General features: G+C 35.5%; 219 protein-coding genes, 6 pseudogenes, 1 riboswitch and 1 other annotated feature (1 of these 227 running past the window's edge). Of the genes and pseudogenes, 129 read left to right on the top strand and 96 right to left on the bottom strand.

All coding sequences use genetic code 11. The features are described 5' to 3' along the window. From rbsB to AC6F34_RS01630, 3 genes are all read left to right on the top strand, one after another. Positions 1-264, top strand: the 3' end of a protein-coding gene (rbsB, locus tag AC6F34_RS01640; protein ID WP_500768308.1) for a ribose ABC transporter substrate-binding protein RbsB. The gene continues 672 nt to the left of window position 1, outside the view; 264 of the gene's 936 nt are visible here — the last part of the coding sequence; the start codon falls outside the window, past its left edge; the stop codon is at positions 262-264. A gap of 383 nt (positions 265-647) precedes the next feature. Then, complete coding sequence (locus tag AC6F34_RS01635; protein ID WP_500768306.1) at positions 648-1121, top strand: hypothetical protein; 474 nt, start codon at positions 648-650, stop codon at positions 1119-1121. A gap of 195 nt (positions 1122-1316) precedes the next feature. Next, entirely contained in the window at positions 1317-1904 is a 588-nt protein-coding gene (locus AC6F34_RS01630; protein ID WP_500770079.1) for a 2OG-Fe(II) oxygenase, read from the top strand. 261 nt (positions 1905-2165) lie between these two features. Here AC6F34_RS01630 and AC6F34_RS01625 read toward each other — a convergent pair whose 3' ends face one another. Continuing rightward, complete coding sequence (locus AC6F34_RS01625; protein ID WP_500768304.1) at positions 2166-3563, bottom strand: M20/M25/M40 family metallo-hydrolase; 1398 nt, start codon at positions 3561-3563, stop codon at positions 2166-2168. Positions 3564-3850: 287 nt separating this feature from the next. Between AC6F34_RS01625 and AC6F34_RS01620 the strand changes: the two genes are divergently transcribed. Continuing rightward, positions 3851-4378: a GNAT family N-acetyltransferase gene (locus AC6F34_RS01620; RefSeq protein ID WP_500768302.1), complete on the top strand. Its 528-nt coding sequence runs from the start codon at positions 3851-3853 to the stop codon at positions 4376-4378. A gap of 111 nt (positions 4379-4489) precedes the next feature. On the opposite strand, the gene AC6F34_RS01615 is transcribed toward AC6F34_RS01620, so the two are convergent. Further along, complete coding sequence (locus tag AC6F34_RS01615) at positions 4490-5092, bottom strand: TetR/AcrR family transcriptional regulator (protein ID WP_500768300.1); 603 nt, start codon at positions 5090-5092, stop codon at positions 4490-4492. 156 nt (positions 5093-5248) lie between these two features. Here AC6F34_RS01615 and AC6F34_RS01610 point away from each other — a divergent pair, with 156 nt between their 5' ends. Continuing rightward, positions 5249-6031 (top strand): SDR family oxidoreductase, encoded by a 783-nt coding sequence (locus AC6F34_RS01610; protein ID WP_500768298.1) that lies wholly within the window; start codon positions 5249-5251, stop codon positions 6029-6031. Positions 6032-6115: 84 nt separating this feature from the next. Here AC6F34_RS01610 and AC6F34_RS01605 read toward each other — a convergent pair whose 3' ends face one another. Beyond that, positions 6116-6316 (bottom strand): hypothetical protein, encoded by a 201-nt coding sequence (locus AC6F34_RS01605; protein ID WP_500768296.1) that lies wholly within the window; start codon positions 6314-6316, stop codon positions 6116-6118. 167 nt (positions 6317-6483) lie between these two features. Here AC6F34_RS01605 and AC6F34_RS01600 point away from each other — a divergent pair, with 167 nt between their 5' ends. Further along, positions 6484-7350 (top strand): M15 family metallopeptidase, encoded by an 867-nt coding sequence (locus tag AC6F34_RS01600; RefSeq protein WP_500768294.1) that lies wholly within the window; start codon positions 6484-6486, stop codon positions 7348-7350. A gap of 150 nt (positions 7351-7500) precedes the next feature. On the opposite strand, the gene AC6F34_RS01595 is transcribed toward AC6F34_RS01600, so the two are convergent. Then, positions 7501-8058 (bottom strand): TetR/AcrR family transcriptional regulator, encoded by a 558-nt coding sequence (locus AC6F34_RS01595; protein ID WP_500768292.1) that lies wholly within the window; start codon positions 8056-8058, stop codon positions 7501-7503. A gap of 109 nt (positions 8059-8167) precedes the next feature. On the opposite strand from AC6F34_RS01595, the gene AC6F34_RS01590 reads away from it, so the two are divergent. The 16 genes from AC6F34_RS01590 (at position 8168) to AC6F34_RS01515 (ending at position 24595) form a co-directional block, all read left to right on the top strand. Then, positions 8168-9382, top strand: a complete 1215-nt coding sequence (locus AC6F34_RS01590; protein WP_500768290.1) for an MFS transporter — start codon at positions 8168-8170, stop codon at positions 9380-9382. Positions 9383-9539: 157 nt separating this feature from the next. Next, the gene (locus AC6F34_RS01585) at positions 9540-10289 is read left to right on the top strand and encodes an alpha/beta hydrolase (protein WP_500768288.1); all 750 of its coding nucleotides are present in this window, start codon (positions 9540-9542) and stop codon (positions 10287-10289) included. 184 nt (positions 10290-10473) lie between these two features. Further along, positions 10474-11211 carry a MerR family transcriptional regulator gene (locus AC6F34_RS01580; protein ID WP_500768286.1) on the top strand — a complete coding sequence of 246 codons (738 nt, stop codon included), beginning with the start codon at positions 10474-10476 and terminating at the stop codon, positions 11209-11211. Continuing rightward, complete coding sequence (locus AC6F34_RS01575) at positions 11208-12134, top strand: ABC transporter ATP-binding protein (protein ID WP_500768284.1); 927 nt, start codon at positions 11208-11210, stop codon at positions 12132-12134. Before AC6F34_RS01580 ends, AC6F34_RS01575 begins: the two co-directional genes overlap by 4 nt. After that, positions 12131-12904 (top strand): ABC transporter permease, encoded by a 774-nt coding sequence (locus AC6F34_RS01570; RefSeq protein ID WP_500768282.1) that lies wholly within the window; start codon positions 12131-12133, stop codon positions 12902-12904. Before AC6F34_RS01575 ends, AC6F34_RS01570 begins: the two co-directional genes overlap by 4 nt. A gap of 117 nt (positions 12905-13021) precedes the next feature. Next, positions 13022-13214: riboswitch (cobalamin riboswitch) on the top strand. A 164-nt stretch (positions 13215-13378) separates the two neighbouring features. Continuing rightward, entirely contained in the window at positions 13379-13606 is a 228-nt protein-coding gene (locus tag AC6F34_RS01565) for a hypothetical protein (RefSeq protein WP_500768280.1), read from the top strand. After that, entirely contained in the window at positions 13603-14718 is a 1116-nt protein-coding gene (gene mmgD, locus AC6F34_RS01560; protein WP_500768277.1) for a citrate synthase, read from the top strand. The genes AC6F34_RS01565 and mmgD overlap by 4 nt, the downstream gene beginning before the upstream one ends. Before the next feature lie 93 nt (positions 14719-14811). Further along, a complete protein-coding gene (locus AC6F34_RS01555) occupies positions 14812-16248 on the top strand; it encodes a bifunctional 2-methylcitrate dehydratase/aconitate hydratase (RefSeq protein ID WP_500768275.1) in 1437 nt (478 codons plus the stop codon). Positions 16249-16261: 13 nt separating this feature from the next. Beyond that, the gene (gene prpB / locus AC6F34_RS01550; protein WP_500768273.1) at positions 16262-17170 is read left to right on the top strand and encodes a methylisocitrate lyase; all 909 of its coding nucleotides are present in this window, start codon (positions 16262-16264) and stop codon (positions 17168-17170) included. Positions 17171-17244: 74 nt separating this feature from the next. Next, on the top strand, positions 17245-18915 hold the full coding sequence (locus AC6F34_RS01545; RefSeq protein ID WP_500768271.1) for an acyl-CoA dehydrogenase family protein: 1671 nt from the start codon (positions 17245-17247) through the stop codon (positions 18913-18915). Positions 18916-18939: 24 nt separating this feature from the next. Continuing rightward, positions 18940-19824: an NAD(P)-dependent oxidoreductase gene (locus AC6F34_RS01540; RefSeq protein WP_500768269.1), complete on the top strand. Its 885-nt coding sequence runs from the start codon at positions 18940-18942 to the stop codon at positions 19822-19824. Between the two features lie 14 nt (positions 19825-19838). After that, complete coding sequence (locus AC6F34_RS01535) at positions 19839-21293, top strand: CoA-acylating methylmalonate-semialdehyde dehydrogenase (protein ID WP_500768267.1); 1455 nt, start codon at positions 19839-19841, stop codon at positions 21291-21293. A 13-nt stretch (positions 21294-21306) separates the two neighbouring features. Continuing rightward, positions 21307-22080: an enoyl-CoA hydratase-related protein gene (locus AC6F34_RS01530; protein WP_500768265.1), complete on the top strand. Its 774-nt coding sequence runs from the start codon at positions 21307-21309 to the stop codon at positions 22078-22080. Between the two features lie 12 nt (positions 22081-22092). Next, positions 22093-23133, top strand: coding sequence for an enoyl-CoA hydratase/isomerase family protein (locus AC6F34_RS01525; RefSeq protein WP_500768263.1), 1041 nt, complete (start codon positions 22093-22095; stop codon positions 23131-23133). A 400-nt stretch (positions 23134-23533) separates the two neighbouring features. Next, positions 23534-24052 (top strand): GrpB family protein, encoded by a 519-nt coding sequence (locus AC6F34_RS01520; RefSeq protein ID WP_500768261.1) that lies wholly within the window; start codon positions 23534-23536, stop codon positions 24050-24052. Between the two features lie 123 nt (positions 24053-24175). Continuing rightward, complete coding sequence (locus AC6F34_RS01515) at positions 24176-24595, top strand: VOC family protein (protein ID WP_500768259.1); 420 nt, start codon at positions 24176-24178, stop codon at positions 24593-24595. A gap of 209 nt (positions 24596-24804) precedes the next feature. On the opposite strand, the gene nrdG is transcribed toward AC6F34_RS01515, so the two are convergent. From nrdG to AC6F34_RS01500, 3 genes are all read right to left on the bottom strand, one after another. Next, positions 24805-25260, bottom strand: coding sequence for an anaerobic ribonucleoside-triphosphate reductase activating protein (nrdG, locus tag AC6F34_RS01510; RefSeq protein WP_500770077.1), 456 nt, complete (start codon positions 25258-25260; stop codon positions 24805-24807). Beyond that, positions 25257-27143 carry an anaerobic ribonucleoside triphosphate reductase gene (locus AC6F34_RS01505; RefSeq protein WP_500768257.1) on the bottom strand — a complete coding sequence of 629 codons (1887 nt, stop codon included), beginning with the start codon at positions 27141-27143 and terminating at the stop codon, positions 25257-25259. Before AC6F34_RS01505 ends, nrdG begins: the two co-directional genes overlap by 4 nt. 1024 nt (positions 27144-28167) lie before the next feature. Then, positions 28168-28725 (bottom strand): flavodoxin family protein, encoded by a 558-nt coding sequence (locus AC6F34_RS01500; RefSeq protein ID WP_500768255.1) that lies wholly within the window; start codon positions 28723-28725, stop codon positions 28168-28170. Positions 28726-28868: 143 nt separating this feature from the next. Here AC6F34_RS01500 and AC6F34_RS01495 point away from each other — a divergent pair, with 143 nt between their 5' ends. The 7 genes from AC6F34_RS01495 to AC6F34_RS01465 all read left to right on the top strand — a co-directional run bounded on the left by AC6F34_RS01495 (position 28869) and on the right by AC6F34_RS01465 (position 37270). Further along, entirely contained in the window at positions 28869-29837 is a 969-nt protein-coding gene (locus AC6F34_RS01495) for a M23 family metallopeptidase (RefSeq protein ID WP_500768254.1), read from the top strand. A 302-nt stretch (positions 29838-30139) separates the two neighbouring features. Beyond that, positions 30140-31273 carry a zinc-dependent alcohol dehydrogenase gene (locus tag AC6F34_RS01490; RefSeq protein WP_500768252.1) on the top strand — a complete coding sequence of 378 codons (1134 nt, stop codon included), beginning with the start codon at positions 30140-30142 and terminating at the stop codon, positions 31271-31273. A gap of 445 nt (positions 31274-31718) precedes the next feature. Then, the gene (locus AC6F34_RS01485) at positions 31719-33230 is read left to right on the top strand and encodes a phytoene desaturase family protein (protein WP_500768250.1); all 1512 of its coding nucleotides are present in this window, start codon (positions 31719-31721) and stop codon (positions 33228-33230) included. Positions 33231-33251: 21 nt separating this feature from the next. Further along, a complete protein-coding gene (locus AC6F34_RS01480; RefSeq protein WP_500768248.1) occupies positions 33252-34148 on the top strand; it encodes a phytoene/squalene synthase family protein in 897 nt (298 codons plus the stop codon). Continuing rightward, on the top strand, positions 34148-35641 hold the full coding sequence (locus AC6F34_RS01475) for a phytoene desaturase family protein (RefSeq protein ID WP_500768246.1): 1494 nt from the start codon (positions 34148-34150) through the stop codon (positions 35639-35641). The genes AC6F34_RS01480 and AC6F34_RS01475 overlap by 1 nt, the downstream gene beginning before the upstream one ends. Positions 35642-35654: 13 nt before the next feature. Next, the gene (locus tag AC6F34_RS01470) at positions 35655-36779 is read left to right on the top strand and encodes a glycosyltransferase family 2 protein (RefSeq protein ID WP_500768244.1); all 1125 of its coding nucleotides are present in this window, start codon (positions 35655-35657) and stop codon (positions 36777-36779) included. After that, positions 36752-37270 carry a glycosyl-4,4'-diaponeurosporenoate acyltransferase CrtO family protein gene (locus tag AC6F34_RS01465; RefSeq protein ID WP_500768241.1) on the top strand — a complete coding sequence of 173 codons (519 nt, stop codon included), beginning with the start codon at positions 36752-36754 and terminating at the stop codon, positions 37268-37270. The genes AC6F34_RS01470 and AC6F34_RS01465 overlap by 28 nt, the downstream gene beginning before the upstream one ends. A gap of 520 nt (positions 37271-37790) precedes the next feature. Here AC6F34_RS01465 and katG read toward each other — a convergent pair. Next, a complete protein-coding gene (katG, locus tag AC6F34_RS01460) occupies positions 37791-40019 on the bottom strand; it encodes a catalase/peroxidase HPI (protein ID WP_500768239.1) in 2229 nt (742 codons plus the stop codon). 386 nt (positions 40020-40405) lie between these two features. Here katG and AC6F34_RS01455 point away from each other — a divergent pair, with 386 nt between their 5' ends. The 8 genes from AC6F34_RS01455 to AC6F34_RS01420 all read left to right on the top strand — a co-directional run bounded on the left by AC6F34_RS01455 (position 40406) and on the right by AC6F34_RS01420 (position 45469). Next, positions 40406-40744 (top strand): DnaJ family domain-containing protein, encoded by a 339-nt coding sequence (locus tag AC6F34_RS01455; protein ID WP_500768237.1) that lies wholly within the window; start codon positions 40406-40408, stop codon positions 40742-40744. Positions 40745-40821: 77 nt separating this feature from the next. After that, entirely contained in the window at positions 40822-41193 is a 372-nt protein-coding gene (locus tag AC6F34_RS01450) for an iron chaperone (RefSeq protein WP_500768235.1), read from the top strand. 182 nt (positions 41194-41375) lie between these two features. Continuing rightward, entirely contained in the window at positions 41376-42185 is an 810-nt protein-coding gene (locus tag AC6F34_RS01445) for a nucleotidyltransferase domain-containing protein (protein ID WP_500768233.1), read from the top strand. Positions 42186-42237: 52 nt separating this feature from the next. Then, entirely contained in the window at positions 42238-42558 is a 321-nt protein-coding gene (locus AC6F34_RS01440; protein ID WP_500768231.1) for an MFS transporter, read from the top strand. Beyond that, entirely contained in the window at positions 42546-42737 is a 192-nt protein-coding gene (locus tag AC6F34_RS01435) for an MFS transporter (RefSeq protein WP_500768229.1), read from the top strand. The genes AC6F34_RS01440 and AC6F34_RS01435 overlap by 13 nt, the downstream gene beginning before the upstream one ends. Before the next feature lie 114 nt (positions 42738-42851). Next, on the top strand, positions 42852-43415 hold the full coding sequence (locus tag AC6F34_RS01430) for a cysteine hydrolase family protein (RefSeq protein ID WP_500768227.1): 564 nt from the start codon (positions 42852-42854) through the stop codon (positions 43413-43415). A 248-nt stretch (positions 43416-43663) separates the two neighbouring features. Further along, complete coding sequence (locus AC6F34_RS01425) at positions 43664-44386, top strand: alpha/beta fold hydrolase (protein WP_500768225.1); 723 nt, start codon at positions 43664-43666, stop codon at positions 44384-44386. Positions 44387-44479: 93 nt separating this feature from the next. After that, positions 44480-45469 carry a zinc-dependent alcohol dehydrogenase family protein gene (locus tag AC6F34_RS01420; protein ID WP_500768223.1) on the top strand — a complete coding sequence of 330 codons (990 nt, stop codon included), beginning with the start codon at positions 44480-44482 and terminating at the stop codon, positions 45467-45469. A gap of 129 nt (positions 45470-45598) precedes the next feature. Here AC6F34_RS01420 and AC6F34_RS01415 read toward each other — a convergent pair whose 3' ends face one another. Next, on the bottom strand, positions 45599-46633 hold the full coding sequence (locus tag AC6F34_RS01415) for a flavin-containing monooxygenase (protein ID WP_500768221.1): 1035 nt from the start codon (positions 46631-46633) through the stop codon (positions 45599-45601). A gap of 208 nt (positions 46634-46841) precedes the next feature. On the opposite strand from AC6F34_RS01415, the gene AC6F34_RS01410 reads away from it, so the two are divergent. From AC6F34_RS01410 to AC6F34_RS01390, 5 genes are all read left to right on the top strand, one after another. Then, positions 46842-47408 carry a DUF6434 domain-containing protein gene (locus AC6F34_RS01410; RefSeq protein ID WP_500768219.1) on the top strand — a complete coding sequence of 189 codons (567 nt, stop codon included), beginning with the start codon at positions 46842-46844 and terminating at the stop codon, positions 47406-47408. 214 nt (positions 47409-47622) lie between these two features. Continuing rightward, entirely contained in the window at positions 47623-48399 is a 777-nt protein-coding gene (locus tag AC6F34_RS01405; RefSeq protein ID WP_500768217.1) for a class I SAM-dependent methyltransferase, read from the top strand. Positions 48400-48416: 17 nt separating this feature from the next. After that, entirely contained in the window at positions 48417-49328 is a 912-nt protein-coding gene (locus AC6F34_RS01400; RefSeq protein WP_500768215.1) for a phosphotransferase, read from the top strand. Then, on the top strand, positions 49318-49641 hold the full coding sequence (cutA, locus tag AC6F34_RS01395; protein ID WP_500768213.1) for a divalent cation tolerance protein CutA: 324 nt from the start codon (positions 49318-49320) through the stop codon (positions 49639-49641). The genes AC6F34_RS01400 and cutA overlap by 11 nt, the downstream gene beginning before the upstream one ends. A 46-nt stretch (positions 49642-49687) precedes the next feature. Further along, entirely contained in the window at positions 49688-50161 is a 474-nt protein-coding gene (locus AC6F34_RS01390; RefSeq protein ID WP_500768211.1) for a DinB family protein, read from the top strand. A 368-nt stretch (positions 50162-50529) separates the two neighbouring features. Here the strand turns inward: AC6F34_RS01390 and AC6F34_RS01385 are convergent, their stop codons facing one another. After that, positions 50530-51723: an ABC transporter permease gene (locus AC6F34_RS01385; RefSeq protein ID WP_500768209.1), complete on the bottom strand. Its 1194-nt coding sequence runs from the start codon at positions 51721-51723 to the stop codon at positions 50530-50532. Between the two features lie 673 nt (positions 51724-52396). Further along, a complete protein-coding gene (locus AC6F34_RS01380) occupies positions 52397-52696 on the bottom strand; it encodes a hypothetical protein (RefSeq protein WP_500768207.1) in 300 nt (99 codons plus the stop codon). Between the two features lie 177 nt (positions 52697-52873). Here AC6F34_RS01380 and AC6F34_RS01375 point away from each other — a divergent pair, with 177 nt between their 5' ends. The 19 genes and pseudogenes from AC6F34_RS01375 (at position 52874) to AC6F34_RS01285 (ending at position 69707) form a co-directional block, all read left to right on the top strand. After that, positions 52874-53086 (top strand): DUF6366 family protein, encoded by a 213-nt coding sequence (locus AC6F34_RS01375; protein WP_500768205.1) that lies wholly within the window; start codon positions 52874-52876, stop codon positions 53084-53086. A gap of 50 nt (positions 53087-53136) precedes the next feature. Continuing rightward, positions 53137-53988 carry a GNAT family N-acetyltransferase gene (locus tag AC6F34_RS01370; protein ID WP_500768203.1) on the top strand — a complete coding sequence of 284 codons (852 nt, stop codon included), beginning with the start codon at positions 53137-53139 and terminating at the stop codon, positions 53986-53988. 222 nt (positions 53989-54210) lie between these two features. Further along, on the top strand, positions 54211-54714 hold the full coding sequence (locus AC6F34_RS01365; protein ID WP_500768201.1) for a GyrI-like domain-containing protein: 504 nt from the start codon (positions 54211-54213) through the stop codon (positions 54712-54714). Positions 54715-55089: 375 nt separating this feature from the next. Beyond that, positions 55090-57053 (top strand): annotated as a pseudogene (locus tag AC6F34_RS01360) (S9 family peptidase). Positions 57054-57209: 156 nt separating this feature from the next. Next, positions 57210-57911 (top strand): response regulator transcription factor, encoded by a 702-nt coding sequence (locus tag AC6F34_RS01355; RefSeq protein WP_500768199.1) that lies wholly within the window; start codon positions 57210-57212, stop codon positions 57909-57911. 1 nt (position 57912) lies between these two features. Beyond that, entirely contained in the window at positions 57913-58860 is a 948-nt protein-coding gene (locus AC6F34_RS01350) for a sensor histidine kinase (protein ID WP_500768197.1), read from the top strand. A gap of 120 nt (positions 58861-58980) precedes the next feature. Next, complete coding sequence (locus AC6F34_RS01345; RefSeq protein WP_500768195.1) at positions 58981-60198, top strand: MFS transporter; 1218 nt, start codon at positions 58981-58983, stop codon at positions 60196-60198. Then, positions 60195-61118, top strand: coding sequence for an ABC transporter ATP-binding protein (locus AC6F34_RS01340; RefSeq protein ID WP_500768193.1), 924 nt, complete (start codon positions 60195-60197; stop codon positions 61116-61118). The genes AC6F34_RS01345 and AC6F34_RS01340 overlap by 4 nt, the downstream gene beginning before the upstream one ends. Continuing rightward, positions 61111-61806 carry an ABC transporter permease gene (locus AC6F34_RS01335; protein ID WP_500768191.1) on the top strand — a complete coding sequence of 232 codons (696 nt, stop codon included), beginning with the start codon at positions 61111-61113 and terminating at the stop codon, positions 61804-61806. Before AC6F34_RS01340 ends, AC6F34_RS01335 begins: the two co-directional genes overlap by 8 nt. Before the next feature lie 197 nt (positions 61807-62003). After that, on the top strand, positions 62004-62501 hold the full coding sequence (locus AC6F34_RS01330) for a P-loop nucleotide/nucleoside kinase family protein (RefSeq protein WP_500768189.1): 498 nt from the start codon (positions 62004-62006) through the stop codon (positions 62499-62501). Between the two features lie 248 nt (positions 62502-62749). Beyond that, positions 62750-63172, top strand: coding sequence for a MerR family transcriptional regulator (locus tag AC6F34_RS01325; protein ID WP_500768187.1), 423 nt, complete (start codon positions 62750-62752; stop codon positions 63170-63172). 7 nt (positions 63173-63179) lie between these two features. Beyond that, positions 63180-63527 carry a DUF4260 domain-containing protein gene (locus AC6F34_RS01320; RefSeq protein ID WP_500768185.1) on the top strand — a complete coding sequence of 116 codons (348 nt, stop codon included), beginning with the start codon at positions 63180-63182 and terminating at the stop codon, positions 63525-63527. A gap of 239 nt (positions 63528-63766) precedes the next feature. Then, positions 63767-63895, top strand: a complete 129-nt coding sequence (locus AC6F34_RS01315; protein ID WP_500768183.1) for a winged helix-turn-helix transcriptional regulator — start codon at positions 63767-63769, stop codon at positions 63893-63895. Positions 63896-64318: 423 nt separating this feature from the next. Continuing rightward, the gene (locus AC6F34_RS01310; RefSeq protein WP_500768181.1) at positions 64319-65143 is read left to right on the top strand and encodes a lipoate--protein ligase family protein; all 825 of its coding nucleotides are present in this window, start codon (positions 64319-64321) and stop codon (positions 65141-65143) included. A gap of 11 nt (positions 65144-65154) precedes the next feature. After that, the gene (lipA, locus tag AC6F34_RS01305; protein WP_500768179.1) at positions 65155-66096 is read left to right on the top strand and encodes a lipoyl synthase; all 942 of its coding nucleotides are present in this window, start codon (positions 65155-65157) and stop codon (positions 66094-66096) included. 257 nt (positions 66097-66353) lie between these two features. After that, positions 66354-66755 carry an Rrf2 family transcriptional regulator gene (locus tag AC6F34_RS01300; RefSeq protein WP_500768177.1) on the top strand — a complete coding sequence of 134 codons (402 nt, stop codon included), beginning with the start codon at positions 66354-66356 and terminating at the stop codon, positions 66753-66755. An 80-nt stretch (positions 66756-66835) separates the two neighbouring features. Continuing rightward, a complete protein-coding gene (locus tag AC6F34_RS01295) occupies positions 66836-67312 on the top strand; it encodes a DinB family protein (protein ID WP_500768175.1) in 477 nt (158 codons plus the stop codon). A 185-nt stretch (positions 67313-67497) separates the two neighbouring features. Beyond that, positions 67498-68409 carry an NAD(P)/FAD-dependent oxidoreductase gene (locus AC6F34_RS01290; protein WP_500768173.1) on the top strand — a complete coding sequence of 304 codons (912 nt, stop codon included), beginning with the start codon at positions 67498-67500 and terminating at the stop codon, positions 68407-68409. A gap of 458 nt (positions 68410-68867) precedes the next feature. Next, complete coding sequence (locus AC6F34_RS01285) at positions 68868-69707, top strand: hypothetical protein (protein ID WP_500768171.1); 840 nt, start codon at positions 68868-68870, stop codon at positions 69705-69707. Between the two features lie 224 nt (positions 69708-69931). On the opposite strand, the gene AC6F34_RS01280 is transcribed toward AC6F34_RS01285, so the two are convergent. Continuing rightward, the gene (locus tag AC6F34_RS01280) at positions 69932-70459 is read right to left on the bottom strand and encodes an isochorismatase family protein (protein WP_500768169.1); all 528 of its coding nucleotides are present in this window, start codon (positions 70457-70459) and stop codon (positions 69932-69934) included. Positions 70460-70898: 439 nt separating this feature from the next. Here AC6F34_RS01280 and AC6F34_RS01275 point away from each other — a divergent pair, with 439 nt between their 5' ends. Continuing rightward, positions 70899-71531, top strand: a complete 633-nt coding sequence (locus AC6F34_RS01275; RefSeq protein ID WP_500768167.1) for a LysE family transporter — start codon at positions 70899-70901, stop codon at positions 71529-71531. A gap of 219 nt (positions 71532-71750) precedes the next feature. Here the strand turns inward: AC6F34_RS01275 and AC6F34_RS01270 are convergent, their stop codons facing one another. Beyond that, complete coding sequence (locus AC6F34_RS01270; RefSeq protein WP_500768165.1) at positions 71751-71936, bottom strand: hypothetical protein; 186 nt, start codon at positions 71934-71936, stop codon at positions 71751-71753. 564 nt (positions 71937-72500) lie between these two features. On the opposite strand from AC6F34_RS01270, the gene AC6F34_RS01265 reads away from it, so the two are divergent. Beyond that, positions 72501-73004, top strand: a complete 504-nt coding sequence (locus tag AC6F34_RS01265) for a DUF3189 family protein (protein WP_500768163.1) — start codon at positions 72501-72503, stop codon at positions 73002-73004. Between the two features lie 189 nt (positions 73005-73193). Continuing rightward, positions 73194-73757 carry a YhcN/YlaJ family sporulation lipoprotein gene (locus tag AC6F34_RS01260; RefSeq protein ID WP_500768161.1) on the top strand — a complete coding sequence of 188 codons (564 nt, stop codon included), beginning with the start codon at positions 73194-73196 and terminating at the stop codon, positions 73755-73757. Positions 73758-73915: 158 nt separating this feature from the next. On the opposite strand, the gene AC6F34_RS01255 is transcribed toward AC6F34_RS01260, so the two are convergent. Next, on the bottom strand, positions 73916-74623 hold the full coding sequence (locus AC6F34_RS01255) for a class I SAM-dependent methyltransferase (protein WP_500768159.1): 708 nt from the start codon (positions 74621-74623) through the stop codon (positions 73916-73918). 199 nt (positions 74624-74822) lie between these two features. On the opposite strand from AC6F34_RS01255, the gene AC6F34_RS01250 reads away from it, so the two are divergent. The 4 genes from AC6F34_RS01250 to AC6F34_RS01235 all read left to right on the top strand — a co-directional run bounded on the left by AC6F34_RS01250 (position 74823) and on the right by AC6F34_RS01235 (position 80567). Beyond that, a complete protein-coding gene (locus tag AC6F34_RS01250; RefSeq protein ID WP_500768157.1) occupies positions 74823-75068 on the top strand; it encodes a heterocycloanthracin/sonorensin family bacteriocin in 246 nt (81 codons plus the stop codon). Between the two features lie 129 nt (positions 75069-75197). Beyond that, on the top strand, positions 75198-77102 hold the full coding sequence (locus AC6F34_RS01245) for a putative thiazole-containing bacteriocin maturation protein (protein ID WP_500768155.1): 1905 nt from the start codon (positions 75198-75200) through the stop codon (positions 77100-77102). After that, positions 77102-79030, top strand: a complete 1929-nt coding sequence (locus tag AC6F34_RS01240; RefSeq protein ID WP_500768153.1) for a TOMM precursor leader peptide-binding protein — start codon at positions 77102-77104, stop codon at positions 79028-79030. The genes AC6F34_RS01245 and AC6F34_RS01240 overlap by 1 nt, the downstream gene beginning before the upstream one ends. A gap of 25 nt (positions 79031-79055) precedes the next feature. Beyond that, positions 79056-80567, top strand: a complete 1512-nt coding sequence (locus AC6F34_RS01235) for a SagB family peptide dehydrogenase (protein ID WP_500768151.1) — start codon at positions 79056-79058, stop codon at positions 80565-80567. A gap of 372 nt (positions 80568-80939) precedes the next feature. Here AC6F34_RS01235 and AC6F34_RS01230 read toward each other — a convergent pair whose 3' ends face one another. Beyond that, a complete protein-coding gene (locus tag AC6F34_RS01230; RefSeq protein WP_500768149.1) occupies positions 80940-81728 on the bottom strand; it encodes an SDR family NAD(P)-dependent oxidoreductase in 789 nt (262 codons plus the stop codon). A gap of 36 nt (positions 81729-81764) precedes the next feature. Further along, positions 81765-82769, bottom strand: a complete 1005-nt coding sequence (locus tag AC6F34_RS01225; protein WP_500768147.1) for a helix-turn-helix transcriptional regulator — start codon at positions 82767-82769, stop codon at positions 81765-81767. Between the two features lie 705 nt (positions 82770-83474). Between AC6F34_RS01225 and cntE the strand changes: the two genes are divergently transcribed. The 11 genes and pseudogenes from cntE to AC6F34_RS01170 all read left to right on the top strand — a co-directional run bounded on the left by cntE (position 83475) and on the right by AC6F34_RS01170 (position 95631). Further along, entirely contained in the window at positions 83475-84659 is a 1185-nt protein-coding gene (gene cntE / locus AC6F34_RS01220; protein WP_500768145.1) for a staphylopine family metallophore export MFS transporter CntE, read from the top strand. A 98-nt stretch (positions 84660-84757) separates the two neighbouring features. Then, entirely contained in the window at positions 84758-85027 is a 270-nt protein-coding gene (locus AC6F34_RS01215) for a hypothetical protein (RefSeq protein ID WP_500768143.1), read from the top strand. A 177-nt stretch (positions 85028-85204) separates the two neighbouring features. Then, a complete protein-coding gene (locus tag AC6F34_RS01210; RefSeq protein ID WP_500768141.1) occupies positions 85205-85741 on the top strand; it encodes a sugar O-acetyltransferase in 537 nt (178 codons plus the stop codon). Between the two features lie 184 nt (positions 85742-85925). Next, positions 85926-86178, top strand: a binding site (T-box leader). Positions 86179-86239: 61 nt separating this feature from the next. Then, positions 86240-87064: an ATP-grasp domain-containing protein gene (locus tag AC6F34_RS01205; protein WP_500768139.1), complete on the top strand. Its 825-nt coding sequence runs from the start codon at positions 86240-86242 to the stop codon at positions 87062-87064. Positions 87065-87329: 265 nt separating this feature from the next. Beyond that, positions 87330-87747: pseudogene (locus AC6F34_RS01200) on the top strand (transposase); the annotation flags it as partial. 634 nt (positions 87748-88381) lie between these two features. After that, positions 88382-89116 carry a gluconate 2-dehydrogenase subunit 3 family protein gene (locus AC6F34_RS01195; protein ID WP_500768137.1) on the top strand — a complete coding sequence of 245 codons (735 nt, stop codon included), beginning with the start codon at positions 88382-88384 and terminating at the stop codon, positions 89114-89116. A 2-nt stretch (positions 89117-89118) separates the two neighbouring features. Then, positions 89119-90831 carry a GMC family oxidoreductase N-terminal domain-containing protein gene (locus AC6F34_RS01190; protein WP_500768135.1) on the top strand — a complete coding sequence of 571 codons (1713 nt, stop codon included), beginning with the start codon at positions 89119-89121 and terminating at the stop codon, positions 90829-90831. 683 nt (positions 90832-91514) lie between these two features. Continuing rightward, entirely contained in the window at positions 91515-92366 is an 852-nt protein-coding gene (locus tag AC6F34_RS01185; protein WP_500768133.1) for a CPBP family glutamic-type intramembrane protease, read from the top strand. Positions 92367-92812: 446 nt separating this feature from the next. After that, positions 92813-93040, top strand: coding sequence for a DUF1858 domain-containing protein (locus tag AC6F34_RS01180; protein ID WP_500768131.1), 228 nt, complete (start codon positions 92813-92815; stop codon positions 93038-93040). A gap of 12 nt (positions 93041-93052) precedes the next feature. Beyond that, positions 93053-94291: a DUF438 domain-containing protein gene (locus AC6F34_RS01175; protein ID WP_500768129.1), complete on the top strand. Its 1239-nt coding sequence runs from the start codon at positions 93053-93055 to the stop codon at positions 94289-94291. A 446-nt stretch (positions 94292-94737) separates the two neighbouring features. After that, positions 94738-95631: a DUF2268 domain-containing putative Zn-dependent protease gene (locus tag AC6F34_RS01170; RefSeq protein WP_500768127.1), complete on the top strand. Its 894-nt coding sequence runs from the start codon at positions 94738-94740 to the stop codon at positions 95629-95631. Positions 95632-95862: 231 nt separating this feature from the next. On the opposite strand, the gene AC6F34_RS01165 is transcribed toward AC6F34_RS01170, so the two are convergent. Then, a complete protein-coding gene (locus tag AC6F34_RS01165) occupies positions 95863-96171 on the bottom strand; it encodes a hypothetical protein (RefSeq protein WP_500768125.1) in 309 nt (102 codons plus the stop codon). Between the two features lie 479 nt (positions 96172-96650). Between AC6F34_RS01165 and AC6F34_RS01160 the strand changes: the two genes are divergently transcribed. Both AC6F34_RS01160 and AC6F34_RS01155 read left to right on the top strand, forming a co-directional pair. Further along, positions 96651-98246, top strand: a complete 1596-nt coding sequence (locus AC6F34_RS01160; protein ID WP_500768123.1) for an ATP-binding protein — start codon at positions 96651-96653, stop codon at positions 98244-98246. Positions 98247-98504: 258 nt separating this feature from the next. After that, positions 98505-98781 (top strand): annotated as a pseudogene (locus AC6F34_RS01155) (CPCC family cysteine-rich protein). A 144-nt stretch (positions 98782-98925) separates the two neighbouring features. Here AC6F34_RS01155 and AC6F34_RS01150 read toward each other — a convergent pair. Next, positions 98926-100377, bottom strand: coding sequence for an MDR family MFS transporter (locus AC6F34_RS01150; RefSeq protein WP_500768121.1), 1452 nt, complete (start codon positions 100375-100377; stop codon positions 98926-98928). Between the two features lie 153 nt (positions 100378-100530). Between AC6F34_RS01150 and AC6F34_RS01145 the strand changes: the two genes are divergently transcribed. The 4 genes from AC6F34_RS01145 (at position 100531) to AC6F34_RS01130 (ending at position 104465) form a co-directional block, all read left to right on the top strand. Beyond that, positions 100531-101151, top strand: coding sequence for a TetR/AcrR family transcriptional regulator (locus tag AC6F34_RS01145; RefSeq protein ID WP_500768119.1), 621 nt, complete (start codon positions 100531-100533; stop codon positions 101149-101151). 438 nt (positions 101152-101589) lie between these two features. Then, positions 101590-102012, top strand: a complete 423-nt coding sequence (locus AC6F34_RS01140) for a hypothetical protein (protein WP_500768117.1) — start codon at positions 101590-101592, stop codon at positions 102010-102012. A 153-nt stretch (positions 102013-102165) separates the two neighbouring features. Then, the gene (locus AC6F34_RS01135) at positions 102166-102834 is read left to right on the top strand and encodes a DNA alkylation repair protein (protein WP_500768115.1); all 669 of its coding nucleotides are present in this window, start codon (positions 102166-102168) and stop codon (positions 102832-102834) included. A 443-nt stretch (positions 102835-103277) separates the two neighbouring features. Then, positions 103278-104465 (top strand): MFS transporter, encoded by a 1188-nt coding sequence (locus tag AC6F34_RS01130; protein ID WP_500768113.1) that lies wholly within the window; start codon positions 103278-103280, stop codon positions 104463-104465. Positions 104466-104554: 89 nt separating this feature from the next. Here AC6F34_RS01130 and AC6F34_RS01125 read toward each other — a convergent pair whose 3' ends face one another. Further along, entirely contained in the window at positions 104555-105565 is a 1011-nt protein-coding gene (locus AC6F34_RS01125) for an ROK family protein (protein WP_500768111.1), read from the bottom strand. Positions 105566-105804: 239 nt separating this feature from the next. Continuing rightward, positions 105805-105900, bottom strand: a complete 96-nt coding sequence (locus AC6F34_RS01120) for a hypothetical protein (RefSeq protein WP_500770075.1) — start codon at positions 105898-105900, stop codon at positions 105805-105807. Between the two features lie 579 nt (positions 105901-106479). Between AC6F34_RS01120 and AC6F34_RS01115 the strand changes: the two genes are divergently transcribed. From AC6F34_RS01115 to AC6F34_RS01070, 10 genes and pseudogenes are all read left to right on the top strand, one after another. Then, a complete protein-coding gene (locus tag AC6F34_RS01115; RefSeq protein ID WP_500768109.1) occupies positions 106480-107076 on the top strand; it encodes a hypothetical protein in 597 nt (198 codons plus the stop codon). 380 nt (positions 107077-107456) lie between these two features. Then, positions 107457-108224 (top strand): MerR family transcriptional regulator, encoded by a 768-nt coding sequence (locus tag AC6F34_RS01110; RefSeq protein WP_500768107.1) that lies wholly within the window; start codon positions 107457-107459, stop codon positions 108222-108224. 1103 nt (positions 108225-109327) lie between these two features. Further along, on the top strand, positions 109328-109756 hold the full coding sequence (locus AC6F34_RS01105) for a hypothetical protein (protein WP_500768105.1): 429 nt from the start codon (positions 109328-109330) through the stop codon (positions 109754-109756). A gap of 108 nt (positions 109757-109864) precedes the next feature. Beyond that, positions 109865-110293, top strand: a complete 429-nt coding sequence (locus AC6F34_RS01100) for a hypothetical protein (RefSeq protein ID WP_500768103.1) — start codon at positions 109865-109867, stop codon at positions 110291-110293. Continuing rightward, positions 110262-110477, top strand: a pseudogene (gene rpsR / locus AC6F34_RS01095) (30S ribosomal protein S18). The gene AC6F34_RS01100 and the pseudogene rpsR overlap by 32 nt, the downstream one beginning before the upstream one ends. A 792-nt stretch (positions 110478-111269) precedes the next feature. Continuing rightward, the gene (gene rpsN / locus AC6F34_RS01090; RefSeq protein WP_500768101.1) at positions 111270-111539 is read left to right on the top strand and encodes a 30S ribosomal protein S14; all 270 of its coding nucleotides are present in this window, start codon (positions 111270-111272) and stop codon (positions 111537-111539) included. A 23-nt stretch (positions 111540-111562) separates the two neighbouring features. Next, positions 111563-111913 (top strand): hypothetical protein, encoded by a 351-nt coding sequence (locus tag AC6F34_RS01085; RefSeq protein ID WP_500768099.1) that lies wholly within the window; start codon positions 111563-111565, stop codon positions 111911-111913. Between the two features lie 301 nt (positions 111914-112214). Then, positions 112215-113411, top strand: a complete 1197-nt coding sequence (locus tag AC6F34_RS01080) for a GTP-binding protein (protein ID WP_500768097.1) — start codon at positions 112215-112217, stop codon at positions 113409-113411. A gap of 472 nt (positions 113412-113883) precedes the next feature. Beyond that, positions 113884-114426 (top strand): dihydrofolate reductase family protein, encoded by a 543-nt coding sequence (locus AC6F34_RS01075; RefSeq protein WP_500768095.1) that lies wholly within the window; start codon positions 113884-113886, stop codon positions 114424-114426. A 340-nt stretch (positions 114427-114766) separates the two neighbouring features. Further along, positions 114767-114931, top strand: coding sequence for a hypothetical protein (locus AC6F34_RS01070; protein ID WP_500768093.1), 165 nt, complete (start codon positions 114767-114769; stop codon positions 114929-114931). 250 nt (positions 114932-115181) lie between these two features. On the opposite strand, the gene AC6F34_RS01065 is transcribed toward AC6F34_RS01070, so the two are convergent. Together AC6F34_RS01065 and AC6F34_RS01060 are read right to left on the bottom strand one after the other, a co-directional pair. Continuing rightward, entirely contained in the window at positions 115182-116414 is a 1233-nt protein-coding gene (locus tag AC6F34_RS01065; protein WP_500768091.1) for an MFS transporter, read from the bottom strand. A 585-nt stretch (positions 116415-116999) separates the two neighbouring features. Beyond that, the gene (locus AC6F34_RS01060) at positions 117000-117989 is read right to left on the bottom strand and encodes a DUF3231 family protein (RefSeq protein ID WP_500768089.1); all 990 of its coding nucleotides are present in this window, start codon (positions 117987-117989) and stop codon (positions 117000-117002) included. Between the two features lie 909 nt (positions 117990-118898). Here AC6F34_RS01060 and AC6F34_RS01055 point away from each other — a divergent pair. The 6 genes from AC6F34_RS01055 (at position 118899) to AC6F34_RS01030 (ending at position 122926) form a co-directional block, all read left to right on the top strand. After that, the gene (locus AC6F34_RS01055; RefSeq protein ID WP_500768087.1) at positions 118899-119201 is read left to right on the top strand and encodes an ArsR/SmtB family transcription factor; all 303 of its coding nucleotides are present in this window, start codon (positions 118899-118901) and stop codon (positions 119199-119201) included. 55 nt (positions 119202-119256) lie between these two features. Continuing rightward, the gene (locus AC6F34_RS01050) at positions 119257-119655 is read left to right on the top strand and encodes an ArsI/CadI family heavy metal resistance metalloenzyme (RefSeq protein WP_500768085.1); all 399 of its coding nucleotides are present in this window, start codon (positions 119257-119259) and stop codon (positions 119653-119655) included. Between the two features lie 43 nt (positions 119656-119698). Further along, positions 119699-120991, top strand: coding sequence for an arsenic transporter (locus AC6F34_RS01045; protein ID WP_500768083.1), 1293 nt, complete (start codon positions 119699-119701; stop codon positions 120989-120991). Between the two features lie 19 nt (positions 120992-121010). Next, complete coding sequence (arsC, locus tag AC6F34_RS01040; protein ID WP_500768081.1) at positions 121011-121430, top strand: arsenate reductase (thioredoxin); 420 nt, start codon at positions 121011-121013, stop codon at positions 121428-121430. A gap of 558 nt (positions 121431-121988) precedes the next feature. Next, positions 121989-122324, top strand: a complete 336-nt coding sequence (locus tag AC6F34_RS01035) for a hypothetical protein (protein WP_500768079.1) — start codon at positions 121989-121991, stop codon at positions 122322-122324. 371 nt (positions 122325-122695) lie between these two features. Then, complete coding sequence (locus tag AC6F34_RS01030; RefSeq protein ID WP_500768077.1) at positions 122696-122926, top strand: hypothetical protein; 231 nt, start codon at positions 122696-122698, stop codon at positions 122924-122926. A 444-nt stretch (positions 122927-123370) separates the two neighbouring features. On the opposite strand, the gene AC6F34_RS01025 is transcribed toward AC6F34_RS01030, so the two are convergent. From AC6F34_RS01025 to AC6F34_RS00995, 7 genes are all read right to left on the bottom strand, one after another. Then, entirely contained in the window at positions 123371-123868 is a 498-nt protein-coding gene (locus AC6F34_RS01025) for a staygreen family protein (RefSeq protein WP_500768075.1), read from the bottom strand. Positions 123869-123948: 80 nt separating this feature from the next. Continuing rightward, entirely contained in the window at positions 123949-124710 is a 762-nt protein-coding gene (locus AC6F34_RS01020) for a YybI family spore inner coat protein (protein WP_500768073.1), read from the bottom strand. Positions 124711-124819: 109 nt separating this feature from the next. Further along, positions 124820-126226 (bottom strand): alanine/glycine:cation symporter family protein, encoded by a 1407-nt coding sequence (locus AC6F34_RS01015; protein WP_500768071.1) that lies wholly within the window; start codon positions 126224-126226, stop codon positions 124820-124822. Positions 126227-126400: 174 nt separating this feature from the next. Next, positions 126401-128848, bottom strand: a complete 2448-nt coding sequence (gene parC, locus AC6F34_RS01010) for a DNA topoisomerase IV subunit A (protein ID WP_500768069.1) — start codon at positions 128846-128848, stop codon at positions 126401-126403. Next, positions 128845-130824: a DNA topoisomerase IV subunit B gene (parE, locus tag AC6F34_RS01005; RefSeq protein ID WP_500768068.1), complete on the bottom strand. Its 1980-nt coding sequence runs from the start codon at positions 130822-130824 to the stop codon at positions 128845-128847. The genes parC and parE overlap by 4 nt, the downstream gene beginning before the upstream one ends. Before the next feature lie 349 nt (positions 130825-131173). Further along, positions 131174-131587 carry a CoA-binding protein gene (locus tag AC6F34_RS01000; protein WP_500768066.1) on the bottom strand — a complete coding sequence of 138 codons (414 nt, stop codon included), beginning with the start codon at positions 131585-131587 and terminating at the stop codon, positions 131174-131176. 22 nt (positions 131588-131609) lie between these two features. After that, positions 131610-133331 (bottom strand): glycosyl hydrolase family 18 protein, encoded by a 1722-nt coding sequence (locus tag AC6F34_RS00995; protein WP_500768064.1) that lies wholly within the window; start codon positions 133329-133331, stop codon positions 131610-131612. Positions 133332-133612: 281 nt separating this feature from the next. Between AC6F34_RS00995 and plsY the strand changes: the two genes are divergently transcribed. The 4 genes from plsY (at position 133613) to AC6F34_RS00975 (ending at position 137436) form a co-directional block, all read left to right on the top strand. After that, positions 133613-134200, top strand: coding sequence for a glycerol-3-phosphate 1-O-acyltransferase PlsY (plsY, locus tag AC6F34_RS00990; RefSeq protein ID WP_500768062.1), 588 nt, complete (start codon positions 133613-133615; stop codon positions 134198-134200). A 293-nt stretch (positions 134201-134493) separates the two neighbouring features. After that, positions 134494-135471: an ATP-binding protein gene (locus AC6F34_RS00985; protein WP_500768060.1), complete on the top strand. Its 978-nt coding sequence runs from the start codon at positions 134494-134496 to the stop codon at positions 135469-135471. Positions 135472-135578: 107 nt separating this feature from the next. Beyond that, positions 135579-135755 carry a hypothetical protein gene (locus tag AC6F34_RS00980; RefSeq protein ID WP_500768058.1) on the top strand — a complete coding sequence of 59 codons (177 nt, stop codon included), beginning with the start codon at positions 135579-135581 and terminating at the stop codon, positions 135753-135755. A 535-nt stretch (positions 135756-136290) separates the two neighbouring features. Continuing rightward, positions 136291-137436: a CapA family protein gene (locus tag AC6F34_RS00975; protein WP_500768056.1), complete on the top strand. Its 1146-nt coding sequence runs from the start codon at positions 136291-136293 to the stop codon at positions 137434-137436. A gap of 350 nt (positions 137437-137786) precedes the next feature. On the opposite strand, the gene brnQ is transcribed toward AC6F34_RS00975, so the two are convergent. From brnQ to acnA, 8 genes are all read right to left on the bottom strand, one after another. Then, the gene (gene brnQ, locus AC6F34_RS00970) at positions 137787-139136 is read right to left on the bottom strand and encodes a branched-chain amino acid transport system II carrier protein (RefSeq protein ID WP_500768054.1); all 1350 of its coding nucleotides are present in this window, start codon (positions 139134-139136) and stop codon (positions 137787-137789) included. 230 nt (positions 139137-139366) lie between these two features. Continuing rightward, positions 139367-139657 (bottom strand): hypothetical protein, encoded by a 291-nt coding sequence (locus AC6F34_RS00965; protein WP_500768052.1) that lies wholly within the window; start codon positions 139655-139657, stop codon positions 139367-139369. Between the two features lie 11 nt (positions 139658-139668). Then, complete coding sequence (locus AC6F34_RS00960) at positions 139669-140088, bottom strand: acyl-CoA thioesterase (RefSeq protein WP_500768050.1); 420 nt, start codon at positions 140086-140088, stop codon at positions 139669-139671. A gap of 2 nt (positions 140089-140090) precedes the next feature. Then, positions 140091-142388, bottom strand: a complete 2298-nt coding sequence (locus tag AC6F34_RS00955) for an AAA family ATPase (protein ID WP_500768048.1) — start codon at positions 142386-142388, stop codon at positions 140091-140093. Between the two features lie 211 nt (positions 142389-142599). Further along, positions 142600-142743, bottom strand: a complete 144-nt coding sequence (locus tag AC6F34_RS00950; RefSeq protein ID WP_500768047.1) for an acid-soluble spore protein N — start codon at positions 142741-142743, stop codon at positions 142600-142602. Positions 142744-142805: 62 nt separating this feature from the next. Further along, entirely contained in the window at positions 142806-142937 is a 132-nt protein-coding gene (locus AC6F34_RS00945; RefSeq protein WP_500768045.1) for an FbpB family small basic protein, read from the bottom strand. A gap of 124 nt (positions 142938-143061) precedes the next feature. After that, complete coding sequence (locus AC6F34_RS00940; RefSeq protein ID WP_500768043.1) at positions 143062-143568, bottom strand: peroxiredoxin family protein; 507 nt, start codon at positions 143566-143568, stop codon at positions 143062-143064. 119 nt (positions 143569-143687) lie between these two features. Continuing rightward, positions 143688-146396 (bottom strand): aconitate hydratase AcnA, encoded by a 2709-nt coding sequence (gene acnA, locus AC6F34_RS00935; protein WP_500768041.1) that lies wholly within the window; start codon positions 146394-146396, stop codon positions 143688-143690. A gap of 363 nt (positions 146397-146759) precedes the next feature. Here acnA and sspO point away from each other — a divergent pair, with 363 nt between their 5' ends. Further along, entirely contained in the window at positions 146760-146912 is a 153-nt protein-coding gene (gene sspO, locus AC6F34_RS00930; protein ID WP_500768039.1) for a small acid-soluble spore protein SspO, read from the top strand. Between the two features lie 27 nt (positions 146913-146939). Here sspO and AC6F34_RS00925 read toward each other — a convergent pair whose 3' ends face one another. Then, a complete protein-coding gene (locus AC6F34_RS00925; protein ID WP_500768037.1) occupies positions 146940-147215 on the bottom strand; it encodes a hypothetical protein in 276 nt (91 codons plus the stop codon). 152 nt (positions 147216-147367) lie between these two features. Here AC6F34_RS00925 and AC6F34_RS00920 point away from each other — a divergent pair, with 152 nt between their 5' ends. After that, on the top strand, positions 147368-147511 hold the full coding sequence (locus AC6F34_RS00920; RefSeq protein ID WP_500768035.1) for a small acid-soluble spore protein P: 144 nt from the start codon (positions 147368-147370) through the stop codon (positions 147509-147511). 21 nt (positions 147512-147532) lie between these two features. On the opposite strand, the gene selA is transcribed toward AC6F34_RS00920, so the two are convergent. Further along, positions 147533-148966, bottom strand: coding sequence for an L-seryl-tRNA(Sec) selenium transferase (gene selA, locus AC6F34_RS00915; protein WP_500768033.1), 1434 nt, complete (start codon positions 148964-148966; stop codon positions 147533-147535). Positions 148967-149053: 87 nt separating this feature from the next. Between selA and AC6F34_RS00910 the strand changes: the two genes are divergently transcribed. Continuing rightward, entirely contained in the window at positions 149054-149440 is a 387-nt protein-coding gene (locus AC6F34_RS00910) for an Hsp20/alpha crystallin family protein (RefSeq protein ID WP_500768031.1), read from the top strand. Positions 149441-149501: 61 nt separating this feature from the next. Here AC6F34_RS00910 and AC6F34_RS00905 read toward each other — a convergent pair. Beyond that, positions 149502-149690 (bottom strand): annotated as a pseudogene (locus AC6F34_RS00905) (Rdx family protein); the annotation flags it as partial. Positions 149691-149933: 243 nt separating this feature from the next. Between AC6F34_RS00905 and selD the strand changes: the two are divergent. After that, on the top strand, positions 149934-150950 hold the full coding sequence (gene selD, locus AC6F34_RS00900; RefSeq protein WP_500770073.1) for a selenide, water dikinase SelD: 1017 nt from the start codon (positions 149934-149936) through the stop codon (positions 150948-150950). Positions 150951-150978: 28 nt separating this feature from the next. Here selD and AC6F34_RS00895 read toward each other — a convergent pair whose 3' ends face one another. Together AC6F34_RS00895 and AC6F34_RS00890 are read right to left on the bottom strand one after the other, a co-directional pair. Then, positions 150979-151929 carry an L-threonine 3-dehydrogenase gene (locus tag AC6F34_RS00895; RefSeq protein ID WP_500768029.1) on the bottom strand — a complete coding sequence of 317 codons (951 nt, stop codon included), beginning with the start codon at positions 151927-151929 and terminating at the stop codon, positions 150979-150981. Positions 151930-151962: 33 nt separating this feature from the next. Beyond that, complete coding sequence (locus tag AC6F34_RS00890) at positions 151963-153153, bottom strand: glycine C-acetyltransferase (RefSeq protein ID WP_500768027.1); 1191 nt, start codon at positions 153151-153153, stop codon at positions 151963-151965. 350 nt (positions 153154-153503) lie between these two features. Between AC6F34_RS00890 and arcA the strand changes: the two genes are divergently transcribed. Beyond that, entirely contained in the window at positions 153504-154727 is a 1224-nt protein-coding gene (arcA, locus tag AC6F34_RS00885) for an arginine deiminase (protein WP_500768025.1), read from the top strand. Between the two features lie 44 nt (positions 154728-154771). On the opposite strand, the gene AC6F34_RS00880 is transcribed toward arcA, so the two are convergent. The 4 genes from AC6F34_RS00880 to AC6F34_RS00865 are packed head-to-tail and all read right to left on the bottom strand — an operon-like array spanning position 154772 to position 158066. Then, positions 154772-155074: a PTS sugar transporter subunit IIB gene (locus AC6F34_RS00880; RefSeq protein ID WP_500768023.1), complete on the bottom strand. Its 303-nt coding sequence runs from the start codon at positions 155072-155074 to the stop codon at positions 154772-154774. Position 155075: 1 nt separating this feature from the next. Next, entirely contained in the window at positions 155076-155408 is a 333-nt protein-coding gene (locus tag AC6F34_RS00875; RefSeq protein WP_500768021.1) for a PTS lactose/cellobiose transporter subunit IIA, read from the bottom strand. 34 nt (positions 155409-155442) lie between these two features. Next, entirely contained in the window at positions 155443-156747 is a 1305-nt protein-coding gene (locus AC6F34_RS00870; protein ID WP_500768019.1) for a PTS sugar transporter subunit IIC, read from the bottom strand. 11 nt (positions 156748-156758) lie between these two features. Beyond that, a complete protein-coding gene (locus AC6F34_RS00865; RefSeq protein ID WP_500768017.1) occupies positions 156759-158066 on the bottom strand; it encodes a 6-phospho-beta-glucosidase in 1308 nt (435 codons plus the stop codon). A gap of 183 nt (positions 158067-158249) precedes the next feature. Here AC6F34_RS00865 and AC6F34_RS00860 point away from each other — a divergent pair, with 183 nt between their 5' ends. The 6 genes from AC6F34_RS00860 to AC6F34_RS00835 all read left to right on the top strand — a co-directional run bounded on the left by AC6F34_RS00860 (position 158250) and on the right by AC6F34_RS00835 (position 164301). Continuing rightward, entirely contained in the window at positions 158250-158975 is a 726-nt protein-coding gene (locus tag AC6F34_RS00860) for a GntR family transcriptional regulator (protein WP_500768015.1), read from the top strand. A gap of 20 nt (positions 158976-158995) precedes the next feature. Beyond that, the gene (locus AC6F34_RS00855; RefSeq protein ID WP_500768013.1) at positions 158996-159700 is read left to right on the top strand and encodes a ChbG/HpnK family deacetylase; all 705 of its coding nucleotides are present in this window, start codon (positions 158996-158998) and stop codon (positions 159698-159700) included. Positions 159701-159861: 161 nt separating this feature from the next. Next, positions 159862-161319 carry a catalase gene (locus AC6F34_RS00850; protein ID WP_500768011.1) on the top strand — a complete coding sequence of 486 codons (1458 nt, stop codon included), beginning with the start codon at positions 159862-159864 and terminating at the stop codon, positions 161317-161319. Between the two features lie 158 nt (positions 161320-161477). Beyond that, the gene (locus tag AC6F34_RS00845; protein WP_500768009.1) at positions 161478-161891 is read left to right on the top strand and encodes a Fur family transcriptional regulator; all 414 of its coding nucleotides are present in this window, start codon (positions 161478-161480) and stop codon (positions 161889-161891) included. A gap of 139 nt (positions 161892-162030) precedes the next feature. Then, positions 162031-162687, top strand: a complete 657-nt coding sequence (locus AC6F34_RS00840) for a YczE/YyaS/YitT family protein (protein ID WP_500768007.1) — start codon at positions 162031-162033, stop codon at positions 162685-162687. A gap of 57 nt (positions 162688-162744) precedes the next feature. Next, the gene (locus tag AC6F34_RS00835) at positions 162745-164301 is read left to right on the top strand and encodes an ABC-F family ATP-binding cassette domain-containing protein (RefSeq protein ID WP_500768005.1); all 1557 of its coding nucleotides are present in this window, start codon (positions 162745-162747) and stop codon (positions 164299-164301) included. Between the two features lie 54 nt (positions 164302-164355). Here the strand turns inward: AC6F34_RS00835 and AC6F34_RS00830 are convergent, their stop codons facing one another. From AC6F34_RS00830 to AC6F34_RS00785, 10 genes are all read right to left on the bottom strand, one after another. Then, positions 164356-165099, bottom strand: a complete 744-nt coding sequence (locus AC6F34_RS00830) for an SDR family NAD(P)-dependent oxidoreductase (RefSeq protein WP_500768003.1) — start codon at positions 165097-165099, stop codon at positions 164356-164358. A gap of 24 nt (positions 165100-165123) precedes the next feature. Next, positions 165124-167358 (bottom strand): RNA polymerase recycling motor HelD, encoded by a 2235-nt coding sequence (gene helD, locus AC6F34_RS00825; RefSeq protein ID WP_500768001.1) that lies wholly within the window; start codon positions 167356-167358, stop codon positions 165124-165126. A gap of 193 nt (positions 167359-167551) precedes the next feature. After that, positions 167552-168169, bottom strand: a complete 618-nt coding sequence (locus tag AC6F34_RS00820) for a cyclase family protein (RefSeq protein WP_500767999.1) — start codon at positions 168167-168169, stop codon at positions 167552-167554. Further along, positions 168169-169143 (bottom strand): Gfo/Idh/MocA family protein, encoded by a 975-nt coding sequence (locus tag AC6F34_RS00815; RefSeq protein ID WP_500767997.1) that lies wholly within the window; start codon positions 169141-169143, stop codon positions 168169-168171. The genes AC6F34_RS00820 and AC6F34_RS00815 overlap by 1 nt, the downstream gene beginning before the upstream one ends. Before the next feature lie 13 nt (positions 169144-169156). Beyond that, positions 169157-169660: a GNAT family N-acetyltransferase gene (locus tag AC6F34_RS00810; protein ID WP_500767995.1), complete on the bottom strand. Its 504-nt coding sequence runs from the start codon at positions 169658-169660 to the stop codon at positions 169157-169159. A 136-nt stretch (positions 169661-169796) separates the two neighbouring features. Beyond that, positions 169797-170306: an RNA polymerase sigma factor gene (locus tag AC6F34_RS00805; protein ID WP_500767993.1), complete on the bottom strand. Its 510-nt coding sequence runs from the start codon at positions 170304-170306 to the stop codon at positions 169797-169799. 20 nt (positions 170307-170326) lie between these two features. Beyond that, positions 170327-172579, bottom strand: coding sequence for a sensor histidine kinase (locus AC6F34_RS00800; protein WP_500767991.1), 2253 nt, complete (start codon positions 172577-172579; stop codon positions 170327-170329). Then, positions 172557-173249, bottom strand: coding sequence for a response regulator transcription factor (locus AC6F34_RS00795; RefSeq protein WP_500767989.1), 693 nt, complete (start codon positions 173247-173249; stop codon positions 172557-172559). The genes AC6F34_RS00800 and AC6F34_RS00795 overlap by 23 nt, the downstream gene beginning before the upstream one ends. Before the next feature lie 296 nt (positions 173250-173545). Continuing rightward, on the bottom strand, positions 173546-176086 hold the full coding sequence (locus AC6F34_RS00790) for a peptidase G2 autoproteolytic cleavage domain-containing protein (protein WP_500767987.1): 2541 nt from the start codon (positions 176084-176086) through the stop codon (positions 173546-173548). Positions 176087-176402: 316 nt separating this feature from the next. Then, positions 176403-176780: a hypothetical protein gene (locus AC6F34_RS00785; RefSeq protein WP_500767985.1), complete on the bottom strand. Its 378-nt coding sequence runs from the start codon at positions 176778-176780 to the stop codon at positions 176403-176405. Between the two features lie 271 nt (positions 176781-177051). Here AC6F34_RS00785 and AC6F34_RS00780 point away from each other — a divergent pair, with 271 nt between their 5' ends. Further along, complete coding sequence (locus tag AC6F34_RS00780) at positions 177052-177318, top strand: hypothetical protein (protein WP_500767983.1); 267 nt, start codon at positions 177052-177054, stop codon at positions 177316-177318. Between the two features lie 80 nt (positions 177319-177398). Here AC6F34_RS00780 and sdaAA read toward each other — a convergent pair whose 3' ends face one another. The 5 genes from sdaAA to AC6F34_RS00755 form a co-directional block, all read right to left on the bottom strand. Next, on the bottom strand, positions 177399-178280 hold the full coding sequence (gene sdaAA, locus AC6F34_RS00775; protein WP_500767981.1) for an L-serine ammonia-lyase, iron-sulfur-dependent, subunit alpha: 882 nt from the start codon (positions 178278-178280) through the stop codon (positions 177399-177401). Positions 178281-178302: 22 nt separating this feature from the next. Further along, positions 178303-178968 carry an L-serine ammonia-lyase, iron-sulfur-dependent subunit beta gene (gene sdaAB / locus AC6F34_RS00770; protein ID WP_500767979.1) on the bottom strand — a complete coding sequence of 222 codons (666 nt, stop codon included), beginning with the start codon at positions 178966-178968 and terminating at the stop codon, positions 178303-178305. Between the two features lie 36 nt (positions 178969-179004). After that, positions 179005-179664: a helix-turn-helix transcriptional regulator gene (locus tag AC6F34_RS00765; protein WP_500767977.1), complete on the bottom strand. Its 660-nt coding sequence runs from the start codon at positions 179662-179664 to the stop codon at positions 179005-179007. Positions 179665-180075: 411 nt separating this feature from the next. Next, positions 180076-180297 (bottom strand): hypothetical protein, encoded by a 222-nt coding sequence (locus tag AC6F34_RS00760; protein ID WP_500767975.1) that lies wholly within the window; start codon positions 180295-180297, stop codon positions 180076-180078. Positions 180298-180309: 12 nt separating this feature from the next. Beyond that, a complete protein-coding gene (locus AC6F34_RS00755) occupies positions 180310-180690 on the bottom strand; it encodes a DUF2642 domain-containing protein (RefSeq protein WP_500767973.1) in 381 nt (126 codons plus the stop codon). 167 nt (positions 180691-180857) lie between these two features. Here AC6F34_RS00755 and AC6F34_RS00750 point away from each other — a divergent pair, with 167 nt between their 5' ends. Further along, on the top strand, positions 180858-181940 hold the full coding sequence (locus AC6F34_RS00750; protein WP_500767971.1) for a glycosyltransferase: 1083 nt from the start codon (positions 180858-180860) through the stop codon (positions 181938-181940). A 979-nt stretch (positions 181941-182919) separates the two neighbouring features. On the opposite strand, the gene AC6F34_RS00745 is transcribed toward AC6F34_RS00750, so the two are convergent. Beyond that, positions 182920-184632: a methyl-accepting chemotaxis protein gene (locus AC6F34_RS00745; protein WP_500767969.1), complete on the bottom strand. Its 1713-nt coding sequence runs from the start codon at positions 184630-184632 to the stop codon at positions 182920-182922. Positions 184633-185623: 991 nt separating this feature from the next. Between AC6F34_RS00745 and AC6F34_RS00740 the strand changes: the two genes are divergently transcribed. The 3 genes from AC6F34_RS00740 (at position 185624) to AC6F34_RS00730 (ending at position 188260) form a co-directional block, all read left to right on the top strand. Further along, complete coding sequence (locus AC6F34_RS00740) at positions 185624-185809, top strand: hypothetical protein (RefSeq protein WP_500767966.1); 186 nt, start codon at positions 185624-185626, stop codon at positions 185807-185809. A gap of 84 nt (positions 185810-185893) precedes the next feature. Further along, positions 185894-186940 (top strand): M42 family metallopeptidase, encoded by a 1047-nt coding sequence (locus tag AC6F34_RS00735; protein ID WP_500767964.1) that lies wholly within the window; start codon positions 185894-185896, stop codon positions 186938-186940. A gap of 246 nt (positions 186941-187186) precedes the next feature. After that, positions 187187-188260, top strand: coding sequence for a glycosyltransferase family 4 protein (locus tag AC6F34_RS00730; RefSeq protein WP_500767962.1), 1074 nt, complete (start codon positions 187187-187189; stop codon positions 188258-188260). A 300-nt stretch (positions 188261-188560) separates the two neighbouring features. Here the strand turns inward: AC6F34_RS00730 and AC6F34_RS00725 are convergent, their stop codons facing one another. After that, positions 188561-189313, bottom strand: a complete 753-nt coding sequence (locus AC6F34_RS00725) for a glycosyltransferase family 2 protein (protein WP_500767960.1) — start codon at positions 189311-189313, stop codon at positions 188561-188563. 5 nt (positions 189314-189318) lie between these two features. After that, positions 189319-190254: an NAD-dependent epimerase/dehydratase family protein gene (locus AC6F34_RS00720; protein WP_500767959.1), complete on the bottom strand. Its 936-nt coding sequence runs from the start codon at positions 190252-190254 to the stop codon at positions 189319-189321. A gap of 261 nt (positions 190255-190515) precedes the next feature. Between AC6F34_RS00720 and AC6F34_RS00715 the strand changes: the two genes are divergently transcribed. Together AC6F34_RS00715 and AC6F34_RS00710 are read left to right on the top strand one after the other, a co-directional pair. After that, positions 190516-191724: a glycosyltransferase family 4 protein gene (locus AC6F34_RS00715; RefSeq protein WP_500767957.1), complete on the top strand. Its 1209-nt coding sequence runs from the start codon at positions 190516-190518 to the stop codon at positions 191722-191724. A 60-nt stretch (positions 191725-191784) separates the two neighbouring features. After that, positions 191785-192696 carry an NAD-dependent epimerase/dehydratase family protein gene (locus AC6F34_RS00710; RefSeq protein WP_500767955.1) on the top strand — a complete coding sequence of 304 codons (912 nt, stop codon included), beginning with the start codon at positions 191785-191787 and terminating at the stop codon, positions 192694-192696. 166 nt (positions 192697-192862) lie between these two features. On the opposite strand, the gene AC6F34_RS00705 is transcribed toward AC6F34_RS00710, so the two are convergent. From AC6F34_RS00705 to wecB, 3 genes are read right to left on the bottom strand one after another with little or no spacing between them, the layout of a single operon-like run. Further along, the gene (locus AC6F34_RS00705) at positions 192863-193717 is read right to left on the bottom strand and encodes a dTDP-4-dehydrorhamnose reductase family protein (RefSeq protein WP_500767953.1); all 855 of its coding nucleotides are present in this window, start codon (positions 193715-193717) and stop codon (positions 192863-192865) included. Then, entirely contained in the window at positions 193714-194700 is a 987-nt protein-coding gene (locus AC6F34_RS00700) for a polysaccharide biosynthesis protein (RefSeq protein WP_500767950.1), read from the bottom strand. The genes AC6F34_RS00705 and AC6F34_RS00700 overlap by 4 nt, the downstream gene beginning before the upstream one ends. Beyond that, positions 194693-195784: a non-hydrolyzing UDP-N-acetylglucosamine 2-epimerase gene (gene wecB / locus AC6F34_RS00695; RefSeq protein ID WP_500767948.1), complete on the bottom strand. Its 1092-nt coding sequence runs from the start codon at positions 195782-195784 to the stop codon at positions 194693-194695. Before wecB ends, AC6F34_RS00700 begins: the two co-directional genes overlap by 8 nt. Before the next feature lie 330 nt (positions 195785-196114). Between wecB and AC6F34_RS00690 the strand changes: the two genes are divergently transcribed. Then, positions 196115-196954, top strand: a complete 840-nt coding sequence (locus tag AC6F34_RS00690; protein WP_500767946.1) for a YitT family protein — start codon at positions 196115-196117, stop codon at positions 196952-196954. Positions 196955-197012: 58 nt separating this feature from the next. Here AC6F34_RS00690 and AC6F34_RS00685 read toward each other — a convergent pair whose 3' ends face one another. The 3 genes and pseudogenes from AC6F34_RS00685 to AC6F34_RS00675 all read right to left on the bottom strand — a co-directional run bounded on the left by AC6F34_RS00685 (position 197013) and on the right by AC6F34_RS00675 (position 199858). Then, complete coding sequence (locus tag AC6F34_RS00685; protein WP_500767944.1) at positions 197013-198467, bottom strand: carboxylesterase/lipase family protein; 1455 nt, start codon at positions 198465-198467, stop codon at positions 197013-197015. Between the two features lie 21 nt (positions 198468-198488). Then, positions 198489-199057 (bottom strand): annotated as a pseudogene (locus AC6F34_RS00680) (YhfC family glutamic-type intramembrane protease). Between the two features lie 255 nt (positions 199058-199312). After that, positions 199313-199858 (bottom strand): M15 family metallopeptidase, encoded by a 546-nt coding sequence (locus tag AC6F34_RS00675; RefSeq protein ID WP_500767942.1) that lies wholly within the window; start codon positions 199856-199858, stop codon positions 199313-199315. A gap of 142 nt (positions 199859-200000) precedes the next feature. Between AC6F34_RS00675 and AC6F34_RS00670 the strand changes: the two genes are divergently transcribed. Beyond that, positions 200001-200174 (top strand): CsbD family protein, encoded by a 174-nt coding sequence (locus AC6F34_RS00670; protein ID WP_500767940.1) that lies wholly within the window; start codon positions 200001-200003, stop codon positions 200172-200174. Between the two features lie 256 nt (positions 200175-200430). Here the strand turns inward: AC6F34_RS00670 and selB are convergent, their stop codons facing one another. The 3 genes from selB to AC6F34_RS00655 form a co-directional block, all read right to left on the bottom strand. Next, positions 200431-202308 (bottom strand): selenocysteine-specific translation elongation factor, encoded by a 1878-nt coding sequence (selB, locus tag AC6F34_RS00665; protein ID WP_500767938.1) that lies wholly within the window; start codon positions 202306-202308, stop codon positions 200431-200433. 90 nt (positions 202309-202398) lie between these two features. Further along, positions 202399-203136 (bottom strand): YwaF family protein, encoded by a 738-nt coding sequence (locus AC6F34_RS00660; RefSeq protein ID WP_500767936.1) that lies wholly within the window; start codon positions 203134-203136, stop codon positions 202399-202401. Positions 203137-203279: 143 nt separating this feature from the next. Further along, on the bottom strand, positions 203280-204176 hold the full coding sequence (locus AC6F34_RS00655; RefSeq protein WP_500767934.1) for an acetamidase/formamidase family protein: 897 nt from the start codon (positions 204174-204176) through the stop codon (positions 203280-203282). Between the two features lie 148 nt (positions 204177-204324). Here AC6F34_RS00655 and AC6F34_RS00650 point away from each other — a divergent pair, with 148 nt between their 5' ends. Beyond that, positions 204325-204963, top strand: coding sequence for a cupin domain-containing protein (locus AC6F34_RS00650; RefSeq protein WP_500767932.1), 639 nt, complete (start codon positions 204325-204327; stop codon positions 204961-204963). Positions 204964-205079: 116 nt separating this feature from the next. Next, a complete protein-coding gene (locus tag AC6F34_RS00645) occupies positions 205080-206249 on the top strand; it encodes a glycosyltransferase family 4 protein (RefSeq protein WP_500767930.1) in 1170 nt (389 codons plus the stop codon). A 511-nt stretch (positions 206250-206760) separates the two neighbouring features. Here AC6F34_RS00645 and AC6F34_RS00640 read toward each other — a convergent pair. The 23 genes from AC6F34_RS00640 to AC6F34_RS00530 form a co-directional block, all read right to left on the bottom strand. After that, positions 206761-207780 carry an NADP-dependent oxidoreductase gene (locus AC6F34_RS00640; RefSeq protein ID WP_500767928.1) on the bottom strand — a complete coding sequence of 340 codons (1020 nt, stop codon included), beginning with the start codon at positions 207778-207780 and terminating at the stop codon, positions 206761-206763. A gap of 179 nt (positions 207781-207959) precedes the next feature. Further along, the gene (locus AC6F34_RS00635) at positions 207960-209150 is read right to left on the bottom strand and encodes an ABC transporter substrate-binding protein (protein ID WP_500767926.1); all 1191 of its coding nucleotides are present in this window, start codon (positions 209148-209150) and stop codon (positions 207960-207962) included. Positions 209151-209174: 24 nt separating this feature from the next. Further along, the gene (locus tag AC6F34_RS00630) at positions 209175-209882 is read right to left on the bottom strand and encodes an ABC transporter ATP-binding protein (protein ID WP_500767924.1); all 708 of its coding nucleotides are present in this window, start codon (positions 209880-209882) and stop codon (positions 209175-209177) included. Continuing rightward, entirely contained in the window at positions 209875-210642 is a 768-nt protein-coding gene (locus AC6F34_RS00625) for an ABC transporter ATP-binding protein (RefSeq protein ID WP_500767922.1), read from the bottom strand. The genes AC6F34_RS00630 and AC6F34_RS00625 overlap by 8 nt, the downstream gene beginning before the upstream one ends. Before the next feature lie 3 nt (positions 210643-210645). Next, positions 210646-211635: a branched-chain amino acid ABC transporter permease gene (locus AC6F34_RS00620; protein WP_500767920.1), complete on the bottom strand. Its 990-nt coding sequence runs from the start codon at positions 211633-211635 to the stop codon at positions 210646-210648. Between the two features lies 1 nt (position 211636). Continuing rightward, positions 211637-212500 (bottom strand): branched-chain amino acid ABC transporter permease, encoded by an 864-nt coding sequence (locus AC6F34_RS00615; RefSeq protein WP_500767918.1) that lies wholly within the window; start codon positions 212498-212500, stop codon positions 211637-211639. Positions 212501-212519: 19 nt separating this feature from the next. Then, positions 212520-214187, bottom strand: a complete 1668-nt coding sequence (locus tag AC6F34_RS00610; protein WP_500767916.1) for a long-chain-fatty-acid--CoA ligase — start codon at positions 214185-214187, stop codon at positions 212520-212522. Positions 214188-214211: 24 nt separating this feature from the next. Continuing rightward, positions 214212-215000, bottom strand: coding sequence for an enoyl-CoA hydratase/isomerase family protein (locus tag AC6F34_RS00605; RefSeq protein WP_500767914.1), 789 nt, complete (start codon positions 214998-215000; stop codon positions 214212-214214). Further along, positions 214997-215746 (bottom strand): 2-phosphosulfolactate phosphatase, encoded by a 750-nt coding sequence (locus AC6F34_RS00600; RefSeq protein ID WP_500767912.1) that lies wholly within the window; start codon positions 215744-215746, stop codon positions 214997-214999. Before AC6F34_RS00600 ends, AC6F34_RS00605 begins: the two co-directional genes overlap by 4 nt. A gap of 17 nt (positions 215747-215763) precedes the next feature. Then, the gene (locus tag AC6F34_RS00595; protein ID WP_500767910.1) at positions 215764-216825 is read right to left on the bottom strand and encodes a phosphotransferase family protein; all 1062 of its coding nucleotides are present in this window, start codon (positions 216823-216825) and stop codon (positions 215764-215766) included. A 61-nt stretch (positions 216826-216886) separates the two neighbouring features. Then, positions 216887-217300, bottom strand: a complete 414-nt coding sequence (locus tag AC6F34_RS00590; RefSeq protein WP_500767908.1) for an acyl-CoA thioesterase — start codon at positions 217298-217300, stop codon at positions 216887-216889. A gap of 20 nt (positions 217301-217320) precedes the next feature. Beyond that, complete coding sequence (locus tag AC6F34_RS00585) at positions 217321-217890, bottom strand: TetR/AcrR family transcriptional regulator (protein ID WP_500767906.1); 570 nt, start codon at positions 217888-217890, stop codon at positions 217321-217323. A gap of 102 nt (positions 217891-217992) precedes the next feature. Beyond that, positions 217993-219162 carry a thiolase family protein gene (locus tag AC6F34_RS00580; protein ID WP_500767904.1) on the bottom strand — a complete coding sequence of 390 codons (1170 nt, stop codon included), beginning with the start codon at positions 219160-219162 and terminating at the stop codon, positions 217993-217995. Between the two features lie 15 nt (positions 219163-219177). Beyond that, a complete protein-coding gene (locus tag AC6F34_RS00575; RefSeq protein ID WP_500767902.1) occupies positions 219178-219951 on the bottom strand; it encodes an SDR family oxidoreductase in 774 nt (257 codons plus the stop codon). Further along, on the bottom strand, positions 219941-221176 hold the full coding sequence (locus AC6F34_RS00570) for an acyl-CoA dehydrogenase (RefSeq protein WP_500767900.1): 1236 nt from the start codon (positions 221174-221176) through the stop codon (positions 219941-219943). The genes AC6F34_RS00575 and AC6F34_RS00570 overlap by 11 nt, the downstream gene beginning before the upstream one ends. Positions 221177-221194: 18 nt before the next feature. Next, positions 221195-221596 (bottom strand): MaoC/PaaZ C-terminal domain-containing protein, encoded by a 402-nt coding sequence (locus AC6F34_RS00565; RefSeq protein ID WP_500767898.1) that lies wholly within the window; start codon positions 221594-221596, stop codon positions 221195-221197. Further along, positions 221593-222042 carry a MaoC family dehydratase N-terminal domain-containing protein gene (locus AC6F34_RS00560; protein WP_500767896.1) on the bottom strand — a complete coding sequence of 150 codons (450 nt, stop codon included), beginning with the start codon at positions 222040-222042 and terminating at the stop codon, positions 221593-221595. The genes AC6F34_RS00565 and AC6F34_RS00560 overlap by 4 nt, the downstream gene beginning before the upstream one ends. Before the next feature lie 15 nt (positions 222043-222057). Further along, on the bottom strand, positions 222058-222822 hold the full coding sequence (locus AC6F34_RS00555; protein ID WP_500767894.1) for a beta-ketoacyl-ACP reductase: 765 nt from the start codon (positions 222820-222822) through the stop codon (positions 222058-222060). A gap of 17 nt (positions 222823-222839) precedes the next feature. Then, positions 222840-224018, bottom strand: coding sequence for an acyl-CoA dehydrogenase family protein (locus tag AC6F34_RS00550; RefSeq protein ID WP_500767892.1), 1179 nt, complete (start codon positions 224016-224018; stop codon positions 222840-222842). Between the two features lie 71 nt (positions 224019-224089). Then, positions 224090-225673, bottom strand: a complete 1584-nt coding sequence (locus AC6F34_RS00545; protein ID WP_500767890.1) for a long-chain-fatty-acid--CoA ligase — start codon at positions 225671-225673, stop codon at positions 224090-224092. A gap of 413 nt (positions 225674-226086) precedes the next feature. Further along, the gene (locus AC6F34_RS00540; protein ID WP_500767888.1) at positions 226087-227031 is read right to left on the bottom strand and encodes an ATP-grasp domain-containing protein; all 945 of its coding nucleotides are present in this window, start codon (positions 227029-227031) and stop codon (positions 226087-226089) included. Positions 227032-227109: 78 nt separating this feature from the next. Then, positions 227110-228279, bottom strand: a complete 1170-nt coding sequence (locus tag AC6F34_RS00535; RefSeq protein WP_500767886.1) for an iron-containing alcohol dehydrogenase family protein — start codon at positions 228277-228279, stop codon at positions 227110-227112. A 421-nt stretch (positions 228280-228700) separates the two neighbouring features. Beyond that, the gene (locus tag AC6F34_RS00530) at positions 228701-229237 is read right to left on the bottom strand and encodes an STM3941 family protein (protein ID WP_500767884.1); all 537 of its coding nucleotides are present in this window, start codon (positions 229235-229237) and stop codon (positions 228701-228703) included. A 169-nt stretch (positions 229238-229406) separates the two neighbouring features. Between AC6F34_RS00530 and AC6F34_RS00525 the strand changes: the two genes are divergently transcribed. Together AC6F34_RS00525 and AC6F34_RS00520 are read left to right on the top strand one after the other, a co-directional pair. Then, on the top strand, positions 229407-229727 hold the full coding sequence (locus AC6F34_RS00525; RefSeq protein ID WP_500767882.1) for a hypothetical protein: 321 nt from the start codon (positions 229407-229409) through the stop codon (positions 229725-229727). 13 nt (positions 229728-229740) lie between these two features. Next, the gene (locus AC6F34_RS00520; protein WP_500767880.1) at positions 229741-230064 is read left to right on the top strand and encodes a hypothetical protein; all 324 of its coding nucleotides are present in this window, start codon (positions 229741-229743) and stop codon (positions 230062-230064) included. The last annotated feature ends 622 nt before the right edge of the window (positions 230065-230686 follow it).

Genomic DNA, 230686 nt, shown 5'->3' with positions numbered 1-230686 from the left:
TTCCAAGCGGTATTTGCACATAATGATGAAATGGCACTTGGTGCACTACAAGCATTAGAGTCTGCTGGTTTAAGCGATGTCATTGTTGTTGGATTTGATGCTACTGATGACGCAGTTAAGTCTGTTGAAGATCAAAAATTAGCTGCAACTGTAGCTCAAAAGCCAGACTTAATGGGTCAACAAGCAGTTGAAGCGGCATTAAAAGTGCTTGAAGGGATCAGCATAGAAGAATTTATCCCAGTTGAACTTGAGTTAATTAAATAATTGATTTAAAAGCAAGCAAGTTAGGTTTCCTAGCTTACTTGCTTTTTTTGTATATCAGTATTAAGAAGTTTGTTGTTATCCATACTTTCCCAATTCTTTTATCAAAGTTCATGTATAATAAGGAGAGAATAATTGAAATAAAGGAGAGTAATATGTTCAAGAAAAAACAGCAGCTTACAATTGTAGAAATTATGATAGGTGGACAACCGCTATCTTTTAAATTGTCACATGAAGAGTCAATGGACTTCCTTAGAGAATTAGAAAGGGTAGAGTATGATTTTAAGCGATTGACCCCCATCAAGCTTTTCGATAATGATGGTAATCTAAGGTCAGTAGTAAACCCGAGTAGCATCCAAAGAATTTGGATTCATTGAGGTGAGAAAATGGATCATTATCTAAAATTTGAAAGAGTATTTGCTCGCAAATTAGCAGTTTCATTTTCAACGATTTTATCAATGTCGATCATTACATCAATCGTCTTCACCTTTATAGATGGTACACTTGATGGAGAGTTACTGTTTACATGGTTTATATTATCTCTCATATATTGTGGTGGGATTGTGCTTCTATATGGAAATCTTGCTTCAATCATTGTCTCATATTTGAATCGCAAGTTATTTGCAAGCAATAAATTGGTGTATATTCTCGCTTTGGTTATACTTGGCGGCGTATTGCCATTCTTTATGTTTGATCGCTCAGTCCCTTTTGCCTTGTTAGGGTGTACAGCATCGCTCATATACGCACTGCTGGATCTTCATATGAAGAAACTGCAGAAAATAGAAAAAAAGCTTAGTCTATTCATTATAATTCCGGGGATTATCTTTATCATTGCCCTTATTCTAATAAATGTTTTATAAATGATTCGTTGTCAATCTATTTATTTGAATAGAGAGAAAAATAGTACGTGTCAAATGGGGCTTGCTACTTTATAATTATTTCGAAATAACTAGATTCAAAAGGTATTTGAAAACTGAATAGGGAGCTGATGATAGGTGATTCAAGGTTTAGAAGCGAAAGAGCAATCAATTTTTCATCACATCGGACAGAAGATTATGACGGAAGATCGAGAGATTGATATACTAGCTAGGTTTGAGGAGCCACTAGTAGTGATTTTAGGAAACGTAATTAGTGAAGAGGAATGTGAACAACTTATTTCATTGTCAAAGGATAAGCTGAAACGTTCTAAAATCGGGGAAATTCGCGAAGAAAATCAAATTCGAACGAGCAGTGGAATGTTTTTTGAGGAAAGTGAAAATCCGATCGTTGAAAGAATAGAAAAACGTATTTCTTCTATTATGAATATCCCGGTTGAGCATGCGGAAGGGCTTCAAATTTTGAACTATACACCTGGTCAAGAATACAAGGCACATTTTGATTATTTTGCAGAGACTAGCAGAGCGAGTCAAAACAATCGAATTAGCACACTTGTCATCTACTTAAATGATGTAGAAGAAGGTGGAGCAACCTATTTTCCGAAGTTGAAATTTTCTGTCAATCCCAAAAAAGGAATGGCCGTTTACTTTGAATATTTCTATGAAGATCAAGGATTAAATGAAGCTACATTGCATGGTGGAGCACCAGTTATAATCGGTGAAAAATGGGTAGCGACGCAATGGATGAGACGTCAAAAAGTCAGATAAATGGAAACACTCCGGTAAAGGGGTGTTTTTCTTTCATATGGCTGTCTATTAAGTCATAAATCTTCTGAATGTACCTTTATTCTGATTCGATAATTTCACCAATTCAAAATCTCCTTTACGAAATAAAATCTTGAATGATTTACTTCGTTCCCCTGTCTTTATATATTAGTGTATTCCTCTACAACACTTATCTCTTCATTATATATAATGGTAACTAAATAGAAAGAGGACTAGAAATCTTCTTTTCTAGTCCTCAGCATATTATCTCACATTCTCTTCATAGTATGCTTGCTTATCAGCTTTCACTTTCTTTTTCTTTGGTTTCGGTCCTTTATTGTCAAACTGTGCTCGATCATATACAGCTGTACCAACAATTTCTGCAACATCTTGTAGTTTTTCTTTACTGATTTTGTCTAGTGTATCTTCAGGAGTGTGGTACCAAGGTTCTGTTGGGCTGTGGATGAATAGTGCTGCTGGAATTCCTGCTTCTGCAAAAGGGACATGGTCACTGCTGCCACCACGTGTGAGAGTAGTTGGGAATCCATTTAATCGTGTACTCGAAGCACCTGCAAGGTCTGTTACGAGATTAGGTTCTCCGTCCAATGTGGCCATTACTAAGTCACCAGCATCTCTGCTACCAACCATATCAAGATTGAAGTTCGCAATGATTTTTTCTTTATCTTGATCTGATAGATTGGCTACATAATGTCTAGAACCAATTAATCCAAGTTCCTCAGCACCAAATGTAATAAATCGAATTTCAGTGTCTGTTGGTAAGTTTTTAAATACTCGTGCTAACTCTAATGTCATTGCTGTGCCTGAAGCATTGTCATTTGCTCCAGGTGCTAGTGCGACTGAGTCATGATGAGCGCTTACTACAATTACATCACCTGTATCTTTCTTTTTATTTGTTGGCTCTTTTGTGGCAATTACATTATGTGAAAGGTTTTCACCCGTTTTAGCTCCTTCAATCTTTAATGTTGCTGTTAGTGTTTCACCATTTGATAGTTTAGCTTCTAGAGCGTCACCTTCTACTTTTGTTAACGACAAGGAGGGAACAAAGCTCTCATTTGCTTCACCAAGTGTTCCATTTAGGGCGCCAGCCGTATTATTAAAGATTAAAACAGCTTCAGCACCTTTTTCGGCAGCGTTTAAAACTTTCTCAGCAAAGGAAATCTCTCCACGCTTAACGAGTGCAATTTTTCCAGTTAAATCCTGATTCTCTAGCTCAGCTGTTGTTGCTAGGCCAACATAAACAAGTTCACCATTGACTTCACCACTTACCGTGTATGTTAATGAAGCTGGTTTCAACTCACCGTCATAGCCATCTACAGATAATTCCATCGTATGTGGTGGTGTGAAACCGAAATAAGTAAATGGTTGAACATCGACTTTATAACCATACGATTTAAATTGCTTATTAATATATTCAACTGCTTTATGCTCAGATTCTGTACCAGCTACACGAGGTGTTTTTTCCAAATAAGCAATATTGTTGTATATATTATCAACTTTTAATTTGTTAATCACCTGATGATCAAAGTTTTTAGTAGGATGATGCTGGATCGTCTCCACAGGCTTTGCGAGAACAATAGGTGAACTAATCGCTCCTAATACTAAGCCGGAAGATAACGCAATTGATAATAGTTGTTTCTTCATTTAAACCCTCCTAATATTTTGGTATGAAATAAATGGTATAATATTAAGAAAATTAAGTTAAGTGAAGAAACTACTAAAGTTTACTAGTTAATAATAGCTAATTCTCTTACTATTTCGATTTATTAAAATGTTAAGAAATAAATGGTAGAATGGTATCTATCCAACAGATATGGAATTGGAAAAAGTACAAAAAATGTCTGGATGACTCAACAATTAAGATTAATTCGATTAAACAGTAATAACGAAATATACCTGTTCGTATAGACAAAAATAGGAGTGAAATGACTATGCTTAATTCAAAACGGTTATCATTTAGAAAGATGGAAATAAACGACATTCATCTTTATCATAAATGGAGAAATGATCTTGAAGTGATGAAATCAACGAGTATGGAATTGGATGTGTACTCATTAGAAGATACATCACAATTCGTTGAAAACGTGCTATTATCATCGAATAATAGCAAAACGTATATCGTTGAAGATTATGAACAAAAAACAGCGATAGGAATTACATCATTTGTTCATTTAGATCACAAAAATCGTAACGCTGAATTTATTTTAGATATTGGAGAGAAGAATTATTGGGGAAATGGATATGGTATTGAAGCTGTTCAAACGATGCTTGAATTTGCTTTTATGGAATTGAATCTTCATCGTGTTTCTTTAAAAGTTTTTTCATTTAACGACAAGGCAATTCATGTGTATAAAAAAGTTGGATTTGTTTTGGAGGGTACGAGTCGAGAAAGCTTATATCGGAACGGTACGTGGCATGACATCATCCATATGGGGATACTAAGGAAGGATTTTATCTAAGGTAAATAATGGGTAATTTTTTTATCCTTCAGTTAGAGGGATTTATGTTCATAGTTAATTTAAAAACAGGTACCTGTAGGTAATGCATTTGAAATTATCTACAGGTATCATTTATTTACTTGTAATCACAAAATCTTTTGCGAAAGATTGTAGAATATCGATGAGCTTTTGTGACATTTCCTCTGGTGGAGTTTTAAAGCCACTCTCGATCCAATTCATTAGTAGTCCAGCTGTACCGTGCGCCATATATAAATAATAGGCAGCATCATTGATATTAAGATTAGTTGTAAGGGAGGTAAGGATAAAATGTTCATTTAAAACCTCATAGATAGCTCTTGGCATGTCTTGATGAAGTCCTGGTATTGTATCTTTTGTTATGTAAAGCATGAAGAATGGTTTATTTTCAAATATAAAATTTGTTAGCTCAAATGATTGAGGCCCCATTTCATTGATAGAGATTTTCTTTTGCTTTTCATACTTCCTCATCGACATTTTTTTGATTTGTTCAAACATCTCACGTTGTAATTCATCAGTAATGCATTGCTTATCTTGGTAATGAAGATAAAATGTTGTTCGGTTAAAATCAGCTTTTTTTATAATATCTGTCACCGTCACATGACTGTAACCCTTTTCATAAATTAACGAGATAAACGCATTTTTAAGATGTGATTTCGTTCGTGTACTTTGCTTAGAAAGATGTTGTTCTCTTTTCAATGTATGATTTCCTCCTGAATTCAACACAATAATAGTATGTGTTGATATGATAGACAAATACTAGTTGTTTACTGATTGATTTGATAATTCAATGTTTATACAATGGAATCGAAGTTGTAAAAATATTATCATAACTGTATGAAAAGGGGTAGCAACATGAATCGTTTTGAGAACAAAGTTATTATTATTACTGGTGGGGGATCTGGATTAGGGAGAGCAACAGCGAAACAAATTGCATCTGAAGGTGCAAAACTTGTACTTGTTGATCTTAATGTAGAGGGCTTAAACGAGTCAAAAAATGAGATTTTAGCAGAGGTGCAAAATGCATCGATTGAGCTAGTTGAAGCAAATGTTGCGAAGGAAGAAGATGTCAAGAAATATGTAAAACACACTCTAGATACATTCGGTCAAATTGATGGGTTCTTTAATAATGCAGGGATTGAAGGAAAACAAAATCTTACTGAAGATTTTGGAATTGAAGAATTCCAGCGTGTCGTAGATATTAATTTAAATGGTGTATTTTATGGAATGAAACATGTATTAAAAGTAATGAAAGAGCAAGGCTTTGGATCGATCGTAAATACAGCATCAGTTGGCGGAATTCGTGGCGTAGGAAATCAATCAGGTTATGCTGCAAGTAAGCATGGAGTCGTTGGACTCACTCGTAACTCAGGTGTTGAGTACGGACAATTTGGTGTTAGTATTAAAGCAATCGCACCAGGGGCAATTATGACGGCAATGGTAGAAGGTTCATTAAGACAAATCGGTGGAGATAATTGGGAAGAAGCTGGGAAAGAATTTGTTAGTGTTAACCCAATGAAACGATTTGGAAAACCTGAAGAAGTCGGCTACCTTGTTGCATTTCTTCTCTCAAATCAAGCAGACTTTATTAATGCAACGGTCATTCCAATCGATGGTGGACAATCTTATAAATATTAATATAATTGAAATCGTTTTTTAAAGAATTTCTTATGTGAAAAAGACTTTAGATCAACACTTTATGAGTGATCTAAAGTCTTTTTTCTATTGACTATCATCTTTATGATGAATCGACTTGTGGGCTAAATATATACCTACTGCTCCAACAACTAAAGTACAGAGGATAATGGATAAGATGAGTGCTAAGCTTTTTGAGTCGCCAATTGATAAATATAGATAGTAATTTTCAATTACTAGAAGAAGAATCCATGCTAAAAATAAAGAGATAATCTTCTGATTATTCATACGTTGCCTCCTAAAATTTATTATGTATAATCATTTTACCATAATGTAGAAATATATCTTCCTTCTTGTAGTTAAATGGAGCAATTTTAAGAAAACTTTAAGGATTTTCCTAACCGTTTTTTCATTCTTTCTTTCTATAATGATAGTGTTTGGAGGAGGTTGAATAGATGAAAAAAGGAATTTTCTTATGTACTGTCGTCATAGTTTGTTTATTTATAATAGAAGCTCAATATGTATCCTTTAAAGATGAAATCGATATACAAGTGAGTGAAGAGAGTGGAACTGAGAGTGAAGATGATTCGGTAGATTTAACCATCGAGATAGAGGACATATATAAAGGAGATTTATTACTAGTGAATCATGAGTTTCCAATTAAAAAGGATTCTATAACGGACGATCTAATTCAAATTATTGAATATCCAAATTTACAAGAAGGATATATGCTTTTAAACAATGACACGATTATATCCAAAAGGATTGCCACAGCTTTTCAGCAACTTGTAAAATCAGGAAATCAAGCTGGAGTTAACAATTTTATGCTAACAAGCGCTTTTAGAAGTTTTGACGATCAACAACGACTTTATGAACAGAATGGGCCAGAATATGCATTGCCTGCCGGCTACAGTGAACATCAAATGGGGCTTGCGGTAGATGTGGGTTCAACAAATGGAGAAATGGCTGTAGCTCCAGAAGGAAAATGGGTCGAAGAACAAGCATGGAAGCATGGTTTTATTCTCCGTTATCCTAAAGGGAAGTTTAACATAACAGGCATTCAATATGAGCCTTGGCATATACGATATGTTGGGCTTCCACATAGTGCAATCATGCATCAAAAAGAGATGGTGCTTGAGGAGTATATCGATTACTTAAAAGAAAAAGAGTCGATTGAAGTGACTTTAGAGGGGAATTCCTACAGAATTGACTATTATCCAGTTGGACAAATCTCTATGGAAATCCAAATTCCAGAACATAAATGGTACACAGTGTCAGGTAATAACATAGACGGAGTTATCGTGACAATCGGTGATAAATAAAGGAAACGGTTTTATTTCAGACTGTCTAACGGTTTATCTTTTGTATTTAGTAATCCATTTAAAAATCATGTAGACAAAGTCGATTTTAGACTTTGTCTACACACGATAAAAACGTATTTTTATTGTAGATCTGAATCGGTAGTTGTAGGATTAATTTAATCCATTTAAAAATAAATCCGAGTATTGTTTAAAACGTTTTTTTCTTTCTTCAATCGATGCGTGATTTAAAAATATATCCATTCCACCAAATGTATATGCAGCAATTTCACTTTTCGATTGAATATCTGTTATACTCCACTCATTTGCATCGTTTCCTGAAGTAAAAAGATCATGATAAAAATTTACGTAACGCTTATCCAATTCTTTTAGTCTTTCAATAATAGCAGGAGATTCATGTTTTTTTGAGTAAAATTCAGCTATCGCCATTCTTAAAGGATGACCGGTGTCCTCAACCGCAGAAAATTCATTAAAGCGGTAAAATTTTTCTTTGTTAGATGTGCATTTAGTCTCAATTTTTCCCCATTCAGTGAACCATAATTGATCTTCTCGTTCCATAATTTCTAAGAATAAAGCTTCCTTATTTGTAAAATGATAATACAAAGTCCCCTTACTACTCCCAGAGGCTTTAACAATATCTGCGGTGGAAGTAGCATTATAGCCTTTTTGACTAAATAACTCTTTTGCAGCATGAATAATTTTCTCTTTCAATCAGGAAAACTCCTTCCAAAGCTTCTCTATTGACAATTGTACTATAAATCAAGTAAAGTATACACTAGACTGACCGGTCGGTCTATATTGATTTTGAGAGGTTATATTTATGGAACAACAATCTTTTCGTTTATTTAAGAGTCGGATTTTCGTCTTGCTGCTAGTAGCAGGTTTGTTTGCAGTTATGAGCTACAGCATGTTTTTAACAACGATTTCGTGGTATGTAATAAGCGAAATTCAATCAGCAAGTGCAGTTGGAATCGTTTTAATCGCTGCAACTGTTCCACGATTACTAACGATGGTATTCGGAGGAATCGTGGCAGATAAATATAAAAAGACAGCGATCATGTTCATTACAAATTTTGTACAGTCGCTCTTACTTTTAACTTTATTCTTGTTTATAAGCAATGGGAATCTCGAATTCTATATGCTCTTAATTATTGCATCTTTATTTGGAATTTTAGACGCCTTTTTTGGGCCAACAAGTTCGGCATTAATCCCTAAAATTGTCCCGTCACAACATTTACAAAAGGCAAACGCAATATTTCAAGGTGCTGATCAAATTTCATTTGTTATAGGCCCAATATTAGCCGGGGTAATCATGGAGTTTCATGCTGTCGAAGGCAGTATCTTGGTCGCTTTTGGATTAGCTCTTTTATCGGCAATCATTGTATTTCCAAAGTTTATTCGTGAAGAAGATGATGAGAAAAAATCAAAAGAAAGTCCATTGGAAAACTTAAAAGAAGGTTTCCGTTATGTGCGTTCATCCCACTTTCTTTTAATAGGTATAGCCGTATTGATTACATTGAATTTCTTCGTATTTGGTGCATTGCACATAGCGATCCCCCTCCTTGTAGATATGTATGGAGGAACACCTTTAAACTTAAGTGCAATGGAAGCGAGTTTAGGAATTGGAATGCTTGCTGGTAGCATTTTTTTAAGCCAATACACAATCAAGAGGAAACGTGGGGCAACAACAATCTTCGCACTCTTTGCCACTATGATCCTATTTATGGGCTTTGCTTTATTAACAGAATTAATTTGGTTAACGGCAATGATCTTCTTTATCGGCTTTGCAATGGTATTTGTGTATGTTCCATTTTTCACAGTTGCTCAAGAAAAAACTGACTATCGAATCATGGGAAGAGTAATGAGCATTATTTTCTTAGCGATGAATGGATTCGATCCGATTTCATACGGAATTGTCACTACGTTCGTTTCGTTTGGCATTTCTGTACAAAATGTATTAATTTGGTTTGGGGTAATTGGCTTACTCATTGCCTTAATCCTTTTTACTAAAGCGAAATCATATAAATCCGTATAATGTATGAATGATTGACGTATGAACAATAGAATCGCTATACTGACAGTAGAATAGATCATAATCAACTTACATGACAATAGGGACAAAGAGTTTAAATTGTTGTATATGTAAGTTTTTTTTTGGCAACTTTGACAGCGATTTCATTTTGATTGGAGAGATGAAGGTGGAAAAAGTGTACAAAGTGGTTGATGGTGCTGAAGCTTTTTATTATGAAGGTGGTCGGACTGGTATTTTAGTTTCACATGGTTTTACCGGAAGCACCCAAAGCATGAGGCCAATCGGTATAGCGCTTGCTGAAGCTGGTTTTACAGTATGTGGTCCGCGGTTAAACGGACATGGAACTCATTATGAAGAAATGGAAAAAACGACCTATCATGATTGGATATCCTCTGTTGAAGAAGGATATGATTGGTTAAAAGAACGTTGTGATGAAATTTATATGGTTGGATTATCCATGGGTGGAACGTTGTCGCTACATATGGCGCAGCAACACTCAGACCTAAAAGGAATCATCCTCATAAATGCTGCAATAGAAGTGCCAGCCATGGAAGCTGTTCACGAATTTGGAGATTCAAGATTTTTAGATGCCATTGGATCGGATATAAAAATGCCAGACATTGTTGAATTAGCATATGATAAAACTCCAGTAGCATCGATTAAGCAAATCGTGAAGCTAATGGAAGATGTGAAAGGAAAGATTGAAAAAATCACATGTCCAACATTGATATTCGTTTCTGATGAGGACCATGTTGTTCCACCTGACAATTCAATCAAAATCTATGAGCAAATTCAATCTGATACAAAGGAAATCATTCGTTTAGAGAATAGCTACCATGTTGCCACACTAGATTACGATCAAAAATTGATCATTGAGAAAACTGTGGCATTTCTGAAAAACAATGAGTAAACGTTGAGAACAGTGAGAGGCACTGTTCTTTTTTTGTTTTTTACAACACTTTCTATCTTCGTTAAAAAAACGTACCGTTTCAGATTTTTACAAAATAATTGGAAAATTTTAAAAAGTAGCTTGAATCATACGTTACGTGGTGTTTTATAATTTACTTACATCTTAGCAAGGAGGTTTTTATAGATTGTATACGATTGGAAAGCTTTCAAAAAAGTCTGGTGTAATGGTAAGAACTTTGGATTATTACGACGAGATTGGACTATTAAAACCGAAAGATATGACGGAAGGAGGACATCGTTTATATGGGGAAGAAGATGTCCTTCGATTAGAACAAATCTTATCATTGAAATACTTGGGGTTCTCTTTAGAGCAAGTAGGGGCGATTTTAAAAAACTCTGCAGAAGATACATGGGAGGACACTTTACATGGCCAGCTGCAAATGATCGTAGCTGAGAAGAAAAGATTAGATGAGCTTGAACGATCGATACGTGGCCTTCTTTATTCCTTTGAAATTGAGAAGGAAGTAAATTGGCCGCTAGTTTTCGGAACGATGAAATTGTTTCAAAATGGTGGGAATGAAGCGACTAACGTATTGAATCGATATATGGATGAAAAGCAACAAGAGAAAATGCTCTCGGTCAGTATGGATGAGGAAAAACTTCAACAATGGGTAGATTTGATTATGGAAATTAAAGAAAACTTAGATGCGAATCCCGCATCAGAAATGGCACAAAATCTTACAAACAGATGGATGAAAGGTGTTCAAGACATGTTCGGGAATGATGAAGAGTTTCTCAATAATGCATGGGATGCAATTTCTGAAGAAAGCGATGGGGTGATGTTCTATCCGATGACAAAAGAAGTTGTTGATTTCATCACAGCGGCAATGAAAATTCAGGAAGAAAGGGTTGAGAAAGAATGACTTATGCGATTGAAATGAAATCGGTTTTTAAAAGTTTCGGAAAAAAGCAACATATATTAAATGATTTATCGCTAAAAATTGAAGAAGGGAAGATTTATGCTTTACTCGGTCCAAACGGGTCAGGTAAAACAACGACGATTCGAACATTGCTCTCATTAGGAAAAATCAATTCAGGAGAGATTCGATATTTTGGTCAAAAAAAAATAAATCCTAGATTAATAGGATGTGTCGCCCAAAATTCTGGTGTAGATCCAATGGGAACAGGCAAGGAAAATTTAATGCTTCAAGGGAGAATCTATGGACTTAAAGGCGAAGAATTAATAAACAGAACAAAAGAATTACTCGAAATGTTCCAACTAACAGAAAGTGCTAATCGGCTTAGTAAGCAATATTCTGGAGGGATGAAAAGGAAGTTAGATTTAGCAATGGGAATGATTCATCGTCCGAAGCTATTGTTTCTCGATGAACCTACAACAGGGCTAGATCCAGAAGCACGCACAGAATTATGGAGCGCTATTAGAGAGCTTCAATTAAATGAAAAGATGACGGTTATTCTTACTACACATTATATGGATGAGGCTGATCAATTATCCAATCAGATAGGTTTTATGAATAATGGAAAAATTGTGAAAGAAGGCACTTCAGAGCAGTTAAAGCAATTGCTCGGCGGAGATACCATCACAATTTATAGCAACGATGCAAAATCTGCCTACCAACTCTTGCATGAAAACTATCAAGTTACTGAAAGTGTAGAAAGCGTCCAAGTTCAAGTAGTTGATGGCGCAAATCACTTATCGTCAATTTTGCACACTCTTGAAGAAGCAAAACTATCTGTTCATTCTGTCTCAATCAATAAACCAAATTTAGATGATGTCTATTTAAAGTTTACTGGTAAGAGATTAGTAGAGGTGGAAACTAAATGAAATGGATTACTGATACACTTTCAATTTTTCTCCGTTCCTTTCGTACGATTTTACGTTCTCCTTTTATCGTCCTAATGACTATTGTTCAACCAATCGTTTGGATGCTTTTATTCGGCCAAGTTTTTTCAAAGATAGCAGAAATTCCTGGATTTGGTGGAGGTTCATACATGGATTTCCTAGGACCAGGTATCGTGATGATGAGTACAATGATGTCTGGAGCATATGCAGGCATGGGAATGATCAGTGATTATAGAGATGGTGTGCTCGATCGCCTTTTAATCGCTCCAATTCATCGATCATCTTATCTATTTGGTTCATTTCTTCAAGATGGTTTAACACTTGCTTTTCAAGCTGGTTTAATGATCTTTATCGCAAAATTATTAGGTGCAAGTATGGCTGGTGGCCTAATCGGAACTCTCCTTTTTATTATGATTGCAGTTTTATTAGGCCTGTCAATGGCTGGTTTATCCGTAGCAGTGGCGCTAATTGTAAGAAATGAATCCAGTCTAACAGCTGCTGTCAGCTTCACAATGATGCCATTACTCTTTATATCGGGATTATTTATTCCATTGGAATTAGTGCCCAATTGGGTTGAAATCATTGCCAACTACAATCCATTGAATTGGGCAGTTGATGCAGGTAGAAACATGCTCTCTAGTCAAATGGACTTTGGGTTCATTGCTCCACAAATCACTTATTTAGTCCTTCTATTTTGCAGTGCATGCATACTTGTGTTCCTATCATTTAGGCAATATCAACGATCCTTTTAACATTCATTTCAATTAATTAACCAAGGTCATTGTCGTTTACGAATCTATGTAAACGGCAGACCTTGAAAAAACAATTGTAAATTTTGTGAATATTTGATATGGTAAAGATGAAAATTGAATAGGTGTTAAAAAATAGGTGCAGATGGATTTTCTATCTGCTTAAAAGGGAAGATCGGTTAGACCCCGACGCTGTCCCGCAACTGTATTTGGGAGCGATTCGTTAAAAACCACTGTTTTCTATGTGAAAATGGGAAGGGTGCGAAGAGTGATGATCATAAGCCAGGAGACCTGCCTGTTTTAGCACGCATCAATGACCTACGTGGATAGGGGGTGTTTAGTGCGAATCGTATAAAGTTTGTTTGAAATTTCATTAAAAACAAGCTTATTTCATTATTCATTCGCGCATAAACAACTTCACTATTTGAAGTTGTTTTTTTGTTTGGAAAAAATTTGCGTGAAGTTAGGAGGACATCCTTGTTTGGAACATTTGAGTATTTTTTAGATCAATTTAAAACATCCATGTTGAACAACTTCTTTATAAATCAAATAACAAGTCTCGAAGAAATATACTCAAATTTAAAACGAGAGGTTGAACGTAAAGTCGAAGATGCTGACACATTGAAAATATATGATGCTAATCTTGAAAGGGCTTACAAAATGATTGATGAAGAACTATTCGGAAAAGGGGATGAGTCCAATTGAATCTTGAAAAAACTTTTTCACCTGGTTTAGATGGTGTCATTGCAACAGAAACATCGATTTCGTTTCTTGATACTGTGAACAGTGAAATAGTCATAAAAGGATACGATTTAATTCAATTAGCCAAGACTAACGCTTACTTAGACATTGTCCATTTACTGTTAGAGGACCATTTACCAGCGGATGAAGAAAAGCTGGAGATTGAAGCTACTTTAAAGAATCATTACGAAGTTCCTGAAAAAATATATAGCGTTCTTCAATTACTGCCGAAAGAAACTCACCCTATGGATGGTTTAAGAACAGGTTTATCTTCATTAGCAGGCTATGATCAACAGATTGACGATGAGACATTAAATAAAAAAAGAGCGTATCGTTTGTTAGGATGCATGCCAAATATTGTAGCGAATAGCTATCGAATATTGAACCAATTAGAGCCTATTAAACCAGATACAGAGTTATCCTATAGTGCCAACTTCTTATACATGCTAACAGGGAAAGTACCTTCAGTAAAAGAAGAGAGAATTTTTGATGTGTCTTTATTGCTGTACAGCGAACACGAAATGCCAAACTCAACATTTGCAGCAAGAGTGATTGCTTCTACAAAGTCAGATTTATATGGAGCACTGACTGGAGCTGTCGCTTCTCTAAAAGGACATTTACACGGTGGTGCGAATGAAGCGGTTATGTACATGCTGTTAGATGCAAAAACAGTTGAAGGCTTTGAAGCGCTATTATATGAAAAATTACAAAAGAAAGATAAAGTGATGGGATTCGGCCATCGTGTGTACATGAAAAAGATGGATCCACGTGCACTTCTCATGAAGGAAGCATTAAAGGAATTATGTGAGGAAAAAGGAGACTTCACACTTTACAACATGTGTGTTGCTGGAGAGTTGGTAATGGAGAAGGAAAAAGGATTATACCCTAACCTCGATTATTATGCAGCACCTGTCTATTGGATGCTAGGTATTCCGATTCCGTTGTATACACCGATTTTCTTCAGTTCAAGGACAGTTGGATTATGTGCACATGTTATTGAACAGCATAGGCAAAACAAACTTTTCAGACCTAGAGTGAATTATATAGGCCAGCGACAAACCACAACGAAAGAATAAAGATTCAAACAAGGATCTGCCGCTAGTAAATGCGTGTTCTGCCAAACACACATTTCTATCATATCGAAAAACAGATGGAAAGGGAAGATGTACATGATTCAGACAAATGAACAAAAGAAAGTTGATCATATTTTAGAAGAAATAGCTGACTATGTACTAAATAAAGAGATTAAGAGCGAAGAAGCATACGATACTGCATATCATGTTTTACTAGATACGTTAGGATGCGGCATACTTGCTCTAAATTACAAAGAATGCACAAAGCTACTAGGACCAATTGTTCCAGGAACAGTTGTACCTAATGGAGTACGTGTCCCAGGCACATCTTATGTGTTAGACCCAGTGAATGGTGCTTTTAATATCGGCTGTATGATTCGTTGGCTGGACTATAATGACACTTGGCTTGCAGCAGAATGGGGACATCCATCTGATAATCTTGGAGGGATTCTAGCAGTTGCTGATTATGTTAGCCAAAAGAATGTACAAGAAGGTAAGGAGCCACTTACTGTTCATGACGTGTTAGAAATGATGATCAAAGCTCATGAAATACAAGGAGTACTAGCACTGGAAAATAGCTTGAATAAAGTTGGTTTGGATCATGTACTATTCGTAAAGATAGCATCTACAGCAGTTGTTACTAAAATGCTAGGTGGAACACGTGAACAAATTATTAATGCGCTTTCAAACGCGTGGATTGATAATTCAAGTTTAAGAACATATCGTCATGCGCCAAATACAGGGTCACGGAAATCATGGGCTGCCGGTGATGCAACTAGCCGCGCAGTACGATTGGCAATGATGGCTTTAAAAGGTGAAATGGGCTATACAACAGGGTTAACAGCAAAGGGTTGGGGCTTTCAAGATGTTCTTTTTAAAGGCAAAGAAATCAAGCTAGCTAGGAAACTAGATTCTTATGTAATGGAAAACGTACTCTTTAAAGTATCCTTCCCAGCTGAATTTCATGCGCAAACGGCAGCAGAATGTGCGATCCAACTACATCCACAAGTAAAGGAGCGGTTGTCAGAGATTGCTTCAATCACGATTGAAACACATGAATCGGCAATTCGAATTATTGACAAAAAAGGACCACTTTTTAACCCGGCAGATCGTGATCACTGTTTGCAATACATTACAGCTATTGCGTTAGTAAACGGGAATATTACTGCTGAGGATTATGAGGACGAAGCAGCAAGCAATCCAATAATTGATGAGTTAAGGGATAAAATGAATGTAGTCGAAAATAATCAATATACAATTGACTACCTTGCACCGAACAAGCGCTCAATCGCTAACGCAGTTCAAGTACATTACACTGATGGAACATCTACAGAGTTAGTAGAATGCGAATTTCCTTTAGGACATCGCTTCCGTCGTGACGAGGCGATACCAAAGGTGATTGAGAAGTATTCTGCAAACTTACGCGCATTCTATTCAGATGAACAAGTGGAATCTATTGAAAAAGCGAGCTTTGCAAAAGAAGATTTACCAAAAGTCACGATTCCTGACTTTATGGAATTGTTTATTGTGTAAGGGAGGAGCTTATATGGCTTGGATCGTAGATCAACCACTTACTCAAGTGGAACTTGTCACAGCATTTAAAGAACAATTAAAAGAGAATGTAATCACACAAATTCCTGGCGCACATGATGCAATGGCAGGAATCATCGCTAAAAGAGCTGGCTTTCATACTTTATACCTTTCGGGAGCAGCGTATACAGCAAGCAAAGGATTACCAGATCTAGGGGTTGTTACTTCAGCAGAAGTAGCAGAGCGAGCGAAAGAAATCATTCGTGCAACGAATCTTCCTTTGATCGTTGATATTGATACGGGTTTTGGTGGTGTTTTGAATGTTGCTCGGACTGCAAGAGAAATGGTCGAAGCAAACGTTGCGGCCGTTCAAATTGAAGATCAATTTCTTCCTAAAAAATGCGGCCATCTCAATGGAAAACAGTTAATTTCAAAGCAAGAAATGTGCCAAAAAATTAAAATGATTAAACAAATAGCACCAACTCTATACATCATTGCACGGACGGATGCCCGTGGAGTAGAAGGTTTGGATGAAGCGATTGAGAGAGCGAATGCCTATATTGCAGCAGGAGCTGATGCAATTTTTCCTGAAGCATTAAAATCAGAGGAAGAATTCCGTACTTTTTCTGAGAAACTTGAGCAGCCTTTACTTGCGAATATGACTGAGTTCGGGCAAACGCCTTATTATTCAGCAAATGAATTTGCAAACTTAGGATATAAGATGGTGATCTATCCTGTCACATCATTACGAGTTGCTGCAAAAGCATATGAAGATGTTTTTAGGTTAATTAAAGATACGGGAAGTCAAAAAAATGCTTTGGATCAGATGCAAACTAGAAGCGAACTGTATGATGCGATTTCTTACTACCGTTATGAAGAACTGGATCAAACTGTAGCAAAAACGGTCTTAACGAAAGGGCAGTAAATCTTTCTGATTATATGCAATCCAATTGTCGTCTTTGGCAATTGGATTGTCTAATCGAAAACTGGAGGTTACAAATGAGCCAAGATGCAAATCAATTAAAATCAGAATCTCACCCGACATTTCACTACAACTCTACAACGATTTTTTCACCAGAAGATTTTTCATCAGATGATCTCCTCATTGCAAAGACAGCAGAACAATTCGTCAACAAAGAAATTCTCACACATTTAACTTCACTTGAAAAAATGAATTATGAAGAAGTGCTAAAGCGTTTTAGAAAAGCTGGTGAATTAGGCTTACTTAGCATAGAAGTACCTGAAGAATACGGAGGGCTATCCTTAACGAAGGTCATATCTGGTTTAGTGGCAGAAAAGTTAGGGCATGCAAGATCATTTAGTGTTTCTTATAATATTCACACTGGAGTAGGTACCCTTCCGTTTTATTATTACGGAACAGAGGGGCAGAAAATGAAGTACTTGCCTTACATCTCTTCAGGTAAATGGGTATCTGCCTATGCGTTAACCGAGAGCAATGCGGGCTCTGACGCATTAAACGCAAAAACATATGCTAAAAGACAAAACGACGGTTCGTGGATTATAAATGGAGAGAAACAGTGGATTACAAATGCAAATCTAGCAGAAGTATTCATAGTTTTTGCTAATACCGATGATGGAATGACAGCTTTTATTGTAGAAAAACAATTTAAAGGTGTTTCAACTGGAATTGAAGAAGAAAAAATGGGGATAAAAGGTTCATCAACTGCAAGCTTATTTTTAGAGGATGTTCAAGTTCCTAAGGAGAATATATTAGGTTCAGTCGGTAAGGGACATTATGTAGCGCTGAATACACTTAATCTTGCACGGTTAAAACTTGCATTTGCAAATATTGGAACGAGCAAGCAAGCGCTGCATGAAGCTTGTCAATATGCTCGAGAACGAAAGCAATTCAAACAAGCAATTATCGGTTTCCCGATGATTTCTGAGAAGATTGCAAACATGGCTACTGGAGTTTTTGTGGCCGAAACTTGTGCATATCGAACAGCTGGCGCATTAGATGATGCATTAAAAGATACGCCTGATCAATTTGAACAAGAAAAAGTTATTTCGTACTTTTCTGTTGAATGTGCAATCAATAAAGTTATCTGTTCTGAAGTAGTTTCTCAAACAGTTGATGAAGCGGTGCAAATTCATGGTGGCAATGGCTTTATGCAGGATTATTTAGTTGAAGGATTATATCGAGATGCTCGCATTGCAAGAATTTTTGAAGGAACGAATGAAATTAATCGCTTAACGATTGCCAAGGGAGCAATAAAGAGATTTAAAGAAATGAAAAATGTAAGCGTTTTACCGAATGAAAAAAATAGCTATTTGATTGCTGCTCAAGAAATAACAATGGAATGTATGAAAGCATTAACATCGAATGAACAAATCATTGATCAAGAGCATTTACGAATGGTAGCCGACGTCATGATTGAGTTATACAAAATGGACTCTGTCATCAAAAGAGTTGTTAAAACAACGAATAATAGGTACGAATCCTATCAAGAAGTTGTCATTCAAGAAGCAATTATGAAGATCTCAGCAAATGTGCTTCAGATCATTCATAATTTACCTATTGAAGAAAAGGAAAAAAAGGACATCGTTCAACGTATCGAGACGAACACAAAACTTCCCTTTATCGATTTAATTGCATCAAAGAGATACATCGTCGCTTCGCTAATAAAACAACATAGCCACAATGCTTAAAATTTTATAAAAGGAGATGAGAAAATGCGTGAGATTGGAATCATTGGCTTAGGCAATATGGGTTTTCCTATGGCTGTGAATTTACTAGAAGCAGGATATATTGTATACGGAAGTGACTTAAACGAACATTCGGTGCTTGCTTTCAAAGAACAAGGAGGGCGGATTGCAAAATCAATTCAGGAAGTAACAGCGTCATGTAAAGTAATTCTAACAAGCCTACCTTCAAATCAAGCAGTAGAGTCCGTTTATCTAGGAAATGATGGGTTACTAGCAAACCATCAAACTGGGAACATCTTTATAGATACGAGTACCGTTTCCCCAGAATTAAATCGAAAAATAGAGAATGAGTTTAGCCAATCATCTGCATTTTACATGGCTGCCCCTGTTAGCGGTGGGGTAATTGGAGCAATCAATCGTACGTTGACGTTTATGTGTGGTGGTCCTAAGCAGGTATTTAAAGAGGTTCAACCAATCTTACAATCATTAGCGCTAAATATTTTTCATATTGATGAAAAAATTGAAAGTGGCACAATCACGAAGCTAATGAACAATCTCCTTATTGGTTTTTACACGGCAGGTGTAAGTGAAGCCCTATTATTAGCAAAGAGAAGCGGTGTGAACTTAGAAACGTTATTTAATGTATTAAATGTAAGCTATGGTCAAAGTAGGATCTATGAGCGCAATTACAAAGAATTCATCGCCAATGAACAATATAAACCAGGATTTGCTTTAGATCTACTTGTGAAGGATTTACGCTTTGCGATGGAATTAGCCGATGAACAAGAAGTCAATCTACCAGGCAGCAACTATCTCTTATCATTATATGAAGAAGCACAAAAAGCAGGATATGGCCAAGAAGATATGTCAGTTTTATACAAAAAGCTTGAAGATCTGTCTATCAAACAATAATGGGGGAATGAATTATGATTCATACTAATGCAGAAAAAATCAAAAACCATATTAATGGAGCTTGGATAGAATCATCAGGAGTGACCTTAGAGGAAGTGCCAAACCCCGCAACAGGTGAGATCATCGCATATGTACCATTATCTACAGTAGAAGATGTAAATAAAGCGGTGTTAGCTGCTGAAAAAGCGTTTCAAAACTGGTCAAATGTCCCTGTGCCAAACCGAGCAAGGTATTTGTATAAATATCTTCAACTATTGAATGAAAACAAAAATGAATTAGCAAAGATTATTACACTCGAAAATGGAAAAACAATAAAGGATGCTGCAGGGGAGGTTCAGCGTGGAATTGAGGTAGTTGAGCTTGCAACCTCTACACCAAATTTAATGATGGGAGATGCCTTGCCGAGCATTGCTGAAGGAATTGATGGCTCAATCTGGCGTTATCCTCTTGGTGTTGTTGCAGGGATTACCCCTTTTAACTTTCCTATGATGGTCCCATTATGGATGTTTCCACTTGCGGTTGCATGCGGGAATACATTTGTTCTCAAAGCATCGGAGCGTACGCCGCTTTTAGCTGGTAAATTAGTAGAGTTATTCTATCAAGCTGGATTCCCGAGTGGAGTGCTCAACTTAGTTCATGGTGGGAAGGATGTTGTAAATGGAATTCTTGATCATTCATCAATTAAGGCGATATCTTTTGTAGGGTCTGAACCAGTCGCTAAATATGTGTATGAACGCGGATCTGCAAAAGGAAAGAGAGTGCAGGCTCTTGCTGGAGCAAAAAATCATGCAGTTGTATTAGATGATTGCCAGATTGATAAAACGATACAAGGTGTGCTTGGAGCAGCTTTTGGTAGTAGCGGACAGCGCTGCATGGCTTGTTCTGTAGTCGCAGTCGTCGATTCCATTGCAGATGAGTTTATAGCTCGATTAGTGGAAGAAACGAAGAAGTTAGAGACGGGGGACGGAATGAGTCCAGACCACTTTGTAGGGCCAGTCATTCGCGATACACAGAAGTCACGAGTATACGGTTACATCGAAGATGGAGTGAAGGAAGGAGCCGAATTGCTCGTTGACGGCCGTCACGATGATCAGCAAGATGGCTATTATATTGGTGCAACGATTTTTGATCATGTCAATCCTTCAATGAAAATTTGGAGAGATGAGATTTTTGCCCCGGTTTTAAGTGTTGTGAGAATAAAAGATTTAGAAGAAGGAATTGCCTTAACAAACAAGTCTACGTTTGCTAATGGTGCGGTTATTTATACGTCTAGCGGAAAAAGTGCACAAACGTTCCGTAATGAAATTGATGCAGGAATGATTGGTGTCAATGTTAATGTACCTGCACCTATGGCATTTTTCTCATTTGCAGGCAATAAATCTTCATTCTATGGTGATTTAGGAACAAACGGGAAAGACGGGGTTCAGTTTTATACAAGAAAGAAAGTCGTAACAGAGCGCTGGTTTTAAGGAGGAGAATAGTATGGTAGAAGTAGAATATAAGAAAGAGATTGCTATTGTAACAATTAATCATCCACCAGCTAATACATTATCGACTGATTGTATCGAACAGTTGAGAAAGACATTTGCTAGGTTGCATGAAGAAAAGGAAGTTAAAGCAATCATTGTAACAGGAGCAGGGAAGTTCTTTGTTGCAGGAGCTGATATTAAAGAGTTTGTAGAGAAGTTTGGAGATGTTAAAGCTGCTATAAAAATGTCGGAAAATGGGCAAGCGCTTTGTAATGAGATAGAATTTATGGTAAAGCCAGTGATTGCTGCAATTAACGGACCAGCACTTGGTGGAGGATTGGAGGTAGCTCTTGGTTGCCATTTGCGAATCGCAACGGAAAATGCAATTCTCGGTTTACCAGAATTAAAACTAGGCTTATTGCCTAGTTTTGGTGGAACAAAGCGGTTAACAGATCTTGTTGGTAAGCAAAAGGCGATTGACTTGATCCTTACAGGGCGGCATTTAAACGCAGTAGAGGCAAATGATCTTGGTATTATTCATAAAGTCGTTGCTGAAGATCTATTAATTGATACTGCAGAAACGATTGCTCGTTCACTTGTTAATGGAAGAAGCATGGAAAGTGTTTCGAGAGTGATAGAGTGCATTAATAAAGGGGCAAATGAAGAATTGCATCATAGCTTAAAACGTGAACGAGAAAAATTTGCTGAATTGTTTTTAACCAATGATGCGAAAGAAGGGGTAATAGCTTTTATTGAAAAGCGTAAACCTCAATTCAAAGACTCATAGGGGGAAACGAAATTGACAGCTGAAGTGATTTGTAAAGTGGAAAACAACGGTGTCGGGAAGATCATCTTAAATCGACCAAAAGCGTTAAATGCTTTAACGAAATCAATGATTGAACAAATTGGTGCAGTTCTTTCGAAATGGAAGGATGACCATGAGGTGAAGCTGATCGTGTTATCCGGAGAAGGAACAAAGGGCTTTTGTGCAGGTGGAGATATTAAAGCATTATACGAAGCAAAGTCCAGCAAGAAAGCAAAAGAAAGTGCGATTCATTTCTTTAGAGAAGAATACGAAGTAGATTTAGCTATCTATGAATATCCGAAACCAATAGTTGCCGTTTTAGATGGAATTGTAATGGGTGGTGGGGTCGGCTTAAGCTACGGTGCATCTCATCGAATCGTTACTGAAAAGACAAAATGGGCAATGCCTGAAATGAATATCGGTTTCTTCCCGGACGTAGGTGCAGCCTACTTTTTAAATCAAGCGCCTAAGCATGTGGGCACTTACTTAGCACTTACAGCTAAGGTGATCAGTCCAAATGATGTACTGTATATGAACGGAGCGGATTATTACCTTTCAATAGAAAATTTACAGAAACTTTTAAGTAAAGTAAATCAAATAGATTGGCATAATGAAGCGGTTCGTTCAAAACTAAATGATTGTATAAACAGCTTCTCAACACTCCCTGAGGGTAGTAGCGAGCTGGAGCATATTCATACTGAAATCGAAACTCATTTCTCTCACGGAACGGTGGAGGAGATACTTTCTTCACTTCAACGTTCAGATACAGAATTTGCGAAAAAGACGAGAGAGATCATTGAATCGAAATCACCGGTATCTTTAAAAGTAACATTAAAACAGATACTTGATGGCCAACACAAAACACTGGCTGAATGTTTTGAAACGGATGTTTTGATTGCAACAGAATTTCTTGATAATCCAGACTTTTATGAAGGAGTACGATCTGTGTTAGTTGACAAAGATCATCAACCAAACTATATAAGAAAAACACTTTCTGATGTAGATTCAGAGTATGTAGAACGTTTTTTTCAATAAGATAAGTGCAACCTTTTAGTGCGTTTTTCGCGGATAATGATTCAGTTTCAACTAGAAAAAACCACTTAATGCGAGATTTTTAGGTATGCTTTTCCAACATGAAAAAAATTGTTGCAATTGAGTAAAGGCAACTCGGTGAAAATGCACAGTATTTTCATGGAGTTGCCGTCTAAAATTCTACTCAATAGTTCACCTACATGCTTGACTCCAATAGAAACATAATCTGCAATTATCATTTTATAAACAGATTAATTGCGAAACAGCTCACGGTTGTCTTAAACCAATATCTCTTAACCAACTATATTTTCTGATTAGATTAAAGAATCAGCTTATTGAACAAGAATAAAGATGTATTTATGGTAAACTTTGATTAAATAGAAATATGGTTGAGGTGAAGATGATGAGGAAAGTTGAGGTTTCTTCACATAATAAAGAATGGTATTACATGTTTGAAATGGAAAGAGAAAAGATTAAAAGGATATTTGGAAATCTACTACTTACAATTCATCACATTGGAAGTACAGCAATACCAAATATTAAAGCGAAGCCAGTAATAGACATTATGATTGAAGTTCATAACATTGTTGAAGTTGATAAGTTAAATCTGCAAATGGAACAAATAGGATACAAGGCTCACGGTGAGTATGGTGTACCTAATAGACGGTTTTTTAGTAAGGGGGGAGACAATAGAACACATCACGTTCATATCTTTGAACAAGGAAATTCGGAAGTTAAGCGTCACATAACGTTTAGAGACTATATGATTGCTCATCCGGAAGAAGCAAAAAAATATAGTCAACTAAAGCAGAGGTTAGCTGATAGGTATCCTTTTAATATCGATCTTTATATAGAAGGAAAGAATGAGTATATAAATTCAATAGATAAGACAGCGAAGGAATGGAGAATGAATCATATTTAGTAATTAATGAATTTTCACATTGTTTAATAAGGGAGGTAAGTATAATAAAGTATCATTAATTAAAGGAAAAATATAATTAAGTATAGAAAAAGATATTGAGACTTAATGAAGGGCGAAAATAAGATGAGCGAAAAACTATTAAGAGTAGGAACAACTTATATCCCAGTCACTAATGTTGAAATTTCTACAGAATGGTATGTAATGAATTTAGGTGCGGAGTTAAGTTATAAGGATGATGATAAGGCTATTCTTAACCTTGCAAATCAAAGCATATTCTTAGTTAAATCAAAAAAGGACCAAACTTCAAATTTCTATGATGTTTATGGACAGGAGCGTTTCTCGATGACATTTGAAGTAAATGGAATGAGTGCACTAGAATCTTTACATAATGATTTTGTTACTAAAGAAATAAGAGTTGGAGATATTGAAGATAGGGGACACTCGGGAAGAAACTTTGTTTTCTTTGATATTAATGGAAACAAGTTTGATGTTTGGAGCGAATTAAGTCCAATTTTTAAAGAGAAATTTTTAATTAATCAATAAGAATATGTTGAGGCAATAAAAAAGGTATCTGCATTTTCTGCTATAAACTATAGAAAAGCATTACTGGATTATTTTATGAAGAGAAAAACGTATAGGTAGCTTTAGCAAAAGAAAAAAGGGTTCTTCATAAATAAATATGACACGTGTATGTAGAACCCTTAAATTATCTTGATTTAGATCTGTTATGAATAAAAGCTCAGTCCTTATTATTATAATTTTGGAAGTAATTTTATAATCCTCTGGTTGCTGCTTCCTCTAAATGGAAGAGTAAGATCACGCTTGCTAAGATCAAACCGACCATCAACTAATACATCAATATATGAGAGCATTTCAAGTTGATCTTTACGATCATTTTGAATAATTTCTTCTAACGTATAGCCGGTGTACGCCCAAATGTTTTTGCCTGCTTTTTTCAGTAGTTTCACGAGTTTCTTTCCTTCAGCTGCTTGAAGAAAGGGCTCGCCTCCACTTAATGTGATATTGTTTAGAGGATTTAGAGACACTAACAGCACTTCCTCTATGGACATCTCGGTTCCATTTTTGTATGACCAGCTTTGTGGATTATGACAACCTTTGCAACAATGTGGACATCCAGCAAAAAATATGACAGTCCTTAATCCTTCTCCGTCCACGATAGAGTCATGTATGATATTCATAATTTTCATATCGAGCGTACGTGATGGACACGATCCTTTTCTTCGCATTTCTTCGCACCATTCCAACGACTCATATCACCAACTAAATAACCAGTAATGCGACGTATCCGTTTTATATGCTGCTCATCCGACGTATTACAAGAAGGACATTCATTCTCAATAATTCCTTGATAGCCACATGCATGGCATTCGTCAATTGGATGATTGATGCTTCCATATCCAAGGTTATGTTCAGCCATTGCTTTTACGATTGTATCAAGCGCAGCAATATTTGTTTTAACATTCCCATCTAATTCTACATAGGAAATATGTCCAGCGTTACAAAGCGCATGATAAGGAGCTTCAATCTTAATTTTATCAAAAACACGCAAGGAAAAATGAACAGGAACGTGAAACGAATTCGTATAGTACTCTCGGTCAGTAATTCTGTTTATCACTCCAAATTTTTCACAATCCTCTTTTACGAATTTCCCGCTCAATCCTTCAGCTGGAGTAGCAATGAGTGAGAAGTTAAGGTCATAGATTTCACTTGCTTCATCCATTTTAGTGCGCATATATTGAATAATCGCAAGGCCAATGCCTTGTGATTCCATACTTTCCCCATGATGCATGCCTGTTAATGCAATTAAACATTCTGCTAGTCCAATAAATCCGACGGAGAGCGTACCTTGTTTCAATAAATCTTGTACTTTTTCATGAGGGTGCAACGTTTCTCCACCTTGCCAAACACCTTGCTGATAAAGAAAAGAAAAATGCTGGGCTTGTTTTTGAGATTGATAGAGGTAGCGTTCATAAAGCTGCGTTATTGCCACGTTTATGTAATGATCGAGTCTTATATAAAAATCATCGATGTGCACTGATTCTAAAGCAAGTTTCACAAGATTAATGCTTGTAAATGATAAATTTCCTCTTCCAACACTATTTTCTTCTCCATGTCGATTCGCCATTACTCTCGTTCTGCAACCCATATATGCTACTTCGGATTGTGGGTTTATTGGGTTGTAATGCTGTAGATTAAAAGGTGAATCAATAAATGCAAAGTTAGGAAACAATCGTTTCGATGTAGTTTCTAGTGCCAGCTGATACAAATCATAATTTGGATCGTCAGGATTAAAATTAATGCCCTTTTTCATTTTAAACACTTGAATCGGAAAGATCGGGGTTTCTCCTTTACCAAGACCAGCCTGAGTAGCCTTTAAGACATTTTTGATCAGCAATCGACCTTCGACAGATTGATCGGTTCCATAATTAATGGACGTAAAAGGGGTTTGTCCACCACCGCGACTATGCATGCTATTAAGATTATGAATAAATGCTTCACATGCTTGATAAGTTATTTTATCTGTTTCAACCCATGCAAGCATTTCGATATCGGCATCAGCTGAGAGAGGATAAGCTTCTAATCGACTTAGTACTTTTTTAAAGGTTTTGCCTATGTATGGAGCTAGGTCGTAATCAAAGCAAGGAATTGATTGACCTCCATGCTGCATGTTTTGATTCGATTGGAAGACAATTGTTGTTAATGCCATCGCACTCGTAATATCACTAGGTGAACGCATAAATCCATGACCTGTATTAAAACCATCCTTAAGCAGTTTTCCTAATGGAATTTGACAGCAGGTTGTTGTACCGGTTGCATAATAATCAAGATCGTGAGGATAAATATAATTTTCTTCAATAGCAAGTCTAGCCTCATCACTTAATAAAAACTTCTTCGTGTAATGTTTTGAGGCTTCACTAGCCATTTTGTTCATGATTCCACAGGGGCTTTTGCCATCTACATTTGCATTTTCCTGGATAAAATCATGCTGCTCACTAAAGATCACATTCGTTAATGATGTTTCAAATGCATGCAAATCAGTACAAGTTTCAATTTGTATTTGATTTTTCAAAATTTATCCTCCTATCACTATATATAGATTAATATTTGTTATAAAATCAATATATAGTGATATTTTATCGTATTTAATAAGAGAAAGGGAGGATGATTGTGGCGATTTTTTGTCAAATAAAAGAAAAGAAGTGAGCAGTGATTTACGGGCTTGAGATCAAAATAGCGTAGTTTAAGATCACGAAATCTCATTTGAGATCAAAATTAGCTAGTTTAAGATCACGAAATCTCATTTGAGATCAAAATTAGCTAGTTTGAGATCACGAAATCTCATTTGAGATCAAAATTAGCTAGTTTAAGATCACGAAATCTCATTTGAGATCAAAATTAGCTAGTTTGAGATCACGAAATCTCATTTGAGATCAAAATTAGCTAGTTTAAGATCACGAAATCTCATTTGAGATCAAAATTAGCTAGTTTGAGATCACGAAATCTCATTTGAGATCAAAATTAGCTAGTTTGAGATCACGAAATCTCATTTGAGATCAAAGTAGCGTACTTTAAGATCACGCAATCTCATTTGAGATCAAAATTAGCTAGTTTGAGATCACGAAATCTCATTTGAGATCAAAACTAGCTAGTTTGAGATCACGAAATCTCATTTGAGATCACGAAATCTCATTTGAGATCAAAGAAGCGTATTTTAAGATCACGAAATCTCATTTGAGATCAAAATTAGCTAGTTTAAGATCACGAAATCTCATTTGAGATCAAAGTAGCGTAGTTAAAGATCACGCAATCTCATTTTAGATAAAAATTAGCTAGTTTGAGATCACGAAATCTCATTTGAGATCAAAGTAGCGTATATTAAGATCACGAAATCTCATTTGAGATCAAAACTAGCTAGTTTGAGATCACGAAATTCTATTTGAGATCAAAGTAGCGTAGTTAAAGATCACGCAACCCCTATTTTAGATCAAAGTAGCGTATTTTAAGATCATGAAATCTCATTTGAGATCAAAGTTGAGTAGTTTAAGATCACGCAACCTCTTTTTAGGTCAAACAGTAGAGTTCATTTGTAGTAATCACGCATTGTCAGCTTGAGCTTTTAGTTTTTTATTTAATAATGAAGCCTGAACTATTGCGGTGTCATCGTTTAATATCTCGCCTGGTTTATTTCCTTCACCAAGAATGTATGAGTAAAATTCCATATTTAAAAAGTCACATGTATACTGCATTTGTTGAATGAGAGGAAGGCCTTTCACTTTAGGTTGATCACCTCCAACTGCCAAAACAATTACCTTAAGTCCTTTAAAATGTTCTTTTAGCTTTGGGTAACGCTCGTCACGGATGGCTTGACTAAAACGATCTATCATATTTTTCATAAGACCAGAAACAGAATACCAATAAATTGGAGTTGCAAAAATGACCATGTCGCTATGTAAGAGTGCTTCAACAATCTTGTCGTAATCATCATCAATCTCTTTAAACCCATCAGGATCATGGCGTAAATCCTCAATTGGATGAATCTTTAGATCCTTAAGCGAAATTTTAGTGTATTTTATTCCACTTAGAACCTTCTCTGTTAAAATCTCTGTATTGCTTTCATTTCTTGTGTTGCCCATAAACGCTGTAATTTTCATGAGATCATTCCTTTCAATTTGTAACTAGATTACCGATTATCTATAAATTTATAAAGAAATAAGCTCAAGTTTATTATGTAATTGAAACTTTCCATCTTTTTATTCGTAGGTAAATTAGGAGATAAGGAAAGGAAGAGATTTGAATGAAGACATTCATATCACCAGATGATTTTCTTAATTATTGGAAAAAAGGTGAATTCGAAAGAATTTACGATTCAACATCATCAGCTTTTAAAAAGATGATTACATATGATCATTTTAAGAAATTATGCCAATCTTTTAGTGATGAAGAGGATACATATCATTTAGAAGCAAAAACGAACATGCCAAATGCAGTACAATATTTTTGGTTAGAAGATAAAAGGGAAAAAGCGATTGTTGCTACATTTGCTGAAGGTTGTATTCAAAGTTTTTATCTCAAACCATTTATTACTTATCCAGACACAGACAAAGTGTTAACCAAGAACAAATACATTATGCCAGTTAAAGGGGAATGGTTTGTGTTTTGGGGTGGGACAAATGAAGTGTTTAATTATCATTATGTATATGAAAGTCAAAGATATGCATATGATCTAGTAAAAGTACAAGAAGGTAAAACATTCAATGGAGATCCTACTTTAAACAGTAACTACTTTGCGTTTGATGAGGAAGTTGTAGCACCAGCTGATGGGAAAGTCACCGTTGTAGTTGATGGGAAGCAAGATCAAATTCCTGGTGCAATGGATGAAAACGAACTAGCCGGCAATTATATTGTTATTGAACATAAATACAATGAATATAGTGTGATTGCACATTTTAAAAAAGACTCCATTGCTGTAAAAAAAGGGGACAAGGTGTTTGAAGGGCAAGTAATCGGTAAGTGTGGAAATTCAGGGCACTCATCTGAAGCACACATCCATTTTCAAGTTTCGAATTCCCGAAATTTCTTAAAAGGAAAATCAATCAGAATTCATTTTAGAGATGGGGAAGAACCAGTCCAAGGAGACTTTATTACGAATTCATTTGATTATCAAGCTAGATTTGAAAACAAATTGGACACTGTTGATAAGACCATTACATTTGCAGATGTTTTGCTGTTCATTCCTAGAGTAATCATCCAGATATTCAAATAAAATGTTTAAATGAACACCCTAATCATTTCCGAAAAGATGTATAAACACAGGCTATTTTTGATATGAATAAATAGCTGTAACCCTACATTTTTTTAGTTTTATAATGTTTAACGGTTCCTAACACTTTGTTAAGTTTCTTGCTAATTGCCCAACCCATAGTTAAATAGATGGTTTGGTTTTATTTATTTGTAAAGCAAGTCTTCAAACTCATTCACATTCGAAGCTTGTCATATTCATTATTGAGTATAATCCTCACAATTTTGAATGAAAATAAAGGCATAGAAGTGAATGGGGGCAATAAGATGAGAGCCGTTACTTATCAAGGTGCAAATCAAATTCAAGTTCGTAATGTAAAAGATGCAAAAATCGAGAAGTACGATGATATCGTTGTGAAAATCACTTCTACTGCTATATGTGGATCTGATTTGCATTTATATCAGGGAAATATCCCTTTACACCGAGGTTATGTTATTGGACATGAGCCGATGGGGATCGTTGAAGAAGTGGGACCTGGGGTAACTAAGGTTAAAAAAGGTGATCGAGTTGTCGTTCCGTTCAATGTATCCTGTGGACACTGCTATTATTGTGATCATAAAATGGAAAGTCAATGTGACAATTCGAACCCTCATTATGATTCTGGTGGCTACTTTGGCTACTCTGAAAAGTTTGGGAATCATCCAGGTGGACAAGCGGAATATTTAAAAGTACCTTTTGGTAATTTTACACCTTTTGTTATTCCAGAATCATGCGATTTAGAAGATGAATCTCTATTATTTTTATCGGATGTTCTTCCAACAGCATATTGGAGTGTTGTTAACTCAGGTGTAACACCAGGAGATACAGTCATCGTTCTTGGTTGTGGACCGGTCGGTTTAATGGCTCAAAAATTTGCATGGATGAAGGGGGCAAAGAGGGTTATTGCCGTAGATCATCTTGAATACCGCGTCCAACATGCAAAAAGAATGAATCAAGTTGAAGTGTTTGAGTTTACAAAATATCCTGATATGGGAGAGCATTTAAAAGAGATTACACAAGGTGGGGCTGATGTTGTCATAGACTGTGTGGGGATGGACGGCAAGAAATCTCCGCTAGAGTATTTAGAACAAAAGCTAAAATTACAAGGAGGAACATTAGGTCCAATTCAAATTGCGTCAAAGGCAGTTCGCAAATTTGGAACTGTTCATCTAACAGGGGTGTATGGAGGGAATTATAATCTATTTCCCTTAGGAGCCTTTTGGGTTAGAAATATTAATATTAAAATGGGGCAAGCACCAGTTATTCATTTTATGCCTGGATTATTAAAGATGATTACAGATGGAAAATTAGACCCTACAGAAATCATCACACATAAACTTCCATTAGAAGATGCAAGTCACGCATATAAAATTTTCAATAATCATGAAGATGGCTGTATAAAGGTAATATTAAAGCCATAAGAATTGGAAAGCTGCCGTCATAATGACGGCAGTTTCTAAGTTAGCCAAACTGTTTAATATTGTGCAAAGTCCATCATCAGTCTTTACAGAGTATTCGAATGTATTACAATATTGTACTATGAAAATTCCTCTTTTCTTAAAACTCCTAGCGTGTAAAAACCATTTTTTTGAACTACAAAACAAAACATTTTTCCTTAGATTATGCTTTATTATCCATTCCTAAATTCGTTCTTTTAATTGTTTGGAGGATTCATTAAAATTATTTTAAAAAAAATATTTAAATTGAGGTTTAGCTTCTTTTTGAAAAGGGAATATGGAAATAGTTTATTTTTTTACATTTACATTTTGTAAATGTGTTTTAATTGACACTTGTGTCACTTTCAAGAATAATAGGTACAAATAATTAATATTTAGACAAATGTGTAACAGTCGAGAGGAGCAATTTATGGGTAAGAAAATTTTTGTCATTGGTGCAGGGATTGCTGGGTTAGCAAGCGCAATTCGATTGCAGCATTCTGGTTATGATGTAGAAATCATCGAAAAGGGTTCTGTTCCAGGAGGGAAAATGAACCGAATTATTAAGGATGGTTATGAATTTGATTTAGGTCCAACAATAGTAATGATGCCAGAACTGTATCGCGAAATATTCGAATTAGTTGGCAGAAATCCTGACGATTATATACCAATGGAAAAATTAGATCCTATGTACTCTGTTTTTTTTGGAGATAAGCCCGAAGATAAATTTGAAGTATCATCAGACCTAACTCATTTAATGAAAACATTAGAGTCCATAAGTGAAAAAGACGCTCAAGGCTTTTTAACTTATTTAGAGAAAATATATAAACGCTTTCTTGTGGCAAAAGAGCACTTTTTACAAAGACCATTCAGGAATGCTAAAGATTTTTACAACCCATTTATGTTAAAGCAAGCAATGAAGTTAAGAACGTTAAATACGGCTGACCAATTTATAGGTAAATATGTTAAAAACGAGAGACTAAAGCAAATGCTAAGCTTCCAAACATTATACATAGGAGTTTCTCCATATAATGGACCTTCCCTTTATACGATTATTCCAATGATTGAACTGCTATATGGTGTATGGTTCATTAAGGGAGGTATGCATTCAATGGCAAAAGCAATGGAAAAACTATTTTACGAAATTGGTGGGAAGATTACGTACAATCAGGAAGTTGACGAAATTTGTATCAAAGATGGTAAAGCTACAGGGATTATCGTGAACGGTGAAGTTAAAAACAGCGATTTTGTAATGTGTAATGCAGATTTTCCTCATGCAATGAAACATTTGGTGAAAGATACAAAAGCAAAAGGGAAGAAATATACGGACAATAAAATAGACAAGATGAAATATTCATGTTCCTGTTTTCTCATGTACTTAGGTATGGATAAAAAATATGACAATGTTGATACTGTTCATAATTTCGTTTTTAGTGAAAATGTAAAAGAAAATATCAACCAAGTCTTTGATGGAGAACGTATTAAAGACCCATCTTTCTATGTTTATATTGGATCGAAAATGGAAGCCTCTATGGCACCGCCTAACAAAGACGGGTTGTATATTTTAGTTCCAGTATCTGATCTGTCTACAGGAAAGGATAATTGGAATGAGGATACCATTCAATATTATCGAAATAAAGTAATGTCAAAACTTAGTAGAATCAAAGGGTTTGAAAACGTTCAGCAAGAAATTGTTTCAGAGTCATATATGACACCTGTTGATTTTAAAGAAAAGTTAAATGCTTATAATGGTGCTTGTTTTGGTTTAAGACCAAATTTACTTCAAAGCAATCATTTAAGACCACAAAGTAAAGCAAAAAATTGTGAGAACTTGTATTTCACTGGCAGCAGTACACACCCAGGTGCAGGTGTCCCAATTGTGTTATTATCGGCAAAAATCGCTACTGAAGAACTTTTATTAGATGATGGTCAACTTACTTAGTTAAATGAAAGGGGAAATAACTTGAATATTCATTACTCACTCACTTTAGATCAGGACTACTTATATTGCGAAAAAATTATTAAGGCAAATTCTAAAAGTTTCTATTATACATTTAAACAATTACCGCCTGAAAAAGCAAAAGCAGTTTTTGCAATTTATGCATTTTGTAGGCAAGCAGATGATGCTTTAGATAAAGCCAATACAACGGAAGAAAAGATCAATAGAATTAATTCGTTAGAACAAGAGCTCATTCTCTTTGCAAAGAAACAAGAAGTAGATAAACCTTTATGGAGAGCGTTAAGGGATGTGTTTAATCGATACCCTATGAAAGTCGAGCCATTTTTTGACCAAATTTTTGGTCAAAAGATGGATCTAGACTTTAAAGGAATAAACACAATTGAAGAATTAGAGTCTTATAGCTACTATGTTGCAGGTTCAGTAGGGTTAATGCTACTTCCTATCCTTGCTGATACAGTAACAATCGAGTTAGAGAAAGCAGCTGTACAGCTCGGCCAAGCAATGCAATTAACCAATATATTAAGAGATGTGGGTGAAGATTATCTTGTTCACAACAGGATTTATTTGCCAAGAGAAGAGATGAACAAATACTTCTTGGATGACGATTTCTTTATTAGTTTAGAAGTGGATGAAAGCTTTGTTAACTTATGGGAATTAATTGCACGAAGATCTGAATTTTTATATGACGAATTTGAAAAGCACATCTTGTATTTTGCTGAGGACAGCCAGTTTGAAGTGATGTCTGCCGCTCGAGTTTATCGAAGTTACTTAAAAGTTGTACGTGAAAGAAATTATGACTGCTTAAAATTCAAAAGTACGATGAATCTTAGTATTATTGAAGATGCTTTTAATAGGACTAGAATTGATTTAGCTAATAATCGTGAACGGAGTTGTTCATAATGAGAAGAAAAAAAGCAATTGTGATTGGAGGGGGACTAGGGGGCCTTTCAGCCGCTATCTCCCTTGCTCAAAATGATTTTGAAGTAACGTTATTAGAAAAAAACCATCATCTCGGTGGAAAATTAAATCGATTAGAGAAGAATGGGTTTGGCTTTGATTTAGGACCAAGCATATTAACGATGCCGCAAATTTTTGAAAGATTGTTTTTACGTAGTGGAAAGAAAATGGAGGATTATCTGACGATTAAAAAAATCGAGCATGAATGGAGAAGTTTTTTTCCAAATAATCGTATTATTGATTTGTATGGAGACTTGAAGAAAATGAAAGAAGAGAATCCGTTCTTAACCGAGAAAGATATAAGTGAATATAAAGCTTTTTTGAATTATGCAAAAAGAATATACGAAGAAACGGAAAAAGGCTATTTAAATAAAGGTTTGGATACAACGATGGAAGTCATTAAGAATCATGGTATTGTTCGATCAATTAAGGGCTTTGATTTGTTTTCAACCATGTATGAATCGATCGATCAATACATATCTAACCCCCAACTAAGAGACATGCTCTCCTATTTTATTAAGTACGTTGGTTCATCGCCTTATGAAGCTCCAGCCGTACTTAATATGATGATCTATATGCAACATACACAAGGGGTATGGTATGTTGAAGGTGGGATGCATAAAATAGCTCTTGCATTAAAACAGTTAGCTGAAGAATTAGGCGTTCAGATGCATTTAGGTAAAACAGTTAAAAAGATGCAAAAAGAAGGAAGTCGGATTAAATCTGTTTTACTCGAAGATGGTAGTACCTTGACTGCGGACTACTTTATCTCGAACATGGAAGTCATACCTGTATATGAACAGCTATTAGAAGAAGATGAAAAATTTGTTCGAAAACTTGAGAAGAAATTTGAGCCATCTAGTTCTGGTTTAGTTCTCCATTTAGGTGTAAAAGCAGAGTATCCTGAGCTCGCTCACCATAATTTCTTTTTCTCTGACAACTTAAAAGAACAAATGGATCTAGTTTTTAGAGAAAAAAAATTACCTACTGACCCAACAATTTATGTTGTAAATGTTAATAAAACAGATGCTAGTCAGACAATACCTGGTCATGAAAATATTAAGGTACTTCCACATATACCGTACATACAAGACCAAGCGTTTACACAGGAAGACTATTTGCAATTAAGAGAAACTGTATTACTCAAGTTAGAAAGGATGGGGTTAAAAGATTTAAGAAAAAACATTGTAGTAGAAGATATGTGGACACCTCATGATATCCATAATATGTACCTTTCCCATCGAGGCTCAATTTACGGAACAGTCTCGAACAAGAAAAAAAATAAGGGATTTAAACACAAGAAGAAGAGTGAAAAATATGACAACTTATATTTTGCTGGTGGAACGGTCAATCCAGGTGCAGGAATGCCAATGGTAACATTAAGTGGTCAACAAGTAAGTGATAAAATCATTCAAGCAGAAAAAACCTCAATCTAGGGGGCCAGTTATCATGTTAACAATTATCCTAATTGGATCAATGCTTATTAGCCTTATAGGTATATTGGCAGGCCTATTCATGTTTTGTCATAATCCAACAATTTCAAATGTAAAAAGGGAAGATGCAAAAAGATCGATTTCAATTATAATACCAGCAAGAAACGAAGCGGTTCGTATAAAGCCATTATTGCATTCAATTCGTCAGCAGAAAGGAATAAATATAGAATTGATTATAGTTGATGATGAATCTACAGATGATACTGTACAGGTCGCCAACAATTTTGGAGCGACAGTCTTAAGTAGCAGTGATAACCCCTTGGATTGGAGGGGGAAATCAGCAGCATGTTGGATTGGCGCTAACAAATCAAAACATGACCTTTTGTTATTCTTAGACGCAGATACAAGGTTTGATCATGGTTTTGCATTATTGGATTTAGTAAATGAATATGAACGAATGGGTAGAAAAGGGATTGTTTCATTACAACCGTATCATTATATGGAAAAAAACTATGAACAATTCTCAGCAATTTTTAATCTTATCGTGTTTACAGGCATGAATTGCTTTACTTTTTTGAAGGGGAAATTGAAACCAGCAGGATCGTTTGGACCATGTATTATTACAAATAGAAATGACTACATGTTGGTTGGTGGACATCAAAAAGTTGGCGAAGCTGTAATGGATGATCTTGTTTTGGGAGAATTATATCAATCAAACAAACTCCCAGTTTTGTGTTTAAATGGAAAAGGGTGTATTTCGTTTCGAATGTATCCTGAAGGATTAACGAAACTTATAGACGGATGGTCAAAAAGTTTTGCTACTGCTTCAAGGTCAACAAATCCGTTTGTCATGACATTAATCTGCTTATGGATTACCGGTGCATTTATGAGTATAGGAAGTGTGATGGTTTCAGTGCTGTTGCAGCCAACATATTGGATCATCATTAGTTCATTGATGATTTATGCTTCTTATTTTCTTTTACTAGTAAGGCAAACAAGAAAAGTAGGAAATTTTAAAAAGAGGTATGTTGCAATATACCCGCTATTATTCGTTTTCTTTACAATCGTATTTGTCCGCTCAATTTATTTAACTTCAATCAAACGAAGTGTGAATTGGCGCGGAAGAAAGGTTCAAGTTTAACGATGCCGGTTATAGAATTATCTTTGCCAATGTTATTTTTGGTAAATGTTATTGCTTGGGCACTCGTTCATATATTTGTATCGCTTTGGACAGTTAGAATCCCGATTGAATCATTTCAGAAACAATCATCACTTTATGAAATAAGAAGTTGGGAGAGGGATGGGGAGTTTTGGGATAAGGTATTTTTAGTGAAAAAGTGGAAAGATCATATTCCTGATGGAACTAAAATCATTAGAAGAGGGTTCGCAAAGTCGCAAGTAATAGGGAGATCAGCTGCATATTTAGAGAATTATGTAAATGAAACTAAACGTGCGGAATTTAATCATTGGGTGTCAATACTCCCAGCTCTGTTTTTCATTTTGTGGAATCCTCTATGGGCATGGATTTTAATGATTTTATACGCGTTATTATTTAATCTTCCGATCATCATAGTACAAAGAAGCAATCGTGCTCGATTAGAGAGGATAATATGGAAGAAAATAGTCAAGTAAATACCAAATAACAGAAATCCTGCATTGACTCTGAAAAAATAAATTAAGAGCAACAATCAGTTCACTTATTGATCTATAAGCGCACTATAAAATTTTACCCCTCTAAACTGTAGTACAACAATTTAGAGGGTTTTTTTTTGAAAAATGTAACGTTTTTGAAGTGATAAAACGTATTATTAATCCTTGTAGTATTCATACATGGATTAAATCTGTGAGAAAAATGAAAAGATCTAAAGCCGGTAAGTCTCGGACTCAGATCTTAGATATATACTAATTTCAGACTGTTGACAAACGCATGCATACGTTGTTGTTTGTCAAGTTCGTCCCCTCATGAACCCGGTGTTCTAGTCGGGTATTCACTTGACTGCACGCCTAGTCTGACAAGCGTTTTCAACACAGTCTTAGGGTTTCTTCTGTTAGTAATAATTCCTCTGAAAAAACATGTAGACAAAGTCGGAAATCGACTTTGTCTACAATCTCATACTAATTTTTCTTATTTAATCTTTTTTGAGTTAGGCGATTATTTTAATGCTAGCTCAAGCTTTTTCGCTTTAAGATCAAAGCGGTCTGCATCCATCACTTTTACCCATGCTGCGATAAAGTCATTAACGAATTTTTCCTTATTATCGTGTTGAGCATATACTTCAGCAATCGCACGTAATACAGAGTTAGAACCAAATACAAGGTCGACTCTAGTTGCTGTACGGACGACTTCTCCAGTTACACGGTCACGTCCTTCGTACGTTTGTCCATCAACTGGTTTCCATTGAACTCCGATATCGAGAAGATTCGTAAAGAAGTCATTTGAAAGAGTTCCTACATTTTCAGTGAATACACCATGGTTTGTGCCACCGTGGTTCGTGCCTAATACACGCATACCACCAACTAAAGCTGTCATTTCTGGGGCAGTAAGACCTAATAATTGCGCTTTATCAACAAGTAGCTCCTCAACTGTTACGCTGTATTCTTTCTTCTGATAGTTACGGAATCCATCAGCAGCTGGCTCAAGGAAGTCGAAGCTTTCAGCATCCGTTTGCTCAGCTGTAGCATCTCCGCGGCCAGGAGAGAAAGGTACCGTTACATTGAATCCAGCATTTTCAGCTGCTTTTTCGATTGCTGCGCTACCACCAAGGACGATTAAGTCAGCAAGGCTAACTTTTTTGTCTAATGTAGCTTGTAATTCTTCAAGAGCACCGAGCACTTTAGATAATAGCTCAGGTTGGTTAACTTCCCAGTCTTTTTGTGGAGATAAACGAATACGTGCACCATTTGCTCCACCACGCATATCAGAACCACGGTAAGTGCTTGCAGAAGCCCAAGCTGTTGTTACTAATTCAGAAACTGTTAAACCAGTAGCTAGGATTTTTGCCTTTAAATCTGCAACTTCACTGTCAGATAAGTCATAATCAACTGTTGGAATTGGATCTTGCCAGATTAATTCTTCAGATGGAACTTCTGGTCCCATGTAACGAGTGCGAGGACCCATATCACGGTGAAGAAGTTTAAACCAAGCGCGCGCAAAAGCATCCGCAAATTGTTCAGGGTTCTCATAGAAACGACGAGAGATTTTCTTGTATTCTTCATCATGAAGCAAAGCCATATCAGCTGTTGTCATCATAGTCGGAACCTTTTTAGACGCATCCTCAGCATCAGGTGCTAAATCTTTATCCGCAGGATCCGCAATTTGCCATTGCCAAGCACCAGCAGGGCTCTTCGTTAACCACCATTGGTTTTCGAATAACAATTCGAAATATCCATTATCCCATTGAGTAGGGTTAGCAGTCCAAGCACCTTCGATACCACTTGTAATTGTGTCGCTTCCTTTACCGCTACCATGTGAACTTATCCATCCAAGACCTTGTGCCTCTAATGGAGCAGCTTCTGGCTCAGGTCCAACTTGTGCAGCATCTCCAGCACCGTGAGCTTTACCAAAAGTATGGCCACCAGCAATTAATGCAACTGTTTCTGCGTCATCCATTCCCATACGTGCAAACGTTTCACGAATGTCTCGACCGCTTGCAATTGGATCAGGTTTTCCATTAGGACCTTCTGGGTTAACATAGATTAATCCCATTTGAACTGCAGCAAGAGGGTTTTCTAACTCGCGATCACCTGAGTAACGGTTGTCACCTAGCATTTCTTTTTCATTACCCCAATAAATATCTTCTTCTGGATGCCAGATATCAGGACGCCCACCAGCGAATCCAAATGTTTTACCACCCATTGATTCAATCGCAACGTTTCCTGTCAAAAGCAAAAGGTCAGCCCATGAAATTTTATTGCCGTATTTTTGCTTTATTGGCCATAGCAAGCGGCGAGCTTTATCGATATTAGCATTGTCAGCCCAGCTGTTTAATGGAGCGAAGCGCTGATTCCCTGTGTTACCGCCTCCACGACCGTCACCAGAACGGTATGTACCAGCAGCATGCCAAGACATACGAATAAACATTGGTCCGTAATGACCGTAGTCAGCCGGCCACCAATCTTGGCTATCTGTCATAAGATCATGTAGATCCTTCTTTAATGCATCGTAATCTAATTTGCTGAATTCCTCAGCATAGTTAAATTCTTCACCCATAGGATTAGACTTTGTATCATGTTGATGAAGAATATTTAAGTTTAATTGATTTGGCCACCAGTCTTTGTTTGTAGTAGCAGATGTTTTTTGGTTTGTAATACTTCCATGTGAGAAAGGACATTTGCCTCCTCCAGAATGATTTGCTTCAGAAATAATATTATTATCGCTCATCTTCATTCTCCTTATCTTTTTCAGATTTTAGTAGAAATGATAATACATCAACAAACAACTATTAGATGATAATTATTATCATGTAATTATTATATTAAAATATAGGAGAAATTGAAAGGATAAACTCTATTAATTTTTATTTTTTTGTATACACTGTATAAATAGTAGTCTTATGAGCGGGAATTAATACTTATAATCGTAATGATACAAGAAAAAACAGAAAATTTATAGGTTCATTGGGAAATTATTTGATTAGGAAAATAAGAATACTAGCATTGTTTATTGATAATAAAGCAGGAATAAATGAAAATAGAGAGAATAACTATTATAAAATCTGTAAATTTTAAATTATTAACCATTTTAATGATAAAAGTGAGGTTTTTAAAGTGGATAGAGAATACAACGATTTAATCGGTGACATCTTAAAAAATTCCAAGCAAAGCAGTGATATAAAAGGTAAAGGGAAGCCACTACCAAAAGAATACCTCCAGAGAGATGTCTATCAAAACTTCCAGCATAAAGCAGCAGAAGCCGGATTCTTACCAGAATGGTTAAGGATTCAGAAAGATGTTGCACGCTTACTATTAAAAGCAAAGATTGATTCAGATATAGATGAAATAAACAATAAAATTAAAGAGCATAATTTAAAATGCCCACCTCCTATGCAAAAACCGCTAATAAACGGGTTGAATGATCTTCCAAAAGCAAAAGAAATTTGGTCTTAATTTTCTATTGGTGGTTTACTCGTTTTTTATTTATGGCTAAACTGTTAAGTGCATTAAATAAGTTTGGAGGTACATATATGGAAGAGTTTACTGATTATTTAGCGAGTATAGACAATCCCGATCAACGCATCCGATTAGAGGAAGTATTTAACTGGATTGATGACCATTACTCTAATTTAGATAAAAAGGTTGCTTGGAACCAGCCAATGTATACAGATCATGGAACATTTATAATTGGATTTAGCGCTGCGAAAAAACATATGTCTGTTGCACCTGAAAGAGCCTGTATGGATTATGTATCTGAACATATTGAGTCTAAAGGTCTTGACCATACAAAAGAATTAGTACGGTTTAAATGGAGTGAACCGTTCGATTTTGAATTAATCGACAAAATGATTACATTTAATATTGCGGATAAAGCAGAATGTACAACCTTTTGGAGAAAGTAAGTTGGTTATCAATATTCTTCTAAATAAACCTGATGTCAAAATGTTGTTTTATACAAATTGATCTCAGGTTTTTCGTTATCTAGGTGGTCTTTCATAAAAACGAATGGATGAAGAAAGCAGGAAATTAATTGACGATAGTGAAGTGATCTAGTGGAACTAAATTATATAAAGGGTGAGAAGAAATGATTCATTTAAAGCCTGGCTATGGCTTAGATCGAAACGGATATATAATTAGCGATGTTTCCGAACAAAAAATATTGCAAATGTATAAACCTTGCATTAGCGATTGTATTGATATGATCATCTCCTTGTTTGATAAGAAGTTACATAGTATTTATGTTTATGGGAGTATTGCTAGAGGTGATGCAATTCCTATTAAATCAGATTTAGATTTATTAGTTATCTATAACGAGGAGTTAACGGTAGATGAGAAGACTTCTCTAAAAGAGCAAAGTTTGTTGCTTTCAAATAAATACGAACACCTAATTCGTGATGTCGGCATTGCAACGACAGATGTACGTTATGTAATGGATCCGAAAACTTATTACGAACAAGCATTTATAAAGGAGCTTTGTGTTTGCGTTTATGGGGATGACATTCGAGTACACTTTGGTCCATACAAGTTAACGAGTGAAATCGCCATTCAATTTAATGGTGATATTGGTGCTGTATTTGATAAAACCATGGCTAGTTTGCAATTAGCCTCTACAGAAGAAGAGAAAACACTCATACAAAACTTTTCACGCAAGCTGATTAGAACGTACTATTCTATGGTTATGGCTAGATCACAAATATGGACAACCAAGCTTTCTGAACAAGCCGAGGTGGTCATTAATTACTATAATGAAAAGAATGACGTTATTCTCAAATTAGTGAGATGGATAGATATGCCCCCATCTAATCGTAATGAAGTGGAAAAATTATTTAATGAAGAAGGATCATGGCTTACTACAAACTTTGGAAGAGAAGCATTTATTCATTATGATCTTTAATGGAGACTAACCTTTTGTGTTATAGCTTTTAATACCTAAAGGGGAAGAAAGAATGGAAGCAACTAAGAACGTAGAGTCTCAAGCACGTGATGCTACAATGGAAAACCCAAGCCGTAAAGAAATGATTAATTACGGAATGGGTTTTTTTAGTATTATTTTAGTTTGGACATTATTCGGTTCATTTCTAACTTATTTTTATACAGATATTGTTGGGATATCAGCTGGTATCATTGGAACAATGATGATCATCATCCGTATTTTTGATGGAGTAACAGATGTTGGTATGGGCATGATTGTGGATCGGACAAAGTCTAAACATGGGCGTGCTAGACCATGGATTATTTGGATGGTGGTTTTAGAATGGCAGGTTTAATCAATAGCTCTGCAAGTTTCGGTATGAAGATGGGGACCGGGATAGGTCTAGCGTTAATCGGCTGGCTACTTGAATATGGAGGATATATTGGAACTCAATCGACACCATCAGATAGTGCTTTATCCATGATTATTGCCTTAAACATTCATATACCACTTGTCCTCTGTTTTCCACTATAAGTGCAAGCCAGTTACAATAAAACTTCTAAGTCTTGTATATTAAAGGATAGAAGATTCTTTAGCCTAGTTAGAAGATGAAGATAAATGAATCAATATTCAATGGGGGAATCCACTGTGGGGAAAAACGCGTTAATTATTGTAGATGTTCAAAATGCATTTGATGATCCAAAATGGGGACAAAGAAACAATCACGAAGCAGAAGAAAATATCTTAAAGATCTTAAAGATCTGGAGAGCAAGCAATCAAGAAGTTATTTATATTCAGCATGTATCTGATCAGCTGAGTTCATTGTTTTATCCTGAGAAAGAAGGGTTTCATATTAAAGAAATCGTCAAGCCACTAGTTGGGGAGAAGATTATCATCAAAAAAGTAAATAGTAGCTTCATAGGAACAGAGTTGGAGGATTATCTAATAACTAATGGAATTACCTCTGTGGTAATCACTGGCTTAACGACCCCTCACTGTGTGTCTACAACAACAAGGATGAGCGGGAACTTAGGTTTTACTACGTATTTAGTCGCTGATGCAACAGCAGCATTTGGTATGAAAGATCATACTGGTAAATATTTCGATCCTGAAACGATTCATACGGTTTCATTGGCTACTTTACATGATGAGTTTGCTAAGGTTATAACGACAGAGCAAATCGTGAATGAGATGAATGCTCATTTAAAGTAATATTTTTCGAAAAGTGACACTTCAAGCAGTGTCGCTTTTTCTTTGTAGGTATGTCAGGAATGTTAAAGCTAAGTTTAATTCTTTATCTCTCTCCCAGGAACCGATTTTGCCTATGCACAAATGCAAAGAAACCATCCTTTAGTGAGGAATAATTCGAATAAATAGACAGTTTATTTTAAGAAGAATGTTATGATTAAGAAAAATGAATGAGCGTAAAAGCCGATAGGGTGCGCGGGGTGAATTATATTATGGGAGAAAAGAATGTGCAAATTAGCGGCAGTAAATTATATGCGAAATTACTAGGGGAGAAAAATGACAAGCCTACAATAATAATGGATGCTGGATATGGAGAATATTTTAAAACTTGGGATTCTATAATAAACGAACTTTCAATACTTTCTAGTATTCTCATTTATGATCGAGCAGGGCTAGGAAAAAGTGAACCAAGTACAAACCCTAGAACCAGTCGAGAGATGGTAAAAGAATTAAAGGAACTTTTGATGAAAGCAAAGATCAATCCACCGTATATTCTAGTCGGTCATTCTTTTGGTGGAGTGAATATGCGTATGTTTGCATCTGAATATTGCAATGAAGTGAAGGGGCTAGTGCTTATTGATTCTACACCTGTAGATTATAGAGAAAGATTTCTGCCAACCATGTCAAAAGACTTTCAACAAGCATACAATAAGCAGTTTGTTTATGAAGGTAATTATGAAAAATTTATGGAAAGCCTAAAGCAATTAGAAGAAACTATAGAACAATTAAATGCCCCGCTTATTGTTCTTTCTGCTGGGAAGAAAGAACATTATTCCGAGAAGTCACAAGTATTATGGAACGAGATGCAGAGTGAGATTCTTAAAATATCTACTAACAGTGAATTAGTATTAGCAGATAATATTGGGCATTATATTCATGATGATGAACCTGAATTGGTAGTGAATACAATTAGAAGAATACTAGATATGATCTGAAACGATTTACTGGTGCACTAGAACTTTTAACCATTAGTACAGAGAAGTTTGAAAACTCATTTATATAAAGAGAAAAAAAGGAGTCTTTATAAATTGTTAGCAAAATATATTGATATTAGTGAATTCGGCAATCCAGTGGATGTATTGAAATTCGGACATAAAAAGGTTCAACCTCCGAAGGAAAATGAAGTGCTAGTACAAATGATTGCTAGACCGATAAATCCTTCTGATTTAATTCCAATAAGAGGGTTTTATTCTCATCGTATTGAATTACCGACTATTCCAGGATATGAAGGCGTTGGAATCGTTCAAGATGTAGGATCTTCAGTAGCTCAAAACCTAATAGGAAAGCGTGTGTTACCACTAAGAGGGGAAGGTACTTGGCAAGAATATGTTAAAACTTCTGCACAATTTGCTATATCAATCCCACCATCAATTGATGATTATACAGCTGCACAATTATATATTAACCCTGTTACAGCTTGGGCCATTTGTACAGAGGAGCTAAATTTAGGGCCAAACAAGACGTTATTGGTTAATGCATGCGGATCTGCAATAGGATCTATATTTGCTCAGCTCTCAAAAGTTCTTGGCTTCCGACTCATTGCGATTACGAGAAATAATAACTATACAGAAGATTTATTGAAACTTGGTGCGACTCATGTTATTAATACATCCAGCGATTCTTTACATGAAGCTATAATGGAATTTACTGAAGGACTAGGGGCTGATGCAGCCATTGATTCGATTGGTGGGTCGTCTGGTACCGAGTTAGCTTTTTGCGTAAAGCCCCAAGGTGCATTCATAACGATCGGTTTGTTGTCCGGAATACAAGTGAACTGGGCAAGTATAACGAATGATGCAAAAGTAAACGCGCGAATCTTTCATCTAAGACATTGGAATAAAAAAGCATCAGATAAAAAATGGAATGAAACCTTTAATCATTTAATAGCGTTAGTTAATCAAAATAAGATGAAATTGGCGCCGGTACGATCTCAACACAAATTAGAAAATATAGCAGATGCTATCCGTATAGCTGAGGAAACAACCATTCGAAAAGGGAAAGTTTTTTTAACGAATTAGTTATTCAATTTGTCGAATCATAATATACACAATGCAGATTAATAAAGAAATCGAGAAAACTTCATATCGTTTTCTCGATTTTTGTATTATACGAAATACTCACTATTTAGTTAGTTTCATAAACAAGATTTAAATTTTTATATGTCTCATAAGATAATCAGCATCCTTTTGAACCCCACATACTAAAGATGAACCTCGCTGATGTTGCCAGGGCAATCCAATAAAGTACATGTTTTGGATTATGCTTACTCCTCGATCATGAGCTGGCATGCCGTTCTCCTGTATAGCTCCATTAATATCAATCCAATCATATGATGATTTAAAGCCAGTTGCCCAGATAATAGTTTGTGCATTTATATAGGAACCATCACTAAAATAGACATTACTACCAACAACCTTATCTACACGTGGTTTTACTGTAACCAAATTCTGTTTTATAAGTTTTTTTAAATCCAACCCGAAGATGGGATCATTTCTTTTATGTAACAGCTTTCCCCTTAATGTATTTTTACCAGCATATAAGACACCAAGCTTATCAAGCCAATGAAAAATACTTTTCCCTACTACTTTTAAAGGGAAGTATCTCATCTTATATGAAGTAGCAAGATATACCTCTTTACTCTTAGCTAATTCTACCGCAATTTGTGCTCCAGAATTCCCACCACCTATAATAACTACTGTGTTTCCGTTTATATCAGTTAAATTTTTATAGGAAGAAGAGTGTAGGTGATGAATTTGTTCTCTTTTTTCTATAATAGGTGGGATAAATGGTGTTTGAAACGCTCCTGTTGCCACAACTACATTTTTAGCATGAAATTCTCCCTTTGATGTATATAAATGAAACTTTCCAAACTTTTTCGTTACTTTTCTAACTGTAACACCAAGGGAGATAGGTAATTGGAATTTATCTACATACTTTTTTAAATAATCCCCCATTTCATCTTTTGTTGGGTATTGCTGGGGATCGCCTTCCATCGTATAGTCTGGTAAGGAAGAATACTGTCTAGTAGTAAATAAGGTTAAAGAATCGTATCTCATGCGCCATGAGTCTCCAATTCTTCTATTAGAATCTAGTATTAAATGTCTATAATTCCTCTTCTTTAATTTTTGACTTAATACAATTCCAGCTTGACCTCCACCAATAATAATAATGTCATATACCAAATTAACCACTCCTTAATAATTTAAACTCATTCAAATGAATGTTTGAATGTTTAGTATATGTTATCAGAAAAGTGCATTTCATTCAAATGTACATTTGAATGAAATCTAGTATTTTAACAGGTAAGCTGATCCTAAAGGTTGAATTTGTATTAATTGAATAAAGAGAACGAATGTTCTATAATTATAAGTAAAAATGGTGGTGGATTTTATGAGACCAAAATTAACAAAAGATATTAATATTGAAAGTTTTAAAGATTACTATTGGTTAAAAGAAGAATTACAGTCATTTTGCAGAAAAAACGGCTTAAGCACTTCTGGTTCAAAAATAGAACTATCCGATAGAATTGAAACGTTCTTGCGGACAGGTGAGATAAAGAAACCGATCAGAAAATCTAAAATAAAAAAGAAGGTATCGCAAAATGAATTAAGTCTTGATACAGTCATTACGGCAAACCATCGTTGTAGTCAAGATGTACGTCTGTTCTTAAAGACAGTTATCCCAAAATTTCATTTTTCCACTTATATTCAAAACTATTTTAAAAACAATGTTGGAAAGACTTATCATGATGTTGTAATCGCTTGGTATGAGGAGGAAGAACGAAAGAAAGACCCATCTTATACGAAAGTGATTGCTCCTCAATTTGAATACAATCAATTCATTCGGGATTTTTTCGCGGATTCAAATAATCAAGGTAAAAGTCGTAATGAAGCGATTGAAGCATGGAATGAAATCAAGAAACTACCTGGAAGTAATAAATATGAGATAAAGAAGTAATCATTTAGAACAACAAATCAAATCAATTTTCAAATGATTTGATTTTTGGCAAGAGGCTACTAACAAGCATATATTTGAGTTATTCTTTGTTTTGTCCTCTTCAAAAGATGTATTTAGGGGTATAAGTTTTTCTTATCGCCTTTTATTATTTTATAGTATTAGACTTATAATACTTCTATTGTGTAAAATCTGAATCAAAGGGGAGGCGATTTTTTTGAGCATTGATTTCCATTGCAATAAGAATAAACATAGCTATACGACAAGAAATGCTGATCTATCATGGCAGGAAATGATTAAAGGGATTCTCGGTGATAAAGAGATTAAAAGTGCAGTCGATATTGGATGTGGTGGTGGAATCTACTCAAAAGCGCTTTCAAATATAGGTGTTAAGAATATTATTGGCGTTGACTTTTCTAAATCAAATTTAAATGGTGCTGAAGAGAATTGTATCGATTATAAAAATATCTCATTCAAATTAGGTACAGCGTATGAAACGGGGTTGCCTAATGAAAGTTGTGAATTAATTCTTGAACGAGCATTAATTCATCATTTAGAAGAATTGCTCCCAACTTTTTTAGAGGCATATAGAATCGTAAAGCGAGATGGATACTTAATCGTTCAAGACCGAACTCCAGAGGATTGCTTTTTAGATGGAACTGATGAACATATTAGAGGATATTTCTTTGATTTATTTCCAAAATTAAAAACGATCGAGAGTAAAAGAAGGTTTAAAAGTGAAGAAGTACATAATAATCTTTATGAAGCTGGGTTTAAAGAGGTTCAGGAGATTAAAGTTTGGGAAGTAAGAAAGATTCATGAAGACAAAGAGTCTCTATTAAACGACATTAAGAAGCGAACGGGGAGGAGTATTCTTCATGAGCTATCTGATGATGAAATAGATAAACTTGCTCATCATATGAACGTATCCATACTTAATGAACATAACATAGTTGAGAAAGATAGATGGACAGTTTATGTAGCGAAGAAATGAACCGAGGAGGTCAATTTGTGCTCGACACTGAAATCATCAACGATAAACAGCAGCTAATAAACCATATTTTACATAAAGAATATAGATGGGATTACAAGGATATTCAATTTCTGAATCATGGCGTTGTCAATATTGTTTATTTCATTCATGAAGCAAACCTCGGAGAAGTGGTGATAAGAACACCATGGCAAGTCGAGGAAGGTGAAGATTATGAACAATCGTTAGTAAAAGAAGCTGCGTTATATCGTTTTCTTCATAACAAAATCCCTGTACCGAAGTCATATTTACTACATAGAAATGATAAGATGAATTTTTTAGTATCACAATATATAAAAGATGATGGAACAGAGGTTTCTAGCTTCGAGGTTGGGAAATTAATCTCGCAATTACACTCCGCAACAATCGACGACCTTGTTATTATAGACCAAGGCGCTGAGAGCTTTTCTGCAATACTTTCTCAAAGAATCATACAAAGACTTCAAAAGTTCAATACAACCTTTCATTGTGAACTTGTCATCCCAGACTCAAAAGCTCTTCAAACAATCCTAGATTCATCCATTAACGAAAACTGTTTATTGCATTTGGATGTAAGAAGGGCGAATATGCTGATTAGGAATGGAACAGTATTGGCATTAATAGATTGGGATAATGCTTTTATAGGAGATCCGATTGCAGAAATAATGAGGATATGTGAGCAAAATGAATTCGCTATAAAAGAATTTATGGATGGTTATGATAATCAAAATCTGCTACAGAGCACACCTAAAATAATCCAGCATATATACAGGTTAGATACAGCATTAATGCTCGCACTATTATTTATGATCGAATTAGATGATCACAAAAATGGGCACTATTATTTAAAACGTGTACACCACCTTATTAAGTCAATTAATACTATACAGTTGGAGGAAAATGATGCAAGTTGAATTCGTAAAAATTGAAGTCTTATTACCAGAAGAGTATATTGAAAAACTAAGAAATCTATTAAATCATAATGGTTATTTAACGGTTGGAAACTATGATCACGTTGTTTCTTATGCTAGAGTTGAAGGCTACTGGAGACCATTAAAAAATGCGATTCCATACAACGGAACAAAGGGTGAAATTTCTTTCGGAACAGAATGTAAAATGGAATTTAGATGCCAGTATGAGAATATAGAAAGTGTGAAAAAGATTATTAAGAGCATTCATCCATACGAGGAACCAATCATTAACGTGATTCCGTTATTAAACTCATGATAAACCAAACATTTTTATTATCATAAAGTAAGATTGGAATGATTCAATGATAGTAGACAAAGATTTTGTGATTGCACAATACAATACAACAAAAGATTTTATTGATTCCTTACAAGTAGTTCCTGATCACATTTGGAGGACTAAGCTTGCTGAAGGGAAGTGGACGTTAGCAGAAATAGTTGGACATTTTATTCCTTGGGATGAATTCGTAATAGAAAGTCGAATACCCTTTTTATTAACAGGAGAAAAACTTCCTAAAGCACCTAATGCAAACGAAATAAATGATAAATCTGCAAAAAAAGCTAGAGTAAATGAAAAGGCGATTACAATCAATCTATTCATTGCCACTAGAGAAAGTCTCATAAAATCATTAAGCAGGATTCCTGTGAATAAATGGCAAAAAGAAATAGTCATTGGTGAAAAAAGTTTAACATTAGCCCAGTATTTTTATGGATTAATTAAACATGATCTTCATCATTTAGAACAGATTAAAACTATTTTGAAGAAGCAAAGGGAATGAATAGAGAGTATGCCCCTTAAGGAATAATAAAGAATTAATTGGAAATTCAGTTAAAAAACAGATTCCCTATTCTATTGATTTCTATCTTTAGTATCTTAGATTTGTCTGGGCTAGAGTCTTGAATGTAATCGTATTAAAACTTAAATTTGGAGCCTGTTTTTAAACTATCATCTTATAGAGTCTTTACTAGAAAACAAGAAAATTTTAAATAATTTATTGAAACATTTTCTATTAAGGAGTACAAGCAGTATTTCGGAAATTTTAAGGTAAGATAACTTCAAACTAAAAAAGTCAGATTCCAGCACGCTAAGGAATCGACTTTTTATTTGGCTTGTTAAGATGAAGCCCTCCGTTAGTTGAATACCATGCTATTCTATAAAGGCACTTCTTGCGAAATTGACTCTCTTTGATACATAGAAATATACAAATACATAAACAAATAAACATCCAATTACTATATTGTATAAGTTAGCAGTATAAGTCTGCATGAACATCGCGACATATAGAATTAAAAATTGTGCATATAGGATGACCAAGACAAACTTTAAGAAAGAATCTTTTATCTGAGATTTTGAAATAGGATAAAGTATTACACTTTGTTTCATTTCATGTTGTAAAGGAATTATTTGAAATCCAGTCATAAATAAAATGAGGAGATTAAAGATCCAACCACCTGCTGGCAAAGCATAATTAACAGATATTCCAATTACAGTTAGTCTTAAATAAAGATAAAAGTAATCATTATATCTTACAAACAAGTGTGAGTATAAATATACGAATGTCCTACTTTGATTATATGGGATACACAATTTCAGAATCATAGTAAGCAAACGTCTTTTCCGAAAAGAACGTTTAAGATTAGGGACATCCATGAAAATATTAATAAATTTAAAGTTGCTTAATAATGCACTTTCTTCATCAACAATTAGCCACTGCCAATTCAGGTTTCTTTTTTTTCCTATAAAAAAAATTAAATAGACGAAATTTATACTCATTAAAACAAGCTCAAAAATCCAGTCATTATTAAACAAAAAGTAACACATTAAATATATTGATAAGAACCTATTTAACCTATGTAACACAAATTGTACTTGGTTCTTTAACCATTGTTCAGTCCACTTCATTAAAATATTATATGCAGCAATCCACACTATAAAAAACAGAAAGAGAAGATTTATATTAGTTGTGTGCAAAAATAGGGATAAAAAAACAGTTATGAAACTTACCAATTTAATAACATCAATAACAAAACTATATAAAAGTGATTTAATAAAATAGGGCTTTAATTCCCATTCTAATGGCAACAAAAAGATTATATCTGCCCTTTTAACAAAAGTACGGACTTTTGTTAATTTTAGAATGTAAGTTACAAATAATGATAAGATTACTTCAATTGATATTTGTGGAGGTATCCACTGTAGAAATAAATTAAAATAATAAATAAAGATACTACTAATGATCAGAAAAAAATAAACAACATTTGAACCAATTATTGAATAGTACCTGAACATCTTTCTATAATATTCCTGAACCCTTAAACCCCATAATGTTTTTATATCCATTAATACACCCATACCTTTATTGAATAATATCCCAATCCTTTATTAAAGTTAACATAAATATCCATTTTCTTTTTAACATAAAGATACCACAAACGACCGTTTAATGAAGCTATTCTTACAACCTAACAAAAGTAATAGAAAAGAATTTCAAATATATTTTTAAGCGTTCGTTCTCACCTTATTATTTTGGTTTTATTAAACATAAAATTTTATATTCAATTAAAAGTGACATTGCTTTTTTGTGTTGGATCTACTTTTGAAGAGAAAGATTGACAATATCCTCAGAAATGCTATTGTCATTTTCTGATAATAACACTTCTTAATCATTTATAATTTCTATTAATTTCCCATCGGTTAGTGTATTTTTTGTGTGAATATCAGCTTTTATATCATTACCTTCATTATAAAGTGTGATATTTACTGAAATAGTAGATTTATCAGTGCTAATATAAGGTACAAGAAAAGTTGTATATAATTCACCATCATAGGTATGGAATTCAAGATAAAGTGCAGAATCCCGATCAAACTTATATGAAGTAGACATAGTGATGTCTGACTTTGTCTTCATTTTTTTAGAGGACTTATAAATAATAGATGAAACTCACAGACTGTCTTGAAAGCGCTTGTCAGACTAGGCGTGCAGTCAAGTGAAGACCCGAATAGAACATTTTGTTCAAGAGGGGACGAACGAGACAAACAACGACGTATGCATGCGTTTGTCAACAGTCTGAGACATAGTGATGTCTCTTTGTTTTTGAATAGTTGTTCCATTAACAATAGCAATCACTTCTGATTCGCCTTCAGGTACTTTTGCTTTAATAAAAAAATCTCCTTTTATATGAATAGGTTCTTGTGTTTGTATCGTTATTTGGGTATGACTATCCTTATCAATGTATAAATAGCGAATAAGTAATAAACCTGTTATAAATATGACTCCAATAACAATTAGGATAATTTGTTTAAATTTATTCATTTCAGATGCACCCTTTATTAGAATTTTCTAATATTAATACTAGGGAAATTTTAACATACATTGTAGGTATGTACATAATATTGATACTACATCGTTTGGATTTGACACCTTTAAGTAAAGTATGCGACTTTCCAGTCTTATGAATAAATAAATAATAAAAATTGAGGAGATGGTTACATGAATTCAAAGGAGACACCAAAAGAAAAAAGAGAAAACTTACGGCAAAAGGAATTAAAAAACAATCCTACAGGTTCTCTAAATGAGGGATTAAACAGAGGAGAAAATGGTAATTTAGTTGATTTAACTGGCGGGAGTAGTTGGAAAGGTACGCTTGTAACAATCTTAGTTTTTGTTTTAGGGTTTATTTTATACACTCTCTTTTTTCATTAATAGAGAGAGAATAACTTTAAAAACGTTGATGAAACAAAAGGAGTAAGTAAATGAGTGATTTTACAATAGAAAGCATGTCGCATAAGAATATTAAAGAATTAATTCGCTTATCAAACTTAGTAGGGTGGGATTATGATTCTAATGAAATTCAAACAGTATTAAATTCTGGAACAATACTTGGGTACAGGGATCATAATGAACAATTACTAGCTTGTGCAGCAATCATTACATACGATTTTAGGAAACTTTCATCAATTGGGATGGTTATTGTAAACCCAGAATATCAAGGATTCGGTTTAGGAAGAAAAATAACGCAAGCCTGTATCAATACTTTAGGTGAGGATTTACTCGTAATGCTGATCGCAACTGAACAAGGCAAAGCTTTATATTCCAAAATGGGGTTTAAGGAAATATCGCATATTTATAAATATACGTGTGAAGACTTTAAATCTCAGATTATACAAGAGTCTCAAAGCAATAAAGTGAGGCACCTCAACGAAAGAGATTTTCCTTCGATTGTTTCTTTAGACAGTCAAGCATTTGGTGATCGTAGAAGGACATTTTTATTCCATAGAATTCAGCAATCTCAAAAATCATTAGTCCTTACTGAAAATGGAGCTATCACAGGCTATGCATTATCTATACAAACACCTCAAAATTTAATAATCGGTCAAGTCGTTGGATCTTGTTCTAATGACGCATTAATACTAATAAAAGAGATTTTGAGAGGGGTTAAAGGAAATGTGAGGATTGACATGCCACAGTTCGATTATAAAATAGATCAATTCTTAATTAACGTAGGCTTCAATCTAAATGCAAAACCACCGATCATGATTCTTAATGCAAATGATTTGAAAAGGAATAATGAGCTGTTTGCAGTAGCTGCCCAGATATTTGGGTGACCAAGCAAATTAAAGATGGGAGCAACAACAAGTTTAATGAGTAATAGCTAATAAACTAATGATCCCATCAGTAGATTTAGAGGTTGTTCCAGACAAGATTTGGGATGCTCAACATATATTTCAGCACATGAAATTCGGATTAAACTTTAAAAGCTAGATAAAATGATTATTTATACTAAATAGTCTGATAAAATAATAAGTAGGAAAGAGGTGATGGTTGAAATGAAATATACGATTGTAGAAGAAAGTGAATTGAAGTTTGTAGGAATTAGGGTTTTTTCTATAGAAGGAAATTATGCAGTTGAAATTCCAAAAGCAGTTGTAATGCTAGCGAAAAGAATCGACGAAATCCAAGATAAGAAAAATGAAAGTATTCAACATGGTTTGTTTGTACCCGATGTGGTTGATGAAGAAGCTATTGAGAAATCGGGTTATTATGTTGCAATAGAGGTAGAAAAAGTTAAGTCCGTTCCTGAAGGCATGGTCAGCTTATCAATTCCTAAACAAAACTATGCAATTTTTAATTACATCGGTCCGGTAGAGAAAATAATAGATGTTTATTCTCATTATAATGAACAATTATTAAATGATGGGTTAGTGAGAGTTCCAAAATCTTGGCATATTGAAAAATATGGAGAAGAATCTGCCTTTTTTAATGAAATAAAAAAAACGCATAGAATCGATAGTAATCAACCTATTGAAGTAAAGCTATGTATTCCAGTATAAGCATATAGTGAAGTGTTCGCATTGGCTTGTGATGTTTCTGGAATAATGCTTGCCAGTTTACGAAATGCAACCATTATAGCTCGCTCCCTCACTGAACACATCTTAATCCCTTAAGATAATATCACTGAAGATATCAACAACATTAAACTGATATCGACAACTATTGGGATTATATCAACAACTTTAAGCCGATATCGACAACGATTAGGGGGAAATTAAACACCTATTTTAAGTATTTTGACTCTCAATTCATTTAATTGAGGTTTTTTTTATTTGAACTATTTAAGGGTTTTATAATTTTGCAGGAGTTAGGATGTTTTTAAAGAATTTTTATATAGTTCGAATAGAGCATAAGGCAGCGGGGGTTTGAAAAACATGAATAAAAAAACATATCTGAGCATCGAAGAAAGTATTTCTTTACCAACCTTTTCAGATACGAACATAAGTGATGATGGCAAAAAGTAGCATTTGTTAAGAGGATTGCTAACTGGGGAAATAATACATACAAGAAGAATGTATGGATATTTGAAAAAGATCAGGGTCAGTGTTACCCATTAACTATGGATATAGATAGTACGAGTCCATTATGGTCTCCAAATTCTAAATTCATCGCATACCTCAGCCCAGTTCGTAAAGGTAACCGTGAAATTAACCAGATATTTGTTAAGTTAATAGATGATGTAAGAGGTGTTCAAGTTACTGATGAGAACAACGGAGTTAGTAATTTCAAATGGGATCCGACTGGAAAGGGTTTTTATTATGTTACAAATCCACTAGAATCTGAGGAGGTTAAGCAATGTAAGGAACAGTATTGGAACTTCCATCAAATTGGGGAGGAATTCCAGAATAATCGTTTATATTACATTGATTTAGAAAAATTGATAAAGAATGATCAAGTTGTCTACGAAAATAGCAACCCTTTCCCTCTGACAGATGGAAAGTCATTTCACATCCATGAATTTGATCTTTCAAATGATGGAAATAAGATTGTATTTATCGCTACACCAAGCCCATCTATGGAAGATACGATTAATAGAGATCTATACACACTCGAAATAAAAGCTAGAAGACTGCAAAAAATTAAGATAGATAAACTATTAGGAGAAAGTGTTTGGTTTTCACCTGATGGCAACAAAATCTGTTATACAGCAAGTTTAAAGGAGAAGAAATATTATAAGAACCAAATTGAAGATCGTACAATAGAAATTTATGATCTAACTAATGGAGAGGTATTTCATCCTTTAGCAGATTTTGATAGTAGCGTCATTCCTTTGCGATGGACATGTAAAGGAATATTCATTAGATGGCAGGATAGAACGAATTATCTTGTTGGCTTGTTATCTGAGACAGGCACTGTAGAAAGATTAGGTGGAAACGTGGATTGCTTTATAATGGATGCTTCAATAACAGTGGATGGGGAGCATATAGCTTATAATAAGGCCTCAATAAATGAAACCTTTGATATCTATTTAAATAGTAAAAGAATAACGAATGAAAATAGCTTTTTCAATAGTAAGCTTAAAAGCAAAAGAGACATAATCTCATGGAAAAATAGTGATAACATTGAAATAGAAGGGGTTTTATCAACCCCAGTTGATTTTGACGTAAATAAGAACTATCCGTTACTTGTGGTAGTTCACGGTGGTCCGGCTTGGGCATCCTTTCCAATATTTTCAGACTGCTTCAATGAGAGATATCCAATTGAACAGTTTATCGAAAAAGGCTTTATTGTTTTAGAACCAAACTACAGGGGAAGCTCAGGCTATGGGAATGAATTCTTAAAAGCAAACTATAGACAACTGGCAATGGCCAATTACGATGATGTGATAACTGGAGTGGATAAATTAATCGAAATGGGCATAGCAGATAAAGACAGAGTAGGCGTCATGGGCTGGAGTAACGGTGGATACATATCTGCATTCTGCTCAATGTATAGTAATCGATTTAAAGCAGCATCCGTTGGTGGAGGAATTACTAATTGGAGGACACATTATGTAAATACTGATATCCCTTATTTTATTCGAATGTATTTAGGAGATACTCCATGGAATGATCCAAATATCTATCTTAAAACATCTCCCATGACCTATATTAATTCAGCGTGTACACCTACATTAATTCAACATGGTGAAACTGATGCAAGAGTGCCAATTATAAACTCTTATGAATTATATCGCGGATTAAAGGATATGGACATTGATACAGAATTAATTGTATTTAAAGGGATGGCATATAGTTCTGATCAGCCAGGGGATCATGTGGCAATTATGAAACAGAATATGATGTGGTTTTCCCACTATATTCTTGGTGAAAGTATGAGAGATTTTAGAGTTTTATGATTAATATTTTGATATCTTTTCATCGGGGTAGTAACCTTCACAATCTCAAAAATAAGCCGTAAAATTTAACATATCAGACTGCTTATGTACAATGCTGTCAATGGGTACCCAATTATTTAAAAAGAAACAATAAGCTTCGTTCGCAAGGAGGAAATGATGACACACCGTATATTACTTATAGATGATGACCCTTCAATTAGTGAAATGTTGGAAAAATTTCTAACGAAGGAAGGGTATTTTGTTTTGACTGCTTTTAATGGAGAAGAGGGATTGTCTCTATTTCTTCGTGAAGATGTTGATTTAATCGTAATTGATATTATGATGCCAAAATTAGATGGGATCGAGGCAATTAAGTTGATTCGGGAGAGAAGTACGGTCCCAATCTTAATCATTTCCGCAAAAGACACTGATGTAGACAAAGCATTGGGATTGGGCTTTGGTGCTGACGATTATTTGTCTAAGCCATTTTCGCTGGTAGAATTTTCTGCAAGAATTAAAGCAAGTATTAGAAGGGTAACAAAATATACGACCAGTAAAACTGAACAAGGAAATTCTCAAATCGTTACTTTTGGTCAATGTGTAGTCGATTTAAATAACTATTCCATATATAAGGAATCAGAAGAAATTAAATTAACATCAAAGGAGTTTGAATTATTAAGGCTTTTTATCACGAACCAAAATCGAGTATTCACAAAAAGTGACCTGTATCAACTCGTTTGGAACGAACATTATTTTGGAAACGATAACGTTATTAATGGTCATATCAGAAGATTAAGAGAAAAAATTGAAGATGAACCATCCAATCCAAAATATATACAAACATTATGGGGAATTGGTTACAAATGGGTAGGGGATTAATATGACGATTTTGTATATCGTAACTACAATCATTTTATTAGCAATCATATATGCTCAAATTCAAATAAATAGGACAAGAAAAAAACATTTACGTGATATTCATCTAAAGTTAGATGAAATCGTCAACCACTCTTCAGATGAAAAAATAAGGCTATTTACAGAAGACAAAGAAGTAATAAGATTAATTATGGATTTGAACCGGTTGTTAGAAAAGCACAAAAAAATTTTAGCAAATTATGAAAGCACAAAGTGGTCAATGAAGAAAATGATATCAAATATATCACATGATCTGAAAACTCCTTTAACTGTTACATTAGGTTATGTGGAAATGATTCAAATGGATTCAGAATTAGATCCTGAAGAAAGGAAATTAATATTAACAAAAATTCATAATAAATCTTTAGAAGTAATTGCTCTAATTGATAACTTTTTCGATTTAGCAAAATTAGAGTCAGGTGATAGGGTATATCCAATAACGAGCATTTCCATAAATGATGTCTGTCAGAAAAGTTTATTAGAATACTATGATCTTTTCAAAAATAATGGGATAGAAGTTCACATTGATATGCCAGATCAACCATTTTTTGTAAAGGGTAATGTAGAGGCTCTTGAAAGAATATTGAACAATCTTATTTCAAACGCAATCATACATGGTGGAGATGGAAAGGAGATAGGATTAAAGATTAGAAATAGAGAAGAAGATATTTATATCGATGTGTGGGATAGAGGTAAAGGTATTGATGAGGCATATCAAGACCGCGTGTTTGAAAGACTATATACACTAGAAGACTCGCGGAATAAATTTTATCAGGGGAGTGGTCTAGGACTTACAATTACTAAACGTCTTGTTGAACAATTAGGAGGAACGATCCATATTAACAGTAAACCATGGAGAAAAACTGTATTTTCTTTTTCATTAAAACGTTCGACTAGACAAGATGATTTGTAATTGTAATTAGAAAATATTGCAACGCATATTAAACTTAAGAAATAATTAAGGATTACTTAACGGAAAAAGAAAATTTGCTCCTTAAACTGTAATTAAGTTACAAAGAAAGGAGCATTTTATATGCCTAGGAACGCACAGAGAAAACTGGCTATTTTGATGCTGAATATGTTTATTGCTAATGCTAGTTTTGGAATCATTATTCCAATTTTACCTGACTATCTACAATCTATTAATCAAGGGGGAACAGCTGCAGGATTATTAATTGCATTTTTTGCTGGTGCACAATTCGTATTTTCTCCAATTGCGGGCAAGTGGGTTGATCAGTATGGAAGGAGAAAAATCATTATATATGGATTAGGGATATTATCCATTTCCATGTTTGTGTTTTATGCGACAGATTTTATTGGGATTCATTATTTCTCTCGTGTCATTGGTGGAATTGGAGCTGCTATGTTAATTCCAGCGATTTTTGCATATATAGCTGATATTACAACATTAGAGCAACGTGCTAAAGGACATAGTTTTATTTCAGCGGCCATGTCACTTGGGATCGTTATTGGACCTGGAATCGGTGGTTTTCTTGCAAATGCCGGACTGAAAATGCCATTTTTAGTCGCTGCCATTAGCTCTATAGTTGCAGTCATTTTCTCATATATTTTCTTGGGAGAGAGTAAGGAACAAAATGCGGAAATACATGTAAAATCAAAAGAGTCAATGACTAAAAAACTTGTGCTATCAGTTAAATTACCTTACTTTATTCCTCTTCTCATCTCTTTAGTGATGAGCTTCGGATTAGTTGGTTATGAATCGGTACTGTCTCTCTTTATGGATCATCGATTTGATTCATCACCACAGCAAATTGCCTTGATGATTACGTCAACAGGATTAGTTAGTGTTGTAGTTCAATTAATCTTTGTAGATAAAATCGTTGGAAAATTCGGAGAGTTAAAAACGATTATACTGTTCTTAGGTTTATCAGCAGTTGGTTTTTTCTTATCATTGGTAGTAAATCACTTTTATCTATTCTTTGGAATTACATTAACCATCTTCCTTGCAACATCAATTTTGAGACCGGTTGTTAATACCCTTATTTCAAAACTTGCAGGAGAAAATCAAGGGTTTGCTATGGGTTTGAACAATGCCTATATGAGTTTTGGCAATATTTTAGGTCCGACAATTGCAGGAGTTGTATATGATGTAAATATTTTTTACCCGTTTATTCTTAGTACCATTTTTATATTAATGACAATACTTCTTTCAGGTGGTTGGCAAAAATCGATGACAAAAAATAAGAGAAATAGGATAGGTAAGGAATATGAGGAGGAACGATTTTTATGAATCGAATTGTGGAAACACTGGAACTTACAAAGATTATTAATGAAAAAGAGGTAGTTTCTAATGTGAATTTAACAATTAATAAAGGAGAAATTTATGGTTTTCTAGGACCAAACGGTGCAGGGAAGACGACTATTATGAAGTTGGTTGCGAATTTAATAAAACCAACAAAGGGTGAAATAGCTGTATTTGAAAAACCATTAACACCGAAATCCTTTCAAATTTTAGGTAGAATAGGGGCAATAATTGAACAACCAGTTTTTTATGAGAAGCTGAGTGCAAGAGAAAATTTAGAACTTCACTGTGAGTATATGGGATATCATAATAAGAATGCTATTAACGAAACATTACAAATCGTTAACCTTATGGAAAGTCAGGATAAATCAGTTAAGGAATTTTCAATGGGGATGAAACAAAGATTAGCAATCGCAAGAGCTATCATTACAAGTCCAGAATTACTCATTTTAGATGAGCCAATAAACGGTTTGGATCCGATTGGGATTAAGGAGATAAGGAACTTGTTCAAAAAGCTAAATCGGGAATATGGGATTACCATTTTTATCTCAAGTCATATTCTTGCAGAAGTTGAACATATTGCTGACAAGATTGGTGTGATTATACAAGGAAAGTTAATAGAAGAGATAGCAATGAAAGATGTTAGAGAGAAAAATAAAGACTATATTGAGATTGTAACGAAGGATTCTGCCAAAGCAGCATCTATAATAGAACATTATTTAACGATTACAAATTTTAAAGTGTTAAACCCACAAACCATACGAATTTATGAATTGAGTGTACCTCAAGAAGTCATTTCTGAAACTCTGTTCAAGCATGGAATTGTGATTGAATCTATCTATTATAAAAGCAGTTCATTAGAAGATTACTTCTTTAACTTATTGAATGGTGGTGGAATTAGTGCTTAAGCTTATGAAGTTGGAAATGAAAAAATATAAGCTGATGAAATATGTAAAAGGTGCGTTAATAGCGAATATTGTCATTCTATGTATATTATGTGTTATTGGCTATATTGAGTCTACTCAAGGAATTGAGATCATGTCAAATCATTATATGATAATGCAAATTATTGAAACAACAATAAGGGCAACATTTATCGTATTTGCCGCTATCCTTTTGTCTCATATAGTTATAAGTGAGTATAAAAATAAAACCATTAATATTCTATTTATGTACCCAATTAGCCGAAAAAGAATCTTAATAGCGAAATTGCTAGTAACGGTTATTTTTACTTTTTTAGCTATTATTATCTCATTCATACTAGTGGGAAGTGGCTTTTATTTGTTTAATTATTTCACAAATATCATTACTGAACCATTAAGTGCTTCAATCGTAACCAATTACTTTGGAGTTGTTGTATTGAATGCATTTGCTGCAAGCTTAATTAGCTTAATACCACTTTATGTTGGAATGAAAAAATATTCAGTTCCAGCTACAATTGTTTCAGGCATTCTCATCTCTATTATCGTATGTCAAAATGTAAATGGATTTTCATTAAATTCAATAATTATAATTCCTATTATTCTTTCGTTTATAGGATTAACCATCGCTATTATTTCAATTAAAGATATTGACAATCGAGATGTTATCGCATAAAAAGTAAAACTTGAAACAGTGAAATGGAAGAATACCTACAGAGTGGGCCTTGCGAACGACATAAAAAAGCATGAATAAAATATATTTATGTTTAAATTCAGGTGGGAAATTGTTCAAAAAACGGAGCCGATTTGTTGCATAACATGTTTTACAAGGTGGGGAACAACCACTAAAATAAGCTGGGAGGCTAAATTAATATGAAACAATCAGGGACGCTATACTTTTTCTGTGGAAAAATGGGCGCAGGAAAATCAACTAAATCAAAACAATTGGCAATAGATAAACATGCTGTACTATTATCTGAGGATGAATGGATTTCCTCTCTTTATCCCAATCAAGTTCAATCATTTGAGGACTATCTAAAATTGTCAGCGAAGATCAAACCTTTGGTAAAAAAGCATGTCCAAAATTTATTAAGTGTCGGTACAGATGTAGTGATGGATTTTCCAGCTAACACTCAAAAGCAGCGAAAGTGGTTTTTGGATATGGTGTTAGATGTCAATGCGAGCCATCAACTAATTTTCCTTAATCTAACTAACGAGCAATGCTTACGTCAAATTGCACAAAGGCGTAACGAACAACCCGAAAGAGCAGCTTTTGACACGGAAGCGGTGTTTACTCATGTTACGAATTTTTTTGAAGCACCAGAAGCATCCGAGGGTTTAAATACTTTAGAGTTTAGTGGAGAGGAATAACAAGGAGTTCAACGCAACATTGGCATTTCAACGACGTACGCAATTATGGAAAATCGTCATTTTCCTTCTTGAAGTAACGTGTGCTTATATTTATCATTAGCTGCCAAAACAGGTGGCTTTTTCTTATACCATAACTGGGGCAGGTAGGATTCAAAGGTATTACTATGTTTTTAGGGCTGCACTCTAAATTTCACTATTGACCTTAGAGCTTACTCCAATGTTAATGTTGTATTTGGGGAGTGGTGAACATGCAAATTAAAGATTTTGCTGAGAAATATCAATTGCAGGCTGATACAATTCGTTATTATGAGAAAGAGAATATATTAATGCCAAAAAGACGCTCAAATGGGTATCGAGAATATGATGAAGAATGTGAAAGACAGATTCAGCTGATCATCGTGTTAAAAGAATTAGGATTTTCTTTAAAAGAAATACAACAAGTACTTACTCTTAGAAACGAAGCTGTATCAACTAGTTGTAACAATTCAACAGTTTTGTTATTAGATGAAAAAATAATTAAACTTGAAGAGAAAATCCGGTTTTATCAGCAATCTTTGAAAATAGTACAAACACTTAAAGATCTAGTAAGTGAAGAGAAATATTTACAAAATAAAAAGGATATTGAAGAATTGATAGACCTGTTTTTTAAGAGGGTTCAAGAGAGGGGATGACAAGAATATGAAACAAGTGGTGCGAATTGAAAACGGAATCGCTTTTGCCCTTTCGTTTTATATTTATACACAGTTAGACCTTCCAATCTGGTTGTTTTTTGTCTTATTATTCATACCTGATATCACAATGATTGGATATGTAATTAACAATAAAATAGGTGCAATTGTTTATAATTTGGGGCATAGCTTAGTGTTACCTCTTCTTTTAGTCATAGGTTACTTCTTATTCTTTTTAAATGATTATCTGCTTCTCATCACCATCATTTGGCTTGCGCATATTTTTATGGATAGATTTTTAGGTTTTGGATTGAAATATGAAAATTCTTTTAAGGATACACATATTAATAAGCTTTAAATGAAGACAAGTTAAGAAAGAATATATTTTAAAAAAGAAACCGAGTTGTGAATATATCTATTTAAACTCTAAGTGTACAGTAAGATAAAAGTTGTTTAATTTACAATACAGTTTCTTGAATAGTAATAAAGTTGATTAAAGAGCGCGGGTAGTAGCACTTACTATGTAACCATATAAAAACACTTCCAAGGATTATTTCGGATAATTGCTTTCTTTTCACAGTGGAGGCAAGAAGGTTTATGGAGTTAAAGCACCTAATGCCAGACATAACAAAGAAAATGTTAACAAATAAGCTAAGCGAACCAGAAGGTGATGGAATTATCTACAGGGGAGTATATCCTGTCATTCCACCAAAAGTTGCTCATTGACTAATAAAGGAAAAAGTTTATTGCCGATATTACATTCATTTGAAGAATGGTATAACTGATGGGGGAAAAGAGATTTTTCTTATTGGAGTATATGTGCAACACTTCCATAGTTTATCGTTTCAAGGCTATCATTCAAATCGACAGTTTTTTTAAAAAAATAAAGGCATCTGTCTGTACAGATGCTTTTTTGGGAATAAAACTGGACTCAATATTATACTAGGTATTTCTTAAATTTTCAGAATAGTTTACTTGAGAGAGTTTTAGTATTAATATTTAAATTGCGAGTTTATAATCTTCTGTTTTTCTTATATTTCTAACAAAACAAACGATTCAAAATGGGGATTAGTAGAATTCATAAGTAAGTTTTTTGTGATTCAGATTAAAGGGGGAGAGTTTTTCTCAAGATATTGAGAGAAGAAATGTATGACTGAAACTTGGTTTTTTTTAGATACTGGTAAACAGTCTCCTGCCTACAATATGGCAGCAGATGAGTGCTTACTCCGATGGCATAGCGAAGGCAAGATACCACCTGTTTTGCGTTTTTATGAGTGGTTACCTGCGGGCCTATCGATTGGATACTTTCAAAAAACAGAGAATAGAATTAATCTTGAAGCAGTTGAGAAAAACGGATTCCAACTAATAAGGAGATTAACAGGAGGGCTTGCTGTACTTCATGATCAGGAGCTTACATACAGTATCATTGTCTCAGAACAGCACCCACGTATGCCAAAGTCTGTTAAAGCAGCTTATCTTGTTATTTCTAAAGGGTTGATAGAAGGCTTTCATAACCTAGGCATTGCTGCAGATTTTGCAGTGCCAAAAGATGCAGTAGCTTCATCAAAATCAAAGTCAGCAGTTTGTTTTGAAGAACCTTCATGGTATGAGTTAGTCGTTAACAACAAAAAAGCAGCGGGTAGTGCCCAAACAAGAAAGCAAGGCGTTATTCTACAACATGGTTCTATTCCCCTCACAGTTGATCAGGATACTTTGTATGACCTATTTATTTATCCTAATGAAAAAGTAAAGGAACGTGCACGATTATCTTATAAGGATAAAGCTATTTCCATTCATGAGGCAGCTGGGCGGAAGATATCTTTAGAGGAAACAAAAAAGGCACTTAAAGCTGGATTCCAAACAGGATTAGACATTGAATTGAAGCGTTTTACTCTTTCTGATGAGCAAGAACAAGAGATTCGTGAACTAATGAATAGCAAATACTTAACAGAAGAATGGAATTTATCTAGATAGGAGACGATAATATGTCAAAGCAGGATGAATACATACGTAAACCCGAGTGGCTAAAAATTAAGCTAAACACGAATAAGTCTTATAATCATTTAAAAAATTTAATGCGTGATAAAAAATTAAATACTGTTTGTGAAGAAGCAAAATGTCCAAATATATATGAATGTTGGAGTGAGCGAAAAACGGCTACATTCATGATTCTAGGGGATACATGTACGAGAGCTTGTCGCTTCTGTGCGGTTAAAACAGGTCTTCCAAATGAATTAGACTGGAATGAACCCGAGCGTGTAGCGGAATCTGTAGAATTCATGGGGCTTAAACATGTTGTCGTGACATCTGTTGCTCGTGATGATCTTAAAGATGGTGGAGCTGCTGTTTTTGCAGAAACTGTCCGTAAAATTCGCGAACGAGTACCTAGCTGTACGATTGAAATCTTGCCTTCTGATATGAAAGGAGACTATGAAAGCTTACATACACTCATGTCCGGTGGTCCAGATATTTTTAACCATAATATTGAAACAGTAAGAAGACTAACGAAAAGAGTTCGTGCCATTGCGCAATACGATCGCTCCCTAGAATTATTAAAGCGAGTCAAAGAAATTGCACCAAATACACCGACAAAATCGAGTATTATGGTTGGGTTAGGGGAGACAAAGGACGAAATCATCGAAGCATTGGATGATCTTCGTGCCCACAATGTTGATATTGTTACACTTGGTCAATATTTGCAACCAACAAGAAAGCATTTGAAAGTAGAGCGCTACTATCATCCAGATGAGTTCGTAGAGTTAAAAGAAATTGCACTTTCTAAAGGATTCACGCACTGCGAGGCTGGTCCACTTGTACGCTCTTCTTACCATGCTGATGAACAAGTCAATAAAACCTCTGCTCAACGACGTATTCAGTATATGAAGGGATATGAGGAATCCACTGGTGAAGAAATGAACTGGGGGTAAACTACTAGAAGGTAGAGTCATGGGATGAATGGTAGAACCCATGTAGTTCACATAAAATAAATCATTTAACCTTACGCTTATGGATATACAAACCTCATAAAAGGTGCATTAATCTCTACCTGAGTTGATGCACCATTGTCATTAAGTCAATTTATTCTAGCAAAATTTTGTTAGAGTTATAATATGTAAATAACTTGACGTACTGAAACATAATAGTTATTATAGACACATAAAGTCTATAATTGAGGTGATGAAGAATGAAATATTCAAAAGCTACCGATTATGCACTTCACACCATGCTCTTTTTAACAGCTGCTACCCCTCAGAAGCCGATTGGGGTACACCTATTGGCTCAGCAGCAAAAGGTGTCTCCAACGTATTTATCCAAAATACTGACCAAACTGGTAAAAGCGGGCATGATTGAATCGATCAGCGGGGTAAATGGAGGCTATCGACTTAAACGAAACTGGGAGAACATTTCGTTTTTAGACATTATCCACGCGATTGAAGGATCAGCTTCACTGTTTGATTGCAGTGTCGATCACGGTCCAAACTGTCCGATTCAAAAAGTGGTGTTATCTGCAGAAGAGAAGATGGAAGAACATTTGAGAAATCAAAAAATGTCTGACTTAGTGCGAGAATACAATATCGTTTTCTAGCACTTCTTTTTCATCTTAATTATAGATATTATTTATCTTTAATAGCTATTATAGCGAGTTCTCTAAAGGAGTGTGAAGAGATGAATTTATACGAGAAGCAGTATGAATTAGTTCGTCGGTCAAGAGAAACATTATTTTGTCATTGCGAAACAATCTCGCCTGAGGATTATGTAGAAGAAATTGAAAGCTTCGGGGCAGTATCTATCCGCAATTTACATCTGCATGTAGCCGAATGTTATTTTGTATGGTTGGGAAAACGCGGTCTTGAGAAATCAATTCCAAAAGTTAGACCACAATCAGTAGAAAATGTTGGGGATATGCGGGAGGTGTTTAAAAGGGTAGATGCTATACTAGATGAATTTTTACATGTATTTAAAGATAAAAAGGGAGATTCAACGATAAAAGAATCTTGGCAAAGTGACAGCATAGAGTTAACAGAATTATGGCTCTTTACTCACTCAATTACCCACGAATTTCATCATAGAGGACAAATCTTAAAAGCGTCAAGACAACTTGGGTATATTCCTCCGAAGATGAACCTTCCAAAACCTTTATGATCAACGGGATGAGGAGATAGTGACTGAAGCAGGTCGTGTAAGTATGTTGAAATGAGTAAATAGTAATTGCATCTTTTTTGTCATATACATAGATTTACTTTCTATATTCTTGTTTACAAATTAAGCTTATTTACAAAATCTTTAAAGAATATAATAACGATTATGAAATTTAGGAGGCTGATTATATGAATAGAATGGATGTTGTCATTATAGGAGGGGGTCCTGCTGGGTTGAGTGCAGGACTAATGCTAGGACGTGCAAGGAAGCAAACGATGATCATTGATGAGGTATGTCCTCGTAATGCAGTGACGCGAGAGGCTCATGGATTTTTGACGAGAGATCGGATAAACCCTAGAGAGCTCCGTCGGATTGCGGAGGAGCAGCTTCAAACCTATCCGTCGGTTTCATTAATAAAAGATACAGTTGTGTCAATCACCGGTAAGGATGGAGATTTTATGCTCGAAATGGCTTCAGGAGTCAGTGTATATAGCAAAAAGATCTTGTTTGCAATAGGGATGAAAGATCGTGAACTTGGAATATCGGGCTTGGCCGAAGTCTATGGAAAGAGCGCTTTTGTTTGTCCGTATTGTGATGGTTGGGAATTAAGGGATAAACCCTTAGTTGTCATAAGTAAGGGAGCCCCGCTCATGCATTTTGCTCCGTTGTTATTTGGGTGGACGAAGCAGTTTGTCATTTGCACCAATGGGCCAGATGAATTGAAAGAAGAAGAACGCAATGAATTAAGAGAACATGAAATTCAACTTTTCGATGCACCGATTTCTTCTATTATTTCTAGTGAAGGAATGGTTAAACACGTAGTCCTTGAGGATGGAACAAAAATTCAGTGTGAGGGAATTTTCTTCAAATCAGAACTCGTTCAAGGCTCGGATTTGCCGCAGTCAATAGGTTGCCGAATTTTGGATACAGGAGTAATTGAAGTCGACGAATTTGGAAAAACGAGTATTCCAGGAGTTTATGCAGCGGGTGACGCGTCTTCACTCATGCATCAGTCTATTGTTGCTGCTGCATCTGGAGCTGTAACGGCAACTGCAATTAATGGGGTACTGAATCAAGAGAGTTGGAATAAATCAAGTTAAAGCCGTAAAGTTAATAATAAACAAGAAGAACCTAAATGTATTGCAACAATGGAAGAATAAAAGTAAATAAATAATTCGATGAACCCTATTTTTAGGGTTTATTGAGATTGTAGACAAAGTCGATTTCTGACTTTGTCTGCATTTTTTTAGAGGACTTATAATCCTCCATAGTGTCTTGAAAACGCATGTCAGATTTAGCGCTCGGCCAAGTGAAGAACCGAATAGAGCACACGGTTCATAGAAGGGACCTTGATGCCAAACAACGACGTATGCGAGAGTTTATCCACTGTTGAATGTTTAAGAAAGTAAGGAGAATGTTGGTAAAAAGGGAATATAACTCTCTTTATTTTAAGAAAGCAAGTAAAGTGGATGATGGAATGAACAACAAATGTTAAATTAGCAATAAATTAGGGTAAATCATACAAATAAGAGAAATACATATAAAAGGAGAGAAATCAATGAATAAGTTTATTGGATTACTCCTAATTTCAAGTATTAGTGCAGTTTTAGTAGCTTGCGCTGAAAATAACGAAAACACTAAGGGTAGTGAAGAGGCGGAAGAAATTAGAGAGAGCGCTGAATTAGAAATTGATAATATAACAGCTGAAGAGATTATTGAAACTGCGATGGAAACTGAATCTCAGTTACAAAGTGCATTTAGGCATAATGTAATGACCTTGGGTATCGATGCAAGTGTAGATGAAAATATACCAGTGGAAGAAGAGGGTGTTGCTCAGGAAGAGGAAATTATTGAATATATTTATATTCATGAAGATGGGTTAATTAGTACAAGGACAGAGCGTGTAGTAGAAGGTCAACCGACTGAATATACAGCTGGTGATAGTGAATATAGTCTTCAATACACTGAAGGAGAAGATATTGCTTATCGTGTTGAAATGTTTGATGTAGAAGGAGATCCATCTGAAATAAACCCAATGAATAATCAGTTTAAGCAATATATGGATGAGTACGAGTTTGCCCTAAAAGGAGAAGAAGAAGTTAATGGGTATTTGACGTATCATATCAGCTTTAGTGGTGAAGACGAAGTACGTCATTTTTGGTTTGATCAAAAAACATATGAAGTAATTAGAATGGAAAATAAAGACGAGCAAAATCCTTTCAGTATAACGCTAGATGTAATCGAATTTGAGCATAATATAGATTTTGATGAAGCATTTTTCCAACTTGAAGATGTATTGCCAGAAGGTCTTGAAATTGAAGAACGTGAAGCTAGAGAGCATTTAGATGAGCAATTGAATAATATTATTGATGAACATGAAGAAAACAACGAACAGTAACAATCATTGAGTTATTAAATATAAACTAGAACGGAAAGAGAAATTAGTTAGTGTATTAGTGTAATAAAGGTCGATTCCATGAATCGACCTTTATTATGTTTAAAGAAAAAAATAGATGGTAGTGTTGTGGATAGACACATAAGAATCATAGTAGAATAGGTGAACGGATGAAAAAAATCGATTTTTGTAGTGAAGTTATCGGCAATTCATAGGGAATTAGTTCTTTACAACTTTAGTTCACCATCAATGACTTTTAAAAATCTTTTATTCCATAAGGATTCATGGTGCTTAATTATATCACCAGCTTTTAAAAATGTGCCATCTATGGTGCTTTGGGTACCTTTAAATAGAATATTATTTTGATATCCTAAACTATAAGCGGCTCTGATTGTTGTATCTAGACAAAACTCTGTTTGAGCGCCTGCAAATATAAGTTGCTCAATATGATTAACCTTTAAGTAATCTAATAGTTCAGTTTGATAGAACGAATCCCATTTGGTTTTCTGAATTATTTTATCATCTGAGCTTATTTCTAAATGTTTGTGCAACTTCCAATCTTCTTTTCCCTCAAAAAGTTGGTCATCTTCGTTTGAATCTGTATGTTGTACAAAGATAACTTGTATATTCTTATGGTGAGCCTGGTCGAGTAGCTTATTAATGTTATCCACTAATTGTTCTTTATTAAATAAATAGTTTTGCGGAGTATTAAAGAATATTTCTTGCATATCTATCACAATTAGGGCTTGTTTCATTATATCCACTTCCTATTCGTTTCTTTTTTATTATAACAATTAGATAAGGAAATGATATAAATACTTATAACACGTTTAAGAAATTTATCTAAAACAGCTGCCACCGATTGCACTAGTTTTTTCAACATCTTTTCATCAGTTAAGAAAGCTTCTTGCACACAATAATATACGTAATGAAATTCAAAAATTAATAGGGATCGGTTCTAGAAATACACCAAGTTTTTTTAAAAGTCAATGTTGTGTACCTGTTTTCTCGGATTCATCAATTTTGTTAAAATAATGACCATGCTAGAACTAACTCTGTAGAAAAGAGTATTCGAATATGAAGTTGATCCTATCATTTATAAAGTTTATATTCTATTTTTATTAGTTTTAATGTATAATAATTCATATAAACGGACGAAAGAAGCAATCTCATGTATTGAAAGAAGTGTTTAGTTTGAGTTTATATTTTGCCTATATAATGGTGGGGCTCGCTATTGCCATGCCAGTAGGAGCTATTACGGTTGAAATGACGAAGCAAGGGTTGAAAAATGGTTTTATGCACGGGTGGGCTGTAGGGCTTGGGGGTATGACGATTGATGTGCTCCTAATAATTGCACTTTATTTCGGGTTAGCTAAAGTATTATCAATTTCCTATATACAGATTCCATTATGGATTATAGGAGCAGTCTTTTTATTTATCCTAGCCTATGATTCTATCAAAAATGCCGATAAGGACATAAGTATAGCTGGTGAAAAAGTAAATAAATCCCTTTTTAAAACATATAGAAACGGCTTACTTGTTGCTGTTTCTCCAGGAAACCTAGTATTTTGGATTTCGGTTTTTGGTACAGTTTTAGCAGATTCATATGCAGGCAGTGAATCTACTAGCTTTATTATTATAGCAATGGGTATTCTTACTGGCATCCTAATACATGATATTGGCCTTTTAACGATTGTTTCATTTACTAGGAAGATAATGAATCGAAAAATGATAAAGTGGACTTCAATAGTTGCAGGAATCTTATTATTTGGATTCGGCTGCTATTTCCTATTTGAATTCTATTCTAATATAAAGTTACTTTTTTGATTTGAAATGATCGAAGCATAATAAAAAATCTAAATAGCACTAGCTAAACGTGACCCTTAGAATCAACCACTGATTCATAAAATATGTATAAATTAGATAAGAGCTTTCATAAATAATGAAGCTCTTTTCTCATTTTGAGCAAACCATTCGGATGAAATAATAGGTTAGATATAGGGTGTAGCTATATAAATATTTTTCTTTCCTATTATAATAGCTTTGTTATAACACTTCGCTCAATGTAATGATTAGTAGTAGAAAAAGTGTTCGTATTATAGGCTCAACATTTACTGCTTTCATTAGACCTAATAATATAAGACCTTGAATTGGACTCTCTTCTACTTGGATAATAACAAAAATATCTAATAATAAAAGGACATTAACTAATACTTCTTCAGAATCGTTCATATCAATTCATCCTCCAACTATTTTCTCTCTCTTTGTGTGTTTCATTAGAATTGCATTTTCTATTAAGTAAGAATTGTTGATTGATATGGGGAGATGGGTAACTTGATGTAATTTCAAGGAGAATAAAGGGAAGTAAATCAATATTTACTCTAAAATAATGGATTCGTGGTATTAGCAAAAACCGATGATGCAGTGTCTGGGCAGTAGCCGTATATAGATATTTCAACTCATTAGTCTTCCTGTTATGGTATTCCAATATTTGATGTAACGTGACTGAGAAGTTACAATGAGATATTTGTTGTGGCAAACTGTATTTATTGTCTTTCTTAACTAAGTTGAAGTTGTGGATAAAGAATACTATTCACGGATACTTTACTCCCATCGAAGGGAACTGTTAATCATATTCGTATGAACAAACAGGCAAGAGCATTGATGTTATGCCTAGAATAACATTTTTTAATCCACATTTACTCTATAATAATCTCTTTATCAGAATATATATCAGTTTAATGGAGATAATAACGGATACAAAAAATGACACTTAAAAATACAGGTGACTAATCAATGATTTTTATTTATCACGACTATGCTGGGACACATTCAACTGCTCTAGCAGCTGCATATCATCTTGGATTGATAGATGAATCAAAAAAAAACTTAAGTAAACATGAAATACTTACAATCCCATATTTCAATAACTTAAAGAAAAAAGATTCGGGAAATTTTTTCTTTCATGGAACTGATAATGATGGAAACTTTGTTTATACGGTTGGAAGAGGATCAGCTAAAGTTACTGTCAAGACAATGATAAACCTTACACACTTGTTTAAACGAACAGATGAGAAAGTTGTTTATTCGAATACGTCACCAGTAGTTCCTTTAGCCATGACACTAGGTGGATTCTTTTCCAGAGGAATTGGGATAGATACAATCGGTGTTCCTTTACTTATAAAAGGAGCACAACAAAGTTTTAAAAACATTAGAGAATTGGTTTCGAATACTAAAACGGTTGCAGCTTCTTCCGCAAATCATGTGATTTCATTAGAAAACAAGGAATTTAAGGCTTAAATTATTAACAAGTAGTATGTCAACGAGTTATTTATTAATGAATAATCAAGTTTTAACTTATAGTTTGAATTCATTCTAATCCTGATTCTAATGGTATTATGATACCCTGTAAGCCAAATAATCGCGCTAACATTATTTCCCTAAATAATATCCCTCCTAATCGTCATACTAGTATTAGGAGGGATATTAATGAAATTAAAATCAAGTCTTACTCTTTGTTTATCAAGTGTAGTTCTGGTAACAAGTTTAGTTGGATGTGGATACAACAATGGTGCAATGGAGCCTAATAATAATACAAGGCCAATAAGCGATAATTACAATCAAAGAGATAGTGACCAAAATTTAAATAACGATAATCTGAACTATACAAATATTAATTATCATAATGATTATGACGGTGAACTAGTTCAAAAAATAACTAAAAAGGTTAATGATATCAACAATGTAAACGATGCTCACGTAATTATTGACCGTAATGAAGTCTTAGTAGGTATTGACACAAGAGACAATAACAAAGGGCAAATAGAGCAAGAAGTGAAAGAAGTTGTACAACCAATGGCAACAGGGAAAAATGTCCACGTATCCACTCAAGATGAAGTATTTAAACGCATCGAAAATATTGATAATAATCTCAGAGACGGTCGCACCTATGGTGAAGTTAGATCAGATGTGAATGGAATTATGAAGGATATTAAAAAAGCAGGTAGCAATATTGGTGACGCAATTAAGCGGCCATTCGAAAACAATCATTAATAATAGTACTTGCTGTTTGCTAAAAAAATCATTTCATTTTTTTAATGAAATGATTTTTTTTATTAAGAAATAGGACTGACCTGCTCGCTCCTGGATAGCAAATATAAGATATATGTTTTAGCTATATACATCAGTGTTACTTCAAGTGATTTTGAAATCTACTTTGTACAAAAAAATACTCGATAACCCAATACACCTTCATATTTCTTTAATAGATTAAAATGCTCATACATAATGGTGAAAAGCTCAGGTTCAATATGCTCAGAATAGTTAAAATCAGCATTTGGATTGTATTGAAGCATGGATTGTTTTTGTCCACTCATATTAATGCTATTAAAACCAGCTTGTTCAATTAATAGCATCCAATCCTTCTCTGTTAGTATTGAACTAATCCCATAAAAATGTTTAACTTCTTCCTCAACAATTGGAGGAAGAGGCATGTTCGAGGTAAATTCATTTAAAATAAATCGACCACCATTTTTTAATAAGCGAAAAACTTCTTTGAGTGCTTTAGGCTTATTTACAAAACTAAGGACTGATTCGCACAAAATTAAATCAAATTGTTCATCTTTTAGGGGAATTTCCTCAATTGAACATTGAATAATTTTGACTGGCAAGTGATTATTACTCATTCTTTTTTTAGCTTTTTCCACCATGATAGGATTTATATCAATTCCTGTTACGGTTGCTCCGTATTGGTATGCTAAGTACGCAGCTGTTTGACCAGTGCCACAGCCTACATCTAAAACACGAGAATGCTCTTTTAATTTTTCAGTCGTTAGGATTTTCTTTGTTAATTCAAATCCACCAGGATGAGCCCCACCTACACCAAACTTGGATAAGAAATCTAAATAAATCGAAACCACCTTCTTCTATTTTTCTATAAAGTATGAAAAAAGAAATCCGTTGTTCATAAAGATATTTGACGTTCTTTTCCAATTAGGCTCTTTCATCAGTAACAATAACCTAAATGAATCATAATTTGTTCTAGAGAGAACTTGTAGAGCTTGATGATATCAAACTCTCTTTCTTAGTACTAAGCCTAAATATAAAGGGGAGGAAAAAATGAATAATTTTCAAAATGAACTTCAATCTCTTGGAATGGGTCAATATCAAGTGGGTGATTTAACTCCGATACAATACCAAGCACCATATCCAGTTGAGTTTAACGATATGCGCCGTTGTGGTGGCTGCGGCGGTTGTGGTCGTTGCGGTGGTTGTGGTGGCTTTCGCTGTGGAGGCTGTGGCGGTTTCCGTTGTGGTGGCTGCTTTGGTTGTTTTGGTTTTAGCTGTTTTGGCTTTTTTATTTAACCGTGCAATGTCTAAGACAGGTGTCCCTAAATACGGGGACACTTCTTTATCGTTATTCATAATGGACAAATACAAGTACATAAATTATAAGGAAAAAATATAAAACAACTAGATTGAAGGAGGGACTATATGGAAAGTTTGCACCCATCTTCACGTCTCAAAGTAAAAAACGATACATTTTTTTTACCTGACCCACATGGTGGTGTGTATTTTAGAAATAATGCAAGTTCATTTTTGATGGAAGGAGACACCATATACCAATGGATCGAAAAATTAATTCCGATGTTTAATGGGGAGTACACGTTAGAAGAACTGACTACAGGATTAACAGCTCCTTATCGAAAAAGGGTTTATGAAATTGGTGAAGCTTTGTACGTGAATGGCTATGTTCGAGATACAAGCCGAGATCAGCCCCATCAATTGCAATCAAACGTTTTAAAAAAATTTGCATCACAAATAGAATTTATTGAGAACTTTGTTGATTCTGGTGCATACCGATTCCAAAAATATCGTCAAGCTAAAGTCCTCGCGATTGGTTCAGGTCCGTTGTTTGTTTCACTGATTGAGTCATTACTCCATTCTGGACTTCCGAAATTCCACATAACAGTGACAGATTCAGTCCATACAAATGGTCTACGTATTGAGGAATTAGTGAATCACACGAAAATAGAAGATTCTGAAGTGGAAGTGAAGGAAATTCCTTTAAGGAAGGGGAAGGAATTTTGGCGAGAAGCCGTGCAACCATATGACTGGATCTTATATGTGTCTCAAAATGGAGATGTAAACGAACTTAAGTATTTAAATCAAATCTGTAAAGAAGAAAAGAAGGCGTTTCTCCCTGCAATATATTTAAGCCATAAAGGACTTGCAGGACCTCTGGTTGATCCAGAATTAGAGGGGTGTTGGGAATCTGCTTGGCGTCGAATTCATCAATGCACATTAAAACAAGAGCAAGAGCATCAGTCCTATTCGTCAACAGCAGGAGCAATGCTCGCGAACATTATTGTATTTGAACTTTTTAAAAAGATAACCACAACGGTACGAACAGAAGAGAACAACAGATTTTATCTACTTGATCTTGAAACACTGACTGGCGACTGGATATCATACTATTTACATCCATTAGTCGAAAATACAACACACTTACCTAGACTTGTAGAAGATCTTGATATCGCACTCCAGCAAGACCAGGCTAATCAAAAGAATGCGAACAAACTTCTAGAATATTTTAGTTTATTAACAGCAGAAGAAACAGGAATTTTCCATTTATGGGAGGAAAGAAATTCAAAGCAGCTCCCGCTTTCACAATGCTATGTTCAAGCGGTAAATCCGCTGTCTGACGGACCAACGAACCTCTTAGAAAGGGTGTTATGTTCAGGTTTAACCCATGAAGAGGCAAGAAGAGAAGCTGGGCTGACTGGTATTGACATGTATGTTTCACAAATGATGAAAGGCAAAGTTGAAGGATTTATAGGCATTGGAGCAGGGGAAACAATCGAAGAAGCTATCTGTCGCGGGTTACAAGCCTACTTAGAAGAGGAATTGAAGAACAACCAGTTTTCAGAGCAAAATATGATGTTTCCTTTACATTTGAAGGCAATTGATGACCCTCATTGCAGGTTTTATTTACAATCTCTTACTACGTTACATGGTGAACCTACGATCAGCCTGGCAAAAGAAATTATAGGTTTTCCTGTCATATGTGTAGAGTCTCTGGGATGCCAGTACTTAGGCATTGGTTTAAATACAACTTTAGCTTTACGAGGTGCGTTGCAGAAAGCACTTTTCGAAATTCAAAATGAGGGGGCTTTCACGGAGAAGAGAACAGAGCCAGTCTCTTATTTATCTGAAATAGGAAAACTCGAAATTCCATCTTGTGAGAAACAAACTAAAATGGAGCAGTTACAAATCTCTATTCAAAACTTAAATCGACAGAACAAAAACATAGTTGTTTATGATCTTTCGTTCGAATCTTTTTTGAAAAAGGAATTGGCAGGAGTATTTGGCGTACAGATACGTGAGGAGGTACGTTAATGATTGTAATCTACGGACATGGTATTATAGCTGATTTTGTCTACGAACAATTGTCCACTAACTACCGAGTAGCAAGGCAAAGTATGTTAGAAGTAGTCCCAGAAGAAACAAAAATAGCTATAGTATTGCATGATGCATCGGATATCCAGATTCATCAAAAAGCAGAAGAAAGATTCAGAGACACAAATATTTCATGGATTCGCGCATTTGTTTCATTCGGAGAAGGTATCATTGGACCATTCGTGCAACCAGGAAAACGAGGATGTTCACGATGTGCTGATATAAGGCGCATTATAGCAGGTTCAGATTCGAAAGAAATGATAGGACTTCAGCACAAATTAACAGGAGAAAGTCAACCTCGTGATGCATGGGCTTCGCGAACAGGTCTATTGCAATTGGCAATTATACTGTGTAACGAAGTACACCATATTTTACAAGGAGAGCCTAGTAGCTTAGATAATAAACTGTTCATTTTGAATCTTAAAACGTTGATGAACTCATCGCATCGTTTTTCTTTTGATCCAATGTGCCCTCTTTGCAGTACAATCCCTGATGATGCTCCTGATTTAGCACATATCAACCTGGCATCAAGTCCAAAAGTACAAGATGCTGGCTATCGCAGCCGCTCAATTGATGAGTTACAATCCGTACTTGCCAGAGATTATTATGATCACCGAACTGGTGTTTTAAATGGAAAGATGCAAGATTGGACGTTACCATTTGCAGATGTTTTTATGAACATGCCACTTTTTGGCGCAGATGAGGGAGTAGCAGGAAGATCCAATTCTTATGAAATGAGTGAGTTAACAGCCATTTTAGAAGGTTTAGAACGATATTGTGGGATTGAGCCACGAGGAAAGCGAAGAGTGGTTCGTAATAGTTATAATAATGTTAAGGATCAAGCGCTAAACCCTGTAGCTGTTGGTTTACATGAAACAGAACAATATGAGAAGTCTCACTTTCCATTTAAACCATTTCAGCCTAATAAACCAATGGATTGGGTATGGGGCTATTCGTTTTTACAGGAACGACCGATTCTTGTACCAGAATTGCTTGCCTATTACAGTTTAGGCTGTGGGGAAGGTTTTGTTTATGAGACCTCTAATGGATGTGCAATAGGGGGCAGCTTAGAGGAGGCTATTTTTCACGGTATTATGGAAGTAGTTGAACGTGATTCATTCTTACTAACTTGGTACGCTAAACTTTCACTACCTCGTCTTGATCTAGGTTCTGCTGACGATAAAGAATTGCAACTGATGGTCAATCGTGTTCGTGAGGTTGCAGGATATGATCTGCTATTCTACAATTCAACGATGGAACTTGAGATACCAAGTGTATGGGCAGTAGCCAAAAATAGAAAAAGTACAGGGGTAAACCTCATTTGTGCAGCTGGTGCTAATCCTGATCCCGTGAGAGCAGTCAAAAGTGCGATTTATGAACTAGCAGGAATGATGTTTGTTCATGATCAGAAATTAGCAGAAAACCGCAAGAAATACGAAGAAATGCTAGAAGATCCGTATAAAGTGCGAACAATGGAGGATCATGGCATGCTGTATGGTTTGCCAGAAGCAGAAGAATACTTAGAATTCTTACTGAATAATAAGCATTCGTTACAGAGTTTTGAAGAGGCGTTCAAGAAACCACCAGCACATACAGATCTGAAAGATGACCTTCAGGAAATTCTGAAAACATTCCGCCATTGTAACCTTGAAGTCATCGTTGTTGATCAAACAACACCGATTATTAAAGAGAACGGGTTGTACTGTGTAAAAGTGATCATTCCTGGAATGCTGCCGATGACATTTGGACATCATCTAACGAGAGTAAAAGGGCTTGATAGAGTACTTAATGTACCGGAGCAGCTAGGGTTTAGGGAGAAACCATTAACACCTGAACAACTTAATCCACATCCACATCCTTTTCCATGATGGAAGAATAGGGGGACGAAAGATATTGGAGCTAGATACATTTTTACACAATCTACACTTTGACACTGAGAAACTTGCTCCACAAGATTGGCAGGTCAATTGGGCTGAAGCACCACTTCCTTATAAATTGTACCGTGGGTTAGAAGAAATTCCATTCGATGCTGAAGTCCCCTTAGTGCTAAATCTTAGTGTTAATCCCACATTAAAGGAGCTCGGCCATTTTTTATGGTATGTATACGGGATATCTGGATATGCTCAATTTCCACAGGAAACTCATTCATTACGGAGATTTGTCCCCTCAGGTGGAGCACTGTATCCGAATGAATTGTACATGTATTTAAAGCTTGAAGATGTCCCGTTAGGAATCTACCATTACGATGCTGCACATCACCGACTTGTTTTGTTGCGAGAAGGGAACTATGACACTTATGTATCTCGAAGTTCAGGAACAGAAATCAAGAGCTGTTTTTGCACTGTTTTTATCTCGACATACTTTTGGAAAAATTTCTATAAGTACAATCATTTTTCCTACAGGTTACAGGGACTTGATACTGGGGTGCTCATTGGGCAATTGTTAGAAGTTGCCAATGAATTTGATTATACTTCGAAAATTTGCTACCAATTTCTTGATCGGGCAATGAATCACTTGCTAGGGCTGAGCGAGGAAGATGAAAGTGTGTACGCAGTTATTCCCTTATCAACTGAACCTATTAACCAATTAAGTGAAGAGATCGTTTTTGACACTGAAATTTGCCAAGAAGTACCGTTATTAAATGATGTTCCTCATAACCTTTCAAGAACCATTGAATTCCCCATCCTGAGAAGAATTAACGAAGCAGCCATGTTTGAATCAACACAATCATTCACTAAGCTAAAGAATCATCATGAGAATTTCATGCAAGGTACGGAGATAACTTTGCAAAGTACAAAGGACTTTTCATATGATTTCTCTTCAATTTGTAGAAAGCGGCATTCTCCTGAAACCGACTTTATCATGGAAAAAGTGAGTCATACAACACTAGCAACCTTGTTAAAAGAAATCTGTTCATTTTCCTATCATCATGACCTTGATGACATAGATGGCAATGTAGCAGCTCGTGCTACTTTATATGGAACCTTTTATAATGTGGAGGGAGTTCCAAATGGCGCTTACTCTTATGACAATAATGCTCATGCGCTTAGAAGTATAACGGAGGGGGATCACCGGCCATTATTGCAATCAGGATTAATTTTACCTAATGTAAATTTGTATCAAGTTCCCCTATGCTTTCATGTTGTAGGAGATAAAACTCATTACAAAAAGGAATTAGGTTATCGGGGGTATCGTATTCAACAGATGGAGGCAGGGATTCTAACTCAACGAATACTTTTACTGTCGTGCGCCTTAGGGCTTGGTGGTCATCCACTACTTGGATTTGCTGCCAGCTTATGTGATCAGCTCTATAAACTCGATACAGAAGGGAAAACGAGTTTGATTCAAATCCCGGTTGGTGCATACCGTCCTCGTGCTTGGTTGAAAGGATCTATGGCTAATTAAGACAATATATCAGAAAAAGCTCAGCTCTCAATCATTTCGATTGGGGGTTCATTTATTATTTTGTGGTGTAAAAACTCTTTTAAAAGTATTAGAAGCTTAGTAGAAGAAGGGTATTTATATACTATAAAACTGTAAAAGATACTTCTAAATATGAGTAGAAAATACATCAAAAGATATTCTCCATTACAATACTTTATAGGCATTATTTAAGGAAAGTAAAAGAAAAAACTCCGAATTTAACTTTTAGAACTTTGATAGCCTAGGTTAAATTCGGAAGTTTATATTAAAGTACGTGCAGCAAGCGAGTTAGATCTTATTAAACAGATGTACTAGTAACCTATCCAAAGTTTGTTCATCTGACAGGCTTTTCTATTAAAAAATCGTCGGGACCATTCCTCCATCCATACGAATAGGAGAACCTCTAAATGAAGATGAATAGGGACTGCATAAGAATGCTGCTAGTCTTCCTATTTCAATCGGTCTGATAAATCGCTGTATTTCAGATTGTGGAAGATTATTAATCATGAATTGTTTTTCTTTCTCTGCAAAGCTAGTGGTTTCATTTTTGTATATACCCTCAATGATATTCTGGACATTTTCAGAAAGTGTTGGTCCAGGCATTATCGTATTTACAGTGACTTCGGTTCCTTTTGTTCGTATAGACAAACTTTTGGCCAATGATAGAAGCATTGATTTTGTCATACAATACTGAGGCATCTGTCCAGAAGGCATTACTGCTTCTTCACTCGCAATAAAGATAATACGGCCGTCATTATTGTCTAGCATTTTTGGCAGATAATGTTTACATAACCCATTTGCAGCTAATACGTTCGTTTCAAAATATTTTCGCCAAATATCATCCGTAACATCCTCGTATTGCATGATTTCGTAAATTCCCATATTGTTAATTAAAATATCTACATTGGGAAATTTATTAAATAATTCTTCTCTTTGTTGAACATCAACAATATCGGCAGCAGCATTTTGAGGAGAAGTTAGCGGATATTCTGATTTGATTTCCTGTACAATTCGTTCTACCTCATCATAATTACGCCCATTTATGAGAATATTAGCTCCTTCCATAGCCAATTCTTTTGCTATTGCTTTACCTATTCCTTTTGTTGAGCCTGTTACTAAAGCGGTTTTGTTTAATAATTCCAAGATTCAAATCTCCTTTTTATAGGTTATTAATGCTGTTCATTTATAAGTGCATGCTGAAGCACGCCAATTTAAAGGAGTCTCGCCTTCCCAACTGCGGAAGGCTCGATAAAACGAGCTCTGGTCTTTATATCCTACAAGAAAAGCCACTTCTTTAATGTCTAAATCTGGATTAGCTAAGAACAGCCTTGCCTGTTCATGACGTGTTTCCTTTAAAAGTAGTTTAAAGCTGGTCTTTTCTTCGGAAAGCCGGCGCTGTAAGGTGCGCTCGCTCATGCCAAGCTCACGTGCTATATTTTGAATATCGAGTCGTTCTCCTGTTAAATTACGTCTCACTATCCACTTCACTATCTCCGTTATAGAGTGACTCTGACGCTGCTCCTCAAATGTTTGCTCCAATACTGGTGTTAATATCTCCAGTAACTCAGCGTTGTAAGAAGTAAAAGGACGAGAGAGGTCATCTTTTTGCAGTGTCAGACTATTACGCTTTGCACCAATGTTAATAGGGCATCCAAAATAGACTTCAAGCTCCTGTATCCTGCTAAATGAATGTGTAAATTCTACTGATCTCGCTTTTATAGAATAGCCGGTGCCACGTCTACCTAGTTCCAATAGAAACGCAAGCGTCGTCCCAACAAGTAGTGGTGGTCCAGTATGACTCTTATCAAACCACTCTAATTCAATAACACAACTAGTGCCTTTCTCCACAATACGCAATTTTTCAGGAGGACACATTTCTTTGTAACGAGCCATTCTTTCAAGAGCATCCCGATAATCACGGGCATGATAAGCAGCAAGTACAGAAGGGGGATACTGTGTTGTCTCAAATACCTTTGGTAGTTGTAGCATTCCAGCAGCCGAGTCACCTATAATATCTGAATATGCTTGCCATAATGCATAATATTCTTCAACAGTGACAACCGACTCAGTTATAACAGTGAGCGGCATTTTTGCTTTCCGACACAACTCGATGGCATTAATTCCAAGTTTTTTTAGTCCATTCCATAGTCCATCCGGTATTCTAACACGGGTATTTACAGACATTCATTTTACACCTCTTTATCTATCAACACATTACACTTCTGTTAACGGGGTAGTTATTTCATTTTACGTATATAGTAGCATTCTGTAATTAGCGTGTAACGACATTCTATTTGCCAAAGCCGCCAAGAATAAGAAATTCTATATTAAAAATATAACAACTTTTATGATTGATTCTTACGTCCTCTCAAAATGATTCTAGCTAAAAAAGAACTGAAAATTTTGATGGTAGTGTAAAGCATATTTTATTATAGTAGCCTATCAAAGTGTACAAATACTTCTTCTATGTGTATAAAATATTTCAGCAGCTGAAAAATGAGCCTTGTTTTATCCAAAAAGAGGAACATAAACTTCTTAAAAGGTTGGTTTGATTAGATGAAAGTACTTAAATACATAGTCTCCAGATAGAATCCCAATGTATGGGAGAAGAAAGACGAATAGTGGTAAATAGACAAATAGAACAACACGAAAACTAAATATAAGAAACAATTTTAAACAAAGTTTTTAGTAGTAGAAAGGAGTATATTTCTAAAAGAGACATTTTTAATTTATAAAGGTAACATAAAATATAATTAACTATTTTGATAATAAGGATTGACAAAATAATGAATTGTGCTAAAATCTATTGCTAAATCGTAATAATTACGTTTTTCATTAATTTTGATAAAAAAATGAAATTTCATAAGTATGTTTGGAGGAGAGCTAATCTTGAGTGGAGCTATGTCATGGCCATTTATACGTTTATATCTACTTGTACTTCTTTATTTTTTCGCAAATTCAATTCTTAATGTCATCATTCCTTTGCAAGGAGGTGCCTTGGGTGCTTCAAATACAACAATTGGTCTAATCATGGGTGCTTATTTATTCACAACCATGTGTTTTAGACCATGGGCAGGTCAGATAATTCAAAAGTTTGGACCGATTAAAGTATTACGAATTATTCTTATTCTTAATGGTTGCGCATTGTTTTTGTATACATTAATCGATTTAGGAGGATATCTTGTAGCAAGAATTCTCCAAGGTGTCTCAACAGCATTCTTTTCAATGGCACTTCAAATAGGAATTATTGATGCATTACCTGAAGAAGATCGATCACAAGGTATTTCGTTATATTCTTTGTTTTCATACATACCGGGAATCATTGGACCTCTGCTTGCATTAGGTATCTGGCAGGGAGGAATGGAGTATTTTTCATTTGTTATGATAGCTATTGCTGTTTCTACTGGTATTTTTGGTTATAGTGCTAAAATCCATAAAAAAGAAACTTCTTATTCCTCAAATGAAAAAGAATCGACCTTAAATACTTTTGCTTCTATTAGTGAGCTATATAAAAATCCTCACTTGTTCAAATGTAGTACCCTAATGCTAATTGGTTCAATTGTGTTTGGAGCAGCTACTATATTTATTCCCCTTTATACAGACCAAATTGAAAATGCCAATGCCGGAATTTATTTGGGTCTTATGGCAATAACGGTGGTCGTTTGCAGGTTTACTTTAAGAAAAAGCATTCCATCTGATGGAAAATGGCATTCCGGTTTTATAATGGGTACAATGCTGCTTTTAGCTCTCGGTTCCATGTTCGTAAGCTTATCTGTTATGGGTGGTGTAGTCTTTTTCTACATAGGTGCTATCTTAATGGGAACGGCTCAGGCACTACTCTATCCGACATTAATGACATACTTAACTTTTGTTTTACCAACATTTAATCGCAATGTCCTTCTAGGCTTATTTATTGCTATGGCTGACCTTGGGGTATCACTAGGAGGCGTAATCATGGGTCCGCTGGCAGACCTATTCTCATATTCTATTATGTATCAAATATGTACAATCATGGCAGCTTTGATGATTATTTTTGCTTTCGAGCGTCGAAAGATACCCGTGGACTATGCTTGAAACTCTTAATCTGTTAGAACCATATTTATTGGGCTTTCAATCTATTTAATTGCTTTTAAAGTTATATATTTAAGATGGGTGGTGAAAATAAGGGGAAGATGAATACGTTATCGCTTTATGAATTAGATAAAAACTATATTACATATAATTTAATTAAAGAGAAGAACTTTAAGATTCCCACAGTTTATGGAATGAGAACAATTAGTAGTAATGAATTAATCGATTATATCCTAGAACTACAGTCTAAAGATGAAATTAGAATATTAGTTGAGATGATAAAAAAGATAAAGAAAAGAAGAATGCCTGTTAGACCTTACTTTAAAACGATTGCAATTGGACTGCTTTCTAAAAGCAATCTTTTATCTTAATTTAGTCTCTTACACTTATACTGTTAAATAATCCATACAAGAATGAGAAGTCCAAAAGAGTAACAAGGATATTTTAAATGCGAATATAATTTCTAATATTGAAATTATTGAAATGAAATGACAGTACTTGTAAGATATCAGTTAAATGCAAGCAGATAAAAGGAGGAGAAATGATCAATGAGTGAGAAAAAGAAAGTCTATTATCAACGTGGCACAAAAGAATTAAAAATGAAAAATATACGTGCTCATAAACTTATACATGATTTTAATAATAGCAAGATTGAAGAAGAAACAAAGAGAGAGGAAATTATTAAGGAGTTGTTTGGAAGTGTAGGTGCTAGTCCTAGTATTGAACACAATTTTCATTGTGACTTAGGTTACAATATTCACGTTGGTGATAACTTCTATGCTGGATATAACTTTACTATATTAGATATGGCAGAGGTTAGAATTGGGCACAATTGTATGATTGGACCTAATGTGGGAATATATACTGCTGGTCATTCAATCGACCCTAAAGATAGGAATAAGAGTGGATATGGAATACCAATTACACTTGGTGACGATGTATGGATTGGTGGAAGCTGTGTAATCTTAGCTGGAGTCACTATAGGTGATCATTCAATAGTTGCTGCTGGCTCTGTCGTTACAAAAGATGTTCCTGCTAACACAATAGTGGCTGGAAACCCAGCAAAAATATTGAAACAAATTTAAAGTCCAATTCAATAAAAAGAGTAATCAAATTCTCTAAAGGTGCTTTTATTCAAGCTCACTTGCCATAGAACGCGGCTTTACTTAGAGTGGGAATAGTTGAAGCAAAAAAAGTTTCTACCATATACTACTTTTATTGAATTTAGTTTCTGTCTACTATATAATTAAAAAAATTCATTACTTTATATAATATTCTATGAAGAGAAAGAGTACGTTATAGTATCTGTTCCAAAGAGAGCTGGTGTTTTGCTGAAAACTAGTGTTCAGATTATAACCGAAGATCCTCTCTGAGAAATAAAGCCCAATGTTATAGTAAGCTTTATCGGTTTCCTCCGTTACAAGGGGCAACGTATGATTGTACGTTTGTAAAGATTAATAAAATTCTTTCAAGTATTTTATTAAACAAGAGTGGTACCGCGAGTTATAATCTCGTCTCTTACTGAGACGGGATTTTTTGTTTTTATATAAACAAAAATCTAAAGAAAAGCAGGTGTAGGCATAATGAAGACACTACTATTTGTAACAGATTTATATTATGAAGCAAAGGGAAGAAACTATTATGAAGAGGATTTATTTCTAACATCAAAACTTAGAGATGCCTTTCATCTAGTTATTTGTCATCCTGGTGATTTGGAAGCATTTGAAGATCATGCTGATTTAATTGTTTTCCGAAATGCAGGTCCAGTCGCAAATTTCAAAGACAAATATGAAGCATTTCGCAGCCGAGTTGCTTCTAAACACTTAAACACATATAATTCGTTCGACGGTAAGGCCGATATGAACGGAAAAGAATATTTAATCCAACTAACAAATGCTCATTTTCCTGTGATTCCATCCATTGATACGCTCGATTCCCTAGATAAGCTTCCTAGTGTAGAAACGTATATCGTAAAACCAAAAGATGGAGCAGACTCTATAGGAATGGAATTTGTGACAAAAGATGAACTGAGTGAAAAAGTGAACTTAAACTTAAAAAATACATTGGTACAGCCATTTATCAATTTTGAATATGAAGTCTCATTCTATTTTATTGACAAAGAATTTCAATATGCTCTGTATGCACCAGATAAAGTGAAAAGATGGGCATTGAAAGAGTATGTTCCTACGGAAAAGGATCTAGCTTTTGCTAAACGATTTATTGAATGGAATAATCTTAATTGGGGAATACAACGAGTGGATGCTTGTCGGGATGAACAAGGGGAACTATTATTAGTCGAATTGGAAGATTTAAATCCTTATCTTTCCTTATTAGATTTATCTACTGAAACTCGTCAGTCTTTTGTAGAAACATTAACAGAATCATTACAAAAAGCTCTTCAAGATTAAATATGTTCAAGAAAAGCTGCCTTATAAGGCAGCTTCAGACTGTAGACAAACTATTAAATTTAGTTTTGCCTACGGTCTTTTTTGTTTAACATTGAAGGAAGGTTGTTGATTATCGCTTAAGGCGAATGCTTTCCGCGGGCATGGCGTGAGCCGCATCGTCGCTATCGCGACGCTTCAGTCTCACCTGCCACGCTTTCCCGCAGGAGTCATCGCCTTTCGCTCTAATCCATCGAATTTATAGTTAATTTTGAGGTGAAGAAACTTGATGACCAAAAATCAAAATAATGAACGTGAACATTTAGAAGCTTTAAGGATAGAAGAACTTGTTCCTAAGGATCATTTAGTTCGGAAAGTGGACGCTGCGATTTATTTTACTTTCATTTATCCTTTAGTGGAACACCTCTATTCTAATGTTGGGCGACCAAGTATCGATCCAGTTGTTTTATTTAGAATGACGTTTATTCAATATGTGTTTGGTATCCGATCCATGCGTCAAACAATAAAAGAAATTGAAACTAATTTTGCTTATCGTTGGTTTTTAGGGTTTGGATTCTATTCAGAAGTTCCTCATTTTTCTACCTTCGGAAAACTACGAGCGACGTTACCATGATTCAGATATATTTGAACAGATTTTCTATCTTATTTTAAGGGAAATCATGGATCATGGGCTACTACAGTCGGAACATAGAGACAGGTTACGATTATATCCAGAATATTTTATATCATTAGAGTAAGGAGGGATACTATGATGGATGATACTTTTTTATCTAAAGGTGCTGCAAAAATAGGCTCTTAAATCTTGAAACAAACGCCTAATAACATATAGGATTAACAGCAAACATTCCTTTTAAAACTGATTAATAATTAGGGTAACGTAACCTATTCTTAAAGTAACTAATGCTTCCTTTTCTTGCAGGAAGCACTTTTTTATATGCAAGATCTATCATTCACCTAAATTAATGCTATAGCTTTAATAAATTATGCGTATTTTTATATAACTTTTGAACAAGAAAAAGTATGTCTATTCCTTTTTTGTCTCTTACTTGTCCTAAGGATCTATTAATTACAATGAATAGTATTACTCATTCCTATAATGTAGCTTCTCGCAAAAATATAAACGATCCGCTTAATCCTAAGAGTTAGTAAATTGATTTATTTCTCATAACTTTACCTCCTCATCTTATAGAACTTACTTTTAATATTTCCCATCTTCCTTTTGATTTCATTATATTTTTAAATAAAAAATATAAACTGAATGTCTAAATGTATGAAGAAATTGACATAATATATTTACTATTTAAATGGGGGACAGACTTTATGGATAGTTCTGATGAACCGCAATTTAATAAATCTGTAGGCAATCAATTTATGAATCAAATAAAATATTTGATGAAAAGTTTATCAAACCATGAAAAAAAAATTGAACCGAATCATAACGAGTTTAATTACAGAAATAATATTGTGAATATGAATCATACAAGAGCAACCTTTATGGCTTTTGTAGACGCGATAATCCCTTCCACCTTGGGAGCATTAGATTTGCGTTTAGACGACTATATTATTTGGTCATTAGATCATTATGTTGGATTCGAAGATGATAGTAATAAAGAGGATACACCTTTATCTTGTAAAACCGCAATAATTCTAGATATCGCTGCACATCATTTAGTAGCTAGAAGTAATGAGAAGTTATCTCTTAATTTCTCTACCAATCCAAATGGCGGTGCTTTCACAGCACTATCCATTGAAAATAGATTTAAAGCCATACGTTTATTAGAAAATCTCCAAGTTGATTTACTCAAACTTCCACTTCCTTATAAGAACAATGGTGGTTTGGTTAAAAACGTGGTTTCAACTCTTCACCAACTGTTGATCTTTGGATACTATTCTGATTGGTTTTCCTTTGGCTCAACACGATTAGCCTATCCCGAAGATAGATGTTCAGAAAGACACCCCTTTGTTTGGGAAGGAATTAATTATCCTGGAACGTCATTTGGTTATCGAGTACATAGAGGTTTTTTATTTGAGAAATTTTCAGAACAGGAGAAGTAGCTATGAGCAAAGATGCTGATGTGATTATAATAGGTGCTGGTGGTGGAGGAGCAGTAATAGGAAAAGAACTAGGAGAATTAGGAATAAAAGTGATAATACTAGAAGCAGGTCCTTGGTATGGAAATAAGAAATGGAATAATCCGAATAAAGAACTTGGTTCCAGTTCAAGTAATAAGGTGGACGACTTAGATATAAACCTTCTTCGTCATCAATTTACGAAACATGAACATACCATGAATGCCTATGATTCCGGTCGTCTTCGATGGGGACCTGCTGATCATCGGCGTAACGCTTGGCATAGGAATGTTCCTAATAATGGTATGGTCTGGCAAGCATCTGGTGTTGGTGGAACAACTCAACATTACTGGGCAAACTCACCACGAGCTTATTCATCGTCCGTAGATGAAGTCTGGCCAATTTCTTATCGGGAATTGATCCCATATTATGAAAAAGTAGAAGAGATATTACCAGTTAGAGCTGCTCCGACGACTGCAAAGGAAGAATTGTTTTATTATGGCGCAAAAAAAGCAGGTTGGTCAATGCTAAATACATTGAACCCAAGTACTCCAGGATATCGACCTAATCCAAATGCAATTCTACAACCAAACTCAAAATTAATGGATGAAAATTTACCTTTAAAGAAATTATCGAAAATGGAAGGTTGCACACTTTGTGGGCATTGTGTGAATGGATGTCCTCATGGACCATCAGTAGATAAAGTAGCGAAGCGTTCAACAAACGTAAGTTATGTTCCTTTGGCATTAAAAACAAATAATGTTGACATTAGACCTAATACATATTCTATCAAGGTTTTAACAGAGAGCCATCCTAAAGAGGGAATAAGGGCTTCTGGAGTACAGTTTCGGAATACATGGTCAGGGGAGATTGGGGAATTATTCGCCTCAGTTGTTGTCATGGCAGCTGGTTGCATAGAAACTCCTAGACTATGGTTGAACTCGGATCTTCCGAGAAATTCCTGGGTTGGAAAAGGATTAACCCATCATTATTGGGATTGGGTAACAGGAGTCTTTGATGAAAAGGATTTAATGGGTATATTGGGGCAAAGAAATATTAACCCATTTGTTGGACATACATCAGGGGGACGATTAGATTACCCAGGACTAGGATGTATACAACCCTTTGGAGTAAGCCCAGGCTTATTTTCTTCCTTAACTTTTGGTTTCAGTGAAAGTGGATATGATTTTGAAAAGAAGTTTTCATTAATGAAAGGGCCATGGGATAAACAGGGACGAGTTGTAGGAAAAGAACTAAAAGATTGGATGTACAATTACCAAAACACATTAAGTATTATGATCCTTACTGATGACCAGCCTAATAAAAAGAATGGTGTTACCATAGATCCATTGTTAAAAGATGAGCATGGTCCAATTCCAGTTGTTAAATATTCAGTGAGTAAAAAAGACAAGCAGAAAAGGAATCAATTAGCAAACATTGCTACTGAGATTTTAAGAAAAGCAGGAGCTAAGAAAATTCACCGTTCAGATTGGCCATCTAATTTATTTGCTCATATCGAATCCACTATGCGAATGGGTTTTGTTGTAGATACAAATTGCGAAGCAATACAAGTGAAAAGGCTTTTCATAGCTGACAACAGCGTCCATTTTAACGGAATAGGAGGACCCAATCCTACATTGACTACTCAAGCTTTAGCAACAAGAACAGCTGAAAAGTTAGCTATGCTTTATTTTAATTGAATTAAGTAGAACTGCATTGTAAGTGAACTGCAACTTGCACAAAACTCAGGGAGTGCTGATATTGTAAATCATCTGGTTGAAGTAACGAATAAGAATTTAAATCAGGTTGCAGATAAGTGTAATTTTTATGAGATGAGTTTTACTAAAAGTAATGATATGAAATGCACAAGGTGAATAAAATCATCTTGTGTTTTTTTTCATTTAAAAATGAATTGAAGGGAATGATTTATAATTCCTTTTATTCAGATAGTTTTTGGTTGAATCATTGTATATATTGTGTATAATGTATATATAAACATATACATTATACACAATAGATCTAACTCCTTTAATTTTTATTGAGAATTGCAACAAGCAGCCATAAATGACCTCAACCATTGAACGGTAATGTATTTAGCTTGCATTATAATTTTCAGTTCTTTTTGTTGAGTTATTTGGATGTTTAGTGGTAATTCGTTTTTGAAAGTTAAAGGATCGATTAAGAAAATTTGTTAGGAGGTTGATCGTTTTAGAATGGTAGGGATTTAGTTCAATTTTTATTAGGCTTATGGCGTATGTATACGTATATAGACATAACGCTAAAGTAGAGTGGAGATGATTTCACTAACTATAAGAAGCATCTATATAGAATACGGAAATACAAAACTTATAAAAACAATAACGATTAAAAAAGGAGCATTCAATTGAATTCTTTGAAATTTAGTATGAGTCGGTTGCTTTTATTCTTTGTACTCGTGTCATTCTTTCTATTTGTTTCAGGTAATGTCGGACAATATTTGATTAGAAATCAAGATATAGACCCGAAAATTGGTATGCTTTTACAAGGGATGATCTTTACCGGGTTAACGCTTATTGTACTTTATGTTCTTATAAGAAAGAATCCCGACGTGCTTAAGTACATTGGATTAAAGGGAGTACGTTCACCATTAAGGATGATTATTGGAATCACGTTGCCTTTTATTTTGCTACTCGCGGGAATCTTAACCGCTTATTTCATTGGCGGAATAGAAAACGTCAGCTTGAACTTGACATCTAGCGTAATGATTGCCATTTTAATTAATACAGTGACTGCATTTTTGTATGAAGCATTTCCAGAAGAAGTTTTTATCCGTGGTCTAATATTTGAAGAATTGAATAAGAAATTTCGCTTCATCACCTCGCTGATTTTACAGCCGCTAATCTTCATGTGTGTTCCGCTTATGGTAATGGCATTGGAATCAATATTCTTTAATCAACCATTTTCATTGAATATATTTTATTTTATCCTGCTGTTCACATTTGGGATTTCCTTACAACTATATAGAAAGTATACAGGTTCTATGTGGGTGAGCATAATCTATCATGTTATTTATCTTGAAGTCGCTAGATATATATCTGCGGGAGGTATGTATGATCAAGATGTTGCACTTTTAATTTTCGATGAAACATTCGATGGATTTATGATGCTATACTTATCATTTTTATTTATAGTCGTACTTAGTGTAGTGATACTGTCACTATTATTAATAATTGATAGACGAAAAGATAGGTTATAACTACTGATTAGAGACTGCCAAATAGTCTCATAGATAAACCCATCAGACTGTCTTGAAAACGCTTGTCAGACTAGGAGTGCAGTTGAATGTAGACCCGATAGAACAGACGGTTCATGAGGCGACGAGTGAGACAAACAACGAGGTATGCGAGCGTTTGTCAACAGTCTGAGACTGCCAAATTGGCAGTCTTTTATTATGCTCATTCTTATCAATAAGACAAGCTGAAATAAACATTAGATTCACAGAAGATGACATTTGCCAAAATCCTTCATTCATTTTATCAATTAAAATAAGAGTAACGGTAACAGTGACAAAGGTTATTTTGAAAATGACTGAGCTAATCTAAAAAACTGCATTATTAAATGTGATTCATCTCACATTATCAGTCTTCCTCAAATGGTATGTTTATATTGAGAATAATAATCATTCCTTAATGAGGTGGTTTAATGGCGAAAATCTTAGACTTAAATTTGCCGGTATATGAATTAACAGCATCGTATCCAGAGTTGATAGAAATCTTAAAAGAGATTGGCTTTGAAAAAATTACTGATCCACTTATGATGAAGACAGCTGGGAGGGTCATGACGATCCCGAAAGGATGCAGAATGCGAGGGGTTTCAATTGATAAAGTGAAAGAGACTTGTGAGCAAAGAGGCTTTACCATAATAGAATAAGGATGGGATCGTATGAGCGAGTTGATCAATAATCGGGAGAATACAACGGAGCAGTCATCACAAAGGAAGCAAATGTTAAAGGAAATTATTAAAGACTTGCATTCTGGTAAAACAGTAGACGAGGTAAAGCAACGATTTGACGATGCAGTCGGGAGTATCACTGTAACAGAAATATCACAATTGGAGCAGGCTTTAATGGAAGAAGAAGGAATTGGTGTAGAGGAAGTGCAAAGGTTATGCTCTGTCCATACCGCCATATTCAAAGGTTCGATTGAAGAAATCCATCGTACTGATGACAAGTCAGAGGAAATGCCAGGTCATCCGATTCATACGTTTAAATTGGAAAATAAAGAGATTGATTTATTAACAAACTTTAAGCTACAGCTTCATTTTGATCGATTTGAAAAAGAGGATAGCAAAGATAATATCTATAAATTGTTGGAAAATCTCAATTTATTGCTTGATATCGATAAACACTATAGCCGAAAGGAAAACTTGCTGTTTCCTTATCTTGAGAAATACGGTATATTCGGACCGACGAAAGTGATGTGGGGTGTCGATGACGAGATTCGTGCGGCTATTAAGGAGGCGAAACAACTATTACAGCTCTATGAAGGCAATAAGCAAGCTGTAGTTGATAAGCTGTATTATGTCATTCGTGAAGTCAGCGAAATGATCTTTAAAGAAGAAAACATTTTATTTCCGCTGGCACTGCAAACATTAACAGAAGATGAGTGGATGAAGATTGCGATCGAAAGTGAGGAAATTGGCTATTGTCTAACTGGTCCTGCCGGTAAGTGGAAACCAGTGCGCGATTCACTGTCTGAGGATTCTGAAAGAATGGTAAACGGTCTTATCCATTTGGAAACAGGTGTATTATCTGTAAAGCAGCTCGAGCTGATGATGAATCATTTGCCAGTTGATATTACCTATATTGACCAAGATGATGTTGTGCGTTATTTTTCTCATGGAAAAGAAAGAATCTTTGCTAGAACAAAAGCGGTCATTGGCAGAACGGTCCAAAATTGCCACCCACCGAAAAGCGTGCATATTGTTGAGAAGCTGCTAGAGGATTTTAAAGCTGGTGTGAGTGATACAGAAGACTTCTGGATTAGATTTAAAGACAAATATGTCTATATTCGTTACTTTGCAGTTAGAAATGAGCAAGGAGAATATTGCGGGACACTTGAGTTTACGCAGAATATCCAGCCGATTAAAGAGATTCACGGTGAAAAAAGAATCTTATCGTGAAGTGTAAAGAATACGTATGAGATGCATCTTATAGATTGATTATAGTGAAAAAAATCCATTTTGTTTACTTCTTCTTCAAAATGGATTTTTTGATTTCATGTTTAGAAGCTATACGAGATATCAGAAATCCCCATATAAAACTTATAACCTACCATGCTATAAATCGGATAATAGTGTGGAATCCTACATAAAAACCTTCTTATTTAAAACCTATTTCATTCAATTATATAGAAAATCACATATAAATTCATTCCCATTAACTATTGACCTTTACGCTGCGTAATACTTTATTGTGGCATTTGAAGGAGGTACAAAAAAAGATGGATATGAATGAGAATAAGAGAAGTAGCTGAGATGACCATTTACGAAATACATTAATCGATATGGTGATGGATTAGCGAAGCGATGAAAGAATTCAAAAAAACATTAATAACAAAGGGGTAGAAATGAAAATAATAATCGAAAATACATTTGAGCAATATGAAAAATTGTTCTCTATGGAAGGCGAAAAAGAAAACTACTATCGCTATTCTATGATGAAACCTTTTGAGAAGATGTGGAATACCATTAATGTTCCTCTAAAAGCCAATCAACCTAATGGGTACGACGTAATAATGGCTACAAAAATGCTCGGGTATCTTGATATGAGAGATACTGAGATTGGAACTATAGCATTAATGAAATTAAAAGAAATTCAAGCTCTTCAAACAGCATGCGAAACTTTGAATCATTGTGTTGACTATATTAGAAAAAATAAACTAAATATAAATGCTGATGAATTGAAATTTGGCATGTATATAGCTGATCCAAAAAAACTCGAATTACAAAAAGGCTATTGTGGTTTTGGAGGAATTCCAGGATTTATTCACGTTTCAATTTACCCTACTTCCTATAATGTTCCAAGAATCCCTACAGTAATCGCACATGAATTTCACCACAATATCCGTTTTTCCAATTTTTCTTGGGATCATGGTAATGTTACAGTTGGTGATTACTTGATTATAGAAGGATTAGCAGAGTCATTTGCTAAAGAACTTTATGGAGAGGATCTATTAGGTCCTTGGGTTACTTCTTTTGATACGGAGGACTTGAAATACTCAACGGAAGTAATAAAAGATGCATTGAATATTAAGGGATTTGCCGAGGTTAGTAGTTATATGTTTGGTGACACCATTGCAAAGGAACAGGGTTATCAACCTGTTGGGCTATCACCATTTGCTGGATATGCAGTAGGATTCCAAGCAGTACAGTCCTTTATGAAAGCCAACAATGTGGGGATTGAAGAAGCTACCTTACTTAGTACAGAGGAAATTCTAAACAATTGTGGACTGTTTTCTTAATAGCCTATTTAACTATGACGCAACACTAATACAATTAAGGAATGCTTTTCAAAGGAAATGAAATAATGAGAACCAATTTGTTTAATCTATCAAGTTTTAATATTCTTATTATGATGAAAAGGTAGAGGGTTTTTTAAACCCTCTTTTCTGATTATCTTATTTTGAATAAGTAGGTTCTTTTAATTTCCCTCACTTTACCCTTCAAATTGCTCAACAATATAAACAGATGGTTTATTTTATTGATAAAACTAAAACGATCCATGTAAATATCCAACAAAAAAAAATTGAATGGATTGTCCCTAATAAAATTGCAATAATATATTTTACTTTATCCTTCATGAAAAAAACAGGAACGATTAAAAATACAAAGGAAAGAATGGATAAACAAGAGATATTAATTAGTAAATTAACTCCACCACTATAATTGACATGAAAAAAGAATACAGGAGTTTCTAATGAAAAATAGGACCAAATAAAGGTTATAATTGCCAAAGCCATTGTTGGTAAAAAGAAAATGAATAGGTATTTTAATTTACTCACATCTTACCTCCAGTCTTATAAACCATACTCCTATTGAATCCATTTATGATAGATGACTAACCTATATATGATTAAGAGAAAAGTTGGATATGAATAGGTATACTACAAAAGAGGAAAATCCCCTTTCTTTAAAATTGTGTTTATGTAAAATCAGTTAAACAGTTTTTTAATTCACTTTTTTATTAGCTGCAATTATCTGAAAATACACAAAATCGAAAGCAACAACATATGTAAATAAAAGATTTTTAAAAATTTAATATATTTTATTAAAAAGGCAGAAATTTAAATTTTCGCCTTTTTTAAGTGTTTAAACGTCTGAATAGAGAATGCATATTTTCTATATATAGATAATAAGATGATAAATTGTCCATATCAGATAATTGAAATTGGAATCAGTATATATTAAAATGAACAATTAACGTTATTTTTAATCAGTTGAATTCAATGACTTACAAAATAAATTGTAGATGGTGGCTTTAATGATAATAGAATCTAAGAATGAATATATATATAATTCACACCAAAGATGCTTTACTAATAAATTGAATCCTCATAATCTTCCGGATCTTAAAGATAAATTGCTTGATAATGAGTTGGAACAAAAGAAGAGGATGCTTGCTGATACCATTTCTGTCGCAAGAACATTTATGACCAAGTTAATAGATGAATTAGATGGTACAGCTGTATTAATCGTTATCACTGATGATGAAGGATACATTATTGAGTTGTACGGGGATGAAATGATGAAGGCGCAAATTGAGCCTTTAGGTTTAACTACCGGAATCAGATTAAAGGAAGAAGAGGCAGGTACGAATAGTATTGAAATGGCATTAAAAATGAGGCAATCTGTCCAACTCATTGGTTCGGACCATTTCTTTCATTGTTTACATGAAAGTGCCTGTTTCTCTGTTCCCTTTTTTTCTTTAGGAAAAATAAGCGGTACGATTTCGGTGATGATGGCTGCTCATCAAGCAAGTGCTTTCCATTCTGGACTACTACAGTCTGCTGTCGATTCTATTGAACGAGAGGTTAGAGTAAAGCAACAGAATAAGAAATTACTAGTCTTGAATCAAGTGCTTATGGAAAACAGTCGAAATGGAGTCATCTTGGCCAATGAGAACGGAGAAATAGTTGAAATTAACCCTTTTGCTGAGAAAGTACTATCTTGCGAAAAAGCAGAAATATGCAATCGTCATATTACAGAATTTGCAGTTATCGGTGAATACATGGAAAATGTTTTGCGAGGAAGTAAAAAGTACGAAGATATAGAAGTGTCTATATCAAATAAGACGTATCTATTTGATTCATTTCCTATCTATAATGAGTCCAACCAGATAAATGGAGTGTTTGGTCAGTTTAGAGATATTACAGAAAGACTTGTTTTAGAAAGACAACTTATGCTAAGTGAGAAATTGTCCGCTATAGGGAAAATTAGTGCCGGGCTTGCCCATGAGATAAGAAATCCCCTTACCTCTATCATAGGATTGCTACAAGTCCTTAAAGGAAATAGAAGTACAGATAACGACAAGCAAAACGAATATTTTAGAATCATTTTCAGTGAATTAGAAAGAATAAAAAACCTTGTTCAGCAATTTGTGATGATGGCTAAACCTGATTCAAAAGAAGTCGCAAAATCAAGTGTGAGCCTACATGAAGTTTTTGAAGATATATTGACGTTAATGGATAATGATTTTAGAAATAAAAACATTAAGGTTCATTATCAAGCTTTTTATAAAAAAAAGATTAGTGTAGATAAGGATAAAATTAAACAAGTATTTCTTAACATTCTACAAAACTCCTTTGATGCCATCGACTTTAATGGAAACATATCAATTGATATCAATCAGAGTAAAACTGATAATGGGATTGAAATTACGATCAGTGATGATGGATTTGGAATGGATAAAGATACTTTAAATAAACTATTTACTCCTTTTCATTCTACAAAAAAAGACGGATTAGGTTTAGGGTTATCGATGAGCTATGATATTATTGAGTTGCATAAAGGAAGAATAAAAGTAAAAAGTGAGAACGGGGATGGGACAACCTTTACAATATGGTTGCCACAAACTTAAAACTCAATAAAATTGACTATTAGTACCTCATTGAAGTTCAATGAGGTTTTTACTTTTTCAACCATAAAGTTTCACTCCCTGTTATTACCTTTGCAATATTAAGTACAAAGTTAGAACAAGGAGATATGTTTGTTTATAATAGACTTACTTATGAATAAGCATAGTATCTCAAAGTGGGGTAATAAAACATACTTATAGCAAAAAAGAGATAGCCTTATTGAATATCTTGAATAACAAATTAGAGAAAAGGTGAAAAATTTGAACGAACTATTTACATGCCCTTGTTGTGGTTTTAAAACATATGAAGAAGATCCTACATATACTCATCAAATATGTGATATATGTTACTGGGAGGATGACGCGAGTCAGTTATTTGATCCAGACTTTAAGCATGGCCCAAATCATGTTTCTTTCTTTACGTGAAGCACAAGAAAACTTCCAAAAGTTCGGTGCTAAAAGTATTGGAGTTACACAATATGTAAGGAAACCAAATAATAATGATGTTAAAGATCATGATTGGAAGCCTTTAGATTAATATATTTTGAAGAACCTGATAGTTTTTTTATCAGGTTCTTTTTTGGGGGTTGCCTACACCATAAAAATCAAATGGTTTCTACCTATATAATAGATTCAAATAATAATTAGAATTAATTCAGTACAAAAGATCTAATATCTTGCATTAAATCCCATGTTTACTTTTACGAACGAAGAATGCCAAGACAACGGCTGCACAAGCAAAGTAGAACCCAATTGAAAAGCTTAGCTGTGATCCAACGGTCATGGCATCTACCAGATCAGTATCGGTTGGATTCGTAATCTTCGATAGAAAGTTTTGCTGACCGTTTTCCATAATCGCTATAAATAAAGCTGCACCAATTGCTCCTGATACTTGCATTAACGTATTCGCAATCGCTGTACCGTGTGGATAAAGCTTGGTCGGCAGTTGATTTAATCCATTCGTTTGAGCAGGCATCATAATCATAGCTACGGAAATCATAAGCAATGCATGCTGAATGATAATGACCCACATAGGTATACCAGGTGTAGAGAAACGGTAGGTGAATACAGTCACTGCTAACAGAATCGTCCCAGGAATTAAAATTGGTCGTGGACCAAATTTATCAAAAAGACGTCCCATAACCGGTGACATAGCTCCATTAATTAATCCACCAGGTAACATAACTAACCCAGTAGCAACGGCAGTGAATGCTAGAGCTCCTTGCATATACATTGGCAGTACAAGCATCATAGCGAACATTGTCATCATCACAAGCATCACGAGTAGTAAACCTACAAAAAACATAGGATAGCGGAATACACGAATGTCGAGCATCGGTTTATCTAGTTTTAATTGTCTCCAGCTGAACAATCCTAAAGAAACAAATCCAACAATCAAACAAGTTAAAACAACTGGGTCTGTAAAGCTAGCGTCTCCTTTTCCTGCTGCGCTAAATCCGTAAACAATCCCTCCAAAACCAAGAGTTGAGAGAATAAAAGAGAATACATCAAGCTTTGGTTTGGAAACCTCGGTAACATTTTTTAAGATTTTAATCCCAAACAATAATGAGAAGATAGAGATCGGAACCACTAAATAGAATAACCAGCGCCAGGATAAATTTTCTACAATTAAACCTGATACAGTCGGTCCGATGGCCGGAGCAAACATAATAACGAGACCAACCATACCCATCGCAGCACCACGACGCTGAATCGGAATAACGGATAAGATAACGTTTGTTAATAATGGGATCATAATTGCTGTTGCAACGGCTTGAGTTAGTCGACCTATTAACAGAACAGTAAAGGTAGGACTAATTCCTGAAATTATAGTCCCAATGGTAAACAACGTCATCGCTGTAATAAATAACTGACGAGTTGTAAAGCGCTGCATAAAGTAAGCAGAGATCGGAATTAGTGTCCCAATGATTAACATATATCCTGTTACGAGCCACTGCACCGTACTATATGCTACGTTAAAATCAATCGTAATCGCGTTTAACGCGACATTTAAAATCGTTTCATTTAAAATCGCAACAAATGCACCAGAAAGCAATACAGCCAAAAGAGGCACCACTTTTATCTCTGGCATTTCTTTTTTTGCATTTATTTGCTCTGTATGTCCTACGTCCACATACATTCCTCCTATCAATTGCATTTACGAGACGGTATCGTTTCCTAAAGTATCTTAACACCACTCTTAATGAAACGCAATCGTATCGTATTTTACTTTTGTTAAGAAACTGATAAGATAAATGTAAGATTAAGATAAGAAGGGGGAATCTATGTGTGTAATGAAATCAACCACTATGATGGACAGACCAAGCGTGGAAGACCAATGGATTTGTCTCGAAACGAAATCATACTAGAAAAAACAATAGAGTTATTAGCGGAGGTTGGATTTGATTCTTTTACGATAGATGCTCTTGCAAAACGTGCTAAGGTCGGAAAAGCAACGATATATCGACGCTGGACATCGAAAGAAGAAATTGTAATTGAAGCTATATCCTCAATCAACCCATTTGAATCGATTATGGATAAAATCAATCAACAGCAAGACCTACGAGGACAATTAATTGACTTGCTTTGCTTTAGCTTTCAGGATGAGCACGAGCTGTATCAGCAAGCAATGGCAGCAATCGGCTCCGCCCTCCCACATAATAAGGAACTGGAACAGGGAATACATAGTGTTTTCTACCAAAAGCATCGAACCGCGCTATGGTTAATCCTTCAGCCTTTTGTAAGAGAAAACAGTATTCAATCAGACGAACTAGATCTGTTGGCGGACATCGGCCCAGCTTTACTCATCTATCGAATGTTTATCTTACGAAAGCAGTATGATCGTACGTACATTACAAATATCACAGATTTAATAATGTTACCTATACTTCAAAAAAATCTAAAATAATAGTGGAGATGTAAACCAAGAAGTAAGATAAAAGGAGATCTGAAGAAACAATTTTAGAATTACTATTAATTTTCAACATTAAAATAGTGGACTGCACTAATATTAAAGTCAAAAATGATAGGAAGAAACTAAAATTGACAAATTCCAATTATTTTTAAGTAACTGAGGTGAATCATAGCTGATATCTTTTAGAGTAGGGAGGATCACCTTTATTGGTTACATCGCTTTCTGCGACTAATTTCGCTGTCATGAAGATTTATTGAAACGAAAACTCTGAAATACCGTCTAATTATCCAAGGGGTGTAAATATTGGAAAAGTTAGGGTTAATTATTTCCTTGATATTTTTATGAATGGGGTTATTAGGCTGTCAACAAAATGGTAAAGAATAAGAACTCAAGAACGAGACCAACTTTAACACTCAGAATATGCCAATAAAGATGCCTGATGACTTTGATTTTTCAATTCAGTTTGGCGTTCAAAAAAAGAATGAAATTAACACTTTCGATAGCACGATGATTAAGGATTTAATCACAAAGGGAAAAGCAACCGCAGAGATCATTTTAACAGAGGAAGAAATGGACGATATTTATGAGAAAATGAAAGAATTTAATATTATCGAAACAAAAATATTTATACCAGAACCTGTAAACGGTGTGATTTGTGCGCAAGAACCGCATGGAGAAGATGAGTGGAAAATTAGAATAAACGGTGAAACGATCATACATTTATTTTCAGAGGAATACTTCGAACCAACGCACGATGCAAAACAACAAATTGAGTTGAGAAATGATGTCTTTAATATAATTAAAAGTAAGGATGAATATAAAGCACTCCCAAAATCCGAGGGAGGATATGAATAGTTAGGGTAAACTAAGAAGGATTCATGTCTTTATTGTTGAAGTTATTGAATTAAAAGGGCAGGTTCGATTAGTAACCTTGTTACAATCAATGAAAACCATATTTATTAGAATATAATAATATCGAAACAGCACTTTAAAAAGGAGTTATATTAAATGAATGAAAATAAAAGTACAGAAATAAAACCCTTTTCCAAAGCAGCAAAAGTTCTAGCTCAGATTAATAGTAATACTATGCTAGGCGAATTACGAAAAATTGCGAAGGATATTAAAAAAGATCACGAATTAGCTATGGAACTTTGGTCAACTGAAGAGTATTTATCGAGACTAGTAGCAATCTTAATTATGGATAAAAAATCTCTTTCACAAGAAGTGCTAAATAAGCTTGATAAGGATATGCAAGCTCATACTTTTGATGAACGAAATTACTTAATGGATTGGTTAATGGCTAATCAGCTCAGCAAAGATAAGAAGACAATTGCTTTGATGGAGTCATGGCAAAAGAGTCCTACTCCTCTTCAAAGGCGAGTTTTCTGGTATTATCAAGCACGATTGAGATGGACTGGACAAACACCGCCTGATAACACAGAAGATTTACTAACTGCATTAGAAACGAATATTGCACATGAAGAACCGGAAGTTCAATGGGCTATGAATTTCACAGCAGGCTGGATAGGCGTTTATGATAAAAAGAATCGTGCACGTTGTATTAAACTTGGTGAGAAGACGGGTCTTTACAAAGATGAAAAAGTAGCAAAAGGTTGTACACCCAGCTATTTGCCGGACTTTATTACAATTGAAGTTAACAAACGCAATAAAAATTAGTTGCGCCTCTCAATATTTCATTAGAGTATCATGCAATAAATAACGGACTTCAGAACCTCACAAAAATTTTAATAGGCTTGGACCAAAAATAGAAACCAGAGGTTATGGCAGCTCGTTAGTTAATTATCCAAGGAATCATATTGTGATATTTATAAGTTTTATTTTTTCTAAATAGGTGAAGAAGAAATGTAAATGAATCAATTGCTTGAAACAACGTTAAACATACAATTTCTATGCTTTTTTACCCATTTACCTACACAATTTACCTTAAAGAGGGAGGTATTTTATTAGTTTTTACAAGACTTATAATAAGTAGTATAATAATTTAAAAGTATAGTAGAACATTTGACTTAAATACAAATGAGAACATCCACTTGTATTTTTAATGCTTTACTGAAAGAAGAATAGAGACACAGTAAATAATTAACAGAGAGGTAAGACATATGGAATTATCAATTAATCAACAGAAGAATTGGAAACTAGCAATATTTGTGATTTTTGCTTTGCCTGGTCTAGCTTTTGCTACTTTTATTTCTCGTACTCCAATTATAAGAGACTTGTTAGATGCATCAACATCTCAAATGGGATTAATTATATTCGGGTTGGCTGCAGGATCTCTTTGTGGTTTAACTTTAGCTAGTCGTATTATATCAGCAAAAGGGGCTAAGTTTGTTATAAATATATGTGGCTTTATTGTGGTCTTGAGCTTTATTTTCCTTGGACTAAGTGCATATGCTTCAGTTAGTATTCTGGTATTTTTAAGTCTATTCATTTTTGGTTGGGGGTATGGCTTAGCTGAGGTTGCTTTAAATGTTGAAGGAGCGGCTTTAGAGAGGGCTTCCAAAAAAACAATGTTACCAGCCTTACATGCTAGTTTTAGTGCAGGAACGCTAATAGGTGCCACACTTGGAACTCTAGCTGATTTATTGTCTGTACCAGTAGAGATACACTTTAGTGTAATAGCCGTACTGATAGGGATAATCATACTTTCCCTGTCTCGAAACATCCCAAAAGGCACAGGTATAGAATCAAGATCAAACCTAAACGCTTCAGATACAGAATTGAGAAAAAAATCAGTTTGGAATGATAAACGTTTAGTTTTTATAGGTATTATTGTTTTAGGTATGGCTTTCGCTGAAGGTTCAGCAAATGATTGGTTGCCTATTATTATGGTCGATGGGTATAATGTTACCTCTACATTGGGTTCGAGTTTGTATGGAATTTTTGTAGCAGCCATGATGATTGGACGTTTAAGTGGAGGATATTTCTTAGACTTGTTCGGTAGAGTAAGTGTATTGCGAGTTACTGCAATTTTAGCTGGTGTAGGTATAATCCTTGTTATATTAGGTCCGAATGTATATGTAGGTACAATCGGAATCATATTATGGGGATTAGGTGCTTCTTTAGGTTTTCCTATAGGGTTATCTGCAGCTGGAGATGAAGAATCTGGAGCTAGTGCTAGGGTAGGTGCTGTTGCAACAGTGGGATATGCAGCCTTCCTGATAGGACCTCCTTTACTAGGATTTTTAGGTGAAAGTATTGGTCTACTCAATGCATTAACAGTAATTGTATTCTTTATTGTTTTATCTGGTATATTCTCTAAGTCTTTGAACCCAACCATACAAAAGTAGAAAGAAATAAAAAGGTGATCTGTAAGTAATTTAAAGATCGCCTTTTTACTGATTAAATATGTTTCTATTCAAGTTTTAATAATGATTCGTTAGGTAATGTGCATTTCTCTCTCATTCAGAGTAGAATAAATCAATCCATCGATATACTCTTTATGTAGATTTTCTTGGATAATAATCTTAGGTAGATGTTTAATTGGTATATATTGTATGCAAACATCGTGTATTTTAGCTAGTAATTTTTCATTACTTGCTTTACCAGTAAGTACAATTAATCTAGGATTCAAAATCGTTGTAGTTATTGAGATATAGCGAGAGCATATATCAATAAAACCTTCTTCAGTCTGTAGAAGATTAATCAATTCGTTTCGTTTTATATCTAACGGAAGATAAGATATTTCTCCTGCAAAATGAGTTGAACCTTTTATTACCCTCCCATTTACCATAAAGCCTGCACCTGGTAGTTCATTCTCTAAAAATGTAAATACTGCATAACTTTCTTTTCTCTCTTCAATTGGAGCATTAATTCCTACACCTAAAACAGTCAAATTCATATCATTATCTATTATAAAATCTAGGTCATAAAAGTATGAGAGTTCTTTTCTTAAATGTAAGTTAGCAAGAGAAGGAATATCACAAATTTCAATTACGCCGTTTTCAACTACCCCTGGAATTCCAATTCCAATGGATTGAATGAGCAGATCCTTTTCAGTAATTCTTGATATGCATTCTTTTAATTCGTTAATCGTTATTTCTGGGTATCTCTCCGTTTTTTTTTCAAGAATATCGCCTAGTAAATTTGCAGTTAAATATGTTAAAGATTGAGTGGATCCATCTTTTTGTAAATAAATACAAGCGATATGTGAGTGGTCCGCATTAAATTGATAATGTTTAGCGGGTCTACCCCCGTTAGATGCTTGAAATTTTAATTCTATTATTTCTTTTTTCTCTAGTAGATCGTTTAGGATAGTATTGCATGTGGCTACACTTAGCCCAGTTATTTGTGAAACTTCAAGTTTTGTTACAGCATCTTTTTTTTTAATAGTTGATTTTATAAACTCTGTATTCATTTGTTTAAGTTGAGTTGAATCATTTATCTTCAAAACACTTCTCCTCCATCCAGCTTAACAGTTCACCTTAGATTTTATATGTATAAATTTCAGCTAATTATTTAAAATCCAGATCAATATTCTAAATTTCCTATTTTAAATGTTTACTTCAAGGTGCGGACTCCCTATATATGATTGGTCATTTTATTCAGTTTGTATCACCATAAAGTTTCTCCAAATGTTTTATAATCTTCATTGACGCATTAAAGACAAGGGTTAATCTTGTTCCATATTCAGATTGAGAGAAATCGCTTTACTGGTACTTGAGCATATACCATCCAGTCAATTATGTCATGATATCCTAATTCTCTCAATTGTGTTGTTAATATCTTCTTTGCTTTTTCATCTATCTTACACTCCTAAATATTTATTATAAGTTGTTTGTGTGACAATAAAAGAATTTATAATCTACTTGAATACAATGTTTGCCTAAATCTACATTATTTAAAAACTTTGTAATCATGTTGAGAATTTTTTACATCAAAGTGCCCACCGTTACATTTAGTTTTTTCCCCTAAGTTATATCATATAGAACGAGTAGTAGAACGCATTGTTCATTTTAGGGATTCTCTATCATTCATTTTGCACGTAACTGTAAGGACCAAGGGTAGTGGTTACTAATAATTTATCAAATGAGATTATTGGTATGCTCATAAATGGTTCTCCTATCACTACATCATCATTGGTGTATTTTCATAGTTCGAATTAATACATATACACCGATTACAGCAATATAAAATCTATTCTCATAATGCTTTCTTGTATTAAAGATGGAGCTTATTTTCAAGAACAGCTGCCAAATTAGACGGATTTTTTTACTCCATAAAGGCGACAGGTTTGTTGAAGAGGGACTATAATAAAATATAAAAATAAGAATATTTTCAAAAGGAGCCAAGGGGGAATCTTATTTGAAAAGTAAAATTCAACTATATGAAACAGAATCCCAATACTTTAGCCCCAATAAACACTTTATTTCACGTATTAAAGAAATGGAGAAAAAATCTGTTCATGGGGCACAGCTTTCAAGAAAGTGGACAACCATTTTAAATCAATCTCTTAGTAGTGAAACTTACCCTGTGATCCATCCGATTGGCAAGGAAACATTTTCATTATATGCAGAGTATCCAACGGGAGTATTTGAATATGCTTTAGACATTGACAGTGCAACTTCACATATAAAAGAAGAAGGGATTAAGCCAATACAGTTTGCTCCGTCGAAAATAATAGAAGCTGTTGATCAAGATAACATAAATACAGATCCAAATTTGATAAAGCCTAATCATAAAAATCCTGTAATGGTACTTCAAAGTCGATACTTAACTAATAATAGACTATATTGTATCAATGGAAATCATCGTATATTTGAAGCATATCGGAATAATGATAAACAAATAGAAGTTTATGTTTTTAAAGATTTAGAGTTTGTTTCTTTCTTTTATGACGTTTTAAGTAAGGCAACCTATTATTTAGAGATTGATTACCATAATTTAGTTAATGATAACTAATATTTGTTATATAACGAGAATGGTATAGGTAGAACAAAATTTTAAGGATACAAACTATTGATAAAGTATGAAGTGACAGTCGCTGTATCACCGAAGGATTTTGAGTTTTATGAAAACGGTAGAACAATCAAGGAGACATAATAAAAAGCTAAAGATACTAATGTATTAGAATAATTTGAGACCTTTTAGATCGCACACCTAGTCTGACAAGTCTTTTCTAGACATTCTGGGGACTCCTCAAATAAGACCAAATATAACCATGTAGACAAAGTCGGAATCTAAGACCTTTTAGTTTTTTTGGTTGAATATTAAAATTCTCTACTTGAACCTCTAGTTACTCGAGGTTTTATAATGAACATATAATTATAGGAGGGATTTTAATGAATGAGAATAACAAGTTTTCCATTGGGGAATTTTCAGAAAAGACAGGAATACCTATTCCTACTCTACATTATTATGATGAAATAGGTCTTTTACGTCCAGAAAAGAACCTTTCTTCAGGACACCGCATTTACAAGTACCAAGATATAATAACTTTACAAAAAATTCTAAGCTTAAAATTTCTAGGGTATAGTCTAGATAAAATCACTAATTTGTTAAATGAATCAAGCTTTACGATTGATTTTAATGAAAGTTTGTTCCTCCATTTGCAAGCTCTCGAAAAAGAAAAAGTACAAATTGATCAATCAATAAAATCCATTAGAAGAGTAATTAAGTTAGTCAAGGAAGAAGGGGAAGTTGATAGCGCCATATTATTTAGCTTAGTACATAACATGCGCACTGAACCTATACAAGAAGAATGGATGGAACGTCATATGTTAACGGATGTCGCAGAAGAGTTATCAAAAAAATCGGAAGAAGATAAAATCACGATAGATAAATCGATTATTCATTTGTCTAAAGAAGTAAAGCAATTATATGGGCAACCTATAGAGGACCCAAAAGTACAAGGCATGATAAAGACCTATGTAGAAGCATCCTACTCATTTCTTGGTGAGAACTTGAGACAAAAACTGGCTGATACTAATATAGAAAAGATTAATATTCAAGAACTTAGAATGATGGCACCTTCACCTTTCACAGAAGATGAGCAAAAATGGCTGAATCAAGCAATGGAGATATATATGAAGAGAGAAATATTAGAATAGAAGGGTTTAAAGTTTAGCATATTCTGATTAAAATAGAGCAATTGACCTTTCCCATATAAACCAAGGTTATAGAATAAACGTTCTTCTCTCATTCGACTAATAGGTGTTGTACGTTGAATAAGAAAATCTTAAATAATCTATCTATTTGCAGCATGTTGGATAACATCACTTATTAGATGTCTATAGTGCTGGAATAGAAGTACATGGAATCTCTGTAAAAGCTATGAGCCATGTATGAAGTAGACATTTATATTTCCACTTGATATCAGATATTAATGATCCAGCAATACTAAACAAGTCAGTGTTAGACGTCACGTTATGTGGAGACTCTGCTTATAAGTTCACATTTACTCCTTCATGTTAAACGACGAGAACATTAGAGTTTTGATGACCCCAAAGCTGAGAGAACTGAAGAAGAAAAGTGGAAGTTCTTACAAAAAGTTCGTAATGAAATTGGTGTTCGTATTAGAAATTTCTCTCAAGGATAAAAATTGAGACAAAAACAAACTTTTCTTAAAAATAAGAACAGCATGTTTGTAAAAGTTTACAATGAGTGTTGGTTCTTCACTTTCGAGGAACCAACACTCATTGTATTTCATATTTTTCTGAATGTGCCTAAATATAAATTTGACTCAAGCTCCACAATAGAATTACCCCGATTTAATCGTATCTCAGGGATTGTTATGGCGTTAGACTTTATTGGCGTGTTGTAGTATTTAAAGAAGTGATAGAATTGTTTTGATAATCGGATAACATTCTATATAGTTATTTAATACGCTGTAGATACTAATTAATATTGAGACCAAGTGATACAACCAAACTAGTCATTTAACTTGATAGTGTAACAGGGGATCATTGAAGTTAGATAATATAAGAATTAAGGAAATAACTAGATATCTATATCCATTTCTATTCGTGGATAGCGGGTGTACTAATTGTAAAGGCATTAGCACAAGCGAGTACAGTTGTGATGTAAACTAAAGAAGAAAACCAAGGTTGGTTAGGTTTATAACTTAAAAAGGAGATCTGTTAATTTCTCCTCGGGTGAAACTTAAAACTATTGGAGCCTAATTTATACAATAAAATGAAATGTGAGGACATTAATGTATTATACAATGTTATTACTCGGTCTGGTGTTATTGATCAGTGTTGTTTTCTGGATTATTTATATGTATAAGAAAAAGGAAGTTACTATTTTCAATACATTAAAAGCTCTTTTGATACTAATATTTAGTGGATTATTGCTAGTTTTAACTCTCCCTAGCCTAAAATATATGATATTAAAAGACTATGATGTTGTAGAAGGTAGTTGCACAATCGAGATAGAGGCATCTGGACGACTAAGTGAAGCAGTATTTAAGATACTGGATACATCCGATGTATTTTACTTTAGAGATATCCCTGAACTAGATTCCTATGGAAGAGCGGTCCCTTATTATTGTGAGGTAGTTGTCACAAAAGATCATATGTTTGAAGTAAGTTATAAAATCTATGATGCAAAATCGAGGGATCTAATACAAACAAGTGAATAGTATTTAAAACCTCAACTTCTAATAAGCAACAAAAATATATGAGGTTTAAAAACATTAAATTAAATAATTTAAAACTGGGAATTTTAAATATAAAAAGGTGTGCATTTAATGATAAAAATTAATGTGTTAATTTTATTTATTTCTTTATCATTTTATCAAGTACCTTATACTGAAGCTAAAAGTACCTATCTGTACGATGCAAATGATAAAAAACAGTTCATAAGTGCAGAGAAATATTTTCAGAAATTAGACGGTTCAGATTACACTGAATTACATAATTCGAATTTAAATTATAAGGAAATAGTACTTTATAAAGACATAATAAAGTCACTTAAAAAAGAAGCGAAGAAGTATCAAATTTTATCTGAACATGATAAAGGAAATAGTAATGTAAGTCCAAATCGTCAGGTTTACCTTTATTACACGTTGAAGGTAGATGAGAATAGTATTATGTATAGATTCATAATAATCGATGCAGAAACAGAAGATATACTTGCTTTGGGAAATGGAAATAGTGTTTACTCACCTGAAAACTAAACTTGAACATAATTGGTATACTCACATTGATTATTAAGAGATCGGCTTATTGAAGATACTCATTTCTAAACAAGGAAAGGTTTTACCACATCATGTAACTCGTACTGACGCTAAGTACCAACGTAAATTAATGGATGCTATTAAGGTTTTCATACATTGGGACTATTATATGACTTTTAGCTAATAAGGTGATTTAGAAAGGATAGGCAAACAGGAATGAAACCCTGCTTCCTATCCTTTTTTGTGTGCATTTATGGAGAAAGGTCGTTCCTTTTGGAATGCTTTTGTGGTGGAAGTAGTTATCACAGCATAGTGATCAATACGATCCTATTCAGAAAATTGAAGTTCAAAGAATTCATTTTTCGTCTTATCTCAGAAAAGTGCGGGTTAGTTGAAGGTTTATTAACAATTCGCATACAATCGAAATAGTTATAGGTATTATTTATATGAAATCAGCTAGAAGGTTTTTTTAAAACTTCTATACCTTTATGAAATTTATATATATAGACTATACTGAACTACATCTTTTTCAAAAAACTTGACAAAGGATATAAAGGAGTGGTAATTTATAAAACGTAATAATTACGATTTAAAAACATGTGGGAAAATGTACAGTGAAATCCACTTCTATTACCGAAATACAATGAAGATTAACATCCATGATCTTGATTATTAAAGGTAGAATTCTACCTTTTAAATCGTAATGATTTTGATTTATTTCTGAATTCAATTGCATCTTTCAAGGGAGGAATAATTGAGGTAATTAGAAATATCATGTAAATGCTCTAAGTGGTTGTTTAGGTTTAGAAAAGAATACCTTACACAAATAGAGAACAATTGAAGGATGCAGTTTGTAGATGTTATGAGTGAGCTGAATCTTGATGCACATGAAATTATCTAAAATAATCTAGATTATGGGAAAAATCACTGGATAAAGGACTAGGTAATAAAATTTTATAGAAAAAGGTGAAAATAGATGGCTAAGAAGTCTAAAATTGTCAAAGAAAAGAAACGCCAAGAGTTAGTAAAAAAATATGCTGAAATTCGTAAAGAATTAAAGAATAAAGGAGACATTGAAAGGATTAGAAAATTACCGAGAGATTCTTCTCCTTCTAGATTAAAAAACAGATGCGAATTAACGGGAAGGCCAAGGGGCTATCTTAGAAAATTTAAAATGTCTCGTATAGCTTTTAGGGAATATGCTCATAAAGGACAAATTCCAGGAGTGAAAAAATCAAGTTGGTAGGAATTAAATAGGAGGAGTATACAATGAATTCGGGAAAACCCCACCCCATTGTGATTGATATGTTATCTAGTAGTGCTATTAAATGTTTAGATTCTAGAACAAGAGAAGTTTATCAATTTATTGTTAATGCAGAAGATTATTTAGAAAGTATAGCAACAGACGAATACCATTTTGCTACATTATTGGCTAGTAATTCTCCATTTGAAAAGGCAGTTAATCATTTTCACATACCGAAAAAGAAGATAAAAAGGATTATGGATAAAGCACAGGAGAAAATAGATCATATAGTCAATGAAAAATATAATAATATGAAATGGGTTGATTGTAGTAATGAATGTACTCCTGGAAAGAAGACATTCTTATTTCTTCATTAATGATAATTAAGTTATGAGCATCTAGTATAGTGGAATGTTTTACATCTTGTATAAATTTTACAAAGAAAAACAAAATGTCTTCAGTTTTTCGATTGACTTAGTCTGTTCAACTTGAGATGACTAGGTCAGCAAATTAGAATAGACCTGCCTGATGAGTAGGAGATATTCTCGCAAATTGGTTCTTTTATCGGTAAAGAAATTTAAAATAGAATGAATATCAAACTGAAGATTCGATTCATTTACACGATGCATATGCATCATTAACATCGATTAAGAATTGCAAAAATAAAGGAGTGGTAATATGAAAAAAATCCCTGTTACTGTCTTAAGTGGATACCTTGGATCAGGTAAAACAACTTTATTAAATCATGTACTAAATAATCGTCAAGGTTTAAGAGTGGCTGTCATTGTCAACGATATGAGCGAAGTTAATATAGATAGTGAATTAATTCAAACGCAAGGTGGTTTTTCACGTACAGAAGAGAAATTAGTAGAGATGTCGAATGGTTGCATTTGCTGTACACTCCGGGAAGATTTACTCGTGGAAGTGCAAAGATTAGCACAACAAGGAGATGTAGATTACATAATCATTGAATCGTCAGGAATAAGTGAACCTGTACCAGTTGCTCAGACATTTTCTTATATAGACGAGGAACTGGGCATTGATTTAACTCAATTCTGCAGGCTAGATACAATGGTTACAGTTGTTGATGCCAATAGGTTTTGGCATGATTTTGAGTCTGGAGATACGTTGCTAGAGCGTAAGGAAGCGGTAGGTGAAGAAGATGATCGCAATATTGCAGATTTGTTAATTGATCAAATTGAATTTTGTGATGTTCTCATCTTAAATAAATGTGATCTAGTAACTATGGAAAATTTGGATGCTTTGGAAAAGGTCATTAAAACATTGCAACCTGATGCAAAGGTTATTCGCACAGTTAATAGTGAAGTTGATATAAATAAAATACTAAACACAGGTTTGTTTGATTTTGATAAAGCTAGTGAATCGGCAGGGTGGTTAAAAGAACTAAATTTAGGACCATCTCAACATACGCCTGAAACAGAAGAGTATGGGATTTCATCTTTTGTTTACTCACGAAAGAGACCATTTCATTCAGTACGTTTTAATAATTGGTGCGGGGCGATGCCTATGCAAATTGTTAGAGCAAAGGGAATTGCATGGTGCGCAAGTAGGAACAATTTGGCGATTTTATTATCTCAGGCGGGTCCATCTGTTCGACTTGAGCCTTTATCTTATTGGGTAGCATCGTTACCTGCTGAGCAGCAAGAAAGAATTAAGTTAGCTAACCCACGTATTTTAGATGACTGGGATGAGGATACGGGGGATCGACATACGAAACTAGTGTTTATAGGTATCGACTTAAACGTTGACAGCATTACAAAAGAGCTAGATGAATGTTTATTAACAAATGAGGAAACTATAGAAGATTGGAGCAAACAATCGGATCCATTTTATTGGAACATTCAAAAGAACTGATCATAAATATTATACATCTTTTATTCCATAAGAAATTGTAGCTGGGCTTTCTCTCCTTCCAGGCAGTAACATTTCAGCTGTACTTTTTCCAGTTTACTTTAATCGGAAAGAAACGTTGGGAAATAACCCCAAATAAAACGGTTGACTATGCCGAACTAATCGTTTAAAGTGTGGTTATAAAAGTCGGAAGGGTGAAATAAGTACATGATTCAATAATCCTACTTAAAAAAAATTGATACTATTCTATATTTGCTTCAGAAAGGGCTTGTATGCCAAACTGTTCAAAATATTAATTTTATCGATTGTTTTTCGAGATGGGGTTATTGTAAAGTACTTTATAAGGACTAAAAACGGCATTGAATAACAAAGCCTATTTTTGTCTTTATTATGAATTACACTAACTCCTATCTCGGAAAATGAGTATAGGAGTTTTTTTTGTTTAAAATTACTATATTATTGGAGGGATTTTTGTATGGCAAAACTGATCTATCACATTGCAGTTACTCTTGACAACTTTATTGCAGATCTAAAAGGGGATGCGGGCCCTTCTGTCTTTTCTCACGAAGGGGATCATGTTCCAGATTTTATATCTGATATTCAACAATATGATGCTGTATTGATGGGTAGAAAAACATACGAATACGGCTTTCAATTCGGTCTTAAACCGGGTGAGCCTAGTCCTTATAACCTGAAGCATTATATTTTCTCAAGCACGATGAAATTTGAATCAAACGATGAAGTAGAGCTAATTAAAAATGATACAGTAGGTTTTATTAAAAATCTAAAAATGAGGGAAAACGGTAAGTTGTGGCTCTGTGGGGGTGGTGAACTGGCCGGTTCATTGATTAAATATAAACTTATTGATCAATTAGTGTTAAAAGTTAACCCATTACTAATAGGATCAGGGACACCTTTATTCGGTAGTGTTAAGCCTCATATTAATTTGGAGTTAATTACCACAAAACAGTATACGAATGGGATTATTAAATCTACCTATAATATCATTTACTCTTAGCAAATAAGTTGGATTGCGAGGGAAAAACGAAATTAAATTAGAATCAGGCGCTTTTTTTTATTGAAAAAGCGTCTTTTTTTTATGAACGATTGACTTAAAGAATGTAACGGGTGCTTATAATCAAGACAGCTGCTAATTTAGACAGCTTTTCTTATGTAAAAAAGGCAGTTTAACTTAATATGAAAAAAACAAGAAATAAGAGATTCTCTTTTTTTGAAGATTTTTATACATTTACTCTTGAACTTAGACTTAACTAAAATGTTCGTGCTTATTAGAAAATAAACTTATTAAAGCCAAAAGAAGAGATAATGGTTATCGGGAATATGATGAGGAATGTGAAGTGCAACTACAACTTATCATTGTATTTACAATTAAAGAGATTCAACAGTTACTTTTATTAAGAGATGAATTCATACCACAAGAATGTAATAATTCAACAGTCTTGTTATTTGAGCAGAAAATAAAGCAACTTGAAAAAGAATTGAGTTTTATCAACAAGCTTTAAAAGTATTGCTAACAGTAAAGGAACTGAGTGCACTAGGTTTTTATTTTTTATGAAAAACTTGGATATCAGAAATTGCTAAAATGGCAAAAAATAAGCAAGTAAAAAAAAACATCTCACAGGTTTAAATTCTAGAAATCTTCTCCAATGGTATACTAGCGTTTTCATTATTATGAAACTATCGAGGAAGGCTAGCGAAAAATCAAAAGCTAAAAATAAACAAGTACCGAAAAAGTCTTATTATTTATGCATATTAGATGTCGGCATCTTCTATTCGAGCTTTTCTCATTGATGAAAGACTGAACCATAGTCCGCATAAAGCTAGTCCAGCTATCGAAACCCATAAAGCCGTTAGGAAGCCTAGTCCGTCAGCGAGGATACCTCCTAATGGAGCGCCGATAACAACTGCACTACGGTTGATGGATCGCAGTGTGGCATTCATACGACCTTGCAGGTGAGATGGCGTTACATACTGTCGATATCCCATTTCAAGAGGTCCCTCGATTCCCATGGCAAAACCGTACAAGAGCTGCCCTACAAACACAAAAAGGAGAGCTATGTACTGCGTGTCAGAGTTGCTAGTTGCTAAGGCCATCAAGATAACTGCTGGACCATAGAGAATTCGAGAAAAAGCCATTGCACGCCCAACACCAAAACGCATACCCGCTCGAGGAGATAGAGAGGTTCCGACGACAGCACCAACACCTGTAGCGGCGAGGACAAAGCCAAGAAGTGAGGCGTCGAAGCCAAGCTCAATTAAGAAAATCGATACTAGGATCGTCATAGTCATACTATGAAAGAGAAACCAGACATGCGTGTTTAAAGCGAGTGTACGAAGGTATTCGTGTTGGTAGACCCAACGCAAACCTTCCTTGATTTGTTGACCAAGTGGACCAGTCTTAACTTTTTTAATGGGCTGGTGTTTAATCGGTGCCAATAATACACCCGAAAACATATATGATAAAGCATCAAAAAGAAGGGCAAATGGTGCACCGATCAATGAGACAAGTCCACCTCCAATAGCTGGACCGCTCGTTTCTGCAACTGCTGAGCTTTGTTCTAACCGGGCATTTGCACGTGTTAATAAAGAGCGAGGGACTAATTGTGGCACAAAGGACTGGTAGGCAGTATCATTAAAAAGAGACAATGCACCAAAGAGCACCAGTAGGAACATTAGCCAGCCAATACTGATTACTCCTGTGATAGACATTAAGCAAATAACGGTAAGTATGATGCTGCGCCCCAAATCTGTTACCACCAATACAGCCTTTCGATTTAAACGATCAACCAAAACTCCTGCTATTAATCCCAACAGTACATACGGAAGCCATCTAGATGCTGAAACCCATCCAACATCGACAGCACTGCCGCCCATATAACCAACCACCAAAACCTGAAGAGCCAGAGTTGTAATATATGTGCCAAAACTTGAAGTTGTCGATGCAATCCAAAAACGGACGAAGCTTTTGTGTTCTCTTACCTTCATCGGGGCTTCACCTCATTTGCCAATTTAACCGCCATATAAATATTGTAATTTATATTCGACTCTCAAAAGATTGTAGACATACAATATAATTTATCTAATTATAAGGACTAAAAAGTTGTTATCACAGTGACATATGTAATTAATATTCCTTGATTATCATGAGGACTTAAATCTGAAAGTGTAAACCTTTCAGGGGCAGTTATTATAAACGATTCACATATGAATGGAGACAAAAAACGGGAGAATAAAGAGAAGTACGTACGTTTATTTTAGAACCGGCTCGATTGGGTTAGTAGACTATTTAGGAGCTTAAGTCAGTAAGTACAATGTAGGTAAAGTACAACAAGGACATATGATATTTGTAATATCTGCTTTTGTGAGATGATGGACTTCAAAATGATGTTCTGATTATCACGTGGGGCGAATATCCCTTATTTAAGGCAAGCAAAGAAAAGCTATACCGTGAAATTATGTGTGAATATGGTTATCATTAGCTATCTAGCCAATGAAAAAAATAAGGTGTTGTAGCATAGTAAACACACAATCTTGCCGTTTCATTTGTTCGTTGTTATAAAAGAGTTTTTTTCAATCGGAATCAGGTTGCTTTTCAAACCATCCGTGTTTAACCATAATATTGTATGAAAAGGCACCTGCCTCCATTGCATGGGCAAATACTTTAGAATAGTTTAGGATTATATCTGTTCTTAAGCTGGAACCTAAAGAAGCACCATAGTAGGTAAGAGCTGCATTTACTAAAAATCCTGCGTGAAACATGATCAATTTGTCAGAAAATGGACTTACAGTAGAATTAGTAATCTCGGCATCCCATTTTTCAGGGATTGGTAAATGGTCCTCTTGTAAGATTAAATCAAAACTTTCAGCATCTTTCCCTGCTAATTTAACGTTTTTTACCATAAAATTACGAACGTCTTCACGGACTGCCACCTGACTAAACGCCAAACTTAAAGAGCTGATAAATCCAGTCTTTGTTGAATTAAAGAAAAGAGTGCTGATTTCCGAACTATTTAGTGGTCTTTTGTCTCCGATTAAATTAGAAATGAATCCTGGTGATTTTATAAACTCCACACCATGGGGTGAAGGAATTGAAGGGACGCTTCTATATTTTGGCTGGTTTATTGCTAATTTCACAATTTTTTGAAACAATTTCTTAGTTGAAACCGTACAATCAAAAAAATAATTTTGAAGGTCTTGTCGTTCCATATTTGTAACAGCTAAGCTATATGCATTTAGCCCATGAATGGTCATAATATAGGAGTAAAAAAGTAAAAATTGATCAGAAAACAAACGAGGTGCATTAACATTAACATCACCTTCAGTAAATCCAAGTGGGATTTGGAAATTAGCACTCTTTAAGAATTCAGTGATTTTAGTGATATGTCCTTCAGCTAACTGTAATGCGTTTTCTAATATAGACTTTATCTCTTTGTCTTCAACAATATTAAGAAAATATTTATAAACACAGATAGCCATACTATCACCCAAATATTGTAGCCAAAGAGCAGATACCTCTGCAGCAGTTAATGTGTTTGCTTTTGATTTATCGAAGACACCCAAAGAAAATACCTCCAATGTTTCATTTTTTCTGAGAAGTAGAAATGTACTTCAACTATCGGGTAACGTTAGTTGATTATAGAGTTACGAGCAGCTCCATTTTTTCGCAATTTTACTTATAAGCTTATAAAAAAGATTGGACTAACTCTCAAGATTTTGGTTCATCTATTATGGATGGTAATAAATATACATTTATATTTGATGATTTCACTTTTATGGTAGATGAAAATCTAGATAATTCATCTTTCCTGTTTATGTTGGTATTTAGATTTTTACCAATCAGAGATTAATTATGTAAGTAGATATATTATTCCTACACATTAAGATGAAACTGTGAATTACTAAAGAACAGGTAAAATGAAGAAGGAAGTCAGCAATAAAGGGGAAAATAAAAATACATACCTTATGAAATAAGAAAGATGATATTTTAATGGGCGGATCTATTATAAATACTTCTGCTGAACAATCATTAATGAATAAATGAATATCGACCTAAGCAAGATCTTTTGCAGTTTTGAAGTGTGAAAGAAAACTTACTTTGCTATAACAACTGGCGTAGGTAGTGGGAAATACCATCTGGAGCTAAAATCCTTTGGGGTTAAAACTATTAGCTTTCAACACGAGAGAGAGAAGCAACACTTTCAGATATAGGATAATCTTTTAACTTGATGACCCTGTAAACAATCTAGTTAAACTAACGGGTGCGGTGCGATAGTTTAATAAAAATGTCTAAAATAATCTATCTATTTTACAAATTTTTAAAAAACGATAGATTTTAAACATAGTAATCATGCTGATGTGTTGAATTTTAATTTAATCATCAAAAAAAATTGATGAATGCTTGCATATTACTAATGATTTGTAATATACTCATCATATCAAAAAAAATTGATGGAAAGGAATGTCGCTTACATGGAACAGTTTTTTACTTACGAGAAGAAGTTTAAAGCATTAGCTGATCAAAAACGCCTAGAAATTATGTATGAACTCTGCCAACGTGGGGAAACGTGCGTATGCGATTTATCGGATATCTTTGATCTCCCACAATCTAAATTATCCTATCATCTAAAAATATTATTGGATGCTGGTTTAATTACAAAAGAAACTAAAGGCAGATGGAATTACTATGACCTTAATGATAATGAAGTGAATCATTTATTATCTGAAGAACTATGCTGCATTTTTAGAAAAACAGGTAAAGGGAGCTGTTGTTAATTTTTTTAACCTATACATCAATTTTTTTTGATATAAAAATTAGGAGGAATGAAAAATGAATTATGTTCACGTTGGAATCAATATTACTAATCTTGAGGAATCCATTAACTTTTATGAGAAAGTTTTTGGTGCTGCTCCAGTTAAGGTGAAAAGCGATTATGCTAAATTTCTTCTAGAAAAACCTGGACTTAACTTTACTTTGAATGTAAGAGATGAAGTAGCTGGGAATCAAGTGAATCATTTTGGATTTCAAGTTGCTACATCTGATGAAATTGCAGAACATAAAAATAGATTAGAAAATCAAGGTTTTTTTGCTCGTGACGAAATGGATACTACATGTTGTTATGCTGTGCAAGATAAGTTTTGGGTAACAGATCCTGACGGTAATGAATGGGAATTCTTCTATACTAAAGCAGATGTCGAGTTAGAAAAAGTCACTTGTTGTGGGGAATAAAATATAACCATTAGATTTATATACCGGAGGTTTTCACACTGACATGACATTTTTAGCAACGATGATTTTTATCACAACACTTGTATTAGTCATTTGGCAGCCGAAAGGATTATCTATTGGTTGGTCAGCATGCGGGGGAGCATTCTTAGCATTATTAATCGGGGTAGTTGATATTTATGATGTTATAGATGTTACTTCGATCGTTTGGAATGCTACCCTAACTTTTATTGCAATTATCATTATTTCACTTATTTTAGACGAAATTGGCTTTTTCGAGTGGTCCGCCTTACATATGGCAAAAGCAGCTAAAGGGAATGGAGTAAGAATGTTTGTGTATGTGGTCTTACTTGGTGCTGGTGTTTCTGCTTTCTTTGCAAATGACGGTGCAGCCCTTATTCTTACGCCAATTGTTTTATCAATGGTAAGGAATTTAAACTTTACTGAAAAGATGATTTTCCCATTTATTATTGCAAGTGGGTTTATCGCAGATACGGCTTCGTTACCTTTAGTAGTGAGCAACTTAGTTAACATTGTTTCAGCAGATTTTTTTGAAATAGGGTTTGTGGAATTCGCTTCTAGAATGTTTGTTCCAAATCTCTTTTCAATTACTGCAAGCATATTCGTTTTATACTTATTCTTTAGAAAAAGCATTCCAAAGAATTATGATCTTTCGCAACTTAAAACACCAAATAACGCCATTAAAGATAAAAAGATGTTTAAATTATCATGGGTTATCTTAAGCGTTCTTTTAATAGGCTACTTTGGAAGTGAGCTTATAGGAGTTCCAGTTTCTATTATTGCAAGCATCATTGCCCTAATATTCTTATTAATCGCGAAGCGAAGTCCAGTTGTTAATACAACGACCGTTTTAAAAGGTGCACCTTGGAACATCGTATTTTTCTCTGTTGGGATGTATGTTGTTGTTTATGGTTTACGTAATGTGGGTTTAACAAGCCTATTAAGTGATGTTATCCAACATGCTGCGGATCAGGGACTATTTGTGGCAACAATGGCCATGGGCTTTATTGCAGCTATCCTTTCTTCAGTAATGAACAACATGCCAACGGTAATGATCGATGCATTAGCAATCTCAGACACCAACACAACTGGTGTAATAAGAGAAGCCTTAATTTATGCAAATGTAATCGGTTCAGACTTAGGACCAAAGATTACTCCTATCGGATCACTTGCGACTTTATTATGGCTCCATGTATTGTCACTTAAAGGAGTAAAGATTTCTTGGGGAACCTATTTTAAGGTAGGGGTTATCTTAACTGTTCCGACCTTATTCATCACACTATTGGGACTATATATTTGGCTACTATTCATACATTAACTTACAAGGAGACAACATTATGACGAAGAAAACCATTTATTTTTTATGTACGGGTAATTCATGTAGAAGCCAAATGGCTGAAGGCTGGGCAAAGAAATACTTGGGAGATGACTGGCAAGTTTATAGCGCAGGAATTGAAGCACATGGTTTAAACCCTAATGCAGTAAAAGCGATGAAAGAGTCAGGGATTGATATCTCCATACAAACATCAGATATAATTGACTCTGAAATTTTAAACAATGCGGATTTAGTTGTTACGCTTTGTGGTGATGCAGCAGATAAATGTCCTGTAACACCTCCGCACATTAGAAGTGAACATTGGGGGTTTGATGACCCAGCAAAAGCTATGGGAACTGAAGAGGAGAAATGGGCATTTTTTCAACGTGTAAGGGATGAAATAGGAGAAAGAATTAATAATTTCGCTGAAACAGGAAAGTAGATAACCTAAAAACCAGGAGATTTATACTTTCTTTGTTTTCTTTTAACAAGGCTCTGTTATATTTTAATGTTGAGAATCAAACAAAATAATGGGGGACCTCGATAATTGTAGGTTTCCCTTTACTGTTTCTTGTAAATAACTAACAAACTTCCGATTTAACCTCAATATCAGGCTTATAATTCATTGTTTTATATAGACAACTCCCATAGTACCATCTAACCATCTATATAGATTAAATGAATTATGAAGGAAATAAATTTGGAATAGGTATCAAAAATCAACAGTAACCTTATCTGTTTAACATGTTGGTAATGGGAAATAGGTATTATTGCATACAAGACTAGTATTATGAGAGAAGTAATTCCCCAAAGTTAAATTTTAAAGAAGAACAAAACTTTAGAAAGATTTGCTTGCTCCGTTGTCTGTTCATCAATGATAAAATTATGATTGGTTTAATAAAATTGAGGGGTTACATGGTGAAAAATACAGTGTTTATAGATAGTATGACTTCTGAGGACTGGTTCCAAGTCAAGTAGATATACGCTGAAGTATAATGATTTGTATCAAGTTACAATTCCTATAAAAAGCTCAGCTCACTATGAAAGTAGCAATGTCGCAATTCATTTTGAGACTAATGGAAAAGTTGACTCCTACAGTGAACTTCTAATTCAAAAATCCGATATTGGAACTTTCCAAACAATATTGTATATTAATGGAGAAGAGGAATTTAACGAAGTAACTAATGAAGCCTTTCATACTTACGATGAATACATAGAATCTCTTCAAGTTGGTATAGCTCCACTTGGTTTTGATTTCGGCAGCTTTATAAGATGTCTTGGCCTTCCATCTATTGTTGGCTGGCTATTAAGTAGTATTTGCGGATTTGCATGCTGACAGGTGTACTTTGCGTCCCATGTGTAGCTGCTGGTCTAGGAATGAGTACTGGAGTCATTTGTAGTTTCTGTTTGAACTGGAGTCTTGGTAGTTAGAGAAGTAGTAAAAACAAATATAAATTCAGGTGGGAAAAAGATAACCAGTTATATAGGAAACTTAGGTAAAAGTAACATATTATGGGGCTCTTGAAGTGACTATAAAAAGGTCAAAAGCAATGGTCAAACATATGCCAAGATAGGAAATAGACTATATTCTAAACATGCTGTTGACTGAATGCAACCTAGGGGGAATAGATATGGAAGTCAAATTACCCAAGCAGGTGGAGACTATGGTAGAGCTGTTTTTACTATAATTACAAGGTAGATGCTTAAATGAGAGAAAAAAATTATATTATACACTTATGTCAAAAATTCAAAGATAGAGAATATAGTCTGGTTGATTTTCAAAAAAGGATAGAAACTGCAAATTTTCCCGAGGAATTAGTTGAACTTAAGCAATGGATATTGAATGAATTAGAAGAAATACGATTTACAAAATTAGAGACTAACTATTATGATTATGGACTAGAGGTAGTAAATTCAATATTAAAAAATTTAGACTGATATTTTAAACCCGGCATTATACGTCTTTTAAGGTTTTTAGTAGGGTTGAGTACCGAATGAAAAGCACTACACAATGGATCATTCAGACATAACGTCATTAGCAGTAGAAGGGTCAGTATTTTGATTATTTTATCTAGTTTACATAATATATATTATCAGAACCAATTGATTGAACTATATAAATGGTCTCAATTACAAAGTATACTTAATGAAATGAGACAAAAAAAGAAAAATGAGTTTTTGAGATCATTTTTCTTTTTTTGATTTTTGATTTTTGTAAATCTGTTTGAATTGTTTAGTCGCTAGACAATGATGAATCATTTGTGTTTAGTTTGTGTTTGGTTAGTGTTCTATTGCTTAATTTATCATTTAATGATTTACTTGTATATTTGTTGCATTCTTGTTGCTTCTTATTTTAGTTTACATAATATTATTATTGTCTTTTTATTTCGTTTTGCTCCATTGTTTGTTCATTTCGCTGACCATATTGTTTAAGTAATTTCTTGGTGTTCCGTAATAGATTATTTTGTTAAATGCGTCAAAGTCTGATTCGAAATAGATATATATTGGTGCATCCAATAGCCATGGATAGTTCTCAATGAATGTTCGATCTCCATAAATGATCGCTCTAATTGCATTTTGTAATTCCTTTTGAAAGATTAAAAACCTAACTTTCGCATGCTTTTCATCAAAATCCCCGTTTGATACATGTACTTTTCCATAAAGTGCATATTGCCCCATTCGTGGAATCCATTCAGCTAAAACTTCGTCTCTTAGTGAAAAATTCACTTTGCTTTTATCGTAAAATGTACCAATCTCTAAATACATTTCTCCAGTTGTATCAGAGTGAGTTAGCGTATATTTACGATGATCGACCGGTTTAAATGATGTTGCTGGTGCTAAGAATGAGACTGTTAGTTTTGAAGGGTCGAATGTGTTCATAATAAACGACTCCTTTTCACACAAGATGATGGTACTTTTTTCTTTATAATATGAAATGGTGCCGATTATGTGCCAAATGCCTATTTTCTTGTATGATCTAAAACCTTTAAGCTAACTAGTTGCCATTCTCCGTTCGTATATCGCCAAGTAGATTCAATATTTCCAATTTGATCAGCGTGATACGCCCCACTTATGCTTTGAATTCCTTTTAACCCAAACTCATTTTCATTTAATTTAATAGGCTTCATGGAACTGTATGGATCGATCATAAGCTCCATTGGTTCATTTAATTTTCCATCTTTTTGATAAAGCCCAAGCTCATCATATTCTTTTTTACGCTTTTTTAAGTCGAATAAAAACGACTCCCCAGTTTTTTCAATAGTGATTTTTGCTTGATAATTGTCTAAAAACTGACTAGTTGCAACAATTGGTTCAGGAACGTGTAAATTCTTTAGTTTATATTGTTTTAATGTATATAAATAATAATTTGATATGCCCCCACTACCACCAGTAGCAATGCTAATGAACATATCTTTTACGCCATCATTATTTATATCTACAAGCTCTACTACGGGCTCATAGCCACCATCCAGCTTCGATTTATACTTTTTCCCATTGCTTGCTTGAATTTCTAAGAATACTTCTTTTAGAAATTCAGAATCATCATCATATCGTACACCTTTTAAAAGGATTGTATCTTCTTTTCCTTTTCCAGTAACATCTGCCTTAACTTCACTTAAAGTGATTGTCTTATCATTTCCTCCAGCAAATACTCCTGTGAAAGTCGTTATTGACATAAAAAAAATGAGTGACAGTGCCGCTAGCATTTCTTTTTTTAACATTGTTATCCTCCGATCTATACATGGATAACATTACTATGTGTATTTATTTAAAAATTATACAAAAAAAGAGGAGGGAACATTCGTTTCCCCCTCGCGTTTTTGTGACATTTTATTGTTTCGGCTTTTTATCCCATGCTTCGACCCCGTCAATTTCTGGGATCGTATCAGCGTAAAACTGAGGATCTTTTCCTTGCTTTCGTTGCATTTGATAGTCTTTTAATGCTTTGAATGCAACCTTCCCTAATAAGGTAATCGCAATTAAGTTAATAATGGCCATTAGAGCCATAAATACATCAGCTAAACTCCAGACTAACTCAAGGCTTGCAATTGAACCGAAAAATACCATACCTACAACACAGACTCGATAGATTGTGATCAATGTCTTACTTTCCTTAATGAACTCGATATTTGTTTCACCATAATAATAGTTACCAATTACAGATGTAAACGCAAACAAGAATATAGAGATCGCTATAAAAATACTTGCCCATGAACCAAGATGGGTAGAAAAAGCAGCCTGGGTTAATTGAACTCCTGATAATTCTGATGATGTAAAGTCACCAGCAAGAAGTATCATAAAGGCAGTCGCTGAACAGATAATAATCGTATCAATAAAAACACCTAGTGTTTGGATTAACCCTTGTTTTACAGGGTGAGTAACTGATGCTGCTGCAGCGGCATTCGGTACACTCCCCATACCTGCTTCATTGGAAAATAATCCACGCTTTATTCCCATCATAATTGCTGCTCCTAGCATCCCGCCAGCCGCTTCTTGTAAACCGAATGCGCTTTTGAAGATGAGTGAGAACAATTGTGGTATTTCTGTAATATTAATTATTACCACAACTAATGATACTGCTAAATATATTAATGCCATAATTGGAATGAAGATTTGCGATACTTTCGCTATTCTTTTAATCCCACCAAATATAATAATAGCTGTTAAAATTGCTAAAATAATTCCAACTATAAATGTATCGGTACCAAATGCATCTTTAAATGCAAGAGAGATTGTATTTGATTGAACAGAATTAAATACTAGTCCGAAGCAAAAAGTAATTATAATGGCAAATATTATTCCCATCCATCGTTTCTTTAATCCCTTTTCCATATAATACGCTGGTCCGCCTCTGAATCCTTCTTTATCTTTCACTTTATAGATTTGTGCTAATGTACTTTCTATAAAACTAGAAGCTCCTCCTAATAATGCAATAAGCCACATCCAAAAAATTGCTCCTGGTCCTCCCATAGCTATTGCAGTAGCAACACCTGCAATGTTTCCTGTACCTACACGTGATGCTGCGCTTATACAGAATGCTTGGAAAGATGAGATCCCTTTTTGCTCACCTGCTGTTTCAACTGGTTTATCGCCAAGTACACGAAACATCTCTTTAGTTAGTCTAAATTGTACAAAATTGCTCTTGATAGTGAAATAAAGCCCAACTATTATTAAAAACCCAATTAAAATATACGACCATAAAAAATCGTTTACAGTACTTATGATTGATTCTATCATTCTCTTGATGCACCTCCAAAATCAAAAATACTTTTCTTACTTTAACAGATTCGCTATGTGAGTTCAATTAGAAACCGAATTGATTGAAATTTGGGTCAATATTTTACTCTAAAAAACTTTTATGAGCAAAATAAAAAGCCAAGAATGTCGTAAACAACATTCTTAGCTTTATTTTTATGAAGGCTGCGGGTCATTTTCCTCTTGCGACTTCATTAAAAACAGATTTTTCGCCTTTCCATTTTCTGTTTCATCAAGAATAAATGAACCATTTGAATAGCGATCGTTTGCGCGTAGCTCTGATACAGCTTGCTCAATGATCTTTCCATTTTCAGTCTCTACGAGCACTTGATCATTTCGTTTAACAATCAATGATCCTACAATACGATGCGGATTACTCTTTAGCTCACGAAGCATGACAACACCGCGTTTCGCTCTACTTGTTTTTTCAAATTCAGCAAGCTTCATTCGTTTGATCGCACCTCTTTGGGTAACAACGACAATCGAATTCGATTCATCAGAATCAATCAGTTGACCTGAGACGACAAAATCGCCATCTTTTAGATTTATTCCCTTTACTCCAGCTGCACGAACCCCAATTAAGCTTACCTCTTCTTCACTAAACCATAAACCATACCCTAATTGGGTCGTTAAGAATAGATCATATTGGCCATCCGTTAAATGGACGTCAATCAACTTGTCGTCACCTTTTAAGTTAATGGCAACGAGTGGCTTAGAGTGTCTTTGTGCTTTGTAGCCGCTTAATTCGGATTTCTTGACCATTCCGTTTTTCGTTACAAACAAGAAGTACTTAGGCAACGTAAAATCCTTAATAGGGAACGTTCGAATAATACATTCATCACGCTCAATCGGAATAATATTCGCGATATGCTGACCAAGATCCTTCCAACGGATGTCTGGAAGTTGATGCACAGGACAGTAGAGGAAATTCCCCTTATTCGTAAACATGACAATAACGTCCGTTGTATTCATTTCATGCTGATGCAATAGTAAGTCGGATTCTTTCATTCCGAAATCTTGGCCATTTGATGCGGCAAAAGAACGTAATGAAGTCCTCTTCACATAGCCTTCTCTCGTAACGGTAACCATTACATCTTCACTTGCAACTAGAACTTCAAGATTTATTTTTATCTCGGATATTTCAGCCTCAATTTTAGTTCTACGTTCGCTTGTGAACTTTTTCTTTACTTCTTTTAACTCTTTTTTAATAACAGATATTAGCTTTTTATCACTCGCTAAGATTGATTGTAATTCTTCGATTACTTTCGACAATTCCTCTGCCTCAGCTCTTAATGCCGTAATATCCGTATTTGTTAGACGGTAAAGCTGCAACGTGACAATTGCTTCTGCTTGCGGCTCAGTGAAATCATACTTTTGAATCAACTGCTCTTTAGCATCTTTTTTATCTTTAGAAGCACGAATTGTAGCAATAACTTCATCTAATATGGACAAAGCTTTTATCAAACCTTCTACAATATGTTGCCTAGATTGGGCTTTATGTAAATCAAATTCAGTACGCTTTGTAATTACATCTTTTCGATGTGAGATGTATGCGTCAAGCAGAGAAGTGATCCCCATTAGTTTAGGATGCTTATTATGAATAGCAACCATATTGAAATGATAAGGAATTTGAAGATCGCTGTTTTTGTATAAGTAATTCAGAACACCTTCAGGATCAGCATCCTTTTTTAATTCAACAACAACGCGTAATCCAGTTCTGTCCGTTTCATCGCGCACATCTGCTATTCCTTCAACCTTACGATCAAGACGAAACTCGTCAATTTTCTTCACTAAATTGGCTTTGTTCACTTCATAAGGAATTTCAGTTATCACAATTTGTTTACGCCCGCCTCGAATCTCTTCAAAATCTGCCTTCCCACGGATAATGATCTTCCCTTTTCCAGTTTCATAGGCTTTTTTAATACCATCGATTCCTTGAATAATTCCACCAGTAGGGAAGTCCGGACCTTTTATATGCTCCATAATTTCATCGACCGTACATTGAGGGTGCTCAAGTCGTAAAATGACACCGTCAATGACTTCACCTAAATGATGTGGAGGGATTTCTGTTGCATACCCTGCTGAAATTCCGGTAGATCCGTTAATCAATAAGTTTGGAACCATTGCTGGTAACACTGTGGGTTCATTAGCTGTATCATCGAAGTTCGGGATAAATTCGACCGTACGTTTATCAATATCTTTAAGTAACTCAGAAGAATAAGAAGACAATCTTGCTTCTGTATAACGCATTGCAGCTGGAGGATCTCCATCAATGCTTCCATTATTCCCATGCATTTCGATTAATAAATTTCGAACCTTCCAATCTTGACTCATCCGGACCATCGCATCGTAAACAGACGTATCACCATGTGGGTGATAATTCCCGATTACGTTACCAACTGTTTTAGCAGATTTACGAAAGCCTTTTTCTTGCGTGTTTCCATCAACATGCATTGCAAATAGAATTCTTCGTTGAACGGGTTTTAGTCCATCCCGAGCATCTGGCAATGCACGTTCTTGTATGATGTACTTACTATAGCGACCAAATCGATCACCTAAAACATCTTCTAAAGGGAGGTCACGAAACTTCTCTGCTGAACTCATGATTCATCCGCCTCCTCAAGCACTGTAATATTTGCGTTTTCTAAAATGCTGCCGTCTTCTTCTAATCCGAAGGCAACATTTGCTTCAATCCATTTACGACGTGGCTCAACTTTATCACCCATTAACGTCGTAATTCTTCGTTCTGCCCTCGCAGCGTCATCAATTTTTACCCTGATTAATGTACGGCTTTCTGGATTCATTGTTGTTTCCCACAGCTGGTCTGCATTCATCTCACCAAGACCTTTGTAACGTTGAATCATATAGCCCTTACCAATTTTCTTAATGGCATCCTGTAAGTCATCGTCGCTCCAGGCGTATTCGATGACTTCTTTTTTTCCTGTCCCACGGCTTACCTTATATAACGGTGGCAATGCAATATATACTTTTCCAGCTTCAATTAACGGTTTCATGTATCGGTAGAAGAATGTTAATAATAGCACTTGTATATGAGCTCCATCGGTATCTGCATCAGTCATGATAATGACTTTATCATAATTCGTGTCTTCAATATTAAAGTCCGCTCCAACTCCAGCACCGACTGCATGTATAATCGTATTAATCTCTTCATTTTTAAAGATATCACCAAGCTTAGCTTTTTCAGTATTGATTACTTTACCTCTCAATGGAAGAACTGCCTGGAACTTGCGGTCACGCCCTTGCTTTGCCGAGCCACCAGCTGAATCTCCTTCGACTAAGTATATTTCATTCTTCTCAGGGTTTCTTGATTGAGCAGGTGTTAGTTTACCAGAAAGAACGGCTTCTGAGCGCTTTTTCTTCTTACCACTTCTCGCATCCTCCCTAGCTTTTCTGGCTGCCTCTCTCGCTTGATACGCTTTGATTGCTTTTTTAATAAGCAGAGAGCTTGTTTCTGGGTTCTCCTCAAGAAAATAAGATAAATGCTCTGAAACAACCGAATCAACAGCTGAACGAGCTTCACTTGTTCCTAGCTTCCCTTTTGTTTGCCCTTCGAATTGTAAAAGATGCTCTGGTACGCGTACAGAGATTATGGCAGTGAAACCTTCACGAATATCGGCGCCATCCAAATTTTTATCCTTTTCTTTAAGCAAGCCGACTTTACGAGCGTATTCATTGAAAATACGGGTCATGGCAGTTTTCGCACCAGCTTCATGCGTACCACCATCCTTCGTCCGAACATTGTTTACAAAGGATAAGACATTCTCTGAATAACCGTCATTAAATTGAAAGGAGAACTCAGCTTCAATTTCGTTCTGCTGGCCTTCAAGACTAACTACTGGGTGAAGAACATCCTTTTCCTCATTTAAATAAGAGACGAATGCTTCTATCCCATTTTCATAATGAAAGATTTCAGAATCACCCGTTCGTTCATCGATGATTTCAATTTTCAGTCCTTTTAATAAAAAAGCAGATTCTCTTAATCGTTCACAGAGGATTTCATAATTATATGTAGTCACTGAAAAAATTGACGTGTCTGGTTTAAAATGAACTGTTGTTCCTGTTTGGTTCGTCTTGCCAGTTTTCACTAAAGTAGTTGACGGTTTCCCACCATTTTCAAACGATTGTTCATAAACGAAGCCATCTCGCTTAATTTTAACGTGCAGCCATTCTGATAATGCATTAACAACCGATGCACCAACTCCGTGAAGACCTCCACTCGTTTTATAACCACCTTGTCCAAATTTTCCACCTGCATGTAAAACAGTTAAAATGACTTCAGGAGTAGGTTTTCCAGAACTATGCATCCCTGTAGGATAACCACGTCCCTTATCTTGGACGCTAATTGATTGATCTTTATGTATTTTGACAGTGATCTGATCACCATATCCTGCTAATGCTTCATCAACTGAATTATCAACAATTTCATATACTAAATGATGCAATCCACGTGAATCTGTACTCCCGATATACATACCTGGACGTTTTCGGACAGCCTCCAGACCCTCTAGAACTTGAATCGAATCATCATTGTATTCGTATGTGTTTTGACTTCTTGCCACGAACATACCCCTTTCTTGCTAAATCCCAAACTTACTCATTTCTTTCTCCTCAGAAATAAAGTCTTTTATTTATTTATCATATCATGATTAATAGGAAGAGACGGCATTTTACTCATTATGAGTAGATGCTCTCTGACTTATTGTAGCGATTTATTGGGCTTTCGCAAAGAGATTCATGTAAATCTTCCAATAAAAGCGTACATATTAACATTTATTTCATTTTAATTACAGAAAGTCAATATAAAAATTGGTACAGCACTGTGAAATTAGTCTCATTATTAACAATATAAAAAACAAAAGACCCAATTAACTAGGGTCTCTTCTCTGTGTCTTATGAAGCATTTATTCTTTATCTAGTTAATGCATGTTCTACTTTTATACAACGATCCATGATCACAGTATAGCCTTTGTCTTTTAGTAATTGAAACACTTCTGGATCAATTACACCAAGTTGTGTCCAAAAGACATCTGCGTCAATTTGGAGAAACTCTTCTGCTAAAGCTGGAAGAAATTCTGATCTTCTAAACACATTTACAATGTCGATATGTCCTTCAATCTCTGTAATAGATGCGTATGACTTCGAACCTAGCACTTCAGCGACATTTGGATTAACAGGAATAATTTCATAACCCGCATCCTGCATAGCTTTAGACACCATAAAAGAGGTTCGTTCTGGATCATCACTTAAGCCAACAACTGCTATCCTTTTTGATTTCTTTAAGATTTGACCAATTTCATTTCTCGTCGGATTTTCTATAGCCATCTGATCTCTTCCCTTCGGAATATTATTGAGCTTCCTCTTCACGATTCAATGTTAAAGCACTCCAAGCAGTTTCATCTGCAAAATAACGACTCCAAGTAGCGATTCCAGCTAAATCATACTTTTCCGCTAATTCCGCTCTTTTTGAGAGTGATAACTGATCTTCTAGCCAAATTTTATAAGTTGCTTGTTCTACCTCATTATAATACTCTGCATAATTCTGTCCAGTGACTGGATCGTATTTAGGCTCAACATCATGTGTATCAAGCCATTCTTGAACTTTCCCCATCGATAAAGCTTGTGATGAGATTTCACCACCATCCTTTACTTCCCATAGACGGGCATATAGAGGAACACCTAGTAGCATCTTATCATTAGGTATGAGCTCGAGCAGTTTGACTAGGTTATCTTCAACCCAAGGAAGTGATGCGACACTACCTGCTACTGGTGAGGTTGCCCAGTGTTCGTCATAAGCCATCACGGCGATATAATCAACTAATTCTGCTAGCTTTTCTCGTTCATAGAATTGCGACCAGTTGCCACTGCTTGAAAGAAAAGTGACATCCATTGAAACAATTAACCCCGCTTCGTGAAAATATGGGGTTGCTTCACGTACAAATTGAGTAATCAATGGGCCATCTTCTACATTCACATTCTCAATGTCAATGTTTACTCCGTCTAACTCATAGATTTGGCTGTAGTGAAGCAATTGTCTTATCATATATTGCCTTGTATCAAATGATTTAAACGCTTCATGTGTTAATACAGGATCAAATGCATTAGAAAACAATCCCCATATTTGATAGCCTTCTGATTTTGCCCAATTTGAGAATTCAGTAGAGCCTATATTTTTAATCGTGCCATCTCCTGAAGCTAACTCAAACCAAGTAGGAGAAATGACATTTACACCAGGCATCGTTGGCATTTGCTGAGGGGATGGATTTTTAGTATATACAGCCTCCCAGGTTAAATGAATCGGACCGTCTATTTTTGGTAGATTTGGAATATAGGGCTCATGATCAATTGCAATAGTGACAACTTCTGTTGGTTGAATCATTTCAGTAAGTAAATAGCCACTATGTCCATTTGCTTTTCGAATAAAGCTAAAATCATCGCCTAATTCCTCGATAATGATCTCCTCACCATGCGTCACTTCTGCGTGATAAGGACTTTGTAGTGTAGGTTCTTGACGAATTCTTTGCTTATGAGTGTTTTCCTTATCTATGATAACTTCCCCGTATTGAATGACTTGCTCATCAGATAAAATTAGGATTGCATTTGTTCCTTCTAACCTCTCATATTCAATTGGATAATATTTTAATAAAGGCTCTATCGCGACAAAAGTTGTATCACCAATATGCTTAATTGATGAGAAATGCAACTGTACTTCTTCCTCATTTACATAATAAGTTAGGGAATGTGACGGCATTTGTACAACTTTATTTCCCGTTGTAACAATCACTGAATCTGTTTCTCGATCGTAAAAAATTCCCTGATCGATTTCATTTTGTAAAAATGCCAGTGGAACGTAAACTTGTTCATCTTCAAGCAGTCCTTCTCCTTTATGCTGTCCATTTATTATAATCGGGTAATCGCCAGGTAAATCATTTACCATTTCCTCAGACGGAGAAGGCGATATCAAATAAATTATCGCAGATATTGTAAGTAAGAAAAGGAAGAGAAACCCTATTAATATTGTATTCTTTCGAATTGATTTCTTCTTACGATTTGTGTCTAGTATTGTCATTATTTCAGTCCTCCCTTTTATATGGTATCGGAGATCACTGTGAATGAAAAGATTTTTCCATTCTGTTGTTTCTAGATCCTATAAGAAAAGGTTATTTCTCATTATTTGAAGTTCCATATATGGTATTTTTATGATATCCTTTATGCTAGCTCTATATGGACGGACATAATTATCTATGAAATTGAATAGAATGAAAAATAGATTTTCAAAACCGATAGTGTACATCTAAATCTCATGATAAAATAGAAGAACTGCCCAATTAAATGTGAAGGAGTAAAAACGTGGAAGTATTTGCAATTATTATTTTATTCGCTTATTTACTTGGATCGATTCCGTCTGGATTAATTATTGGAAAAGCTTTTTATGGAATTGATATCCGTGAGCATGGAAGTGGAAATCTTGGTGGAACAAATACATTTAGAACTTTAGGCAAAAAAGCTGGTTTAATTGTTACAATTGCAGATATTTTAAAAGGTACAGCAGCTGTTCTCCTCCCTTTCTTGCTTCAAGTAGAGGGGTTACATGCACTTATTCCTGGTGTAGCTGCAGTAATTGGACATATGTACCCTGTCTTTGCAAAATTTAAAGGTGGAAAAGCAGTCGCTACATCCGGTGGTGTTTTGCTTGGATATGCGTGGCCAATGTTTCTTCTTATGTTTGTCATCTTTGCAATATGTCTTTACGTAACAAAATATGTATCATTGTCGTCGATGTTAGCCGCAATCGCAGCAGTAATCTATGCAGCATTTGTACAAGATGTCCCTTTATTAATTGTAGTTGCAATATTGGCTACCTTTGTTATTTATCGACATCGAGCAAATATAATGCGTATTAAAAACAAGACTGAGCCAAAAATTAAATGGTTATAAATAAGTTAATTAAGCTAATTTTGAAAGAAAAGAAGGATTCGGGTGATATTTATTCGAATCCTTCTTTATATTTTTATTTTCTTAAATCTATAGCAAAAATCGGTCGTTTTTCACAAAAAACATTGCTCACCAAACGAATTTTTTGTTCGTTATTGTAAACGAATGTAGATTTTTGTTATGATAATAGTTATAAAGTCGCAGCATCAATCATCAAGTTTTCAACAATTCATAACATAATCCGATTTTGATTGTCATAAAAATATAGAAATATGTAATGTTAGGATGGTTACAAAATGAACCAAAAGAAGATAAGTAAACTCCCTTTCCCGCATTTCACGCTCAACTATGACAATCTAATATTGTTTACATCAATAAAAGATCGTAGCGTTTACATTGGAAAAAGCTTTTTAGATTTTTTAAACGAAGACGATCGTCTTCGTTTTATTCAAGCAAAAGACTCTAAAGAATATGATACATTTCAATTAAATTTGCATAATCAAACAACATTGTATCGTCTCTATTTTTCTCATGATGATGAAGGCACGCATGTTTTCTGTTTTCAATTAAAGACAGATGATGTTGATGAAAAGAAGTATGATGATTATGAAATTGAGTATAGTTTAAAATTAAGCCGCCTTGCTGCAAGCATGGCTCATGAGATTCGGAATCCACTTACAACAGTCAAGGGGTTTTTACAACTTCTTAAACCCCAGCTAGAAGCGATCGGAAAAGGTGAGTATGCTCAAATTGCCTTAAGTGAAATTGAACGAGCAAATACAATACTCTATGAATATTTAAATATTACAAAGCCGCAAGTCCATTCTAAAACAGATATAGACATCATTAAGTTAATCAAAGATATTTATATGCTTTTTGAAAGCGAGGCAATTATTCACAATGTGCCAATCAATGTTCATATACCTAACGAGCGCTTGCATATACATGGTGATTCGATGCAATTAAAACAAGTGTTTATCAATTTGTTAAACAATGCAATTGAAGCAAGTGTGGGAAAAATGAATGCTTCGATCGATTTATATATTGAACATAATCATGAAAAAGTGGCAATTGAAATTATTGATTGTGGAAGTGGGATTTCCTCAGAGGATGTTGAGAAGATCTTTGACCCATTTTATTCTACAAAGGAAAAAGGTACAGGCATGGGTTTATTTATTTGTAAAAATATAATCAATGATCATCTAGGGTCATTGAACTGTCAATCAGAAAAGAATGTTGGGACGAAATTCTCAATTACATTGCCCTTGATTTAAAAATTTTTGAATCTTTCGAAAAAATGTCACAAAAATCCAACCATTATTGCCCTTTTGTATTGTAGAATAATTGTAGGAAGTATTTTATATGTAAAGGTGGGATTGTGTTGAAACTAGATAATCTTCATTACATGTTTGAAGTCGCAAATGATAAGAATCGTGATGAATTTTTACTGAATTTATTTCAAGCCGATCCTGGAATTGAGAATATAAACCTTCAACCAATTGCTAAAATCACAAATTTTGATGAGTTGATTTCATTATTTGAAAATGAACAACTTTAAGAGCAAGGCAATGCGCCTTGCTCTATTTTAAATAATCAATGCTGGCGTAATAAGAACTTCTTTTGCCCAAGTGGATCTCCTACATAATCCAATATTCGATTATTAAAGTATGCCTTATCATGATCATTAATTAGGAATACAATGTCCTTAACGACAAGTTGAAAATCATCTTTTAACGGCCGCTCCTCCAGAGACAGCTTAAGTTGAGGAGATCCTCAACCAATTCCCATAGCTAGTCGTACATAGAGTACTTCTTCTTCAAATTTCTTCTCAGCTGTAATAACCTTGTTTAGATAGATTGTAGCTGCTTCTGATATTGTTAAATTCATTACATTATCACTCCTTTTTTAATAATAATAATCTTTGTATTTTAATAGTAGTTTGATGTCTAATCGTGACAAGGATCAATTCTATAGCCCCTCTTTAAAGGAATCCAGAAACTTCTAAACATTCTCACCTCATCTAAAAAAGTAAGGATAAATTCCTATTTTTATATTATAGTAATGTTAATAAGACTATTAATTAGGAGTATTCAATGAAAAAGTTTATGCTGCCATCATTTATCATTTTTTTCCTTGTTGTATTATGCTCATTTCTCCTTTATAACATGTACCGTTCTGATTTACCAGCTCTGTCAACAATTAAGAGTTTCAATGCTCACTCGACTAACTATACTGTTCTTGAACCGAAAGAATATAGCATAAAGTTCACGCTTGGTGCTATTGGAGATATGTTAATCCATGATCGTGTATACGAGGATGCAAAGACGACTCATGGATATAATTTCACCCCGATATTTTCAGCAATAAAAGAAAGACTCCAAATTCCTGATCTATTGCTAGCTAACCAGGAAACGATCCTTGCAGGTGAAGAGTTTGGCATTTCTAGCTATCCATCGTTTAATACACCTCAAGAATTTGGATATGCACTTCTTGACGCTGGAGTGGACATCGTTTCAACAGCAAATAACCACTCTTTAGACAAAGGAGAAAAAGCTTTAATTTCCTCACTAAATTTTATGGATAAGATTGGTCTCTCTCACTTTGGTACATACAGAAGCTTCGAGGAACAAAACCAAGTAAAGGTTGTCCAAGTTAAAGGTGTGAATCTAGCATTTTTATCGTACTCATATGGGACAAATGGAATACCTGTCCCTAACGGGAAGGAATACTTAATCAATTTAATTGATCGGGACAAGATGTACGATGAAATCCAGCGAGCAAAAACAGTTTCAGACTTAATTGTAATGAGCATCCATTGGGGCAACGAATATGAACGGTGGCCTAATGAAGCACAAGTTGAGCTCGCCCATTTTTTAGCTGACGCAGGCGTAGACATTATTTTTGGTCATCATCCGCATGTTCTTCAAAAAATGGATTGGATCGAACTTAATGAAAGAAAAACGTTAGTAGTTTACTCGTTAGGAAATTTTCTCTCTGGTCAAATTTGGGATTATAAAGATATTGGTGGAATGGCCACAATTGATGTTACGGTACAAATCAAAGACGATAAGAAAGATATAGAATTATCACAGCCAGCCTTTCACCCTACCTATGTAGCAAATGACAACCGAACGAACTATCGAATTGTTCCTTTAGAAAACGCTGATCAGCATGGACTATCCGAAGCAAAAGAAAAATACTCTGAGATCTTGTCACATATGCTAGATGAACTAGATTAGAAGATTAACTACAATTATCACTTCAGACTGACGCTTTCAGCTAGCAAAAGAAAAAGTACGGCTGTATTAGTTAGTTAAGTACAATATCTTGTAACATTGTGGTATTACTTTCTTACAACATTCATCAAGTTTACAAGTGAGACTTGATTTTTTTAGAGTTTTCTTAAAATTGTAAGCCTCAGCGACTAGACGTTAGAAGAAGTTCTTCATTTCTCTCTTACTTCACAGATTTCAAATATTGCTTTCCCCTATGGACGAGCTGTCTTATGAAATACCTGCACACATATAATAAAAAGCGAGTAAGTAACCACTTAGGTTCACTTACTCGCTTCATTTTTTCTATCAAAAATTCACGCCATTTTTCCAGCTTTTTTATTATCTGTTCCATTAGCATAGAATGGTGTAAGAATATACCCTATAATACATCCTAGAATACCTGGAACGATCCAACCTAGACCAACTGAGTAAAATGGAAGGATTGTAGAGAAAAGCTTTTCAACTACTGGAATATCGATATTTGCAGCAAATAGACCATCAAAAAGTGCGACAATCCCTACGAATAGCATCCCAACTTGATAAACTCCTTTACTACCTTTAAATAATGGATGTAAGAATGTTAATACAAGCAATAAAATAGCTAGTGGGTAAATTGCTACTAACACCGGTATAGAAATAGAAATTAATTGAGTTAATCCAAAGTTTGCAATCGCTGCACTAAAGATTGAGAAGATAATAACAAACTTATTATATGAAAGCATAGGAATAATTTTTGTGAAATAAGATGCACAAGCTGTTATTAAACCAATACTAGTTGTTAAACATGCACCAATTACAATCAATGCTAATAGAATTCCACCGAATGAACCAAAGTAATGGTTAGACACTGCTGACAACACTGCACCACCATTGTCTAATAACCCAAGGTTTTCAACACTTGATGCACCAACATACGCAAGAGATGCATAAATGATTGCCAATAAAGCCGCCGCAATAAAACCAGCTTTAGTAACTGCGGTTAACATCGCTTTTTTTGTAGTAGCGCCTTTTTCACGTACTGCATTGATAACGATAATTCCAAACACGAATGCTGCTAATGCATCCATCGTTAAATAACCTTCTTGGAAGCCTGTGAAGAATGCATTTTCACTTAGAGCTTCTGTTGGTCCTTGGATTGCTCCCATTGGATTAAAGAATGCGACACCGATTAGGATTGCAATGAAAATTAATAATAATGGCGTTAAGTATTTCCCGACAATATCCACAATTTTTGATGCTTTTAATGAAAAATAAACAGTTACCCCAAAGAAAATAATTGAAAATGCTATTAATCCAATTGTTTGATATTCTGATGCAATGAATGGACGAATTCCAATTTCATAAGAAACTGTACCAGTTCTAGGAATTGCAAACAATGGTCCAATTGCTAAATATAATACGACTGAAAAGATAAGTCCAAATAGCGGACTAACACGACTTGCAAGCGATTGTAAATCACTTTTACCTGATAATCCAAGTGCAATTACTCCAAGTAATGGTAACCCAACGCCTGTAACTATAAAGCCTAATGTTGCTTCCCAAACATTAGAACCAGATGTTTGCCCTAACATTGCTGGAAATATTAAGTTCCCTGCCCCGAAAAATAGTGCAAATAACATAAAACCTACCGTAATAATAAATGAGTTGGAAACTTTGTTTGTCATTTCTTTTCCCCCTTGTGATGCTTCTAGCTCGTATTCGCAAATGTAAATACAAATAAGAATTTTCCGACAATTTAACATGTTATCTTACATATACCAAGAGTTTGTGGTATATTTCTACTAAATTATCTGACATTGCTAGAATAGCACACAATTTTAATTTTCTCAATATAATATTTCAAAAAAATATTACTACTACGCTATGTAGTAGTAATATTGATTAAATCTCATGTTTACCAAAGGTGCTCATTCATTCCCTCTGCTTTAAGAATAGAAATTTGTTTTTCACCTAGTAAATCAAAATGATGTGTTCCGTCCTCTCTGAAATGAATCCACTCTTTTTTTAAGCCATGTTTTGCGCCCCAGTTAGCTAATTTTTCTATGTTTGAACAACCAACTTTCGTTACCGTTTTACACTGTGGAAAGCGATCATCTAGCCAATAATGTGTTAAATATGCAATTTCTCCAGATTTCACAATTGTTTTCCATTCGTTTAATTCTTTTCTTTTGATACCAAAAGCCAAATGCTCATCCCCTATTCTTTTTTAGCATTCATATATGCTTCATGCCATTCTGGGTAAAGCTTTTTTATAGAAACCGGACGAAATGACGCTTTATTTACAAGCACATGTGTAGAATTAGCAGTTACCGCTAATTCACCTGCTTCATTGTAGATTTCATAACCATAAATTGTTTTGAGACCATTGTACGCTTCAATCCATGTATGAATAGTTGCATTTTGACCATAGGTTAACGGTTTTTTATAACTGATTTGAATATCTAATACTGGAGATAAAAAACCATCCTTTTCTAAATCATTATAATTAAAGCCTAGATCTTTTACGATTTGTGTACGTCCAAGCTCCATCCATACAAGATAATTGGCATGATAGACAACACCCATTTGATCTGTTTCTGCATAACGCACTTCTATTTCTTTTTTTGACGTAATCATAATTATGTCCCATCCCCACTATATTTGTTGATTGACTCTATGAAGTCATCATACTGTAATGTTTTCATCATAGATATTGTTTGTGTGCTTTCACAAGAAAGTCTTTGTGCTTGCGCTTGAATGGACTCTTCAGCTAAATTTACCGCAAATCGCCCATTTCCATTTATTTTGATATTTGATAATCGATCAATAATTCTTTCTTCTGTTTCATTTGTAAGAGCATACTCATATTGTTCTAAATACCTTTTCATAATCTCAACAAGTTCTTTTGATGAATAATCATCAAATGTTAAAAACTTTTTAAATCTAGATTTTAAGCCAGGGTTACTATTTAGAAGTAAATCTACCTCTTCCGGGTATCCTGCTAGAACGACAACAAGATTCTCATTATGTCTTGTCATCTCGTCTACAAGTGTTTCGATTGCTTCTTTCCCAAAATCTGTTGAGCTTGAGGATAGTAAGGAATATGCTTCATCGATAAACAGCACACCACCAAGTGCACTTTTAATCGTTTTCTTCGTTTTAATGGCAGTTTGTCCCACATATTCAGCAACAAAATCAGCTCTACTTGTAATGACTAAATGGCCCCTTTTTAAAAATCCATATTCTTTTAATACTTCTGCGTAAATTTTTGCTACAGTCGTTTTCCCTGTTCCTGGATTTCCAGTGAATACTGAATGCAATTGAATCGGGATCGTCGGAAGGTTGGCATTTTTTCTTTCTTGTTGCATTTTAATAAAAGAAGAAAGCTTAATTACTTCTTGCTTTACATTATGTAGACCAATTAATGTTTCTAATTCTTTTAGAGGGTGCCTGTTCTCGTTCTTGTGATTATGTTTTTGAAAATCAGTCTTTGTTAACGTACTAAAATGCAATAATGAATCATTTCCCGCTTCTGCTTTCGTTCCTTTTTTAAAAATCGCCTTTTGAACAATCTGTTCAACTGTACGAGCATTTCCAAAGCTGCGATCGATTCGTTCATTTTCAATAACATCAAGTAGTTCACGCTTTGCATCTGATGTTATTAAATAATCATGTTGAATCGCAAATTGGATCGCAATTTGAAGCAGCTCATCATTCGTATAATCAGGAAGCGTAATGTGATTATACGAAGGAAATCGACTTCTTAAACCTGGGTTCATATCCATAAAAGGTGTCATTTCTTCTGTATATCCGGCTAAAATAACTGCAAATTGGCCATCATACTCTTTGCTAGTCATGAGTGATAATAATGTATCAACAGCTATTTGACCATAGTCTTGCGAAGATGTTCCGCTCTGATGAAGCATGTACGCCTCATCAATTAACAACACAGCTCCTTTAGCTTGTTCAACATACATCCTTACATTCTCTTCAGTTTGGCCAACATACGCTCCAATTAATTGTGAGCGATTGACTTCTATGACTTCGTTTCTAGGAAGTAACCCTAATTCATAATAAATTGATGCTAAAGACCGCGCTATTGTTGTTTTCCCAGTTCCTGGATTACCCGTCAATACCATATGAAGGCTTAACTGATTTTCAGTTTTTAAACCAATCGCTTTTCTATGATTCAAATATTGTAGAAATTGATAGAGCTCATGTATGCGTGTTTTAACCTCATCTAAACCAATTAAACTGTTCAATTTTTGAATGGCTGTTTTTTCTTCAACATTTTTTGTTGCTTCAAATAACCCTTTCCACTCTGAAAGAATCACTTCTATTTGGTCATAGTACTGTTTTAAGTCCTCTAAATAAGTTGTTGTATGGAATACACCTGAAATAGAAGCTTCATATTCCTCAGCAGATTTTAATAATTTCCCAGACTGTTCTAAAAGGGAGCTCATGAGCTGAATAACATGTTGGAATCGAGATTTCCACTCGTGATGTTCGATTCGATTCAGCAATAACTCTAGTTCATCCATTTTTGCTTCTGTGTCGTTTAATATCTTTTTTGTGATTTGGACGAATTCATAGGCAACTGCTTTTTTAGTCGCTCTATTATCAGTTTCTCTTAAAGTTGGGAAAGAGATAAAATCATAAAATGAGCTTAATTGATTCCATTCTAGATCATACATATACTGTTGAGCATAGATTTCAGTTGGCTCAATAAGTGACGCTTGGTCGAACAAAACATTCGCAAGCTCACTATTTTTATTCTTTTTCTTCAATGACTGAGCAGATATACTTAGCAATTCCGCTTTCTCTGTCAATTGTATAGAAACATTAGAATCAAATAGCATCGTTAGTAAATCTGCTTCATTTGTAACGAAGCCATGCTCTTCAAATTCTTGTTTCCATTTCTTGAATGTTCTTTTCATTACTCGATCAACTCTTTATATTCAATATATTTCTTCATTTTATCATAAACAGCAAACACGTTAAAAACAAACGCTTAAAAACCGTACAATTCACAATGAATCATACGGTTTTTTAGAGTCATGTTTTTCACATTAGTTATGAATTTGTAATGCTAAGCAATTTATAATTATGGCTTAACTTTTGCAGAAATTTATGTGCAAAAACCAAGTATTATTCGCCTTTTGTCTGAATAACTTGAGGATGTTGCCCAGATTGATCTTGCATCTTTTTTCCCTTATTCCCACCAAAGCCTCTGCTCTGAGTTCCGGTATGATTGGGGTTGAATTTACTTGGGTTACCTTTTGGATTGCTCATTGTCATCCCTCCTCCATCTTAATATGGCGATGTTCGGAAGAATTTATAAAGGTACTTACTGGTTATTCTGCTTTATCTAATCGTTTTGCTTCTATTTTTGCTTCTATTTTTTCCATAGCTGCCTGATCTTTTAGTAGCTGTCTTTTATTTTCAGAAACTAATTCAGCAAATGAACGCTTACGAGGCTTTCTCATTGCTATCACCGTCCTTTAACTAGATTATATCAATAATTATGCCCAGTAAGCGCTTTAATTATTACAACTTTTCGAAAATTTAATGAAGTTATTAAACCGTGCTGAAATTTACATGCAAACTTTTTCAATTCGCCTTCATTTTTGCTAATTTTTCTTCCATAGTTGCAATTGACATTGCACTTAGAACCTTATTCCGAATCACACCTTCTTCATCAATAAAGAAAGTTGTTGGAATTGTGAGTATCCGATATTTTTCATTTACTTTATCTTTTTCATCTAGTAAAACTTGAAACGTTAGATGATGTTGATCAACAAAACCTTTTACATGATTAAAGGGATCGATGTTTATCGCTAAAACAACGATATCATCATGATGTTTAGTATGAAATTTTTGCATGTCAGGCATTTCATACTTACAAGGTGGACACCAAGTAGCCCAAAAATTAATCATTACCTTTTTACCATGAAACTCAGATAATGTTACAGACTCACCTTCAAGATTTTTTAAGGAAAATTCAGGTGCTTGAATACCTATTTGTAAGCCAGGCAATCCGTCAGAAGCCGAACTATTTTGCGGGAATAAGAAAAGCAATATAATCAATAGACTCCACAAAATAAATAGTTTCTTCAATTAAAACACTCCTACTAATGAATTTTAGTATGTATTGTATCCTGAGTGAGAAAAATAATCACAATTACAATAGAAAAAAGAGATAGCCATATAATGACTATCTCTTTGAATTGATTCTATTAGTTCGCTAATTTCTCGCGTAATACCATTTGTAGAATGCCGCCATGACGATAGTAATCAATTTCAACTTCTGAATCAAAGCGTACAAGTACTTCAAATGATTTTTTATTTCCATCTTTATCAGTTGCTGTTACTGTTACGAAGTCACGTGGACGTACATTTTCACCGATTTGAACATCGATAGCTTCTTCTCCAGTTAAACCTAGTGATTCTGCACTTTCACCATCTTTAAATTGAAGTGGAAGTACACCCATTAATACTAAGTTTGAACGATGAATACGCTCATAGCTCTCAGCAATAACTGTTTTGATTCCTAAAAGGTTAGTTCCTTTAGCAGCCCAGTCACGTGAAGATCCCATTCCATAGTCTTTTCCAGCTAGAACAGCTAAACCAGTTCCATCTTCTTTGTACTTCATGCAAGCATCATAGATAGATGTAACTTCACCAGTTGGCCAGTATGTTGTAAATCCACCTTCTGTACCAGGAGCAATTTGGTTACGGATACGAATGTTTGCAAAAGTACCGCGCATCATAACTTCATGGTTACCACGACGAGAGCCATAAGAGTTAAAGTCACGAACTTCGACTCCGTTTTCACGTAAGTATTTTCCTGCTGGTGTATCTTTACCAATCGCACCTGCTGGAGAAATATGGTCAGTTGTTACTGAATCACCAAACTTACCAACTACACGTAATCCAGTTAAAGGTTTTACTTCATCTGCATTTGGTGTTAATCCTTCAAAGAATGGCGGGTTTTGAATATATGTTGATTGATCATCGAAAGTATATAATGGCTCGTTGCTTGTTTTGATTTCATTCCAACGTGCATTGTCATCAAATACATGCTCATATTCTTTACGGAATAATTCTGGTGTTACTGTTTGACGAACTACAGCGTTCACTTCTTCAGTAGTTGGCCAGATATCTTTGAAGAATACTTCGTTGCCGTTCTTATCTTTTCCTAGTGAATCTTTTTGAAGATCAATGTCCACTGTACCTGCTAATGCGTAAGCAACAACAAGTGGTGGAGAAGCTAGGTAGTTTGCTTTTACTAATGGATGAATACGGCCTTCAAAATTACGATTTCCTGATAGAACAGATGTAACTAGCATATCGTTATCAGCAATCGCTTTTTCGATTTCTTCTTTTAATGGACCAGAGTTACCGATACATGTCGTACAACCATAACCAACAAGATTGAAACCTAAAGTTTCTAGGTAAGGTAGTAGACCAGAATCATGTAAATATCCAGTAACAACCTTTGAACCTGGTGCTAGAGATGTTTTCACATATTTAGGAACTTCAAGTCCAAGTTCAACAGCTTTCTTCGCTACTAACCCTGCTCCTACTAATACGTATGGGTTTGACGTATTTGTACAGCTTGTAATCGCAGCAATTGCAACTGCACCAGTTTTCATTGTAGTTGAATCTCCATTAGTGAAATCAACTGTAACTTTTTTATCTGATTCAGCTTTCTCTAATCCGAAGCCTTGGTTCCCTTGAGGAGCTGTAATCGCTTTAGTGAATTCTTCTTTCATTGCAGAAAGTGGAATTAAATCTTGTGGACGCTTAGGTCCAGATAGATTTGCTTCAATTTCTGAAAGATCTACTTCAATAACATCAGTATAAACTGGCTCTAATTCTGGATCGAAGAATAAACCATTATTTTTACAATATGCTTCAACAATTTTAATTTGTTCCTCTGAACGTCCGGTTAGACGCATATAATCAAGTGATTCAACATCTACTGGGAAGAATCCACATGTCGCTCCATACTCCGGAGCCATGTTCGCAATTGTAGCACGGTCAGCAAGTGGAAGCGCTGGTACACCAGGTCCGAAGAATTCAACGAACTTCCCAACTACGCCAAATTTTCTTAAAATTTGTGTAACTTTTAATGCTAAGTCCGTTGCAGTCGCGCCATCTGGCATTTCTCCAACTAATTTAACACCTACTACTTCAGGAACTGGGAAGTAAGATGGTTGTCCAAGCATTCCTGCTTCTGCTTCAATACCACCAACACCCCATCCAAGAACACCAATTCCGTTGATCATTGTTGTATGTGAATCTGTTCCAACTAATGAATCTGGGAATGTTTCAAAATCTCCATCAGGAGTTTCTATCGCATGAACAACATTCGCTAAGAATTCTAAATTCACTTGGTGAACAATTCCTGTTGCCGGTGGAACAGCACGATAGTTGTCAAATGCTTTTTGAGCCCAGCTCAAAAATTGGTAACGCTCTGCGTTTCTTTCAAATTCTAAAACCATATTTGCTTCTAGAGCATCAGGTGTCCCGTATTGATCAACTTGTACTGAGTGGTCAATAACAAGGTCAACTGGTTTTTCAGGGTTAATTTTGTCAGGATCTCCACCCATATCTGCCATTGCTTTTCTTAAAGATGCTAAATCAACAACAGCTGGTACACCAGTGAAGTCTTGCAAAATAACACGTGAAGGCTTGAAAGGAACATCAACTTCCCTCACATCACTTGAACCCCATTTTGCTAGATTTTCAACATGCTCTTTAGTAATAACTCTACCGTCATATTGACGTAAAACAGATTCTAATAAAACTTTAATTGAATATGGAAGCTTAGAAATACTTCCTACCCCTGCTCTTTCTAAAGCCTCTAATGAATAGTAATGATAGCGTTTCCCGTCCAGGTCAAATGATTTACGGGCGTTAAATACATCGTTTTTTGCCATTGTGAAAAATACCCCCTCTTCGTTCTTACACAAACAATCATATACATTTACAAAGTAATTGTCGAAAAGTTTGAATTTTATTCCAACCTTACTTTTCTCACAATTCTTATATTAATACAACCAATTTGATAAGTAAATAACAAGAAAGTTATTGTTTTTGATAAGTTTTACTTATGTTAAATCAAAATTTCAATAAACCATTCAAAATAATCATTCTAATTGATAGGCTTTTTCAATTAGATGAAAAGTTAAGTGAATTTTTAGTTGCTATTTCAAAATATTAAACAAATGTATACGAAAAAAAGATAAAATTCGGGAATATTTTCTATTTTTCTGCAGAAACTACGGTTGGAGGTGAAAATTATGTCGCCAAAGAAAAGAGCAAATCATGTACGTGAAGGCATGAATGCAGCAAAAAGTCAGGGCAGTGGAGCTGGTTATAATGAAGAGTTCTCACAGGAGCCGTTAACTGAACAAGAAAAACAAAACAATAAAAAGCGCAAAAAGAATCAATGAACCATGTAAGCTCGGCTGTTGGCCGAGCTATAAGTAGTCCAAGTCGTCTGCTGCATTTACTTCATTTACAATTGAGGATAAATCTTGTTGAAACTTTTCAAGCTGGAATTTTTGTGTCGCAGAAGCTGTTTCAAGAGCATTTTGGATTTGTTGATAGGCTTCATTCACTTCTTCTTTTAAGTGTTTAAGCTGATGTCCATAAGATGCTGAATCCCGAACAATTTCGTGATAAAGCTCTTCAACATCTTCAATTCCTTGTTGAGCAGCTTGAAATGCTTGCTGTTTATCTTTATGGTAAGGCATGATCTTTTTGCACCTCCTTTGCTTACTGTATCTTTAAATTGCTCTGCAAGCATCTAAAATATACAATCTTTCCTGGTTCCGTGTTCATAGAAAAAATCCCCATGCATATCTCCTTGTTAGTTAGAAACAATGTATATATGGGGGGATGAGCAATGAACAAAAATGACGGAAAAGATATGAGAAAAAATGCTCCAAAAGGAGATCAACCTGGTCAACCAGCTCCTTTAAGTGGCTCAAAAAAAGTAAAAAATAGAAATCACTCAAGGCAAAAACATCATTCACATCATGATTTATAAAATGAAAGATCCTGCATAAATCTATGCAGGATCTTTCATTTTGCTTAATACTCTTACTAGAGAATGAAAAACAATCTCTTCTTCTTCATTCGTGACCGTCCGTAAATCAATATAAATTTCATTTTGTTTAATTCGAACAATGATTGGTGTCAAATAATTATTTCTTAGCTCATCTGCAAGCTGTTGCGCATCAAAGACATGCGATGAAATACCTATGCTATATGACGGAATTTCAACTTCTGGCATTGTGCCTCCACCAACCATTGCTTTGCTTTCAATTAACTTAAAGAACGCCCTTTCACTCAGCCTAACTTGTATTCTTTCCATAAATCGAAGAGAGCGCTTTTTTAATTGTTCGATCGGCGTTAAAATGTGATTTAAAACAGGAATTTCCGCAATTGCTGCTTGCTCACCTTTAATATATTGAAGCAAAGTTCCTTCTAACGCAGCTAATGTCATTTTATCGACACGTAACACTCGTGCTAGCTGATGCTTTTTAAGTACCTGTATTAATTCTTTATTTCCTGCAATGATGCCAGCTTGAGGTCCACCTAATAGCTTATCCCCACTAAATGAAACAAGATGAGTTCCTAATTGCAGTACTTCCTTCACAGTCGGCTCCTCACCTATTCCCCTTGACTTAAAGTCAAATAACGCTCCGCTGCCAAGATCCTCATAGAACACGATATTTTTTTCAGTAGCTAGTCTAGCTAGCTCTTTCGTTTCAACCGATTTTGTAAAACCAATGATCTTGAAATTACTAGTATGTACCTTTAGCAACATCGCAGTTTCATCGGTGATTGCCATTTCATAATCTTGTATATGTGTTTTATTTGTTGTACCTACTTCAATTAAGTTTGCACCACTTTCCTCCATAATAGAAGAAATGCGAAAAGATCCTCCGATCTCGACTAATTGTCCCCTTGAAACGATAACATCTTTATTTTTTCCAAGTGCTGATAAAATTAAATAAACAGCTGCTGCGTTATTATTAACAACCATTGCAGCCTCCGCACCTGTTAACTTTTTGAGGGCATCTTCCACAAGTGTATGGCGTGAACCTCTTGTTCCATTTTCTAAATCAAACTCTAAATTTGAATAAGAGGTTGCCGTGTCAACCATGTGATTGACTGCAGATTTTGCGATCCTTGCCCTGCCTAAATTCGTATGTAAAATCGTTCCCGTAGCATTGATTACTGATATTAATGTATAAGCATACTCTAATTGAAGTGCTTCTTCTATTCTTGAAAAAACATAAGGTAAAAATGAAGTGTCACCAGGTAAGGGTGAAGTATATGTACCATCTGTCATCTCTTGACGAATAGTCGACAAGATCTTTTTTAAATTTATGGTTAAGTTTTCTTTATCAACTACATATTGTTCAAGTATACTTTGAAAACGTGGCTCATTTTGCAGTTCATGTATTGGCGGTATGTTCCGTAAATGTTGTATCATGACTAAGCCCTCCTATTCGTTCATAATTATACCATTATTCACACTAATAATTTAAATGAATAAGATGTGAACAAGGAGGAATGTTCTATGGACGAAAAGAAGAATGCTAAAGAGTTATCTGAAATAGAAAAATGGATGGAGAGCTTCTTTTTAGATCCATTTACCTCTTATATTGACCAAACTACATTTAGAATTGATTTATTTGATATGGATAATGCCATCATTGTTGAAGCTCTATTAGAGGAGTTTAAAAAAGAAAATGTTGACATTTTTATTCATGAGCAAACATTAACGATATCTGCTTATAGAATCGGAGAAAGCTCTTCAGAAGAGAAAGAATCGAGAACAATACAGTTTCCTTTTGCAATCATTGAGAGGCGCACGAAGGCACTTTGGAACAATAATATATTAGAAATATGGATCAGTAAAACGGAAAAAGGCAATGGCAAGAACAGAAAGATTATTATTCAATAAATAGAGTGTAGCCAATGTCAGTTTTAGGCATGGACTACACTCTTTTTTGAAAACCTATCCTTCAGAACTTCAATTGCTCTATTGTTTCAATAATTTGATCAGATTTAGGGAAAATACCTGTTTCTTTTTTAGAATAAATTTTCTCTCCATTAATGGTAACTTCAAAAACACCACCAGTGCCTGAGATTAATTCCATTTTTTTAATTTCACCACGAAAATGAGTGAATAAGTCTTCCGCGAGACCCGCGGCTTTTGGTGCAAAGTTTCACATCATACAAAATTCGATTTCAATAACATGCTGATTCAATTTAAGTTCCTCCTTGCCCACTTTACAAATAATTCACATAATAGACATATTTTCATGATTATTGTCATTGTATTATATCTTTCAAAACTCTGCAAACTGTTAGCATGTTCACATTGAAGAAGAACATGTATACTTGTATTAGGAGGTGGTATTGTGAGCGAGCAAGAACAAATACGTTTAACTTCTATGTCCTCAAAAGCTGGCTGAGGCTGCAAGATTGGTCCTGAGGACTTGGCGCAAGTTTTGCGTCTTTTACCAAAACAAGAAAAGGTTCCTGAGTTATTAGTTGGTCATGAAACATCCGATGATGCTGGTGTATATCAATTAACAGATTCAATTGCGTTAATTCAAACAATTGATTACTTTACCCCAGTTGTGGATGATCCATATATGTTCGGTCAAATCGCTGCAGCGAATGCTCTAAGTGACGTATATGCAATGGGTGGAGATCCTAAAACGGTTTTAAATATCGTTGGATATCCGGTTAAAAAGCTCGGTGCACATATGCTGTCTGAAATTTTACGAGGCGCAGCTGATAAAGTGAAGGAAGCTGGTGCTGTAACCGTTGGTGGTCATTCTATTGATGATCAAGAACCAAAGTTTGGACTATCGGTTACAGGAATTGTGCACCCAAATAATGTTTGGAAAAATGTCGGTTGCGTTCCAGGAGATGTCCTAGTAATAACAAAACCTCTAGGAGTAGGAATCTTAACGACAGGCATAAAAAAAGGAGCCGTCACGATGGATCAAGAACTGCAGGTGACTAGAACGATGGCTGAACTAAATAAAACGTCCGCAACGATTTTGAAGGATTTTCATCCACATGCTGTCACTGATGTCACTGGATTTGGTTTATTAGGACATGCTAGTGAAATGGCTCGTGGAAGCAATGTAAGTTTGCATATTGACTATAAAAAAGTTCCTATCTTAGAAGGAACAAAGCAGCTAGTCGTGAACAACATTGTACCTGGTGGTACGAAAGCTAACCATAAATGGCTCGAAAATGATGTTCATTATGCTGATTTATCATTTGAAGATCAAATGATCTTATGTGATGCAATTACATCAGGTGGGTTGCTAGTTTCAATTAGTGCTGATGAAGCAGAACAATACGTTCAGCAATTACAAAAAGAAGGAAATCATCATGCCACAATAATCGGTACCGTTACTGAATTACAAGACAAATTTATTTATGCAAAATAAAAAGCTGCCAATTCGGCAGCTTTTTTTATTAATTCGTAACCTTTTGTCGTAGCTTGCTAAGCATGTCGATCGTCATTTTTTCTAAATCGTATTCGGCATTAAAGTTCCACTCTTGCTTTGCGCAATCACAATCGAGCGAGTTTGGCCAGCTATCAGCAATAGTTTGTCGCACTGGATCAACTTGATAAGAAAGCTTAAATTGCGGAATATGCTTACGAATTTCTGCTCCAATTTGTTCAGGTTCGAAGCTCATCGCAGTAACATTAAAAGAGTTACGGTGAACAAGCTTAGTTGGATCAGCTTCCATTAATTGAACAATTGCGTTTAAAGCATCTGGCATATACATCATATCCATATATGTGCCTTTATCAATATATGATGTATAGGCTCCATTTTTAATTGCTTCATAATAAATTTCTACAGCATAATCAGTTGTCCCGCCACCTGGAGGTGTAACATACGAAATTAATCCAGGGAAACGAAGTCCTCTCGTGTCTACACCAAAGCGGTTGAAATAGTAATCACAAAGCAGCTCCCCTGCAACTTTGTTCACACCATACATTGTTGTTGGTCTTTGGATCGTATCCTGCGGAGTTAAATCCTTTGGAGTAGCAGGACCGAATGCACCAATCGAGCTTGGAGTAAAGAATTTTGCATCCATTTCTCTAGCAACTTCAAGGGCATTCATTAATCCACCCATATTTAGATTCCATGCAAATACAGGATTTGCTTCGGCAGTTGCTGAAAGCAATGCAGCCATATGAATGACCGTATCAACATTGTATTTTTTTGCTACTTCACCCATTCTCTTTGCATCAGTCACATCTACAGTTTCAAATGGGCCAGACAAGCAAGCCTCTGAATCGTTTTTTCGAATATCTGTTCCAATAACATTGTCATTGCCATATAGATTACGAAGTTTTACAGTTAATTCAGATCCAATTTGGCCAAGTGCACCAGTAATCATGATTTTTTTCATTGTAATTCTCCTATCTTCCCTATGCCTTATGAATTAAATAATATGCATTTCCTTGCCAACTTTCTCATATATGGCAATTGCTCTATCTAGCATCTCTTTCGTATGTGCTGCAGATGGCATGTTTCTTACTCGACCAGTTCCTCTTGGGACCGTTGGAAATACGATCGATTTTGCATAAACACCATTATCATTTAATTTTTTACTAAATTCTTGAGTTTTTACTTCGTCCCCAATGATTACCGGTGTAATTGGTGTCTCACTGTTTCCGATATCGAATCCTAATTTCTCTAGACCAGCCTTTAAATAATCGCCATTTTCCCATAGTTGTTTATTTAAGTCTGTACTCTCCATAAGCATCTCAATTGCTTTAATGCTAGCTGCAACGTCAGCTGGTGTTAAGGATGTCGAAAATAAGAATGGACGACTACGAACTTTTAACCAATCAATTAAATCCTTTTTGCCTGCTACATATCCACCGACAACACCAATTGCTTTTGATAATGTTCCAATCTGGAAGTCAATTTTATCAGAAAGGCCAAAGTGCTTTACTGTTCCAGCCCCATCTCCTAATACTCCTGAACCATGAGCATCATCCACATACGTAATTAAGTCAAATTCCTCTGCAATTTCAACGATTTCAGGAAGTTTGGCAATATCTCCATCCATAGAAAACACACCGTCAGTAATAACCATTACCTTATTGTATAAACCTGATTCTGTAGCTTCCTTCGCCTTTTGACGTAAATCATCCATATCAGAATGGTTAACACGGATAATTTTTGCTTTAGATAATCGGCAGCCATCAATGATCGATGCATGGTTTAATTCATCAGATAAAATCGCATCGTTCTTATCCATAACAGCAGAAATTGCGGCCATATTACAGTTAAAGCCTGATTGATAAGCTATCGCTGATTCTGTATGTTTAAATTTTGCTAATGTTTCTTCTAGCTTCACATGGAGTTCTAGCGTTCCGTTAATTGTACGAACTGCTCCAGCGCCGACACCATATTCATCGATTGCTTTTTTCGCAACGTCTTTAAGTACATCATTAGTCGCAAGACCTAAATAATTATTAGATGATAAGTTGATTAATTCTTTTCCATTTATTTTAATAATTGGGCCGTTCGCACTTTGTAATGGATCAATAACGTTATAAAGCCCCTTTTCTTTTAAATCCGATAAATTCTCTGATAAAAACTGATCTAATATTTTACTTGTCATATAAAAGACCTCCATTCATTCTTTAAGCATTTCAAAAAAACAAGTGTCCACTCTAAAAAGACAAACAAATAGATGTATATCCTTTTATTATGTAGCTTTATATGTTAATACTTTATCACATTTTTGTCATTTGTATATACATAGAGGACAATTATTCTTCAGATTTTTACTTGTTATTCTTAAAAACACACTATTTATCTTTTCCTTTAATTACACAAAAATATGCCTTATTCCCAATGTTGAACTCTATTCAAACAAAAATTCAGAACCCTCGTTTGCAAAGATTCATTAAGGGAATAATTATGTAGAAATTATAAAAGAAAACTGTGAAGAAAAGAAAGGGGAAAAGCATGAATTCATCCTTACACGTATTCTCAGAGATTAAACCGCTGCGATCAGTGTTGCTTCATCGCCCAGGAAAAGAAATTGAAAACTTAATGCCAGAATACTTAGAAAGACTACTATTTGATGATACACCATCACTACCAATCATACAGAATGAACATGATGACTTTGCCAATCATTTAGTAAATGAAGGTGTACACGTATTGTATTTACACGATTTAGTGGTAGAATCAATCCAATCAGACGAGATTAAGAAACAATTTATAGATAATGTGTTGAAGGAAAGCATGGAGAGTTTAAATGGATCATATCAACTCGTTTATGAGTATTTATCGTCGTTAACGAATGAGGAGCTCGTCCATCAAATGATGGCAGGTTTGCCAAAATCGATCTTACCACCATCAAATTTGCACTTACATGAAATGATCTATGATGATTATCCGTTTTATTTGGATCCAATGCCTAATCTATACTTTACAAGAGATCCAGCCGCTGTTATTGGGAATCAACTATCCCTTAACCGCATGTTCGAACCTGCAAGAAGAAGAGAAACAATTTTTATCGATACAATCATGACGCATCATCCAACTATGTCGAAAGATGTGAAAAAGGTGTATGAACGTGAGGATATGTATCCGATTGAAGGTGGAGATATTTTAGTCTTAAATGAAGAAGTGATTGCTATTGGTGTGAGCGCTCGTACTTCAGCCCAAGCGATTGAACAGTTCGCGAACAACCTTTTTAAGAAACAACCGACGTTTACAACCATTCTTGCTGTTGATTTACCTAAACTTCGTGCATACATGCATTTAGATACTGTTTTTACAATGGTTAGTGAAAACCAGTTTACGATTCACCCTGCTATTTTAGATGAGAAAGGCAATATTGATCTTTTTTTAATTGAAAAGTCATCGAATGAAAAAGGGTTTACTGTGCATAAGCGCAATCATTTAACTTCAGCATTAAAAGAAGTATTAAACGTTGATGAAATCTCGCTCATTCCTTGTGGGGGTGACTCAATTATTGCTTCATCAAGAGAGCAGTGGAATGACGGTGCTAATACATTAACAATCTCACCAGGGGTTGTTGTTACGTATGATCGAAACTATGTAACAAATGAAGAATTAAGAAAGAACGGCATTCGTGTTATCGAAATTAAAAGCTCCGAGCTATCCCGCGGTCGTGGTGGTCCCAGATGTATGAGTATGCCACTTAATAGGGAAAAGTAAAAATAAAAACAAGCTGTCATGAGATTGACAGCTTGTTTGATAAATCATTCTATAAGTGATATTGCTTGTTCTAACACCTTATCTCCCTGCATCATGCCGTAGGCCATCATATCAATGATCGCTACCTTCACACCATGTGGTTCAACTTGGGCACGAATATTCTTTTCTAAATAACGCACTTGTGGCCCAATTAATACGACCGCCAATTGATCAAGCCTATTCTTTAATTGTGACTCTGGTACTGCATCAATATCAGCTTGAATCCCCCTTTGCTCTGCAGCCGCTTTCATTTTATTTACTAACAAAGATGTAGACATTCCAGCTGAACAAACCAATAAAATTTTCATGTTATCCCCTTTCTAACCGATCCATCCTCTCATATAAATCAATCATTTCATTTGCAAGCTCTTTCACGGTCAAAGCTGTCATTAGATGATCCTGTGCATGGACAAGGAGAACGGATAATTGGTTTGTTTCTCCATTTGCTTCTGCTTGAATTAGCTTTGTTTGGAATTGATGAGCCTCAGCAAATTCACTGTTCGCATCTTCAATCTTCGTGCGAGCTTTTACAATCTCTCCACTTTTTGCTAGCGAGATTGCTTCCATTGAGAAAGAACGTGCATTACCTGCATGGAGAATAATCGAAAATGAAGTCATTTGTAGTTCTTCTGCAGAGTTCATAAGTTTTCCTCCAATATGTTGTTAAATTTACACATTAAACGCTTAAGTTATTCTGATCTTTTGATACTGTTTCTTCTTGCTTCTTATTAAAAGCACGAGCACTAGCCCTAACAAATGGCAAATAAATAAGTACAGCAAGCGTTAGGTTAAAGACCTGTAAAATAATTCCGCTCAAATGTCCTCCTGTGACCAAATATCCACTTAAAATCGGAGGTGTTGTCCAAGGGATCATTGCAACCGTTTTTGCAACTAAACCAGAATAAATGGCCGTATAACTCGTAATTGTCAGAGTAACTGGTACTAAAATAAATGGAATAAGCAAAGTTGGGTTTAAAACTATTGGTAATCCGAAGACGATTGGTTCATTGATGTTGAACAAACCAGCAGGTGTTCCAAGCTTAGCTACTTCACGGTAAGGGTGCTTATTTACACTTCTAATACCTATAAATATCGCGATAAGTAAGGCAATTGTCGTACCTGAGCCCCCCATCAACACAAATGCATCTAAAAATGGTTTAGTGACAATATTAGGAACATCCATCGCAGATGTGCCTGCATTAAATAAATTTACGTTTTGTTCAATTAACGGCAGATAAACAGGTTCGATAATTCCACCAATAATATTAGAACCATGCAGTCCAAAGAACCAAAGAATATGAATGACAAAAGCTACAATGATTGCCGCAGGCAACGTATTTCCTAATCCTTGCAATGGTTCTTGAATGCCTTTAAATACAAGCTCGAATATACTAATTTCTGCAAAGATACCCATTAATGCTTGAAAAAGACCGACTAAAATCATGATTAATGAAGCAGGAATTAAAGCTTTAAATGCGCGAGATACACCATCCGGCACACCTTCTGGCATTTTTATTGTAAACTTTGATTGTAGCAATACTCTAAATAATTCAGTAAGAACAAGAGATAGGATAATACCAACAAATAAACCTTGAGCTCCTAACCAAGCTTGACTAATACCAGAATCTGCTGTGACCGGAACAAGAATAATATATGAAGCACCAGATATAATTGCTGCTGATAAACCATCAATGTCATATGATTTTGCTAAGTTATAAGCAATGGCAATACATACGAGGAGTCCAATTATAGCAAAAGAACCACTCCATATATTCCCTCCAACAGCTTGCCAATTCCCTTCACCAAATATTGAATTAAAGATAGCTACTAAATCAAACTTCCAGATCTTTGGAAAGTTATTTAATAATACTGCCAATGATCCAATAATAATCAATGGCATGATCGTAACAAATCCATCACGAACAGCAACTAAATGCCGTTGTGCACCAATACGCCCTGCGATTTCAATAAACTTTTGCATCAGTTATCCTCCTAATTTACAAATTGAGGCAAATGCTTTTTATGTGCCTCTAAAAGTTCATCAAGCAATGGTTTACTTCTTTTTTCATCAGCGATTAATGGATTCATAATGAATGTAGCGTAAGCATCTTCGTAATTCCCTGTAATGGCAGCTTTGATGACCAATTCCTCAAACGCCTTCATATGCTGAATAAGACCTTTTACCTGGATAGGTAGTTCTCCAACGCTAATTGGTTTTGGCCCATCCTTCGTAATGATACTGTTAATTTCGACAACAGCACTAGCTGGCAAGTCGGTGATTGCACCATTATTTAGTGTATTAACTGTTTGAACATCTCCTATGTCGTTGTATATTGAATCTATTAAACTACAAGCTACATCACTATAAAATGCACCTCCTCTCTTTTCTAACTCTTTAGGTTTTACATCTAAATCTGGGTTATTGTACGCTGTAAATAGTGTTTTTTCTATTTGTTGTACGATTTCTGCACGTGTTCCATCTTTTGAAAGGGCTTTCATATCTTTCTCTAAAACATCTTTTGTTTGAAAGTAATATTGGTGGTATGGATTAGGTAAGAGCTTCAACGATTGTAAAAATTCTTTAGACCAACCGAGATTTACAATATTAGCAGGAGTATACTTCCACTCATTAACTAGTTTGGTTAAAAGCTCACTAGAACGGTCAACATTTTGAATCAATACCTTTTTTCCAAAAACAAAATGATTCATTCCAATAAATTCAATCAACACTTCATCTGGCTCAACTTCATAAAACTTTGCCAATGTATCTTTCATGTTGTATGGAACGTTACACACACCAATAACCTTTTTATGATCTGAATGCTGTAATAGTGCCTCTGTCACAATTCCTGCTGGGTTAGTAAAGTTAATCAACCATGCATCTGGGCAAATCTCATGAATATCTTTGGCGATATTAAGTAAAACAGGGATGGTTCTAAATGCTTTAAAAATTCCACCTGCTCCATTCGTCTCTTGCCCAATAAATCCATTCTCAAGTGGGATTCGCTCATCTTTTGCTCTTGCCTCAAGACCACCTACCCGTATTTGGGTTGTAACAAAATCTGCTCCAACTAGAGCTTCTCGTAAATCTAAAGTCCATTCGATTTCAATTGAAACATTTGCTTTTGCAACCATTCTTTTCGCTAAGGAGCCAATTATATTTAGTTTCTCTTCTCCCTCCTTAATATCAACCAATGTTATTTGCTTCACCGGCAAAGTAGACGAACGATTAATGAACCCTTCAATAATTTCCGGAGTATAGCTAGATCCTCCTCCGATAATAACAACTTTTAAAGTCACAGTAGTATAACACCTCTCGTATCAATTTTTCATAATATTCGGTTATTAGTGATAATGTATCATACAAATTTATAGTTGTCTATAACAAATAATACGATTTGTTATTACAATTTTTTTATTATTGTCTTACTATGTCTCTTCTTGTAAACTTAAAAGAACTAATACGAACAAGGGGCATATTGAATGGACAAAAATCAATCATTGCACGCATATATAAAAGAAGAATTATTAAATCGTATCAAATCAAAAAAATATAGCCCAAACGAGAAAATCCCTACTGAATTGGAACTATGTAATGATTTCAACGTTAGTCGAACAACCGTTCGCGCTGCATTAAATCAGTTAACGCAAGAGGGATATTTAGTACGACATCAAGGTAGAGGTACTTTTGTTGCTGAGCAAAAGGTGAGTCAAACACTTTCTCACACAATAAAAAGATACGCTGATCAATTGGCTGTTCAAGGAAAAAAAGCAAAAATCAGTGTGATTGATATATCAGTAATACCTGCAACTGAGTTTTTACAAGAAACATTAGAAGTTGATGCACACTCACCTATTCAACGGATTGAGCGTATTCGTAGTGCAAATTCAGAAATAACATCGTATGAAATTTCCTATATCCCATGGCATATTGCACCTGGTCTATCTATCTCACAAGCCGAAACATCTATTTATCAATCATTAAAAGAGGATTTCCAAGTTAATATCGCTAATACAATTGTTCACCTTGAAATTACTCTTGCGGATGAGCGTGCGAGTAAGCATTTAAAATGCAAAAAAGGCTTACCTTGCTTTTATCTTGAAACCATTGCCAAAGATCATGATGGAATGAAGATAGAATTTTCACGTTCCTATTTTCGCAGTGACAAAACAAACTTCCTTATTGAAACAAATTTCAATGGCCAATGATGATCATGAGGAGGAATAGAATGAAGAAACTACTTATTAACGCGGATGATTATGCAATGACTAAAGGCGTAACAGATGGAATCATTCATAGTCATATACATGGAATCGTTAACTCAACAACAATGATGATGAATGGATTAGCAGTCCCTTATGCAGTTCACCAGGCTAAAGCACATCCAACATTAAAAGTCGGAATTCATCTCGTTTTATCTTGGGGGAAGCCACTCTCCCCCTCTTCTAAGAAGCTTACAAACTCTACAGGCTGTTTTAAATTTACAAGCTCATATTTATTAATGGAACCTCCAAATCCAAAGGATGTTTTTACCGAATGGGATTCACAAATTAAGAAGTTTTTAAAAACCGGCCTTCCTCTCCATCATATCGATAGCCATCACCATATACACGGGTGGCCACCATTAAAAGAAACCATTATTGCGTTATCAGAGAAGTATAATGCTCCTGTCAGATACACCCCATCTCTGTCCGATCGTCTTGACCTATGTGTAACCGAATCGCTCTACACAGGATTTTATCAGAGCGGAGTTCATCGTCATCTGTTCGATGAATTGGATAGAATAGACTCTCCTACAATTGAAGTAATGACACACCCAGCTTTCATTGATCAAGAATTAATAGAGAATAGTAGTTATGTCGAAATGCGTGAAAAAGAATTGCATATTTTAACTTCTATTAGAAAACCTAGTGAGTTTACTCTGCTTTCTTAAGGGTATTTCACCTATTAAACACATGTAGTCTTTTACTCCTTCTCAATTATTTAAAGTCGGTTTTTATTTAAAATCATTATAAAAAAGTATTGATTTTCGACTGAGAAGTGTTATCATTGGAGTGTAGACATGTGAAATAAGTCTATGAGGTGAACCAATAAATGAAACGTAATAACAGCGATTTAACAACAAGCTGGGGTACTGTCGTTGGGGATAATCAAAACTCTATAACTGCAGGAAACCCAGGACCTACACTTATTCAGGATGTTCATTTGTTAGAAAAACTAGCACATTTTAATCGAGAACGAATACCTGAGCGCGTCGTTCATGCTAAAGGTGCCGGTGCTCATGGATATTTTGAAGTAACAAATGATCTTAGTCGCTATACGAAAGCCTCCTTTTTATCTGAAATTGGCAAGCGTACGCCAATGTTTATTCGCTTCTCCACAGTTGCTGGCGAACGTGGCTCAGCTGATACAGTGCGTGACCCTAGAGGCTTTGCAGTGAAGTTTTATACAGAGGATGGTATATATGATTTAGTCGGTAATAATACACCGATCTTTTTCATCCGTGACGCAATTAAATTTCCAGATTTTATTCATTCGCAAAAGCGCGATCCACAAACCCATTTAAAGAGCCCGACTGCCCAGTGGGATTTTTGGTCACATTCACCAGAATCACTACACCAAGTAACTTACTTAATGGGAGATCGGGGACTTCCCGCTAGCTTTCGAACGATGAATGGGTACGGAAGCCATACGTTTAAATGGGTTAATGAAGATGGCGACCCTGTCTGGGTGAAGTATCACTTTCATTCCGATCAAGGTGTTAAAAATATTGATGGAAATCTAGCTGAAAAAATGGCAGGTGAAAATCCTGATTATCACACTGAAGATTTGTTTCATGCAATTGAAGCTGATAACTTTCCTTCTTGGACATTAAGTGTACAGATCATGCCATTTGAAGATGCGCAGAGATATCGCTTTGATCCATTTGATGTAACAAAGGTTTGGTCCCATAAGGATTACCCTTTAATAGAGTTAGGGAAAATGATTCTCAATCGAAACCCTGACAACTACTTTGCAGAGGTTGAGCAAGCAACGTTTTCTCCTGGTAATTTTATTCCTGGGATAGAGCCATCTCCGGATAAAATGTTACAAGGACGATTATTTGCTTATAACGATGCTCATAGATACCGCGTGGGAACGAACCATAACTTGCTACCTATTAATCGCCCACAGATAGAGCAATATAATTATCAGCGTGATGGAAAAATGCGGTTTGATGAAAATGGTGGTTCCAAAGTTAACTATGAACCAAATAGTTATCAAGGTCCGACAGAAAGCCGGTCTGAAAAAATTCAATCATTCGAAGTTTCTGGTGTAGCTGATAGTGTTTCCTATGATCATAACGACCATTATACTCAAGCTGGCGACCTCTATCGACTGATGTCACTAGATGAAAAAACGAGATTAATCAATACAATTGTTGAAGAAATGGAACCTGTTGAATCAGAAGAAATAAAACTGAGACAAATTGAACACTTTTATAAGGCTGATCCGGAATACGGAGAAAGAGTTGCCAAAGGACTAGGCTTAAGTGTTCAAGAAACAGTTTAGAACGACATATATCGTGAACCTTTAAGAGTAGGTAGCTAGTCACCTACTCTTATACATAATCAATTTTCATTATCAGTGCTTAAATGAGAAAGTAGACATGTTCACTATCTCATTACATATAATCATAGAAAAATGAACGTGATAAGAGGGTGGTTTTTATGACTGCAATTAATGAGCTAATCCCACTGTTAAAGGCAAAAGGGTTAAGAATTACTCCACAACGGCTTGAAATATTAACAACACTCATGAATTTGAAAGGTCACCCTACTGCTGAAGAGGTACAAAAGGAAATTCCAATCATCAGTTTGGCTACGATCTATAATAATTTAAAATTATTTGTACAACTAGGAATCGTAAACGAACTTCCTTACGGGAACGGAATTAGCCGTTATGAAATCTATCGATCTAATCATTACCATGTCATATGCGATCAATGCGGTTCGATTGAAGATCTCATGTTCCCTGACTTAAAGGTTGTTGAAAAGCTAGCTTCAAGCGTCACTGGATATGAAATTAATAAACATAGATTGGAAGTATACGGACTATGCCCACAATGTGTTCAAGAGAGGTGAAAATGGTGAAAACTAGCGAGGAAAAATGCCCAGTCTGTCATTCTACTATCATACAGTTAAAGCATACGATTAAATGCAAATGCAGCATTCGCTTAAAAAAAATCAAGACAATCTCTTAATCGTTTGGAAGTGTAGAAAAATGCAAATTCAAAAAGTGAATTTCGTAAAACGTTACGTTCAATTTTTTCTCGGGCTATTTCTTATGTGCATCGGGATTGCTTTAATTACAAAAGCAAATCTTGGAACAACTGCGATTTCCGCGATTCCCTATATACTTAGTCTTCACCTCCCGTTTTCGTTTGGATTTTTCACGATTATGGCATGTTTTGTTTTTATATTTTTACAGCTCATGATACTAAAAGCTGACTTCCCTCGTTTTCAATACACTCAATTCATTGTTGGACCGACGTTTGGCCTATTTATTGATACGAGTATGTCCCTCTTGTATTTCATTCACCCAACTCATTACTTGGCGCAAATTTGCCTATTGATAATTGGTAGCTTTATTCTAGCATTTGGCATTCATCTGCAAATTTCATCGCAAACAATGTATAACCCTGCTGAAGGTATTGTAGTCGCTTTAACAACTAAGCTAAAAAGAAACATAGGCTATGTTAAGGTCGGATTTGACCTCACCCTCGTGATCATCGGTATTGCCTTATCGATATACCTATTGCAATCCGTTGCTGGAATACGTGAAGGAACCGTTATCTCAGCCGTATTAGTTGGCTTTTTCCTGCAACAAATTCGTTCTTTTACTACCGCGAACGCCCAAAAGAAAAGCTTTGCAAGATAGGCCAAGTTTTTAGTATGATTGTAGGGTATATTCGTTTGAAATGAGGAAAATTAAAAAATGAGCCTATTAAATGTAGAAAATTTAAGTCATACTTTCGGGGATCGCACTCTTTTCAAAGATGTATCCTTTCGTCTATTAGCAGAAGACCATGTTGGATTAGTGGGAGCAAACGGTGTCGGGAAATCAACACTTATGAATATTCTAACTGGAGAATTGATTCACGATTCAGGACGAGTAGAATGGATACCAAATGTCCATTATGGTTATCTTGATCAGCATACGGTTTTAACGCCTGGAAGAACAATGAGAGATGCACTTAAAGACGCATTCTTACCATTGTTTAAAAAAGAAGAAGAACTGAATGAAATTACAGCTAAAATGGGTGAAGCAACACCTGAGGAATTAGAAATGCTTTTAGAACAAATGGCTGAGATTCAAGATCATCTTGATGCTGGCGGTTTCTATTCGCTTGATCTTAAAATTGAAGAAGCAGCAAGAGGACTTGGTTTGGATGCGATTGGCTTAGAACGCGATGTTGCTCAATTAAGTGGTGGGCAAAGAACGAAGGTATTATTAGCCAAGCTTCTATTAGAAAAACCACAAGTCCTATTACTAGATGAACCGACAAACTATCTTGACGTAGAACATATAAAATGGCTTACCCATTATTTAAAGGAATACCCATATGCCTTTATATTAATTTCACATGATACGGAGTTTATGAATGCCGTTTCCAATACGATTTTCCATTTGGAATTCTCTAAGCTAACGAGGTATACAGCAAGTTACGAGAAATTCCTAGAGCTTGCTGAAATCAATAAAAACCAACATCTACATGCATACGAAAAACAGCAAGAATTTATTAAGAAGCAAGAGGATTTCATCTCAAAAAATAAAGCAAGGTACTCAACGACAGGTCGAGCAAAAAGTAGACAAAAGCAGCTAGACCGTATGGAACGGATTGATCGTCCTGAAACGGCGATGAAACCAACGTTTGATTTCAAGGAATCCCGTGGTAGTAGTCGTTATGTTTTTGAAGGAGAGGATATTGAAATTGGCTACACTCAACCCTTACTTCCGAAAATGTCAATGACTATTGAACGTGGAGAAAAAATTGCGATCGTTGGATGCAACGGTGTTGGAAAATCGACTCTACTAAAGACAATGCTTGGAAAAATAAAGCCTTTAAACGGCAAGATTCATCATGGAGACTTCCTCTTCCCTTCTTACTTCGAACAAGAAGTTAAGGCAGATAACATTACACCGATCGATGATGTTTGGAATGAATTTCCATCAATGGACCAACATCAAGTTCGTGCTGCACTTGCACGATGCGGGCTGAAAAATGAGCATATTTCTAGACCCCTTTCGCAATTAAGTGGAGGCGAACAGGCAAAGGTCCGTCTATGCAAACTAATGATGCATGAAAGCAATTGGATTTTATTCGACGAGCCTACAAACCACTTAGATGTTACAGCTAAAGCTGAGTTGAAAAAGGCATTAAAACAATACAAAGGAACGATTGTTCTTGTATGCCACGAACCAGACTTTTATGAAGACTGGGTCACAAAGGTTTGGGATGTAGAAGAATGGTCCAATCATCTTAATAATTAATATACGTTATATATAACAACCCCAGCAAATCATTACGATTAGCTGGGGTTGTTATTATTCTGCATAAATCATCTTTTTTGTCATACCACCATCTATCACTAGGTTCATACCGTTTACAAAGTCATTCTCATCTTCTGTTAAGTACAAACAAGCTCTAGCGATATCTTCTGGTTTCCCCACTCTTTTACTAGGATGTTGTTCATGATCCTGCTTTGATAATTGGTCATAATCTCCTGTTTCAATCCACCCTGGTGAAATAGAATTAACCGTTATGCGATCTTTTCCTAATGAAATGCTTAAAGCATGAGTGAGAGCAACAATGCCGCCTTTCGATGCAGCATATGCCTCGGAGTTCTCCTCAGACATCATCGCCCGCGTTGAGGCAATGTTTATGATGCTTCCACCCTTCTCGTTCATTCTCATCATCTTCGCTGCCTCTCTGGATGCAATAAACACACTTCTTAAGTTTGTATGAAGAACCTCATCCCATTCATCAACAGATAACTCATATAGTGATTTCCATTTTGATATTCCTGCATTGTTAATTAATATATCGATCTGCCCATATTGTTCAATTGCATAATTGATTAAATTGATGATCTCTTCTTCTTGAGTTACATCTGTTTTAATAAAGGAAGCGGAGTATCCCTTCTTCTTCAATACATCTGTAACGAATAAACCTTTGCTTTCATCGACATCAGCTAATACAACATTTGCTCCAGTTTGGGCAAATTTCGTGGCAACTGCATGACCAATTCCATTTGCGCTACCCGTGATGATGACCGTCTTTGTTTTCATAATCGATTCCTTTCACCGTCCATATTAGATAGAAATTTTCTTTTCATATAATTCATCCTTAATATTCATTAAGAATAGAGGATTGTCAGTTGTTGTTAAAATTGTTAGTGCATGCATTGCTCTCGTACATACTGTGTAAAACAACTTTCTTTCGGCTTCGTGTTTGTATGTTGAACCATCTAAAACGATTACAGCATCAAATTCGATCCCTTTTGCTAAATACGATGGAATCAACATGATGCCTTTATCATACGAATTTGTTGAAGCGTCAACAAATTGAATTGGAAGCTGATCATTGATTTCTTCATAAACGCTCTTTCCTTCAGCAGCAGTTTTACAGATCACAGCAATTGTTTCAAACGATTGCTGTTGATATTGATTAATAACCCTAACTAATTGTTCTATATGTTGTTGTTTTGATATAAGCTGGACGACTGGTAAGTCTCCATTTCGTTCAAATGGAATAATCTCACCGTTTACTTGTAATAACTCATTTGTTAATTCGCCAATTTGTTTAGTCGAGCGATAACCCTTCTTTAACCGATACACAGCTGTTTGATCTTCTTCTGATTGATCTAGATGGTGTCCCCCATTATGAATGATCGTTTGATTTACATCGCCTAACATCGTCCATTTTGCATATGGGAATAAATAGTCCAAATAATTAAATTGTGCAGTTGAATAATCTTGAGCCTCATCGATAAACAAATGTTTGATGCTTTCCTCATAACGTTTGCCTAATAAACGATCTTTTAAATACAAATACGCTGTTGCTTCATCGATCGTTAACTCTTCCTTACTAGCATAGTCTGTTTTCATTATTTGCGAAAACAATTCCTTGAACTGGATAAATTTATTTCTTTTTACCCGTCTTTTTAACGGTTTTATTTTCTTGCTGACGACTTTTTTTGCTAGAATCGTTCTTTCTTGTTCATATTCGTCAACAAAAATATCCTCTTCTTTGCTCTGCAATACTTGATGTGCTTCTAAATAGGCTTCTTTATCCAACAGTTCTATTTCGGTATCGACCCACTCTTTTTCTCGTTCTGCTTTTTCAACTCGTCTAATTTCCTTTAGAATGTATTGTTTCATTTGCTCTAATCGATTTGGAATTGAAATATGTGATTCGAATGAATAAAATAACTGAACCAATTGCTCTTCAGTAACAATCACTGATTCTTTCCATTTAATACTTCTAAACTTCATTCCATCACTTTTTAGTTGGTCGATCACAAGATCAATTCTTTCAATAAAGTGCTTCGAGGACATTTCTTTTTCTTCGACTTCTAGCTTTTCGTTATGATCATTGAGGTGATTTTCCAATTGAACAAAAGGATGACGAAGAGAATAGTCGTCTTCAAGCCTTTCTGTTAAAAACGAGTAGTAAGTTGTCTGTTTCATATTGTCTTCTCCTAATTCAGGCAAGACGGTAGAAACATAGCTACTAAATAATGAATTCGGAGAAAATAACATAATCTGATCGGCATTTAACGAATTTCTTTCTCTATATAATAGAAACGCAATTCTTTGCAGTGCAGCTGATGTCTTGCCACTTCCAGCACCACCTTGAACAATGACGACTTGATGCAATGTATCGCGAATGATTTCATTTTGCTCTTTTTGGATCGTTGATACAATCGTCTTCATCTTTGTATTGGCGTGATGGCTTAAAACTTCTTGTAATAATAAATCACGAATTGCAAGACCGGAGTCAAACATGCCTTCGATTAATCCTTTATTAATCATGAACTGCCTTTTAGACTGCATCTCTCCATCAATTCTTCCTGATGGAGTGTCGTAATGAACTCTTCCTAATGGAAAGTCATAGTATATGCTTGATATTGGTGCACGCCAATCATAGACATAGTATTCATCCGTTTGTTCATCACGAAATGAATTTGTTCCAATATAAATGTTCTCTATTTCTTCAGTACCATCTTCTTTATAGTCGATCCGTGCAAAGTAAGGAGAATGAATCAGCCGTCTTAATTGCATTAGTTCTTTTTGTACAACATCAACAGAACGTTCTCTTTCCGCAAGAAGTTCTGCTTGTTGTTTCATGCTTGTAAATGTTTCGATGACATCATCTAATTCTTCAAGATTGACTGTTACATCATCCCAAAATGTCTTTTTTAAGTACAGTGCTTGTGAGCCGATTTCTTTTTCCTGTTTTAATAAGAGTTCTATTTTTTGAGCGATTTTCTTTTTGACATGATCGACTCTTTGCTGTTCCAAATGTCTTTCTTCGTTTTTTTGCAAAAAAACCACTCCATTTCAATTATAAATGTTGACGCATCTAATCTTATTGTGTATAATATAATTAGATACATATGATCTAATTATATACAAAAGTCATCATATTTAAATTTAACACACCACTTGATTCATTACAAGTGTTTTTTTGCGTCTAAAAAGCCAATGTATGCTTACTAAGCGAACATTGGCTTTTTTCTTATAGTTCCCTCAAGATAGCACGAACAGGGCTACCATCTCCATCATGTATTGCAAGAGGCAATGCGATTAATTCGAACATGTCACATCGTATGTTATGTAGCATCAAGTTTTCCAATATGAAAATGTTTGCTTCACAGAGCGCTTGATGCGCTGGCAATGTATGGCTTGTTAAAGGATCTACTGAAGGAGAATCTAAACCTATTAAACGAATCCCCTTTTGCTGCAAAAAATTAGCCACTGGAGGATCAAGATATGTATAATCAACAGGGAATTCGTTGACATCCTCCCATGATCCCGTCTTAATTAACAATCGTTCTATATGATTGAAATCAAAACATTCTAAATCTTGAACAGTTATTTTTTCTTTACCTTCCACTTCAACTACAAGGGCTTTCCCGATAAACACATCAATAGGTACTTCATTTATTTTTAAGCCTTCCTGATTATAATGAAATGGTGCATCAGCATGTGTTCCAGTATGTGTACCCATCGTCAGCTTGCCTACATTTGCTGCTGAATCATTAATGGTAGATACCAATTGGTAATCAAACTCAGAGTCTCCCGGAAAAACGGGCATCCTTACTTTCAAAGGCATTGTAATATCATAAATTCTCATCAGACTCCTCCTTTTACTAGTAAATCCTCTAATACTTTCTGTACGTGTAAACCATCCTCAAAGTTTATCAAAAGTGCATCTTGATCTTCGTTTAAGCCCTTTAATAGCTCATTAGGAAGAGAAATTTGAACCTCTCTTGACAGTGCTAACTTCTTTAGCTCTGAATCCCCTTCACTTATATGCAGAACACTCCAATTTGTTAATTCAATTGTTCCTTTGTCTCCATAAATTTTAAATGATAACTGCTCATTTTGACCGATTCCACTTGTTCCGTTGAATAAAACAGGTGTACCATCGTTTAATGAGAGCTTACTAATAAAGCTTGTTTCACAAAGGTTTTCATCCTCTGGATATTCAACAAAGGTTTGATTGACAGTTAATGATCCAAAGAAATATTGTATAAGCTGAATATAATGAGGACAAACTTCTCGAATAAACCCACCTTGTTCGCGACTGGCGATCCATTCATTTTGTTGCCACGGACGAGGCCATGTATTGAAGTGTAAGTTTAATTCGATTTTTTTGATACTCCCCAATGCACCTGAATCAATTTTCTCTTTCATGAATGCTGTCACATTGCTATAAACCATAGGAAAATTAATAGCATTTACAAGGTTTGCTTTTTTGACAGCATCATCCATTTCTTCAGCTTCTTCTACCGAATTTGCAAGAGGTTTTTCACATAGAATATGCTTGCCGCTATTGATTATATCCAAGGCAATTTGATGATGAAATTTCGGAGGCACAGCTAAGTAAACCAAGTCTAGTTGTTCTATTGCCAATAAATCGTGATGATCTTCAAATGCTTTAACATTCCGTATTTCATTTTGAACTGCACTTAGACGACTACGATCTCTATCACAGATTGCTATGATCTCTACTGCATTCTCACCCTTATATTGAAGAAGTGACTTTAGCATTCGTTCACCAATTGCACCTAATCCAATTACACCAATTTTTACTGTTTTTTTCATTGTTGTTTTCTCCTTACTTTTCATTTATATACCAACCAATGACAAGTTCATTTAAATCAATCCCACCAATGTTGATTGTAAGCGTGTCTACTAAGCTACCTCCACAGGAATAATAGAAATTTTTCGCTTTATTTTCCTCTAAAACACAAACAACAAGGGCATCATGTTCATTTTCTCTTAAATGATTTATGACTGCATTTGTTAAAGCTTTGCCGATACCCATTCCTTGATACTGCTGCAATATGTAAATAGCGTATAATTCCCCTGTATATTCAGGATACTTCCCACTTCGTTCCTTCCCACCTGTTGCAAAACCAATAATATCCCCAGATTCATTAACTGCAACGAAAACATGGCCTATTGGGATTGCGGACTTCCACATCTTCTCTTTATCCTCATACGATAACTTTTTAAGAAATGTTTCCGGTACGATTCCTTGATATGTCGTCAACCAACTATCTACATGTACCTTTGCAATCTGCGATTCATCTCCATCTCTTGCCCTTCTGATGTTCATAAAGACAACTCTCCCTTACAAAAACTAGTCTTTTATGAATATTTAGATTAATTGAAACTTAACATTCTGTCAATCTCCTTCATGTAAAAATAAACGTCAAAATGAATGATCACATTTTGACGTTTATTTCTTTCGATTAAATGAAATTCTCTTGGTTTAGAATAGATTGTAATTGTTTTCTTCCTCTAAATACTCTTGTTTTAACAGTACACAGTTTCAGGTTGAGTGTATCTGCAATTTCTCGTTCTTTAAGGCCATCAATGAACTTCATTTGAAGTACAGTATGATATTCTGCTTTCATTTTTTTCATAGAATCAATCAGTTGTTGTAAAAATGCTTTTTCTTCAAAGTCATTTTGGACATTTTGAGAGGAGGCCTTTTGTTCAATAAATTCATCCTCACATAGTACCGCTTTCTTTCGTTTTTCTTTGCGAATGACATCAATCGATGTTCTCGTAGCAATAACGGATAGCCAGCTTATTACTTTTTCTTTTTCTTCAATTTGATCCATTTTATTATACGCCTTCATGAATGTTTCTTGAACAGCATCCTCCGCTAATTGAACGTCTCTTGTTACACGATAGCAAATATGCAACATTCGATTGTACTGTTCGTGATAAATTTTTTCGAACTCTTGATCATTCATTGCCTCCCCCTCCTTCTTTTTCAGCTTTCTTTATAAAGTGTGATTGTTACTTTGAATAAGTCTCCATCCGTGTTGATTGTAAACGTACCATTATGAAGATCAATGATTGACTTTGCAATGGCAAGCCCTAGACCAGAGCCATCTGTATGCCTTGATGTATCACCACGCTTAAATCGTTCTGAAAGCTCTTCAGCATGATCATTCAATTCATATTTTGATACATTTTTAAAGTGAATCTGCACTAATTCTTTTTCTTCTTCAATTGAAATGTATACTCGTGAATAATCAAGTGAATATTTAAAAATATTGCCTATTAAATTGTCAAAGACACGCCACATTTTTTGACCGTCTACCATTGTGTAAATGGCATGATCAGGATGATGTACTTTAAACGTTAGAAGAGTTTCAGACATGTTTGTTTCATATTCACCTAATGCTTGTTGTAACAATTGAACAATATCGATTCGATCTTTTACGATTTCAATGCTTCCACTTGCCATTTTAGAAACCTCGAATAAATCTTCAATTAGACTCTTCAAGCGTTCTGATTTTCTTTCAATCACTTGGATATAAGCGGCTCGATCTTCTATTGTCAGTTCATTATTTTTCAATAATTGAGTGTACGTAATAATTGATGTTAAAGGCGTTCGTAAATCATGACTTACGTTTGTAATAAGTTCTGTTTTCAAACGCTCGCTTTTCGCTTGCTCTGTTTGTGAACTTTTTAGCCCTTGTTTAATGATGTTCAAGTTTTGTGCAAACTTCCCAAGTGTAGAAAGCTCATTTTCTTTTACATCAATGTCTTTACCGATGATGCCATCTGCTAGTTCGTTTGTTTTATTCGCGATTGTCTCGAATGAATCCGTCTTTCTCTTTAAGAACGAAATGAATGAAATACCAACTACGGTTAAGAAAACGATATAGAGAATAAAGTAGAGGTCATTTCTTAGTGAGTAAACCCCTGCAACACCTGTAAACAACACCATAATTAGGACAATCAATACTTGTGAAAACAAACTAAAGCGCATAAAAGCTTTTTGTAAACGGCGCAATACGATTTTTATTAGTTCGACACATTTAAGCGCTGCCTTAATGACAAACACATTGTCTGCATGAAGTACTTCTTGCTTATTCTCATTTAAATCTAAATAGATTAAGCGTGCTTGATAATATGAAAGGAAAGTACAAAGTGCACAAACTGACAACGAAAGTACAACTTGCATGACTGTATCAATGTATATATGCTCATAGATGTAATAGAATATATCGTTTACTAAAAACATAGATAAGAGCACGAATATAAAGGTAAGCATCATGGATGCTAATTGTAAATCAATTGGCAACTTTCTATAAAATGGTCTTAATCGTCTCTCAACAGATTGTATTGATTTTGATTTTCTTAATGCCCATAAGCTAATGAATAAACTTACAACCCCGATTAAGCTATAGACAATTAAAACCGTTCTCATTTTTGTATGTTCATTGTATTGAGACATAATCGCAGTAGCGTTCGATAGATCACTTGGAATTGCAACAATTCCATCATATGTACTTCTTAAGTCAGATGGATATGCTTCTATTCCTACATATGAAAATGGGAGCATGTGCAAATAATCGAACTGATTCGAAATCGTAACCTCTCTTTCATATAAGGGTTTAAGGGAAGCTAAATACTCTTCTACACTTTTATCCCCAAGTGCCATATTTGTAGAAACTGCTCCGGTTTGTTTATTCTTAAAATAATATAAAAATTGGTCTTCATAGCCTGATAAGTCATCCGCATATAGTGCCTTTTCATGATACAGCAGCTCAATCTTTTCTTCTTTTTCCTCGATAATCTTTGGAAGAATATGATCATCACTTTTAAAATTCATCGTAATGTCTTCAATCTTGCTATCTCTTTCAGCAATTAGCGCATCTAAAACCTCTTGACTATTTCTACTTTCCGCTTCATATATACGATCTTCATATTGATACCTAATGCTTTCGAGTTGGTCCTCTAAGGGTCCAAAGCGATAGCGGTGCTCATCAATTTCTTCTTTAGTGACGTTAAGCATTTCTTTAGCATCATCCAGCTCAACATCATTTAGTTTGTAAAAATCAACATAGCCTAGAAAAACACCAAATTCAGTTGAAAAACTATCCGTGTTGAAGTAATCAGAAAAGATATACCGATCTCCAAAGCTTAATAAAGCATGGATACTTGATAATCCAACGGATAATAAGAAAAAGACAAGAATAACGACGATGTTATTTTTCCATTTTATACCCAATTCCCCAGACCACCTTTAAATACTTTGGATTCTTCGGTTCTATCTCAATCTTTTCTCTTATTTTTCGAATATGTACAGCAACTGTGTTTTCTGCATTAAAGCCTGGTTCGTTCCACACTCTTTCGTAAATCTCATTAATAGAGAAAACCCGTCCTGCATTCTTCATTAGCAGTTCAACCATTTTATATTCTATCGGTGTTAGTTTAACTGGAGATCCATCAACACATACTTCTTTAGCCGAAGGATCTAAAGAGAGACCATTTAAGTCAATAAGCTTGTTTCCACCCTCAAATGTACCTAGTGTTACATACCGCCGTAACTGCGATTTTACTCTTGCTACTAATTCCATCGGATTAAATGGCTTGGTTACATAATCATCAGCGCCAACTTGAAGGCCTAATATCTTATCTGTATTCTCACTTTTTGCACTTAAAATAATAATAGGAATATTTTTCTCTTGGCGGATTCGATCTGTTGCTGTTATTCCATCAAGTCTAGGCATCATTACATCTAGTAAGATTAAATGGATATTATTTTCTTGAATAACTTCTAGTGCCTCTATGCCATCACTCGCTTGGATAACGTTCATTCCTTCATGTTTTAAATAAATGGAAATTGCATCACGAATTTCTTTTTCATCATCTACAACGAGCACATTGTACTTTTCCATCTCGAATCCCCTTCTACTTTCTATATGTCTAATAATAGAATGTAAATCTTAACTTTCACTATACATAAATCTTAAGAATTTCTTAACCTTTTACTTAATGTTTTAACCTTTTATGAAAAAAAGTAGTCTTTCCGTAAAGAAAGACTACGACTGTTTTTTCAATTTAGATCAACATAATGGATTTAAATAATAAATGAAAACTCTTGTGCTGTGATATTCCTTGAAACTTTAGTAAGGATCAAAAGACAGCAAGCATTTCTCATTTACACTTAATTATCATTAAATGGTCCATCAAACTACTTTATTAGAATTCTTATTTGATTTTCTCCTGTTCTCTCTAGAACCCGATAACCGGAATCACTGATTGTTGCGATCCCTTCATCATTTGGATAGCAATATCCATTTATTTCACATGTTCCATCATCTCGAACAAGTAACTTTCCTATTAAACCAACAGAAATCCATTCTGGACGTTCACTTCTTGGAATATATTGTTGGGTTACATCATAATCAGGATTTATTACTTTCTCTTTCATTGTATAGCTCGGTTGAATGATTTCCCCCATTTTATTCAATTGTGCAGGTACTGTCACTTCATGATAAATTGGTCTTTCCCATTCATCTGTTCTAAATAATTTCTTCCATCTTAGGAAAGCACTATCTGCTACGATAGCTGGCATAGAACTAACAACCCCTACAATATAATCATCGGAAGATTTAGCTCTCCTAACTTTTGTTCCATCAACGGTCACAAAATAACCAACATCAATTGGCTGCCCATCGATTGTTTCAAACATTTCAGCAAAGTCTGCTGCAGAACCTGCATCAACAGCACCGTCGAGGTATAAATTCCCAGTCGCACCTTCAATGACTGCTGAATTTAATGTCGGACCTACCGCTAAACCATTCGCTAAATGCCATGACCAAGGGAACCTCGTTTCTCCATTTTGGCCCATAATATGTGATCCTACGTGAGTATCTGAAACCACTGTATTTATTCCTTCAGTATGTGAATAACTTGCTAGTGCTTGAGTTGATTCACCTTCAGCATGAGAGGCCGTTCCTGATGCAACATTTAGACGCCCTTCAGCATGCGAAGCTAATCCGCTTGCCTCATTTCCATACCCTTGCGCATGTGAACTATTGCCACTTGCTGTATTTGGATTAGGTAGATTATTTAAATCTGTACCACCCTCTGCATGAGAAGCAAAGCCACTTGCTGTATTTCCTACTCCTTCGGCATGCGCTGCGTATTCGCTTGCAGTTGTTTGATATCCTTCGGCATGTGAGTAAGAAACATCAGCAGTTGTTTCACCACCTTCGGCATGTGAAGCGAATCCTTCAGCTACTGACCTAACACCTTCGGCATGAGCACCAAAACCACTCGAAATGGTAAAATTCCCTTCGGCATGCGAAGCATAACCATTTGCGATTGAATCAAAGCCTTCGGCATGAGAATGTGCACCATTCGCTTCTGTATCTGAACCTTCGGCATGAGAAGAAGAACCTGTTGCTTGTGTTAAATATCCTTCGGCATGATCATATAAATTTGTGGCAGCTGTAAGCCCACCCTCTGCATGGGTCGCATCCGATGAAGCAGTAGTAGAATATCCTTCAGCATGAGAAGCTGTTCCTGATGCTGTCGATAAATATCCTTCCACATGCGCAGCAAAACCGGAAGCTGTAGTAGAGTATCCTTCAGCATGGGTAGTAAGAGCTTCTGAAATTGTATTATATCCTTCGCTATGGGAATATAGACCTGAAGCTACAGTTTGACCACCTTCGGCATGTGATGTATTTCCGCTCGCAATAGTTTGATAACCCTCGGCGTGGGAGTACGTATTGCTAGCAAGGGTTTGGGCACCTTCTGAGTGACTACCATACCCACTTGCTTCCGTACTAAAACCTTCAGCGTGTGCTGCCTCTTCACTTGCTGTTGTATTTGCTCCCTCAGCATGTGAGGCGTAACCACTCGAAACTGTTTCGCCACCCTCTGCATGTGAGGAATCTCCGGACGCATTTGTCGCATATCCCTCGGCATGGGATGCACTTCCAGATGACGTCGTCTCATTACCCTCACTATGAGAAGAAGGACCTGATGCAATAGTTAGGTTTCCTTCAGCATGCGAAGCTTCTCCAGAAGCAGTAGTATCTCTTCCTTCACTATGGGATGCATCTCCATCGGCAGTTGTCGAACTTCCTTCAGAGTGAGAAGAACTGCCATTCGCTGTTGAATTAATTCCTTCGGCATGTGCACCAACCCCCAAAGAAGTTGTACTAATCCCTTCAGCATGTGAGCCATATCCTTCAGCAAGCGTCTCAATACCTTCGGCATGTGCACCATCTCCTAGTGTAGTCGTACTTACTCCTTCACTATGAGAAGCGTTCCCTTCTGCTGTTGTTGAAAATCCTTCAGAGTGAGCCATATCCCCAATACTAATTGATTGAAATCCCTCCGCATGGGAAGCACTCCCAATCGCATTCGTAGAATTTCCCTCTGAATGAGAACTTTCTCCTAAAGCTGTAGTAGAATAACCTTCTGCATGTGAAGCAATTCCCACTGCATCGGAAAGAGATCCTTCGGCATGAGCAGCCTCTCCAATTGCATTTGTCGCATTCCCCTCGCTATGAGAAGCGGCTCCAGTTGCATTCGTCCTTTCTCCTTCAGCATGAGCAGTTGCTCCACTTGCTAATGAATTAAATCCTTCACTATGAGAAGCATCACCTTCTGCAGTAGTAGAATTTCCTATGGCATGGGAAGCTTCTCCAGTCGCATTTGTGCTATAGCCACTAGCATCAGCACATTGACCTATCACATTACGGTTACATTCTGCCAATTTTTTCACATCCTTATAATAAAAATATTTTATAAGGATAGTGTATGAATACATTCACAATACGCTTGTACTATTCAACAAAAATCTAATATGAGTAATTGGAGATACAAAAGGAATAAAATAATCACCACTGGAAATAGTAACCACTAAGGAGGTATCTTATGTTATCTTGGATTTACGAACATATAATAAATACCGTGTATTTTGTATTTGCTATTTTAGGCGTAACTGTGCTAGGATGGGTTATTTTGTTCATTTATTGTATCAGAACCGATCGTAAACAATCAGATTCAAAGAATCAAGATACGAGTAAAGATTAACTTTTTTTCTTATTGTTTGTTTGATTTCTTTTATCTTGTTTTAATTGGAGATAATCAGACATTATACTGAAAACCGATAAGAAAATTCCGATCCATAAGATCGGGTTGTAAAAATCCAGCCCGACTGTTGAACGACCACCACTTAGATTTAGAAGAATAATGAGTCCAACAATATACGATGTAACGATTATTTTTCCTTTAGGACTTATCTTACCTCTCAGCCCTTTAAAGAACATACTCGCAATAATAAATACAACCATTAAGGCGATAAATACATTTACGGACAAAAATGCTAATGAAGGAAAATAATCTCCTATTAAGAATAAGGTTAGAACGATAAGCGGTGCAATTTGAACTAATCTCTCAATATTCATATTTCTTCTATCCTCGCTGTCAAAATTTGATGTTTTTTATCAATTATGTATATTATAAATCATTTTCTTGCCTGATGTCTGTAATCAATTAGAATATCCCGCATAATAAGTACGTAATAAATTTTTTATAGACAAACGCATGTCCAAATCGAATTTCATTACATACAATATATGAATTCATATCTTTTTATGAACCAGTAACTATTTTATATCTTTCCTTCAGTACTTTTTTATGCTTAAACGAATATTAACTTGGAGGTGAAACATTTTTATGCCACTAATACAATACATCGCTCCTCCTAATGCGTTAAACTCAAATCCGATTGTATATATTGAAGACATGCTTCCACTTACACTCCAACCATTAACACTAGCTGGATATCAGTTTACAGGCTGGTTTACTATGAATGGGAACGAAATAACGATTATTCCACAAGGAAGCACGGAGGATTTAACACTTGTAGCATATTTAATTCCTAGCATTGAACCAATTCCAGTCATTCCAGTCATTCCGGTTCGACCAAATCATTCTCTTTAGATATTCTTTATCTAAGCCAATTATTAAAAGAGCATTCATTCTTAATAATCGAATGAATGCTTTGTTTTTGTAAAATTATACTAATTTTGTTTACTTCCCATAATTTCTCTTTCTAACCTTCTACCTGTTGGAGTTGCTGCTAAACCACCTTCAGCTGTTTCACGTAATGCAGAAGGCATCGATTGTCCAATACGGAACATTGCGTCAATGACTTCATCACAAGGGATTCGACTCGTAATGCCTGCTAATGCCATATCTGCTGAAGTCATAGCATTGGATGCACCCATTGCATTTCTCTTTACACAAGGAACCTCAACTAAGCCCGCAACTGGATCACACACTAAGCCGAGCATATTCTTTAAAGTTATCGCCATCGCTTCAGCTGATTGCTGTGGAGAACCACCTGCCATTTCAACAATCGCTGCTGCAGCCATTCCACTTGCAGAGCCAACCTCTGCCTGGCATCCACCAGCCGCTCCAGAAATTGAAGCATTATTGGCTACTACAAATCCAAATGCGGCAGAAGTAAATAAAAACAGTATCATTTCTTCTCGTGATGGATTTAGAACATCTTTTACTGCAAATAAGGTTCCTGGAACAACTCCAGCAGAGCCAGCTGTTGGTGTTGCGCAAATCGTTCCCATTGCAGCATTCACTTCGTTCGTAGCAACTGCCTTACTGACTGCATCTAACAAAGTATACCCTGATAAAGCACGCCCGGATTTTAAATAATTTTGTAATTTGACCGCATCACCGCCAGTTAATCCAGATACGGAAGTAACTCCATTTAGTCCACGTTCAACCGCCTGCTCCATCACTTGTAAATTGCGTTCCATTTGTTCCATGATTTGCTCTCGTGTTCGACCAGTTACTTCAATTTCTTGACGAATCATAATCTCTGCAATCTTAACATTTTCTTTTTCGGCAAGCTGAACTAGTTCAGCAACGTTTTTAAATAACATGTTTGCTCTCCTCCAATTGGTGTTAGTCTATCATCCGAATCACTTGGGTTACGTTTGGAAGTTTCTCTACTTCAGATAGCAAATCATCTTCTAATTTTTGATCAACCTCTATGACCATTAGAGCCATTTTCCCTTTATCTTTTCTTGAAACTTCCATATGTCCAATATTGATTTCGTGCTTTGCTAATATTTGCGTTACATTTGAAATGACCCCGAATTGGTCATTATGAACAACTAAAATCGCAGGATGTTCACCAGACAATTTTAATTTAAATGAATTTAATTCTGTAATTTCGATCGTTCCTCCACCAATAGAAATTCCAACTAGTTCTAAGTCTTTTCCATCTTCATCAAAGAGCTGAACCTTAACTGTATTTGGGTGTTCAGGAACTGCATTCTCAATATGAAAGCTTACTTCAATTCCTAATTGATCTGCCAAATTAAGTGCCTCAGGGATTCTTTCATCAAATGTATCAAAATCTAGTATTCCACCTACCAATGCTACATCAGTACCGTGGCCTTTGTATGTTTTAGCAAATGAACCATATAAATACAGCTTTACTTGCTTAGGTTGCTTCCCAAACAATGTTCGTGCTACTCGACCAATTCTAGCAGCACCAGCTGTATGTGAACTTGATGGTCCAATCATAACAGGACCAATAATATCAAATGCAGATCTATATTTCATTGTATAATCCCCTTCCTTGTAAACAAATGTTAATGACTAGCCTTGTACAATGGTTTCCTCTTGTGTTTTAATTTTCTGCAAATAATTGTAGATCGTAAATTTTGAGACTCCTAGAATCGATGCAACATAATCGGTAGAGCCTTTAATTAGAAACGTACCCTTCTCTTCTAATTGCTTAACACATTCTACTTTTTCATCAAGTGACATTTGAGAAGGTGCTTTTTTATAAGAATCTAATACTTGTTGAACCATCTCTTCCGCAATTTCTTGTACAGAAGTAAAAAAGGTCTCAGACCGTGCATCATGTTCATCAAACTGAATAAAGTGTTCTAATGCACCATTAAATTGAAGCATCATACTTATGTCATAATTGATACATAAAGCCCCAATTACTCGATCACTTTCATTGCGTATAAAAACAGTTGATGATTTCATCACCCTACCATTTTTTGTCTGTGTTTTATAATTTGCTAAATCATCAATCTGTTCTTCAGATTTAGCTAGCTCATTTAATACTAAGTCTGTAATTGGTGAACCGATTTCTCTTCCTGTCACGTTTCCAGCAATATGAATCAATGACGCTTTTAAGTTTGAGAAATCATGTACGGCAACCTCACAGCTTGGACCAAACATCTTAACTAATACGTCTGCTGTTCGAATTGCTTGATCAAACTGTATTTTGTTCGTCTTCTCCAATAAGATCACCTCTATATCATTGAAAGCCCTTTCTATTTTATCAACAAAAAAAGATACTCTCCATGCCCTTCTAAGATTGATGCCTTTTCACGACTTCAACAAATGGACGTTACTTCCTGTGGGATGTATGAGCATTAATTCAAATTTTTTTTTAATAGATACAAAAAAATTGTAAGCTTTTTTCTTATATTCGTCAATTAAGTACATAATGATAATCATTGTATTATTAATTAAAAGTCTAATCATTCATATTGATAAGCTAATATCATTGGCAAATGCTCGCACACTTTGTTCTATTCTGTTATTCATTTGACTGCACATCTTACCTGACAATCTCACTGATGAATCCACATAAAAAAATGTAGACAAAGTCGATAAACGACTTTGTCTACATTCACGACCTTTAACTGACTATGGTAAAACTGGTGCCGCTACGCGGACATAACTGATTTGAGAAATTTGCATAAGCGCTTCTCGATTTTCAACTTCATACCCAGAACCCTGCTCAATTAACTGAAGGTAATCAGGACCAACTTCTGTTAATAAGCCTCGGTAGAAATCAACATTTGTATAGACTTCAATTACTTGTCCACGAGACGCAGCTAGTTGCTCAAGTAAAAAATCTCTAAACATGTTTCTCCCTCCTTAGTAAAATTCTCGAATGCCTTGGACACTCGAAAACGGAATTAATGCAAATGTTGCACCTTCATTAATGACAAGATAATCTGAACGAACAACACCTAAAGTACCTATCACACTTCCTCCAGGAGTATTAACTTCTACTTGTTGACCAATAAAAGAACAGATTTCACTTACAAGTGTTGTAGTATTGCTAGCACATGGACCACAATCTACTAGAGAAGCTACCCCTGATGCGCATTTGTGTCCTGGTTTGCACTCACATTTTTTATGATTTTCGCATTTGTCTTTCTTGTGCGAAGTACATTCAATCAGTGAATCTACAAAACTTTGAACACAACAAAGCCCTAAAGTTTTTGGTAATTTAACAATATTTGCTAATGCCATTTCCTATTATCTCCCTTCTTTGCTTTTCTCCTTTTTAGTTTATGTATTCTATTTAGATAAGCTTGGACGAGTCTCCTATGCCAAATGCCCTTTTTTAAACTCTTTACTGATATGAAAAAGCACAACTATCTGCTTTTATTGGAATAGTATATGAAGAGGTGTTGATGATGGAAAAGAAAATACTGCTTGTAGTCGATCATTTTGGAACAAATGGAACTGTTACTCATGTAATCACTCTTGCAAAGCAATTAAGAAAGATAGGTTTCCACCCAGTTTTACTTGGAAGAAACGGTTCGTTAGTTAATCAAATCCAAAAGGATAATCTAAACTATTATCTTATGGACATCCCGAAAAAATTTGCAAAGCTCGAACAAAAGGACAATCACTTAATTCAACAAATCGAGGAAATTCTTATTAAAGAAAACATTAAACTCATTCACGGACACCAAGTAATTTCAAGTTATATCATTGCACAAATCGCACAGTCCGCATCGATTCCCTTTGCCTATACAGTCCATGGGTTGTATGCAAGGGAAAAAGAATTACAAACCGTATTAAGCTATTGTCAGTCTATTATTGCAGTGAGCCCTTTTGTATACGATCAACTTGTTCATAAGTATCATGACCGCCTTACGTTGGTGCTAAACGGTATTAACATTTCTTCTGACAACAAAGAACGTATTAAAGCCCCACTATCTATTTCTATTCCGAATGAAGCTTATGTGATCCTATATGCAAGTCGATTAGAGTGGATAAAAGGACGTATTTGTCAAGAATTAATCAAGGCAATACAAAGAATAAAAAAGCCATTTCCTGTTTTTTTACTTATCGCTGGAGAAGGAAATCGGCTTCCATATTTAAAGCAATTTGAAAGTGATACGATTCATTGCATTGGCCAACAGACAGACCTTGAACCTTTATATAAGCGAGCAAACCTTGTTGTTGGCACGGGAAGAACAGCATTAGAAGCGATTTCCTATAAAGTACCTGTCATTGCAATAGGAAATAAAGGGTTTTTAGGTGCAATTGACGAAATGAACTGGGAACAATCTGTTTACTGTCATTTTGGGGATCATTGCGGGAAAGCGAATTTTTCATTTCAAACAATAATGGCTGAACTAAATAAACTTATTGATGGAGATATTGATGTTGATTCACAAGTTTTGCATGATAAATTAATGAATGACTTTGATGTAGCTATAAACACAATGAAAATATCAGCAATTTATACGAAGATAACTACTTTTTGAACCAATAACTCATCTTATTATTTAGTTTCCTTATCCTTAGAAGGAAGACAACGTCGATTTTCGACATTGTCTTCCTGTTTTTTTGAGGACTTGTTAATAACGTGAGAAACACTTAGACTGTATTGAAAAACGCTTGTTAGACACCGGAATAGAACAAACTGCTCAAGAGGTGACTTGATTCCAAGCAACGACGTATGCATGAATTTGTCGGGAAGTTTGAAAGGAATATCCCAATGTGAGACATTCCTTTTTAACAACTTTGTTCTACATAACATTGTAAGAAGCTTGATAAACATAGACATTTAGAAAACCAGTTTTTAAAACATTGATTCACAATAAAATCCAAACCCTAAAAACCAAAGATAAGCAAAATTAGTTTCAACTTCTTTTATTGTTTGTCGCATCCTTGCCGAGAACTCTGAGGGAGACTCCTCTTTATTTAAAAGATCCGGAACTTAAATCCTTACTATCATAAATAGGAAGGCTCAGGCTGGAGACAAAATATAAAATTAGTTTGCCTACGGTTTTTTTGTTTAAAATTGAAGGAAAGATGTTGATTATCGCTTAAGGAGAAAGCTTTCCGCGGGCATGGCGTGAGCCGCATCGTCGCCTTCAGTCTCACTTGCTACGCTTTCCCGCAGGACAAGGAATACGTCAGCAGCAATGCATCGCACGCAGAAAATGCAGGTCATTTTCAAGGAGTCCTCGCCTTTCGCTCTACTCCACCAAATTTATACTTAATTTTGAGGTGAAGAAGCTTAGTATAGATGAACTTGTTCCTATGGATCATTTAGCTCGGAAACAGTATACTGCGATTGAAAAGAGATTATTATACTATTTCAAAACTGAAGATAAGGCATAGGTAATTGACCTATGCCTGTTTTTTCCTCTACAATAACTACTTTAGTCAATACAATTAAAAAAGAATATATCTCCTTATTGCGTTATAAAGGAGTGTTTACCTCTTACTATTTCGGATTTAGAGCTTAAATTTTTGAACTTGCTCATTCAACGTTTCTGCTAGTTTTGATAATTCTTCAGAGCTTCTTGCTACTTCATCCATTGAGCTACTAGTTTGCTCGGTAGATGCAGCCGTTTCTTCAACTCCTGCGACGGTTTCCTCTGAAACTGCAGTAATACCTTCAATTACCTCATTCATCTTTTGATTTTGAACTGTCATATCTGATAGGTTTGTTGTGATCGTTTCAATGTTTTGAACCATTTGTTTAATCGATTGATTAATAACTGTGAATGATTCACCTGTTGATTGGATTTGATTTGTTCCCTTTTCTACCTCGTGATAACCAACTTGTAAGGATTCGGCAACTGCTGTTGATTCAAGCTGAATATTCGATACAATGCTTGTAATATCTGTGATTGAAGCACTTACTTGTTCTGCTAGTTTTCTAACCTCATCAGCCACAACGGCAAACCCTTTTCCATGCTCTCCTGCACGAGCTGCTTCAATCGCTGCATTTAATGCAAGGAGATTTGTTTGCTCTGCTATCGTATTGATGACGGCAACTAGCTTAGAGATTTCCTGAGTTTGTGAATCTAATCCTTTTACTTTTTGTACAGCATCTTTCACGATTTGATCAATGACAGTCATTTGTTGAACAGATTTCTCCATTAATTGACCACCATTTTCGGTAACACCAAGTACTTCGGTAGAAAACTTAGAAACAATCTCTCCATTTTTATTCGCTTCTCCAATTTTTGCTGAAAAAGCTTCCATTGAAGAAGTTAAATTCATTGCACTATTAGCCTGCAACTCTGCTCCTAAGGTTAATTCCTGCATTGTATTTGCCACTTGCTCTGTCCCATTTTTCACTTCATTTGCTGCTTGAGTTAGTTCTTCACTACGGTTGTTTACAGTCTCAGAGACTCCAGCCGTTTGACTAATAATTGTTCGTAAATTTGTCACCATCGTATTTGTCGCTTGAGCTAGCTTACCAACTTCATCGCTACCATCATATTTAATCAAAGATACATCAAGATTTCCATCCGCAACTTGCCTACTAATGTCTACCACTCTGTTTAAATGCTTTGATACCATCCGACTTATTAAGAAAACTAAGACCCCACCTATAATAATCGATAAGCTCATTGCAGTGAATAGTATGATTGATGCAACATCCTTACTCCGCATTGCATCCATAATAACATCCACTTGTTTTTCCTTAATTTCAGGCATTAATAGCATGACGTGTCCATTGCTTTGCTCTATTAATCCATATCCTTCTTCTAAATAGCCCATCGCTGCTTCAGAATCATTTGAGTTTACAGCTTTTTCAATGTCATAAATTAAGTTTGATATATCATTATTTAGCGTTTTTACTTGATCAATCATAGCTATTTCTTCCTCTGTAGCCGTTCCTTCCATGCCCTCTCTTAACGCGTCTGTTAGAATATTAAAATACTCATCCCTTCCTTCATACTCCTCTAGGTATTGTGGGTTTCCTTCATAAGCATAAAGCACAAATCTAATAAATTTATCCCGTGACAGTGAACCGATTTCCGCGATTTGCTGTACTCGGTCTCCACCTGCCTCTACTCTTTTAATTTGTTCACCGATGCTTTGAATTTGTATTGTTACAACGAACGTTGAAATCCCAAATAATACAAAGACAAATATAAATGCAATTCCATACTTCCATCCGATTTTAACATTTCTTAAACTTAACTTTTTCATTCGAAAATCTCCTTATAGTATATTAACTCCTAACTCCCAGTATCCAAAGTCTTACCTCATGATCGACCAAATAAGGATATTACGCCAGGGAGATAAGTATGTTACTTGATTTCTACAAATCAAACCTTCACAAAATTTATGTATTCAAATTCAACTGGTTTATGAAAATGAAGAGTTTTATAACTAAAAATATTACAGATGATCAAATTAGTGCAAAATCCTCCTAATAAATATCAGTGACTCGTAAGTGAGAAATGAATTTTCTAAAAACGAATTTCATTTCAATTCCAAGAAAAATAATATGTAACACTTATTAACATAAAGAAAGTTAGTATTTTTTAGTACAATAATATAAATTAGTTACTTATATGTGCTGACATAAGTTCCTCCAATCTTAATTTCTGAAGCTGCAATTAGACAAATTTTGACACAATGTCCAAGAAATTTTAACATAGTGAAAATATAGCAACAAACATCAGATCTACAAATTTTGTCTATTAAACAACTTTCATTTATAGTCTGTTTTATGAACTGATAAAAAATAGACAAAAAGGAGCAACATGTCTAAAGCTATTGAAGTGTTTCGAACGAATGAAATGTTAATTGGTACGTTACCGAGAAAGTTGCTGTTACAAAAACTTGAAAAACAGCTATGAAAATAAATCAAGCAACCTTTTATCTTCATTTTAATAACACAAAGCATTAATATTACACTGAATGAGTATTTCTAATACTCCTAATACCTTTGTTAATATCGCTGATTCTCACCCGAACTCACTAAATAGTTCAAAGAACACAAAATATTATCGCTTTTATAGGATCTTATTGGTTACATTTTTTCGAGTGAAGAACTGAATACAAATTATCAGGCAACAATGGAGGTTTGTTTGCTAAAGTTCCAAGCACTCTTACCTTTGTGGGGACACATTAGGTGTCTGTCTACACAAATGAAAGCCCTTTCACATATACTGTTGTGAAAGGAGGGGTCATCATGTATCAATTAGCTCTTTTATATTTATTGGCATTATTAGGAGGATACGCTTTAACAAATATCCCTACTTCCACTTTAATCTCATCAGGTATTTCAGAATTCTTTCTAATTGTCGGTAGCTTAGCAATGATTGTTTTTTCCTTCGCTTTGCTTTATGAAGGCGTTAGAGCATTATTTAGAAAATAATATTCTTTCTCAAGAACTAGCCTAGCTAGTTCTTTTTTCTTTCGATATACTAAAAAAGAAGAATTGAGAGGAGATTGATGAATAATGTATCCAAATACGAAAGAAACGATATCCTTAATTGAAAAGATTGTTTCTATACCTAGTCCTTCTGGCAATACAGACAAGGTGATCGAGTTTGTCGAAAGCTATTTGAAGGAACTCAATATACATACTTATCGAAATCGAAAAGGCGGCTTGATTGCGACGATTCTGGGAAAGGATACTGAGAAACATAGAATGCTTACTGCCCATGTCGATACACTTGGAGCAATTGTAAAAGAAGTAAAAAACAACGGCCGTTTACGCCTTGACCTAATTGGAGGATTTCAATATAACTCAATTGAGGGTGAGTATTGTGAGATTGAAACGTCATCAGGTGAAAGAATCACAGGAACAATTCTTATGCATCAAACGTCTGTTCATGTATACAGAGATGCTGGAAAAGCTGAACGGAATCAAACGAATATGGAAGTTCGTATCGATGCTGAAGTAAAAAATACTGAAGATGTTCGAAAGCTTGGTATCGAGATCGGTGACTTTGTTTCGTTTGATCCTAGAGTACAAGTAACTGCAACAGGGTATGTAAAATCACGTCATTTAGATGATAAAGCGAGTGTTGCACTTCTCTTGCAACTCATCAAAGAAATAAAAGATAAGAGCATTGAATTGCCTTATACTACCCACTTTCTAATCTCGAATAACGAAGAAATTGGCTATGGTGGCAACTCGAATATTACCGAAGAAACAATTGAGTACTTGGCCGTTGACATGGGTGCAATGGGCGATGGACAACAAACGGACGAATATTCAGTTTCTATTTGTGTGAAAGATGCTAGTGGACCGTATCATTATGGATTACGAAAACATTTAGTTTCACTAGCACAAAAACATTCGATTGATTATCGTTTAGATATTTACCCATACTATGGCTCAGATGCATCCGCTGCGATTCGCTCTGGACATGATATTGTACATGGACTGATTGGACCTGGAATAGACTCCTCCCATGCCTTTGAGCGTACACATGAAAAATCATTGCATCATACAGCAAACTTACTATTGCATTACGTACAATCAGAAATGGTCCTTTAAAAAACAACCCTAATGGTTCGTATCATACTGTAGACAAACGATTCACTTCTGTTTGTCTACAGTTTTTTTATTGATCTGGATACTAATTTTAACTGTGCACGCCAAGATAATCTAACGCTTAATATGCAAGGCTTCCTTTTGATTTTCTTATCAGCAAAATCATTAAAATATGTACAGCATTAAACCAAATCTCTCCATGCTACATAGTCTATACGGACAACATAATTTATGGATTGGAGCATGAAGATGAATATACTTTTTGTTTTTTTTACACCAAGCGGAGGTGTTGAAACTTTAAATAGAAATAGGAGCTATGCTTTAAAGGATAGTGGGATAGAAACACACTTCCTATACTACGTACAAAATCGGACATTAGTAAACCCTCATCATGGTCCAGTGTTCATTACAAACGATGATTCAGAGATTAGGAATATATTAGATAGCGGTCAATACGAACTCATTGTCATCGTTTCAGACTTTGATGCTATGCCACGATTTAGAAGATTAGGATACAATGGTAAGTATGTATTAGAGATCCAAGGATATGGAGCTAAAGAAACTGCAAAAAAAGTGTTTCGTGATTACGCAACTGTAGTAAATGAGTATGCAGATGGACTGATCAATCCGAATACTGAGCATATAAATGAATACATGGATCTTTACTTCCCAACTGTGCAACGATTTAACTTCTTAAATTGCATTCATTCTGAAATGTTCACTTATCGCGAAACTCCAAAAGTTGAAGGCCCGATATTTGCGTGGGTTGGTCGAATTGAAGACAATAAAAACTGGAAGGAATTCCTGCAGATCGGCTCCCTTTTAACAAGGATTGCTGGTCCTAAATCAATGTTATATATGTACGAAGATCCTTCTCTTAGCACAGCAGAAGATCGGTATAACTTTGAACAAATGGTCAAAAGATTGAATTTAACAAAACGATTAAAACTATTCCCGAACATACCTAATGATGAGATGCCAAACCATTTCTCACAAATAGGTGATTCTGGTGGCCTCTTAATCTCTACATCCAAAGTAGAATCGGCTGGATTAGCCATTAGTGAAGCGATTAGCTGCCGTTGTCCAGTTTTAACAACAGATTCAGACGGTGTAAGAACAGCGATTATTGATGATGTTACAGGAAAATATTATCCGATTGGAAACATTCATCTTGCAGTAAAGCATGCCAAAAAAATCATATACAACAAACAATTTCGACAACATTTAATTGATAACGGAATTACCCATGTTCATAAGCAATTTTCCTTTCAAGCTTACAGAGAAAACTTTTTGAAAATGCTACAAACACTCGATTTAATGTAAACAATCCTTTAATAAAGCATGAGCAAATAAAAACTCTACTTCTCGCTTAAGAGGTAGAGTTTCAGACTGTTGACAAACGCATGCATACGTCGTTGTTAGTCTCGTTCGTCCCCTCATGAACCAAATGTTCTATTCGGGTCTTCACTTGACTGCACGCCTAGTCTGACAAGCGTTTTCAAGACAGTCTGTGAGTTTCATCTATTGTTAATAAGTCCTCTAAAAAAATGTAGACAAAGTCAGAAATCGACTTTGTCTACAATCTCAAACTCTACTTCTCGCTTAAGAGGTAGAGTTTTATTTTTACAAAAGTCTATTTCTTTTCTCAGATGTTTTTATAAATTGATTGAGAGTTCTCAACTTCATTTGTATTCTAGGTTTGTTTGCCTTTATAAGTTTATGAAATTCATTCATGAGCTCTGCATTATGTTTACGTGTTCCAGAGCCTTCATGTATTCTAAAAACAGTTAATGACTCTTCTAAAAAATAAAATAAATAACCATTTAAAAGCATTCGCATCCACATTTCAAAATCTTGAGTATATAAGTAGGACGGATTAAAGAGCCCAATCCTTAAAAAGACTGACTTTTTCACCATGACTGTGCAACCATTAATCGGATTATTCGACATTACAAACTTATACAAGCTCTCATGGGTTGGCAGCACCATTCCCATATCTCTTGCAATTACAATGTTGTCTTCATTCATAAAGTCAAAGTTTGTATAACTTGCTAGTGCATTTTTTTCTAACATAAATGCAAGTTGTTTCTCAACTTTTTCAGGCTTAAATTGATCGTCACTACTTAGCCATGCAATATATGTTCCTGTAGATTTTTCAACTCCTAAATTTACTGCGGTAGCTGTTCCTCCATTTTCCTTATGAAAATAGCGGATGCGTGGTAAATAAGGTGTTACCTTTTCAACATGTATTGTCGATCCGTCATCAACAACAACGACTTCAACATTCTCATACGTTTGATTTAAGGCGCTCTCAATCGCTATATCAATATAAGGACAGTTGTAAAATGGAATGATGATGCTCACCTTTGGCTTCATTTCACTTATCCCCCTGTCACTATATTGAATTGATACTCGTAAATATCCTTTAGCGACTGTTCTAAAGAATACTCCTGAGACCACCCCAATGAAATTAACGCATGGGAGTTCATTAATTTACCCTTATCAACGCTTCCATTGTTATTTGAACTTTTAATCTTAACATTTGCAATTGTTTCGTAGAATTGTATAATTTCACTAATTTGTGTTCTAGTGCCACTACCGATGTTGTATATCTCCCCGTTCACTCCCTTTCGGAAGAGAACATCATACGCAGTAATTGCATCTCGCACATCTAAAAACTCTCTCTCTGCACAAGAATTAAAACCGTCCAGAATAGCTTCTTCATTCTTGTCTACTAGTTCCACGATTTTCTTTGCGAGAAGGGAGCAAACACCATTCGATGGACCTGGTCCAATTAAATTGCATGGTCTTGCAATTACACAATCAATATCATACAATTTCCCCCAAGAAAGTGCTGTGTAAATTTGCAATGTTTTCGTGAATATATAAGGGTTTGTTACGTTAAAATGATCGTTAGGGTTAATGTGAAACGAGGAACCCGTAATCACAATACGGCATTCTATAGATGTATCACGAATCGCTTCCATAATGTTAGCTGTTCCAAGTACGTTGCTATTAAATGAGTGAAGCGGTAAATTCCATGCTTCCCCTATATGGTTTTGCCCTGCTAAATGCAAAATATAGCTCGGCCTTACAAGTGCGATTATTTTTCTAACTTCTTCATAATCCTCTATATTGCACTCAATATAAGAATCACTTGAAAGTTCTACTTTTTTCCTTCTAACTAACCCAATTACTTTATAGCCTTTTGCTGAAAAGTACTTTATAGCATGAGATCCTGTAAAACCCCCAGCTCCTGTAATTAACATGACTGAACCGGTTTTGTGAGGATTCAAATCAACTATAGTATCCGACATTTTTCACCCTCCAAAATGTATGTGCTCATTCACAAAATATGCTTGACCATACCTTTTGCTTGGACGTTAAAACACTTTAGTAAAAACTGGCTTGTCTAGCGGTTAACATCCATTCGGATAGATGAGTTTTAGCTAAAATAAGATAAATGCCTTTAACCACTTGTCCTCACATATTGCCTTAGCATTCATACTATAAGTTGAAAGGAATCTTTGATTCAGGGTACTTAGGTTTTAAAAAACAATCATTGGAGGAAACTTGTTTTGAAGATACTACTCGCGACTTTTTGGGAAATACCCCATATAGGTGGGATTTGGAAGATTATTAATCAAACAAAAGCAAAGCTGGAGGAACAAGGCCATACAGTGGATGTAATCGGCTATTCCGTACGCTCAGAATATGTATTTAATCCATTTAAACCTAGAACATACAACCGGACAAGAAGCTATGACCCACCGTCTTTGCCGTACATTGATTTTGTCTCACAACAATATATGAACTTAATCGAGTTTTACACGCAGGAAATCAAAAAATTTCAAGTAAATCAATATGACATCATTCATACATTAGATGTTTTTTCGGCTATTTGCTTTACAAGTCAACAGAATTTGAAGCCACAAGTAATTTGTTCAATTCATGGCTCTGCTACAAAGGAAATCAACGACTATTACTACCCAGACGAGAGCGAAGAAAGTATAAAGGGAAGAGCTTTTTTTAATGCGCTTGAAACACGTGGAGCGATGAGCGGAGAAATAGCGATCGTTGCAAATCATTGGTTAAAGAACAAGCTCATCAATGAATACTCAGTAGACGAAAGCAAATTAAAGGTTATCCATTATGGGTACAACATCGAGGAATTTTTCAATAAAATTCACGTGCCTACAGGATTAACGAAGCCTGAAGGCAAAAAGATATTACTATGCACATCTCGACATGAATTTTATAAAGGGATACAACAGCTGATCGAAGCATTATCAATCGTTAGACAGTCTCGCACCGATTGGATTTGTTGGCTTGCCGGAACAGGTCCTAAATCAAACGAGTATAAAGAGTTAGTAGAGGCATATGGGATGAACGATCAAATTATTTTTCTTGGTGGACGAAATGATATACCTGCATTAATTCAGCAAGCCGATGTTGTTGTTCATCCCTCATTACTCGATAATCAACCTTTGTCCGTCATTGAGGGACAAATTAGCGGTAAGGTCGTTTTAGCTAACGCGATTGGTGGAATTCCTGAAATGATTGAACATGGAAAGACAGGCTTTTTGATTCAACCAACTGTTGATCAACTAGTTTACGGCATCGATTATCTCTTAACAAACGATTCCCTTCGAGAAGAAATTGGGAAAGAGTCTGCTGCGTGGGGCAATCAATATTGGCTTCTAGACGAAGAAATCAATCAACATCTTCAACTGTATAACGAAGTTCTAACAAACAAGAAAAAACGGAAACGGAAATGGAAACTGTAACCTCATTGCTGCCAACATTCATAGTATGAAAGTACACTATAATGTAGGAGTGTCACAAATATGAAAATAATAGTTACCGGTGGAGCTGGCTTTATCGGTTCACATCTTGTTGATTATTTAATTCGCAAAGGTCATACATGCTACGTCATCGACAGCCTTGTGACCGGAAAAAGAGAAAACATTCATCCGTCCGCAAACTTTATTCATTTGGATATACGCGATCATGCTATTAAAGAAAAGATTAAGGAAATAAATCCTGATATAATCTACCATTTAGCAGCACAGTCAACAGTATCAACAGCACAAGCATCCCCAACATATGATGCAGATGTTAATATTATCGGTTCATTAAACCTTATTGATGCTGCGATTAAAGCTAACGTACGAAAGATCATTTTTACATCCACATCAGCAGTATACGGCAAATCTATTACGAGTAAATCATATATTAACCAATCACTACATCCAATTTCTTATTATGGGATTAGTAAGTTTACGGTGGAAAATTATATAAAAGCAACTGCTTTGTACTACCCTCTTAGCTATACAATTGTACGATTTAGTAATGTTTATGGACCTAGACAGAAAGCAACTGGTGATTCAGGAGTTATCCCTATCTTCATTCAAAAGGTGTTAAGCAATGAAGTATTGACGATCTATGGTGATGGCGAACAAATACGAGATTTTATTTACGTACAGGACGCTGTTCATGCTTTGTATCTATGTATGACCAAAGGCGAACGATCTACTTATAATATTAGCTCCGGATCAGGAACAAAAATTAACAAACTCCTTCGCTGTTTGGAAATAGTCACTGGTAAAAACATCGCTGTTCAGTACCGACAACAAAGAGAAGGAGATATACAAGTAAGTATCTTAGCGAACGACGAAACAATATCTGAACTAGACTGGAAACAATCTTATTCACTCATCGAAGGTCTTAAGGAAACTTATAAATCCTACCAAAAATAGAGAACAAGTAGACAATGTCGACAGACTTCTGACGTTGCCTACTTGTTTTTTGGATTGAAGTGCCAAACATATTTCTTTTCAACGTACACTAGGAAACTATTCGTTTATATGAAAATGTAGTTAACAGCTTAAAGCACCGAGGCTTTACGTCTCGATGCCTCTAATCTTACTTACACTTATAAAATTCATATAGATGAGAATACTCACTCATCCAAGCTTTCAATTCTTGAAGCATTTCGTCGTATGATTTACTTTGATAATTATAATCTTTTCTTGTAGAAATCAATGATTTATCAATTTTATAATCGCCATTCTCATGTAGTTGAATATCCGTTTTTCCGAAGACCGTTTGAAACTTAAATAATAAGTCGTATTTAGAAATGCTCTCTTTTCCGATTAGGTGATAGATACCATTAATATTATTTTCAATCATGTCTTCAATTGCCTTTGCAAGCTCGACAGTTGTTACACCATTCCAGATTGCATTACTAAAGCCATAAATATCACCGGTTTGTTTCATAAACCAATGGAACAGTCCAATCCCATCTTTTAATTCAGGACCAATAATAGAAGTTCTTACTGTTAAATGCTGTGGTTGGTCAACTTCTCCTAATTGCTTGGATTGTGCATAAATGCCTTCTCCATCACGATAATCATATTCATGATACTTTCCTTTTTTTCCAGAAAACACACAATCCGTACTAATATGGATGAGCTTTCCCTTTCTTTTTGTCATAATTGCGGCTATTTGATGCGGTAAAATACTATTTAATTGAAAGGCCAAATTAGGATCGTTCTCTGCGCTTTCATTCAGTATCCCAATGCAATTGATCACAATATCAGGAGAAACTTTATCAATTGTTTTTTCTAAACCGATTAAGTCAGTCACGTCTAAATAGATCCCCTCATTATCTCTAGGATCTCTCGTTGTAAAGGCAGTCGTATACCCCTCTTTTCCTTGAAAATAGGTAGAGATGACATGACCTGCCATCCCTTTACCACCTAAAATTAAAAGCTTCATCCTAAATAACCGCCTTTAATTAACATCTCTTTAACCTCTTTTTTTGTCATTAACCTCGTTCCAGAGTTATACTCCTCTTTATTCAGCAACTGATAATTTCCATACTTTTCTTTAATTCCTTCTATTGGAATGGAAGGTAGAATCACGTAATACTCTGAATCATAGGCTATCGTTAACGTGCTTTCGTATTCAGATAGTAGTAGTTCATGAATTTTCTCACCAGGTCGAATTCCCAATACTTCCATCTCGATTTTTTCGTCTTCTTGCTCAATCATAATTTCTGCAAGATCAATGATTTTACAAGATGGCATTTTCATAACAAAGGTTTCTCCGCCAATGCTATCGTACACTGCTTTAAAGACAAGTTGAATTGCTTCTTGGACAGTCAGAAAGAATCTAGTCATTTTTAAATCAGTTATGCCGATTTTTTTCTCATCTTTAATTTGCTTTTTAAAGACATGAATCACACTTCCATTTGTCCCTAAAACATTTCCACCTCTTATGCAGACAAACTTTGTGTCAGTATTCAACGTATTTGCATGAATGATTAACCGTTCGCCAATCGCCTTTGAGAATCCATAGAAGTTTGATGGGTTTGATGCTTTATCTGTTGAAATATAGACAACTTTTTTGACCTTGTTATAAATGGATGCATCTATAATATTTTGTGTACCTGTCACATTCGTTTTTAGTGCTTCTAGTGGTTGGTGCTCACAAACTGGCACATGCTTTAGAGCAGCTAGGTGAAAAACATAATCCACCCCTTCAAATAGTTGAAACATTAAGTCTTTTTCTTTTATATCGCCAATAAAGAATTTTAACCGTGAATCATTATTAAATTCTTGACTCATTGTAAATTGCTTTGATTCGTTTCTTGATATAATTCGAATTTCTTTAGGATCTTGATTTAGCAATTGTTTGACAAGCTCATGTCCCCATGAACCTGTACCTCCCGTTACTAAGATTGTTGTTTGTTTAAACAAGTTTCAGCCCACCTAACAATAGTTTTATCACTTTATCCGATACATCATTTGCTTCATATCCAATAGGAAATGACCAATTTCGATTCGTTTTTGTCATTATCTTTACAGATCTAAAGATATCCTCTGCATTGATTCCAGATAAGATATTACTTCCGCATGCAAGCGTTTCAGGTCTTTCCGTTGTTTTACGAATCGTTACTGCTGGAACATGAAACAAGCAACATTCCTCTTGAACCGTACCGCTATCTGTTATAACGCAAAAAGCATGTTTTTCTAGTTTTACAAAATCGAAGAATCCAAACGGCTCATGCAATTCTACTAAAGGATTAAGCTTAAATGATTCTAGCTTTGCAAGCATTGATTTTGTACGTGGATGAATGCTACAGATTACCCTCTTTCCAAAATGTTCTGCAATCATTTCAATCCCTTTAAAAATCCCCTTTAACTTTTCTGGATGATCAACCGTTTCAGCCCGATGCGCCGTCACTAAAAAGTAGTCATTCATCCCTAATTCCAATTGTGTTAATATGTTGCTATTCGATACTTCATTCTCATAATGATCTAAAACCTCTTTAATTGGATTTCCTGTAACGATGATTCGATTAGTAGGAAACCCTTCTAATATAAGGTTTTCTCGACTGCCTGGGGTATAAGGCAAATTATATGATGAGATAGTATCAATCACTTTTCTATTTTTTTCCTCAGGCACCTCTAAGTCGTAACAACGATTCCCTGCTTCCATATGAAAAACTGGTATGCCCATTCTCTCAGCAAGAATTGCACATAATCCGCTGTTTGTATCACCTAATACTAAGATCTTATCGGGCTTTTCTTTGATAAGAATTTTTTCTAATTCTACATACATCACTGAGAATTGTTGACCGATTGAGTACGTCGGTTGGGCGAATATATAATCAGGCTTTCGTATCTTTAGTTCCTCGAAGAAAACATCGCTTAATTGTTTTGAAAAATTTTGCCCCGTATGGACAAGGATATGCTCATCTGCAAAAGCATCCAGCTTTTGAATGATGATGCTTAACCTAATAATTTCTGGCCTTGTCCCTAATATAGTTACAATTTTCAAGACTCACACCCCTTTCTTTCTGTCTAATCCATCCATGCTCTACCTCTTTACTACAATATGCTTGTATCATCAATTGCGTTTAGGCTGCTTAACCTGTTTAGTGAGGATAAAGAGAATTATGAGCGCATACCTATAAATGTCGTTTTTACAAAGGAAAGATGTTCATTTCTAATCCATCACCAAAGTATTGTTTCATACGTACAATCTTTTATTGAATTTTTTCTCATATTCTATCTTTTTTTCACATTTCATGATAAGATTTCTTAGGTTGAAATGACATTTTACTGCATGATTCAACATAGTTGTTCGTAAAGGTAGGTAGGATGAATGATGAAGAAAACGGTTAGTGATGTTATTCAAATTATCATCGGGGCTTTTTTATTTGCGTTGGCCATTAATATATTTGTCATTCCTAATGAGTTTGGCGAAGGCGGCGTCACGGGGATTACAATCATCGCGTTTTATTTATTTGAATGGTCACCAAGTATCGTTAGTTTTATATTAAATGGATTGCTATTAATTGTTGGTTATAAATTTCTGAGTAAAAGAACGACAGTGTATACGATTCTTGCCATCGTATTTCTTTCAATCTTCCTTCATTTCACAGAAGGGTTTTCAATTGATTCGAATGAAATGGTCGTTAATGCTATCTTTGGTGGAGTTCTTACTGGTGTCGGGATTGGAATGATTATCCGTGTTGGTGGTACAACGGCTGGAACAACGATTCTAGCCCGAATTACAAATAAGTATTTAGGTTGGAGCATTAGCTATGGCCTGCTCTTTTTTGATTTAATTGTTGCTGCTGCGTCGTTATTTATTATTGGGATCGAAAAACTAATGCTAACTATTTTAATGCTCTATATCGGAACAAAGGTTATGGAATTTATTATTGAGGGATTAAATCCGAAAAAAGCCGTTACCATTATCTCAGACAAGCATGACGAAATTGCTCAACAGGTCAACACGGTTTTAGATCGCGGATGTACTGTATTGTCAGGAAAAGGCTATTATACAAAAAATCAAAAAGAAATCCTCTATATTGTCATCAGTAAACAAGAGGTAATGAAACTTAAAAAGATTGTGAAAGCAATTGATTCGCAAGCATTCGTTGCTATTCATGATGTACGTGATGTATTTGGAGAAGGTTTTTACGATTTGTCAAAATCATAAATATAAAACGGGAAATGGATGACTGACATCCATTTCCCGTTTTATATTGTAATGTAGTTTATTTTTTAGCCGTTAACTTTGGAATGTATTTTCTTGCTTTTTTACTTGGGTCATTCTTTAAGAGACACGGATTGTGAAAGATCATTGTTGCTCTATTATTTAGATCGTATCTTGGCCATTCAGGTAACCCTTCATGACCTGGTAAACCAAAGCGAGCAAAATGAATCCAAGCTTGTTTTATTTTTTGAGCAAACTCAATTTCATTATGATCAAGCTCTGTATTGCTTTTCCAAATATAATCAATTTCAATAGCATGATAAGCTTTCAAATGTGGATTTTTTAGACTTGTATAATCAAAACGATACATCCATACATTCGGATTGTGCTTAAGCTGCTTCTCAGCAAAATCAATGGCTGGAAACGTAAAAAGCGCTGAAGTTACAAGCTTAACGTAAAGCTTCTTCGTAAAAGCAGGATTAAACGACGCAAGTCTTTCCACAAATTTATTATCTTTCCCTAATACCTCTCTAACGACACTTCCCATTTGTTCCTTCTTACTCTCTTTAAATCTTGGATCAAAGTAAGTGAAGATTTCCATCTCATCTTTATTAGAACCTATTAATATACGAATATTCTTTGCTGCTCCTTCTGAAAGTGCAACATCAGGATGATTCTTTATATGATAGTCATCAACTACAGGCGCTAATTGCATAAATGTGCTTGTTCTAGTCGCTTCTAATAACTGACTTGGTGTCAAGTCATACAGAGCATCTACGTTTTGCTCGTCTATTCCTAATCGGTTTAACAAAGACTTTGCAGAGTTTGTAGCATCCTCTCTTGACAACACATGTTTTGCTGCACCACTCTGTAAAATTGCTTGAGTGAACAAACCATTTGCTTGTGGCAATGTAACTAGTGTACCGACACTCATTGCACCAGCAGATTCACCAAGGATTGTGATTCGATTTGGGTCTCCACCAAATGAAGCTATATTCGCCTTCACCCACCTTAATGCTGCAAGCTGATCTAATATGCCACAGTTTCCCGAACCTTGGAACCTATCTGGAGCGAACTCATCTAAATACAAGAAACCAAATATGCCTAGACGATAATTGATTGTAACAACAACGACATCACCTTCAACTGCTAAAGAGGTGCCATCATATGCATTGCTTGAACCTTTCGTAAAAGCTCCACCGTGAATCCAAAACATCACAGGTATTAACTCGTCCCCATTTTTAGGGCTGTAAATATTCAAATAAAGACAATCCTCGCTCATATTTGTGACATGATCTCCTAAAAACGTCATTAAAGGATTTTCATGTTGATAAGCAGCTGTACCAAATTCATATGCCTCGTAAATTCCATCCCATGGGTCCATTTTTTCCGGTGGAAGAAAACGTCTATTTCCAATAGGTGGTTTTGCGTAAGGAATTCCCTTCCATTCAATATGATACTCTAGTGCTTTTCCATCAATTTCCCCATACTTCGTTTGGACAAGCGGAGAACGCATGAAAATCCATCCCTTCACTCTTTATTGAAAGTATTTTTTCATTTTCAAAATAATTAGGAAAGAGCCAAATGCAAATGTAGCAATAACAAGCTCAATTAACAGAATTTTTGTGATGACACCCGCTTGGTACAACCCCGGTAAGAAGTTAAATGCTGCATGCAGAAGAATTGCATAGATGACATATTTGAATTTCCCTTTAATTACCGCATACAGAACGATTAAAGAAAGGGCTATATGAATGATAATTGCAAAAATTCTCTCCAATCCCCCAAGTACAAACAACCATAGGGATGTTTGTTCTAACTGGAGATTTAGAGTTTCAATTACGTCCGGTGGGAACTGGCTAGCTAACGCATTCTCGTGCTCTTGTGATTTCAATTTAAACGAGATGACAATTGTATTTACCGCAGCTAGTCCTCCATATAGAGCAAACAATAACTATTATCTGTCCATTTCAAAGAAGTACCAGTAGGTGATAATACAGCAATATGTAAGATCTTTTCTAATACCTGTGAAAACACAATAAAAATTAGAACACCTATACCAAATGACTTCCAATTTAAATAGACTTTTCTCGCAAAAACAATCATTAATACAACTGGAAAGCAAATAGCTAAAAGTATTTGGATGATTGCCCCGATCATCACTGTTTCCAAAACATCACCTCTTTTAATAGTTTATGAATGCATCGAACTTTATATGAATTTTTTAAGAACATTCAGTTTATTTTCGTTTCCTTTTAACTATAGTTTCAAAAAATAAGCCTCCTTTAACTAAAAAAATCCCCAGATTGTTTACAAACAGCAACGAGCATTTGCATTTGAAAACAGTCTGAGGTGTTTTATTTATTCAGATTGCGATGGACGCTTTCCATTTCGCAACTCACGTATAGTCAGACCAAAATCCATTTGTAGATGGGGATAGTCTTTAAAATGTGCCCAATCTCCACCCCATGTAAATCCTAGTTCTTTAGCAATATCGACCACTTCAAACCAATCAGGTGTTCCATTTCCATTCCCATCGTATTCAAGATCCCAAACGATTTCCCCATTGATTGTAAGAAGAGCAAAATCAATTGCTAATCCAAAATTATGATAGGACTCTCCTCCTCTTGCATTCGTCACAATATTTCCCTCTGCCGTACGCCCTTTAGCATAAAGTTGATCTTGCTCCTCGAAGCTACGGAAATCATCTGTGATGACAACGTTAATACCTATTTGAGATGAGCGCTCGATGAGTTCATCCTTCTTTTGTTCAACAATCGGATGAAGTTCAGTTGGCAACGGATTATCAGCATATTGAGTTGGAAAAACATATTGAATGATAAAAAGAATCGCTATTATAATGATAAGGATGAAAATAAATGCTCTAGTTAACTTAACAAAAAACAACGTAAAAACCCTCTCGTTAGACACTTTTTCTTTCTAGTTGCACCTATAGTTTATCAAAAGAAAAGACGTACTGCATTTATAAAAGGTTTCGTTAAGAGGTAAACGGGTATTGTATAACTAGAAAACATGGGAGGTTTGAAACATGAATAAAGATCAAACAAAAGGTAAAGCTGAACAAATAAAAGGTAAAGCAAAAGAGCAATTTGGAAAACTAACAAATGATAAAAAGAAACAAGCTGATGGAGTAATTGATCAAGCTAAAGGTAAAGCACAAGAAAAATGGGGCGATGTAAAAGAATCAACCTCTAAGAATTAGGATTAAGAATAGAAACAGGGCTTGGAATCTCCAAGCCCTGTTTGATGGTTTAAAGTATATTAAAAAGAAAAGGAATAAACAAAGCAAGGCATAAACTAATAATACTCGTTATTTTTGATTGTTTCATCACACGTTCATCTTCCTGCTTTACACTCTCGATAAAAGTAAGAGTACTAGCAAAACACACAAGGAAAAATACAATTGAAATAAAAATAGTCCATGGATATAATTCTGCTAACAAAACTTCACCTCTTTTTTACTTCCAAACTCTCATATTGTCATCTCTTCTAGTATATTGAAGGCTGTCAAGCTTCTCGAGGAAAGGGATGATGTATTTACGTGATAATCCGAGCGAATCCTTAGCTTCCCCTACAGAGAATGAGCCACCGGTATCTTTCTTAACTTTAGCTAAGGCTTCTTCAAAAATTGAGCTCGCCCAATAATATTGTTCGTCTATTGAAATGATTTCATTTTGTTCGATTAAGTAATGGGTTAAGTCGTTCTTTATTGCATCAGTTATTCCATTGTCATGTAAATAATCTTGAAAAAAGCGTACTTGCATCCCATCATTCTTGAGGGCATGCAGCATTCCATTTACTTTCTTAGCCCAATTTTGAGGGACATGCGAAGAAAAGCTTTGCAGATGGATAAACTGACCTTTTTTTAAAAAGGTCTGTTCACTTCCTTCTCGATCCAAAATCGATTCAATGAGCACTTTGCCATAATTCAGTTGAAGCATTTGTATGAGTTCTGCCTTCTTCATTCCTCTTCTCATCGGAAATTGACTATGATAATCATGCAAGACATCGTATATTTCATCTTCAATAACTGATACAACTCGAGCTAATGTATATGAACGCTTTCCTAAAGAAACAAATTCCTCAGAGGATAGAACAGAAGCAATATCCTCCTCTCCCAAAGAAGTATACGTTATAATATCATCGACTGTTAACCATTTATGTTCAGCCAAAAGAGTTTGAATACGCTCAATAGGACTTCCATCTTTCTTCATTCCTAACGACTCTATTGTCTTTAATCCAAACTTGTACTTTTCACCGTTTGGATCAATGACCCAACCTCCGCCAATTGTTTCTTGAGGACTTGGGCGCCTTAGAATAAAACGATCTCCCCTACGTACGACAATTGGTTCATCTAAACGAAGTTGGCATAGGATTTCATCCTCTTCCTGCTTGATTTCATTGCGATCAAAGAAAACAATTCTTCCCATAACCTCGGCTGTGCCAATATGGCATTTAATCGGCATTCGTTGTTTCATAATGTACTCCAAATCAGATACAACATTTAACGCAACATCCACTGTTTGAGTAACACTAAAATGTTCGGAAGAAACTAATACATCGCCTCGGACAAGATCCTCTCGATTCACACCACCAAGATTTATTGCTGCTCTTTGGCCAGCATATGCGTTTTGTGCATCATGATGATGAACCTGAATTTGCCTTGCACGTACATCAATTTGCTTTGGTAGAATTGTAAGTGCTTGTCCTATTTGGACCTGACCTTCATAAACTGTGCCACGAACGACAGTACCTTGTCCTTTAACAGTAAAGACTTGGTCAATCGGAAGACGGAATGACCCATTTGAATCCCTTGTATCTTGCATTTGCACCATTTCTAAAATTTTTTTCTTTAGCTGGTCAATCCCTTTATTCGATAGACTATCAACGAATAGCATTGGGGCATTCTCAAACACAGATCCATCTAGTTGTGTATGTATATCATCCTCAACAAGTTCAATGAATTCTTTGTCAACACGATCCAATTTAGTAACTGCGACTATACCATTTTTGATTCCTAAGAAACTAAGAATCTCCAAATGCTCTTTCGTTTGCGGCATAACCCCTTCATCTGCTGCAATGACGAGCACGACTAAATCAATTCCTGCAACTCCAGCTATCATTTGCCGAATAAACCGCTCATGTCCAGGAACATCTATGACAGACACTTGCATCTGATCGTTTTCATATAAAGGGGCAAACCCTAATTCAATCGAAATATTTCGCTCTTTTTCTTCTTTTAATCGATCTGTATCAACATTAGTTAGTGCTTTTGTTAATGATGTTTTTCCATGGTCAATATGACCTGCCATTCCTATCGTATAAAACCTTTTCATGTAGAACACCTACTTTATATTTGCTTCATCATAACTGTATCTTGATTGCACCTATTATACAATAGAAGGAAGATGTTATTCACGAAATGTTTAGGATTGTTGTTTTTCTTGTTCTGCTCTTCGTTTCTCAGATTTTATACGGAATGGAAGCAACAAAGCTATAAATACAATAAAAGCGAGGAACTCAAGCACAATAATATAATATGGATATGGCCCCATATAATCTATTAAGCTCCCGTTTGAAGGCTTATACGATAAAAACATATAATTCCCACCCGTTAATTTATTCGCAAGATAAGCAATCCCCGCACAAAAATTCAGGAATAAGAATGAGCGAATTAAGCCTTTCCATGTAGGACGATATTCATAAACACACACATAATAAACACATACCCAAATGATTAGAATATGGGTAATAAAAAATTGGAAATAGCGGAAATGCGGATAGCCTAGAAATAATTCAGGTGTTAGGACAGCCATTAATGCACCAGCTATTCCAATAAAATATACAATTTGAAAAATGAACCTCGCATTTGTAACCAACAGAAGCAAACAAAGCAATAAGCTTATTGAACATAGTTGCAGTGGGAGTGTAAAAGATACATCCCAATATCCATCCTTATACAGCCAATAATGATAGAGTCCTTCAAAGATAAAAAGAATGGAAAACATCGTCACTTGTATCTTCTTTCTTCTTTGCTGTAAGCTAATCCGAAAATAATAAATGAACAGACAGCCTATTAGAAGGAGTGTGATCATCAAAATATGTGACGTTGTAAATGCTGTAAATGGATAAGAGTCATATTGATGGCCAAATAACGATTCCATCATCTCCTCCTTTCTATTCTCCTCTCATCTAAAAGGAAAAAACAGTTAATTCTTATCCACTATTCATTCGATGAGAGTAAAATAGATTCCTTTGTTATCGACATGTATTCACTAGATGTTAACAATTAGTTTACATAATATATTTATATTACACTAACATTTGCAAATATCCATTTTGGTACAACAAATCTTACGGTCATTAATGGGTCAACGATTTGACAAACCTCCAATTGACCAATGGCACTCATTAACATTGTGGCATCAGCAAGTGAAAGTTGATTCTTTATGGAAACATGCTTGACCATCCATTCTGTAGCAAGCTTACTCGCTTCATCTAGTGTTTGTGAAGATACTATCACAGAAAAGAATTCATCATTTTCAAGCAATGGATAGGGCACCTCAACACCTTTAATAACTTCTAATTTCACCGTTGCACTGCCTGGAATTTCAATCCCTGACACGCTAATTTCTCCATCTCCCATTGCAGCATGAAAATCGCCTAGCGCGAATAAAGCACCATCTGTGAAAACAGGAAAATAAAGTGTAGCTCCTTCTGTAACCATTTTATTGTCCATGTTGCCACCGTGATGCCCAGGGGTACCGCAATTAATACCCTCGCCAGCTGGAGCAACACCGATGACACCGATCATTTTATTCAATGGCAGTTCATATTGGTTGAAGATCGCCTTCCCTTCTTTTATAGGAATCATTTTTGATTCCATTCTTGTAAACTCATTTCCTAAAACTCCTAAATTAGGGCCGACTACCATTACACCTTTTTCTTTGATCGTTATTTCTTCAATTTTCACTTTTAATAAATCACCAGGACGTGCACCCGTTACATATATCGGTCCTGTCGCTGGGTTGATACGATTCCAATCAATGTTGTCTACAACTGTATCTTCTGATTCAATCTGGTTTTCAAAGCAATCATATGTTTCAATTGTTATCGTTTCACCTGATTCTACATGTAAAACTGGCTTATTCTGCTTATTAAATTCATAAATAATCCCTACTTCTTTTTCCACTATTTTTACCATTATAACCTCCAGAATTTTCAGTATTTAATTTTGATTATACACTGAATGACTACATGCTAGAAATAAATCTTTTCTTGCTCAGGACATACACAAAACAGTGCTAGAGTCATAATGTATTGGAGATTAACTAAAAGAGGACGTGAACAAAATGGATTCAACAATTGATTATACATCACCGTCTACTACTTTTCAGTTTAATGTGAATAATAGTCGCTTTTTTACAAAGGACTCTCAAAACTATATTAATGTTTTAGGACAAAATGATCTTAATACATTACAAAATACTTCATTACTGGATATTTATTTGTCCGCGAACAATGTGGTTGAGCCTCATGTTCACCAAAATGCAGCAGAGCTTGTTTATTGTATATCTGGTGCTGCCACTGTTTCTCTTCTAAATCCATTCACAAAAAAAATTCAAAACTATTCACTTACTCCTGGAATGGTAGCAAATGTACCACAAGGATGGTGGCATTATGAAACAGCAACAAAAAATCAAACACATTTACTCGCAATTTTCAATGCACCTACACCAGAAGTGATTTTTGGTTCAGATATATTACGGTTAACTCCACCAGAAATTTTTGCGCACACGTATTGTCTTGATGAACATAAATGGAAGCAAACAATTGCACCGATCACAGAATCTGTTGTCATTGGACCGACTACAACATGTCAAGAGCGCTCATATCAGCAACAGTCATATGCTCATCAACCACATTATGCATACCAACAAATGCATCATCAAGTTCATCTCCAGCCTAATATGCGTAATGGATGGTACTAAAAATAACGCATGATCAAGCCTTTAGAAATCCTTAACGGGTTTCTTCTACATACGTGAGGTGAATCGATATAAAAGTTTTAATTGCTACCTATTGGAACGTCCCATTTTCCGGTGGAGTGTGGACTTATATAAAAAATCTATCAAAAGGACTGTCAGTTCATGGTGTCCATGTTGACGTTTTAGGAAAGAAGCGTGGAAGTAATCAATATAAATTGATCGCTAATGATGGTAACGAAAGCGAGATAAGTATATTGAGTAGTGAAAAGGCTAGAATTCAGCAAACTGTAGCTCGGAATCGTGCGTTTACTCCTTTTGTAAAGAAACGAGAATGCCTCCGTTACGAATGTGAAGCAGCCTTAGCAATGCTTCCTTTGAATAATTATGACCTCATCCACGCTCAAGATACGATTATGTCTTACAGCATGAGCCGCATTAAGCCCGACCATATACCACTCGTTTTTACGATGCACGGATCTCTTTACCTAGAAGGAAAATTCGAACAAAAGCTAGCACTACAAGATTACTATGAATCTCTAGAGCAATTAGCATTATTGAATAACGACAAGATTATTCTCCCATCAAATTGGCTAAAAAACGTATTAAGTGCACATTATCTTGTCGATCCTCTAAAGCTAGAAGTGATTTATAATGGAATAGACTGTGGTATACATGAAGAAAAAAACCATAGTGATAAACTGATTATCTCAACTGTTGCTCGATTAGATATAATAAAAGACCATGAGACGATGTTAAAAGCCTTAGCCAAATTAAAGGAAACAAATAACCAATGGACCTACTGGATCATTGGAGATGGACCGAGTCGGAACCATTTACAATCTCTCGTCAGGCAATTAGAAATAAGTGATCAGGTTATATTCTTTGGCAATAGGGACGATGTAACCGAGCTTCTCCAACAAACAGATATCTTTGTTCTACCGAGTTTACAAGAAAATCTCCCTTATGCTGTGATGGAAGCGCAGTTTACTCACAATGCAGTCATTGTATCAGATGCAGGTGGAATGCCAGAGATGATAAACCCAAATATTGACGGGTTGATTTTTCCTAAACAAAACGTCCATGCTCTGTATACCCATTTAAGTAACTTACTTAACAACTCTACATTCCGCTTTAGCTTACAACAAAACGCTCTTCGTTCTGCAAAGCGCTGGGAACTGAAAAACATGACTCAATCTATTATGCAAAGCTATCAAGTTAGAGCCGAAGGCAACCGAACGAAAAAATACACATTACCTGATCAAGAACTGATTGAATTATTAAATAAATGAAAAATAAAATGATTAACCCGATGGTCGGTATTGCAATGAATATTAATATGTTTTTATCTTTTTGAAATCTCAACTTAATGAAATGATCTAACAATGCATAGATAAACGCGACATACATTCCATAAATACCAGCCCTTGGGAACAAATACCCCATAATTGGTAATACAAAAAACGGTAGATAGATAAATTTCTTAAACCACTTCTTTTGCAAAAAATCTACCACAAAGGAAACAATCGTGCCATAAGTAACCACAACACAGCAAACGAGAATAAACCCTATTGTTACGGTTATAAAGAAAACGACTAAACGATCATACGGATCATTATATGTTAGATATACGATCAGAAAAAAAATAAATGTACATGTTGTAGCTATGGCTGTTACAAATTTTTGAATAAGGTATTCTACAGTTAGCATATTTTCTCTACTTTCTCAGACTATTGTAATTACACTAAAAACATGTAGACAAAGTCATGAAACGACTTTGTCTACATTCATTCTATTACAGCTTTATTTTACGTCGTTCACTTTTACTAGTTGTTTGCCAATATTTTCTCCCTCGAAAAGTCCGATGAACGCCTTTGGTGCATTTTCTAATCCTTCGGTTATCGTTTCTTTAAATGTTAGTTTTCCTTCTCTTACCCAATTCATCAGGTTTGTACTTGCTTCTTTGAATTGATGACTGTAATCATTTACAATGAAGCCTTGCATCAACGCACTCTTTGTCACAAGTTGACCACCAATTCTAGGGCCAACAGGCATGGATTCAGCATTATACATTGAAATTTGTCCGCATAGTGGAATTCTTGCTTTAAAATTTATGCAGCGCATAACAGCATCCGACACTTCTCCTCCAACATTATCAAAGTAAATGTCCACACCATTAGGACAAGCTTCCTTAAGCTGCTTATAGACGTTACCCTCTTTATAGTTTACAACGGCATCAAATCCTAATTCATTCCGTAACCATGTACATTTGTCTTCAGACCCTGCAATTCCGACTACTCTAAGCCCTTTTAGTTTAGCAATTTGACCAACGATTGACCCTACTGCTCCTGCTGCACCTGAGATGACTATGGTTTCTCCTTCTTCAGGCTTACCAATATTCATCAAACCACAATACGCAGTTAAACCTGGCATGCCTGTAATACCCAATGCAGTAGATAGAGACACATCTTCGTAGTTTGCTAGTTTACGCAACCCTTTACCATTCGAAATTGAATAATCTGCCCAGTCTAAATGTCCTTCAATAAAATCACCTACAGTAAAGCGTTCGTTTTTGGACTCAATGACCTCACCTACAATTCCACCAGTTAACGGCTCGTTTAATTCATATGGATCAACATATGTCTTAACCCCGTTCATTCTCCCTCGCATATAAGGGTCTACCGATAAATAATGGGTTTTTATTAATATCTCATTATCATCTAACTCACGAACATTTCTAGTTTCTAGTGAAAAATCTTCTTTCACTGGCATTCCTTTTGGTCGTCTAGCTAAAAGATAGACACGATTTTGTTTCACACTCATCAAGATCCCTCCTCTATCTTATATATTCTATAATTTTTTCCAAAGTCCCTCCCTAATGACGAAAGTCGGTCTCATACACTGACCTACTTTCCTATACCCATGTGTAAATAAAATAATCTTAATCATTTTTCTATGAACCTATTCCACCTTAAGCGTATGCGCTTTGATCTTTGCTGCAACTACTCAACAGATACAACTTCACCATCTTCTACTGCTCCGTACTGGGTGATCAGTTCAAAGCCTCCACCTTCATCAATTTTTTCAATCACATAGACTTTCTTATCGTCTGGTAATGAATCAATGCCAGCTTGCATATTCTGATGAATTAATTTAGCATCGTCAACACTTCCTGCTGCTTTCATCGCTTCAACAAAAATAAAGAGAGATAAATAGTGAAAGCCTGCTTCAGAACCCGGGTCCTTGTCATGCTTAGCACGATAGCTTTCAACAAATGGCTCCGTACCAGGATAATCTGAATAGACCAATGGAATTGTGCCAATGGCTCCTTCTAATAAATCATACGAACCCGTAATTGCTTTCATTTCATCTAGTTTCGCTTGGTCCATTACCATGAATCCACCTTCAAAGCCTAACTCTCTTGCTTGAAGAGCAAGCTTGGCAGTTGGTTCTGATGCTCCACCAATAAAGAGAACATCCGGATCATCCTTTAATGCATTCGTTAAGATGGTAAAAAAGTCCGTTTCTTTTGCAAAGTCAATTGCAGTATTGTATACGACCTCTCCACCTTGGCTTTCCCAGTGTGGCAGCAATGCTTCAGTCCAATCTTTCCCGTATTGTGATGCAGTTGGGAGTGATGCAACTTTTGGTCCAAAACGTTCTAGTGCATATTTCGTGAATGGCTCAATATATCCGTCATACGTTGGCGGAATACGAACCGTTAAACTATTTCCTACCTTCGTAATATCCGGCTCACTCGAATAAGCAGCAACGACAAAGTTATCTTGCTCATTGAACACTTGCATCGCTGCAATTCCGCCGCTATGTGGATTGTAAATAATCGGTGTTTTATTTTCTTGTACAAGTCGTTTTGCATTTGCCGCAGCTTCATTTGGCATGTATTTATCATCTAATGAAACAATCTTAACATTGTATTTCTTTCCGTTCACCTCAAAGCCTTCTTTATTAATATGTTCCTCGGCAAGTTGCAGGCCGCTTAATGTATTTTGTCCATAGAATGCCGCAGGTCCACTTAATGGGCCACTATATCCAATGTAAACAATTTCTGCATCTCCATTCGTTTCCGCTCCATCATCTGACGGAGTAGGTGAAGTCGCATTCTCACTACAAGCAGCTAAAAATAGGACAATCGAAAGTAATAAAACCGCAATCAATGCTCTCGCTTTTTTCATGTTTTTCCCCTCACTTCTATTTTTTTATGCTCCAATATAAGCTTTACGAACTTCCTCATTTGAAAACAACTCTTCCGATGTTCCTTCTATTACAATTTTTCCGTTTTCAAACACATACCCTTTGTCTGCAATGGATAATGCCGCATTCGCATTTTGTTCTGCGAGTAAGATTGTTGTCCCCTCTTTGTTTATATGCTGAATGCTTGCAAACATCTGCTCTACGACTAAAGGCGCTAACCCAATCGAAGGTTCATCTAAAAGCATGAGCTTCGGTTTGGCCATTAATGCTCTTCCAATCGCAAGCATTTGCTGCTGACCACCACTTAAAGATCGAGCTGGTTCATCACGCTTATCGAATAGAATCGGGAAGAGCTCATACACTTCCTTTAAACTTTGCTTTAATTGCTCCTTTTTACGACGATGTACATAGCCACCCATCATTAAATTTTGGAGAACAGACATTTGTGGGAAAAGCTTGCGGTCCTCTGCACATTGAACAATACCTGCTTTCACAATACGATCAGCAGATCTTCCGGTAATCGATTCACCTTCAAAATCAATTGTCCCTATTGTAGGCTTTAATAGGCCGCTAATCGTTTTAAAAATGGTCGTTTTCCCTGCCCCATTTGCACCGAGTAGAACAACAATTTCTCCTTTATCTACGACAATATCAATCTCTCTAACTGCAGAATACTTTCCATAGTTAACAGTGACTCCTTTTACATTAAGCACTTACACCGCTCCCCCCTAAGTAGGCTCGGATTACTTCTTCATTTTTATTGATTTCACTCGGAGTTCCTTCAGCAATTTTTTCACCATAATTTAATACCATGATTCGGTCTGCTAAATCCATAATCATCCGCATTTTATGTTCGATTAAGCATACAGTAATTCCTTGTCCAACCATTTTCTTGATTAAATAAGAGAGTGATTCTGTTTCATCAGGGTTCACACCTGCAGTTGGCTCATCCAAAAAAACGATTTCTGGCTCGGTTGCCAATGCTAAAGCAAATGCAACACGCTTCTTTTCTTCCTGCGAGATATTCGCAACATGCTGATGTGCAATATGTGAAAGCTCTGTAAATTCCAATACCTCCAACGCCTTTTGCTTACACTTCTCCTCCTCCTCCTTTAAACGCTTTGTTCTAAATATTGCATCGAACAAATTTGATTTAGTTCGTAATCGGTGACCGACCACGACATTATCAAACACAGTTGCCATTTCAAATAGGTTTGTCGTCTGAAATGTCCTTGCCAAACCTAACTCAGCAACTTTGTTCGCTGGCAATTGGGTAATATCCTCACCTTTATATAAAATCTGTCCATACGAAGGTCGGTGTACGCCGGTGATTAGATTGAAGAAAGTCGATTTTCCTGCGCCATTTGGTCCAATGATGGCATTAACCTTGCCTTTCTCAATAGAAAAGTCAACATTCTTCACAGCTACTAATCCACCGAACTGCTTTGTAAGTTGTTTCGTCTCTAAGATCATGTTCTATCCCTCCTTCGCCCTTGAGTCTTTAATAGCTGTTGAATGCTTTAATTTTCGCTGATGGTATTTTGTTAGTATAAACCCAACAATTCCTCTTGGTGAAAAGATGATTAATAGAGTAAGCAATGGCCCAAAAATGAGCATGCGATAATCTTGTAAAAATTGCAGATTTTGTGACAACAACACAATTAAAAACGTACCTACGATGGGACCTGATAATGTTCCTATTCCACCAACAATTAAATAGGTTAAGAAATCAAACATAATCGCCGTATATGAAATATCTGGCCCAATAAAGCGGATGAAACTTGCATATAGTGCTCCTGCAACTCCTGCAAAAAATGTTGATAAGATAAACGAAAGCAACTTATTCTTTGTTGTAGAAATTCCTAAGGAAAGAGCAAGCTCCTCACTATTACGGATTGCTACAAAGGTACGCCCAGTTAAAGAATGGACGATTCGATAAACCATTAGAATACACAGAAGCATCACGACAAGCACAAAATAATATTGCGATAGCGGTGTATCAAACGAAATCGGTCCAATATTTGATGGCGATGGAATTCCAATTAAACCCCTTACGCCTCCTGTTAAGGAGTCCCATTTATCGATGACTAAATAAATAATATAACCGACACAAAGTGTATAGATTGCAAAAAAATGCTCCTTTGTTCTAAGTGCAATTAATCCTATAAATGTCCCGATAATCATCGTAATTATAGGGGCAACTATAAAGGCGATCCAGAATGGAATCTCTGCCTTAACGGTCAGCAAACCTAAAGAGTAGGCACCAATTGCAAAGAAACCTGCATGAGATAACGATAAATAACCTGTAAAACCAGCTAATAGATTTAAACCATATACAGCAATTGTCCATATACATGCAAGTGTTAACACATGCAAGTAGTATTGATTTTGAAGGACAAATGGAACAACAAATGCTAAAACAATTAATGCGATGACTGAATTCCGTTTAGTAAATATGGAAGACATTTTATACGCCCCCCTTTGCAAAGATTCCCTTAGGCTTAATCGTCAGAATTAAAACAAGCAACAAGAAGGCGATAATGTCTTTATAATCATTAGAAAGGTACGTTGCACCCAAACTTTCAGTAAATCCTAAAATATATCCTCCTAGAATCGCTCCTGGAACGCTTCCCATTCCTCCGATAATAATAATGACGAACGCTTTTAATATAACCAAATGCCCCATACCTGGAAAAACTAGATTAATTGGTGAGGTTAAAGATGCTCCAATTGCTGCTAAAGCACCCGCAATAAAGAAGGTAAGCATCGCCACTTTATTCGTGTTGATTCCTACTAAGTTTGCTCCTTCTCTGTTTTGCGCCATTGCAATAATTGTCGAGCCGATAAATGTATTCTTCAAAAACAAATACAGCGCAATCATTACAGCGATGGCAGCGAAGACAATAATTACTCGTTGCATCGTTAACGTTAATCCAAAGAAGTCAACCACTTGCCCATATGGCGTTGGCATTGAACGATAATCTGCTCCCCATAAAAGCTGCGCTAATGCCTCAAGAAATAGTAGTATTCCGATCGCTGCAACTTTATCTTGTATCGGTGGAGAGTGCCTAAGCGGATAAAAAACGAGACGCTCCATTAACACACTTAATAATCCGACAACTGCCATAGAAATAATAATGGCAATAATATAATGCACACCGAAGTTGGTCATCATTAGGAGCGTTACATAGCCACCTACCATGTATAATGCACCATGGGCAAAGTTTGGGATGTGTAGGATGCCATAGACGAGCGTTAATCCTAGTGCTACGAGAGCATATACACTTCCAATCGTTAATCCATTAAACAATTGCTGAAACAGCAGTTCCATTTTCGCGCTCCTTTCCTCCTTAACGGGTTACTTTGACGAGCTCTTCCTCTTGAAGTTTCCTCCATAGAATTTTCCCGCTCATAGTCATTGGCATAGCTTTTCTAAACTCTACAAATCTAGGATATTTATAAGCAGCCATTTCACTCTTAGCCCAATCAATGATCTCTTGTTCAGAAATTTTCTCTTTATATTCATCCTTAAGAACGACAAACGCCTTCACTTCTTCTCCTTTTCTCTCATCAGGTACACCGATGACACATGCTTGCAAGATCGCAGGATGACGATACAGTAGTGATTCCACCTCACTTGGCCATACTTTATAGCCGCCAGCATTAATCATTCTTTTAATGCGATCGACAATAAAGAAATACCCATCCTCATCAAAGCGGCCCATATCACCCGTTCTAAAAAAACGTTTGTCATCGATACGAATAAAAGCGCTTTCATTTTCTTCCTTTCGATTGTAATAACCAACCATCACTTGGTTCCCATGAATAACGATCTCACCAACTTGACCGACATTCAGTTCCATAAGTGTTGCTGGATCAACTACTCTTGCATCGACATCAAAAAACGGAATGCCTAAACATTGCATTTTCGGATTGTCTACTGGGTTCGAGTGCGTTTGAGCGATCGTTTCTGATAGTCCATATCCTTCGATAAAGCGTAAACCAGTCAATTCGAACAACTTCTCTCCAACTGCTTCAGGAAGTGCAGCTCCTCCTCCTGAAATCGACAGTGAAGAGGCAACCGATTCTTTTGTCAAAGCTGGATTGGCAATAAAGTCGATGATCATCGTTGAAATGGCAATCCAGTTTGTGCATTGTAAATCTTTAATTAATGAGAGGGCAACTTCACGATTCCAACGGGTCATAATTGCCATCGTGCCACCGGTATAGATTGGGACGTGCATGCTTTGAACCATGCCAGTCACATGAAAAAATGGCAATGTACATAAATGAACATGACTCGCGGCCGTTTTCCCCCAGTTCGCTCCACCAACGACATTTGTTTGTACCGTTTTATTCGTATGCATGCACCCTTTTGGCAAACCCGTAGTCCCAGATGTATACGGGAATACGAGTAAATCATTCGATGCTGCTTCTTCTGGGTAGGGATGTAAGTTTGCAGCTAAGAGAGTACTCCAACGATAGTCTTCAGTTTGAAGATCTTCTTTAGCCTCTAGCTTCAATTCATTTGGCAAAGGATACGGAAAATTGTCGTCAATATATTCGCGGTAATTTGCAACAATGATTTGCTTTAACGTCGTGTTTTTTCTAAGAGGGGCAGTCGTTTCGTATTGCTCTTGACCAATGATGGCTGTTTTGATTTGGCAATCCTCTACATAAAATGCGAGTTCTGATGAGGTAAGCATTGGATTGGTTGGAATGACGATCGCACCAACTCTTGCTATTGCGTAATAACCGATCACAAATTGAGGTGAATTTTGCATAAACAGGAGCACTTTATCTCCCTTTTCAACTTGGAGCTTTTGCTGTAAAAAACCAGCAACAGCATCTACTTCATTTAACAATTGCTGGTACGTAATAGAGTGTCCATAATATGTAATCGCAGGATGTTTCGGATACCTTTTTGCACTAACGAGTAAATTATCATAAATCGTTGTTTCAGGGGTGACTGATGTTTTTGCGATTTTTGGCCAGTGTGAAAAATGGCGTGTAAACATAAAACACATCTCCCTTGCTACTATTTAATTTCCTGAAAAATTCGGGTTTCTCTTCTCTTTAAAAGCAAGCACACCTTCTTTATGATCTTCTGTTGTTACAACAGTTGCTTGTGTGATTCTCTCTTGCTCTAGTACATCTTCTAGCGTTGTATTTAATGATTGGTTTGCAATCTTCTTAATGAAACCAAACGCTACAGTAGGTCCATTCGCTAATTCGGATGCATACGCAAGTACTTCATCTTTAAAGCTCTCTTTGTTAAAAATCGCATTCACAATCCCTAACTCTTTCGCTTTATCAACAGAAATCGGTTTTGCAGAAAAAAGCAGCTCTTTTGCACGATGGATTCCGATTAATCTTGGCAAAAAGTACAGTCCTCCACCATCGGATATGAGACCAACTTTTGAAAAGCTTAAAATAAACTTCGAGCCTTCTGCAGCAACAATCAAATCAGATGCTAGCGCTAGATTAAAACCTGCTCCGGCTGCATATCCGTGTACCGCGCAAATGATCGGTTTTTCCAACGACTGCATTTGCACGATTAACTCATTTAAACGGCCGATATGTGCGTATGTTTGCGTTGGCGAACCAGCTCCCATTCCTTTAACATCTCCACCTGCGCTAAAAGCTCTTCCTTCACCACAGAGGACAACCACTCGAACAGACTCATCCTCTTTTGCATTTTGTAACTCCGACTTTAATGTGGCAATCATGTCGGCACTAAATGCATTGAGGCTGTCAGGACGATTCAAGCTTAATGTTAAAATGCCAGCCTTCTTTTCAACCTTTACATGATCCGTAACTGTTGTTGTCATTTCTTTATCTCCTCTTTCCTATTATTTATTGCTGTACAAATTCCATTTCTGACAATCGCTACTTGATCGTATATACTCTTCTGTGTGACAAACTTAAGCTCATCTCCATATCCAGCTGCTGTTATTTTCCTTCCAACTCGACTTTCTGTAATAATGTTGTCTCCAGTGTGTTCATTAGATCTGAAGAATAGTAAAGCAGCTTTCGCTGAATCCGTTAAATCCCATTCTTGAAAGTGCTTCATCAAGCAATCGATGAAGTAACCAGTTCCATAAAAGTCCTCTAAGTTAAATGCACCGTGAGAGCCCGAACATACTAATAAAATCGTTTCTTCTTTAGTCTCAGCCATAATGTGATTCACAATCGCTTCACTATTCAGGATTGAAGCTGCATAAGTACGCATTGCATCTTCGGAATGTCGAATAGCAACCGTTCCGTTTGTCGTTGATAAAATCACTTTTTTACCCTTCACGTGCTCGGTAAGCGCTTGAGGGTAAGGATCAAGAAAGCCTTCGATTGTCATTCCTAAATATTCTCCGGCTAAACAATATTCATCACTAGGGAACTTTGCACTTGTTAGAAGCGCTTCATCCCCATTTAGCACAGGAATTACCTCTGTGGCTCCACTTTCTAAAACAGCGGAAATCGTTGTAGTTGCTAGTAAAATATCAAAAATAACGACAACTTTATCTTTTACTTTTTCTTCCTTCAACTCTTCCTTTCGAAGCAAAACATGTATCTTTCTCATTTACAGCACCTTCTCTTTTAAGTGACCCTTTTAGTTGAGGTTTCATTTGCATATAAAATCAAATTCTCAACAAAATGATTCATATGTGCAAATCTTTCATCCGACGTTTGCCCTTTTTTCCACCGGTAATAAATTTGCTGACAAATGACTGCTAATTTAAAGTAAGCAAAGGTTAGGTAGAAATGTAAATTCGTAATATCACGATTGCTATAGCGTGCATACGCCTCTATGAATTCATTTCTTGTATAAAACCCTTTTCTTGTCGTAATTGGTCGATCGCCTAACCCTTTCTTAATTAAGTCAGAATCTCCTTCTTCGATCCAATAACTCATCGCGACACCAAGATCTGCTAACGGATCACCGACTGTTGTCATTTCCCAATCAAAAACACCAATGAGTTCGGTAAAACTTTCATTAAACATAGAGTTGTTTAGCTTGAAATCATAATGAATGACTGAAGCATCTGACGTTTTTGGAATCGATGCAATCATCCACTTTTTTAACACTTCTACTTCTGGAATTTCTGCTGTTTTTGCTCGGTCATAACGCCCGATCCATCCATGCACTTGTCTCTCCATAAAGCCATCTGGCTTCGTTATGGTTGTTAGCTTCGTCTGTTTATATGGGATGTCGTGGAGCATTGCTAGATTTTCAGCCATAAGTTCAGATATTTGTTTGCATAATTGTTCAGTAACCAACACTTCTTTCGGAAAATCTTGGTCGAGAACAATTCCTTTTTTTCGTTCCATTAAGAAGAACGGTACCCCGATAAAAGAATCATCATTGTATAGAATCGGTTTAGGTGCCGGCTCATAATAAGTACAAAGTTCAGATAGAATTAAAAACTCTCTTTGCATATCATGTGCTTTTGGAGCAACTGGACCTAATGGCGGACGCCGCAAAACAGCTTCCCAATCCCCTTTCTTCAGCAAATAAGTTAGATTGGACCTTCCTGCCTTGAACTGACGTATGTGCAAAGGTTCGTCCGTTAACACTCCTATATGATTGGTTAACAACCTATCTAGCTTCTGCACATCTAATTCTTCTCCTTTACGAACTTGAATCGTTTCATATTCCATACCTAACACCCTTTTGTTAGAATTTTCTGAATTTAAAACGAGCAGCCTCCCTTGCAAGCTTTTAAATTGGGAGACTTAAACGGTTAGCGTGTAACCTTGCTTTTAATTCTTCTGGTATTGGAATCGATCGCTGACTTTCATAATCAAAGCAGACGGAAACACATTCTGCTTTTGCAATGGGTAGATCATTTGACTTATTGAACAATTCTTGACTTATTTTAAAGCTTTTTGTACCAACTTCAATTACCTTTGTTCTTACGACTAATGTTTCACTTGCGTACGCTTGGTTTAAATAATCACATTTTATTGATGCCATGATCATATTAAAATTACGGTTTCTTTCTTTAAATATCTTTTTAAAAAACTTCGTCCTCGCCTCTTCATAATAGAGAAAGTAACTCGTATTATTCACATGACCAACAGCATCTGTTTCACAAAAACGTACAAACACTTCTGTTTCATGGATTTGATTCAAAAGCATCACTACCTTCACATTTAGCTGCGCTGATCCATCCCCTCCAGCAATAGCTTTAAGTAGAGGTCAGATAGTTCCTCAGCTGATATTTCACCATCAGGATTAAACCAATAGTATGTTCGATTGACGATTCCTAATATTGCAAAGGAGAGCATATCTGGTCGGATTGTTTCATGAAATTCTCCATCTTTAATGCCATCCTCGAGCATCTTTTGAAACTTCAAACGAAACTCTTTTCTCTTTGTGTTGATTTGGTTCAAATTGTCCTCATTTAAATGGCGCATTTCACGAAATACAATTCGAGCTTTTTTTCCTTCTTCTTTAATTTTGCTTACCGTAAGATACATCGTCTGCCATAACTTCTCTTTATAATTCGTTGATTGATTTTGAAGAATTTGTTCTTGTTCAGTTAAAAGTCCTTCCATATAATTCAAATGGATATCTCTTAAAAGCTCTTGTTTGCTCTTAAAATAATAGTAAAAAGTACCTTTTGTTACACCAATTAAGTCGACAATATCTTGTATGGAGGTTCCACTGAATCCATTTTTATCAAATAAATCAATGCTTTCCTTTATGATTTTTTCCTTCATCATCTATCCCTCACTAACTCGTTGATTCGTTATGAATCTATTAAAAAGATTCATTTTATTATAACATTCTTGCAATTGTCGACTTAATTGTATTTCTACTATTTATGCTTTTTCGATTAATACAGAAATTCCTTGTCCACCACCAATACAAGCAGTAATGATCGCATAACGTCCATTTCTTCTGTGTAGCTCATACGTTGCTTTAGTAACTAGAATCGCTCCTGTAGCTCCTAGCGGATGACCGTGAGCGATTGCTCCACCACTAACATTTAACTTTTCTAGGGGAATATTCAATTCACGATTACATGCAAGCACCTGGGATGCAAAAGCTTCATTCAATTCGACCAAATCAATTTCGTCTAATGAAAGTTTCGTTTTTTCTAAAAGCTTTTTCGTTGCAGGTACAGGGCCGATTCCCATTATATTAGGATCAACTCCTGCTACGACTGCTTCTCGAACATATGCAAGTGGTGTTAAGCCGAGTTCATCTGCTTTCTCTTTTGACATGATTACTAGCGCACTAGCAGCATCATTTAAGCCAGAACTACTTCCTGCTGTTACAGTACCACCTTCTAAAAAAGCTGGCTTCAATTTTGCTAATCCTTCTAATGTCGTTTCAGGTCTTGGATGTTCGTCTTGATCAAAAACAATTGGCTCTCCTTTGCGAACAGGTATTGTTATCGGGACAATTTGATCTTTAAATCTCTCTTCTTTAATCGCCTCAGCCATTCTTTTTTGACTCAAAAATGCGAATTCGTCCTGTTCTTCACGTGAAATGCTGTATTGCTTTACAAGGTTTTCAGCTGTTATCCCCATTGGCGGATCGCCGATTTCTTTTGGTGATAGCTGAGATTTCCTAAACTTTGGAGGTGCCGCACTGTATGGCTTTTCTGCCCGCTCAAGTAAATATGGAGCACGGCTCATGCTTTCAATTCCACCAGCTACATATACATCTCCGGCACCTGCTTTAATGCTTTGTGCTGCAAGTGTAACTGCATTCATACCAGAACCGCATTGCCGATCAATCGTTAAGCCAGGAATATTGATTGATAAGTTTGTTTGTAGTACGGATAAGCGCGCTATATTTCCACCGCCGCTTAATACATTGCCCATAATCACATCGTCAACAAGATCAGCACTGATATTTGCGCGGTTTAAAGCCTCTTTAATGACCTCAGCTCCGAAGACATGAGCTGGAATTGTCGCTAAGCTTCCACCTTGTCGACCAATCGCAGTACGTACTGCCGATACAATAACAGCTTCTCTACTCAATTTGACACATCCTTTCTACATCGCACTTGTTCCACCATCGACTGCAATTGTCTCTCCTGTAACAAAGTCTGATGCAGATGATGCTAGAAATAGCGCTATACCTTTCAAGTCGTGATCTGATCCAAACTTTCTTAATGGAGTTCCTTCATAGATCTTGTCACCACCTTTTTCAATGATGACTTTAGACATTTTTGTAGGGAAGAAGCCAGGTGCAATCGCATTCACATAGATGCCTTTTGGCCCCCATTTCACCGCTAAATCTTTAGTGAAGGTGATAACACCACCCTTGCTTGTGTTATAGCCGATCGCATCCATTACCTCTGGTCTTGAGCCCTTTAAACCAGCAACAGAGGCAATGTTAATGATTTTCCCATAGTTTTGTTGAATCATAACTTTCCCAGCTGCTTGGGACATTAAAAACGTTCCAACGACATTTACATTCATAACCTTATAAAAAGCTTCTAATGGCATTTCTTCTGCAGGAGCGCCCCAAGAAGCTCCGCTATTATTAACTAAAACATCGATTCTACCAAACTTTTTAACCGTTTCTTCTACAACATGGTCGACATCTTCTTTTTTAGTAATGTCACATTTTAAGGCAAGTGTTTCAACACCCAAATTCTTTAACTTCTCACTCACTTCAAGACAGTTTTCTAATTTACGAGAACAGAGGACGATGTTTGCTCCTGCTTCTGCATATGCAGTTGCGATTTGTTCACCTAAACCACGTCCACCACCGGTAATAATGGCCGTTTTCCCTTGCAAACTAAATAATTCCTTAACGTGCATACTCTTTTTCCCTCCCATGTTCACGATATTTCTTTAATTCATATCTAGCAATGGCACGACGATGAACTTCATCAGGTCCATCAGCTAGCCTTAACGTACGGATATTCGCCCAACTCGATGCTAGTGGAAAATCATTGCTTACTCCAGCAGCACCTAAAGCTTGAATAGCATGGTCAATCACTTTCAATGCCATATTAGGTGCTACCACCTTGATCATGGCAATCTCTGCTCTAGCCTCTTTATTTCCAACATTGTCCATCATATAAGCCGCTTTTAATGTGAGGAGTCTTGCTTGTTCAATATCAATCCTTGCATCTGCAATCCACTCTTGAATGACACCTTGGTCTGATAATTTCTTTCCAAAGGCTTCGCGACTAGTTACGCGCTGACACAAGATTTGTAGCGCACGTTCTGCTGCGCCAATTGTTCGCATACAATGATGAATTCTTCCTGGTCCAAGGCGGCCTTGAGCAATTTCAAACCCTCTGCCTTCTCCTAATAGCATATTGCTAGCAGGTACTCGCACATTGCTATATACAATTTCTGCATGCCCATGTGGAGCATGATCATACCCGAATACAGGTAACATTCGTTTTATGGTTACACCTGGTGTATCTAAAGGAACGAGAATCATCGACTGCTGTTTATGTTTTTCTGCTTGTTCGTCATTTTTCCCCATGACGATGGCAACTTTACAGCGTGGATCCCCTGCGCCAGAAGACCACCATTTTGTGCCATTAATGATATACTCATCGCCATCTCGACTAATACTTGCACGAATATTTGTAGCATCAGACGAAGCGACATCGGGCTCAGTCATTGAAAAACAAGAACGAATTTCTCCTTTTAGTAGCGGATCAAGCCATACTTTTTTCTGTTCCTCAGTTCCATAACGTACGAGTACTTCCATATTTCCCGTATCTGGAGCTGCGCAGTTAAAAACTTCAGGTGCGATACTAGATCTGCCCATAATCTCACAAAGAGGGGCATATTCTAGGTTAGTTAATCCCGCTCCAAAATCACTTTCTGGAAGAAATAAATTCCATAGCTCTGCTTCCTTTGCTTTTTGCTTCAATTTTTCCATAATTGGTGGCGTTTCTGCAAAACGGTTTTCTTTATTGATTTCATTTGCATACGTTTGTTCATACGGATAAATATGTTCATCCATGAACTCAATCAAGCGCTTCTGGTAGCCCTTAACCTTGTCTGAGTAGTCAAAGTTCATCATTTCACTTCCAATCTGTCAATGTTTAGCAAAAACAACTCTGCCTTTAATCACGTCTTTTTCATTTTGATTAACAGCGCGTACATTGAAAACATAGATATTTTCAGTTTCTTCTTCTAAATCAGCCTTTAATGTGATGACATCTCCTAAGAACACCATTCCAGAAAAGCGAATTTGATAGTCTTGGATAAAGCCAACCTCATGGTAGGGAGTGAATAACTTTGATAGATTACCCATTGTCCACATTCCATGTGCAATTACTCCAGGTAACCCTGCTTTAGAAGCTTCATCATCGATTGTGTGAATAGGATTAAAATCGAGTGATGCTCCTGCATACTTGATTAAATCCAGACGTGATACAGGGTTTAAAGTCACTTCTGACAAACCACTTCCAATTTTCAGTCGTGTTAAGCTACTCATACTGTCATCGCCTTTCTAACTGCTTGAGTGATGATCGCTGTCATTTCTTCTGTAAAAATGACATTTCCTTCTGGATCCTCTCCGTAACGCTTGATGACGACAAAGCCCATCAGTCCATTTCCACCCGTTTTTTCATAGTAATTCTTTAATTCTGTATAACAATGAACTTCTTCTCCAACGAATAACGGGCGATTAAAAACATACCGTTGCTCTCCATGAATCAATCCTTTGCTAGGGAGCTTTACGTCTTCAAGTAAACCAAAATCAAATACCCTCGGATAAGTTGGTGGGGCAATATTTTTCCCGTACTTCGACTTTCTTCCATATTCCTCATCAATATATATTGGATGAAGATCACCGATGCTCTCTGCAAACTGCTTTACACGTCCATGCTCCACGTAGTTCTTCACTTTTTTGGATTTAGTGCCAATTAAATCATGAAACATCGTTAGCCCTCCTTTTTAATCCTTTGGCCCACCTGCAACATAAATGACTTGACCGTTCACAAAGGATGATTTTTCATCAGCAAAGAATGTTACAGCATTTGCAATGTCCTCCGGCTTTCCACTTCTACCTACTGGAATTTGTGAAACACTTGCTTTGATTAATTCTTCAAACGGAATGCCAATCCGAGCAGCAGTCGCTTCTGTCATTTCTGTTTCAATAAATCCCGGAGCGACAGCATTACAGGTGACCCCGAATTTACCGAGTTCAATCGCTAATGTTTTTGTAAAACCTTGTAGCCCTGCTTTTGCGGTGGCATAGTTCGCTTGACCTCTGTTTCCTAAAGCAGACGTTGAGGAAATATTGATAATTCTTCCATGTTTTTGTTCAATCATATATTTCTGTGCTGCTCTTGCAGTGAAGAAGGAGCCTTTTAAATGAACATCCATTACTTGATCCCAATCATTATCAGTCATTTTAAAAAGCAAATTATCGCGAATGATTCCAGCGTTATTCACTAGAATATCAATCGAACCAAAAGCTTGAACTGCATCATCTACTGCAGCTTCGATTTCATCAGCGTTCGTTACATTTGCCTTTGATGCTCGTAACTTATATCCCTTTGTGGCGAATTCATCCTTTAGTAAAGCCAGAGCCTCTTCATTAATATCAACGACTGCAACATCTGCACCTTCTTCGGCAAATGCAAGTGCAATTCCCTTACCAATCCCTCTGCTTCCGCCAGTAATAAACGCTGTTTTCCCTTTAAATCTTCCACCCATCGTTTTTGCCTCCATTCCTATAATGATTGCCCAATTTTCACATGACCTTTTAATAGATTACGAGAAATAATTAAGCGTTGAATTTCATCTGTGCCATCATAGATTCTCCATAGCCTTGCTTCTCTGTACCATCGTTCAATTGGCAATTCTCTCGTATAACCCATTCCACCATGGATTTGCAAGACGCGATCAATGACACGATTCCCCATATTTGCTCCGTACAGCTTGGCGATTGATGCGGCATGACGGTTATCCTCTCCTTGATCCAATGTGAACGCCGCGTTTAATACTAGCCATTTTGCTGCTTCGATTTCCACTGCTGAATCTGCAATCATCCATTGAATTGCTTGACGATCTGCAATCGGCTTGCCAAATGTTTCACGCTCTTTTGCATAGTCAATTGCCATTTGTAATAATCGCTCTGCCGCTCCAACAGCGCGTGCACCAACGATCCAGCGAGCAAATCCAATCCATTCAAGTCCAAGATTGTAGCCTTTATGAAGCTCGCCTAATATATTTTCATCTGGAACACGTACTTGATCAAAGATGAGACTTGCCGGTCCCCATTCGCCCATCGTATGAATGTATTCCGACTTCCAGCCCATGTCACGATCGACGATAAAGCAGGTGACTCCTTCTCTTCCTCTCGAAGATTGGTGAAGCTGTTTATCCGTTATCGCAATCGCCATCACAAAATCCGCTTCATTGCCTCCTGTTATAAACGTCTTCTCTCCGTTTAGCACCCATTCATTGCCTTCCTTTACTGCTGTCATGCGAATTTTTTGTGTATCAGATCCTGCTGCTGGTTCAGTCATTGCAAAGCAAGATTTTTTTGTTCCTTCAATCGTAGGAATTAAGTATTTTTGCTTTTGCTCTTCGTTTGCATAATAAAGGATGTTGTCTGCAGATCCTCCAAACCGAAATGGCACGAATGATTTTGATGTTTCGATCGCAACAATTGCTTGCATCATTTGCCCTAAATCTGCTCCACCATACTCCTCAGGTGTATTAATTCCCCAGAAGCCCGCATCCTTTGCTTTTTTCTCTAACTCTTCAATTTTTTCTTTCGATAAAGAAGGGCGCCCTTCAATTTCATTTCTTAATACTTCTGCCTCTAAAGGGATGAGCTCCTTCTCTACGAATTTCCTTATCGTTTTTTGAACCATTTTTTGTTCTTCTGTTAATCGTAAATGCATGTTTCTCTCTCCTTTTTATACCAACTATTTAGTATGTTGTTTTTTTAAGAGGAGGGGTAACCCCCTACATCTTATGCTTTAAGTTGTTCTTTTAATGTCCGCTTTAGAATTTTACCTACAGCTGTTTTTGGAAATTCATCCATGAATTCTATTGAACGTGGACATTTAAAAGCAGCTAAGTTTTGCCGGCAATAGGCGATTAGTTCAGCCTCTGTTACTTCCTCACCTTCCTTTAGAACAATATATGCCTTAACGGTTTCACCCCGATATTCATCAGGTACCCCTACAACTGCGGCTTCCATCACTTTTGGGTGTTTATAGAGAACATCTTCAATCTCAATCGGATAAACATTGTATCCACTTGCAATGATGAGCTCTTTTTTTCTACCAACTATGTAGAAGAATCCATCTTCATCGACTTTCGCTAAATCTCCTGTGTAGAGCCACCCATCGCGAATTGTTTCGGCTGTTTCAACTGGCATCTTCCAATACCCTTTCATCACTTGTGGCCCTTTTATAATGAGTTCCCCAACGTTACCAACAGGTAGCTCCACATTTCCCGTTGCAATATCAACAATTTTTGAGTCAGTGTTAGGGATTGGAATTCCAATGCTTCCATTCTTTTGAATACCTTCAACCGGGTTTCGATGTGTCACTGGTGATGCTTCTGATAAGCCGAACCCTTCGGCTACTTTCGTTCCACTTATTCTATTAAAGGTTTCGATCACTTTTACAGGCAATGGTGCTGAACCACTCGTACATGTTGTTAAGAAGCTTAAATTGAACTCCTTCACTTTATAGTAGTTTAATAGTGCGATATACATTGTAGGCACTGCAGGAAATACAGTTGGTTTTGTTTTCTCGATCATCGCTACTGTTTCTTCAACATCAAACTTTGGAAGCAAGATCATGTTTGCTCCTATGTAAAATGATAAGTTCATACAGCTTGTCATTCCGTAAACATGAAATAATGGAGAAATTGTTAAGATCCGTTCTTTACCGAGCTTTGTTTTGCTTTTTGATGTAGAATACGCTTGGATTGTATTCGCCACAAGATTAAAATGCGTTAGCATCGCACCTTTTGAGCGACCAGTCGTACCTCCTGTATATTGTAAAACAGCTACATCTTCTTTAGGGTCAATCTCTACCTTTGGCGCTGAATATCCTTTATTCGTAAGCATTTCGTTAAATTTTGTGTCTTTTTCAAATGAGACTGGGATGATGTTCTTGAGGGCTGTTTTGTCTTTGATTGCAGTAATTAGTGGGATCAATGGTTCATACACGATCATTGTTTCAGCTTCGGAATCGTTCAAAACGTGAAGCAATTCTTCTGCTTTATACATAGGATTAATTTGAACAACAGTTGCTCCACAAACGAGCGTTGCGTAATAACTAATCGGATATTGCGGGCAATTCGGCAGCATTAACGCTACACGGTCCCCTTTATCAATTCCGAGATGATGTAGGGCTGCTGCTGCATTTTCTATAAGGTGATGCAATACTTGATACGTAATGCTTCGATCATAAAAAGTAACAGCAACATGATTGGGGTAAGTTTTAACAGATTCATAGAAAAGCTCTTGAAGTGAAATATCAGGGATGTCAATCGTCTTTGGATTTCCTTCAGGCACATGCTTGAACCAAGGTTTTTCCATGTAAATCCCTACTTTCAACAATATTGATTCTGAAATACTAACCACTCAGTATGTTCAGAATATTTAATTAACATTATAATTCAATCCGATCTAATGTCAACAATTATTTTGTAAGCGGATACAATTTTAGTGTGACAACCTTCGATTATCACTCTAGGCCATATCATTTGAAGAGGCAACAGTTAAACGGCATGAAAAGCCACATCATATGGCTATCTTGCGTACTGTCTACTCCAGAGAAGGTAAGCTAGTCAAAAGTGCATTACTTCCTGTAGGGAATTAAGCAGTTGCTGCTTTTCATAATGGAGTAGCCACCATACGTTCTAATCGGATCTCTATCCAAAAAATCTTCCATTCATTCATGATGAAATAAAAAAACACTCCATTCTTCCAAATGAAGTGCTCTTTCCGTTTTACTGTTTTTGTAAAGTGTTTAATGCATTGCCAAGAAACTTTGCAAGTTCTAGCATTGCATATATTCCTTCTTTATCTTCTGCGTCAGAGTTGTAGTTCGTGTTTGTGTTAACATCGTACGTATAGATTTCTCCTTTTTGATCTTGGATGAATTCGATACCTGCGACATCAATTGCCGCATTAGCTAAAAATGCTTCATATTTTGCGATTAATGCTTGATCCACATCATGTATGATCTCAAATTTAGGACGAGACTCTACTTCCTCTCCAACTGGACAGAACGCATCGCCTATTTGACAAGCATCAGCAGGACATAGTTCAAAGCCTTCACTTGTGTCCACTCTCACAGCATATAGAAATTTTCCTCCAATAAACTCAGCTCTCGTTATCGTCGCATCGTTTGATTCAATGTATTCCTGGATTAATGTAATTCCATCAACTGGCTCGTCAAATGTCGGGCCATTTACATATTGTTCAAGTCCCTCTATTGAATAAAACAGCTGTACGCCTAACCCTTTACCCGCTCGATTGTGCTTAGTGATGAACGGTGTTTTGCCTAGTTTTCTAGCTGCATCTACAATTTGATTCTTTCCTACAGCACCAATCGTTTTCGGTGTGCGAATTCCGTTAGCCTCAAGCGCGGTATATTGTTTGATTTTACTTAGTTCATATCTTAACGCTGGGCTCCCATTGAATACGTTGCGACCATGAAACTCTAACCAATCAATAACGCCTCCTGCTAATTCAGGCGCAAAGCGGTGATTTCTCGTATGAGACGATGCACTCATTCGATTATAGAAAACACCCTCCGGAGGAACAGCAGATAAATCTACTACCCCTTCATTTAGATGCCAAGATTCAAATGGAATCTCTAATTCTTCTAATCTTCTTGTTAAGTGGACCGTCCACTCTTCGTTTTCATGAATGATGTAAACTTTCTCCATAATGCTCTCCGCCTCACTTTTTCTCTATTCCGACTATTCTTATCGTATATATACATATTAGCAAAAAGTTGGAGACAATCAAGCATAATTTATTTGTTTTTTGTATGCTTTTTCTAATAAGGTCAGATAATTAGCTTCATCAATTTCGCGGATATTGCTTTTGGTTGAACCATTATCAAACGCTAGTTTCGCAATCTTTGGAAAGTCCTTTTCTTTTACATAGGGCAAATCATGAAGAGTTGGGATATCCAGCTTTCCTATCCATGATTGAATTTTCTCAATAAAATGTGAAACAGCAAGCTCTACACTTTCACTCGGATCGGCAAAGCCGATTTCCTTTGCGATGTCAGCATGGATGCTTTTAAATCTTGCAGCATTAAACGCTAATACATACGGTAGAAATACTGCATTCGCTAATCCATGTGGTGTATCGTATAAGCTCCCTAATCCTTCTGCGAGACAATGAACAGAGGCAACATCGGCTGAACCAAAAGATAATCCTGCTAAAAGACTCGCCTCAAGCATTTTTTCTCGAGCAGTCTCATCATGTGGGTGTTCCAATGCGATAGGCAAGTAGTTGATGACGAGCTTCATCGCTTGAAGTCCCAATGCTTTTGAAACAGGATTAGACAATTTGCATGTATAACCTTCTAATGCGTGAACAAAAGCATCCACTCCAGTTGCTGCTGTTACATGCTTTGGCACCGAGTAGGTTAACGTCGCATCTAAAACAGCAACATCTGGTCTTAAGCTCTCATGTTTCAACGTAATTTTCCGATGATCCTTGGAAAGAGTAATCACAGATGAGCGTGTCACCTCAGAACCAGTACCCGCAGTTGTTGGAATACATAGGAGTGGAGCAATCTCTTTGTAGTTTTCTTGCCCAGAGAAATAATCGAGCGGACTTCCTCCATTTGGGCCAAGTAAAGAGATAGCCTTAGCTGTATCAATCGGGCTTCCACCACCAATCGCGACAATTAGATCAGCTTCATGTGCACGGAACACATCAGCACCTTGTAAACATTCAGTATCACGTGGGTTTTGTGACACAGCCGAAAAAACAGAAGTATGGAAAGCTGATTCAATGGCTGAGATCAGCTCGTTCACCTTCTCAACCTTTAATAACGTTTCATCTGTCACAATAAGAACATTGTTAGCGGTTGGAAAATACTCACGAATGATTTGATCGATCTGAAAGACAGCCTCTTTACAAAACAAAACCTTCGTTGAACAATAAAACTGCTCCATACTACCCCTACTTTCGTTTTTACATCACTACTTCTCCAAATGATCAACCATTTCCTACGTGGAAATGGTCAGTTTTTACTCTTCGCAAAAAAATAACCTCCGACGTAAAGAACCACGGTTGAATGCTGGAGAATGATGACTCCCATTTAAAATCCAACTTTTTCGAGGAGACGTTGGTTTTACATGTGCGGGACGTATATAAGTCTTTTGTGAAGTATTATATACAGTTGTCTTTTTTACTACCAAATAATTGATTTTAATATAAACTGAAAAAGTGAAGAGTTAGCTTTTGATACACTACAAGATGTAGAAATATTGGCAGGTTCTATAGTGAGATTCATTGCAGAATCTAAAGTTGATATATAACCTGATGATAAAATTGCTTATAAATACCCTCAAAAAAACACCCCAATGGGTGTTTTTAGTTTGCTTGCTCTTCGTCTAGTACGTAAATTGGAATATCATACGCATCAAATGCTTCGAGCAATCCTTCTGGTTTCTTAAGAGTGTTATATGGAATATTGATTGCAGGAAACCCCATTTTTACGTTCACATCTAAAAGCTTACGCTTCATACCAGCGATACTTTCTAAAAATGCAGCTTCATCTTGTAAGACAATACCAATATGTGTTTGTCCGCTCACTGTATATGGAAGACAACCATCGATAAGTTCCCATTTAATCAATCCCAGTTTTGCTGGACTGACATTTATGTTGATACCATCTTCATTAATAATAATAGCTGGTTCGTCTGAAAGCAGCATTTTCAAAAACATACCCGCACATGCTAAAAGAACGACTAGTAGTAACACAAACAATGAATGTGGCCAGAAGGAAAATTGACCCTCATCTTTTATCATAGCCCCAAGCATAAATCCAAATAGTGCTACCAATCCTATAACAAGTACAAATAACATAATTACTTTTTTCTTTGAATGAAAAAACTCAAATTCTTTCACATCAACCCCTCACTTTCATACACCATCATACAATATTTACACTTTTTTAGTAGAATAATATCTTAAAATGGTAAAATAAACCTAAAGCAAACTAGGTCAAAAGGATGGAAAATGAAACCAAAACCACTTATAATCGTATGAATAGTCAGAGTTATCAATGGAGGTACATATGTCTAAAGAAATCTATTGTCAAAGATGTAGTGGAAATATTGAATATGAGGGAGAAGCGATCATCGTACCTTATTTTTTTACTGTTGTACCTTATCATGATCGATGCTATTCAAAAGAAGTCTTAGGATGTTCTGGAAGTTTATTTGCTGGGAAGCCGTTAAACGGAGCATTTGGAACGTTTATGGCTATTCTATCTCCAATTTTACTACTTCTTCTTTTCTTTATAAGTAAACTTCCTATATGGATACTGATCATCCTTACCATTACTCCAGTCATGCGATTATACAGTTATTTTGCGATTGAAAGGTATTTAAAATAAGGAGGAAATTTAATTGAAGCATCATGTAGTTTACTGCGAAGAATGCAAATGGCCAATTGAAAGTCGGGGAGATCTCGTTGTATCCAACTTTATTATTTTTACCTTACCATATCACAATGATTGCTATTCACAAGCATTAAAAGGTTGCCAAACGACTTTTCTCTCCAACCAGCCAATCAATAGCATTGGCTACACAGCAACCGCCATTTTAGGACTCGTTGTAGGTTTATTCTTATTTTTCTCGAGTTCCATTAATCCGTTACTTGCAATGCTCTTTTTTATTCCCTTTTTCATTCGACTCACGTCATGGATAAGGTTTGAAAGAAAACTTTCATGAATAGAGGAAGATGAACCCTTCCTCTACTATTGTGATCTCGTATAGTATTAGCGCGATCTTAAACTCGTTTATATTGATCTTAAACAGGATTTTGTGATCTCAAACTACCTCTTTTTGATCTTAAACTCGTTTTCCTGATCTCAAACTACCTCACTTTGATCTTAAACTCGTTTTCGTGATCTCAAACTACCTCACTTTGATCTTAAACGCGTTTTCGTGATCTCAAACTACCTCACTTTGATCTTAAACGCGTTTTCGTGATCTCAAACTACCTCACTTTGATCTTAAACGCGTTTTCGTGATCTCAAACTACCTCACTTTGATCTTAAACGCGTTTTCGTGATCTCAAACTACCTCTTTTTGATCTTAAACTCATTTTCGTGATCTCAAACTACCTCTTTTTGATCTTAAACTCGTTTTCGTGATCTCAAACTATCTCACTTTGATCTTAAACGTGTTTTCGTGATCTCAAACTACCTCACTTTGATCTTAAACGCGTTTTCGTGATCTCAAACTACCTCTTTTTGATCTTAAACTCGTTTTCCTGATCTCAAACTACCTCACTTTGATCTTAAACGCGTTTTCGTGATCTCAAACTACCTCTTTTTGATCTTAAACGCGT

Source organism: Niallia sp. CD-39, from assembly GCF_059874745.1.
Note: the sequence above shows the minus strand (reverse complement) of the source record. Positions and strands in the feature narration are given on the sequence as shown.

Bases quoted from the DNA above. Each gene is read 5' to 3' on its own strand.
- AC6F34_RS01250 (WP_500768157.1), top strand. From the start codon at position 74,823: ATGAATAATTTTCAAAATGAACTTCAATCTCTTGGAATGGGTCAATAT.
- AC6F34_RS00985 (WP_500768060.1), top strand. From the start codon at position 134,494: ATGAACCAAAAGAAGATAAGTAAACTCCCTTTCCCGCATTTCACGCTC.
- AC6F34_RS01025 (WP_500768075.1), bottom strand. From the start codon at position 123,868: ATGAACACATTCGACCCTTCAAAACTAACAGTCTCATTCTTAGCACCA.
- AC6F34_RS00625 (WP_500767922.1), bottom strand. From the start codon at position 210,642: ATGATCTTAGAGACGAAACAACTTACAAAGCAGTTCGGTGGATTAGTA.
- AC6F34_RS00870 (WP_500768019.1), bottom strand. From the start codon at position 156,747: ATGCAAAAGTTTATTGAAATCGCAGGGCGTATTGGTGCACAACGGCAT.
- AC6F34_RS00525 (WP_500767882.1), top strand. From the start codon at position 229,407: ATGTCTAAAGAAATCTATTGTCAAAGATGTAGTGGAAATATTGAATAT.
- sspO (WP_500768039.1), top strand. From the start codon at position 146,760: ATGTCGCCAAAGAAAAGAGCAAATCATGTACGTGAAGGCATGAATGCA.
- AC6F34_RS01570 (WP_500768282.1), top strand. From the start codon at position 12,131: ATGAAATGGATTACTGATACACTTTCAATTTTTCTCCGTTCCTTTCGT.
- AC6F34_RS01575 (WP_500768284.1), top strand. From the start codon at position 11,208: ATGACTTATGCGATTGAAATGAAATCGGTTTTTAAAAGTTTCGGAAAA.
- AC6F34_RS00670 (WP_500767940.1), top strand. From the start codon at position 200,001: ATGAATAAAGATCAAACAAAAGGTAAAGCTGAACAAATAAAAGGTAAA.
- AC6F34_RS01445 (WP_500768233.1), top strand. From the start codon at position 41,376: ATGATTCATTTAAAGCCTGGCTATGGCTTAGATCGAAACGGATATATA.
- AC6F34_RS00960 (WP_500768050.1), bottom strand. From the start codon at position 140,088: ATGATTACGTCAAAAAAAGAAATAGAAGTGCGTTATGCAGAAACAGAT.
- AC6F34_RS00950 (WP_500768047.1), bottom strand. From the start codon at position 142,743: ATGAGCAATCCAAAAGGTAACCCAAGTAAATTCAACCCCAATCATACC.
- AC6F34_RS01245 (WP_500768155.1), top strand. From the start codon at position 75,198: ATGGAAAGTTTGCACCCATCTTCACGTCTCAAAGTAAAAAACGATACA.
- AC6F34_RS00995 (WP_500768064.1), bottom strand. From the start codon at position 133,331: ATGACAATACTAGACACAAATCGTAAGAAGAAATCAATTCGAAAGAAT.
- AC6F34_RS00575 (WP_500767902.1), bottom strand. From the start codon at position 219,951: ATGCACGTTAAGGAATTATTTAGTTTGCAAGGGAAAACGGCCATTATT.
- AC6F34_RS01075 (WP_500768095.1), top strand. From the start codon at position 113,884: ATGGCAAAACTGATCTATCACATTGCAGTTACTCTTGACAACTTTATT.
- AC6F34_RS01495 (WP_500768254.1), top strand. From the start codon at position 28,869: ATGAAGACATTCATATCACCAGATGATTTTCTTAATTATTGGAAAAAA.
- AC6F34_RS01630 (WP_500770079.1), top strand. From the start codon at position 1,317: ATGACGGAAGATCGAGAGATTGATATACTAGCTAGGTTTGAGGAGCCA.
- AC6F34_RS01605 (WP_500768296.1), bottom strand. From the start codon at position 6,316: ATGAATAATCAGAAGATTATCTCTTTATTTTTAGCATGGATTCTTCTT.
- AC6F34_RS00755 (WP_500767973.1), bottom strand. From the start codon at position 180,690: ATGGCATTAGCAAATATTGTTAAATTACCAAAAACTTTAGGGCTTTGT.
- AC6F34_RS00890 (WP_500768027.1), bottom strand. From the start codon at position 153,153: ATGACAAGTAAAATATTAGATCAGTTTTTATCAGAGAATTTATCGGAT.
- nrdG (WP_500770077.1), bottom strand. From the start codon at position 25,260: ATGAAAATTATGAATATCATACATGACTCTATCGTGGACGGAGAAGGA.
- AC6F34_RS01045 (WP_500768083.1), top strand. From the start codon at position 119,699: ATGACATTTTTAGCAACGATGATTTTTATCACAACACTTGTATTAGTC.
- AC6F34_RS00635 (WP_500767926.1), bottom strand. From the start codon at position 209,150: ATGAAAAAAGCGAGAGCATTGATTGCGGTTTTATTACTTTCGATTGTC.
- AC6F34_RS01330 (WP_500768189.1), top strand. From the start codon at position 62,004: ATGAAACAATCAGGGACGCTATACTTTTTCTGTGGAAAAATGGGCGCA.
- AC6F34_RS00600 (WP_500767912.1), bottom strand. From the start codon at position 215,746: ATGAGAAAGATACATGTTTTGCTTCGAAAGGAAGAGTTGAAGGAAGAA.
- AC6F34_RS00545 (WP_500767890.1), bottom strand. From the start codon at position 225,673: ATGGAAAAACCTTGGTTCAAGCATGTGCCTGAAGGAAATCCAAAGACG.
- AC6F34_RS00780 (WP_500767983.1), top strand. From the start codon at position 177,052: ATGCCACTAATACAATACATCGCTCCTCCTAATGCGTTAAACTCAAAT.
- selA (WP_500768033.1), bottom strand. From the start codon at position 148,966: ATGATACAACATTTACGGAACATACCGCCAATACATGAACTGCAAAAT.
- AC6F34_RS01160 (WP_500768123.1), top strand. From the start codon at position 96,651: ATGATAATAGAATCTAAGAATGAATATATATATAATTCACACCAAAGA.
- AC6F34_RS01545 (WP_500768271.1), top strand. From the start codon at position 17,245: ATGAGCCAAGATGCAAATCAATTAAAATCAGAATCTCACCCGACATTT.
- AC6F34_RS01055 (WP_500768087.1), top strand. From the start codon at position 118,899: ATGGAACAGTTTTTTACTTACGAGAAGAAGTTTAAAGCATTAGCTGAT.
- AC6F34_RS00655 (WP_500767934.1), bottom strand. From the start codon at position 204,176: ATGGTAAAAATAGTGGAAAAAGAAGTAGGGATTATTTATGAATTTAAT.
- rpsN (WP_500768101.1), top strand. From the start codon at position 111,270: ATGGCTAAGAAGTCTAAAATTGTCAAAGAAAAGAAACGCCAAGAGTTA.
- AC6F34_RS01585 (WP_500768288.1), top strand. From the start codon at position 9,540: ATGAAGGTGGAAAAAGTGTACAAAGTGGTTGATGGTGCTGAAGCTTTT.
- AC6F34_RS00725 (WP_500767960.1), bottom strand. From the start codon at position 189,313: ATGAAGCCAAAGGTGAGCATCATCATTCCATTTTACAACTGTCCTTAT.
- AC6F34_RS01300 (WP_500768177.1), top strand. From the start codon at position 66,354: ATGAAATATTCAAAAGCTACCGATTATGCACTTCACACCATGCTCTTT.
- AC6F34_RS00535 (WP_500767886.1), bottom strand. From the start codon at position 228,279: ATGGAGCAGTTTTATTGTTCAACGAAGGTTTTGTTTTGTAAAGAGGCT.
- AC6F34_RS01205 (WP_500768139.1), top strand. From the start codon at position 86,240: ATGAAGACACTACTATTTGTAACAGATTTATATTATGAAGCAAAGGGA.
- AC6F34_RS01085 (WP_500768099.1), top strand. From the start codon at position 111,563: ATGAATTCGGGAAAACCCCACCCCATTGTGATTGATATGTTATCTAGT.
- AC6F34_RS01535 (WP_500768267.1), top strand. From the start codon at position 19,839: ATGATTCATACTAATGCAGAAAAAATCAAAAACCATATTAATGGAGCT.
- AC6F34_RS01050 (WP_500768085.1), top strand. From the start codon at position 119,257: ATGAATTATGTTCACGTTGGAATCAATATTACTAATCTTGAGGAATCC.
- AC6F34_RS01140 (WP_500768117.1), top strand. From the start codon at position 101,590: ATGCCTGATGACTTTGATTTTTCAATTCAGTTTGGCGTTCAAAAAAAG.
- AC6F34_RS00945 (WP_500768045.1), bottom strand. From the start codon at position 142,937: ATGAGAAAGCCTCGTAAGCGTTCATTTGCTGAATTAGTTTCTGAAAAT.
- AC6F34_RS00740 (WP_500767966.1), top strand. From the start codon at position 185,624: ATGTATCAATTAGCTCTTTTATATTTATTGGCATTATTAGGAGGATAC.
- AC6F34_RS01020 (WP_500768073.1), bottom strand. From the start codon at position 124,710: ATGTTAAAAAAAGAAATGCTAGCGGCACTGTCACTCATTTTTTTTATG.
- AC6F34_RS00880 (WP_500768023.1), bottom strand. From the start codon at position 155,074: ATGAAAATTTTATTGGTTTGTTCAGCTGGAATGTCTACATCTTTGTTA.
- AC6F34_RS00660 (WP_500767936.1), bottom strand. From the start codon at position 203,136: ATGGAATCGTTATTTGGCCATCAATATGACTCTTATCCATTTACAGCA.
- prpB (WP_500768273.1), top strand. From the start codon at position 16,262: ATGGCTTGGATCGTAGATCAACCACTTACTCAAGTGGAACTTGTCACA.
- AC6F34_RS00685 (WP_500767944.1), bottom strand. From the start codon at position 198,467: ATGCGTTCTCCGCTTGTCCAAACGAAGTATGGGGAAATTGATGGAAAA.
- AC6F34_RS00690 (WP_500767946.1), top strand. From the start codon at position 196,115: ATGAAGAAAACGGTTAGTGATGTTATTCAAATTATCATCGGGGCTTTT.
- AC6F34_RS00920 (WP_500768035.1), top strand. From the start codon at position 147,368: ATGAACAAAAATGACGGAAAAGATATGAGAAAAAATGCTCCAAAAGGA.
- AC6F34_RS01240 (WP_500768153.1), top strand. From the start codon at position 77,102: ATGATTGTAATCTACGGACATGGTATTATAGCTGATTTTGTCTACGAA.
- AC6F34_RS00610 (WP_500767916.1), bottom strand. From the start codon at position 214,187: ATGTTTACACGCCATTTTTCACACTGGCCAAAAATCGCAAAAACATCA.
- AC6F34_RS00650 (WP_500767932.1), top strand. From the start codon at position 204,325: ATGGATTCAACAATTGATTATACATCACCGTCTACTACTTTTCAGTTT.
- AC6F34_RS01260 (WP_500768161.1), top strand. From the start codon at position 73,194: ATGAAATTAAAATCAAGTCTTACTCTTTGTTTATCAAGTGTAGTTCTG.
- AC6F34_RS01470 (WP_500768244.1), top strand. From the start codon at position 35,655: ATGTTAACAATTATCCTAATTGGATCAATGCTTATTAGCCTTATAGGT.
- AC6F34_RS00595 (WP_500767910.1), bottom strand. From the start codon at position 216,825: ATGGAATATGAAACGATTCAAGTTCGTAAAGGAGAAGAATTAGATGTG.
- AC6F34_RS01530 (WP_500768265.1), top strand. From the start codon at position 21,307: ATGGTAGAAGTAGAATATAAGAAAGAGATTGCTATTGTAACAATTAAT.
- AC6F34_RS01315 (WP_500768183.1), top strand. From the start codon at position 63,767: ATGGAGTTAAAGCACCTAATGCCAGACATAACAAAGAAAATGTTAACA.
- AC6F34_RS00830 (WP_500768003.1), bottom strand. From the start codon at position 165,099: ATGAAAACAAAGACGGTCATCATCACGGGTAGCGCAAATGGAATTGGT.
- AC6F34_RS00815 (WP_500767997.1), bottom strand. From the start codon at position 169,143: ATGAAAAAAACAGTAAAAATTGGTGTAATTGGATTAGGTGCAATTGGT.
- AC6F34_RS00845 (WP_500768009.1), top strand. From the start codon at position 161,478: ATGACTGCAATTAATGAGCTAATCCCACTGTTAAAGGCAAAAGGGTTA.
- AC6F34_RS01190 (WP_500768135.1), top strand. From the start codon at position 89,119: ATGAGCAAAGATGCTGATGTGATTATAATAGGTGCTGGTGGTGGAGGA.
- AC6F34_RS00550 (WP_500767892.1), bottom strand. From the start codon at position 224,018: ATGCATTTACGATTAACAGAAGAACAAAAAATGGTTCAAAAAACGATA.
- AC6F34_RS01210 (WP_500768141.1), top strand. From the start codon at position 85,205: ATGAGTGAGAAAAAGAAAGTCTATTATCAACGTGGCACAAAAGAATTA.
- AC6F34_RS01520 (WP_500768261.1), top strand. From the start codon at position 23,534: ATGAGGAAAGTTGAGGTTTCTTCACATAATAAAGAATGGTATTACATG.
- AC6F34_RS01365 (WP_500768201.1), top strand. From the start codon at position 54,211: ATGAAATATACGATTGTAGAAGAAAGTGAATTGAAGTTTGTAGGAATT.
- selB (WP_500767938.1), bottom strand. From the start codon at position 202,308: ATGAAAAGGTTTTATACGATAGGAATGGCAGGTCATATTGACCATGGA.
- AC6F34_RS01265 (WP_500768163.1), top strand. From the start codon at position 72,501: ATGATTTTTATTTATCACGACTATGCTGGGACACATTCAACTGCTCTA.
- AC6F34_RS01350 (WP_500768197.1), top strand. From the start codon at position 57,913: ATGACGATTTTGTATATCGTAACTACAATCATTTTATTAGCAATCATA.
- parC (WP_500768069.1), bottom strand. From the start codon at position 128,848: ATGAGTTCAGCAGAGAAGTTTCGTGACCTCCCTTTAGAAGATGTTTTA.
- AC6F34_RS01390 (WP_500768211.1), top strand. From the start codon at position 49,688: ATGATAGTAGACAAAGATTTTGTGATTGCACAATACAATACAACAAAA.
- AC6F34_RS01280 (WP_500768169.1), bottom strand. From the start codon at position 70,459: ATGAAACAAGCCCTAATTGTGATAGATATGCAAGAAATATTCTTTAAT.
- AC6F34_RS01130 (WP_500768113.1), top strand. From the start codon at position 103,278: ATGGAATTATCAATTAATCAACAGAAGAATTGGAAACTAGCAATATTT.
- AC6F34_RS00705 (WP_500767953.1), bottom strand. From the start codon at position 193,717: ATGAAGCTTTTAATTTTAGGTGGTAAAGGGATGGCAGGTCATGTCATC.
- acnA (WP_500768041.1), bottom strand. From the start codon at position 146,396: ATGGCAAAAAACGATGTATTTAACGCCCGTAAATCATTTGACCTGGAC.
- arsC (WP_500768081.1), top strand. From the start codon at position 121,011: ATGACGAAGAAAACCATTTATTTTTTATGTACGGGTAATTCATGTAGA.
- AC6F34_RS00565 (WP_500767898.1), bottom strand. From the start codon at position 221,596: ATGAGTAGCTTAACACGACTGAAAATTGGAAGTGGTTTGTCAGAAGTG.
- AC6F34_RS01215 (WP_500768143.1), top strand. From the start codon at position 84,758: ATGAATACGTTATCGCTTTATGAATTAGATAAAAACTATATTACATAT.
- AC6F34_RS01310 (WP_500768181.1), top strand. From the start codon at position 64,319: ATGACTGAAACTTGGTTTTTTTTAGATACTGGTAAACAGTCTCCTGCC.
- AC6F34_RS01340 (WP_500768193.1), top strand. From the start codon at position 60,195: ATGAATCGAATTGTGGAAACACTGGAACTTACAAAGATTATTAATGAA.
- AC6F34_RS00585 (WP_500767906.1), bottom strand. From the start codon at position 217,890: ATGAAGGAAAAAATCATAAAGGAAAGCATTGATTTATTTGATAAAAAT.
- AC6F34_RS00760 (WP_500767975.1), bottom strand. From the start codon at position 180,297: ATGTTTAGAGATTTTTTACTTGAGCAACTAGCTGCGTCTCGTGGACAA.
- AC6F34_RS01540 (WP_500768269.1), top strand. From the start codon at position 18,940: ATGCGTGAGATTGGAATCATTGGCTTAGGCAATATGGGTTTTCCTATG.
- AC6F34_RS00785 (WP_500767985.1), bottom strand. From the start codon at position 176,780: ATGAATATTGAGAGATTAGTTCAAATTGCACCGCTTATCGTTCTAACC.
- AC6F34_RS00710 (WP_500767955.1), top strand. From the start codon at position 191,785: ATGAAAATAATAGTTACCGGTGGAGCTGGCTTTATCGGTTCACATCTT.
- AC6F34_RS00605 (WP_500767914.1), bottom strand. From the start codon at position 215,000: ATGACAACAACAGTTACGGATCATGTAAAGGTTGAAAAGAAGGCTGGC.
- AC6F34_RS00860 (WP_500768015.1), top strand. From the start codon at position 158,250: ATGGACAAAAATCAATCATTGCACGCATATATAAAAGAAGAATTATTA.
- AC6F34_RS01450 (WP_500768235.1), top strand. From the start codon at position 40,822: ATGGAAGAGTTTACTGATTATTTAGCGAGTATAGACAATCCCGATCAA.
- AC6F34_RS01485 (WP_500768250.1), top strand. From the start codon at position 31,719: ATGGGTAAGAAAATTTTTGTCATTGGTGCAGGGATTGCTGGGTTAGCA.
- AC6F34_RS01295 (WP_500768175.1), top strand. From the start codon at position 66,836: ATGAATTTATACGAGAAGCAGTATGAATTAGTTCGTCGGTCAAGAGAA.
- AC6F34_RS01600 (WP_500768294.1), top strand. From the start codon at position 6,484: ATGAAAAAAGGAATTTTCTTATGTACTGTCGTCATAGTTTGTTTATTT.
- AC6F34_RS00910 (WP_500768031.1), top strand. From the start codon at position 149,054: ATGGACGAAAAGAAGAATGCTAAAGAGTTATCTGAAATAGAAAAATGG.
- AC6F34_RS00795 (WP_500767989.1), bottom strand. From the start codon at position 173,249: ATGGAAAAGTACAATGTGCTCGTTGTAGATGATGAAAAAGAAATTCGT.
- AC6F34_RS01080 (WP_500768097.1), top strand. From the start codon at position 112,215: ATGAAAAAAATCCCTGTTACTGTCTTAAGTGGATACCTTGGATCAGGT.
- arcA (WP_500768025.1), top strand. From the start codon at position 153,504: ATGAATTCATCCTTACACGTATTCTCAGAGATTAAACCGCTGCGATCA.
- AC6F34_RS00850 (WP_500768011.1), top strand. From the start codon at position 159,862: ATGAAACGTAATAACAGCGATTTAACAACAAGCTGGGGTACTGTCGTT.
- brnQ (WP_500768054.1), bottom strand. From the start codon at position 139,136: ATGACAAACAAAGTTTCCAACTCATTTATTATTACGGTAGGTTTTATG.
- AC6F34_RS01610 (WP_500768298.1), top strand. From the start codon at position 5,249: ATGAATCGTTTTGAGAACAAAGTTATTATTATTACTGGTGGGGGATCT.
- AC6F34_RS00720 (WP_500767959.1), bottom strand. From the start codon at position 190,254: ATGTCGGATACTATAGTTGATTTGAATCCTCACAAAACCGGTTCAGTC.
- AC6F34_RS01635 (WP_500768306.1), top strand. From the start codon at position 648: ATGGATCATTATCTAAAATTTGAAAGAGTATTTGCTCGCAAATTAGCA.
- AC6F34_RS01355 (WP_500768199.1), top strand. From the start codon at position 57,210: ATGACACACCGTATATTACTTATAGATGATGACCCTTCAATTAGTGAA.
- AC6F34_RS01000 (WP_500768066.1), bottom strand. From the start codon at position 131,587: ATGGCTATAGAAAATCCGACGAGAAATGAAATTGGTCAAATCTTAAAG.
- AC6F34_RS01625 (WP_500768304.1), bottom strand. From the start codon at position 3,563: ATGAAGAAACAACTATTATCAATTGCGTTATCTTCCGGCTTAGTATTA.
- AC6F34_RS01590 (WP_500768290.1), top strand. From the start codon at position 8,168: ATGGAACAACAATCTTTTCGTTTATTTAAGAGTCGGATTTTCGTCTTG.
- AC6F34_RS01225 (WP_500768147.1), bottom strand. From the start codon at position 82,769: ATGTCTGTAAATACCCGTGTTAGAATACCGGATGGACTATGGAATGGA.
- sdaAB (WP_500767979.1), bottom strand. From the start codon at position 178,968: ATGAAATATAGATCTGCATTTGATATTATTGGTCCTGTTATGATTGGA.
- AC6F34_RS00570 (WP_500767900.1), bottom strand. From the start codon at position 221,176: ATGAACTTTGACTACTCAGACAAGGTTAAGGGCTACCAGAAGCGCTTG.
- AC6F34_RS00975 (WP_500768056.1), top strand. From the start codon at position 136,291: ATGAAAAAGTTTATGCTGCCATCATTTATCATTTTTTTCCTTGTTGTA.
- AC6F34_RS01370 (WP_500768203.1), top strand. From the start codon at position 53,137: ATGAGTGATTTTACAATAGAAAGCATGTCGCATAAGAATATTAAAGAA.
- AC6F34_RS01555 (WP_500768275.1), top strand. From the start codon at position 14,812: ATGATTCAGACAAATGAACAAAAGAAAGTTGATCATATTTTAGAAGAA.
- AC6F34_RS01100 (WP_500768103.1), top strand. From the start codon at position 109,865: ATGATAAAAATTAATGTGTTAATTTTATTTATTTCTTTATCATTTTAT.
- AC6F34_RS01515 (WP_500768259.1), top strand. From the start codon at position 24,176: ATGAGCGAAAAACTATTAAGAGTAGGAACAACTTATATCCCAGTCACT.
- AC6F34_RS01180 (WP_500768131.1), top strand. From the start codon at position 92,813: ATGGCGAAAATCTTAGACTTAAATTTGCCGGTATATGAATTAACAGCA.
- AC6F34_RS00620 (WP_500767920.1), bottom strand. From the start codon at position 211,635: ATGTCTTCCATATTTACTAAACGGAATTCAGTCATCGCATTAATTGTT.
- AC6F34_RS01425 (WP_500768225.1), top strand. From the start codon at position 43,664: ATGGGAGAAAAGAATGTGCAAATTAGCGGCAGTAAATTATATGCGAAA.
- AC6F34_RS00540 (WP_500767888.1), bottom strand. From the start codon at position 227,031: ATGGAGAAAGTTTACATCATTCATGAAAACGAAGAGTGGACGGTCCAC.
- sdaAA (WP_500767981.1), bottom strand. From the start codon at position 178,280: ATGTTATTTAAAAACGTTGCTGAACTAGTTCAGCTTGCCGAAAAAGAA.
- AC6F34_RS01375 (WP_500768205.1), top strand. From the start codon at position 52,874: ATGAATTCAAAGGAGACACCAAAAGAAAAAAGAGAAAACTTACGGCAA.
- AC6F34_RS01195 (WP_500768137.1), top strand. From the start codon at position 88,382: ATGGATAGTTCTGATGAACCGCAATTTAATAAATCTGTAGGCAATCAA.
- AC6F34_RS01320 (WP_500768185.1), top strand. From the start codon at position 63,180: ATGAAACAAGTGGTGCGAATTGAAAACGGAATCGCTTTTGCCCTTTCG.
- AC6F34_RS01325 (WP_500768187.1), top strand. From the start codon at position 62,750: ATGCAAATTAAAGATTTTGCTGAGAAATATCAATTGCAGGCTGATACA.
- AC6F34_RS01170 (WP_500768127.1), top strand. From the start codon at position 94,738: ATGAAAATAATAATCGAAAATACATTTGAGCAATATGAAAAATTGTTC.
- AC6F34_RS00855 (WP_500768013.1), top strand. From the start codon at position 158,996: ATGAAGAAACTACTTATTAACGCGGATGATTATGCAATGACTAAAGGC.
- AC6F34_RS01290 (WP_500768173.1), top strand. From the start codon at position 67,498: ATGAATAGAATGGATGTTGTCATTATAGGAGGGGGTCCTGCTGGGTTG.
- AC6F34_RS01030 (WP_500768077.1), top strand. From the start codon at position 122,696: ATGAGAGAAAAAAATTATATTATACACTTATGTCAAAAATTCAAAGAT.
- AC6F34_RS01065 (WP_500768091.1), bottom strand. From the start codon at position 116,414: ATGAAGGTAAGAGAACACAAAAGCTTCGTCCGTTTTTGGATTGCATCG.
- AC6F34_RS00840 (WP_500768007.1), top strand. From the start codon at position 162,031: ATGCAAATTCAAAAAGTGAATTTCGTAAAACGTTACGTTCAATTTTTT.
- AC6F34_RS01015 (WP_500768071.1), bottom strand. From the start codon at position 126,226: ATGATAGAATCAATCATAAGTACTGTAAACGATTTTTTATGGTCGTAT.
- AC6F34_RS01435 (WP_500768229.1), top strand. From the start codon at position 42,546: ATGGCAGGTTTAATCAATAGCTCTGCAAGTTTCGGTATGAAGATGGGG.
- AC6F34_RS00875 (WP_500768021.1), bottom strand. From the start codon at position 155,408: ATGAACTCTGCAGAAGAACTACAAATGACTTCATTTTCGATTATTCTC.
- AC6F34_RS01500 (WP_500768255.1), bottom strand. From the start codon at position 28,725: ATGAAAATTACAGCGTTTATGGGCAACACAAGAAATGAAAGCAATACA.
- AC6F34_RS00730 (WP_500767962.1), top strand. From the start codon at position 187,187: ATGAATATACTTTTTGTTTTTTTTACACCAAGCGGAGGTGTTGAAACT.
- AC6F34_RS01285 (WP_500768171.1), top strand. From the start codon at position 68,868: ATGAATAAGTTTATTGGATTACTCCTAATTTCAAGTATTAGTGCAGTT.
- AC6F34_RS00615 (WP_500767918.1), bottom strand. From the start codon at position 212,500: ATGGAACTGCTGTTTCAGCAATTGTTTAATGGATTAACGATTGGAAGT.
- AC6F34_RS01345 (WP_500768195.1), top strand. From the start codon at position 58,981: ATGCCTAGGAACGCACAGAGAAAACTGGCTATTTTGATGCTGAATATG.
- AC6F34_RS00640 (WP_500767928.1), bottom strand. From the start codon at position 207,780: ATGAGTGTGAAACAAAATCGTGTCTATCTTTTAGCTAGACGACCAAAA.
- AC6F34_RS00735 (WP_500767964.1), top strand. From the start codon at position 185,894: ATGTATCCAAATACGAAAGAAACGATATCCTTAATTGAAAAGATTGTT.
- AC6F34_RS00560 (WP_500767896.1), bottom strand. From the start codon at position 222,042: ATGTTTCATGATTTAATTGGCACTAAATCCAAAAAAGTGAAGAACTAC.
- AC6F34_RS00895 (WP_500768029.1), bottom strand. From the start codon at position 151,929: ATGAAAAAAATCATGATTACTGGTGCACTTGGCCAAATTGGATCTGAA.
- AC6F34_RS01135 (WP_500768115.1), top strand. From the start codon at position 102,166: ATGAATGAAAATAAAAGTACAGAAATAAAACCCTTTTCCAAAGCAGCA.
- AC6F34_RS00805 (WP_500767993.1), bottom strand. From the start codon at position 170,306: ATGAATGATCAAGAGTTCGAAAAAATTTATCACGAACAGTACAATCGA.
- lipA (WP_500768179.1), top strand. From the start codon at position 65,155: ATGTCAAAGCAGGATGAATACATACGTAAACCCGAGTGGCTAAAAATT.
- AC6F34_RS01105 (WP_500768105.1), top strand. From the start codon at position 109,328: ATGTATTATACAATGTTATTACTCGGTCTGGTGTTATTGATCAGTGTT.
- AC6F34_RS00835 (WP_500768005.1), top strand. From the start codon at position 162,745: ATGAGCCTATTAAATGTAGAAAATTTAAGTCATACTTTCGGGGATCGC.
- AC6F34_RS01410 (WP_500768219.1), top strand. From the start codon at position 46,842: ATGAGACCAAAATTAACAAAAGATATTAATATTGAAAGTTTTAAAGAT.
- AC6F34_RS01175 (WP_500768129.1), top strand. From the start codon at position 93,053: ATGAGCGAGTTGATCAATAATCGGGAGAATACAACGGAGCAGTCATCA.
- cutA (WP_500768213.1), top strand. From the start codon at position 49,318: ATGCAAGTTGAATTCGTAAAAATTGAAGTCTTATTACCAGAAGAGTAT.
- AC6F34_RS00750 (WP_500767971.1), top strand. From the start codon at position 180,858: ATGGAAAAGAAAATACTGCTTGTAGTCGATCATTTTGGAACAAATGGA.
- AC6F34_RS01620 (WP_500768302.1), top strand. From the start codon at position 3,851: ATGCTTAATTCAAAACGGTTATCATTTAGAAAGATGGAAATAAACGAC.
- AC6F34_RS01270 (WP_500768165.1), bottom strand. From the start codon at position 71,936: ATGAACGATTCTGAAGAAGTATTAGTTAATGTCCTTTTATTATTAGAT.
- AC6F34_RS00555 (WP_500767894.1), bottom strand. From the start codon at position 222,822: ATGGGTGGAAGATTTAAAGGGAAAACAGCGTTTATTACTGGCGGAAGC.
- katG (WP_500768239.1), bottom strand. From the start codon at position 40,019: ATGAGCGATAATAATATTATTTCTGAAGCAAATCATTCTGGAGGAGGC.
- AC6F34_RS01440 (WP_500768231.1), top strand. From the start codon at position 42,238: ATGGAAGCAACTAAGAACGTAGAGTCTCAAGCACGTGATGCTACAATG.
- AC6F34_RS00955 (WP_500768048.1), bottom strand. From the start codon at position 142,388: ATGAAAAGAACATTCAAGAAATGGAAACAAGAATTTGAAGAGCATGGC.
- AC6F34_RS01490 (WP_500768252.1), top strand. From the start codon at position 30,140: ATGAGAGCCGTTACTTATCAAGGTGCAAATCAAATTCAAGTTCGTAAT.
- AC6F34_RS00820 (WP_500767999.1), bottom strand. From the start codon at position 168,169: ATGAGAATTTATGATATTACAATGCCTTTGAAAGTAAGGATGCCCGTT.
- AC6F34_RS00925 (WP_500768037.1), bottom strand. From the start codon at position 147,215: ATGCCTTACCATAAAGATAAACAGCAAGCATTTCAAGCTGCTCAACAA.
- AC6F34_RS00810 (WP_500767995.1), bottom strand. From the start codon at position 169,660: ATGAACATCAGAAGGGCAAGAGATGGAGATGAATCGCAGATTGCAAAG.
- AC6F34_RS01475 (WP_500768246.1), top strand. From the start codon at position 34,148: ATGAGAAGAAAAAAAGCAATTGTGATTGGAGGGGGACTAGGGGGCCTT.
- AC6F34_RS01385 (WP_500768209.1), bottom strand. From the start codon at position 51,723: ATGGATATAAAAACATTATGGGGTTTAAGGGTTCAGGAATATTATAGA.
- AC6F34_RS00745 (WP_500767969.1), bottom strand. From the start codon at position 184,632: ATGAAAAAGTTAAGTTTAAGAAATGTTAAAATCGGATGGAAGTATGGA.
- AC6F34_RS01380 (WP_500768207.1), bottom strand. From the start codon at position 52,696: ATGAATAAATTTAAACAAATTATCCTAATTGTTATTGGAGTCATATTT.
- AC6F34_RS01110 (WP_500768107.1), top strand. From the start codon at position 107,457: ATGAATGAGAATAACAAGTTTTCCATTGGGGAATTTTCAGAAAAGACA.